General features: G+C 34.6%; 208 protein-coding genes and 2 tRNA genes (2 of these 210 only partly in view). 101 read left to right on the top strand and 109 right to left on the bottom strand.

The window, feature by feature from the left end:
• Positions 1-52, top strand: the end of a protein-coding gene (locus E0I26_RS01960; protein ID WP_131914817.1) for a relaxase/mobilization nuclease domain-containing protein. 752 nt of this gene lie to the left of the window's left edge; only the last 52 of its 804 coding nucleotides appear in the window; its start codon lies off the left edge, out of view; it ends in the stop codon at positions 50-52.
• 37 nt (positions 53-89) lie between these two features.
• Positions 90-587 (top strand): hypothetical protein, encoded by a 498-nt coding sequence (locus E0I26_RS01955; RefSeq protein WP_131914816.1) that lies wholly within the window; start codon positions 90-92, stop codon positions 585-587.
• Between the two features lie 15 nt (positions 588-602).
• Here the strand turns inward: E0I26_RS01955 and E0I26_RS01950 are convergent, their stop codons facing one another.
• Entirely contained in the window at positions 603-1,898 is a 1,296-nt protein-coding gene (locus E0I26_RS01950; RefSeq protein WP_131914815.1) for a hypothetical protein, read from the bottom strand.
• Positions 1,899-2,356: 458 nt separating this feature from the next.
• Between E0I26_RS01950 and E0I26_RS01945 the strand changes: the two genes are divergently transcribed.
• From E0I26_RS01945 to E0I26_RS01905, 9 genes are read left to right on the top strand one after another with little or no spacing between them, the layout of a single operon-like run.
• Positions 2,357-2,914, top strand: coding sequence for a restriction endonuclease subunit S (locus E0I26_RS01945; protein ID WP_131914814.1), 558 nt, complete (start codon positions 2,357-2,359; stop codon positions 2,912-2,914).
• Between the two features lie 5 nt (positions 2,915-2,919).
• On the top strand, positions 2,920-4,452 hold the full coding sequence (locus tag E0I26_RS01940) for a type I restriction-modification system subunit M (protein ID WP_131914813.1): 1,533 nt from the start codon (positions 2,920-2,922) through the stop codon (positions 4,450-4,452).
• Positions 4,453-4,493: 41 nt separating this feature from the next.
• Positions 4,494-5,348, top strand: a complete 855-nt coding sequence (gene dinD, locus E0I26_RS01935; protein WP_131914812.1) for a DNA damage-inducible protein D — start codon at positions 4,494-4,496, stop codon at positions 5,346-5,348.
• A 19-nt stretch (positions 5,349-5,367) separates the two neighbouring features.
• Positions 5,368-6,750: a Fic family protein gene (locus tag E0I26_RS01930; protein ID WP_131914811.1), complete on the top strand. Its 1,383-nt coding sequence runs from the start codon at positions 5,368-5,370 to the stop codon at positions 6,748-6,750.
• 25 nt (positions 6,751-6,775) lie between these two features.
• On the top strand, positions 6,776-8,020 hold the full coding sequence (locus E0I26_RS01925) for a restriction endonuclease subunit S (protein ID WP_131914810.1): 1,245 nt from the start codon (positions 6,776-6,778) through the stop codon (positions 8,018-8,020).
• Between the two features lie 31 nt (positions 8,021-8,051).
• The gene (locus E0I26_RS01920) at positions 8,052-9,356 is read left to right on the top strand and encodes a nucleotide-binding domain-containing protein (RefSeq protein WP_131914809.1); all 1,305 of its coding nucleotides are present in this window, start codon (positions 8,052-8,054) and stop codon (positions 9,354-9,356) included.
• A 22-nt stretch (positions 9,357-9,378) separates the two neighbouring features.
• On the top strand, positions 9,379-9,936 hold the full coding sequence (locus E0I26_RS01915; RefSeq protein WP_131914808.1) for an SLATT domain-containing protein: 558 nt from the start codon (positions 9,379-9,381) through the stop codon (positions 9,934-9,936).
• Between the two features lie 16 nt (positions 9,937-9,952).
• A complete protein-coding gene (locus E0I26_RS01910; RefSeq protein ID WP_131914807.1) occupies positions 9,953-13,174 on the top strand; it encodes a type I restriction endonuclease subunit R in 3,222 nt (1,073 codons plus the stop codon).
• Positions 13,174-13,884 (top strand): M48 family metallopeptidase, encoded by a 711-nt coding sequence (locus E0I26_RS01905; RefSeq protein WP_131914806.1) that lies wholly within the window; start codon positions 13,174-13,176, stop codon positions 13,882-13,884. Before E0I26_RS01910 ends, E0I26_RS01905 begins: the two co-directional genes overlap by 1 nt.
• A gap of 289 nt (positions 13,885-14,173) precedes the next feature.
• Here E0I26_RS01905 and E0I26_RS01900 read toward each other — a convergent pair.
• Together E0I26_RS01900 and mce are read right to left on the bottom strand one after the other, a co-directional pair.
• Positions 14,174-14,247: transfer RNA gene (locus E0I26_RS01900), tRNA-Ile, on the bottom strand.
• Positions 14,248-14,391: 144 nt separating this feature from the next.
• Complete coding sequence (gene mce / locus E0I26_RS01895; RefSeq protein ID WP_131914805.1) at positions 14,392-14,793, bottom strand: methylmalonyl-CoA epimerase; 402 nt, start codon at positions 14,791-14,793, stop codon at positions 14,392-14,394.
• 222 nt (positions 14,794-15,015) lie between these two features.
• Between mce and E0I26_RS01890 the strand changes: the two genes are divergently transcribed.
• The gene (locus E0I26_RS01890; protein WP_131914804.1) at positions 15,016-16,668 is read left to right on the top strand and encodes an Ig-like domain-containing protein; all 1,653 of its coding nucleotides are present in this window, start codon (positions 15,016-15,018) and stop codon (positions 16,666-16,668) included.
• A gap of 81 nt (positions 16,669-16,749) precedes the next feature.
• Here the strand turns inward: E0I26_RS01890 and E0I26_RS01885 are convergent, their stop codons facing one another.
• On the bottom strand, positions 16,750-17,520 hold the full coding sequence (locus E0I26_RS01885; protein WP_131914803.1) for a nitrilase family protein: 771 nt from the start codon (positions 17,518-17,520) through the stop codon (positions 16,750-16,752).
• A gap of 74 nt (positions 17,521-17,594) precedes the next feature.
• Here E0I26_RS01885 and E0I26_RS01880 point away from each other — a divergent pair, with 74 nt between their 5' ends.
• Positions 17,595-18,158 carry a hypothetical protein gene (locus E0I26_RS01880; RefSeq protein ID WP_131914802.1) on the top strand — a complete coding sequence of 188 codons (564 nt, stop codon included), beginning with the start codon at positions 17,595-17,597 and terminating at the stop codon, positions 18,156-18,158.
• An 89-nt stretch (positions 18,159-18,247) separates the two neighbouring features.
• Here the strand turns inward: E0I26_RS01880 and E0I26_RS01875 are convergent, their stop codons facing one another.
• From E0I26_RS01875 to E0I26_RS01855, 5 genes are all read right to left on the bottom strand, one after another.
• A complete protein-coding gene (locus tag E0I26_RS01875) occupies positions 18,248-18,994 on the bottom strand; it encodes a succinate dehydrogenase/fumarate reductase iron-sulfur subunit (RefSeq protein ID WP_131914801.1) in 747 nt (248 codons plus the stop codon).
• 32 nt (positions 18,995-19,026) lie between these two features.
• Positions 19,027-19,404 (bottom strand): four helix bundle protein, encoded by a 378-nt coding sequence (locus E0I26_RS01870; protein ID WP_131914800.1) that lies wholly within the window; start codon positions 19,402-19,404, stop codon positions 19,027-19,029.
• A gap of 20 nt (positions 19,405-19,424) precedes the next feature.
• Positions 19,425-21,425, bottom strand: a complete 2,001-nt coding sequence (locus tag E0I26_RS01865; RefSeq protein WP_131914799.1) for a fumarate reductase/succinate dehydrogenase flavoprotein subunit — start codon at positions 21,423-21,425, stop codon at positions 19,425-19,427.
• Positions 21,426-21,437: 12 nt separating this feature from the next.
• The gene (locus tag E0I26_RS01860) at positions 21,438-22,100 is read right to left on the bottom strand and encodes a succinate dehydrogenase cytochrome b subunit (protein ID WP_131914798.1); all 663 of its coding nucleotides are present in this window, start codon (positions 22,098-22,100) and stop codon (positions 21,438-21,440) included.
• A 418-nt stretch (positions 22,101-22,518) separates the two neighbouring features.
• Complete coding sequence (locus E0I26_RS01855) at positions 22,519-24,000, bottom strand: helix-turn-helix domain-containing protein (RefSeq protein ID WP_131914797.1); 1,482 nt, start codon at positions 23,998-24,000, stop codon at positions 22,519-22,521.
• Between the two features lie 117 nt (positions 24,001-24,117).
• Between E0I26_RS01855 and aceB the strand changes: the two genes are divergently transcribed.
• Both aceB and aceA read left to right on the top strand, forming a co-directional pair.
• Positions 24,118-25,719: a malate synthase A gene (gene aceB, locus E0I26_RS01850; protein ID WP_131914796.1), complete on the top strand. Its 1,602-nt coding sequence runs from the start codon at positions 24,118-24,120 to the stop codon at positions 25,717-25,719.
• A 61-nt stretch (positions 25,720-25,780) separates the two neighbouring features.
• Positions 25,781-27,061: an isocitrate lyase gene (aceA, locus tag E0I26_RS01845; RefSeq protein ID WP_131914795.1), complete on the top strand. Its 1,281-nt coding sequence runs from the start codon at positions 25,781-25,783 to the stop codon at positions 27,059-27,061.
• Positions 27,062-27,133: 72 nt separating this feature from the next.
• On the opposite strand, the gene E0I26_RS01840 is transcribed toward aceA, so the two are convergent.
• On the bottom strand, positions 27,134-29,971 hold the full coding sequence (locus tag E0I26_RS01840) for a beta propeller repeat protein (protein WP_131914794.1): 2,838 nt from the start codon (positions 29,969-29,971) through the stop codon (positions 27,134-27,136).
• A 217-nt stretch (positions 29,972-30,188) separates the two neighbouring features.
• Here E0I26_RS01840 and E0I26_RS01835 point away from each other — a divergent pair, with 217 nt between their 5' ends.
• From E0I26_RS01835 to E0I26_RS01825, 3 genes are all read left to right on the top strand, one after another.
• Positions 30,189-31,481 (top strand): aminopeptidase P family protein, encoded by a 1,293-nt coding sequence (locus E0I26_RS01835; RefSeq protein ID WP_131914793.1) that lies wholly within the window; start codon positions 30,189-30,191, stop codon positions 31,479-31,481.
• Positions 31,482-31,735: 254 nt separating this feature from the next.
• A complete protein-coding gene (locus tag E0I26_RS01830) occupies positions 31,736-32,536 on the top strand; it encodes a TIGR00266 family protein (RefSeq protein WP_131914792.1) in 801 nt (266 codons plus the stop codon).
• Between the two features lie 286 nt (positions 32,537-32,822).
• Positions 32,823-33,605: an alpha/beta fold hydrolase gene (locus tag E0I26_RS01825; protein ID WP_131914791.1), complete on the top strand. Its 783-nt coding sequence runs from the start codon at positions 32,823-32,825 to the stop codon at positions 33,603-33,605.
• On the opposite strand, the gene E0I26_RS01820 is transcribed toward E0I26_RS01825, so the two are convergent.
• From E0I26_RS01820 to E0I26_RS01795, 6 genes are all read right to left on the bottom strand, one after another.
• A complete protein-coding gene (locus E0I26_RS01820; RefSeq protein ID WP_131914790.1) occupies positions 33,602-34,273 on the bottom strand; it encodes an ATP-binding cassette domain-containing protein in 672 nt (223 codons plus the stop codon). The two genes, E0I26_RS01825 and E0I26_RS01820, sit on opposite strands and share 4 nt — an antisense overlap.
• Positions 34,270-34,521 carry a hypothetical protein gene (locus tag E0I26_RS01815; RefSeq protein WP_165929388.1) on the bottom strand — a complete coding sequence of 84 codons (252 nt, stop codon included), beginning with the start codon at positions 34,519-34,521 and terminating at the stop codon, positions 34,270-34,272. Before E0I26_RS01815 ends, E0I26_RS01820 begins: the two co-directional genes overlap by 4 nt.
• A gap of 54 nt (positions 34,522-34,575) precedes the next feature.
• Positions 34,576-37,341, bottom strand: a complete 2,766-nt coding sequence (locus E0I26_RS01810) for a PD-(D/E)XK nuclease family protein (RefSeq protein WP_131914788.1) — start codon at positions 37,339-37,341, stop codon at positions 34,576-34,578.
• A 65-nt stretch (positions 37,342-37,406) separates the two neighbouring features.
• Positions 37,407-38,840, bottom strand: coding sequence for an OmpA family protein (locus E0I26_RS01805; RefSeq protein ID WP_131914787.1), 1,434 nt, complete (start codon positions 38,838-38,840; stop codon positions 37,407-37,409).
• 133 nt (positions 38,841-38,973) lie between these two features.
• Entirely contained in the window at positions 38,974-40,167 is a 1,194-nt protein-coding gene (kbl, locus tag E0I26_RS01800) for a glycine C-acetyltransferase (protein WP_131914786.1), read from the bottom strand.
• Between the two features lie 49 nt (positions 40,168-40,216).
• Entirely contained in the window at positions 40,217-43,867 is a 3,651-nt protein-coding gene (locus E0I26_RS01795) for a UvrD-helicase domain-containing protein (RefSeq protein WP_131914785.1), read from the bottom strand.
• A 269-nt stretch (positions 43,868-44,136) separates the two neighbouring features.
• Between E0I26_RS01795 and rbfA the strand changes: the two genes are divergently transcribed.
• The 3 genes from rbfA (at position 44,137) to E0I26_RS01780 (ending at position 47,326) form a co-directional block, all read left to right on the top strand.
• On the top strand, positions 44,137-44,529 hold the full coding sequence (rbfA, locus tag E0I26_RS01790; protein ID WP_131914784.1) for a 30S ribosome-binding factor RbfA: 393 nt from the start codon (positions 44,137-44,139) through the stop codon (positions 44,527-44,529).
• A gap of 3 nt (positions 44,530-44,532) precedes the next feature.
• A complete protein-coding gene (locus E0I26_RS01785) occupies positions 44,533-45,732 on the top strand; it encodes an ABC transporter permease (protein WP_131914783.1) in 1,200 nt (399 codons plus the stop codon).
• 166 nt (positions 45,733-45,898) lie between these two features.
• Complete coding sequence (locus tag E0I26_RS01780; RefSeq protein ID WP_131914782.1) at positions 45,899-47,326, top strand: MATE family efflux transporter; 1,428 nt, start codon at positions 45,899-45,901, stop codon at positions 47,324-47,326.
• 38 nt (positions 47,327-47,364) lie between these two features.
• On the opposite strand, the gene dusB is transcribed toward E0I26_RS01780, so the two are convergent.
• Positions 47,365-48,357 carry a tRNA dihydrouridine synthase DusB gene (gene dusB, locus E0I26_RS01775; RefSeq protein ID WP_131914781.1) on the bottom strand — a complete coding sequence of 331 codons (993 nt, stop codon included), beginning with the start codon at positions 48,355-48,357 and terminating at the stop codon, positions 47,365-47,367.
• A 289-nt stretch (positions 48,358-48,646) separates the two neighbouring features.
• Here dusB and lepA point away from each other — a divergent pair, with 289 nt between their 5' ends.
• Entirely contained in the window at positions 48,647-50,443 is a 1,797-nt protein-coding gene (gene lepA, locus E0I26_RS01770; RefSeq protein ID WP_073209088.1) for a translation elongation factor 4, read from the top strand.
• 80 nt (positions 50,444-50,523) lie between these two features.
• Here the strand turns inward: lepA and E0I26_RS01765 are convergent, their stop codons facing one another.
• The gene (locus E0I26_RS01765) at positions 50,524-51,456 is read right to left on the bottom strand and encodes a 1-phosphofructokinase family hexose kinase (protein WP_131914780.1); all 933 of its coding nucleotides are present in this window, start codon (positions 51,454-51,456) and stop codon (positions 50,524-50,526) included.
• A 149-nt stretch (positions 51,457-51,605) separates the two neighbouring features.
• Here E0I26_RS01765 and thiL point away from each other — a divergent pair, with 149 nt between their 5' ends.
• Entirely contained in the window at positions 51,606-52,652 is a 1,047-nt protein-coding gene (gene thiL / locus E0I26_RS01760; RefSeq protein ID WP_131915140.1) for a thiamine-phosphate kinase, read from the top strand.
• Positions 52,653-52,713: 61 nt separating this feature from the next.
• Here thiL and E0I26_RS01755 read toward each other — a convergent pair whose 3' ends face one another.
• From E0I26_RS01755 to E0I26_RS01740, 4 genes are all read right to left on the bottom strand, one after another.
• On the bottom strand, positions 52,714-53,409 hold the full coding sequence (locus E0I26_RS01755; protein WP_131914779.1) for a response regulator: 696 nt from the start codon (positions 53,407-53,409) through the stop codon (positions 52,714-52,716).
• Between the two features lie 2 nt (positions 53,410-53,411).
• Positions 53,412-55,460 carry a tetratricopeptide repeat-containing sensor histidine kinase gene (locus tag E0I26_RS01750; protein ID WP_131914778.1) on the bottom strand — a complete coding sequence of 683 codons (2,049 nt, stop codon included), beginning with the start codon at positions 55,458-55,460 and terminating at the stop codon, positions 53,412-53,414.
• Positions 55,461-55,569: 109 nt separating this feature from the next.
• Positions 55,570-55,851 (bottom strand): 3-oxoacyl-ACP reductase, encoded by a 282-nt coding sequence (locus E0I26_RS01745; protein WP_131914777.1) that lies wholly within the window; start codon positions 55,849-55,851, stop codon positions 55,570-55,572.
• Between the two features lie 177 nt (positions 55,852-56,028).
• Positions 56,029-56,841 (bottom strand): LytR/AlgR family response regulator transcription factor, encoded by an 813-nt coding sequence (locus tag E0I26_RS01740; protein ID WP_131914776.1) that lies wholly within the window; start codon positions 56,839-56,841, stop codon positions 56,029-56,031.
• A gap of 466 nt (positions 56,842-57,307) precedes the next feature.
• Between E0I26_RS01740 and E0I26_RS01735 the strand changes: the two genes are divergently transcribed.
• Complete coding sequence (locus E0I26_RS01735) at positions 57,308-57,871, top strand: DUF3575 domain-containing protein (RefSeq protein WP_131914775.1); 564 nt, start codon at positions 57,308-57,310, stop codon at positions 57,869-57,871.
• A gap of 75 nt (positions 57,872-57,946) precedes the next feature.
• Here the strand turns inward: E0I26_RS01735 and E0I26_RS01730 are convergent, their stop codons facing one another.
• Complete coding sequence (locus tag E0I26_RS01730; RefSeq protein WP_131914774.1) at positions 57,947-59,488, bottom strand: glycine--tRNA ligase; 1,542 nt, start codon at positions 59,486-59,488, stop codon at positions 57,947-57,949.
• A 97-nt stretch (positions 59,489-59,585) separates the two neighbouring features.
• On the opposite strand from E0I26_RS01730, the gene E0I26_RS01725 reads away from it, so the two are divergent.
• A complete protein-coding gene (locus tag E0I26_RS01725; RefSeq protein ID WP_131914773.1) occupies positions 59,586-60,269 on the top strand; it encodes a ComF family protein in 684 nt (227 codons plus the stop codon).
• Between the two features lie 312 nt (positions 60,270-60,581).
• A complete protein-coding gene (locus tag E0I26_RS01720) occupies positions 60,582-61,190 on the top strand; it encodes a superoxide dismutase (RefSeq protein ID WP_131914772.1) in 609 nt (202 codons plus the stop codon).
• Between the two features lie 281 nt (positions 61,191-61,471).
• On the opposite strand, the gene E0I26_RS01715 is transcribed toward E0I26_RS01720, so the two are convergent.
• The 4 genes from E0I26_RS01715 to purN form a co-directional block, all read right to left on the bottom strand.
• Positions 61,472-63,370 (bottom strand): amidophosphoribosyltransferase, encoded by a 1,899-nt coding sequence (locus tag E0I26_RS01715; protein WP_131914771.1) that lies wholly within the window; start codon positions 63,368-63,370, stop codon positions 61,472-61,474.
• Between the two features lie 130 nt (positions 63,371-63,500).
• A complete protein-coding gene (locus E0I26_RS01710) occupies positions 63,501-64,424 on the bottom strand; it encodes a PfkB family carbohydrate kinase (protein ID WP_131914770.1) in 924 nt (307 codons plus the stop codon).
• 106 nt (positions 64,425-64,530) lie between these two features.
• Positions 64,531-65,010: a ribonuclease HI gene (gene rnhA, locus E0I26_RS01705; protein ID WP_131914769.1), complete on the bottom strand. Its 480-nt coding sequence runs from the start codon at positions 65,008-65,010 to the stop codon at positions 64,531-64,533.
• 137 nt (positions 65,011-65,147) lie between these two features.
• Positions 65,148-65,711: a phosphoribosylglycinamide formyltransferase gene (gene purN / locus E0I26_RS01700; RefSeq protein ID WP_131914768.1), complete on the bottom strand. Its 564-nt coding sequence runs from the start codon at positions 65,709-65,711 to the stop codon at positions 65,148-65,150.
• 176 nt (positions 65,712-65,887) lie between these two features.
• Here purN and E0I26_RS01695 point away from each other — a divergent pair, with 176 nt between their 5' ends.
• The 6 genes from E0I26_RS01695 to E0I26_RS01670 all read left to right on the top strand — a co-directional run bounded on the left by E0I26_RS01695 (position 65,888) and on the right by E0I26_RS01670 (position 71,297).
• Positions 65,888-66,124: an acyl carrier protein gene (locus tag E0I26_RS01695; protein WP_007137004.1), complete on the top strand. Its 237-nt coding sequence runs from the start codon at positions 65,888-65,890 to the stop codon at positions 66,122-66,124.
• A 182-nt stretch (positions 66,125-66,306) separates the two neighbouring features.
• A complete protein-coding gene (gene fabF / locus E0I26_RS01690) occupies positions 66,307-67,560 on the top strand; it encodes a beta-ketoacyl-ACP synthase II (RefSeq protein WP_131914767.1) in 1,254 nt (417 codons plus the stop codon).
• A gap of 9 nt (positions 67,561-67,569) precedes the next feature.
• Complete coding sequence (locus E0I26_RS01685) at positions 67,570-68,310, top strand: ribonuclease III family protein (protein ID WP_131914766.1); 741 nt, start codon at positions 67,570-67,572, stop codon at positions 68,308-68,310.
• 114 nt (positions 68,311-68,424) lie between these two features.
• Complete coding sequence (locus tag E0I26_RS01680) at positions 68,425-68,913, top strand: IPExxxVDY family protein (protein ID WP_131914765.1); 489 nt, start codon at positions 68,425-68,427, stop codon at positions 68,911-68,913.
• A 5-nt stretch (positions 68,914-68,918) separates the two neighbouring features.
• Positions 68,919-70,349, top strand: a complete 1,431-nt coding sequence (pyk, locus tag E0I26_RS01675; protein ID WP_131914764.1) for a pyruvate kinase — start codon at positions 68,919-68,921, stop codon at positions 70,347-70,349.
• Positions 70,350-70,526: 177 nt separating this feature from the next.
• Positions 70,527-71,297, top strand: coding sequence for a Bax inhibitor-1/YccA family protein (locus E0I26_RS01670; protein WP_131914763.1), 771 nt, complete (start codon positions 70,527-70,529; stop codon positions 71,295-71,297).
• 59 nt (positions 71,298-71,356) lie between these two features.
• On the opposite strand, the gene E0I26_RS01665 is transcribed toward E0I26_RS01670, so the two are convergent.
• From E0I26_RS01665 to E0I26_RS01655, 3 genes are all read right to left on the bottom strand, one after another.
• Positions 71,357-71,872 (bottom strand): PAS domain-containing protein, encoded by a 516-nt coding sequence (locus tag E0I26_RS01665; RefSeq protein WP_131914762.1) that lies wholly within the window; start codon positions 71,870-71,872, stop codon positions 71,357-71,359.
• A gap of 96 nt (positions 71,873-71,968) precedes the next feature.
• Complete coding sequence (gene dinB / locus E0I26_RS01660) at positions 71,969-73,051, bottom strand: DNA polymerase IV (protein WP_131914761.1); 1,083 nt, start codon at positions 73,049-73,051, stop codon at positions 71,969-71,971.
• Between the two features lie 54 nt (positions 73,052-73,105).
• Complete coding sequence (locus E0I26_RS01655; protein ID WP_235831699.1) at positions 73,106-75,196, bottom strand: site-specific recombinase; 2,091 nt, start codon at positions 75,194-75,196, stop codon at positions 73,106-73,108.
• 428 nt (positions 75,197-75,624) lie between these two features.
• Between E0I26_RS01655 and E0I26_RS01650 the strand changes: the two genes are divergently transcribed.
• Complete coding sequence (locus E0I26_RS01650) at positions 75,625-76,092, top strand: CYTH domain-containing protein (protein ID WP_131914760.1); 468 nt, start codon at positions 75,625-75,627, stop codon at positions 76,090-76,092.
• A gap of 1 nt (position 76,093) precedes the next feature.
• On the opposite strand, the gene E0I26_RS01645 is transcribed toward E0I26_RS01650, so the two are convergent.
• The 11 genes from E0I26_RS01645 to uvrC all read right to left on the bottom strand — a co-directional run bounded on the left by E0I26_RS01645 (position 76,094) and on the right by uvrC (position 93,201).
• Positions 76,094-76,576, bottom strand: coding sequence for a septal ring lytic transglycosylase RlpA family protein (locus E0I26_RS01645; RefSeq protein WP_131914759.1), 483 nt, complete (start codon positions 76,574-76,576; stop codon positions 76,094-76,096).
• Positions 76,577-76,657: 81 nt separating this feature from the next.
• Positions 76,658-77,092, bottom strand: a complete 435-nt coding sequence (locus E0I26_RS01640; RefSeq protein ID WP_131914758.1) for a hypothetical protein — start codon at positions 77,090-77,092, stop codon at positions 76,658-76,660.
• Positions 77,093-77,185: 93 nt separating this feature from the next.
• A complete protein-coding gene (locus E0I26_RS01635; RefSeq protein ID WP_131914757.1) occupies positions 77,186-80,479 on the bottom strand; it encodes a TonB-dependent receptor in 3,294 nt (1,097 codons plus the stop codon).
• Positions 80,480-80,794: 315 nt separating this feature from the next.
• Positions 80,795-82,438 carry a glucose-6-phosphate isomerase gene (gene pgi, locus E0I26_RS01630; protein WP_131914756.1) on the bottom strand — a complete coding sequence of 548 codons (1,644 nt, stop codon included), beginning with the start codon at positions 82,436-82,438 and terminating at the stop codon, positions 80,795-80,797.
• 706 nt (positions 82,439-83,144) lie between these two features.
• Positions 83,145-84,365 carry a M23 family metallopeptidase gene (locus tag E0I26_RS01625; RefSeq protein WP_131914755.1) on the bottom strand — a complete coding sequence of 407 codons (1,221 nt, stop codon included), beginning with the start codon at positions 84,363-84,365 and terminating at the stop codon, positions 83,145-83,147.
• A 20-nt stretch (positions 84,366-84,385) separates the two neighbouring features.
• Positions 84,386-85,321 (bottom strand): tryptophan 2,3-dioxygenase family protein, encoded by a 936-nt coding sequence (locus E0I26_RS01620; RefSeq protein WP_131914754.1) that lies wholly within the window; start codon positions 85,319-85,321, stop codon positions 84,386-84,388.
• Positions 85,321-86,091, bottom strand: a complete 771-nt coding sequence (locus E0I26_RS01615; protein WP_131914753.1) for a DUF3108 domain-containing protein — start codon at positions 86,089-86,091, stop codon at positions 85,321-85,323. Before E0I26_RS01615 ends, E0I26_RS01620 begins: the two co-directional genes overlap by 1 nt.
• A 295-nt stretch (positions 86,092-86,386) precedes the next feature.
• Positions 86,387-87,547 carry a 4-hydroxyphenylpyruvate dioxygenase gene (gene hppD / locus E0I26_RS01610; RefSeq protein ID WP_131914752.1) on the bottom strand — a complete coding sequence of 387 codons (1,161 nt, stop codon included), beginning with the start codon at positions 87,545-87,547 and terminating at the stop codon, positions 86,387-86,389.
• 235 nt (positions 87,548-87,782) lie between these two features.
• Positions 87,783-88,940 carry a homogentisate 1,2-dioxygenase gene (locus tag E0I26_RS01605; protein WP_131914751.1) on the bottom strand — a complete coding sequence of 386 codons (1,158 nt, stop codon included), beginning with the start codon at positions 88,938-88,940 and terminating at the stop codon, positions 87,783-87,785.
• A 188-nt stretch (positions 88,941-89,128) separates the two neighbouring features.
• Entirely contained in the window at positions 89,129-91,327 is a 2,199-nt protein-coding gene (locus E0I26_RS01600) for a patatin-like phospholipase family protein (protein ID WP_131914750.1), read from the bottom strand.
• A 74-nt stretch (positions 91,328-91,401) separates the two neighbouring features.
• A complete protein-coding gene (gene uvrC, locus E0I26_RS01595) occupies positions 91,402-93,201 on the bottom strand; it encodes an excinuclease ABC subunit UvrC (protein ID WP_131914749.1) in 1,800 nt (599 codons plus the stop codon).
• A 127-nt stretch (positions 93,202-93,328) separates the two neighbouring features.
• On the opposite strand from uvrC, the gene E0I26_RS01590 reads away from it, so the two are divergent.
• The 4 genes from E0I26_RS01590 (at position 93,329) to E0I26_RS01575 (ending at position 96,462) form a co-directional block, all read left to right on the top strand.
• The gene (locus E0I26_RS01590) at positions 93,329-94,312 is read left to right on the top strand and encodes a succinylglutamate desuccinylase/aspartoacylase family protein (protein ID WP_131914748.1); all 984 of its coding nucleotides are present in this window, start codon (positions 93,329-93,331) and stop codon (positions 94,310-94,312) included.
• Positions 94,313-94,426: 114 nt separating this feature from the next.
• Positions 94,427-95,713 carry a pyridoxal phosphate-dependent decarboxylase family protein gene (locus E0I26_RS01585; protein WP_131914747.1) on the top strand — a complete coding sequence of 429 codons (1,287 nt, stop codon included), beginning with the start codon at positions 94,427-94,429 and terminating at the stop codon, positions 95,711-95,713.
• Positions 95,658-96,221 carry a 5-formyltetrahydrofolate cyclo-ligase gene (locus E0I26_RS01580; RefSeq protein WP_131914746.1) on the top strand — a complete coding sequence of 188 codons (564 nt, stop codon included), beginning with the start codon at positions 95,658-95,660 and terminating at the stop codon, positions 96,219-96,221. Before E0I26_RS01585 ends, E0I26_RS01580 begins: the two co-directional genes overlap by 56 nt.
• Positions 96,222-96,264: 43 nt before the next feature.
• A complete protein-coding gene (locus tag E0I26_RS01575; RefSeq protein ID WP_131914745.1) occupies positions 96,265-96,462 on the top strand; it encodes a hypothetical protein in 198 nt (65 codons plus the stop codon).
• Positions 96,463-96,530: 68 nt separating this feature from the next.
• Here E0I26_RS01575 and E0I26_RS01570 read toward each other — a convergent pair whose 3' ends face one another.
• The 6 genes from E0I26_RS01570 to gdhA form a co-directional block, all read right to left on the bottom strand.
• A complete protein-coding gene (locus tag E0I26_RS01570) occupies positions 96,531-97,133 on the bottom strand; it encodes a lipoprotein signal peptidase (protein WP_131914744.1) in 603 nt (200 codons plus the stop codon).
• Between the two features lie 85 nt (positions 97,134-97,218).
• A complete protein-coding gene (locus E0I26_RS01565; RefSeq protein WP_131914743.1) occupies positions 97,219-97,599 on the bottom strand; it encodes a TraR/DksA family transcriptional regulator in 381 nt (126 codons plus the stop codon).
• A 7-nt stretch (positions 97,600-97,606) separates the two neighbouring features.
• On the bottom strand, positions 97,607-101,065 hold the full coding sequence (gene ileS / locus E0I26_RS01560) for an isoleucine--tRNA ligase (RefSeq protein WP_131914742.1): 3,459 nt from the start codon (positions 101,063-101,065) through the stop codon (positions 97,607-97,609).
• 129 nt (positions 101,066-101,194) lie between these two features.
• On the bottom strand, positions 101,195-101,908 hold the full coding sequence (gene recO, locus E0I26_RS01555) for a DNA repair protein RecO (protein WP_131914741.1): 714 nt from the start codon (positions 101,906-101,908) through the stop codon (positions 101,195-101,197).
• 71 nt (positions 101,909-101,979) lie between these two features.
• Positions 101,980-104,268, bottom strand: coding sequence for a type IX secretion system anionic LPS delivery protein PorZ (gene porZ, locus E0I26_RS01550; protein WP_131914740.1), 2,289 nt, complete (start codon positions 104,266-104,268; stop codon positions 101,980-101,982).
• 310 nt (positions 104,269-104,578) lie between these two features.
• Positions 104,579-105,922: an NADP-specific glutamate dehydrogenase gene (gdhA, locus tag E0I26_RS01545; protein ID WP_131914739.1), complete on the bottom strand. Its 1,344-nt coding sequence runs from the start codon at positions 105,920-105,922 to the stop codon at positions 104,579-104,581.
• Positions 105,923-106,198: 276 nt separating this feature from the next.
• On the opposite strand from gdhA, the gene E0I26_RS01540 reads away from it, so the two are divergent.
• The gene (locus E0I26_RS01540; protein ID WP_131914738.1) at positions 106,199-107,005 is read left to right on the top strand and encodes a THC0290_0291 family protein; all 807 of its coding nucleotides are present in this window, start codon (positions 106,199-106,201) and stop codon (positions 107,003-107,005) included.
• Between the two features lie 77 nt (positions 107,006-107,082).
• Here the strand turns inward: E0I26_RS01540 and E0I26_RS01535 are convergent, their stop codons facing one another.
• The gene (locus E0I26_RS01535) at positions 107,083-108,228 is read right to left on the bottom strand and encodes a cystathionine gamma-synthase (RefSeq protein WP_131914737.1); all 1,146 of its coding nucleotides are present in this window, start codon (positions 108,226-108,228) and stop codon (positions 107,083-107,085) included.
• A 102-nt stretch (positions 108,229-108,330) separates the two neighbouring features.
• On the opposite strand from E0I26_RS01535, the gene E0I26_RS01530 reads away from it, so the two are divergent.
• Positions 108,331-109,074: a DUF3298 and DUF4163 domain-containing protein gene (locus E0I26_RS01530; protein ID WP_131914736.1), complete on the top strand. Its 744-nt coding sequence runs from the start codon at positions 108,331-108,333 to the stop codon at positions 109,072-109,074.
• Here the strand turns inward: E0I26_RS01530 and E0I26_RS01525 are convergent.
• Together E0I26_RS01525 and E0I26_RS01520 are read right to left on the bottom strand one after the other, a co-directional pair.
• Positions 109,067-109,522 (bottom strand): DinB family protein, encoded by a 456-nt coding sequence (locus E0I26_RS01525; protein ID WP_131914735.1) that lies wholly within the window; start codon positions 109,520-109,522, stop codon positions 109,067-109,069. The two genes, E0I26_RS01530 and E0I26_RS01525, sit on opposite strands and share 8 nt — an antisense overlap.
• Positions 109,523-109,560: 38 nt before the next feature.
• Complete coding sequence (locus tag E0I26_RS01520) at positions 109,561-110,016, bottom strand: DinB family protein (RefSeq protein WP_131914734.1); 456 nt, start codon at positions 110,014-110,016, stop codon at positions 109,561-109,563.
• A 76-nt stretch (positions 110,017-110,092) separates the two neighbouring features.
• Here E0I26_RS01520 and E0I26_RS01515 point away from each other — a divergent pair, with 76 nt between their 5' ends.
• The 5 genes from E0I26_RS01515 (at position 110,093) to nadD (ending at position 113,752) form a co-directional block, all read left to right on the top strand.
• On the top strand, positions 110,093-110,449 hold the full coding sequence (locus E0I26_RS01515; RefSeq protein ID WP_131914733.1) for an arsenate reductase family protein: 357 nt from the start codon (positions 110,093-110,095) through the stop codon (positions 110,447-110,449).
• Positions 110,442-111,323 carry a DMT family transporter gene (locus E0I26_RS01510; protein WP_131914732.1) on the top strand — a complete coding sequence of 294 codons (882 nt, stop codon included), beginning with the start codon at positions 110,442-110,444 and terminating at the stop codon, positions 111,321-111,323. Before E0I26_RS01515 ends, E0I26_RS01510 begins: the two co-directional genes overlap by 8 nt.
• A 234-nt stretch (positions 111,324-111,557) precedes the next feature.
• The gene (locus tag E0I26_RS01505; RefSeq protein ID WP_131914731.1) at positions 111,558-112,418 is read left to right on the top strand and encodes a YicC/YloC family endoribonuclease; all 861 of its coding nucleotides are present in this window, start codon (positions 111,558-111,560) and stop codon (positions 112,416-112,418) included.
• A gap of 81 nt (positions 112,419-112,499) precedes the next feature.
• Positions 112,500-113,072 carry a guanylate kinase gene (gene gmk, locus E0I26_RS01500; protein WP_131914730.1) on the top strand — a complete coding sequence of 191 codons (573 nt, stop codon included), beginning with the start codon at positions 112,500-112,502 and terminating at the stop codon, positions 113,070-113,072.
• Between the two features lie 98 nt (positions 113,073-113,170).
• On the top strand, positions 113,171-113,752 hold the full coding sequence (gene nadD, locus E0I26_RS01495) for a nicotinate (nicotinamide) nucleotide adenylyltransferase (protein WP_131914729.1): 582 nt from the start codon (positions 113,171-113,173) through the stop codon (positions 113,750-113,752).
• Here nadD and E0I26_RS01490 read toward each other — a convergent pair whose 3' ends face one another.
• Positions 113,753-114,649 carry a LysR family transcriptional regulator gene (locus E0I26_RS01490; protein ID WP_131914728.1) on the bottom strand — a complete coding sequence of 299 codons (897 nt, stop codon included), beginning with the start codon at positions 114,647-114,649 and terminating at the stop codon, positions 113,753-113,755. It lies immediately after the preceding gene.
• An 86-nt stretch (positions 114,650-114,735) separates the two neighbouring features.
• On the opposite strand from E0I26_RS01490, the gene E0I26_RS01485 reads away from it, so the two are divergent.
• From E0I26_RS01485 to E0I26_RS01470, 4 genes are all read left to right on the top strand, one after another.
• The gene (locus E0I26_RS01485) at positions 114,736-115,500 is read left to right on the top strand and encodes a type 1 glutamine amidotransferase domain-containing protein (protein ID WP_165929387.1); all 765 of its coding nucleotides are present in this window, start codon (positions 114,736-114,738) and stop codon (positions 115,498-115,500) included.
• Positions 115,501-115,504: 4 nt separating this feature from the next.
• On the top strand, positions 115,505-116,668 hold the full coding sequence (locus E0I26_RS01480; RefSeq protein ID WP_131914727.1) for an iron-containing alcohol dehydrogenase: 1,164 nt from the start codon (positions 115,505-115,507) through the stop codon (positions 116,666-116,668).
• A 314-nt stretch (positions 116,669-116,982) separates the two neighbouring features.
• On the top strand, positions 116,983-117,978 hold the full coding sequence (locus tag E0I26_RS01475; protein WP_131914726.1) for an NAD(P)H-dependent glycerol-3-phosphate dehydrogenase: 996 nt from the start codon (positions 116,983-116,985) through the stop codon (positions 117,976-117,978).
• Between the two features lie 37 nt (positions 117,979-118,015).
• Positions 118,016-118,231 carry a hypothetical protein gene (locus tag E0I26_RS01470; protein WP_131914725.1) on the top strand — a complete coding sequence of 72 codons (216 nt, stop codon included), beginning with the start codon at positions 118,016-118,018 and terminating at the stop codon, positions 118,229-118,231.
• A gap of 228 nt (positions 118,232-118,459) precedes the next feature.
• Here the strand turns inward: E0I26_RS01470 and E0I26_RS01465 are convergent, their stop codons facing one another.
• The 3 genes from E0I26_RS01465 to E0I26_RS01455 all read right to left on the bottom strand — a co-directional run bounded on the left by E0I26_RS01465 (position 118,460) and on the right by E0I26_RS01455 (position 120,451).
• The gene (locus tag E0I26_RS01465; protein WP_131914724.1) at positions 118,460-118,867 is read right to left on the bottom strand and encodes a hypothetical protein; all 408 of its coding nucleotides are present in this window, start codon (positions 118,865-118,867) and stop codon (positions 118,460-118,462) included.
• A 95-nt stretch (positions 118,868-118,962) separates the two neighbouring features.
• On the bottom strand, positions 118,963-119,982 hold the full coding sequence (gene pheS, locus E0I26_RS01460; protein ID WP_131914723.1) for a phenylalanine--tRNA ligase subunit alpha: 1,020 nt from the start codon (positions 119,980-119,982) through the stop codon (positions 118,963-118,965).
• Positions 119,983-120,094: 112 nt separating this feature from the next.
• Positions 120,095-120,451: a hypothetical protein gene (locus tag E0I26_RS01455; RefSeq protein ID WP_131914722.1), complete on the bottom strand. Its 357-nt coding sequence runs from the start codon at positions 120,449-120,451 to the stop codon at positions 120,095-120,097.
• A 144-nt stretch (positions 120,452-120,595) separates the two neighbouring features.
• On the opposite strand from E0I26_RS01455, the gene E0I26_RS01450 reads away from it, so the two are divergent.
• Positions 120,596-121,099, top strand: coding sequence for a CvpA family protein (locus tag E0I26_RS01450; protein WP_131914721.1), 504 nt, complete (start codon positions 120,596-120,598; stop codon positions 121,097-121,099).
• Between the two features lie 24 nt (positions 121,100-121,123).
• Here the strand turns inward: E0I26_RS01450 and E0I26_RS01445 are convergent, their stop codons facing one another.
• From E0I26_RS01445 to E0I26_RS01410, 8 genes are all read right to left on the bottom strand, one after another.
• Positions 121,124-121,867, bottom strand: a complete 744-nt coding sequence (locus tag E0I26_RS01445) for a tetratricopeptide repeat protein (RefSeq protein WP_131914720.1) — start codon at positions 121,865-121,867, stop codon at positions 121,124-121,126.
• A gap of 86 nt (positions 121,868-121,953) precedes the next feature.
• Entirely contained in the window at positions 121,954-123,708 is a 1,755-nt protein-coding gene (locus E0I26_RS01440) for a BatD family protein (protein ID WP_131914719.1), read from the bottom strand.
• A 20-nt stretch (positions 123,709-123,728) separates the two neighbouring features.
• Positions 123,729-124,457, bottom strand: coding sequence for a tetratricopeptide repeat protein (locus E0I26_RS01435; protein ID WP_131914718.1), 729 nt, complete (start codon positions 124,455-124,457; stop codon positions 123,729-123,731).
• Between the two features lie 77 nt (positions 124,458-124,534).
• Entirely contained in the window at positions 124,535-125,572 is a 1,038-nt protein-coding gene (locus E0I26_RS01430) for a VWA domain-containing protein (protein WP_131914717.1), read from the bottom strand.
• 123 nt (positions 125,573-125,695) lie between these two features.
• Complete coding sequence (locus tag E0I26_RS01425; RefSeq protein ID WP_131914716.1) at positions 125,696-126,697, bottom strand: vWA domain-containing protein; 1,002 nt, start codon at positions 126,695-126,697, stop codon at positions 125,696-125,698.
• Positions 126,697-128,355 (bottom strand): hypothetical protein, encoded by a 1,659-nt coding sequence (locus E0I26_RS01420; protein ID WP_131914715.1) that lies wholly within the window; start codon positions 128,353-128,355, stop codon positions 126,697-126,699. The genes E0I26_RS01425 and E0I26_RS01420 overlap by 1 nt, the downstream gene beginning before the upstream one ends.
• A gap of 55 nt (positions 128,356-128,410) precedes the next feature.
• On the bottom strand, positions 128,411-129,274 hold the full coding sequence (locus E0I26_RS01415; RefSeq protein ID WP_131914714.1) for a DUF58 domain-containing protein: 864 nt from the start codon (positions 129,272-129,274) through the stop codon (positions 128,411-128,413).
• 80 nt (positions 129,275-129,354) lie between these two features.
• Positions 129,355-130,359: an AAA family ATPase gene (locus tag E0I26_RS01410; RefSeq protein ID WP_121343043.1), complete on the bottom strand. Its 1,005-nt coding sequence runs from the start codon at positions 130,357-130,359 to the stop codon at positions 129,355-129,357.
• 212 nt (positions 130,360-130,571) lie between these two features.
• Between E0I26_RS01410 and E0I26_RS01405 the strand changes: the two genes are divergently transcribed.
• The 4 genes from E0I26_RS01405 to E0I26_RS01390 all read left to right on the top strand — a co-directional run bounded on the left by E0I26_RS01405 (position 130,572) and on the right by E0I26_RS01390 (position 134,012).
• Positions 130,572-131,444 carry an aldo/keto reductase gene (locus tag E0I26_RS01405; RefSeq protein ID WP_131914713.1) on the top strand — a complete coding sequence of 291 codons (873 nt, stop codon included), beginning with the start codon at positions 130,572-130,574 and terminating at the stop codon, positions 131,442-131,444.
• Between the two features lie 156 nt (positions 131,445-131,600).
• Positions 131,601-132,353 carry an SDR family NAD(P)-dependent oxidoreductase gene (locus tag E0I26_RS01400; protein ID WP_131914712.1) on the top strand — a complete coding sequence of 251 codons (753 nt, stop codon included), beginning with the start codon at positions 131,601-131,603 and terminating at the stop codon, positions 132,351-132,353.
• A gap of 77 nt (positions 132,354-132,430) precedes the next feature.
• Positions 132,431-132,820, top strand: coding sequence for a four helix bundle protein (locus E0I26_RS01395; RefSeq protein WP_121343045.1), 390 nt, complete (start codon positions 132,431-132,433; stop codon positions 132,818-132,820).
• A 52-nt stretch (positions 132,821-132,872) separates the two neighbouring features.
• Positions 132,873-134,012, top strand: a complete 1,140-nt coding sequence (locus E0I26_RS01390) for an ATP-binding protein (RefSeq protein ID WP_131914711.1) — start codon at positions 132,873-132,875, stop codon at positions 134,010-134,012.
• A gap of 538 nt (positions 134,013-134,550) precedes the next feature.
• Here E0I26_RS01390 and E0I26_RS01385 read toward each other — a convergent pair.
• Both E0I26_RS01385 and E0I26_RS01380 read right to left on the bottom strand, forming a co-directional pair.
• Positions 134,551-135,261, bottom strand: a complete 711-nt coding sequence (locus E0I26_RS01385) for a hypothetical protein (protein WP_131914710.1) — start codon at positions 135,259-135,261, stop codon at positions 134,551-134,553.
• A 369-nt stretch (positions 135,262-135,630) separates the two neighbouring features.
• On the bottom strand, positions 135,631-136,284 hold the full coding sequence (locus E0I26_RS01380) for a response regulator (RefSeq protein WP_131914709.1): 654 nt from the start codon (positions 136,282-136,284) through the stop codon (positions 135,631-135,633).
• A 463-nt stretch (positions 136,285-136,747) separates the two neighbouring features.
• Between E0I26_RS01380 and E0I26_RS01375 the strand changes: the two genes are divergently transcribed.
• On the top strand, positions 136,748-137,473 hold the full coding sequence (locus tag E0I26_RS01375) for a metallophosphoesterase family protein (protein WP_131914708.1): 726 nt from the start codon (positions 136,748-136,750) through the stop codon (positions 137,471-137,473).
• 43 nt (positions 137,474-137,516) lie between these two features.
• Positions 137,517-138,014, top strand: coding sequence for a DUF6646 family protein (locus E0I26_RS01370; protein ID WP_131914707.1), 498 nt, complete (start codon positions 137,517-137,519; stop codon positions 138,012-138,014).
• Positions 138,015-138,135: 121 nt separating this feature from the next.
• On the opposite strand, the gene amaB is transcribed toward E0I26_RS01370, so the two are convergent.
• The 3 genes from amaB to E0I26_RS01355 all read right to left on the bottom strand — a co-directional run bounded on the left by amaB (position 138,136) and on the right by E0I26_RS01355 (position 141,666).
• A complete protein-coding gene (gene amaB / locus E0I26_RS01365; protein ID WP_131914706.1) occupies positions 138,136-139,683 on the bottom strand; it encodes an L-piperidine-6-carboxylate dehydrogenase in 1,548 nt (515 codons plus the stop codon).
• 293 nt (positions 139,684-139,976) lie between these two features.
• Entirely contained in the window at positions 139,977-140,516 is a 540-nt protein-coding gene (locus E0I26_RS01360) for a 3-hydroxyanthranilate 3,4-dioxygenase (RefSeq protein WP_131914705.1), read from the bottom strand.
• 40 nt (positions 140,517-140,556) lie between these two features.
• Positions 140,557-141,666 (bottom strand): endonuclease/exonuclease/phosphatase family protein, encoded by a 1,110-nt coding sequence (locus tag E0I26_RS01355; RefSeq protein WP_131914704.1) that lies wholly within the window; start codon positions 141,664-141,666, stop codon positions 140,557-140,559.
• A 268-nt stretch (positions 141,667-141,934) separates the two neighbouring features.
• Between E0I26_RS01355 and E0I26_RS01350 the strand changes: the two genes are divergently transcribed.
• From E0I26_RS01350 to E0I26_RS01335, 4 genes are all read left to right on the top strand, one after another.
• A complete protein-coding gene (locus E0I26_RS01350) occupies positions 141,935-142,831 on the top strand; it encodes a S66 peptidase family protein (RefSeq protein ID WP_235831709.1) in 897 nt (298 codons plus the stop codon).
• A gap of 137 nt (positions 142,832-142,968) precedes the next feature.
• A complete protein-coding gene (locus E0I26_RS01345; protein ID WP_131914703.1) occupies positions 142,969-143,328 on the top strand; it encodes a YraN family protein in 360 nt (119 codons plus the stop codon).
• Between the two features lie 98 nt (positions 143,329-143,426).
• Entirely contained in the window at positions 143,427-144,083 is a 657-nt protein-coding gene (locus tag E0I26_RS01340; protein WP_131914702.1) for an aspartate kinase, read from the top strand.
• A gap of 64 nt (positions 144,084-144,147) precedes the next feature.
• Positions 144,148-144,756 (top strand): hypothetical protein, encoded by a 609-nt coding sequence (locus E0I26_RS01335; RefSeq protein WP_131914701.1) that lies wholly within the window; start codon positions 144,148-144,150, stop codon positions 144,754-144,756.
• 221 nt (positions 144,757-144,977) lie between these two features.
• Here E0I26_RS01335 and E0I26_RS01330 read toward each other — a convergent pair whose 3' ends face one another.
• The 4 genes from E0I26_RS01330 to E0I26_RS01315 all read right to left on the bottom strand — a co-directional run bounded on the left by E0I26_RS01330 (position 144,978) and on the right by E0I26_RS01315 (position 150,880).
• Entirely contained in the window at positions 144,978-145,880 is a 903-nt protein-coding gene (locus E0I26_RS01330) for a hypothetical protein (protein WP_131914700.1), read from the bottom strand.
• 170 nt (positions 145,881-146,050) lie between these two features.
• The gene (locus tag E0I26_RS01325) at positions 146,051-146,764 is read right to left on the bottom strand and encodes a hypothetical protein (protein WP_131914699.1); all 714 of its coding nucleotides are present in this window, start codon (positions 146,762-146,764) and stop codon (positions 146,051-146,053) included.
• A 152-nt stretch (positions 146,765-146,916) separates the two neighbouring features.
• Entirely contained in the window at positions 146,917-150,282 is a 3,366-nt protein-coding gene (gene mfd / locus E0I26_RS01320; RefSeq protein WP_131914698.1) for a transcription-repair coupling factor, read from the bottom strand.
• A complete protein-coding gene (locus E0I26_RS01315; RefSeq protein ID WP_131914697.1) occupies positions 150,275-150,880 on the bottom strand; it encodes a hypothetical protein in 606 nt (201 codons plus the stop codon). The genes mfd and E0I26_RS01315 overlap by 8 nt, the downstream gene beginning before the upstream one ends.
• A gap of 311 nt (positions 150,881-151,191) precedes the next feature.
• On the opposite strand from E0I26_RS01315, the gene E0I26_RS01310 reads away from it, so the two are divergent.
• Entirely contained in the window at positions 151,192-152,130 is a 939-nt protein-coding gene (locus tag E0I26_RS01310) for an L-threonine 3-dehydrogenase (RefSeq protein WP_131914696.1), read from the top strand.
• 72 nt (positions 152,131-152,202) lie between these two features.
• On the opposite strand, the gene E0I26_RS01305 is transcribed toward E0I26_RS01310, so the two are convergent.
• The 3 genes from E0I26_RS01305 to E0I26_RS01295 form a co-directional block, all read right to left on the bottom strand.
• Positions 152,203-154,077 carry a M1 family metallopeptidase gene (locus tag E0I26_RS01305; protein WP_131914695.1) on the bottom strand — a complete coding sequence of 625 codons (1,875 nt, stop codon included), beginning with the start codon at positions 154,075-154,077 and terminating at the stop codon, positions 152,203-152,205.
• Positions 154,078-154,137: 60 nt separating this feature from the next.
• Positions 154,138-155,766, bottom strand: coding sequence for a S8 family peptidase (locus E0I26_RS01300; protein WP_131914694.1), 1,629 nt, complete (start codon positions 155,764-155,766; stop codon positions 154,138-154,140).
• 75 nt (positions 155,767-155,841) lie between these two features.
• Entirely contained in the window at positions 155,842-156,702 is an 861-nt protein-coding gene (locus tag E0I26_RS01295; RefSeq protein ID WP_131914693.1) for an MBL fold metallo-hydrolase, read from the bottom strand.
• A gap of 169 nt (positions 156,703-156,871) precedes the next feature.
• Here E0I26_RS01295 and E0I26_RS01290 point away from each other — a divergent pair, with 169 nt between their 5' ends.
• The 5 genes from E0I26_RS01290 (at position 156,872) to sufD (ending at position 161,387) form a co-directional block, all read left to right on the top strand.
• A complete protein-coding gene (locus E0I26_RS01290) occupies positions 156,872-157,201 on the top strand; it encodes a HesB/IscA family protein (protein ID WP_114753489.1) in 330 nt (109 codons plus the stop codon).
• 51 nt (positions 157,202-157,252) lie between these two features.
• Positions 157,253-158,701, top strand: a complete 1,449-nt coding sequence (gene sufB / locus E0I26_RS01285; RefSeq protein ID WP_131914692.1) for a Fe-S cluster assembly protein SufB — start codon at positions 157,253-157,255, stop codon at positions 158,699-158,701.
• 7 nt (positions 158,702-158,708) lie between these two features.
• The gene (locus E0I26_RS01280) at positions 158,709-159,197 is read left to right on the top strand and encodes a flavodoxin family protein (RefSeq protein ID WP_131914691.1); all 489 of its coding nucleotides are present in this window, start codon (positions 158,709-158,711) and stop codon (positions 159,195-159,197) included.
• Between the two features lie 36 nt (positions 159,198-159,233).
• Positions 159,234-159,986 carry a Fe-S cluster assembly ATPase SufC gene (gene sufC / locus E0I26_RS01275; RefSeq protein ID WP_131914690.1) on the top strand — a complete coding sequence of 251 codons (753 nt, stop codon included), beginning with the start codon at positions 159,234-159,236 and terminating at the stop codon, positions 159,984-159,986.
• 84 nt (positions 159,987-160,070) lie between these two features.
• On the top strand, positions 160,071-161,387 hold the full coding sequence (gene sufD / locus E0I26_RS01270; RefSeq protein ID WP_131914689.1) for a Fe-S cluster assembly protein SufD: 1,317 nt from the start codon (positions 160,071-160,073) through the stop codon (positions 161,385-161,387).
• 210 nt (positions 161,388-161,597) lie between these two features.
• Here sufD and E0I26_RS01265 read toward each other — a convergent pair whose 3' ends face one another.
• Positions 161,598-162,290: a hypothetical protein gene (locus tag E0I26_RS01265; RefSeq protein ID WP_131914688.1), complete on the bottom strand. Its 693-nt coding sequence runs from the start codon at positions 162,288-162,290 to the stop codon at positions 161,598-161,600.
• Positions 162,291-162,413: 123 nt separating this feature from the next.
• The gene (locus E0I26_RS01260; RefSeq protein WP_131914687.1) at positions 162,414-163,790 is read right to left on the bottom strand and encodes a serine hydrolase domain-containing protein; all 1,377 of its coding nucleotides are present in this window, start codon (positions 163,788-163,790) and stop codon (positions 162,414-162,416) included.
• A gap of 383 nt (positions 163,791-164,173) precedes the next feature.
• Here E0I26_RS01260 and E0I26_RS01255 point away from each other — a divergent pair, with 383 nt between their 5' ends.
• The 7 genes from E0I26_RS01255 to E0I26_RS01225 all read left to right on the top strand — a co-directional run bounded on the left by E0I26_RS01255 (position 164,174) and on the right by E0I26_RS01225 (position 168,696).
• On the top strand, positions 164,174-165,388 hold the full coding sequence (locus tag E0I26_RS01255; RefSeq protein ID WP_131914686.1) for an aminotransferase class V-fold PLP-dependent enzyme: 1,215 nt from the start codon (positions 164,174-164,176) through the stop codon (positions 165,386-165,388).
• A gap of 11 nt (positions 165,389-165,399) precedes the next feature.
• Positions 165,400-165,831, top strand: a complete 432-nt coding sequence (locus tag E0I26_RS01250; RefSeq protein ID WP_235831697.1) for a hypothetical protein — start codon at positions 165,400-165,402, stop codon at positions 165,829-165,831.
• A gap of 2 nt (positions 165,832-165,833) precedes the next feature.
• Positions 165,834-166,253 (top strand): SufE family protein, encoded by a 420-nt coding sequence (locus E0I26_RS01245; RefSeq protein WP_131914685.1) that lies wholly within the window; start codon positions 165,834-165,836, stop codon positions 166,251-166,253.
• Positions 166,254-166,402: 149 nt separating this feature from the next.
• Complete coding sequence (locus E0I26_RS01240) at positions 166,403-166,816, top strand: GxxExxY protein (RefSeq protein ID WP_131914684.1); 414 nt, start codon at positions 166,403-166,405, stop codon at positions 166,814-166,816.
• A gap of 79 nt (positions 166,817-166,895) precedes the next feature.
• A complete protein-coding gene (locus E0I26_RS01235) occupies positions 166,896-167,219 on the top strand; it encodes an SUF system Fe-S cluster assembly protein (RefSeq protein ID WP_131914683.1) in 324 nt (107 codons plus the stop codon).
• 81 nt (positions 167,220-167,300) lie between these two features.
• Positions 167,301-167,810, top strand: coding sequence for a DUF2480 family protein (locus E0I26_RS01230; RefSeq protein ID WP_131914682.1), 510 nt, complete (start codon positions 167,301-167,303; stop codon positions 167,808-167,810).
• Between the two features lie 37 nt (positions 167,811-167,847).
• On the top strand, positions 167,848-168,696 hold the full coding sequence (locus tag E0I26_RS01225) for a DUF3078 domain-containing protein (RefSeq protein WP_131914681.1): 849 nt from the start codon (positions 167,848-167,850) through the stop codon (positions 168,694-168,696).
• A gap of 55 nt (positions 168,697-168,751) precedes the next feature.
• Here the strand turns inward: E0I26_RS01225 and hflX are convergent, their stop codons facing one another.
• From hflX to E0I26_RS01185, 8 genes are all read right to left on the bottom strand, one after another.
• Positions 168,752-169,999, bottom strand: a complete 1,248-nt coding sequence (hflX, locus tag E0I26_RS01220; protein ID WP_131914680.1) for a GTPase HflX — start codon at positions 169,997-169,999, stop codon at positions 168,752-168,754.
• A 158-nt stretch (positions 170,000-170,157) separates the two neighbouring features.
• Positions 170,158-171,003, bottom strand: a complete 846-nt coding sequence (locus tag E0I26_RS01215) for a hypothetical protein (RefSeq protein ID WP_235831696.1) — start codon at positions 171,001-171,003, stop codon at positions 170,158-170,160.
• Between the two features lie 219 nt (positions 171,004-171,222).
• The gene (locus tag E0I26_RS01210) at positions 171,223-171,693 is read right to left on the bottom strand and encodes an FKBP-type peptidyl-prolyl cis-trans isomerase (RefSeq protein ID WP_131914679.1); all 471 of its coding nucleotides are present in this window, start codon (positions 171,691-171,693) and stop codon (positions 171,223-171,225) included.
• Between the two features lie 94 nt (positions 171,694-171,787).
• Entirely contained in the window at positions 171,788-173,143 is a 1,356-nt protein-coding gene (locus tag E0I26_RS01205) for a DUF5689 domain-containing protein (RefSeq protein ID WP_131914678.1), read from the bottom strand.
• 10 nt (positions 173,144-173,153) lie between these two features.
• Positions 173,154-175,991, bottom strand: coding sequence for a carboxypeptidase-like regulatory domain-containing protein (locus tag E0I26_RS01200; RefSeq protein ID WP_131914677.1), 2,838 nt, complete (start codon positions 175,989-175,991; stop codon positions 173,154-173,156).
• Between the two features lie 516 nt (positions 175,992-176,507).
• Positions 176,508-177,719: an MFS transporter gene (locus tag E0I26_RS01195; RefSeq protein ID WP_131914676.1), complete on the bottom strand. Its 1,212-nt coding sequence runs from the start codon at positions 177,717-177,719 to the stop codon at positions 176,508-176,510.
• A gap of 216 nt (positions 177,720-177,935) precedes the next feature.
• The gene (locus E0I26_RS01190; RefSeq protein ID WP_131914675.1) at positions 177,936-178,976 is read right to left on the bottom strand and encodes a Gfo/Idh/MocA family oxidoreductase; all 1,041 of its coding nucleotides are present in this window, start codon (positions 178,974-178,976) and stop codon (positions 177,936-177,938) included.
• Between the two features lie 381 nt (positions 178,977-179,357).
• On the bottom strand, positions 179,358-180,425 hold the full coding sequence (locus E0I26_RS01185; protein WP_131914674.1) for an NADH:flavin oxidoreductase/NADH oxidase: 1,068 nt from the start codon (positions 180,423-180,425) through the stop codon (positions 179,358-179,360).
• A 200-nt stretch (positions 180,426-180,625) separates the two neighbouring features.
• Between E0I26_RS01185 and rseP the strand changes: the two genes are divergently transcribed.
• From rseP to E0I26_RS01170, 3 genes are all read left to right on the top strand, one after another.
• Positions 180,626-181,969, top strand: coding sequence for an RIP metalloprotease RseP (rseP, locus tag E0I26_RS01180; RefSeq protein WP_131914673.1), 1,344 nt, complete (start codon positions 180,626-180,628; stop codon positions 181,967-181,969).
• Between the two features lie 138 nt (positions 181,970-182,107).
• Positions 182,108-182,181, top strand: a tRNA-Asn gene (locus tag E0I26_RS01175).
• A gap of 224 nt (positions 182,182-182,405) precedes the next feature.
• Positions 182,406-183,611, top strand: coding sequence for a site-specific integrase (locus E0I26_RS01170; protein ID WP_131914672.1), 1,206 nt, complete (start codon positions 182,406-182,408; stop codon positions 183,609-183,611).
• A 37-nt stretch (positions 183,612-183,648) separates the two neighbouring features.
• On the opposite strand, the gene E0I26_RS01165 is transcribed toward E0I26_RS01170, so the two are convergent.
• Positions 183,649-183,894, bottom strand: coding sequence for a helix-turn-helix domain-containing protein (locus E0I26_RS01165; protein ID WP_131914671.1), 246 nt, complete (start codon positions 183,892-183,894; stop codon positions 183,649-183,651).
• A gap of 360 nt (positions 183,895-184,254) precedes the next feature.
• Between E0I26_RS01165 and E0I26_RS01160 the strand changes: the two genes are divergently transcribed.
• On the top strand, positions 184,255-184,614 hold the full coding sequence (locus tag E0I26_RS01160; RefSeq protein ID WP_131914670.1) for a hypothetical protein: 360 nt from the start codon (positions 184,255-184,257) through the stop codon (positions 184,612-184,614).
• A gap of 64 nt (positions 184,615-184,678) precedes the next feature.
• Here E0I26_RS01160 and E0I26_RS01155 read toward each other — a convergent pair whose 3' ends face one another.
• Entirely contained in the window at positions 184,679-184,912 is a 234-nt protein-coding gene (locus E0I26_RS01155) for a helix-turn-helix domain-containing protein (RefSeq protein ID WP_131914669.1), read from the bottom strand.
• 121 nt (positions 184,913-185,033) lie between these two features.
• Between E0I26_RS01155 and E0I26_RS01150 the strand changes: the two genes are divergently transcribed.
• The 22 genes from E0I26_RS01150 (at position 185,034) to E0I26_RS01045 (ending at position 205,167) form a co-directional block, all read left to right on the top strand.
• On the top strand, positions 185,034-185,816 hold the full coding sequence (locus E0I26_RS01150) for a hypothetical protein (protein WP_131914668.1): 783 nt from the start codon (positions 185,034-185,036) through the stop codon (positions 185,814-185,816).
• Between the two features lie 36 nt (positions 185,817-185,852).
• Complete coding sequence (locus tag E0I26_RS01145; RefSeq protein WP_131914667.1) at positions 185,853-186,194, top strand: hypothetical protein; 342 nt, start codon at positions 185,853-185,855, stop codon at positions 186,192-186,194.
• Positions 186,195-186,261: 67 nt separating this feature from the next.
• Complete coding sequence (locus E0I26_RS01140) at positions 186,262-186,471, top strand: hypothetical protein (RefSeq protein WP_131914666.1); 210 nt, start codon at positions 186,262-186,264, stop codon at positions 186,469-186,471.
• 95 nt (positions 186,472-186,566) lie between these two features.
• Positions 186,567-187,004: a hypothetical protein gene (locus tag E0I26_RS01135; protein ID WP_131914665.1), complete on the top strand. Its 438-nt coding sequence runs from the start codon at positions 186,567-186,569 to the stop codon at positions 187,002-187,004.
• 15 nt (positions 187,005-187,019) lie between these two features.
• Complete coding sequence (locus E0I26_RS01130; RefSeq protein WP_131914664.1) at positions 187,020-188,030, top strand: tetratricopeptide repeat protein; 1,011 nt, start codon at positions 187,020-187,022, stop codon at positions 188,028-188,030.
• 208 nt (positions 188,031-188,238) lie between these two features.
• Positions 188,239-188,583: a hypothetical protein gene (locus tag E0I26_RS01125; RefSeq protein WP_235831695.1), complete on the top strand. Its 345-nt coding sequence runs from the start codon at positions 188,239-188,241 to the stop codon at positions 188,581-188,583.
• Between the two features lie 113 nt (positions 188,584-188,696).
• Positions 188,697-189,587, top strand: coding sequence for an AAA family ATPase (locus E0I26_RS01120; protein WP_131914662.1), 891 nt, complete (start codon positions 188,697-188,699; stop codon positions 189,585-189,587).
• Positions 189,571-190,554, top strand: a complete 984-nt coding sequence (locus tag E0I26_RS01115; protein WP_131914661.1) for a DUF3871 family protein — start codon at positions 189,571-189,573, stop codon at positions 190,552-190,554. Before E0I26_RS01120 ends, E0I26_RS01115 begins: the two co-directional genes overlap by 17 nt.
• Before the next feature lie 57 nt (positions 190,555-190,611).
• Positions 190,612-190,875 (top strand): hypothetical protein, encoded by a 264-nt coding sequence (locus E0I26_RS01110; protein WP_131914660.1) that lies wholly within the window; start codon positions 190,612-190,614, stop codon positions 190,873-190,875.
• A gap of 188 nt (positions 190,876-191,063) precedes the next feature.
• Complete coding sequence (locus E0I26_RS01105; protein WP_131914659.1) at positions 191,064-191,906, top strand: hypothetical protein; 843 nt, start codon at positions 191,064-191,066, stop codon at positions 191,904-191,906.
• A gap of 318 nt (positions 191,907-192,224) precedes the next feature.
• Complete coding sequence (locus tag E0I26_RS01100) at positions 192,225-193,328, top strand: AAA family ATPase (protein ID WP_131914658.1); 1,104 nt, start codon at positions 192,225-192,227, stop codon at positions 193,326-193,328.
• Positions 193,297-193,950, top strand: a complete 654-nt coding sequence (locus tag E0I26_RS01095; RefSeq protein ID WP_235831694.1) for an NUMOD1 domain-containing DNA-binding protein — start codon at positions 193,297-193,299, stop codon at positions 193,948-193,950. The genes E0I26_RS01100 and E0I26_RS01095 overlap by 32 nt, the downstream gene beginning before the upstream one ends.
• Before the next feature lie 300 nt (positions 193,951-194,250).
• Complete coding sequence (locus tag E0I26_RS01090) at positions 194,251-195,822, top strand: type I restriction-modification system subunit M (RefSeq protein WP_131914657.1); 1,572 nt, start codon at positions 194,251-194,253, stop codon at positions 195,820-195,822.
• A 3-nt stretch (positions 195,823-195,825) separates the two neighbouring features.
• Positions 195,826-197,001 (top strand): restriction endonuclease subunit S, encoded by a 1,176-nt coding sequence (locus tag E0I26_RS01085; RefSeq protein WP_131914656.1) that lies wholly within the window; start codon positions 195,826-195,828, stop codon positions 196,999-197,001.
• Positions 197,002-197,004: 3 nt separating this feature from the next.
• Positions 197,005-197,673, top strand: a complete 669-nt coding sequence (locus tag E0I26_RS01080) for a DUF3800 domain-containing protein (protein ID WP_131914655.1) — start codon at positions 197,005-197,007, stop codon at positions 197,671-197,673.
• A 2-nt stretch (positions 197,674-197,675) separates the two neighbouring features.
• Complete coding sequence (locus E0I26_RS01075) at positions 197,676-198,182, top strand: hypothetical protein (RefSeq protein ID WP_131914654.1); 507 nt, start codon at positions 197,676-197,678, stop codon at positions 198,180-198,182.
• Between the two features lie 221 nt (positions 198,183-198,403).
• A complete protein-coding gene (locus tag E0I26_RS01070; protein WP_131914653.1) occupies positions 198,404-201,265 on the top strand; it encodes a type I restriction endonuclease subunit R in 2,862 nt (953 codons plus the stop codon).
• A gap of 201 nt (positions 201,266-201,466) precedes the next feature.
• The gene (locus tag E0I26_RS01065; protein ID WP_131914652.1) at positions 201,467-202,039 is read left to right on the top strand and encodes a hypothetical protein; all 573 of its coding nucleotides are present in this window, start codon (positions 201,467-201,469) and stop codon (positions 202,037-202,039) included.
• 3 nt (positions 202,040-202,042) lie between these two features.
• Positions 202,043-202,540: a helix-turn-helix domain-containing protein gene (locus tag E0I26_RS01060; protein WP_131914651.1), complete on the top strand. Its 498-nt coding sequence runs from the start codon at positions 202,043-202,045 to the stop codon at positions 202,538-202,540.
• On the top strand, positions 202,540-202,968 hold the full coding sequence (locus tag E0I26_RS01055; RefSeq protein WP_131914650.1) for a hypothetical protein: 429 nt from the start codon (positions 202,540-202,542) through the stop codon (positions 202,966-202,968). Before E0I26_RS01060 ends, E0I26_RS01055 begins: the two co-directional genes overlap by 1 nt.
• A 627-nt stretch (positions 202,969-203,595) precedes the next feature.
• On the top strand, positions 203,596-204,720 hold the full coding sequence (locus tag E0I26_RS01050; RefSeq protein WP_131914649.1) for a PQQ-dependent sugar dehydrogenase: 1,125 nt from the start codon (positions 203,596-203,598) through the stop codon (positions 204,718-204,720).
• 3 nt (positions 204,721-204,723) lie between these two features.
• Entirely contained in the window at positions 204,724-205,167 is a 444-nt protein-coding gene (locus E0I26_RS01045; RefSeq protein ID WP_131914648.1) for a c-type cytochrome, read from the top strand.
• Positions 205,168-205,189: 22 nt separating this feature from the next.
• Here the strand turns inward: E0I26_RS01045 and E0I26_RS01040 are convergent, their stop codons facing one another.
• Complete coding sequence (locus tag E0I26_RS01040) at positions 205,190-207,268, bottom strand: TonB-dependent receptor family protein (RefSeq protein WP_131914647.1); 2,079 nt, start codon at positions 207,266-207,268, stop codon at positions 205,190-205,192.
• 307 nt (positions 207,269-207,575) lie between these two features.
• Here E0I26_RS01040 and E0I26_RS01035 point away from each other — a divergent pair, with 307 nt between their 5' ends.
• Together E0I26_RS01035 and E0I26_RS01030 are read left to right on the top strand one after the other, a co-directional pair.
• On the top strand, positions 207,576-208,601 hold the full coding sequence (locus tag E0I26_RS01035; protein WP_131914646.1) for a hypothetical protein: 1,026 nt from the start codon (positions 207,576-207,578) through the stop codon (positions 208,599-208,601).
• A gap of 14 nt (positions 208,602-208,615) precedes the next feature.
• Positions 208,616-209,464, top strand: a complete 849-nt coding sequence (locus tag E0I26_RS01030) for a polysaccharide deacetylase family protein (protein WP_131914645.1) — start codon at positions 208,616-208,618, stop codon at positions 209,462-209,464.
• A 216-nt stretch (positions 209,465-209,680) separates the two neighbouring features.
• On the opposite strand, the gene E0I26_RS01025 is transcribed toward E0I26_RS01030, so the two are convergent.
• The 22 genes from E0I26_RS01025 to E0I26_RS00920 form a co-directional block, all read right to left on the bottom strand.
• Complete coding sequence (locus E0I26_RS01025) at positions 209,681-210,898, bottom strand: murein hydrolase activator EnvC family protein (RefSeq protein ID WP_235831693.1); 1,218 nt, start codon at positions 210,896-210,898, stop codon at positions 209,681-209,683.
• A gap of 59 nt (positions 210,899-210,957) precedes the next feature.
• Positions 210,958-211,743: a DUF4292 domain-containing protein gene (locus E0I26_RS01020; RefSeq protein ID WP_131914643.1), complete on the bottom strand. Its 786-nt coding sequence runs from the start codon at positions 211,741-211,743 to the stop codon at positions 210,958-210,960.
• Positions 211,743-213,092, bottom strand: a complete 1,350-nt coding sequence (locus E0I26_RS01015; protein WP_131914642.1) for a tetratricopeptide repeat protein — start codon at positions 213,090-213,092, stop codon at positions 211,743-211,745. The genes E0I26_RS01020 and E0I26_RS01015 overlap by 1 nt, the downstream gene beginning before the upstream one ends.
• Before the next feature lie 52 nt (positions 213,093-213,144).
• Entirely contained in the window at positions 213,145-214,155 is a 1,011-nt protein-coding gene (locus tag E0I26_RS01010; protein ID WP_131914641.1) for a sugar phosphate nucleotidyltransferase, read from the bottom strand.
• Positions 214,156-214,299: 144 nt separating this feature from the next.
• Positions 214,300-214,734, bottom strand: coding sequence for a dUTP diphosphatase (gene dut / locus E0I26_RS01005; protein WP_131914640.1), 435 nt, complete (start codon positions 214,732-214,734; stop codon positions 214,300-214,302).
• Between the two features lie 258 nt (positions 214,735-214,992).
• The gene (locus tag E0I26_RS01000) at positions 214,993-216,459 is read right to left on the bottom strand and encodes a lipopolysaccharide biosynthesis protein (RefSeq protein WP_131914639.1); all 1,467 of its coding nucleotides are present in this window, start codon (positions 216,457-216,459) and stop codon (positions 214,993-214,995) included.
• Between the two features lie 38 nt (positions 216,460-216,497).
• Positions 216,498-217,034 (bottom strand): hypothetical protein, encoded by a 537-nt coding sequence (locus tag E0I26_RS00995; RefSeq protein WP_131914638.1) that lies wholly within the window; start codon positions 217,032-217,034, stop codon positions 216,498-216,500.
• 11 nt (positions 217,035-217,045) lie between these two features.
• Positions 217,046-217,489, bottom strand: a complete 444-nt coding sequence (locus E0I26_RS00990; protein WP_131914637.1) for a GNAT family N-acetyltransferase — start codon at positions 217,487-217,489, stop codon at positions 217,046-217,048.
• An 87-nt stretch (positions 217,490-217,576) separates the two neighbouring features.
• A complete protein-coding gene (gene atpG / locus E0I26_RS00985) occupies positions 217,577-218,437 on the bottom strand; it encodes an ATP synthase F1 subunit gamma (RefSeq protein WP_131914636.1) in 861 nt (286 codons plus the stop codon).
• 73 nt (positions 218,438-218,510) lie between these two features.
• Positions 218,511-220,088 (bottom strand): F0F1 ATP synthase subunit alpha, encoded by a 1,578-nt coding sequence (gene atpA, locus E0I26_RS00980; protein WP_073209437.1) that lies wholly within the window; start codon positions 220,086-220,088, stop codon positions 218,511-218,513.
• Positions 220,089-220,126: 38 nt separating this feature from the next.
• A complete protein-coding gene (gene atpH / locus E0I26_RS00975) occupies positions 220,127-220,660 on the bottom strand; it encodes an ATP synthase F1 subunit delta (RefSeq protein ID WP_131914635.1) in 534 nt (177 codons plus the stop codon).
• 5 nt (positions 220,661-220,665) lie between these two features.
• Entirely contained in the window at positions 220,666-221,166 is a 501-nt protein-coding gene (locus tag E0I26_RS00970; RefSeq protein WP_131914634.1) for a F0F1 ATP synthase subunit B, read from the bottom strand.
• A gap of 86 nt (positions 221,167-221,252) precedes the next feature.
• Entirely contained in the window at positions 221,253-221,441 is a 189-nt protein-coding gene (gene atpE, locus E0I26_RS00965) for an ATP synthase F0 subunit C (protein WP_165929386.1), read from the bottom strand.
• A 100-nt stretch (positions 221,442-221,541) separates the two neighbouring features.
• Complete coding sequence (atpB, locus tag E0I26_RS00960) at positions 221,542-222,672, bottom strand: F0F1 ATP synthase subunit A (protein ID WP_131914632.1); 1,131 nt, start codon at positions 222,670-222,672, stop codon at positions 221,542-221,544.
• A 120-nt stretch (positions 222,673-222,792) separates the two neighbouring features.
• Positions 222,793-223,185 (bottom strand): hypothetical protein, encoded by a 393-nt coding sequence (locus E0I26_RS00955; protein WP_131914631.1) that lies wholly within the window; start codon positions 223,183-223,185, stop codon positions 222,793-222,795.
• 227 nt (positions 223,186-223,412) lie between these two features.
• A complete protein-coding gene (locus E0I26_RS00950; RefSeq protein ID WP_131914630.1) occupies positions 223,413-223,640 on the bottom strand; it encodes an AtpZ/AtpI family protein in 228 nt (75 codons plus the stop codon).
• On the bottom strand, positions 223,606-224,016 hold the full coding sequence (locus E0I26_RS00945; protein ID WP_131914629.1) for a bactofilin family protein: 411 nt from the start codon (positions 224,014-224,016) through the stop codon (positions 223,606-223,608). The genes E0I26_RS00950 and E0I26_RS00945 overlap by 35 nt, the downstream gene beginning before the upstream one ends.
• A gap of 2 nt (positions 224,017-224,018) precedes the next feature.
• Complete coding sequence (gene porW, locus E0I26_RS00940; RefSeq protein ID WP_317126108.1) at positions 224,019-226,649, bottom strand: type IX secretion system periplasmic lipoprotein PorW/SprE; 2,631 nt, start codon at positions 226,647-226,649, stop codon at positions 224,019-224,021.
• Positions 226,650-227,012: 363 nt separating this feature from the next.
• Positions 227,013-227,708, bottom strand: coding sequence for an ABC transporter ATP-binding protein (locus tag E0I26_RS00935; protein ID WP_131914628.1), 696 nt, complete (start codon positions 227,706-227,708; stop codon positions 227,013-227,015).
• A gap of 70 nt (positions 227,709-227,778) precedes the next feature.
• The gene (locus E0I26_RS00930; RefSeq protein ID WP_131914627.1) at positions 227,779-229,248 is read right to left on the bottom strand and encodes a DUF5687 family protein; all 1,470 of its coding nucleotides are present in this window, start codon (positions 229,246-229,248) and stop codon (positions 227,779-227,781) included.
• Positions 229,249-229,296: 48 nt separating this feature from the next.
• A complete protein-coding gene (locus E0I26_RS00925; RefSeq protein ID WP_131914626.1) occupies positions 229,297-230,004 on the bottom strand; it encodes a hypothetical protein in 708 nt (235 codons plus the stop codon).
• A 10-nt stretch (positions 230,005-230,014) separates the two neighbouring features.
• Positions 230,015-230,356, bottom strand: a complete 342-nt coding sequence (locus E0I26_RS00920; protein WP_131914625.1) for a PadR family transcriptional regulator — start codon at positions 230,354-230,356, stop codon at positions 230,015-230,017.
• Between the two features lie 153 nt (positions 230,357-230,509).
• Between E0I26_RS00920 and E0I26_RS00915 the strand changes: the two genes are divergently transcribed.
• Positions 230,510-230,686, top strand: partial view of a ferredoxin--NADP reductase gene (locus tag E0I26_RS00915; protein ID WP_131914624.1) — the 5' portion only. 876 nt of this gene lie beyond the right edge of the window; only the first 177 of its 1,053 coding nucleotides appear in the window; its start codon is at positions 230,510-230,512; the stop codon falls past the right edge of the window.

The following is a 230,686-nucleotide window of genomic DNA, read 5'->3' as shown; positions in this document are numbered from 1 at the left end:
AATAGTAAAAGTCGCAAAACTTGCAAGCAGAGATAGGGATATGGGGTATTAAAACTTCACAACTTAATAATAACTTTAAATCACAAAAAATGACCTATAAAAAAGCACAACCAAAAATAGCGGATAGCCTATCAGTATTCATTGATCAAATTGAAAAAATAGAAAAAAACACGGAATCACTTCAAAAAGTAAGTGATGGATTAAATAAAAAAATAGAAATTTTTAATCAGTTTGAACCGAAAATTAATTTTAAGCCATTAGAAACGATTAACAATAAACACATTGCTGTTTTAGAAGAAATGACTTTTCGAATCAATACAGTTTTGAATAATCATGCAAAGGATCTAGAGAACGAGAGAATGCAAAAGGATAGTTTTTTCTTTCGTTTTAGTATTATGATTGGCTTTATGTTTTTGGTTACAGTAACTACTTCTTATTTGTCATTTAAACATTATTTCCGAAAAGAAAAAGCCGAAACGCTTCTCTTAGAATCGGAAGCACTTCGGCATAAAAATGAAGCGAAATTTGTTGAGTTTCTAAATGATAATCAACTCAAGAATAAGTATAAAAAATGGTTGAACAAGTGAGATTTACTCTAAACTCTACCATGGTAAATCATCTTCTCCGTTATCCTCAAAAGACTCTTTATTAACAGATAAAAATTTAAAAGTATTGAGATAATCACCAACAGTCTTAAATTCTCCCAAATCTTGTGTCTCATCTGACTCACTCTTGTATCGTTCAAAAATCTCTAATGGGGTTATTCTGTATCCTTGTTCGTTTGCTCTAAGGATATAATCGAAAAAAAAGTCCGAAAAAGAACTATCCTGTATGTATTTTGGTTTGCCAAAGTGCTCTAATTTGTAATGATTTTGAATTATTTTTTCGGCTTCATTTTTTATGCACTTCAGCAAGTAATTGGAAACGTGGTCTTTTGTTACTCGCTGTTCTGTTTTGAATCGCAGGGTGTTGTTGGTGTATTTCCAAATCAAATTATAAATCTGACCAATAGAGAAATGATTTGTTAAATACTCCAATAAGTTTTCTATTGCAAAATCACGTTCGAATTCTATATTGAGAACCGTATTGAAATTATATGCAAAATATTTTAGAGCTTCATCTTTGGCAATCTTTTTCCAGTACAAAAAAATCTCGTCTCTGGTTAATTTTAGTTCGTCATCCGTATTTGCTAAATAATTATATAATTCAAGATTGGATAAATTGTCTTTGTAAACATTGATATTCCATTTCATTTTATGAAATTCAACCGTTAGAATTGTTTCTTTAAATTTATTTTTTTTAACACTAATGTGATCGTAATCAGATTCAGGATGCACCGTTAATATTTTTGCTTTGACAAGTGGAAGAACAAAAGATTTATTGTATTTCCAGTTCTCTTTTGTTCGAAAAGGAACAATATGAGTCAAATAGTCTGAAGACATATCACGGACTAGTATTCCGAGGCTTATTTTTTCTTCACTAGTAAGTTTATTAAAGTCTATTTTTTGAGATTCCTCAAGAATAAGTTGGTTTAAAATAAGTTCGTCTCGTTTTTTTCTATCTTCTAAATACGCTTGATATTCTACTTCACAACATGTTTTACAACGGCAATTCTCTTTATTTATGTGACTACAATTTGGACATTGCGGATCATTGGGATTTCTATCTCTATGATGCGGAACTACAATCATTTGGGTACTACATAAATCACAAACAACTTCTGATTTTTTCCAAGGAAAATTGGATTCAAAATGACTGTTAATAGGGAGATTGTATTTTGCTTTTAGTACAGTCATAGCCACTCTGCCCTCATAATATTCTTTTATTAGGGAGTTCATTTCATCCTGAGATAAGAAATTAAACTTGGTGTTCTGTTGGTGTAAACAGGAGAAATTCATTATGATAAATATTTAAGATTGCAAGGCAGATGTTTGCCTTTTCAATAGTAAATAAATAGTATAAAAAAGGCGTGGAACACAAATCAAACTGCCAAAGAGGTACTCGGAGACCCAACAACCAGAAAGACTTAGCCCACGCCAATATCGGGCATGGGCGTAAGTCTATCGATTTTGGTTGTTTAGAAGATTCCGAGTTTTCTTTGACCAAATCAATAGCTTACGCGTATTAATTTTATTTTATTTCAAAAGCAAAGGTATTGAATAAAGTGTGATAAATGAGCTCGATTTATAGATTGAAAAGTATTTATAGTCTTAAAAACATTCAGAAAGAGTCGTCAAAACAGTATCCAATCATTGAAATTTCAAATTAGAATAACTCTACAATGAAATAAATTTGTATATTTCGTTATTTTTCTTAACTTTGCACCAGAAACGAATATCATTACAAATATAATCAAATGGAAGTTAAGTTAAAAGAAATAGCAAATATTCAGTTCGGTCATTACGGACAGCCCAGTAAAGACGGGACTATTCCTTATTTACAGGCGAAACATTTTAATGAATTTGGACAATATATTGGAGAGAATGATACTTTTTTAGAGGAAAACCCAAAATCATTGGCTAATCTTTTGCGAAACGAAGATATTCTTTTTGTGGCAAAAGGGTTTCGTTTTTTCGCAACATTATATAAAGAAGAGTTTGGAAGTGCCGTTGCATCTTCCATATTTTTTATTTTACGTACCGATAAAACTAAAATTATTCCAGGGTATTTGGTTTCGGTATTAAATCTTCCGAAAAATTTATTGCACTTTCAACAGTCGGGCGCAGGAAGTTCAATTCCTTCTATTCGTAAAAACGAATTAGCGGATTTTACTTTTAATCTGATACCATTAGAACAACAGAAAAAGGTGGTAGCATTGCAAGAATTGTATTTTAAAGACATTCAAATTACAGAAACATTAATCAAAGAAAAGCAAAAACTTTTTCAAACAACAATTTCAAAAATTATAAATTAGGAACTATGGCAGAGAATAAAATTACACAAAGGGAAATCAACAATATTGTTTGGAAAGCTTGTGATACTTTACGCCCAGTAATGGGAAGCGAACAATATAAAGATTATATACTTACACTATTATTTGTAAAATACTTATCCGATGTTTGGAAAGATAAAGTAGAGCAATACCGCATTAAATATCCTGATAACGAAGAAATGGTACAACGCCAACTTCAAAGAGAGCGTTTTATATTGCCAGAAATAAGCAATTTCGATTATCTATATGAAAATCGCAGCGAACCGAACATTGGCGAAATTATCGATATTGGATTAACAGCTTTAGAGGATGCCAATCGTAGCAAATTAGCAATGGTGTTTCGTAGTATTTCTTTCAATTCTGAAACGGTGTTTGGTCAGACAAAACAGCGTAATGCTATTATGAAAAACCTATTAGTAGATTTTTCAGCATTAGATTTACAACCCTCACATTTAGAGGGCAATGACATCATCGGTGACAGTTACGAGTTTCTAATCTCAAAATTTGCTGGGGAGTCTGGTAAAAAATCGGGCGAGTTTTATACGCCAAGTGAAGTCAGTACAGTATTAGCCAAATTGGTTGACCCACAACCCGGTAATAGAATATGTGATCCCACAGCAGGGTCGGGGTCTCTGTTGATTAAAATGGCCAATGAAATAGAAGGTAAAAACTATTCACTTTACGGTCAAGAAAACAACGGAAGCACCTGGGCTTTGTGCCGTATGAATATGTTTTTGCACGAACAAGACAGTGCAACAATAGAATGGGGCGATACTATAAACAACCCAAAACTATTAGAGAACGACAATTTAATGAAGTTCCATATTGTGGTGGCAAATCCGCCCTTTAGTTTGGACAAATGGGGTGCTGATACAGCAGCTTCTGACCAGTTTAACCGTTTCCATAGAGGTGTTCCTCCAAAAAGCAAAGGAGACTATGCTTTTATCAGTCACATGATAGAAACCACCTATGAAGATGTGGGAAAAGTGGGTGTTATTGTGCCACACGGTGTATTATTTCGTAGCAGTAGCGAAGGGCAAATTCGTAAAAAACTAATCGATGAAAATTTGTTGGAAGCCGTAATCGGTTTACCGGCCAATCTCTTTTTTGGTACAGGAATTCCTGCTGCTATATTGATTTTTAACAGAGGGAAAGCCAACAATAAAGATGTATTGTTTATTGATGCCAGTCGTGAATTTGAGAGTGGTAAAAACCAAAACAAGTTAAGAGATAGTGATATAGAACACATTGTTTCGGCTTATAAATCGTTTAAAACCGCAACACCACTAATAACCGAAAAAGGAACTATTGTAGAAGACAAATACAGCTACCGTGCTACTATTGCAGACATTATAGAAAACGATTACAACCTTAATATTCCACGTTATGTAGATACATTTGAGGAAGAGGAAGAAGTAGATATCAAAGCCACACATACCAATATTACCGTACTAAAAAAACAACTAACCGAAGTAGAAAACCAAATGGAAAACTACTTGAAAGAGTTGAATTTGATTTAATAAAAGATATAGAATTTAAAATTTATTTAAGACAACAAAAAATGAAAAACGAAATAACAACAAATAATATCATTTTTGAGCAAATCAAAGAAATTGACAAAGACGGAAATGAATATTGGGGAGCAAGAAAATTATCTAAAATTTTAGAATATTCTGAATTTAGACATTTTTTACCCGTAATTGAAAGAGCTAAAGAAGCCTGTAAAAACAGTAATCAAGAAACTGATAACCATTTCGAGGATTACCTCGAGATGGTTGCTATAGGTTCTGGTGCAAAAAGAGAAATGGAAAGCGTAAAACTTTCTCGTTTTGCGTGTTACCTAATTGTACAAAATGCCGACCCATCAAAAGAAGTGGTGGCACAAGGACAAACCTATTTTGCTATTCAAACCAGAATGCGGGAAATTCAGCAAATGGAAGGGTATAACCGTTTGCCAACCGAAGACGAAAAACGATTATTCTTGCGCAACGAACTCAAAAAACACAACCTGCAACTTGCCGAAGCAGCAAAGAAAGCTGGAGTTATACAACCCGTTGATTATGCTATTTTTCAAAATCACGGCTATATGGGTTTATATGGCGGATTGGGCGCCAAAGAAATTCACGCTAAAAAAGGACTTAAAAAATCCCAACAGATATTAGACCACATGGGTAGTACCGAATTAGCAGCCAACCTATTCCGAGCTACACAAGCCGAGGACAAACTAATTCGTGATAAAGTAAAAGGCAAGAGCAACGCCAACAAGACCCACCTCGAAGTAGGTAAAAAAGTACGCCAAACCATAAAAGACTTGGGAGGAACAATGCCCGAAAACCTGCCAGTTGAAGACAGTGTGAAGAAAATTGAAAATATAGAAAAGAAAAAATTGGCACCACCAAAAAACAAAAATAATTAATGTCTAAACATTCGTAAATATGAGTTATAAAAACATAAAAGCTACAATAGATGCTATAAAAGCAAAAGTTGCAGCCTTTGGAGAATTGACAATTGAGCAAAAAAAGAAAATCAATTACAAATTCAGACTGGAGTGGAATTTTAATTCCAATAGTATGGAAGGCAACACACTTACTATTGAAGAAACACGTAGTGTCATGGTAGGTAATCTTACGGTTAATGATAAACCGTTAAAAGATGTGTTGGAAATGCAAGGTCACGACCAAGTAATTATCGAAATTTTACGCATTGGCAAAGGAGAATTAAGACTTTCCGAAAAAAGAATTTGTGAAATTCATAAGGCAATTATGCACGAAGACGATGAAACCAAAAAAGATAAAATTGGAAAATGGAAACAAGAACCCAATATGATTTACAATCATAAAGGCGAACGATATGATTTTGTTTCTCCAGAAGAAGTTGCTGATAGAATCCACAGACTTTTAGATAAAACCAATGCGGCTATTGATGCAATAAATGCAAATAAAAAAAATGCACCACATCCAATTGATGTTGCAATGGAGTTTCATTTGGAATATTTAGACATTCACCCGTTTTATGATGGAAACGGAAGAACGGCTCGAATATTGACAAATCTTATTCTTATTTCTTTAGGCTACAATCCGTTTTGGATTAACGAAAAAGACCGTAAGATTTATTACACCTATATCAGCGACATTCAAGGATATGGTGGTTCTAAAGAATTGTTTTTTGAATATTGTGCGGGTTTAATTGAACGTTCTGAGCAATTAGTTTTAAATGCTATTCAGGGTATTGATATTGAGGAAGAAGATGATTTGCATAAAGAAATTTCTATGTGGAAGAAACAATTGGTTAAAAAAGATGAGGTTTTTCCGCAATCCAACTATGCAGTGGCGCAAATATACCAGAGAACGTTAAAAACTTTGTTTACTTCTTTTTTGAGCCAAATGGCATCTTTTGATGAATTGTTTACCAAGAAACAAATCACAAACCATATTAATTCCAAACATTTAAAATCACAACAGTTAGAGCATTTTGATGAATTGTTTGATGATATTATCAATCGGTCAAAACTTTCTAAAGAGGAATTAAATGAATTGGAATTAAAACCGATTGAGGGAGTTCACACCATTGAACTCAAAGTATATTATAGCGGTTTCAAGAATGATGGATTAAACACATTCAGTACCTATTCTGATTTGTACGTTGGTTTTAATGAATATAGCTATGTTATTAATGACCACGGAAGCAACAATGAAAAAAATAATTTTGTGAAAAAACTGTATTCCGAATTATTGACAGAAGAAGAAATCAAGACTATTGTAAAAACGATGATTTCCAAACAATTCGAAAAAATTAAATCTTCGGTGAAAAATCAATAATTTTTTATTAAAAAATTAAACTAACATGAACGATACCGTTACAACCCCGATACAAACACAAAATACTGAAATACCAAACGGTTTTAAACAAACTTGTATTGGTCTTATTCCTGAAGATTGGGAGGCAATTTCATTCGGTGATTTGTTTGATTTCAAGAACGGAATTAATGCGTCAAAAGAATTCTATGGAGAAGGAGTGAAATTCATCAATATTATGGAAATTATTTATAATAATTACATAACAATTGATATGATAAAAGGAAGTGTACTCATTACAAAAGAACAATTAGATAATTACACTGTAAATAAAGGAGATGTTTTGTTTAATAGAACTTCTGAAACTCAATCAGAAGTCGGATTATCAGCAGTTTATTTAAGTGATGAAAAAGTAGTTTTTGGTGGTTTTGTTATTCGTGGTGTTTCAAAAAATGACAAATTGGATTTAGATTTCAAAAAATTCTGTTTCCTTTCAAAAATAGTTAGAAATCAAATTATTCAAAGTGGTCAAGGAGCAGTAAGGACTAATATTGGTCAAGGAGATTTACAAAAACTCTACCTACCAATCCCGCCACTTCCAGAACAACAAAAAATAGCCAAAATCCTTTCCACTTGGGATGCTGCTATTGATAACTGCAAAGCGATTATTGATAATATAAAAATTAGAAATAAAGGACTTTTGAATAAATTGATAATTGAAAATGGGGAATTAAAAGTGAAATTAGAAGGCGTATTTATCGAAAGTAAAATTCCTGCCATAAATTCAAATGTAAATAAAAGAATTACAGTAAGGTTGAATCTAAAAGGAATTGAGAAAAGAGGAGTTAGAGGAAGTGAAATGGATGAAGCGACTGCATATTATTTAAGAAAAGCTGGGCAATTTATTTATGGTAAACAAAATTTGCATAAAGGAGCGTTTGGTATTATTCCAAATGAGTTGGATGGATTTGAAAGTAGTTCAGATATCCCTGCTTTTGATGTAAATGAAAATTTTAATATAAACTATATTTTCTATTATTTTTCAAGAGTACATTTTTTTGAAAAACTTGAAGACATTTCTACTGGTACTGGTTCAAAAAGAATACAACCACGAGAGCTTTATAAAATTCATATAAAAATACCATCGACTATTGATAAACAAAATGAAATAGTTGAAATATTAGATACAGCCACTGAAGAACTAAATCAATACCAACAAAAACTACAAACCTTACAGTTGCAGAAAAAAGGCTTGATGCAACAATTATTAACCGGTAAAATTAGAACCGTGTAGAAAAAAAAATTAACCAAACCAACATTAAAATATGAATACATCTGAAACCTTTCAAGAATTCCTGGACAATATTAAAATTATCGAAGATAATGCTACTACAATTTCTAGCAGATATGCTCGAATAACCAAAGCTTTAAATCAATATTTTCGTGATACAGAATCAACAACAGCAAACAGTTTACAGGTTGGTTCTTATGGTAGATATAGCGGGATTAAAGGGATTTCAGATTTAGACATGTTGTACATTATGCCTAATTCTAAGTGGGATGATTATAATAAAAGTGGTGGGCAAACTAAACTATTGCAAGACACAAAAAAAGCAATTGAAAAAACATATTCTGCTTCAGATATAAAAGTGGATAGATGTGTTGTAACCGTAAGTTTTTCAGATGGCACCCACATAGATGTTCAGCCTGTTTTTGAAGTAGAGGATAACGATTACAAGTATCCTGATACTTACGGTGATGGATCGTGGAAGATTACAAAACCAAGAAAAGAAATGGATGCTATGACAGAAGCCGACCCTAATAAGAACAAAAATCTTAGAAGACTTTGTAAGATGGCTAGGTCTTGGAAGAATAAACATGGTGTTTGCATGGGAGGTTTGTTAATCGATACTTTAGCATATAATTTCTTAAATTCTACAACTTATTTTGATACTAAAAGTTTTGTTTATTATGACGAAATGAGTCGAGATTTTTTTAAATATTTATACGACCAACCTAAAGATCAGAAAGAATACGGAGCTTTAGGTAGTAAACAACGTGTAAAAGTGAGAAAATCTTTTAGGAGAAAATCTAAAAAAGCATATGATCTAGCATGTAAGGCTATTGATACTACTTCGGATAAAACAAAGCATAATAAATGGCGAGATATTTATGGTAATGATTTCCCTAAATATCAAAACGAAGAAAGCGAAGCAAAAGCACTCAATCTTTCATACAAAAGTAATGAGGAGCATATCGAAAATTTATATCCTATCGAAATTAGATATAATCTTGAGATTGATTGTGAAGTTAAACAAAATGGTTTTAGAGAAGGTTTGCTTAGGGAATATTTAATAAAAAAGTACCCTTTATTAAGAGGTAAATCACTTCGGTTTTTCATTTCAGAAATAAATATTCCATATCCATATATTGTAAAATGGAAAGTCACAAATAGAGGAAATGAAGCCATTAAAAGAAATTGTATTAGAGGGCAAATTACTAGCGATTTTGGAAGTGAGCAAATAGTTGAAACCACAGATTTTAATGGTGAACATTTTGTTGAATGTTATATTATTAAAAATAACATAGTAATAGCAAAAGATTCAATTGATGTACCCATTTCAGCATAATTTTATAAAAAAAGACTAAGCCATGAGCGAACAAATAGCTTTACTAGAATCTCAAATTAGAGAAATATACGGAAGAGTAGTTTACACCCACAAAACGCATGAAAAATGTGCGGATGTTTTAAAAGAAAGAAATGATTGCTTGAAAATAACAGAGGTAATACTCTCAGCATTAACAACTACAAGTATATTAGTCTTGATTTTTGGTGATGGAATTGTATTTCAATTTCTTGCAGCATTATTTTCTACAACATTGTTATGTTTAACTTTATATTCAAAAGACTATAATTTATTGGCATTAGCAGAAAAACATAAGCAAGCGGCATTGGATATATTAGAAGTTAGAGAAAAATTATTGTCATTATTAGTTGATATTAGAATTGGTAATAAAAATGTGAATGATTATCAGTTAGAAAGAAATAAACTTAACGAGCAATTGGTAAATACGTACAGAGGTGCTCCGAAAACAATAAATAAAGCATATAAAATCGCATCTAAAGCCTTACAAAAAAATGAAGAATTTACATTTTCTGATGAGGAAATTGATAAATTTTTACCTGAAAGTTTAAGGAAATCAAATTAATTTATCAGTAGGAATTATGACTCCATCATATATAGAAGACCACATCAGTCAAATACCGGCATTGCAATTACTCATAAAAATGGGGTATCAATACGTGTCTCCAGACGAAGCAATGGAGTTACGGGGTGGCAGAACCAGTAATGTATTGCTGGAACCAATTTTAAAAAAACAACTCGAAAAAATAAACAGCATTCAATACAAAGACAAAGAGTTTGCTTTTTCAGAGAGTAACATCAATGCGGCGATAATTGCTTTACGGGAATTACCAATTCAGGATGGTTTTATAAAAGCAAATCAAGCATTCTATGACTTAATTACTTTGGGTAAAAGTTTAGAACAAACCATTCTAAACGATAAAAAAAGCTTCTCTTTTCAATACATCGATTGGAAAAATATAGAAAATAATACATTTCACGTTACGGAGGAATACGCAGTTTTGCGAAGTGAAAGAAATGACACCTATCGCCCGGATATTGTTTTGTTTGTCAATGGAATTCCAATGGTAGTTATTGAATGTAAAAGCAATGTGATAAAAGACCCAATAAATCAAGCCATTTCACAACACTTACGAAACCAACAAGAAGACGGAATAAAAGGATTATACCAGTATTCTAATTTAGTAATGTCATTAGCGGTAAACGAAGCAAGATATGCAACCACAGCCACGCAAAAAGAGTTTTGGAGTGTATGGAAAGAAGTATTTAGAACTAAAGAAGAGGGAATGCAGTACGGGGACGCTATTAGACAACTAAAAAATAGTGAATTGCCTAATACGGAACGAACAGCCATTTTTAACCAACGATTTAGTAATGTATTGCATTATTTTAATCAATTGGAAAAAGAAGAAGTAATTGTAACCGAACAAGACAAATTAGTATTTAGTTTATGCCAAAAACAAAGGCTTTTAGACTTGATTTTTAATTACATTGTGTATGATGATGGAATAAAAAAAATAACCCGATACCAACAATATTTTGCAATAAAGGAAACACTTAAAAAAATTAGTGTTGCAGATGCAAATGGGAAGCGAACGGGTGGAGTAATTTGGCACACCCAAGGAAGTGGAAAATCGCTTACAATGGTAATGTTAGCGCAACTAATCGCAACCCAAAAAACAATAAAAAATCCAAAAATTATTCTTGTTACCGATAGAATAGATTTAAACACGCAAATAACGGAGACATTTCAAAAATGCCACGTTGATGTAGAAGAAGCACAAACAGGAAAGCATTTAGTAGAATTAATCAATAGTCCAACGGATGCTGTAATTACAACATTGATACACAAATTTGAAGCAGCTATAAACCAATCAAAAGAGGGATTTACATCACCTAATATTTTTGTGTTGATAGATGAAGGACACCGCAGCCAATACGGTACGTTTAATGTGAAAATGCAAAAGGTTTTCCCAAATGCTTGTTTTGTGGCATTTACAGGAACGCCATTGATGAAGAAAGAAAAAAGTACAGCTAATAAATTTGGAGGTTTAATCGATGTGTATTCCATTACAGATGCGGTTGAGGATAAGGCAGTAGTCCCTTTACTTTATGAAGGAAGGCATAACTTAATTGAAGTAAATGAAAAGCCGCTGGATACTTTTTTCGATAAAGTTTCCGAGCCACTTACGCCTTATGGAAAGACAGCACTAAAAAGAAAATACAGTACGGCAAATCAACTCAACAAAGCCGATCAAGTCATTTATGCAAGAGCTTGGGATATTAGCGAACATTTCGAAGATAATATTCAAGGTACTGGATTTAAAGGGCAATTAGTGGCACCCAATAAAACTACTGCTATAAAATACCGAGAATATATAAAAGAAATTGGCAAAGTAAGTTGTGAGGTATTGATTTCCGCACCCGATACAAGAGAAAATTACGATGATGCTTTTGAAGAAAACGAAGATGTAGTGTTGAAGTTTTACAAAGCAATGATGAGTAAATATGGGAAGCAATTAGATTACGAAAAATCAGTAATTAGTGCTTTTAAAAAACAGGAACAACCCGAAATAATTATTGTCGTAGATAAATTATTAACCGGTTTTGATGCGCCAAACAATCAAGTTTTATACATTACCCGAAGTTTAAAAGAACATACTTTACTTCAAGCCATTGCAAGGGTAAACAGAGTGGCACCAGGAAAAGAATATGGTTTTATTATTGATTACTTTGGAAATTTAGAAAATTTGGACAATGCACTAAATACATATAGTGGCTTAAATGATTTTGAACAAGAAGAGTTAATAGGAACAATAATAAACATCAATAAGGAAATAGAGAAATTGCCACAAGCACACAGTGAGTTGTGGGATATTTTTAAAACCATAAAAAACAAATACGATGCCGAAGCCTATTCTGAATTATTGAGTGATGAAAGTATCAGACATCCATTCTATGAAAAGTTGTCTGCCTTTGTCCGTTTGTTCAAATTAGCAATGGCATCTATTGAGTTTAATGATATTGAGAACGAAAAAACCATTGATAAATACAAAAAAGACAGTAAATTTTTCTTGCAGTTAAGAGTAGATGTAAAGCGAAGATACTTTGATGATTTAGATTACAAAGAATATGAACCACAAGTACAAAAGTTAATAGATAAGCACATTACAACCCACGGAGAAGTATTAAAAATAACCGAACTCGTAAATATTTTTGATAAAGAAAAACGAGAGGCAGAAGTAGAAAAAATGATAGGCAAAGCGGCAAAAGCAGACCATATTGCAACGCGTACCGTAAAAGCTATTAATGTCAAGATGAATGAAGATCCAATCTTCTACAAAAACCTATCTACATTAATTAGGGAAGCCATAAATGATTATCATCAGCACCGAATTGACGAAGCATTATATTTACAAAAAGCCAAAGAATACGAAAATCAATTCCTTACCGGAAAACAAAACAATGTTCCAAATAGTATCCAAGACAAACCCAACGCGGTTGCTTTTTACAATCTGATAAATGCGGTTTTAGAAAATAGTTTCAATAATACTCCAGAACCAAAGGAAGTACAAGCCAGTGCAGCTTTAGAAATAGAAGATTGCATTAAGAATGTAGTTTATGAAAATAGTACGCTCATTATTGATTGGCAAACCAATACAGAGATTGAGAAAGAATTGAAAAATAATTTAGATGATTTACTTTTCGAAAAACAGCAGCAATACGAAACGCAATTCTCATTTGATAAAATAGATGAGCTAATAGAAGAAGTAATTAAAATTGCCAAACTAAAATACATTTAATGGTACATTCTATCCAACAAGTAAGTTATGGTAGCAAAAGCATTGAATATAATTTGTCTTTTGCTACAAGAAAATCGTTAGGTATAAAAGTATTACCTGATGGTATGGTAACTGTTATTGCCCCTAACGATACCAGCTTATTTGATATTAATAAAAAAGTAAAAACAAAAGCCAATTGGATATTAAAACAACAAGCCTTTTTTTGTAGTTACAAACCAAATACACCAGAGCGTAAGTATATTAATGGCGAAACACATTTGTATTTAGGAAGACAATATAAGTTGCAAATCATTGAAGATACTGTAAATGAAATAAAGATTTATAGAGGTGCAATGATTATGAAAACTAAAAAAACGAATCCTGAATATTTAGAAAAAAAACTAAATGAATGGTACAAGGAAAAAGCAATTTTTCATTTTGAGGAGTTGTTAAATAGTTCGTTAGAGAAATTCATAAAATTTAAAATAGAGAAACCGGTTTTAGATATAAGATTAATGCAAAAGCGTTGGGGCAGTTGTACCAAATCAGGTAAAATAATTCTAAATACAGAATTAATAAAAGCCCCAAAAGGAAGTATCGAATATGTTGTAATTCACGAACTATGTCATTTGATACATTACAATCACAACAAAGATTTTTATGATTTACAGAGCAGGGTATCCCCCAATTGGGAAAAATGGAAAGAAAAATTAGAACACGCTTTGTCTTGATTTTGAATCAATTTGAGGCAAAACAATTTAAAAAAAAATAAAATTGTTTTGTAAATGCCATCCTTATTCCATTAGGTAAACTCTTTTTTTACTAGTGCAGGATAAAATGCGATGTATGTTGTTTAATGCAGTTCTAGAGCTATCTAAAGGATTGTTTTGCTTATGACGGAACTGTATTTGTCACTACTTTTTTATGTCGTTATTTAAAAAACAAAAATAATTTGCTCCCCTAATCACTCCCCTAAAAAAAATAAACCCCTCAATATCAGTTGATATGAGGGGTTTTTTGTGGTCCCACCTGGGCTCGAACCAGGGACCACCTGATTATGAGTCAGGTGCTCTAACCAGCTGAGCTATAGGACCGGTTAAGAGTTTGCAATATTACCACTATTTTTCATTTGCTCCAAATATTTTTGGCTTAGATTTTTAAATAGTTCAATTATTGACTCCTTTCAAATAGAAACCAACTGAATATTAGAACGCTACCGTTTCCAGACTAAAATTAAATTATTTTATTTCCTGACACAATTCAATCAGAACACCATTCGTGCTTTTTGGATGCAGGAATGCAACTAGCTTGTTATCAGCCCCTTTTTTTGGGATTTCATTCAAGACTACAAACCCTTCATTTTTCAAACGCGCTATTTCCGATACAATATCTTCAACATCAAAAGCGATGTGATGAATCCCCTCTCCCTTTTTTTCTATAAACTTGGCAATAGGACTTTCTGGATTGGTTGCCGCCAAAAGCTCAATTTTATTGGGTCCATTCATAAAAAAAGAAGTAGTTACTCCTTCCGTTTCTACATCTTCAAATTTGTAAGCCGGAGCGCCAAAAAGTTTTTCGAAAATTAAATTCGACACTTCTAAATCTTTGACCGCAATTCCTATATGTTCTATTTTTCTCATTATTTATAATATCAATTCAACGTTAGTTTTAAATTCAAACAGTAAGCTAACCATAAATACATCCCGTAGCGCAACTTATTTGATGTAAAATTAAACATTAAAAACAAAAAAAGAGAAGCATTCTAAAAGTAAGCTGAATTATATCGCTCATAATAATTCTATAAAAAATTTCGATTGCATGAATTATAATTGTTATTTTGTAGATTCTAATTATGATTTGATATGTTGAAAAACAATTTAAAATACACCTTCTTTCTATTGCTTTTAATTATAGTTGGATGCGCCAAAAGAGGCTCTATCACTGGCGGTTTAAAAGACACCATTGCACCTGTTTTAAAAGTAAGCTTCCCTGAAAATTTTAGCACAAACTTTAAAGGAAACGAGATTAAGTTAGTATTTGACGAAAATGTTAAACTGAAAAACCTGAACAAGCAATTGATTATTTCACCACCAATGAAATACGAACCATCAGTTCTACCTACTACTCCAAGTAAAACGATTTCAATAAAAATCAAAGATACGTTACAACCTAACACCACCTACAGCTTTAATTTTGGACAAAGCATCGCTGACAATAACGAAGGAAATCCTTTTAATCAATTCAAATATGTATTTTCTACAGGTGACTATATTGACTCTTTAAGCCTTGGCGGAACTGTAAAAAGCGCTTATGACAAAGAAGTAGAATCATTCGTTTCAGTCATGCTTTATGAAGTCAATGACGCCTTTAAAGATTCAGTCGTATTCAATGAAACCCCTAGATATGTAACAAATACACTGGATAGTCTGAAGACGTTTCATTTAGAGAATTTAAAAGCCGGAAAATATCTTCTTGTAGCGATGAAAGACTACAACAGCAACAACAAATACAATCCAAAAACGGATAAAATTGGATTTAGCAAAGACTTTATCACTATTCCAAACGACACCGTTTATGAATTAGAATTATTCAAGGAAAAACTCCCTTTCAAGACTTTCAAACCAAGCCAAGCGTCCGGAAACAGATTAATCTTGGGATATGAAGGGAAAGTAAATGCTGCTAAGGACAGCCCTAAAATAATCTTGAAAAATAATAATGAGGTTCTATCCAATATCATTACTAAATTCCCGAAAAAAGATTCTCTTCAAATCTGGTACAAACCCATCAAGACAGATTCGTTAAATTTGGCTGTAGCCAAAGACAAATACGAAGCGAACTTCAGGTTTAAAATAAAAGACCAGAAAAAAGATACCTTATCCATTACACCTGTACAAAGTGGCACTTTAAATTTTAGAGATAAATTTACTTTAGAATCTTCGACTCCTTTGACACATTTTGATAATTCCAAAATAAAATTAATCAACAAAGACTCTGTTTCTATAGCTTTTACCACTGAATACGACGAATTTAATCAAAAATTATTTTTTGACTTTAAAAAAGAACCTTCCGAAAAATACACTTTTACAATTTTACCAGGCGCATTGACTGACTTCTTCGAAAAATCGAATGATACGTTGACCTATAAATTAAATACCAGAAGCTATTCTGAAATGGCAAATCTAAGGGTGTTATTACAAAACGTAAAACAATTTCCCATCATCGTGGAACTCACTAACTCCAAAGGCGATATTTTAGCCTCTGAATATTCGGAAAACGGCACTACAGTCGATTTCAACTTACTGGAACCTTCTGTATTTTCGCTTCGGGTAATTTATGATACCAATAAAAACAAGGAATGGGATTCCGGTAATTATTTAGAAAAGCGTCAGGCTGAGGAAGTAATCTATTCTTCTAAAGAAATATCTCTTCATGCTAATTTTGATTGGGAAGAGATATTTGACTTGAGCTTACCCTATAGCCCGGAACCTAAAAAGAAAACAGACAAGAAGAATTAGAATTTACACCATCTTAGTATAAAATTTACTGGATTAAGTTGTTGTGGTTTTTATTTCAGTAAAAAGAAAGATGAAATGATATTATATATTTTTTATTTCAAAAGAATCTCTGTCGTTCAAAAAACCTAATTTTTGTCTGGTTTCTAACAGTTTTTCTTTGTCTAATACTACTGTAAAAATGCCTTCAGATTCTTCCGGTTCCAAGACATAATTTCCAAGAAAATCGACCGCTTGTGAATGACCAATGTATTCGTAACCATTCGCATCGGTTCCTGTTCTATTGACACCAATCGCATAACTCATGTTTTCTATTGCCCTTGCTTTCAATAAAGCATCCCAAGCATTGGTTCTGTTTTTTGGCCAACTAGCCACATAAATCAACAAGTCATAATCCTCCGAATTTCTGGAAAAAGCAGGAAATCGTAAATCATAACAAATCAACGGACAAATTTTCCATCCTAAATAATCCACAACTATTTTTTGACCTCCACTTGTATAGACTTTGTCTTCTCCGGCAAGAGTAAACAAATGCCTTTTATCATAAAACTGAATTGCTCCGGAAGGAAATACAAACACTAATCTATTATAAAAATTACCATTTTCCTTTATAACTAAACTTCCGGTAACGGCACAGTTTCTGGCTTTCGCCAACACTTTAAGCCAAGTTATCGTTTCGCCTTGCATTGTTTCAGCGACATTCTCAGGACTCATTGTAAAACCGCTCGTAAACATTTCCGGCAATACAATTAAATCAACCGCCGAAGCAATTTCATTTATTCTGGCCTCGAAATAATCACGATTTAACTTTGGATTCTCCCAAATTAAAGGAGCTTGGATCAGGATGACTTGCATTGTTTTATTTTTTATAAAAATAAGAAATATCACAACACCATAAGTTCATTATATTAGCAAAAAAAAACAACTTTATGAAAAAGATGCTAGTCGCAAGCACGATGCTATTTTCCGTTTTGATTTTTGGGCAAGAAAAATCAGGGGCTAAACAATTTTGGGAAAATTTACAAAAACAGTGTGGTAAATCATTTGAAGGAGAAGTAAAAGAAGGCGCTGCCAATGATACTTTTAGAGATAAAAAATTAGTGATGCACGTTCGCAATTGCGATGAAAACACGATTCGAATTCCTTTTTTTGTAGGAGATGACAAATCGAGGACTTGGGTATTAACATACAAAAATGACCGCATCCAATTGAAACACGACCACCGTCACGAAGATGGCTCTGAAGACAAGGTTACACAATATGGCGGAACAACATCTAATTCTGGTTCATCGACGCTTCAGTTTTTTCCGGCAGATCAACAAACCTGTGATTTAATTCCAAATGCTTCCGCAAATGTCTGGTGGATTACTTTAGACGAAACTTCTTTTACGTACAATTTAAGACGCATCGGTTCAGACCGGTTGTTTACCGTGAAATTTGACATTACAAAAGTAGTCCCGACACCTTCCGCACCTTGGGGATGGAAAGGCTAAACAAATGCTGAAATCTAAAGTTTATTTATAAAAAAAAACGCATTCAACTTTGACATTGAATGCGTTTATTAATTTAACTTATTAGGTTTTTATCCTTTCAAACTTGCAGATAAATATTCTCTATTCATTCTAGCAATGTTTTCCAGAGAAATTCCTTTTGGACATTCTACTTCACAAGCTCCAGTATTGGTACAGTTACCAAAACCTTCATCATCCATTTGGTTAACCATATTTAAAACTCTATCAGTAGCTTCAATTCTTCCTTGCGGCAATAAAGCATATTGAGATACTTTTGCAGCGACAAATAACATTGCCGATGAGTTTTTACAACTCGCAACACAAGCACCACAACCAATACAAGCAGCAGCATCAAATGCATCATCAGCATCTTTCTTGTTAATTGGAATTGTATTTGCATCAATAGTATTTCCTGATGTATTTACAGATATAAATCCTCCAGCATGTTGAATTCTGTCAAAAGAACTTCTGTCAACAACTAAATCTTTAATTACAGGAAACGCTTTTGCTCTGAATGGCTCGATAAAAATCGTGTCGCCATCCTTGAACATTCTCATGTGTAATTGACATGTCGTAATGCCTTTGTCTGGCCCGTGAGCTTCTCCATTGATATACAAAGAACACATTCCGCAAATTCCTTCGCGACAATCGTGATCAAATGCAACTGGCTCATCCCCTTTCATGATTAATTCGTCATTCAAAATGTCAAGCATTTCAAGGAATGACATATCTGGTTCAATATGATCTATGGGATATTCAACTATTTTTCCTTCTGTAGCGGCATTTTTCTGACGCCATATTTTTAATGTAAGTTTCATACTTTTTAATGTTATGGGTTATCCGTTATGGGTTAAGTGTTCTTGGCTTTAGTCAAATAGTTAATATATCCGTTTAATATTGATTTCGTTCTTTCAAACCTTTCTCTGAATTCTTTCACAAGTTCACTATCAATATAATTTTCGTCATTTGCAGTTATAACCTGATTTAGTGATTCACATAATGAACCTCTTCCGATTCTACAAAACTGAATATTTTCCTGAAAATGAAATCTTCCGTATCCTTCAGCAATATTATCCCCTATTGATCGAGAGGAACGTCTTAATTGACTAGTTAAAGCATATTTTTCTTCAATTGGAAATTTCGGAATAATACTTTGAGCCACAAACAATCTTAATTCTCTAGCCGCTTTCCAGCATTCTAAATCTTCAAAAGATTGGATTGAACTCATAACACTTAACTTTTAACTTTTTATTTATAACTTCTTTGAACTAGTTTCACGTTATCAAAAACCAATGCTTCTTTATGCAGAACAGCTTCACTTGGTTTTCCAGTGTATTCCCAAGCAGCTACGTAAGCGAAATTCTCATCATCACGTTCTGCTTCACCTTCTTCTGTTTGGTACTCTTCACGGAAATGTCCTCCACAAGATTCATTACGATGTAAAGCATCTTTGGCAAACAATTCTCCCAATTCAAGGAAATCGGCAACACGAGTCGCTTTTTCCAATTCTTGGTTGAAACCATTAGCATCACCAGGAACTTTTACATCTTTGTAGAACTCTTCGCGTAAAGCGGCAATCTCAACAATTGCTTCATTTAATCCTTTAGCATTACGAGCCATACCAACTTTATCCCACATGATTTTTCCTAATTTCTTATGAAAATAGTCAACAGAATGTGTTCCTTTATTGTTGATGAATTTTTCGATTTGATCTTTTACCGCCTTTTCTGCAGCAATAAATTCAGGCAAATCTGTAGATATGGTACCCATTTTAATATCTGGTGATAAATAATCTCCGATAGTATAAGGCAATACAAAATATCCGTCTGCTAAACCTTGCATCAATGCAGAAGCTCCAAGCCTGTTCGCTCCGTGATCCGAAAAGTTAGATTCTCCAATAGAGAAACATCCCGGAATTGTAGTTTGTAAGTTATAATCAACCCAAGTTCCACCCATCGTATAATGCACCGCAGGGTAAATCATCATTGGGGTTGAATATGGATTCTCATCAACTATTTTCTCATACATTTGAAACAAATTACCATATTTATTAGCAACAACTTCTGTTCCTAATTTGATGATTAATTGAGTATCATTTACATCTAAACCTTTAATATATACTTGTTCTTTTCCGTAACGTTGTATTGCTGCAGCAAAATCAAGGTATACGGCTTCACCCGTTTTATTGATACCAAAACCAGCATCACAACGCTCTTTAGCAGCACGTGAAGCAACATCACGAGGAACAAGATTTCCAAAAGCTGGGTATCTTCTTTCCAAATAATAATCTCTTTCCGCTTCAGACAAATCCGTTGGTTTCTTTTTACCTTCACGAATCGCTTTGGCATCCTCTAATTTTGCAGGAACCCAAATACGTCCGTCATTACGCAATGATTCTGACATCAATGTCAATTTCGATTGGTGATCTCCAGAAACTGGAATACAGGTTGGGTGAATTTGTGTGTAACAAGGATTTGCGAAAAACGCTCCTTTTTTGTGGATTTTCCAAGCTGCGGTAGCGTTACTTCCCATTGCATTTGTGGAAAGGAAAAATACATTTCCGTAACCTCCTGAAGCAATAACTACTGCGTGTGCTGAATGTCTTTCGATTTCTCCTGTAACCAGGTTACGGGCGATAATCCCACGCGCTTTTCCGTTTACGATTACTAAATCAAGCATTTCGTGACGGTTGTGCATTTTTATTTTTCCACGACCTATTTGACGGTTCATGGCAGAATATGCTCCTAATAATAATTGTTGGCCTGTTTGTCCTTTTGCATAAAAAGTTCTGGAAACTAATGTTCCACCAAAAGAACGATTATCCAATAATCCTCCATATTCACGAGCCAATGGAACACCTTGAGCCACACATTGGTCAATAATATTCCCTGAAACTTCAGCCAAACGGTGAACGTTTGCTTCACGAGCACGATAATCGCCACCTTTTACAGTATCATAAAACAAACGGAAAGTTGAATCTCCATCTCCTTGATAATTTTTTGCAGCGTTGATTCCTCCTTGTGCGGCAATTGAGTGCGCGCGACGTGGTGAATCTTGGAAACAAAATGCTTTTACGTTATACCCTAATTCTGCTAATGTTGCAGCAGCAGAACCTCCAGCAAGACCTGTACCAACTATAATTACATCTAAATTACGTTTGTTAGCAGGGTTTACTAAATTAATATGATCTTTATAATTTGTCCATTTGTCCGAAATCGAACCTTCTGGTATTTTTGAGTCTAATGCCATTATAATTGAATATTAATGATTGAAATGATGAAATAATGCAATAAAAATAAATCCAAAAGGAACTATAATTGCAAAAGCGTAACCGAGTTTTTGAGTTCCCAAAGAAACTCTTCTTGCTCCAACAGATTGAAAAGAAGAACTGAATCCGTGCCACAAGTGCAATGCCAATAATACAAATGACAAACAGTATAAACCGGTACGAACCGGACTTTCAAATTTAGCTGTCATTTCATGAAAATATCTGGTTTCGTCCAGAGCACTTACATCAACATATTTATAAATCATTTCCGGAAACCAAAAATCGTAAAAATGCAATCCAAGGAACGCAAAAATAACTGCCCCAGTAACAATCATGTTTCTTGAAGCCCAAGAAGAATTTGCAGCTCCATTGTTTTTTGCATAAGCAATTGGTCTTGCTGCACGGTTTTTAAAATCCAAAACAATACCCATGATGAAGTGAAAAACTACCCCAGCAATTAAAACGGGTTGAATTACGAACTGAACTAATGGATTATTTCCCATAAAATGAGAAATCGAGTTGAAAGTGTTTTCACTAAACACCGATGTCATATTGATAAAAAAATGCTGTGCTAGAAACAACATCAAAAAAAGTCCTGAAAGTGCCATAGCTACTTTTTTTGCTATTGACGATTTCAATAATGCAGATTTTGCCATAAGATTTATATAATTTGTTTTAAAAAATTCTACAAAAATAAGGCAATTAGTAACGAACTACAACCTTTTCGCCCTTATTTATAATGAATTTAAAGTGTTACTCTTAAAAGGGCTTACCCCTAGTTAAATCAAGGATTTATTCAAAAATAATTACCGCAATAAACTATGATTTAAATCATGATTTAAACTATTTTTTGACTTTTATTTGAACCACGAAGAATTTAGAAAAGAAAAACAAATCTGCTTTTATTTACGCCAAAAACCGGACTTAATCCTCAAAACCTACAACAGATAAATTCAGAACGCCCCCTGCTATCGTCAATTAAACAGAACTTCTTTAGCCTATTTCTCACTGTCTATTCAAAAAACAACACCCAAAAAAAACGGTCATGGAAATTAATTACAACATCAAATAAAATTAACTGAATTTTATCATGTATTGCTGTACGATTAAATCCGTGTTTTCATTGCGCATTTTTTGCTCTAATTGTATTGGAGGCGAAGCTCTTTCCAAACAATTTTTAACCGCACAGGTTTCGCAGGTAACCCCGACAATCTGCTTTTTAATCGAATCATTTTCGATAAACTTGAATTTTTTCTTAACCGCCGGAGTGATTAAAATCCCTACCGAAATACTGCGGATACAATCTACTTTAAACGGATCTGGTGTTGCCGATGAAAAAACAAGATATTCGTTTTTACTGTTATCATAACTGGAGATTTGCGCATCAAAAAAGTGGCTTTTCTTTTGCTTCAAAGACTCCTCAATCGTGCGTATAGAAACCCATCTCCGGCAGTAATGCTCATTCATTTCATTCGCATGTGGTTCTTGCTGATTGGTAATGTGTAATTCTTTCTTTATCTGATACGTATCCGCTCCTATTTGATGAGACAATCGAAGAAAAAAGAGATTTTTCAACTGAAAATCTTTTGGCAAAATGTTAGTCAACCTTTGGTAGAACGATTCCGGAGAAACATTAAATCCGCTCATCAAAGCGATCATTTCCTGAGGTTTTGGGTCTGTTTTTGACAAAAACAAATTCAGTTCGTCAATCAGTTGTTGTCTAGGAATAAGTAAGGCTCCCGCAAAATAAGAAGCGTAAAAATTATTTAGAACCTGATCAAAATTGTCAAATTTAATCCAACTGAACGTATATAATCTTTCGGTGATTTCAAGGTAATTATAGGCGATTTCTTTAGCCAGAATAAACGCTTTTTGAGGCTCGTCAATGTCTAACGAAAGGAGTAAGGTTTTGCTCTTTGGCACAAATATCGATCTCAAATCCCCCAATTGTTCTTGTTCAGAAAAAACGAGTTCTTTGATCGTATAACCGTATTCTTCAATTAATATCGCCGTTAATTCTTCGATAGAAATTTTGGTATCAATATTCACATGAAACGCTTTGGAAAACTGTAGCACTTTAAGTTCTAAATCTTCAAAATAGTTATTATGCGCTTCTTGATAAGAACGCAAAGCCGCTAAGAAAAAACTTTCTCTTGTCAAATTATAATGTTGCGCAATCTCAATAATCGTACTTATAAACGCATTGACTTTTGCAGGAGCATTGGCAATAATATCGATAAGGTCATTTTCCTGAATCCCAAAAATCTCTAAAGGAATCTCTTTAAGAATCCCCGACTTAAGAATTTCTCCAATAGGCGCCAGATTATTATCGAGTTTCAAAGAAACCATATTGTCATAGGAAACATCCAATTTTTCGGATAGCAGAATGATTTTATCCGTTTTAGGATACTTTTTCCCTTTTTCAATTTCGTTTAAATACGATTTCGAAAGATCCGTGATTTTGGCTAAACCAAATAAAGACAAATTCTTATTCGTGCGAGCCTGCTTCAGTTTTAACCCAAAAATCAACTTGATATAATCCTTTTCTATGTTCATATTTCAAAGATAAGCTAAAAAATATTTACGTCAAAAAAAATATTTTTCATTTTTAGCGTACGTTCGCTTGTTTTGTAAAAAACTTTTCGTAACATTGTCATGTAAAACATTTTAACCATGAAAGATAATATTGAAACAACCGAAAAATTGCTACAGTTTTCAACTGAAACGAAAGGGCATTATCCTGAAATATTGACGGATGAAGCGATTGATTTAGTAACAGAATTGCACCAACGATTCAATGACAAAAGACTTTTGTTATTAGAGGAAAGAAAAAAACAACAGCATTTATTTGATGCAGGTGCCTTACCAACTTTTCCTTCTGAAACAAAAAGCATCAGAGAAAGTAATTGGGAAGCCGCTAAAACGCCAGAGGATTTATTAGACCGAAGAGTCGAAATAACAGGTCCGGTCGATCGAAAAATGGTCATCAATGCATTGAATTCGGGGGCAAAAACTTTCATGGCTGATTTTGAAGACAGTACTTCTCCTACTTGGAGCAACTTAATGACGGGCCAACAAAACCTGAAAGATGCGGTAAATAAAACCATCACTCTTGAAGACACTAAAAAAAATAAAAAATACAGTCTGAACGACGAAACTGCCGTACTGATTGTTCGACCAAGAGGATTGCATTTGCCGGAGAAAAATATTCTGATTGACGGAGAACAAACTTCGGGTTCCCTAATTGACTTTGGATTGTATGCTTTTCACAATCACAAACAACTTATTGAGGATGGAACGGCACCGTATTTTTACATTCCAAAACTAGAACATTACCTAGAAGCGAGATGGTGGAATGAAGTTTTCGAATTTACACAGGAATATTTAGGCGTGAAAAACGGAACATTCAAGGCCACGGTTTTAATCGAAACGATAACTGCCAGTTTTCAATTGGACGAAATCATTTTTGAATTGAAAGATCATATCGTAGGTCTTAATTGCGGGCGATGGGATTACATTTTTTCGTACATCAAAAAACTAAGAAAAAATCCAACTTTCCTAGTTCCAAACAGAGATCAGGTGACTATGACTGCGCCATTTATGAGTGCGTATTCACAATTGGTTATTCAAAGATGTCACAAACGAAATATACACGCAATTGGCGGAATGGCAGCACAAATCCCGATAAAAAATAACGAAGAAGCCAATACAATAGCTTTCGACAAAGTAATTGCCGATAAAGAACGTGAAGTAAAAAATGGTCATGACGGAACTTGGGTCGCACATCCGGATTTGGTTTCGCTTGCCATGACGGTATTCGACAAATACATGCCAACTAAAAACCAAATTCATGTAAAAAGAGAAGACGTACACGTTACTGAAAGCGATTTACTGGAAACTCCAAAAGGAACCATTACCGAAGAAGGCGTTCGAAAAAACATCAGCATTTCGGTTTTATATATCGCTTCATGGCTCAACGGACAAGGCGCCGCAGCCTTACATAATTTAATGGAAGATGCCGCTACTGCTGAGATTTCGAGATCACAATTGTGGCAATGGCTTCAAAACGGAGTGGTTTTAGACAATCAAAAAGTCCTGACTGAAAAATACTATCACCGATTAGCCATGGAAGAATTTGAAAAAATCAGAGAACTTGTTGGAAATGAAAATCATGAAAAACAAAAATACAGACTGGCCGAACAATTACTAGACATTCTGGTCGTGAACGACAGTTTTATCGAATTTTTGACCATTCCAGGATACAAATACATCTAAAATTCCAACATCAATTGTAATAAAAAAAACTATTAAACACCATTAAACCTTTATAAACACTATGAAAACAACCGAAACAAGAATTCAAGAATTAGTTACCGACTGGATTACTAACCCAAGATGGAATGGCATCGAGCGACCATACACCGCTGAGGAAGTGGTGAAATTGCAAGGTTCTTATCAAATAGAGCATAGTGTTGCCAGAATTGGAGCGAATACTTTATGGAATAAACTAAATTCTCAGGATTTTGTAGCCGGACTTGGCGCGCTTACCGGAAATCAAGCCATTCAAGAAGTAGAAGCGGGTTTAGACGCTATTTATTTGAGCGGATGGCAGGTAGCTGCTGATGCAAATGTAGCCGGAGAAATGTATCCTGACCAATCTTTATATCCTGCCAACAGTGTTCCATTGGTAGTGAAACGAATCAATAATGCTCTTTTGAGAGCGGATCAAATACAAGTCGTTAACGGAACTGCAGACAAAAAAGAATATCTAGTTCCTATTGTTGCTGATGCTGAAGCTGGTTTCGGTGGAAATCTTAATGCTTTCGAATTAATGAAATCGATGATTGAAGCGGGAGCTGCCGGAGTTCACTTTGAAGATCAATTGAGTTCTGCAAAAAAATGTGGACACTTAGGCGGAAAAGTATTGGTTCCAACACAAGAAGCCATAAACAAATTGATTGCAGCAAGACTAGCAGCAGATGTTATGGGGACGCCAACAATTGTTGTTGCCCGTACAGATGCTGATGCAGCCAACTTATTAACTAGCGATATTGACCCTAGAGATGCTAAATTCATCACGGGAGAAAAAACTGGAGAAGGCTTTTTCTATGTAAATTGTGGTGTAGAACAAGGAATTGACAGAGGATTAAGTTATGCGCCTTATGCTGATTTAATTTGGATGGAAACCAGCAATCCGGATCTTGACTATGCAAGAAAATTTGCTGAAGGAATTCACGCAAAATTCCCTGGAAAAATGTTGGCTTACAACTGCTCACCATCTTTCAACTGGGCTGCTAAATTATCAGTTGCCGAAATGGAAACATTCAGAGAAGATCTTGCGGCAATGGGATACAAATTCCAGTTCATCACATTAGCCGGATTCCACGCGTTGAACACCAGTATGTTCGAATTGTCTAAAGCCTACAAAGAAAGAGGAATGGCCGGATATTCTGAATTGCAAGAAAGAGAATTTGCTTTGCAAAAACACGGTTTCAAAGCGGTAAAACATCAAGGTTTCGTAGGAACTTCCTATTTTGATGCGGTACAAAATACCGTGACAATTGGAAAATCTTCTACAACTGCAATGAAAGATTCTACAGAAGTAGCACAGTTTTAGAAAAGTAGCAACCATAAAAAAACACGATTTCATCTGAAATCGTGTTTTTTGTTTTAAAAGCAGAATGACTGTTTATTTTGATTCGATAATTTCAAGATCAGTAACGACTTTCTCGCTTCCTTTTTGAATGCTAATTTTATTCACTGAAATTGGAAGGTAATATTTGCCGTTTTTAGCTTGTTCCAATTTTAGTTTTTTGTCTTTATTTTTTAATCTATCCGCAGCTTCTTTGATCAAAGAAAGATCATAAACGTGTTTGTTCAGTCCTTTTATAGCTTTTACCTTTTGAGAAAAAACAACTTCTTTTAAGCTGTTTTCAATCTGCAGCAGCACTTCTGCAGCAGCATTTGAATAAAACCAAATCTCCGCTTCTGGCTCTGGAGCCTTAGCCCAAGAACTCCAACTGTTACCCCAATTTTTGGATTTTTCTATTTTTTTAACTTCAAAAACATAAAGATTTTTCGCTACCACTTTATCATTCAATTGCTGCACTTGCCCCAAATTGACTTTATACACCGAACGACCGTGGGTTCCTACCACTAAATCTTTTGCTTTCTTTTGAATCACTAAATCGTGAACGGCTACATTAGGAATTCCGTTAGAAAAATCATCCCAGCTCGTTCCTTTATTTAACGAAACATACAATCCGCTGTCCGTTCCCAGATATAAAATATTCTCATTGACATTATCCTCCACAATTACATTCACTGGACTTGCAGGTAAATTATTCGCTATATTTTTCCAAGTTTGTCCAAAATCATCTGACACATACACATAACTGGTGAAATCATCATTACGGTATCCGTTTAAAGTCGCATACACTCTTTCTTTCTTGTGCGCCGAAGCCACTACTCTGGAAATCCATCGGTTTTGAGGTAAATTTTCTGAAATTTTGTTCCAAGTCGCACCGCCATCTTTCGATACATTCAGCAATCCGTCATCGCTTCCCGTGTAGAGTAAACCAAACTGCAATGGACTTTCGCTGATGGCAGCGATTGTTCCAAAAGCGACATTTCCTTCCTTCACTCCTTGTGTCAAATCAGGTGAAATAGCAGTCCAAGTTTCCCCTTGATTCATCGAACGGTGCAAGAAATTAGTCCCCATGTATAAAATATCCTGATTGTGTGAAGACAATAAAATCGGCGTTTGCCAATTGAATCGAAAGGGCTTCTCGTCTTTTTTTGGCTTTGGCGAAATATAGTCACGCTTGTTATTCGCTCGATCAATTCTATAATAATTTCCAAATTGAAAACCTGTAAAAACAATATTTGGATTTCTTTTGTCAATTTGAATTTGCATTCCGTCGCCACCCATCAAATTTTCGTACGGATATTTTCCGGTTTGGTACCATTCTGACGAATATTTGTACGTACTTGACCCGACCCAAACACCGTTATCCTGCATTCCGCCATAGATATTATACGGTTCTTGCTCATCCACATTCACTGCATAAAACTGGCTTACAGAATGTGAATTACTTTTCACCCAATGCGCTCCATCATCATACGAAATATTCAAACCACCATCATTTCCATTAATTAAATGCCCTGGTTTATTTGGGTTCACCCAAACTACGTGATGATCCGAGTGAACATTATCTTCACTTATGGATGTAAATGTTTTTCCGCAATCATTTGATTTTATGATTGGTACGCCCGATAAATAAATTTTATTCACATCGTTCGGATCAACAGAAATAACACTGAAATAATACCCGTACGAATAAAAGAAATCATCAATAAAATCTTGATGGGTCTTCGTCCAATTTTTTCCTCCGTTATCTGATTTGTATACTTCGGCACCGATAACTTCCGTCTCGGCAAAACTGTTTATCGCATCCAGAACTACTTTGGCGGCTTCATCAGGTTGCAAATACCCGTTTTGAACCCAGTGTTTAATGTTTTCAGCTCTGTATTTTTCGGTTAATCCATAATTCTTTAAAATAGAATTCAAACTTTTATTCGGCAATTTCACGAATTCGTCTCCCGGCATAGCAAACGCAATTGGTAACGAATTGCTTTTTTTGGACTGCAACGGTCTCTTGAATTGGTTATCCAAAATGGCATAAACATTATCATCATCATACACCGCTAAACCGATTCGACCAACACCTTCCCCTGCAGGAAATCCGCTTTCACTAGTTGTGTAAAGCTTCCATGTCAATCCAGCATCTTCACTTTTATAAATTCCCGAAGTGGCTCCGCTTCCTATAAAATCCCATGCTTTTCTGACTTTACTCCAAGAAGCCGCATATTGAACCTTGAAATTTTTTGGCGAAACAGCCACATCTATAATCCCCGTTTCATCGTCTATATAAAGGGTTTTACTCCACGTTTTTCCGCCATTAGTCGTTTTATAAATTCCTCTTTCTTCATTTTTCGAATACAAATGCCCCACTACTCCCACAACAACTTCATCAGGATTTGCTGGATTAATCAGGATTCTGCTGATGTGATGACTGTCGTGCAATCCCATATTTTGCCATGTCTTTCCTTTATCTTCAGATTTCAAAACTCCAATTCCTGCGTAAGACGATCGGGACGAATTCACTTCGCCAGTTCCTACCCAGATGGTCCCTCGTTTCCAGTCTATCGCAATATCACCCACATTTTGCGTAGGCGCCGCATCCATAACCGGAGAAAAACTCATTCCATTATTATTCGTGTACCAAAGTCCGCCTGAAGCATATCCTACATAAAACTCGGTTGGATTTTCCGGATTTACATCCACATCCACCACTCTACCGCTCATCACCGTTGGACCCACATTTTCGAAAGTAACATTTTGAAAAAGCGATTGTTTCTCCATTATTTTTTTGGCTTCCAATGATTGCTGAATCGCTGCGGTGGAAACTTGTCCCCAAGACACACTTTGTACAATGAGGGCAGAAAAGAGTACTATTTTTTTCATGTAAAACTGATTTGAATTGGAAAATTAATCATAAAAATAGTTATCTGAAAATTTTATCGTGTAATTAACATCCGTTTCTCTCAAAGTTAGTATTTTTGAATATTCAATCTATAAAAACGAATTGTTATGACATGAGCATGGAGAGAAATGGTATAAATACAAATACTAGCGCTATGCGAATTACATTTGACCCATAAAAAACAATAAAAATTAACAAATGAAATACCATCAAATTGACCGAGATTTATTTATAAAAAATAGAGAAAAATTCATGGCTCAAATGAAGCCAAAAAGCGTTGCTGTTTTCAATTCTAATGATATTTATCCTGTTTCTGCCGATAGTACTTTGCCATTTGCACAACACCGCGACATCTTTTATTTAAGCGGAGTAGATCAGGAAGAAAGCATTTTATTGCTTTTTCCGGATGCGCCTTACGAGCACCAAAGAGAAATGGTATTCTTAAAAGAAACCAGCGAACACATTGCGATTTGGGAAGGCGAAAAACTGACTAAAGAGCGTGCTTTTGAAGTAACAGGAATCAGAACCGTGTATTGGTTGCAGGAATTTGAGAAAGTCTTATTCGAAATGATGACGCACGCTGACACGATTTACATCAATACAAACGAGCATTACCGTGCTACAGTAGAAACCGAAACGCGTGAAGCCCGTTTTGTAAAATGGTGGAAAGAGAAATATCCGGCACATGCTGTCGCAAAAAGCAACCCGATATTGCAACGCCTTCGTTCTGTAAAAGAAACCGAAGAATTGGATTTAATCCAAAAAGCCTGCAACATTACTGAACTTGGTTTTAGAAGATTATTACCTTTCGTGAAACCAAACGTGACCGAATACGAAATCGAAGCCGAGTTGATTCATGAATTCATTCGTAACCGTTCCAGAGGTTTCGCTTACACGCCAATTATCGCTTCTGGAAACAATGCCAATGTTTTGCACTACATCGAAAACAACCAACAAAGCAAAGCCGGCGATTTGATTTTACTGGATGTTGCGGCTGAATATGCAAATTATTCCAGTGATATGACACGAACAATTCCAGTTTCAGGAAAATATACCAAAAGACAAAAAGAAGTGTACAATGCGGTATTGCGTGTAAAAAATGAAGCGACCAAAATGCTGACAACAGGAACACTTTGGAAACAATACCATATCGAAGTAGGGAAATTAATGACTTCAGAACTGTTAGGTTTGGGTCTTATTGACAAAGCCGATGTGCAAAACGAAAAACCGGAATGGCCCGCTTACAAAAAATATTTCATGCACGGAACATCGCATCACATGGGATTGGACACGCACGATTACGGAATCCTGACCGAGCCAATGCAAGCCAATATGGTGTTCACCGTAGAGCCTGGAATTTACATTCCTGCTGAAGGTTTCGGAATCCGTCTGGAAGATAACATTATCGTTCAGGAAAGCGGCGAACCATTCAATATGATGCGCAACATCCCAATTGAAGTGGACGAAATCGAAGAATTAATGAACAGTTAATTCCTTAAATACACACAACGAAATCGGTTTACAGCAATGTGAACCGATTTTTTTTGGGCGCAACCCAGCTTCCGTAAACTCCAGCTGCGTCGGGCTATTCGCTATAAGTCCTCGCACCGCAAAAAATGCGGCACTGTGGGCTTTCCGCTATTATCCCTTGCGCGCTTCAACGAGAAAATCTGTAATTCCATCTTAAATCTGTAACTTTATAATCACCCTTTCGACTTATTTAAAAAACTTAAAGTACAGAAACCATGCAAGCACACGAAATAGACTACCACATTTACGGCGAGGAAATGCAATATGTGGAAATAGAATTAGACCCACAGGAAATTGTAATTGCCGAAGCGGGAAGTTTTATGATGATGGACAATAATATCCAAATGGAAACCATTTTTGGAGACGGTTCCGGACAGGAAAACGGATTGTTCGGCAAGCTTTTAAGCGCCGGAAAAAGAGTCCTGACGGGCGAAAGTCTTTTTATGACTGCGTTCATTAATCAAAACAATACCAAAAGCAAAGTTTCCTTTGCCTCACCGTATCCCGGGAAAATTATCCCAATTGACTTGACGCAATTTGGCGGAAAATTCATTTGCCAAAAAGATTCTTTTCTCTGCGCTGCCAAAGGCGTTTCTGTGGGGATTGAATTCTCTAAAAAACTCGGTCGTGGATTGTTTGGCGGCGAAGGTTTCATCATGCAAAAAATAGAAGGCGACGGTCTGGCATTCGTACATACCGGCGGAACATTAGCCAAAAAAGAATTAGCAGCAGGCGAAATCTTAAAAGTCGACACCGGTTGCATCGTAGGTTTTACCAAAGATGTCGATTATGATATTGAATTTATTGGCGGAATCAAGAATTCTATTTTTGGTGGCGAAGGATTATTTTACGCCACGCTTCGCGGTCCGGGAACGGTTTATGTACAATCCTTGCCTTTCAGCCGACTCGCCGACAGAATAATCGCATCAGCTCCAAGAGCTGGCGGAAATAGTCGCGACGAAGGCAGTTTATTAGGTGGATTAGGAAGTCTTATTGATGGCGACAGACGATTTTAAAATTTAAATAATTACAAACGGCTTTCAGAAATGGGAGCCGTTTTTTTTAACCATATAAGTCATATAAACATATAGTAGTAATGCTATAAATAAACTTATATTCTTACCTGGTTGATATGACATTTTGTTCAATTATTCTATATAAGGATTTTCTAAATTTTAGTTCGTGTTTTTTCGTTTAGTATAGCACAACAATTCTAAAAACCTATAATAACTTATATGACTTACATGGTTTAAAAAAAATTAAAGTCCTAATTTTGCAGTCGCTCAAAACAAAACTAAAAAAGTGAAACAAATTCTCTTTAAAAACACCAACATCTCCTACTCCGATACCGGGAAAGGAACCGCTATTGTCTTGCTTCATGGTTTCTTGGAAAACAAAGGCATGTGGGATTTTTACATTCCGGAGTTTGCTAAAAAAAACCGCGTCATCACTATAGATTTATTGGGACATGGCGAAACGGAATGTTTGAGTTACGTACAAACAATGGAAGATAATGCTGATGCAGTTCACGCTGTTTTATCGGAACTACGCATCCGAAAAGCCATTTTTGTCGGGCATTCTATGGGCGGTTATGTGGCTTTGGCTTTCGCCGAATTATATCCTGACACGATAAAAGGATTGGTTTTATTAAACTCGACCGCAAAAGCCGACAGCGAGGAACGAAAAACAAATCGGGATAGAGCTATTAAAGCGGTAAAACAATCTTTTATGAATTTTGTTTCGCTTTCTATCGCAAACTTATTCAGCGAATCCAACAGAGAACGACTTTCGTCAGAAATTGAAAGCGTAAAAAAAGAAGCTCTAAAAACACCATTACAAGGAATTGTCGCGTCACTGGAAGGAATGAAAATACGACAAGATCGGGAAGTATTGTTGCATCTTACACCTTATCCAAAATTATTGATTCTGGGTGAAAAAGATCCAGTTTTAAATTACGAAGAAACTAAAGAACAGATAGAAAACACAGCTATGAAACTGGTGACTTTTCCGGACGGACACATGAGTCATATTGAGAACCAAGACCAATTATTGATCGTATTGTTGGCTTTTTTCAAAAGCATCTAAATCATTCCTGATTTCAAATACCCTTTTTCAACCAATTCGCTTTTGTCTTTTAAGTGGTGCATTTTTCCTTCTTTCATCAGCGCCAGTTTTGTGGAAACTTTAATCACATTTTCATAATTATGATCCGTGATAATGATGCCTTTTACACTAGACATTACAGTGATTAATCCATTTATCTTTTCAATCATTATGGGTGACAAACCATTATAAGGTTCGTCCAGCAAAACAAATTTTGACGCGTTATTCAGGATTAATTTAATTTCTAAATACCGTAATTCTCCGCCGGACAAATGCTTTATTTTTTTGTCCAACATCGATTGGATCATTTCATCTGCATAAAAATCCTGCAATTTCTCTTTGGCAATTGACAATCGAATTGTCTTTTTTATCGAAAATGAATTTGGAATAAAATTATCCTGAGGCAAGTAACTGATTTCATTTAGCAAATCGCTGGTTTTTGATTTCACTATGCCATCAACTCGAACAAACTTAAAATCGGCTGTTACAATTCCGAAAATGATTTTTAATAAAGTCGATTTTCCGGAACCATTTCTTCCTAAAACACCAATAATATCGGCTGTTTCACATTTCAAATACACATCAGAAACTATGATTTTTCCATCATATTGTTTTTGAACACTGTCCACTTCTAAAACACTTTTAGTCATACGAATTTCAATACTATATTAATGACTAAAATCAGCACCAACGAAAAAACAAAATTCATTAGAAAACCATAGATGAATAGATGCAATTTAGAGATTCCGTTGTTGTAATAAAACAGGTATTCATTTTTAGCATTCACTTCTTTTATCAAAATACTGATACAGAAACCAAAAATAATAAGCACATATTTGAAGGTTTCAAATCCTCCAAAAACCCATGCCAAAGCGCTTATTGACACGTTTATCGTCAAAGTACTTTTGTAAAACTCAAAAATGTTGGCTAATTTTCTGATTGTGAATTCTATTTAAATTATTTTCTCTTCAAAAGGAATATTCTCATCTAAAATTTCGCTTAATAGCAGCACCATTTGCTCTAAATAATTATTCAAAATTTCTTCATTGATAATAGAATTTATCTCTTTGTCTTCTTTAAAATTAAACGGAAGAAAACCTGCTTTTAAATTCTTGAAAGAGATAATTCCCGCTTCAATTGGTTTGCCTTTTGCTTCGTGTTCATACATGTAAGCATACGCCAAAACCTGAATAATTTTGTCGCTTTTAATATCTTCGGTTAATCCTTTCCAGGATTTCAAAGTGACACTTGCTTTTTCTACTTTACCCGTTTTGTAATCGATAATTCGAATGATTCCGTTGCGTTCTTCAATTCTGTCTACTTTTCCTGCAATCTTAATTGGAAATGGTAAGCTAACATGCTCTAAAACTCTTTCGCAAGGTTTTTCCAGATGCAAAATTTTTATTGCATCGCCGTTTTTAATACTTTCCAGTTCCACTTTCAAAAAATTAGAAACATTACGTTTGGCTACTTCAAACGCCAATAAATTCCGACCTTTTTTGATTTCACCTTCTTTATAAATGATTTTGAATTGTTTCAAAACCTCAGCGTCTATTTGCTTGAAACAGTTTAAAATATCACTTTCAGAAATAAATTTACCAATAAATGGAGTATACAAAACTTCTAATGTTTCGTGGATAATGGTTCCCAACGTATTCAAGGCAATATTTTCCTCAACTTCTTCGACTTCGCTGATGCGCAAAATCTTCTGGAAATAAAACTGAATTGGATTCCTAATATAACTCGTCAATGCCGATGGAGAAAACCCTTTTTCAGCAATTTCTTTCAGTCGCAGCATCACACTTTCCGATTTTGGAATTACCATAGGTTGATACGCTGTTTCGGGTAAAACCGCATTATAAATTTCATGCGTTAGCGTATGATTAACCTGCTTTTCGACTTCCAGTTGGGTTATGAATCGGCTTTTTTCACCCGCATCCAATCCTTCACTCTCCGTATTATACAGCAAGTAGATGTTTTTGGCGCGTTGCAACAAATGATAGAAATGATAGGTATAAATCGCATCTTTTTCTTTGAATGTCGGCAAACCCAGTTCGCGTTTCACATCATACGGAATAAACGAGTTTTGCGATTTTCCCGCCGGAAATTTCCCTTCATTCATCGAAGTGACAATAACGGTGTCAAAATCCAAAACACGGCTTTCTAACACTCCCATAATCTGCAAACCATTCAACGGTTCACCTTCAAAAGAAACTTCCGCTAAATCAATTACTTGTTTGTAAATGGCATAAAGCGTTTCTATTTTATCGATATGTTCGTGCTTTGAATAGTAATTAATCAGTTTATTAATTACTTTGAAAATGGCAAAAACAAAAGCTTTCGTAATTTTTTCTTCCTCGTTATCGTTACTTAAATTTTCTTTTATGGTTTGCAATAATTTAGAAATAGTCTCTAATACCGGAATCGAACCCTTTTCCCATTTTTGAAATAATAAAAGAAACAATTCGCTCGGAATTGTATTCAATTCCATCAATTTATGGTGCGTAATAAAGGTATAATTATTTTGATTGATGGTATGGACAAGCGCGCTGGTTTTCGCATACGGTTCCACCAAAGGATGGGTCAAAATATCCAATACATCTTTGTAATACAACACATAACTTTTAGCATTTCTGGACAACGCATTCGTGTGCATTTTGAATAATTTGGCAATCAAAATCTGCGCTGGATTATTCTTACTCGAATACCCCATCGTGATATTCAAAGCGCCAACGCTTGACGGTAACGAATATAAAAGCGGAACCAAAAGATTTTCCTCTCCCAGAACCACAGCTACTTTATCCAGTTTCCCTTCTGGATTTTCATTGATGATATTTTCGATAATGCTTCCGGCTATTTTGGCTTGACCAATTGTTTTGGGTGTACCAATAACCTGAATGTTTTTTGTCTGCGAAAAATCATTTACAATCCATTCAAACGGATGCAGTTTATAATGTTTCCAACTTTCTTTGAAACGTCGCACAAAGAGTCCTGCATCGTGATACGGATCATTGAGAAAGGTTTGGTCTACGTCCCAATATATTTTGGCCTGATCAGAAGCGATAAGGTGCTGGATTATTTTTTCTTCTGCTGCATTTAATGCATTAAAACCGGCAAACAGGAATTGTTTATTTTGTACAGAATTCGAAAAATGGTTTAAATTGTTTACCGCTTCACGATAAATTAATCCCTGATAACCGATTCCTTTATTCAGTAAATGAGTATAAAGTGATTGATAGTAATTGGGCAGTAATTTCCAAAAATCGATATATTTTTCTAATAATACAGTTTTGTTTTCGACTTCAATTCCCCACTTTTTGATGTCTTCAATATCTTTCAAATACGAAAGAACATGGGATGGTTCTAACAAATAGCGATCAATTTCATTAAAGTCCTGTAACAATGTTTTAGCCCAATTGGCAAACAATTCAAAAGATTGTTGGTTTGCTTTATCAGTAATAGACAAGTAGACTTCGTAGAATTCAAATAATAGTTCAATGGGATCTATGGTACGGATACCGGCTATGTTTTGAACAAAATCTTCAATACTTATAATTTCGGGAGAAAGTATATTTGCTGTAACTTGATTTTTTAACGCTTCAATCAGGAATATTTTGGCTCGTTTGTTTGGTAAAACTACAATCGTATTGGAAAGATTGTCCGAGTAATTTTCGATTAAAACCGAAGCTATTTTATCTAAAAAAGAAGTATTTGTCATTTTATAAAAATAAAAAAAACGCCCCGATAAATCGAGGCGTTTTCCATAAATATTTTAGAAAGAAATTATTCTTTAATCAAAGATATTTCAACTCTTCTGTTCATTGCTTTACCTTTTGCAGTTTTATTAGTTGCAATTGGTTTAGTTTCTCCAAAACCTGTAGATCTAAGTCTGTCAGTAGCAATTCCGTTTTCAATTAAATAGTTTTTAACTGCAGCAGCTCTGTTTTCAGATAAAGTTTGGTTCATTAAATTAGCACCATCGCTATCTGTGTGACCTTCAACCATAAATTTAGAATAAGGATATTCTTTTAAGATAGAAGTGATTGATTGTAAAACTGTGTAAGTTCCTTTTTGGAAAGTAGATTTACCAGAATCAAACAAGATTATTTTACCATAGTTATTTAAAGTTTTCATAACTTCTTCTGAAACTTCTGGACAACCTTGATTAGCAACAGTACCTCTTACGTCTGGACATTTATCATCTTTGTCTAAAACACCATCTCCATCAGTATCTGGCCAAGGACAACCTGCGTTTTCTTTTGGACCTGCAACAGTAGGACATTTGTCATCTTTATCAGCTACTCCATCTCCGTCAGCATCTGGACAACCTTTCAATGCAGCTAAACCAGCAACTTCTGGACAAGCATCATCTTTATCAGCAATTCCATCTCCGTCTGTATCAGGACATCCGTTTAATGCAGCTAAACCAGCAACTTCTGGACAAGCATCAGCACTATCTTGGATTCCATCTCCATCAGTATCAGGACATCCGTTGAATTCTTTTAAACCAGCAACTTCTGGACAAGCATCATCTTTGTCATAAATTCCATCACCGTCTGTATCTTTACCTCCAAATTTGAAGACAATACCAGCTGAGTGTTGAAAATGTGATGGAGCATCTGGAGTTCCAGAAGCATCTTCTCTATCACCAAAAGATTTTTTATATTTTGTAGCAAGTTCTAATCCAACATTCTCAGTAAACCAAAAAGTTAAACCAGCACCTGGATTTAAAGTTCCGTAGCTACTGTCTCCAAAAAAAGTATAACCACCACCAACAGAAAGAGATGGATCAACAACTTTTGAACCAATCAAATTCATCAAACTATATTTGATAGTTGCATCAACACCGTAGTACATCAAATCACCTGGGTTAGATACAACATATCCACGAGAATCATGACCAACTGCAGTTGGAGCAAATTTCACATATTTGTCAATCTTGTTCACAGAACCTGTAAGTCCAAAAGAGAAATTATCTCCTACGTTTCTAAATACACTAAGGTACGATACTGAAGGAAGAATGTTCCAGTTGTCTTTAACTGCAAATGGTTGAGAAAAATGGCGATCTGCCCAATTTTTCCCTCCACCAGCACTGGTTTTAGTATCAACGGCATTAACTCCAAAAGAGATAGCCCATGGATTGTTACTGTCTTGTGCGTGAGAGCTTAGACCCATCACCATCATCACAGCAAGTAAAAGTTTTTTAAGATGTTTCATACTTAATTTTTTTAATTACGATTTAGTTAATTATAAACAAAAGTAATGCGTAAATTTTTAACTACAAAACTAAATGTTAAAAAAAACCTATAAAAATCCCTAAAAGTGGAAATTATACAACTTCAAATCGAAATTATACAACATTTAACATTCTCCCAACTTCAACAAAAGCACTGATAGCCTTGTCTAAATGGCCTTTTGTGTGAGCTGCCGATAATTGCACTCTAATCCTAGCTTTATCTTTTGGCACCACTGGAAAAAAGAATCCTATGACATAAATTCCCTTTTTCAACAACTCATTTGCCATAGTCTGAGATAATTTAGCATCATACAACATGACAGGAACGATTGCCGAATCACCATCAATGATATCAAAACCAGCTTTTTTCATTCCTTCCTTGAAATAATTCGTATTCCATTCTAATTTATCACGTAAAACGGTATCTCTATCTAATATTTCAAAAACTTTTATGGAAGCTCCAACAATAGCAGGCGCCAATGAATTTGAAAACAAATAAGGTCTGGAACGTTGACGCAATATTTCGATAATTTCTTTTTTGGCAGTAGTATAACCACCCATAGCACCACCAAGCGCTTTCCCTAATGTTCCTGTAATGATATCTACTCTTCCCATCACACCTTTTGCCTCGAGCGTCCCTTTTCCGGTTGCACCAATAAATCCAGCAGCATGACATTCATCAACCATGACCATAGCATCATATTTATCAGCTAAATCACAAATTTTATCTAATGGCGCTACAACCCCATCCATAGAGAAAACACCGTCCGTAACAATTAATTTAAAACGAGTTCCAGCTTCTGTAGCCTTAATCAACTGCTTTTCTAAATCTTCCATATTGCTATTTTCATAACGATAACGTGCTGCTTTACACAAACGAACCCCATCAATAATGGAAGCATGATTCAAACTGTCAGAAATAATGCAATCTTGATCTCCTAATAACGGCTCGAAAACCCCTCCATTCGCATCAAATGCTGCAGCATAAAGAATCGTGTCTTCTGTCCCGTAAAATTCAGAAATCTTTTTCTCCAATGTTTTATGAATATCCTGAGTTCCACAAATAAAACGTACTGATGACATTCCGAAACCATGTGTATCCAAAGCATCTTTTGCTGCCTGAATCACCTCTGGATGCGAAGACAACCCCAGATAGTTATTGGCACAAAAATTCAAAACCGTTTCTCCTGTAGAAATAGTGATTTCTGCTCCTTGTGGTGAAGTGATAATTCTTTCTGATTTAAAAATTCCGTTGTCTACAATCGTTTGAAGTTCTGACTGCAGATGTTGTTGTATTTTCCCGTACATAATTTTGTTAAAAGTTTAAGGTTTAAAGTTTTTAGTTTTTAGTTTTTGGCTACAAATGTACTACATCGATTGACAAACCTATATATACTAGTGCTTTTTTTACCACTTTAAATCCCATTAATTCAATCGCATGTTGATAATTCTCTAATTGCAATTGGTATTTTGAATTGTGAATTCCTGTTTTATAATCTAACAGAAACACGTCTTTTTCTTTGGTCACAACCATTCGGTCTGGTTTGATTGTTTTTCCTTCTTTCTGAATGATGGTTTGTTCATTCATAATTTCATTTCCCTCAGAAAAATAAGTTGAAAGTTCACTATGATTAACAATTTCCTGAATAGTTTTAAAAACTGTTTCTTTTTGGCTAAAAGTGATTAATCCGCTCTCGATAGATTTTGTAATTGCTAAATCCACATCAGCTTTTGTTTTTATGAAAGATAGAATTTCGTGAATCACATTTCCGTATTCTATAGCCTCCTGCTGGTGCGTTCCCCACATTAATGCTTCCCGTTGCGCAATTTTTATATTCTTAGGATTTAGAATTTCTGCAACCAAAGGAATCGTTTTTGAAGTATCTACGTGCTGTTTCTCTGAAGATAATTTCGTTGCATTTCCAAATTCATACTCCAATTTATTTTCATCAAATTCGCCTTTATTACCCAAATAATTAATAAAAAAGCTACACATATTATTTTTTGGAATTTCGCCTTTACTGGATAAATTCATGTTCGAAATCACATACAACTGCTCTTCAGCTCGGGTCAAAGCCACATACAAAACATTGATGTTATCCAATAATTCTTCCTGTTTCTTTTGATTGTAAACCTCAGCGGCTTCTTCTCCAAATCCTTCCACCGCACTGCTGTTGTCGATTAAAACCTTAGGCAAACCAAAATCCTGTTCCTCTGCATTAAGCCATAATTTATCTTTGGGTTTTCTGTTGTAATCTTCCTCGGCAAAAGGAAAAATCACAACCGGAAATTCCAATCCTTTCGACTTATGAATCGTCATAATCCGAACTGCATTAGTCCCTTCCGGAGATGGAATACTGAATTTCTCCGCATTTTTATCCCAGAAATTTAAGAAGTCCGAAATCCCTGCTTGGTTGCGAATGTCTCGTTCTAAAACAATATCTAGAAAATATTGAACGTAGGCATTCCCCTCCCCGACCCTCCCCGAAGGGGAGGGAGCCATAACTGGAGAACTGGAATTTAGAAAAATTTCTTGTAGAATTAATTCTTCTTGTATTCTTTTTAAAACCTCTGAAATGTTCTTTGTAACTTGCTCATTTGTAAATCGAATAACTTTATATCCTAATTTATTTAGAGTAATTGTTCTATTATTATCTAACTGAACTTGTTCTTCAGCAAAATGATAATCGCCATCAACTTCAACAACCAATTTTTTTGACAAACAAACAAAATCAACAATAAAATCATCTATCAAATGTTGTTGCCTGAATTTATAATCTTCTAGTGATTTAGATTTAAGCTCCATCCAAAGAATTTTTTCAGCATGTGTTGGCTCTTTTCGCATCTCTTTTGCTTTTTCAATTAAAAGATGAGAATAATTTCCGCCTGTCATGTACCCTAATTTATCTGATTCAATAAGGTCATTTTTATCCACACGATTAAACACACCGCCACCCTTTCCTTTGGAGAGGGCTGGGGAGAGGAATTTTGCTATTATAGTTTCAACCGCCTCATACAAAGATTTTTTCCTAATGTTTTGAAACGAAAGCGAAACATCGAAACTCATCAGCCAATTTTCGAAATCAGTTTCCTGAAATAACGCCATTCCTTGGGCAATAAAATCGTGAATCGGTAATTTATCCTGACTGTTTTGTGCTAAATATTGAAGAAAATTTGCTTTGGATTCCAAATCAGAACTGTTTTTCAGGTATTTTAATAAATGAATAATCAATCGGACTTCGGTGGCATTTTGAATCATTAATGTTTCCGATGACAAAAGTGGAATCCCTTGCTCCGTCAAATAATTAGCAATTGCAATTCCTTGGTCTCGTTTTCTAGTCAGAATCACAATATCTTTGTATTGAAAGCCTTTTTGAACGGATTTTTGAATGGTATTTAAAGTCGCTAAGACATATAAATCCGTTTTATCCAACATTTCTTCATCTTCTTCTGAAGTTTCTACTTTTGGAATGAATGAAATATTTACATAACCACCAGTTTTATCATTGGTTTTTTGATGGCTGTGATTTTCATACAAATCTTTATAATCCAAATGCTCAAATTCATTAGACAACAATTTAAAAAAATCATTATTGAATTCGATTATCTGAGAATAAGAACGGTAATTTTTATCTAAATGTTCGAGTTTTTTATCGGGATTATTGAACGGATTTTGATCTTTACTCAATTCAATAAACTGTTCCGCTTTTCCGCCACGCCATCTGTAAATGGATTGTTTCGGATCGCCCACAATCATCAAAGTTCCTTTTACACCAAAGTCATCCTGACCCGAAAGTGCATTGTCAATCAGCGGAATCAGGTTCTGCCATTGCATTTCGGACGTATCCTGAAATTCATCAATGAAAAAATGACGGTAGCGCTCGCCCAATCGTTCGTATATAAAAGGTGCTGGCTGATTTTGAATCTCACGATGAATAATCGCATTAAATTCGGAAATGGAAAGTACATTTTGTTCTTCCTGAATTTTGGCTAATTCATTGCTTACGGTATTTAACAATGATAGTGGCGTAATGTTTTTCAAGAACGCTTTATAGAAATTTATTTTTTCGAAAGTTTTGTAAACTTTATCTAGAAATTGCAATAAATCTGGGACAATGTTTTCAATAATCGCTCGGTCTTTTGCCGTTTTATTGATTTTTATATCATCAAATTCGTGATAGGTTTTATTTTTTGGATTGAATTTTCCTTCTTGAATACTCAACAAATGTTTTGGAAAATGTCCTGCCGAAAAGGATTTAGTGTCAATTCCGTTTTTATCAATTAATGATAATGCTTCTTCCGCAAAAACAACACTTTCTTTTTCCAAAACTTTGCAGGCTTCTGCCAATTTGTTTTTTATTTCGACAAATTCAGCTATGGATTTGTCTTGAAAATGAGTGATTTCATTTCTATTATTTTCGTTTAAAACCAACCGACCGGTTTCGAGAATCTCTCGTGAAATGTCCCAAGATTTATCGTCATCGGTTTTTTCCATCGTGAAATCTATTAACAGCTTAGTTAATGTTTCATCTTCTCCGGCTTGGGCAATAATGGCATCGACGGCTTCAATTAATAAATTTTCAGTATCCAATGTGACTTCAAAAGTCATGGGTAAATTCAAATCGTGCGCAAAAGCACGAATCACTTTATGCGTAAATTTATCGATGGTAGAAATATCAAAAGCGGCATAATTGTGAATAATATGCTTGATAATTTGCTGTGACTTGGTTTTGATTTGAATAATAGACAATTCCGTATCTATGGCCAAATCCTGCATTAAATCCTGTGCTTTTTGCGCTGGTTCGTCTTTAGCAAATTCAGAGAGACTGCCCACAATTCGGCTTTTCATTTCGTGTACCGCTTTGTTGGTAAACGTAATGGCGAGAATGTTCCGATAAGCATCATTTTTTGGCGCGACAAGGATAATTTTTAGGTATTCTTTGACAAGCGCATAGGTTTTTCCGGATCCGGCCGAGGCGTCGTATATAGAGAATGAAGGTCTTTGCATGAGTTTTATGTTTTCCCCTCCCCAACCCTCCCCAATGGGAAGGGAGACAAAGCGGAATTAGTTTGTCTGTAATCTGAATTTGATAGTTCCCAAATATCCTAGCCCTGATAGAAGTGAAAATCCTTTTATAAAGCTGAAAGCCTTTTGAAGGCTTCCAGCTTTATAAAAGATTGCAACGGATAGCAGGAAATAGCTCCTAAAAACACAACTATTAACAGGTTACTTTTAAAATTTGTTCGTATAAAACTTAAAAGTAGTATTTTTGCAGCATGGAAACAAATAGACAGAAAAAAATAGGTGGGGTTATCCAAAAAGATTTGGTTGACATCCTACAAGGTGAAGTGAGAAAAAACGGAGTAGCTAATTTAATTATTTCGGTATCCAAGGTTGTTGTAACTTCAGATTTATCTGTGGCTACAGTTCATTTAAGCGTTTTTCCTCAGGATAAAGCAAAAGAGATTTTAGAGGCGGTTAAGTCCAATGCTAAAAACATAAAACATGATTTATCGCAGCGTGTTCGTTTACAATTAAGAAAAGTTCCTAATTTGGTTTTCTTTATTGATGACTCTTTGGATTACATTGAAAAGATTGACAATGCGTTAGCAAATAGAGATAATCCTATAGAAAACAGAGATCTTTTAGATAAACGCAGATTTCAATAAAATTTGAATTTTCCCCTTTACATAGCCAAACGGTATATTCTTAGTAATAGCAAAAACAACGCTATAAATATCATCAATCGTATTGCCAGCATGGGAATTATTGTTGGCGCAATGGCTTTGTTTGTGGTTTTATCTGTTTTTAGCGGCTTGAAAGTTTTTAGTCTTTCGTTTACGAATGACATTGATCCCGACCTAAAAATAAGCAGCACTTTAGGAAAATCCTTTTTGATTTCTCCAAGTCAGGAAAGCCAAATCAAGAAAATTGACGGCTTAGCTTCGTATACTAAAATTATTGAAGAGCGTGTTTTATTCACTTTTGACGGAAAACAGGAAGTTACTTATTTGAAAGGTGTTGACTCCAATTTTAGCAAAGTAAACGCCATAGAAACGAAACTTTTCAACGGTCAGTGGCTTAAACCAGACACCTATCAAGTAGTAGTTGGTTACGGGATTGCACAAAAATTCTCGATGGGATTATTGGATTTTAATCGTCAATTAGAGGTTTTAGTTCCAAAACCAGGAAAAGGTGCTATCGAAAATCCAGAACAAGCTTTTAACAAAACTGATATTATTCCTGTTGGGATTTATGCCATCAGCGAGGATTTAGATTCGAAATATGTTTTTGCCGATTTAGGTTTAGCGCAAGAATTATTGGAATACAAAACCAATCAGGTTTCTGGAATTGAAATCAAAGTAAAAACTGGCGCTGATGAAACTGCTATTATAAATCAACTTCAAACTATTTTCAACAATAAAATCACCGTAAAAAACAGGGCACAACTCAATGAATCGCTCTATAAAATGTTGAATACGGAAAATATTGCCGTGTATTTAATCTTTACTTTGGTGATTGTTGTGGCACTTTTCAACTTGATTGGCGCACTGATAATGATGATTTTGGACAAAAAAGGAAACCTAAAAACCCTTTTTAATCTGGGAACTGAAATTAAGGATTTGCGAAAAATATTCCTGCTTCAAGGTACTTTATTGAGTGTTTTTGGCGGAATTATTGGCTTGGTTCTAGGAATTATAATCGTGTTGCTACAAGAGTATTTTCAGTTGGTTATGATTACTCCTACACTGGCTTATCCAGTAATTTTCTCTCTCGAAAATGTACTGATTGTTATGGGAACGATTGTCACGCTTGGCTTTATCGCTTCGCTAATTGCAAGTAGTCGCGTGAGTAAGAAGTTGTTAGATTAATTTTTTAAATTAAAAAGAATATATACATTTACCTTTCTTAAAATCTAAACGCTATGATAGTTTCTGTCTAGTCCTTCTTTATTTCTAAAATAATTAGGACCCCTTTATTTACTTTTAAGTTCGGCTAATAAGTCTGGACTGACCCTCTCATCAATCCTAATTTATCATGACAGAAACAACATTAGAAAAAAACTTATTTTCTCGAATTTTTACAACATTAAAACAAGCTATCAAAGGAGATGAATCTTTTGATTATACGTCTGGAAGCATCAAAAAAGGGGTAATTCTTCTTGCCATTCCGATGGTATTAGAAATGCTTATGGAATCGGTTTTCGCTTTAGTCGATTTGTATTTTGTCGGTCATTTAGAGCAAAGCAGTTATGCTATTCAGGCGGTTGGTTTGACCGAATCGGTAATCACGATTGTTTATTCTATTGCTATTGGCATTAGCATGGCCGCTACTGCGGTTGTTGCTCGTCGAATTGGCGAAAAAGATCCTGTCGCTGCCGCAAAAGCCGGAATGCAAGCCATCATTATAGCATTTGTTATCAATACAATAATCAGCATTTTTGGTTTTATTTACGCCAAAGATATTTTGTTATTTATGGGAGCCTCCGTCGAAGCTGCTGAATATGGGCTAAACTTCACTCGAATTATGATTGGCGGAAGTTTATGTATCATGCTTCTGTTTCTTATTAACGGAATATTCCGTGGCGCAGGAAATGCTGCCATTGCCATGAAAAGTCTTTGGCTAGCTAATATTTGCAACATTATTTTATGCCCCATATTAATTAATGGATTTGGCCCCATTCCCGCTTTTGGGTTGATGGGTGCTGCAATGGCAACAACTATCGGAAGAAGTATTGGTGTTTTGTACCAATTGTACCATTTATTTAATGGCAGAGGAATTTTAAAAATCATCCCTTCTTATTTTATCCCAGATTTGGAACAGATTAAAGCATTGGTAAAAATCGCTGCTCCTGGAGTATTACAATTTGTAATTGCTTCCTGCAGTTGGATATTTCTGGCTCAATTGGTAGCCACAACAGGCGGAGATCATGGTTCAGCAGGATATCAAACTGCATTGCGTATCATGATGTTTTTTATTCTTCCTGCTTGGGGATTAAGTAATGCCGCTGCAACTTTGGTAGGTCAAAATTTAGGCGCAAAAAAAATTGAACGTGCCGAAAAATCGGTTTTTACCACCGCAAAATACAATGTGATTTTTATGGCTATTATTACAGTTATTACACTGATTTTTTCCCGCTCTCTGATTTCATTTTTTACTAACGACCTGATTATTCAAAAGATTGCTGTTGAAGCATTACAGACAATGTGTTTGGGATATGTTTTTTACGGAATTGGGATGGTGTTAATTAACACATTCAATGGAGCCGGTGATACCTGGACTCCAACAATGATTAATTTTTTCGGATTCTGGTTATTCCAAATTCCGTTGGCTTATTTATTGTCCAAATATTATAAAATGGGACCAACAGGTGTTTTTATAGCTATTCCTATAGCCGAAACTGCAATTACTTTAGCAAGTATTGTGCTGTACAAAAGAGGAAAATGGAAACGTATAAAAGTATAAGACAAAAGGCTTAACAAATTTGTTAAGCCTTTTATATTTCAAACAACCTCGTATCCTGCGTACGCTTCTTCGATTTCATTCAAAGCTGCAAACAATTCTTCAGGACGATCCAGCGTTACTAATTTTTGTTTGTAGGTTTTAAAAGAATGAATTCCTTTGAAATAATTGGTATAATGTGGTCTTGTTTCAACAATGCCTAATCTTTCACCTTTCCATTCCATTGCCCAAGTGAGGTGATTTCTCACGGCTTCTACTCTATCAATAACAGTAGGTTTTGGCATATGCTCGCCAGTTTTGAAGTAATGTTTGATTTCATCAAAAATCCAAGGATAACCAATTGCGGCACGACCAATCATGATTCCGTCAATACCGTATTCATTTTTATACTGTAATGCTTTTTCTGGAGAATCGATATCGCCATTACCAAAAATAGGCATCGTAATTCTAGGATTATTTTTCACTCTGGCAATATGTGACCAGTCAGAATGGCCTTTGTACATTTGGGCACGAGTTCTGGCGTGAATGCTCAATGCAGCAACACCAATATCTTGTAAACGCTCTGCAACCTCATCAATATTAATGGAATTATCGTCCCAACCCAAACGTGTTTTTACGGTTACCGGTAAATGCGTGCTATCGATAACGGCTTGAGTCAAGCGAATCATCAAATCAACGTCTTTGAGAACTCCGGCTCCGGCACCTTTGCAAACGACTTTTTTGACAGGGCAACCAAAATTAATATCAATTAAATCGGGGTTTACTGCGGAAACAATTTTGGAGGACATCGCCATTGCTTCTTCGTCTCCGCCAAAAATCTGGATGCCTACGGGTCTTTCGTAATCGAAAATATCTAATTTCATTCGGCTTTTAATGGCATCCCGAATTAATCCTTCGGAAGAAATAAATTCTGAATACATCAAATCGGCACCGTGGGCTTTACACAATCTGCGAAAAGGCGGATCACTCACATCTTCCATAGGTGCGAGAAGTAAAGGGAATTCGGGTAATATTATGTTGCCAATCTTAATCATCTTCATTTATTTTGGTGCAAAATTACGTTTTTTAGATGAAAGGATAAAAGAAGAAAGAAGAAAGACTTAGTATTAAAGCGATTAGTTTGCGAATTCGGGACTTTGAAACTGTTGAATTTAGCTTATATTTGCAGATTAATTGTCGCTGTTTGGCGATTGCGTGAGGGATAGCAGTGGAAAGCCCACAGCAAAGTGTAGCGACAGCGGAACTTTGCGAGGACTTGTAGCGAATAGCCCGACCCGGTTTTTCAGCGGGTCACGCCCAAAATAAATTTGATATCAACAGAAAATGAAACATATTAGGAATTTTTGCATTATTGCACATATTGATCATGGGAAAAGCACGCTTGCTGACCGATTACTTGGTGCTACACAAACAGTAACTGCTCGTGAAGAAAAAGCGCAATTGCTTGACAACATGGACTTGGAGCGTGAACGTGGGATTACGATTAAGAGTCACGCGATTCAGATGGAATATACGTATAAAGGACAAGAATACATCCTGAATTTGATTGATACTCCGGGACACGTGGATTTTTCGTATGAGGTTTCTCGTTCAATCGCGGCTTGTGAAGGTGCGCTTTTGATTGTAGATGCAGCGCAAAGTATCCAGGCACAAACAATTTCGAATTTATATTTGGCTTTGGAGAATGACTTGGAAATTATTCCGGTTTTGAATAAAGTAGATTTACCAAGCGCCAATCCTGAGGAAGTGAGCGACGATATTATCGATTTACTTGGATGTAAATTAGAAGATATTATTCACGCTTCGGGTAAAACTGGTTTTGGTGTAGAAAATATATTGGCAGCCATTATCGAAAAAATTCCGCCTCCATCAGGAAATGTTGACGAACCTTTACAAGCATTGATTTTTGACTCGCATTACAATCCGTTTCGAGGAATCGAAGTTATTTTCCGTGTAAAAAACGGACAGATTAAAAAAGGCCAAAAGATTAAATTTATGGCTACCGGAAATGAATATTTTGCGGATGAAATTGGTACTTTGAAATTAAACCAAGTTCCGAAACAAGTAATTTCAGCAGGTGACGTTGGGTATTTAATTTCTGGAATTAAAGAAGCGAAAGAAGTAAAAGTAGGAGATACGTTGACGGATGCGAAAACGCCAACAACGAATATAATTAAAGGTTTTGAAGATGTAAAACCAATGGTTTTTGCTGGAATTTATCCTGTAGACACCGAAGATTATGAAGAGTTGAGAAACTCTATGGAAAAATTACAGTTGAATGATGCCTCGTTGGTGTTTTTACCGGAAAGCTCAGCAGCTTTGGGATTTGGTTTCCGTTGCGGATTCTTGGGAATGTTACACATGGAAATTATTCAGGAGCGTTTGGAGAGAGAGTTCAACATGACTGTGATTACTACAGTTCCCAACGTTTCGTATTTGGCTTACACCAAAAAAGATCCTACAACACCACTTATAGTAAACAATCCTTCTGACTTGCCGGAGCCATCTCGCTTAGACCATGTTGAAGAACCTTTTATTAAAGCCACAATCATTACCAAATCCGATTATGTTGGAAATGTAATGAGTTTGTGTATCGAAAAACGTGGATTGATTACCAATCAAACGTATTTGACTACGGAACGTGTAGAGTTGACTTTTGACATGCCTTTGGCAGAGATTGTGTTTGATTTTTACGACCGTTTGAAAACCGTTTCTAAAGGTTACGCTTCCTTCGACTATACGCCAATTGGAATGAGAACTTCTAATTTGGTTAAAGTGGATATCTTATTGAACGCTACCATTGTGGATGCTTTATCCTCTTTGATGCATGCTGACAACGCCTATTCGATTGGTAAAAAAATGTGTGAGAAACTGAAAGAATTAATTCCGCGTCAACAATTTGACATTCCTGTTCAAGCTGCTATCGGGGTGAAAGTAATCTCTCGTGAAACGATAAAAGCCTTACGTAAAGACGTTACCGCCAAATGTTATGGTGGAGATATTTCCCGTAAACGTAAATTATTAGAAAAACAGAAAAAAGGTAAAAAACGTATGAGATTGGTTGGAAATGTTGAAATTCCACAAGAAGCGTTTATGGCTGTTTTGAAGTTGAATGATTAAATCCCCCTAACCCCCGAAGGGGGAACTAGGAATAAATATATTAGAAACCTGATAATTAAAATTGTCAGGTTTTTTTGTTTTTATTTATTCTGCAACCATTCAAACAATCGTTTTGCATCTTCGAATTTAAACAATTGGGTTCCTTCATTCATCGTTGCTGCCGATCCGCAAGCAACCCCCCAACGAATAACTTCTTTCAGGCTTTTATTTTGCGAAAGTGCCCAAACCATTCCACCAACCATACTGTCTCCAGCACCAACAGTACTCTTTTTGGCAACATTAGGAGCAGGAACAAAGTCGTAAGAATCTTTGGTAACTAATACTGCACCTTGCGGGCCAAGGGAAACGACTACGATTTCGGCTCCGCCTTTGGCAATGATTTGTTTTGCGGCTTCGTTTACTTCTTCCAGTTCCAATCGCTCCACACCTATCAATTTTGCCAATTCTCCAACATTGGGTTTTATCATATAAACACCTGTTTCCAATACCTTTTTTAGTGCTTCGCCTGAGGTATCTACAATCATTTTTGAGTTTGATTCTCTTGCTATTTCAGCAATTTTTTGATAAAAATCTATTGATAAATCTTTGTTCAAGCCCCCACTGACAACCAGAAATTTAGGTTTAAGTTCTCGTATGATTTGAATGACCTCCTCTTTTTCGGCTGATGAAATGGCTGGTCCTGGAAAACTAAAACGATATTGAGAATTCGTATTATCATCAACAGCCACGAAACTTTCTCTTGTCCAGCTTTGAATTCCGATAGCTTTGTAGTCTATCGATTCCTTATTCACAAGATTTTCAAGCATTTTACCTGTTGGACCGCCAGAAGTGAATACCGCTAAAGAAGTTCCTTCTAAACGAGAAATTGCTTTAGACACATTGATTCCTCCACCTCCGGCATCATAACGCGGTTCTTCACATCTAATTTTTTGCTCAGGCACCAATCCGGAAAAATGAGCACTTTTGTCCAAAGCAGGATTAACTGTAAGGGTAACTATATCAAATAATTTCATTTTGCACGATTTAACTACCTAAAGGTGCGATAAAATTTGGAAAAATGGTACAAACCAAGGCGAATATTTCTTCGTATATTTGCAACCAAATAAACTTTTTTAAATTAAAATAAGTGAATGAAGCGGTTGCTTCGTTCCTCGCAACAATCATGATCGAAGATAAAACCCCACAACGTACAAGTATTGCCCAATTAGGAGAATTTGGATTGATAGACCATTTGACAAAAAACTTTGAAATCAACCAACCTTCGACTTTAAAAGGAATTGGGGATGATGCTGCTGTTTTGGATTTCAAAGATAAAAAAGTAGTTGTTTCTACTGATTTATTGATTGAAGGTGTACATTTTGATTTGGCCTACATGCCCTTAAAACATTTAGGTTATAAAGCAGTCGTAGTCAATGTTTCTGACATTTGTGCGATGAATGCCAAACCAACTCAAATCACGGTTTCAATTGCGGTATCTAATCGTTTTCCTTTGGAAGCTTTAGACGAATTATTTGCAGGAATAACACATGCAGCCCGTGAATATAATGTAGATGTTATAGGCGGTGACACTACCTCATCACAAAAAGGCTTAATCATTAGTATTACCGCAATCGGCGAAGCAGATGAAGAGGAGATCGTTTATAGAAATGGCGCCAAACAAACTGATTTGTTAGTGGTTACTGGCGATATTGGCGCAGCTTACATGGGATTGCAAGTTTTAGAAAGAGAAAAACAAGTGTTTCAGGTGAACCCAAATTCACAACCTGATTTAGATGCCTATACGTATTTAATCGAGCGTCAATTGAAGCCAGAAGCCAGAAAAGATGTCCGTACTTTATTGCACGCTTTAGAAATAAAACCAACTTCTATGATTGATATCTCTGATGGATTGTCATCGGAAGTTATGCATTTGTGCAAACAATCAAAAGTGGGTTGTAATTTATATGAAGACAAATTACCTATTGATCCTCAATTCATTAATGTTTGTGAAGAATTCAACATCGACAGTACAACAGTGGCAATAAACGGAGGAGAAGATTATGAATTACTCTTCACCATTGCCATGGAAGATTTTGAAAAAATCAAAGGGAATCCAAATTTTACAATTATAGGTCACATGACACAAGAAAGTGAAGGCATTCATTTAGTAACTCGAGCCAATACAAAAATTGCTTTGAAAGCACGTGGTTGGGATGCTTTAAGCGAATAAAATCTCTTTAAAAACAAAAAAAACGACACCTAAATAGTGTCGTTTTTTTGTTTAAGAAAATTTAAAAAAGTAAGCCTTTATTTTTTGCCTCTCGGATTAAGTCGACATCACTGCCTTCTTCTATTTTTAATAATTCTTTTAATTTTATTTTTCTACTTTCAATTGCCCCTAATGAAATTGGAATGTATTGTGGGATATCATTCAACTTAGTTCCTTTAGACAAATGAAATAAAATTTGTTTGTCAAATTGGTCAATTTCTATAGTATCTTTTTCAGACAGGTTTAACATTTTTAAAACTGATTCACTATAATATATTTCATCTTTTATAACTTTATCAAAAGCAAAAAGCAATTCATCAAATGTCAAATCATTTTTTATAACCAAACCACTTGGGTTAATTGTTTTGATAATGGTCTTTATTTTCAACAATTCAGTATACATCGTTAGCAAAATAATTTTGCAACTGGGCATGTATTCAGAAATCAATCTTGCCAAATCCTCGCCGTTATAAATACCTTTTTCTTCATAAGAAGGCATACTAATATCTAAAAAAGCAATATCAAAAGCTATAGTATCGGGGTTTGTAATGATATTATATGCCGATTCACAATCTTTGGCCTGACTAATTAAAAATTCAAATTCTTGAGGATTATATCTTGTAATCGCATTTTTGTATCCTTCAATAATAAAAGGGTGATCATCAACGATTAATATATTATTTTTAGTTGTTGTCTTTACATCTGAGGCAATTGTCATTTCTATGTAAGTATTTGTTTGTTTTCAAATGGAACTGCAATCGTAATAATTGTTCCATTCCCTTTTTTTGATTTTATGTCAACCGTTCCATTGCATTCTACGGTACGAGATTGTATATTTTGCAAACCAATGCCCTTTTTCGATTTTTTTACATCAAATCCATTACCATCATCACTTATGGTTAAAAATAAATCTTCCTCAATTTTTTTTAGTTCTACTTTAATAGTATTTGCTTCAGCATACTTATTAATGTTTTGAAGTGACTCTTGAATAATTCTGTATAAATTTATTTTAATCGAATTGCTTAACAACTCCCATTTTATGGTTCTGTCAATACTTGTAAATAATTTAGGCTTGAATGTCTTTTTCTGTTCTTCAAGTAAATTATCTACAATAGCAACGAAGTTATTAATTAATTCTGATTTTTCTCTATTTAAATCATGGGAAATTTCACGAATATCCTGCTCAATGCTTTTCAACTCTGTTAAGTAGTTGTTTCTTTTTTCAACAGCAGTTACGTCGTGAATTTTATTTAAACTATCTAAGTTCATTCGAATACCAAACATTCTCCCCAAAACTCCATCGTGCAATTCCTGAGCCACTCTTTTTTTCTCTTTAATTCTAATCCCCTCAATGGTATTCTGTTGCGAAATCATTAAATTATAGATTTCCTCATTTGCTTTTTGCTGTTGTTGTTTGAATAGTAACTCTCGATTTTTAGCTTTTTGAGTTTTAATTACAAATGTAAATAATCCCAACATCGCTAATCCACTGAAAATAAAAACTAAATTCCTGTTTTGAGCTGTTAAACTGGTGTTCTCCTCTTGTATCCTATCTGTTTCATATTCTATGCGGGTAAATTTTTCACCCATATTACGCTCAGCTTTTTGCAAACTATCATTGATGTGGATATATTCTTTAGTGTAAACTGATGCCTTTTGGGGCTCAATAATTGCTAACTGTTTAAGACCTCCTAAAATATTTCTAAAATTTTTAGTCCTTCTAGACAACTCAAGCGCCTCTTTAGAGTAATTTATTGCTTTAACTGTATCTTTTTTGGAAGCAAAATATTCCGACAAATGAATTTTATTAAGAAAAATACCTGTCGTTAATTCAAGACTGTCTCTAATTTTTAAGGATTTATAAAACATATCAGGAAGACCATCTGACTCTTTTAATTTGCTTTTAGAATAAGCTAAATTATCCAATAACATCGCATATAATGACACTTTATCAATACTTAAATTCTTTTGCTCTAATCCTTGTTGAAAATAGATTTTGGCTTGTTTATGTTTATTTAAATTTTGATAAACTAGCCCCATGTTATTTAGAGAAGTTGCTTTTGATTGAAACTGTAATGCTATCACATCATCATCTATACTAGATAATGCTTTATTATGGTAAGTAATAGCATTGTCGAATTCTCCAATTTCATTGTATATTACACCCAATAAATTATAGGACTCATATAAAATGTCATTTGCTTTTTCACCTTTTATAACACGTAAAGCATCAAATACTTCTAATTCACTTCCCGAAAAATCATTTTCACCATATCTTAGATAAGCTTTACTTAGGCGAGTTTTAGCTAAATTATAAGTGTCGTCTAATTTATCATAAATTTTTTCAGCATTGGAATAATTCAAAAAAGCACTTTCTGATATAGCTTGTGTACTATAATAGTCTCCTAAATAAGTATAAGATTTAGCTATGTTTACAGAATCTTTACTGCTAACTGAATTTTCTAAAACCAGATCTACTGTTACTTTAAAATCTTTCCAATTATCCATATTATAATAACGGTTCGCAACTCTGAATAAGTTTACTCTATTTAGCGAATCATTTTCTTGAAGTTTAATAATATTAAAAGCTTTCCTATTATACTCTTCTCTTTTCTCTTTTGATGATTGAAAATTATTTGCTAAAGTTAGATACGATGAAAGACTGTCTTTAGAAGTAATGACATCATTCTTTATTTCATTTTTTTTGGAACAACCAAATAAAACAAAAACTAGCAATAATACTATGTATATGTTAGAAGTCTTTTTCAATAGTTAATTTTGAATTTTATCAAAAATACTAAAACTATTGACATAAAAAAAGGCTATCAAAAATTTGATAGCCTTAACATTATTTTTAAAATTAAATTTCAGAAAAAATTTAATCTATTTTCTTGTTACCTCCAACACTAGCTCCGCCAGTTAAATCTATTTTCTTGTTACCTCCAACACTAGCTCCGCCAGTTAAATCTATTTTCTTGTTACCTCCAACACTAGCTCCGCCAGTTAAATCTATTTTCTTGTTACCTCCAACACTAGCTCCACCAGTTAAATCCACTGATAAAGAATTAGTTAAAACTACATTAGTTTTTTCTGGCGTAGTAAAAGATGTTAATATCATTACTAAAGAGAATAATCCGATTGTTAAGATTGCTTTTTTCATAATTTGGGGTTTTTATGTTGTTGTTTTGTTTTATCTTGTTTTCGAACCCACATTCGCATGAGATTCATTGTAAAACTACACAGACAACCTCAGAAAATCCTACAAAAAAAGGCGTTTATGGTAGAATACAGCCGTTTGATAGTGAATGACTATCAAATTAAAGTGAATGACTGTTTTTTAAATTTCCAGATAATTCCCATTGGAAAAATCAGAAATAATAAGGTCGATATTTACCTTATAGGATTTGGAGAAGGGAAGTTTTACAGCGCTGTTTTTAATATAACACACTGAATTTCCACTATGAATTCTAGAAATATAATTACGATTGACTATATAACTGTTATGAATTCTAATAAAAGGAAAAGACAAAACCCCTTCAAAATGCTTCAATGTTTTGAAAGCCGTTATCATTTCACCATTATTCAGGTATATGTCCGTAGAGTTATTATCTGCTTGTAAATAGCAAATATCATTAGCATCAATATATCTGTAATCACCATAAGATTTGATACACAGAATAAGAGATTGGTCTTGATTTGACGTTTCTTGTTTAGCAAAAACTATTGGTCTTTCATCAGGAATCGGCAATTGTTCTAAAAAAACTTCTTTTGGAACAATCGATTTATTCAATTTTAAAATTGATTTTATAACATCAATTCGTACCAGTGGTTTTAATAAATAATCGAAAACTTCATATTTTAAAGCCTCAAAAGCCAAATCTTTTTTGGCCGTTGTTACAATAATTTTAGGGATCACTTTCAAATACCTGTGCAACTCATTAATAAGAGCCAACGACAAATTACTGGCTGGATTAGCCGGATCGATTTCCAGAAAAACTATTTGCGGAGTGTGCTCTAATATGAGATTTAAACCCTCTTCATAATTATTAGCCGATGCTACAAAATCGAGCTCTGAAAAACTGTCAGCCATGGCTTTTGTTTTCAAAACACTTTCTTGATCGTCGTCAATAATAATGTACGAATAATTCATCGATGGTTTTTACTGGAATTGTTAGGCATTGTCAAATATCCAAAGCAAAATACACTTCAAATTATTAAGTAATAATGGTAGTTTTGGGAAACTAATTAAACAAAAAACTTTTATTTAACATTCTAAAAATAAGCATTTAACCCATTTTGCACGGGTGTTGTTAATATGTTTTTAACAAATGTTGATACATTAAGATGAAATGCAAATAAATCCGTTGAAGAGCATTATTGCTTTTTTAAAAGAAATTAAATTCTCAATTCATTCCTTCAATTGTGCATTAAAAATATTTCATGTGAATACAGAAACATAAAATTTCGCAAGGAAAAGCCTTTACTCGTTTTCATTAAAGGAAAAGAAAACATCCGAATTAACCAACAAATATTTTGTCCGAATTAACCAACATAAATTAAATTTAAAAGTATTTTTTTTACAAATTTATCTTACTTTTACACAAAAAACTAATGTTATGAAAAAACTATTTGTTCTAATGTGCTTATCTTCTTTTTTATTTGGTTTTAGCCAAGAAAAAGAAACAACCGATTTCAAAAGAAATGAATTAAAAGGAAATGCACTTTTTTTAGTACTGGGCGCAGGGGAATTCACTTACGAGCGATTACTTAACGAAGAATCTGGGGTTGGAGTGTCATTATTTTTCAATTATGATGATCAATTTGACACCAAATTTAGCCTGACTCCTTACTATCGCTTTTATTTCGGGAAAAAACCGACAGCTGGTTTTTTTGTTGAAGGATTTGGAATGTTAAATTCTTACACCCAAAAAACTTACACCAATACACCGTATGTTCCCGTGAATGGGGGTAATTCACTTGGCTTACTCACAACTACTGAAACTAAAGACAACATAACAGATTTTGCTCTTGGTTTTGGATTAGGAGCAAAATGGATAACAAAAAAAGGTTTTCTGTTTGAAATAAATTCTGGTATTGGAAGGAATTTGTTTAATGGTAATAATAATGATGATTATGAAATTGTAGGCCGTGGCGGATTTACAGTAGGGTATCGTTTCTAGAAAATTATAATTAAAAAAAATCCCAAATTCCTAAATTAAGGGGTTTGGGATTTTTCGTTTATAATGGATGATGTTTTACATTTTCATCAACCAGTTTTTCATTGAAACTTCATTCTCGATAATTGATTTCAAGTCTGCAATTGCTACACGGTCTTGTTTCATTGTATCTCTATGACGAATCGTTACGGTTTGATCTTCGATAGTTTGATGATCTACGGTAATACAAAACGGAGTTCCTAATGCATCTTGTCTTCTGTAACGTCTTCCTACCGCATCTTTTTCGTCATACGCCACGTTGAAATCCCAACGCAAATCATCAATAATTTTATGTGCGATTTCCGGTAATCCGTCTTTTTTAACTAATGGCAAAATCGCCGCTTTTGTTGGAGCCAGAACTGAAGGTAATTTCAAAACTGTTCTTGTGGAACCATCTTCTAAAGTTTCTTCTTTTAATGAAGTTGCAAAAACAGCCAAGAACATTCTGTCTAATCCAACCGAAGTTTCCACTACATAAGGAACATAATTCTGGTTCAATTCAGCATCAAAATACTGTAATTTTCTACCGGAAAACTGTTCGTGTGCTTTCAAATCGAAATCTGTACGAGAGTGAATTCCTTCCAATTCTTTGAAACCAAAAGGAAAATTAAATTCAATATCAGCAGCAGCATTTGCATAATGTGCTAATTTTTCGTGATCGTGAAAACGGTAATTTTCTCTTCCTAAACCAAGTGATAAATGCCATTTTAAACGAGCTTCTTTCCAGAATTCATAATGCTTCATTTCTTCGCCTGGACGCACAAAAAATTGCATTTCCATTTGTTCAAACTCACGCATACGGAAAATGAATTGTCTGGCAACAATTTCGTTTCTAAATGCTTTTCCGGTTTGTGCAATACCAAAAGGAACTTTCATTCTTCCTGATTTTTGAACATTCAAGAAATTAACAAAAATACCTTGAGCCGTTTCCGGACGCAAATACAAATCCATAGCTGAATCTGCAGACGCACCTAATTTAGTTCCAAACATCAAGTTGAATTGACGCACTTCGGTCCAATTTCTGGAACCCGATTCTGGGCAAGCAATTTCTAATTCTTCGATTAACGCTTTTACATCATCAAGGTCTTCATTGCCAAGAGAACGCGCCATTCTTTCCAGAATTTCTCTTTCTTTGGCTTTGTACTCCATCACACGGGCATTTGTTGTTACAAATTCCTGTTCGTTGAAAGCATCACCAAAACGAGCACGCGCTTTTTCGATTTCTTTGATTGCTTTTTGATTTAGCTTTTCGGCATAATCTTCAATCAAAACGTCGGCTCTATATCTTCTTTTCGAATCTTTGTTATCAATCAATGGATCATTGAAAGCGTCTACGTGACCTGATGCTTTCCAAGTGGTTGGGTGCATCAAAATTGCCGCGTCAAGGCCAACAATGTTATCGTTCATTTGAACCATTGCTTTCCACCAATATTCGCGTATGTTCTTTTTTAATTCTACTCCGTTTTGTGCATAATCATAGACTGCACTTAAACCATCGTATATTTCGCTTGACGGAAAAATAAATCCGTATTCTTTTGCGTGCGAAACTACATTCTTAAATAAATCTTCTTGTTTTGCCATAATGATGCAAAAATATAAAAAGTGAACTTAAAAAAAAGAAAATTGTTAAAGATTGAAGCATTGATTTGTCTATTTTTATAAATAAATCCCTGATTACATGTTTGAAAGCATTATAAATCTCTTTTTTCCAAAAGTCTGTTCCGGTTGCAGCTCCTTTTTATTGACCAATGAAAATGTAATTTGTACGGTTTGCAGACACGATATTCCGTTGACGAATCATCATTTGAATCCAGAAAACGACGCTTTCAAAAAGTTTTACGGACGAATTCCTGTACTTCATACCTCGGCATTATTTTATTTTCATAAAAAAGGAATCGTACAAGAGCTTATTCATAATTTAAAATACAAAGGACATGAGGAAATAGGAACAATTCTTGGCGAATGGTACGCCGAAGATTTGAAGAATATCGAATCACTAGAGTCTGTTGATGAAATTATTCCAGTTCCATTACACCGAAAAAAGTTAAAAGAAAGAGGATTCAATCAGGTAACGACTTTTGGAAAAGCACTTTCTTCCAGTTTAAATTTAGTTTATAATGATTCGCTGTTGATTCGGAATGTATACTCAAAAACCCAATCCAAGAAAAACTTATTAGGAAGAACAGAAGGAATCGAAACCATTTTTGATGTTTCCTTTACTGAAAAAGACCATGATAAACATTTTCTTTTAATTGATGATGTTATTACAACCGGAGCCACATTAGAAGCCTGTTCGCGCGCTTTATTAAAAATTTCCGGCGCAAAAATCAGTATTGTTTGTATGGCAATGGCGCAATCGTAATTTGGAAATTTTGGTACTAAAACGTGTATTTAAAACAGAATGATAACTTAAAGCACAGTCGTTTTTTAGCCCTGATTGAAGTGGAAATCCTTTCTAGTCCTGAACTTGTTTCAGGATCCTGAGAACAAGTTCAGGACTAGAAAGATTGTAACGGAAAGCAGGGAATAGCTCCTGAAAACAAGTCTGTTACAATTCCAAAGAGCACACTATCAATTAATTTAATGAAATTATAACGAAATAGAATTTCCGTTTCCAAAGTTTAATGTTTAAATTTGAATAAAAATATTTATAAATCATTTAAACAATCATATTATGGCTTTTGAATTACCACAATTACCTTATGCGTATGACGCATTAGAACCTTATATTGATGCGCGTACAATGGAAATTCACCATTCTAAACATCACAATGCTTATACTACCAATCTTAATGCAGCTATTGTTGGAACGGATATGGAAGGTAAGACGATTGAAAACATTTTGATTAATCTTGACCTAAAAAACGCTGCTGTTCGTAACAATGGTGGTGGCTTTTACAATCATAACTTGTTTTGGACCGTAATGACGCCAAACGGTGGCGGACTTCCAACAGGAGATTTACTAGTTGCTATTGAAGCTGCTTTTGGAACTTTTGAAGAATTTAAAGCAAGTTTCAGCAAAGCTGGAGCAACTCAATTTGGTTCTGGATGGGCTTGGCTTTGTGTTCATAAAGGCGGAAAAGTAGATGTTTGCGGTACTCCAAACCAAGACAATCCATTAATGCCAGGTGTAGGTTGTGGCGGAACTCCAATTTTAGGAATGGATGTTTGGGAACATGCTTACTATTTGCATTATCAAAACAGAAGACCTGATTATATCGAAGCTTTTTTCAATGTAATTAACTGGACGGAAGTAGCGAGAAGATACGCTTTAGAGAAATAGTTTAAGAAGTTAAAGGTTAAAGTAAAAGGTTAAAGTAAAAGGTTAGAAGTTGGGGGTTAAGAGGTTTTATATTGCTTTTGCAATTTCGTACTTCTAACTTTTTTTATTGACTTTAGTCCAATAAAAAAGGTGGAATTTCTTCCACCCTTTTTGCCCCAAATCTACCATAAACTTAACCTACTAATGTTATGGTGATTCAAATTTATATCAGTTCTTGGTTGCCACCAAATAAATTAGACAAACAACTTAGAAAACCGATTAAAAACCCATCATCGGCTATATTAGTATGCTCTAGCATCTTTTCCTTCATAGAAATTCATGAATGCTCGATTTACTACTCGGTTCCCTCCAGGTGTTGGATAGTCACCGGTAAAGTACCAATCTCCTAAATTTTTAGGACAAGCAATATGCAGATCTTCTACGGTTTGAAAAATAATTTTCACTTCAGCTTTTATCTCAGGAGAACTCAACATTTGTGCAATTTTATCTGAAACCTCTTGTGGTTGAAAAGGCGCATATATTGCTGTTACGTAATTTACGACATCAATGTCCTTGAAGTTTTCTTGTGCTTTACATTTCACATATACTTCGTCAACAATATGGTATAAGTTTCTTTCTTTAAGCAATTCTAAGGCTGCTTTGAAAGCTACCAAACCTTCCAGTTTTGCCATATCAATTCCGTAACAATCCGGATAGCGTATTTGCGGCGCTGATGACACGACAACAATTCGCTTTGGATTCAAACGATCCATCATTTTGATAATACTCATTTTCAAGGTCGTTCCTCGAACAATACTATCATCTATTATTACCAAATTATCCGTTGGTTTTATAACACCATACGTAACATCATATACGTGGGCTACTAAATCATCCCGACTGCTATCCTCTGTAATAAAGGTTCTTAATTTAGCGTCTTTAATGGCTACTTTTTCGGTACGGATTTTCACTGAAAGTAATTCCTGCAAAGAATCTTTTGTCAAAGTATCTTTATTTTCCAGAATGTAGTTGTTCTTTCTTTGGTTCAAGAAATCTTGCGCTGCTTCAACTAATCCGTAAAATGAAGTCTCGGCCGTATTTGGTATATAAGAGAAAACGGTATTGTCTGTATCTTCGTCTATTGACTTTAAAACGGCAGGCAAAATAAGTTTTCCTAAATTTTTTCTTTCTTGATATATTTCGGCATCACTTCCTCTCGAGAAATAAATTCGCTCAAAAGAGCATGCTTTTTTAACCGTTGGTGGAAGAATTTCCTGCATAGAAACCGTTCCGTTTTTCTTGATAATTAATGCATTTCCAGGTTCAATTTCTTGAACTTTTTCAAAAGGAACATTAAAAACAGTTTGGATTACCGGTCTTTCTGAAGCCACTACAACTATTTCATCATCTTGATAAAAATAAGCGGGACGAATTCCTGCCGGGTCTCTAAATACAAATGAATCACCATGACCCAGAAGTCCAGCCATAGCATAACCTCCATCTAAATTTTTAGACGCACGAGTCAAAATCTTAGCAACATCCAGTTTTTCAGCAATTACTGGCGAAGCTTCTCTTTTTGTCAATCCATTAACTTTACATTCTTGGTACAAATCAGTCACTGCATCATCCAGAAAATGACCGATTTTTTCCATTACCGTAACCGTATCCGCCATTTCTTTTGGATGCTGACCTAGTTCAACTAAACTTTGAAAAAGCTCTTTAACATTAGTCATGTTAAAATTTCCGGCCAAAATCAAGTTTCTGTGCATCCAGTTATTCTGACGTAAAAATGGATGAACACTCTCAATACTGTTTTTACCAAAAGTTCCATAACGAACATGTCCTAAAAACAGTTCCCCTAAATACGGGATTTTCTGTTTTTGAAGCGCTACATCATCCGCATATTCCGGATGAGAAGCCATTTCCTCATTTATTCTGTCATTTATTTGAGCAAAAACATCTTGAATAGGTTGCGCATGATTAGAACGAACTCTACTGATGTAACGTTCTCCCGGCTCCACATCTAGTTTTATGCTTGCAAAACCTGCTCCGTCTTGCCCGCGATTGTGCTGCTTTTCCATAAGAAGATACATTTTTTGTATTCCGTAGAAAGCAGTTCCGTATTTTTCTTTATAAAATTCAAGCGGTTTGAGTAGTCTAATTAAGGCTATACCACACTCGTGTTTTAAAGCATCACTCATTGTAAAGTTGTTTGTGTTGTTGTGTTATTCTAAAAAATATATTGAACTGATCTAAAAAATCGATAAATCAGATGTAATTCCCTGCTAATTTTATTTAACAAAAAAACCTCGTTTCCGAGGTTTCCGTGCATTATAATTCTATATCGAATTGTGTCAGTGATTTGAATTGTTGTAATCTGGACACAACTTCCTCTTTATCTAAATCAACCATCCTTTCTGTTCCAAATTTTTCTACACTAAATGAAGCTAAATTAGAACCATAAATAACGGCATTTTTCATATTCTCAAAAGAGATGTTTTCACTCTGCGTTATAAATCCTGCAAATCCACCTGCAAAAGTATCTCCTGCCCCAGTTGGATCAAAAACCTCTTCTAATGGCAATGCTGGCGCAAAAAACACTTCTTTTTTATGAAACAAAAGCGCTCCGTGCTCTCCTTTTTTTATCACCACGTATTCTGGTCCCATTTTACGAATTTTTGCAGCTGCTTTTACCAAAGAATATTCTCCGGAAAGCTGTCTTGCTTCTTCATCATTAATGGTGATTACATCTATACGTTTCATTACATCAAGTAATTCCGGTAAAGCACAATCCATCCAAAAATTCATAGTGTCTAAAACTACTAATTTTGGTTTACTTTCCATTTGATCCAAAACACTGCTTTGTACTAATGGATGTAGGTTTCCCAACATCACCACATCAGCATTTTTAAAATTTTGAGGCACTTTTGGTTGAAAATCACCCAAAACATTAAGTTCGGTAGCCAATGTATCTCTTGAATTCAAATCATTATGGTAAAGTCCGCTCCAAAAAAACGTTTTACCTCCTTTTACCACTTCAAGTCCCGAAATATCAATGTTTCTTGCTGTCAATAAATCTAAATATTCTTGTGGAAAATCATCGCCAACTACAGAAACTATGGCAGATTGTAAATTAAAAAAAGAAGCCGAAAGTCCTATATAAGGTGCAGCTCCACCTAAAATTTTATCAGTTTTGCCAAAAGGCGTTTCTATGGCATCAAAAGCAACGCTTCCAACAATCAATAATTTATTCATTTATATAGGTTTCGAATTAAGGCGCAAAGATAGTTTATAAGTTGTAAAGTTGCAATGCCTCACAATTGTAAAATTTTCACAATTTATCACTCTGAAAAACAGTTGTTTACAACAATTTTTCTTCTTCTTTTTCGTAAAAAGCATCGACTGAAAGTTGCTTTTGCATCGAAGCCATAACGGCTAACTCATCACATCTTTCGTTTTGGACATGATTGTTATGTCCTTTGATCCATTTGAAATCAACTTTATGTTTTCTATACACCACTAAAAAACGTTTCCACAAGTCGGAGTTTTTTCTGTCAACAAATCCTTTTTTTTCCCAGCCTAAAACCCATTTTTTCACAACTGAATCTACCACATACTTAGAATCAGAAACTACTAAAACTCTAGTGTTTGGATTTTTTAATTTTTCGAGACCTACAATTACCCCCAATAATTCCATTCTATTATTCGTAGTTCGACGAAAACCCTCATAGAATTCTTTCTTATAAGGTTTTCCTACCCACTCCATTACTACTCCATAACCACCGTTCCCAGGGTTTCCCTTGGCAGCACCATCCGTATATATATGTACTTCGTGTTCCATTTTAGATTTCTTAGATTTTTAGACTGGTTAGAACAATAAACTATAATTGATTTAGGCTTTTCTAAAATTTTAAGTATTGAACATGTTTTATTTTATGTACAACAGAAAAATCTAAGAAGTCTAAAAATCTAACTCATCTAATCTTCTAATAATCTCTCAATTACTTCTGGGAAATATTTTTGTTCTAATTCATGTATTTTTCCGGCCACTTCTTCTGGAGTTTCATCTCCTGATAAGGCTACCTTTTTTTGAAAAATAATATTCCCTTCATCATAATTTTCATCAACAAAATGAATGGTAATTCCAGTTTCCACCTCTTTATTCCCAACAATTGCTCTATGAATATACATTCCATACATCCCTTTTCCTCCGTACTTTGGTAGTAATGCCGGATGAATATTTATGATCTTATTAGGATAGACTTCAATGATGTTTTCGGGAAATTTTAATAAAAATCCTGCCAAAACAATCAAATCAGGTTGAATTTTATTTATTTTTTGTAATACAATACCTTCAATTAGTTCCTCTTTTGAGAAAATTATTGCTGGAACTCCATAGTTTTTTGCCCTTTCAATCACTAGAGCACTTTGGTTATTTGTAAACACCGCTTCAACCGTTCCAATTTTTGTTTTCGCAAAATACTTTATGATATTTTCAGCATTAGTCCCCGATCCAGAAGCAAAAACCACAATTTTTTTCATAACCTATCCTATTTTAATTGCACAAAAAAAGGCATAAAAATCGAAAATAAATAACATTCCGACAGCTTTGTTAAAATAAATTTCATAAATTAGATGTCACATTTATTAACTAAATAGTTGTTTTAAAATAAAGTTTTTTATTTTTGCCAACAAATTAAATTCTAAAATTAAAGATTATGTCAGACATTGCATCAAGAGTAAAAGCGATTATCGTAGACAAATTAGGTGTTGACGAAAACGAAGTTGTAACAGAAGCAAGCTTCACTAATGATTTAGGAGCTGACTCATTAGACACTGTTGAGCTTATTATGGAATTCGAAAAAGAATTTGACATTCAAATTCCAGACGATCAAGCAGAAAACATCGCTACTGTAGGTCAAGCAATCTCTTACATCGAGGAAGCTAAAAAATAATAAAGTATACACCCGTTTGCAATCCTGCAAGCGGGTGTTATTATTTTTTTTTAAAATTAAATTCGAGATTGAATTTCAATCAAAACTATATTTATTGTAATACCCATGGCTCTTTCGTAATAGTAATACAGTAAAGAAAGCATGGGTTTTATTTGTTTAAAGATAACAAAAATAAAGAATTTATGGTATTAAGACGAGTTGTTGTAACAGGTTTAGGCGCTCTTACACCCATTGGAAATAACATTCAGGAATTTTGGAATGGTCTAATTAACGGAGTTAGCGGAGCTGCTCCAATCACTTATTTCGATGCTTCAAAGTTTAGAACCCAGTTTGCCTGTGAAGTAAAAAACTTTAATGTTGAAGATTATATCGACAGAAAAGAGGCCAGAAAAATGGACCGTTACGCACAATATGCTATGGTTGCATCAGACGAAGCCATAAAAGACGCCGGTTTCGATTTCGAAAAATTAGACAAAGATAGAGTAGGTGTTATTTGGGGATCTGGAATTGGAGGATTAGAAACTTTTCAAATAGAAGTACTTAATTTTGCAGCCGGAGACGGAACACCTCGATTCAATCCTTTCTTTATACCAAAAATGATTGCCGATATAGCCGGCGGTCACATTTCTATGAAATACGGCTTTAGAGGGCCAAATTTCACAACTGTTTCCGCTTGCGCCTCTTCAACAAATGCCATTATTGACGCATTCAATTATATTCGTTTAGGACATGCTGATGCAATTGTAACCGGAGGTTCGGAAGCAGCAGTAACTATTGCCGGAATGGGTGGCTTTAATGCCATGCATGCGCTTTCTACAAGAAATGACGACCCAAAAACCGCATCTAGACCGATGGATAAAGACAGAGATGGATTTGTTCTTGGCGAAGGAGCCGGCGCTCTGGTTCTTGAAGAATACGAACACGCTGTTGCTCGTGGCGCAACTATTTATTGCGAAATTGGCGGTGGTGGTATGTCAGCAGATGCTTACCACATAACCGCTCCACATCCTGAAGGAATGGGCGCTAAAAATGTAATGTTAAACTGCTTAAGAGACGCAGGATTAAAACCAACTGATGTTGATGGTGTAAATATGCACGGAACTTCAACACCACTTGGTGACATCGGAGAATCTAAAGCGATTCTACATGTTTTTGGCGAGCACGCTTATACAATGAACTTAAATTCAACAAAATCCATGACAGGCCATTTACTTGGTGCTACTGGTGCGGTTGAAGCTATTTCATGCATACTTTCTTTAAAATACGGAATTATTCCTCCTACAATAAATCATTTCACAGATGATGAAAACATTGACCCTAAACTAAACTTTACTTTCAATACGGCTCAAAAAAGAGACGTAAAAGTGTTAATGAGTAATACTTTTGGTTTTGGCGGTCACAATGCTTGTGTATTGGTAAAAAAATTAGAAATCTAATAATTATATATGCGTATAATCAGAAAAATATTTTCAAAATCCCGTTCTCCAGAAGACGGGATTTTTTTTGATTCTATTCAGAAAATCTTGGGTTTTGACCCAGTAAACTTAGATTTTTATAAGAAAGCCTTCACACATCGTTCCTCAAATCGACTGGATATTTTAGGAAACCCTATCAATTACGAACGATTAGAGTTTTTGGGTGATGCCATGCTAAGCTCGGTAATTGCAGCACATTTATTCAGCAAAGCACCCGCCGGAGATGAAGGGTATCTTACTAAAATGCGTTCAAAGATTGTAAGCAGAGAACACTTGAACGAATTAGGAAAAGACCTAAATTTAGTACAATACATAGAAAGCAAAGTGCCAATACAGCATTTTGGAGAAAACATACATGGCAATATCTTTGAATCACTAGTAGGAGCAATTTATCTTGATAGAGGCTATGTATATTGTGAAAAATTCATTCAAAAAAGAGTTATAATTCCTTACGTAGATATCGCAAGACTCGAAGGAAAAGTAATTAGCTATAAAAGTTTGGTAATAGAATGGTGCCAAAAAGAAAAGAAAATATTTCATTATGATATTTTCGAAGATAACGCAATTGACGGGCAACGTTTATTTGGCGTAAAACTAAGTATTGATGACAAAGTGATTGCAAGAGCAAGAGCAACCTCAAAGAAGAAAGCGGAAGAAAAAGCATCCCAACGTGCTTATTTTGCATTTCAAGAAAAAATGGATAGAAAATAATATCAATTTTCATAAAACTATAACGTTTTCGTTCATAAATTAACGAAAACATCTTATTCTGAGAGGTCTATACTTCGATAGAAATACTATATTTACATCTTATTTTTTCATAAAATGGCTATTCATAAATTGGATCTTGGCGAATTTGACGAAATAGATTACGATCTCATCGCAATTCATACTTCATTAGAAGACTATCGATTGGCTTATTTTATTAATCAAAAGCTGCCTATAAATTTGAGTAAAAGCAAAAATGAAATTCAAATTAATATAAAAGAAGGCGAGACCAATTTTTCGAGATTTTATTATAATGACACCGAAAAAGACGTTTCTTGGGATTTGATTCAAAATAAAAATGAGGTTACCCAATACAAAAAAGGAAATACTCAAAATCTATTTTCAGATGTAGCAATGGAAGTTTCAACCAAAGTATTTTTACTTCCGGAATTTAAAAAAGTAGATTACTTTTTAAAAATAGAAAACAACGACGATACTATGAATGTATCAAAAATACAGATACTATTAAATACCATAGATAACGTATCAACAGTTTATGCAGTAGATACAAATCAAATAAAATCGAAAAACAATTTAATTTTTTAATACAAATGCTCACAAACAAAAAAACAAAAATTGTAGCCACACTTGGGCCCGCATGTAGTACAAGAGAAATCATAAAAGACATGATTGATGCCGGTGTAAATGTATTTAGAGTGAATTTCTCACATGCTGATTACAATGATGTAAAAGAAAAAATTAATATCATACGAGGCCTTAACGAAGAATTTGGCTATACAACTGCAATCCTAGGTGATTTACAAGGACCAAAACTTCGTGTAGGAGTTATGGAAGAAGGTGTAATAGTTCATGATGGTGATTTAATTACATTTACCACTGCCGAAGACATTCTTGGAACTGCAAAGAAAGTATTCATGAAATACCAAAACTTTCCAAATGATGTTAATCCTGGAGAAAGAATTTTGCTTGATGATGGAAAACTTATCTTTGAAATCGTTGAAACGGATAAAAAAACAGAAGTTATAGCAAAAGTGATTCAAGGTGGTGAATTGAAATCTAAAAAAGGAGTAAATCTACCTAATACAAAAATTTCTCTTCCCGCAATGACCGAAAAAGATATAGCAGATGCTATTTTTGCTATTGGACAAAACGTTGATTGGATTGCATTATCTTTTGTAAAAACACCAAGAGACTTACAAGACCTACAAGAATTAATTGCGGAACACTCGGACTATAAAATTCCAATTATTGCCAAGATAGAAATGCCGGAAGCATTAGAAAATATTGACAAAATTGTTGCGTATTGTGATGCTTTGATGGTTGCTCGTGGAGACTTAGGAGTGGAACTTCCTGCTCATGAAGTGCCACTTGTTCAAAAAGAATTGATTCGCAGAGCTAAAACAGCTCGAATTCCGGTAATTGTTGCCACTCAAATGATGGAAACGATGATTACTAGCTTGACGCCAACTCGTGCAGAGGTGAATGACGTTGCAAACTCGGTTATGGACGGTGCAGATGCAGTAATGCTTTCTGGAGAAACGGCTACCGGTAACTATCCGGTTCAGGTAATTCAAAAAATGACACAAATTATTGAAGCAGTGGAAGATTCTCCGCTAATTCAAGTACCACAAAACACCCCACAGATTAAAACAAAACGTTTTATCACTAAAACAATTTGTCATCACGCTGCAACTATGGCTAATGTCATCAAAGCTAAAGCGATTTGTACCTTGACAAATAGTGGCTATACTGCTTTCCAGATTTCGGCTTGGAGACCTAACGCTCATATTTTAGTTTTTACTTCAAATAAAAGAATCCTTACCCAATTGAATTTGTTATGGGGCGTAAAATCGTTCTTGTATGACAAAAGAGTAAGCACCGACGATACTGTGACTGATATAAATGATATCGTTAAAGAAAAGGGATATGTTACCAAAGGAGATTTTGTTATTAATTTAGCCGCAATGCCAATAAAAGAAAAAGGAATGGTTAACACCTTGAGAGTTTCAGAAATAGAGTAGTTTAAAAATTACTTAAATACTTATCCGTCTTGTCTCGCTTTTAAAACGAAATAAGACGGATTTTTTTATTCATAAACGTATTTCGGTCCTACTCTCATGCGAAAAAAATTTAAGACTATTTAAACAATCTTCTGCAAAATAAAAATTATATTTGAGCAACAAATAATCCCACCAACTATGAGTTTCAATTCTAAAAATCCATTTTTAAATAATAAAACTTTTTCCACTGCAGTTTCAAAAAATGACGAAGTACATCACGCTACCATCATTGATTATAACGACGAAATGACTTTGTCAGGAACCATCAATAAAAGTTTAATCTTGTTTTTACTGCTTACCGCTTCTGCAACTGTAATTTGGTGGATGGCTTTTAACGGTATGAATCCAATGGTTCCGGCAATTGGCGGTGCTATTGTTGGATTAGTTTTAGTGCTTATTTCAGCTTTCAAACCACAATATTCTCCTTATTTAGCTCCGGGATATGCCTTGTTCGAAGGGTTATTTATTGGTGGAATTTCGGCAATATTTGAAGCCATGTATCCCGGAATCGTAATTCAGGCAGTAGGCGCAACTTTTGTAACGTTTATGGTTTGTCTGGGATTGTATAAATATAAAATCGTAAAAGTAACGGAACAATTCAAATCGGTTGTTGTGGCAGCTACACTTGCAATTGCAACTTACTATCTTATATCTTGGGTTTTTTCTATGTTTACCAGTTTTGTTCCTGTGCATTATGGAAACTCAATGATGAGCATTGGAATCAGCATTTTTGTTATTGTAATTGCTGCTTTAAATCTATTTTTAGATTTTGATCGAATAGAAAAAGGAGCCGAACAAAAAATGCCAAAATACATGGAATGGTATGGTGCCATGGGATTAATGATCACACTGGTTTGGTTGTATATTGAATTTTTAAGATTGCTATCTAAACTGAACAGTAAGAATTAAAACCATTATAAAAATTTCATAAAAGAGAAAACCTTTCCAAATCGGAAAGGTTTTCTCTTTTATGCCGCTTTCTCAAAAGCTATAAAGTGACTTAACTTCCCTTTTGTATTGAAGACTGGAAATCCTTTTATCTTACATCCATAAACATCTCCGTTTTTTTTATAATTCATAATTGTTTTTTCAAAAGGTTCTTGAATTAGTATTGCAGTACGAATTTCGTTCAAAATTGTCAAATCGGTTGCTGCACCTTGAAACATCTTAGGACTTTTACCCAGAACTTCTGCTTCCAGATAACCATTCATTTTCATCATATTATGCGACGCAAAAACAATATTCAATTTAGTATCTGTCACAATTATTACTTCTTCTCGTAATCTTGTTTTTAAATCCCAATTATTACGAATCCATTTATTTTGGGAAGCAAGAGCATCCAGTTTATTTAAATCCACAAAGAGATTTTTTATTAAACCTAAAAAATCATTATGGAAATCCCAAGAAGAAACAGGAACTGTTTTTACGCTTAAACTATTGTGATACTTAGCAATTGCCTCTTCATATTGTCCAAAACTACTCATGCTTTTTTATGTTAAAAAACCAAATATAATTTTATTTATAAAAGTAGAACAACATATTCCTGACTTTAACCATTGTTGAACGAGCAAATTAGTTCCTCAAAAATCAAATTTCAACTGCACGACGACAAACTTCTTCTCTTCGGTATTTAAATTACTGAGTGAAATTCCTAATAATCGAACCGAATCTTTCATACGTTCTTGATACAAAAGCTCCTTTACAATTTCTAAAATCAATCCTTTATCTGAAATAAAGTAAGGCAAAGTTTTACTTCGGGTTTGTTGTGAAAAGTCGCTATATTTTATTTTTAAAGTAATTGTTTTACCGGCTACATTGTATCTTTTTAATCTTTTTTCCAATGCACTGGCAATAACCTCCAATTTCTCAATCATGAAAATTTCTGAAGAAAGATTAACATCAAAAGTATGTTCGGCGGCAACTGATTTTGTAATTCGATCTGATTTCACTTCGCTGTTATGGATTCCTCTTACTACATTGTAATAAAAATTTCCTGATTTTCCGAAATGTTTCTCCAGAAACTCCAATGTTTTGCTCTTCAACTCCACACCGGTGAAAATCCCCAGTTGATACATTTTTTCAGTGGTTACTTTTCCAACACCATGAAATTTCCGAATGGGCAGTTCCTCCAAAAACGAAATAACTTCATCCGGATTGACCGTTTTTTGACCATTGGGTTTGTTGTAATCACTGGCAATTTTAGCCACAAACTTATTCACTGATATTCCGGCCGAAGCCGTTAAACCGACTTCGTTGAAAATACGCTGTCTTATTTCCTGTGCCAATAAGGTAGCACTTGGATTTCCTTTTTTATTATTGGTGACATCTAAATAGGCTTCGTCGAGCGACAATGGCTCAACCAAGTCCGTATATTCATAAAAAATCTTTTGGATTTTACTCGAAATTTCCTTGTATCTGTCAAAACGCGGTCTTACAAAAATGAGTTCCGGACAATTTTTTTTGGCCATAACCCCACTAATAGCGCTTCGAACTCCAAATTTTCTAGCTTCATAACTTGCCGCCGCAACAACTCCTCGATTTTCTGAGCCGCCAACAGCAATAGGTTTCCCACGCAACAAGGGATTATCCATTTGCTCCACTGAAGCATAGAAAGCATCCATGTCAACGTGTATGATTTTTCTATTTGGAATTAATTCCTGCATCTAAACTGATTGAATATCCAATACTATTTCCGAATGATTTATTAGTGCTAAAAATTATTTTTGGTCTTCTACGTGCAAATAGTTTTCTACAACAACTGATTTATTTTTCTTCTCCGTTGGAAAAAAGAAACTAATGGGTCTTGATTTGAAATGATTCCAAATGGAAACCGTAACAAATCGCAATTCGAATAATGAGATGGCTCTCGAACGAAATGCCAATCCCAGTGAAAGACTAAAACTCACCATAAAGTTAACTAATCCTATAATGCCAATCCCAAAAATACCCCAGAATAACATGGAGTTGCTTACCGCATAATTCGCCCCGTATAACGCCAGAGCGAGGTTTCCGCTTCCAAAAGTGATATGTCGAATATCAAGATTCAATCCCAAAAACAAGCCGATAGATGCCGTGCTTCCCATGAATATTCCAAACCAGAAATTTGAAATAATCCCAGCCCATCTTTTTCTGTATAATTTGGCTAATTTAACCGTTCTGTTTTTTCCAAAACTCCTTTTCAGCAAAGGGTGTTCTGTAATTCGAAAGTACACTTGGTTGTGTTTATCCCTGTTTGCGATACTTCCTGAGATAATTCCTGATAAAAACAAAAATACTCCGGCAATAGCCGCATGCAGTATGGCTAAAGAGTGAATCGGACTTAAATCAATAAGTAAGCCTTCCCATTTAGTTGCGGCAATATTATACTGCAACGTGTAATCAATACCCCAGATTCCAAGTAATGAAATCGGAAAAGCCATGATTACATTACCCACAAAAGCGATAAACTGAGAACGAAATACACGTGCAAAAAGAATCGCAAAAGCTTTGTATTTCTCAGCATCTTTTCCTTTTTTTATGACACCTTCTTCCAATGCTTTTATCAAAGCTGAAGCTGTCATAGCCGGTTGTTTTGTAGCAAGCGTAAAACCTAAAAGATAAATAGTAATAAATCCAAAAGCATAATTCATACTATAAAGAAAAGCGTGCCCAAAAAAACTGGTATCAGCTTTAGAAAGTAAAACTTTAATGATGCATAAAATCCCCACTATAAATCCTCCTCCTAAAGCAGTTCTAAACATTTTGAAATACTCTTGTCGGCTCTCAGTAATATAATGCTCCCCCGTTTTAGCGGTATGTTGCGTTATTTCATAGGAAATAAGTTGGGTGCTTTCGGCAATAAATTTCCTGACATTATTTTTGTAGCAATTGTATTTAATCAAATGCAAAACCAATGTAATTCCGTTATTTCTTTTATCATTTCCTTTTTCTATAATCAACAATGAAATTAAAAATTTAAGTCGCACTAATTGCTGTCTTATTTTTAATAAGTTCTGATTTACACGAAGTGAAATTCCGTATTTTGAACTGTTGTGAAATGCTTTCTCCACAAAGTCTTCGCATTGTTTATGTAAAACTAACAGCTGGGCATAGGACAAATCATCAGGTTTAATAAAATGGTTTTCAGAATTTCTGATTCGGTCTTCAATCAGAAATAGTTCCTTTTCAAAAGCTGTAAAAGGACTTTCGTAATCATCAAATTCAGGCACCATTTTGATAACATCGGTTTCCAAAGCACGACCACTAATGCGTTGCGTAATTAAATCCATTGCAACTAATAATTCCGACAAAACTGAATTAGGTGCTACACTTTCATAAATTGATTTGAATTTTAAAAGCCTGTATAATTCTTCCAATTGATTGGATGGAATTTTATTAATCCAAATCGTATCATTGGCCAAATAGAAAACCTGATTAAGAATATATTCCAAAGTATCTTTTTGTGGCTGATACGGTAAAAATTTAGCGAAAATTCTTTTTTTGACTTCAAAAATAAAATCTACATCTTGCAGAATAGCTGCATCAGAAAGTATTTTGTTGAATTTTTTATCTTTTACTATTTCTTTGAGATATATTGAGAATTGTTCCCTGCAAGAATCATTTTCATTGAAAAAAGAAATGATTTCCTGTAAATCAACCGTTTCCAGATTTTTAAATTTCAAAGGTCTAATCAGCCTAATCAATTCAATTAAGGGTTCTAAGCTATCGTCTGTTTCACGCCAAGATTGATTTTTACCAAAAAACTTGATTAGTAGTCCTGCTGGTGTTGGTTTAGATTTTACTTTAAAAATTGGCATATTTGAATTCATTCGGTTTTTGTAAAAATACAAATCGACGCAACAACTTCCATTAACTTATTCATAAAATAACTGTCATACCGTTTGAACATAAAATTTACTGGATTCCGTTGTTGTAGTTTTGTCATTTCGACGAAGGAGAAATCACATAACGAGAGCAACTAATGAGATTTCTCCTTCGTCGAAATGACAAATAGACACCGTTTTTATTTCATTACAAAGAAAGCTTAAATAGTATAAGTAAGAAAAATAGAAATATTTGATACCTTTGAGTTTCTGGATTAGCCCGGATAGAAGTGGAAATCTTCGATTGAAAAAAACTATTTTTTCTTTTTAAAAAAGAGCGACCCAAGAAGCTCCTTTTTTAAAAATAGAAAAAAAGTTTTATGATTGAGAAATTGAAACGAATAGCTGGATATAGCTCCAAAATATTTATAAAAATGATTGAAATAGAAAGAAAATTTTTGGTTTTAAACGATTCATTCAAAGCTGAAGCTTTCGCACAAAATCATATTGCGCAAGGGTATTTGAGTTCTGCACCAGAACGCACGGTGCGAGTACGCATAAAAGGCGACAAGGGGTATTTGACCATAAAAGGGATTTCAAATGATTCCGGAATGTCCCGTTTTGAATGGGAAAAAGAAATCCCTGTTGCTGAAGCAAAGGAATTACTATTGTTATGCGAAAAAGGTGTTATTGATAAAACCCGTTTTGAGATAAAACGAGGCGACCATATTTTTGAGGTTGATGAATTTTATGGCGAAAATGAAGGTTTGATTGTCGCTGAAATTGAACTTGATTCTGAAATGGAAACTTTTGAAAAACCAAGTTGGATAGGTGAAGAAGTGACAAATATTAATCGCTATTACAATGCTTATTTAAGTACTAATCCATACAAAAATTGGTGATTTAATTACTTAATACTGCTATTGTCACTTGCATTCCGCCACTGCTTTTATTGGAGGCTATATCCATAAATGCTCGTTTTGAAAGATCAATTTCTCTGGATTTCACAAATGGTCCTCTATCAGTAATTTCCACAATTACGGACTTCCCATTTTTCTCATTAGTCACTTTTACTTTTGTGCCAAAAGGGAGTTTTTTGTGCGCTGCAGTATACTTGTTATTATCAAATTTCCTACCGCTTGTAGTTCGTCTTCCATTAAACTTATCGGCATAATAGGATGCATGCGCCTCCTTTTTATAGATTTTGAATTTTCCTAATGAAGTTATTAAAGAATCTAATTTGTTATCTTGTAATTCAATTCCTGCTTTACCTTTTTTAAGCGTGTCTTTTTGTATCGCTGCTTTTTGTTTATCTGAGATTGAACTTTGGCTGCTGACTAAGCTAATAATTGCAAGTAAAAAAAATAATGTTATTGATTTTTTCATATATATCGTATTAGTTAAATCTATTTTACAAAAACCATACCTAGATAAAAAAAGCCCTATTTCTAGGGCTTTTTTGGTTTTTTAAAACCAAATTTTCCATGGAATCCTACTTAAAATAAGTACTAATCCCAAGCCATAAAAAATAGAAAAGGTTTTGAATTTTGATTCACTAGCAATTATTTTTTTATGTTTTGACCAACCAATCGTAATTAGAACAATTGCAATGATATTTATTAACGGATGCTCTAAAGCCAACAATCTGCTTTCGGTTGTTAAACCACCCATTCCAACTGCTTTTATCATATTTAATCCATTAGGAGATACAAAGTATAAAATCAACCCAACTAACAATTGAGTATGTATTGCTATTAATGCAAACAATGCTATTTTCCTGTCTTTGGAAGCAAACTCTCTTTTTGAAGACATTCCAATAAAAGAATTAACCACCGCAATCACTAATACTAAAAGTGCTAAATACCCCCAACCTGAATGGAATTTTTGAATAAAATCGTACATAAATAATGTTTTTGTTTTAACAAATATAAGAAAAAAAGGCATAAAAAAACCCTCATTTCAATTGAAATGAGGGTTTCACTATTTTAAAATAAACTAGTTGAACGTGTAACGAACACCAGTTTGCATTTGCCATCTTGATGAATTCAAACCTACATCATCAACTTCATTAACTTTATTACCTACATTAGGATCATAGCTGAATGTTGGTGTGCTAGTACCTGGCAAGAAATTAACTTGTGTTAACAACTGTACTTGGTCATTACTTGTAAAATATCTTTTACCCCAATTTTTATTTAAAAGGTTTGTGAAGTTAAAAATATCCGCAGTAAATTCCAATGTATGTTTCTTTTTACCAACATTAATCGTAAATTCTTGTGCAAATTTCAAATCGACAACATGAGATGTTTTTAAACGATCTCCATTACGTTCCGCATAAGTACCCTTTCTTCCTCTTAAATACTCATTCCCTTCTATATAAGCACTAAGAGCTTCCCATTGTAATTGAGGTGATAATGGATTTGCTGTTGTAGAAACTAAGTTAATTTCACTTTGTGTAGCAGGAACATAAATTAATGCTGAATTAGAGAACGTATCTTGTAACAAACGACCAGTATCATTATATACATAACTGATTGGAGTTCCTTGAGCACCTTCATAAAATACACCAATTCTAGATTTAGTAAATTTACTCCATTTGAATGTGGCATTACCATTAGAAATAATTCTTCTTCCTGGATCAAAATCAGATCTTGAAAGTGCTAAATAATTTGCACCATTCACTGTTTCAGTATTATTCCATTGTGAACTATTTTGAGAAGAAGTTGCATCAAGCAGAACAGTAGATTTACCGTAAGAGTACGTTCCAGAGATATTAGCATCAACGAAATCAGATCTGAAATTTTTAGTCAATGTAAAAGCAAGATTATATGCTTTCCCTTCATCCGTATTTGAAGCTAAATAAATCCCTAAATACTTACTATCCACCCTTGAATTTCCATTATAGCGGGGTCTGGTATCAGCCCCAGTTAAAGCGCTTGAAGAAGCTTTGATATTTAAGTTTTCATAGGTAATTGCGCTGATATTATCATTATACGTAATTTCAGAAGTCAAAACAAAACCTAATGGTAATTTTTGGTCAACTGCAAAACTTGCTTTGAATACTTGTGGCAATTTGAAATTTTTTGCAAACAAATCTACATTTCCACCTTTTTGACCAGAACCTGGCAATGGCCCTAAAGCAACTGATCCATTCATAATTTGACTGGCAACACTCGGATTAGAATTGAAAACTGGAATTATTGGACTTGGAGAACTCGAAGTATTTATAATTTGAATAGCACCTTGAGAAGCACCGTTATTATTATAAGTTCCACCAGGCCAAACTAAAGGTAACCTAGAAGTGAATATCCCAAATCCACCTCTAATTTGTGTAGATCTTTTTCCATTAACATCATAGTTGAAACCAAAGCGTGGTGCAAAGTGAGCAGAATTTCTGATTCCTTGTCCAACAGTCGCTCCTTGTAAATTTTTACCGGCAGCTTGCAACAAACCAATTGTTCTATTATTAAAATCATCATTTACTAAACCATCTTCCCAAACAGGAACATCTACTCTAACACCATAAGAAACTTTAAAATTATTAGATAGTTTCATATCATTTTGAATGTAAAATCCAAATTGTTTAGTTCCAAATTCAGCTGCACCTAATGACTCATCACCTTCACCACCGAGTAAAGAATAGTTTAATTGAAATCTATTAGGTTTTAAGCCATTCAAGAAATTATCCAAGCTATCGTATCTGTATGATCCAAAATTATTACCAAGGAAAACATTTCTTGATTGTGAAAATTCATTATGAGTACCAATAGTTATTTTACTCATTCCTGCATTAATTTCAAAATTATCTGAAATCGTCAAGACCTTTTGACTCAGGAAATTTGCGGTAGAAAACGCTTCCGCTCCAAAGAAAATACTTGCTCTAGAACCATCAAAAATTTGAACAGACGGAAACGGATTTCCTGACGCATCTCTGTCATCAATTACACTAGTATAAGCAACAACTAAATTATTTGAAAATTTGTTTCCAAATCTTGAACTCAACTCTAAAGTTGTTGAATTAGTTGTTGAATTAAACAATTGGCTACCATTAATAAAGCTTAATGCAGTTGCAGAAGATCTACTTGGAGAGAAATTCTCTGCTTTCACATAACTGTGTTTTAAAGATAATTTGTGGTTATCATTGATATTCCAATCTATCTTACCAATCAATTTATCACTCACAAGAGTTCTTACATTATTATCATAAGATCCCGGATTATATCCATAATCATTAACCAATTTCGCTCTTAATTGTTCGATTTTAGCCAATGCAGTTGTTGGATTAAAAGGGGTACCTCCAATTGCACCCGTGTATATTCCAATATCAAATGGTTGAGGCGTTTCATTATCTTGTCGCTCATAATTAACAAAATAAAATAATTTATCCTTTATTAAAGCTCCACCTGCACGAACACCATAAGTTTGAGCAGAGAAATCAGCTAATTTTTGTCTTCCATTTATTCCAACTAAAGAAGGCGGAGTTTTTCCTGCTAAAGATTCATCTCTATTAAAAAAGTAAGCTGAACCTTCAAAATTATTAGTTCCTGATTTAGTAATCGCGCTAATTGCTCCTCCTGCAAAACCAGAAAGCTTTACATCATAAGGAGCTACGCTCACTTGAAATTGCTCAATTGCATCAATAGAGATAGGACTTACTCCTGTTTGACCTCCATTAGTTCCATTTGCAGCTAATCCAAAAACGTCATTGCTTACAGCACCATCAATGTAAATAGCATTAAATCTATTGTTTTGACCTCCGATTGATAAAACATCATCACCTCTTAATTGAGCTTGTGGTGTTAGTCTGGCAAAATCTGAAATGTTTCTAGATAAAGAAGGCAATGCTTTAATCTTATCTGAATTAATTACTGTTTGAGCTCCAGTTCTTTGTGAATTAAAAGTATTATCTCTTGAAGTTCTAACTACAACCTCTTGCAATTCATTTGATTCTTCTTGTAATACAACTTTAAAATCTTTTGAATCACCTAATTGAAGGTAAATTTCACTATCTTCAAATGTCTTAAAACCAATAAAAGTAACAACGATTTTGTACGGACCTCCAACTCTCATATTTGAGATTCTGAAATTACCCGTATAATCTGTAGATGCAGTGTATCGAGTACCTGATGGAGTGTGGGTTGCAAGAATTGATGCTCCTGGTAAGGATTGAGAGTCCTTATCATAAACATTACCGCTAATAGAAGAGGTAGTGTTACCCTGAGCATAAGCTCCCGAGTTAGCAAACATTAGTACAACTAGAATTAAAAATAATTTTAATAATTTTTTCATATTGTTTAATTTATTAATATTTGGCAAAAATATAACATTTTTGACTAAAAAAGTTAACATAACGTTAAGAATGGCATATTTTTAAGTAGGATTTTTTACCTTAAAATGATTTGTTTTGTTTTTTTGTTAAAAAAATACATAATTACTATTCATGCATAGTATTTTTATATTTTTAATCAAAAAAATCGTAACATAACTGAACCCAAAATACCCTATTAATTCTAAAAAAAAATCATTTAATCCCCTAAACGACAAAACCTTGACTTTTCAAGTCAAGGTTTTGTCGTTTAGAATATCGATTAAGAATAAAAAAACTTATTTATGCTGCAAAAAATGATTCAACAAAAAGGTTGTAGAACTGTCATGATTTTTGACTGTTTTTGTATTAATCTCCTCCAAAATAGAATTAGCCAATTGTTTTCCTAATTCAACTCCCCATTGATCAAAACTAAAAATATTCCAGATAATTCCTTGCACAAAAATCTTGTGCTCATACAAAGCAATCAAAGAACCCAACGTTTTTGGAGATAGTTTCTGGATTAAAATAGTATTGGTAGGCTTATTGCCCGTGAAAACTTTAAACGGCAAAAGAAACTTAGCTTTCTCTTCTGAAATTCCTTGTTTATCGAATTCAGCCTGAACTTGCTCTCCAGATTTCCCATGCATTAACGCTTCTGTTTGTGCAAAAAAGTTAGACATTAGCTTATCATGATGGTCATTATCTCCATACAAAGGAGCTACAAACCCAATGAAATCAGCAGGAATCAATTTTGTTCCTTGGTGAATCAATTGAAAAAAAGCATGTTGTGCATTAGTTCCCGGCTCTCCCCAAATAATAGTTCCCGTTTGATAATTTACCGGCTTCCCATCACGACCTATACTTTTACCATTACTTTCCATAGTCCCTTGTTGCAAATAAGGAGCTAATTTTTGCAAATATTGCGTATAAGGAATTAAAGCCTCACTTTCGGCACCAAAAAAATTATTGTACCAAACACTCAATAAAGCCAAAATTACTGGCATGTTTTTGTCGAAATCGGTTGTTTTGAAATGTTCGTCCATTTCATTTGCCCCTTCTAACAATTCATCAAAATTATCGTATCCAACGGCTAAACTTATCGTAAGTCCAACGGCACTCCACAAAGAAAATCTTCCGCCAACCCAATCCCACATAGGAAATACATTGTCTGGATTTATCCCAAACTCTGTTACTTTTTGAATATTGGTGGAAACTGCAACAAAATGCTTGGCCACATCCTTTTGAGTCGCTGATTCTAAAAACCATTTTCTGATAGTTTCAGAATTAGTCAGTGTTTCCTGCGTTGTAAATGTTTTAGAAACAATTACAAAAAGTGTCGTTTCCGGATTTAGTTTTTTTATAATCTCATTTACATGATCGCCATCCACATTGGAAACAAAATGAACGTTCAGGTGATTTTTATAAAATTGTAATGCCTCAACAGCCATAGCAGGGCCTAAATCAGAACCTCCAATACCTATATTAACAACATCCGTGAAAGATTTTCCCGTATAACCAGTTCTTTCACCTGAAGTAACCTGATTCGTGAATGTTTTTATTTTACTTTTTACTTCATAAATTTCAGAAACCACATTATCCCCATCAATATTTATAACTGCCGATTCTTTGGCTCGCAATGCGGTATGAAGTACGGCTCTATTTTCGGTTTGATTGATTATTTCGCCATCAAAATAGTCTTTAATGGCACTTTTAAGACCTACTTCATCTGTCAATTCCAATAACAACTGAAGTGTTTCTTGATTGATAATATTTTTTGAATAGTCAATTAAAAAATCATTCCATTGTAAGTTGAATTTTTCAGTTCTGGTTGCGTCTAATTGAAATAATTCCTGCATCGAAGCTTTTTGCATTTCGTTGTAATGCATCTCAAGTTTCTTCCAAGCGTTCGTTTCTGTTGGGTTTATAGTATTTAAAGCCATCTATTAGGTAGTTTGTAGTATTATTTAAATTCAGGCAAAAATACTGAAATTAGTTTTAACGCTAAATGAGTTTTGAATTATATAACAATTTAGAAGAAAAATACCAAAATAGTAAAGCTCTAAATCAACTTTGCAAACCAAATATAAGCCCCGAATTTCTACTAATTATCAAAATTAAGGCTTAGTTCTATAAAGCAAGACGTTTATAACTTATCGAGTTACTTACATAAAAAACACTTAGAATATCGTGTTACTATTGAAAAAACATTAATGAACAGGCATTCCAAAAATTTTAGTAATTTGTTTTTTATTTGTCAATAAAATCAAGACTTTAATAAACAAAGAGATTAAGAGAATAAGAGTGATATTTAAATAAGTAACTCGATTAATTTATACTACTTTTCAAACAGATAATTAAAATACCACCTTTGTGTAAAGGTTTACCATATAAGAAATATAAGAGCATTTAAGCAGGCTGTAAAAAGCAATAACTTATATTTCTTATATGGTTAAAATTTAATGCTGTTTATTTTAGTATATAGCCCAAATTAATTAGTAGAAATTCGGGGCGAAAAAATTTTAGAAGCAAAAGCGAAATACACTAAAGCGCATAATTTTAAACTATAATTTGAAACCAATAAACGACTACTAAATACCTAATACTGACTCCTAAATTTAGGTATAGAATCAAAATACTAAAGTTGAACTATAAATTAGCAACACTATCCAATTCAAACTTTAACGGAGTAATCGTTTTAATGTATCGATCTTTATTTCTTCCGCTCATCGGTTCACCGCTAGGCAATTTAAGTCTTAGCGCATCCACTTGCTTACCGTTTTTCCAAAATCGATAACAAACGTGCGGTCCTGTTGCCAAACCTGTGCTTCCTACTAAACCGATAACCTGTCCTTGACTGACACGTTGCCCACGTCTTACCAATATTTTAGACATGTGTAAATATTGCGTTGAGTAGGTTCCGTTATGTTTTACTTTTACAAAATTCCCGTTTCCGGCCGTAAAACCACTTTGCTCCACAACTCCGCCAGCCGTTGTAGTAATAGGCGTACCGCGTGGCGCCGCATAATCCGTTCCTTTATGCGCTTTCCATCTGTGTTGAACTGGATGAAATCGACTAGTTGAAAACCGAGAGGATATTCTACTGAATTTTATTGGAGATTTAAGAAAGAAATTTTTTAACGTTTTTCCATCTTCATCGTAATATTCTATTTTATCTGAGTCCGGATTTTGAGCAAAAGGAAATGCGTAAATAATTTTTCCTTTATATTCAAAAAAGGATGCTTCCAGCTCTTCCACTCCATCATAAACAGAATCATTTATGAACCGTTCCGTAAAAGTTATCGCAAAACGATCTCCTTTTTTGAGTTTCATAAAATCAATGGAATAAGCATAAATTTTAGAAATTTTACTTGCCAATGCCCCTTCAATTTTGGCATTGCCTAAAGTCTCAGACAATGATTCTTTCAAAACCCCGCCAATGGTGCGTCGCTTAATCGTAATGGGTTTTGTTTTTTTATAAACAACAACTGCAGTGTCACGTAAATCAATTACATAATAGTTCAATGCATCCGGCTGATAGATAAAAACCTGTAAATCGTTCTTCTTGTTTTTAGACCGAAGCAGTGTATAAGGCTTATTGAATCTAATGGACCTGACATCAAACGTATCTTTGACCTTAGCAATAATATCATAGACTTTTTTGTCTCCAATATTTTGTTTTTCAATTATAGTTCCAAAAGTGTCTCCCTTTTTTATAGTATCCTGAATGACATTAAAATCAGAATATTTAAACCCAAACTCTATCTTTTTAACCGCTGGTTTTATAATTTCTTTTTCTAGAATCTCATCGGATTTATTACAAGAAACCAAAGAAAATAATACTATAATCGCTAATAATACTTGTTTCAAATTATGTTTTTTTATTCAAATTATTTTTCTTCTCCCCAATGCGCCAGTTCCTCTGCCGACCATAATTCCGGAAAAAATATTCTGCGTTGGTATTTTGGATGCATGTATTTTTTCCAGTCACTTCCGCCCGTCGCTTCACCGTCACCTTTACCGCTCTGATCAATATATTTCTTTGCCGTATTCAAATGCTGCATTACCCAAGTGATATTCACCGTATGATCATAATGACGCATCGCTACTATTAACTCTGGATTTTTTTGATCTAATTCTGGAAGCTGTTTGAATTTTTGCCAAATATTTATGGTATTGTATTCTTCCATATGATTTAGGAACATCTTCTTATATTTTCTTTCAAATTCCTCCAGTAAAAAAGATTTTTTGCCGGTATGATAATCTTTTCCGGCCGCTTGCCAATACAAATGCTCTAAGGCAAATTCATAAGGCGTATTTCTATCTATTGAATCTCTATAACGGTGATCGATAAGATTTATTAGGTCTGTAGAAGAAAATTCTATTAAACGGTATTGCGCGCTTTGAAAACCACTGGCAGGAGTTAGCGTATTTCTAAATTTCATGTATTGATCCACTTCCATTCCATTTTCCATAATACCGAAAGAAGTTGTCAGCATATCAAAATACCGACTGATTCTCATTAATCTTTCAGTAAAAAAATCTGTTTTGATATTTTCACAATAAGAAATCTGGTTCATTTCCCAAAGTATCATCTTAAATATCAACTCATTTACCTGGTGATACATGATAAAAACCATTTCATCAGGAAGCGTTGTTCTTTGAATTTGAAGACCCAATAATGCATCCGTTTGAATATAATCCCAATACGTAATTGGTTTTGACCATAACAATCCTTCCAGCTGTGTCTCTGTTTTTTGATTTATTGCTTGGTATTTAATTTCAATTTCTTTTAAAATCGCTTCTGAATTATCAGTATTACTCATTATTTATTTGTTTTAAAAGGATTTTTCAATCCTCTGTATGCATCTATATCTGCTTTTATTGAACCTACTGCCAAGCTGGCTTTTATTCTGACTGGTAATTTATTATCGTCATCTGAAATCCAAACGGTAAGACTTTCTTGTTCTTTAAAAACACGTCCTGATTGTACTAAAGGTCTAAAAACCATTGTTGATACCACACCAAATTTAGTTGTAATATTTTCACGGCCTATAAATTTGAGTTTAAACTTTGTAGTTTCATCATCAAAAAACATATCTATCGCAACTGACTCTCCTATTTTTAACTTATCAATCCCAGGATAATTTCTTAGATAATAGAAGGTAGACAAAATGTCCTGTGTGTTTTTAGGAACGTAAAGTGTCTTCTCTGTTTTATGTTTGTAATCTTTGACAAGAACTCTATTTGTAGATTGATTAAAAAAACCTTCTTGATTTTTAGTGTAGCCACCTTCATTAATTTTCCGGACAAACTGGTATGGATTTCTGGTATCCTTGTCAATATAGCTTTCGTATAAATCATCCACTTTAAAGAAGAAGCGAGACACTCCGGTAGTATATCCTCTACCTACAACATGAAACGTCTTTTTGTCATTCACGGTAGCGTCTTTTACTTCCAGTGTGGCATAGCCGGCATTGACTATCCCATAATGAATTCGAAATTTGAACCATTCTCCCACGTCATAAGCATCCTCTTTTGGAGAATCAAAACTTACGGTCATTATCAGCACAAAGAATAGTATTATTTTTTTCATCGTTACTTTATTCGTCAATTCAGTGACTCTAATAGCAAATTTTGTTCCAAATATATTAAAACAAAAAAACTCAGTCAAATAATGACTGAGTTTTTATGCTATTAACTAACCAAAAAACTATAAACTATGAAATTTATATGAAATCAGGAAGGAAACCACCCCTTCCCTTTTTGCGAGTGCAAAGGTAGCTAACAAATCCAGTTATTTTAGCGAAAAATAAAGTTTAACACAACATTTACAAAGAAACATGTTGTTTGTCGGTTATTTTTTCACAATATGTAAAAATAATGCTTTTTTACAGCGTTCCTCGCAATTGCTGTTCTCTCTCAATTGATTCAAATAGTGCCTTAAAGTTACCCGCACCAAAGCCTTTGGCTCCCATTCTTTGAATAATCTCAAAAAACAAGGTTGGTCTGTCTTGTACAGGTTTTGTAAATATTTGTAATAAATACCCTTCTTCATCGGCATCAACCATAATGGCCAGCTTTTCAATTTCGTTCAAATCTTCTTTCATCATTTTCATGTGATCGCCCAATCGTTCCGGAATAGCCTCATAATAGGTATGTGGAGGAGCTGACAAGAATTCGATTCCTCTTGCTTTCAATTGCGATACTGTTTTGATAATATCATCCGTCGCTATAGCGATATGCTGAATTCCAGGTCCGCCATAAAAGTCCAGATATTCCTCAATTTGTGATTTTTTCTTTCCTTCGGCAGGTTCGTTGATTGGGAATTTAATTCTTCCGTTTCCATTCGACATTACTTTACTCATCAACGCCGAATATTCGGTATTGATTTGTTTGTCATCAAAGGAAAGGAAATTTACAAATCCCATGACGTCTTCATAGAACTTAACCCAAGTATTCATTTCGTTCCAACCCACATTACCCACCATGTGGTCTATGTATTTTAATCCTGTTGGCTCCGGATTGTAATCGGATTTCCATTCTTTGTATCCTGGTAAGAAAACACCATTGTAATTTTTGCGTTCTACAAAAATATGCACTGTTTCGCCGTAAGTATAAATTCCGGAACGTACTACTTCTCCAAATTCATCTTTTTCTACGGTTGGCTCCATAAAAGAACGCGCCCCACGTTTCATTGTCTCTTCGTAAGCGCTTGTTGCATCTTCTACCCAAAGTGCCGCGACTTTTACGCCATCACCATGTTTTCTCAAATGGTCGTGTATAGGAGAATCTTGTGTTAATGGCGTGGTCAATACGATGCGGATCTTATCTTGTTTTAGCACATACGACGTTCTGTCTCGTACTCCGGTTTCTAATCCGGCATAGGCCAATGACTGGTATCCGAAAGCAGTCTTATAATAATGTGCAGATTGTTTTGCGTTTCCTACGTAGAATTCTACATAATCGGTTCCTAATAAAGGAAGAAAATCCTGTGCTCCTTCAAATATTTTTTCTAGTCCGTATTCTACTGATTTTACTTCTTTTGACATGGTATTTATTTTTTGATTCGGTACATCTAATTCTGGAACGCTGTTGATGCGGATAAAATAGATTTACACGGATTTATTAATTTAAAAATGTTGTTATTTACTCTAAAGCCCTAGCCCTGATGAAAGTGGCATCCTTTTTCTGGCTTCTTTAGCCAGGAAAAGATAAAACGTACAGCAGGAAATAGCTCCTTATTATTATATACTTAAGTGCGATTGCTTCGTTCCTCGCAATGACCTAGTCAACCCAAGATTTGTAATACTGACCATCATCTAATCCCATGGCTTCTTCGGTTACCATTAACGGGCGAAATGTATCGACCATTACTGCTAATTCGTGGGTTATGGTTTGGCCAATACTGCGCTCCATTGCTCCTGGTGCGGGTCCATGCGGAATGCCTTTTGGATGCAATGTAATGTGTCCTTGCTCGATATTGTTGCGGCTCATAAAATCGCCATCTACATAGTACAAAACCTCATCACTATCAATATTACTGTGATTATAAGGTGCCGGAATTGCTTTTGGGTGGTAATCATACAATCGTGGACAAAACGAACAAACTACGAATGTTGACGTTTCAAATGTTTGATGAACCGGTGGCGGCTGGTGCACGCGACCTGTTATAGGTTCAAAATTGTGAATGCTGAATCCGTACGGAAAATTATATCCGTCCCAACCTACTACATCAAAGGGATGCGTAGCGTAAACGAATTCATGTATCATTCCTTCTTTTTTGATTTTGATTAGAAAGTCGCCTTTTTCATCGTGCGTTTCTAATTCTGTTGGCAAAATGAAATCGCGCTCGCAAAATGGCGAATGTTCTAAATGCTGACCTGATTCGTTTTTATATCTTTTTGGCGTATAAAAAGGCGCAAAAGATTCTACGTAAAACAATCGATTTTCTGATGTTTCGAAATCAATTTGATAAATCATTCCGCGAGGAATAATCAAGTAATCTCCATATTCGAAAGGAATATTTCCCATCATAGTGCGCAATTTTCCTTTTCCTTTGTGAATGAAAATCATTTCATCGGCATCGGCATTTTTATAGAAATAGTTGCGCAACGATTGTCTTGGCGCAGCCAACCCAATAGTACAATCCTTATTGACTAACATCGCTTTGCGACTGTCCAGAAAATCATCTTCAGGTTTTAACTCAAAACCTTTTAACAACAACGATTTTATGTTTTTTCCAATGGCAATTTTAGGCTCCACCGAATAGGATTTTAGAATTTCCTTTACCTGTGTTGGTCTGTGAACGTGATATAATAATGACGAATGACCGTGAAAACCTTCTGTTCCAAAAAGCTGTTCATAGTATAAACCGCCGTTTGGCTTTTCGAATTGTGTGTGTCTTTTTTGGGGGAAGTTTCCCAATTTATGATATAAAGGCATGATTCTTTTGCTTAAAAATTAACGTTTAAAAGTTTAAAGTTTTATCGAACTAAACTTATTTAATTAAATCAAAAAAATGCAATTTATTCAGGGTTCCTCTTGATGAGAAATTGCAGATATCCTAATAAACCGCTCCAAGTTGTTTTCATGATAACAAATATCGGAATTATTATTGAATTAAATTACAATTAAAACATAAACCCAATGCTAAACCAAGTATATCCTTTTGCATTTTCCGGAGACCAGGAATATTTTATTTCTATAGGTCCAATTCTTGTTTCTAAACCATACCCTACTGCATAACCTGAATATTTTGGGATTGAAATCCAATCTACCGTTTCGAAAATCCTGTCTCCAACATTAGCAAAGTTTGCTGAAAAATTGAAATGATTGTTCTTATAAAACTCATAATCAATCGTTCCTGTTGATTTTATATAACTATTGGCAGCAATACTCAAATAATCATACCCATAAAAATATTTGAAGTTGTTTATAGGATTATAACCGTAACCTCCCAAAATAAAATTAAAAAAAGAAACACTTTTATTCCCAAAGGAGAAACCGGCATCGGTATGAAGTTTAACCGTTACATTTTTAAAAAGTGTTGCAGCCACTCCAAAATCTGCTTTTGCGATGGAAAAAGGTTCAAAAACTCCGGTGTAATCCGAGGACACCAAATACGATTGTATATCGCCTGAAAAATACCATCCTTTTTTTGGGAAATATTTATTATCAAAAGAATCAAATTTCATATAACCAAAAAGACTTAAGTAATTACTGTTATCAATTACCGGGTCAGCATTGGCCAATGTTTCCGACTTTATTTTTAAATATTTTAATTCAACTCCCCCGCCAATCAAAAATTTTTGAACAAATAAAGATTGAAAATAAACCTGATTTGTTAAATCGTGAAAATCAACATTGATTGATTTTACACTCAAAGCTCCTAAATCTAAAGTGCTTATTTCTTTGGCTACATTTCTATTGAATTGATTAAACTGCGATTTGAAACCAAAACTCAAATTAAATCCATTCTCTATATAATAATCTAAATTATACCTGATATTATCTCCCAAAACTATATCCAGAGAAGTTCTGTCATTTTTAAAAAACGTTTTTTTATGGGTCAGGTTAATCAAAACGGCACTCTTGAATAAATTGTCATAATGCAATCCAAATTTCAAATACGTTTTTGTAGGGTTTTCTTTTAAAGTTAAATTTAAATTATCCCCGTTTTCATTTGCATCTAATGAATAGGATATAGCACTGAAATTTTGAGTCGCATTGATATTATTTATTCCCTTTAACAAATCATCATAACACGTTTTAGCTCCCGGTTTAAATCTTAATTTACCTATTACATATTCTTTGGTATAATTATCCAATTCATTGCTATTGATGTCTATAATCTGCAAGCTGTCTGTTGCTAATTTTAGATTCGGCTTTTTATACGGACTAGACTCATCGGCAAGTAATTTTATTTTTTCATAAACTGAGAATGTAGCTTCTTCTCCTTTTCTAATGATTTCTTTTCCTTTGTCGAAGGATACAACTCCGTAGTTTTTTACATCCGGTCTTATATAGACCTCCGTTTCTTTTACATTTTTTTTCATCCTTTCAATGGATTGAAGATTTGTAATTTGGACCAAGATTCTCGTGGCATCTTTAAGCTGGCTCCTATCTAACAAATCATTTTGAACATCAACACCTATTATAATATCCGCGCCTAATTTCCGCACTTCCTCTATTGGATAGTTATTAACGACACCTCCATCCATAAGCACCCTTCCGTCAATTTCCACAGGAGAAAACAAAGACGGAAATGCGGAGCTGGCAATCATAGCCTGTGCCAGATTTCCTTTGTTCAACAGCACTTCTTTTCCGGTTTCTATATCAGTTCCAATACATAAAAAAGGAATTGGAAGCTGATTAAAATCTTTAATATGCCTAACGTTTCTGGTAATTCTGTTTAACAAATTATAATTATACATCCCTTTTGACAGCGCTTCCGGAATACCTATTTTGAGTTTACTAAACGGCAAAATGAGCGCGTACAATTCGTCGTTTCTTTTTTCGTAAAAATTTTTGGAAGATCTTGGAATAAAATCGTTTAATAGTTCGTCAAAATTCGTTGCTTGAAAAATAGAATCAATCTGACTTGCATTATAACCCGAAGCATAAAGACCGCCAATAACTGCTCCCATACTGGTTCCGCCAATGTAATCAATCTTGATTCCCGCTTCTTCCAATACTTTCAAGACTCCAATATGCGCAAATCCTTTTGCACCGCCTCCACTTAAAACTAAACCAATTTTTGGTTTCTTTTGCTCTTGCGAAAACACAGTCAGACTGGCAAAAACAATGAATAATAGAGCGATTTTCTTCATAAGGAGCAATTTGGTAGTAATAGAATTTGGCACGATCCGGTATTATTTGCCCAAATTTCAATAATCTAAATTAATCATTCATTTGTGGCCTTGTAAAATTCGGTAATTTTTTTGGCTTTAGACATACCTATAACGTCAGAAATTTCTTTTTCTGACGCTAATTTCAATCTTTTAACACTTTTAAAGTGTTGAATTAAAGCCAGCATCGTTTTTTCTCCAATCCCGGGAATACTTTCTATCGAAGAATTTAATGCCGCTTTACTCCTTTTATCTCTATGATGTGTAATCCCAAAACGATGCGCCTCGTTGCGCAATTGCTGAATTACTTTCAAGGTCTCCGATCTTTTATCCAGATACAAAGGAATGGAATCACCCGGATAAAATAACTCTTCCAGCCTCTTAGCAATACCGATTATCGTAATTTTTCCTCGCAAACCCAATTCATCGATACTTTTTAATGCCGAGGATAATTGCCCTTTTCCTCCGTCAATGATAATTAATTGTGGCAAAGGCTCGTTTTCATCTAATAATCTTTTGTAACGGCGATAGACCACTTCGGTCATCGAAGCAAAATCATCAGGTCCTTCGACAGTTTTTATATTAAAATGGCGATAGTCTTTTTTGCTTGGCTTTCCGTCCTTGAAAACCACACAGGCCGCAACAGGATTGGTCCCTTGAATGTTCGAGTTATCAAAACATTCGATATGCCTTGGCTCCACAGGCAATCGCAAGTCTTTTTGCATTTGCGCCAGAATCCTTTTAGTATGGCGATCAGGATCTACAATTTGCAATTGTTTCAATTGTTCGATTCGGTAAAACTTAGCGTTGCGAATCGACAAATCCAATATTTGCTTTTTGTCTCCCAATTGTGGAACCGTAATTTTTATGTTTTCACCCAAATCAACGTGAAACGGAACGATAACTTCTCGAGACAGCAATTGAAAACGCTCTCTCAATTCGACAATCGCCAATTCTAATAATTCTTCATCCGACTCGTCGAGTTTCTTTTTGATTTCCATCGTGTGCGAACGAATAATCGAACCGTGAGAAATTTGCAGGAAATTCACATACGCCGCACTTTCATCAGAAACTATTGAAAAAACATCAATATTCGTGATTTTAGGATTTACAATTGTGGAACGTGATTGGTAATTTTCGAGGATTTCTATTTTCTCTTTGATTTTTTGCGCTTCTTCAAAATGCATATCAGCGGCCAAATTGGTCATGACGCGTTTGAAATCCTTCATACTTTCCTTGAAATTTCCTTTCAGGATTTCGCGAATCGCGTCAACTTGCTTTTGGTAATTTTCTAACGTTTCGTGACCTTCACAAGGTCCCATGCAATTACCAATATGATATTCGAGACAAACCTTGAATTTTCCGCTTTCAATATTGCTTTTACTCAAATCATAGTTGCAGGTTCGTAGCGGATACAATTCTTTTATCAGTTCTAAAATAGTGTTTACGGTTTTAAAACTGGTATAAGGTCCAAAATATTCCGACCCATCTTTGACCATTCTTCGAGTGGCAAAAATGCGTGAAAAAGGTTCTTTCTTGATACACAACCACGGATAACTTTTGTCATCCCGCAACAATACGTTGTAACGCGGCTGTAATGTTTTTATCAGATTATTTTCCAATAACAGCGCATCGGTTTCCGTAGGAACAACAATGTGTTTTATGGTTACAATTTTCTTTACAAGCACATTGGTTTTGGCCGTATCATGAATTTTATTAAAATAAGAAGAGACTCTTTTTTTTATGTTTTTGGCTTTGCCCACATACAAAATTTTCCCTTCCTTATCGTAATATTGATATACGCCGGGACCGTCTGGTAAGGTTTGAATTTGTAAGGCTAAAGTTGCTGGATTCATGTAACAAAGTTAATCTCAAAAATCACGAAATACAAATCAATGCTCTTGAAATCTTTCTGGCGAAATTTTTATCAGAATTTTAGTTTCTAATTCGTTATTATCGTTATTTTTATCTTTTCAAGAACTTATGATAAAAACCAATCCCGCGCCAATCGTAATTTTCGGCGAAAGCATTATTCCTGGCGAAAGTAAAACTATCAATGTCGAAATTGCCCGATTACACACCACTACAAAACTAAACATTCCCGTTATTATTCGCCGTTCTAAAATTGATGGTCCCGTGGTGCTTTTCTCAGCAGGAATTCATGGAGATGAAATTAATGGTGTCGAAATCGTTCGGCAACTTATCAGCAAGAAAATAAACAGGCCAAAAAAAGGTACAATCATTTGTATTCCTATCATTAACGTATACGGATTTGTCAATAAATCCAGGGAATTTCCTGATGGCAGGGATTTAAACAGGGTTTTTCCCGGCAGCAAAACAGGTTCTTTAGCCAGCAGATTCGCTTTTCATATTTTAACGGAGATTATGCCAATTGTACAATATGCCGTTGACTTTCATGCCGGTGGCGCCAGTCGTTTCAATGCGCCGCAAATTCGTCTTACCCAGAACAATGAACCGTTAAAAATATTGGCAGATGTTTTTAATGCTCCGTTTACGTTGTACTCCAAAAACATTTCAGGTTCTTTCAGAAGTTCCAGTGAAAAAATGAATGTAAAAATGCTGCTTTTCGAGGGCGGAAAATCACTTGACATTAATAATTCCGTAGCCGATGAAGGAGTTAATGGCGCAAAACGCCTATTGTCACACCTTGGCATGTTAGATCCAAAACATACGGCAATCAAACCAAAATCGCCTTCAATCTATATTGAAAAATCAGGTTGGATTAGAGCCAAATGTTCCGGATTGTTGCACGATTATAATACTATTGGTAATTTTGTACAAAAGGGAACAATTCTAGCCACCATAACAGATCCGTACGGAAAGTTTGAGCGAAAAGTTAAAGCGCCAAATGATGGTTACGTGATCAACGCCAATCATTCCCCTATTGTTTACGAAGGCGATGCTATTTACCACATGTCAAACACTACTGAAGAGGATGAAGAATAAAATCTGTTTTTCAGTCAACATTCCTTTTAGCAATCAAAAACCCTTTCAGAAAACCTAACATTTATCATGTTTTTTATCGTTTTATCACAGTAGTTTTGACTAAAACTACTGTGTATGCAATTCTGGAAAAAATTATCCCAAAAAGAAAGACAAGAGCGCATTCAAAAAGCGTTGAACGAAAACGTAAATTTTGCCCATGATGCTTCTTTGGGGTATCCTGCATCTAAATTAGACGGAAAAGTATTCAATAGTGATGCGCCTTTCCTGAAAGATGCTCCTACCCTCCAAACCTATGTTGCCAATCCCAATCATATTGGATGCCACACCCTTGGCACTTCCGAAAAAGCATTTAAAGGAACACAGGAAATGGAACGTGAAGTCTTGAATGTTCTTGCCGTGGATATTTTCAAAGTGCAACCCGATTCTTTTGACGGTTACATTGCCCCTGGCGGAACAGAAGCAAATATTCAAGCCATCTGGATGTATCGCAATTATTTTATGTATAACCTGAATGCCAAACCTGCTGAAATAGTTATCATTGCATCAGAAGATACGCATTATTCCATTCCGAAAGCGGCCAACTTGTTGATGCTCGATTGGCTAAAAATTCCCGTTGATTTTAAAACCCGTGTTATAGATGCTTTTTCTCTTGAAAATATCATTATCAATGCAAAAGAAGGAGGCAAAAAATATTTCATCGTAGTTTCAAATATGGGAACAACCATGTTTGGTGCCGTAGACAATCCTGACGATTATATCCAGATACTGGAAAAACAACATTTAACATATAAACTGCACATTGATGGAGCTTATGGCGGATTTGTTTATCCGTTTAGCAATAAAAATTGCGACATCAATTTTGAGAATCCAAAAATCAGCTCCATAACCATTGACGCACACAAAATGCTTCAGGCTCCATACGGAACCGGCGTGTTTATTTGCCGAAAAGGTTTAATTGAAAACGTACTGACCAAGGAAGCTGAATATGTCGAAGGAATGGATTTGACGCTTTGCGGAAGCCGCTCGGGAGCAAATGCTATAGCGGTATGGATGATATTGTTCACCTATGGTCCTTTTGGATGGTGTGAAAAAATTCGCGTTTTACAAATGCGAACCGAGTGGTTATGCGAACAGTTGGATGATTTGAATCTACCCTATTTCAGGGAACCTTACATGAACATTGTAACCATTCCGTCAGAACACATCACTAAAGCATTGGAAGAAAAATACGATTTGGTTCCCCAAAAACACGGCAATGGCAATCAATGGTATAAAATTGTGATTATGGATCACGTTGAAGTGGATCATTTGAGTACTTTTATAACCGATTTAAAAGCGACCATTCATGCTAAAAAAGGAATTACGACAAAAGTACAAAGCATTACGGAAACAACTTTCTGAAAATGAACTAGAGGAAATGAGTTTGGCTGTTGCCAATAAACTACTCAAACTTCCTATTTGGGAGAAAACCTATTTTCATATTTTCTTACCCATTACAGAACAAAAAGAAATCAATACTGAATTTATCCTGCACTTATTATCCGGAAAAGACAAGGAGGTTATTGTTTCGAAATGCGATTTTAAAACTTGTGATTTGGTTCATTTTCTTTTGACAGACAACACCCGAATCAAGAAAAACGAATACAATATCCCGGAACCTGTAGATGGAATTGAAGTTCCTTCGCATAAAATTGATGTGGTTTTTGTGCCGCTTTTGGCTTTCGACAAAAAAGGGCATCGCGTGGGGTATGGCAAAGGGTTTTACGATAAATTCTTATCGGAATGCAAATCGGATGTAATTAAAATTGGTCTTTCTCTTTTTGAATCCGAAGAATTGATTACCGATATTTTTGAAGGTGATATAAAACTGGATTATTGCGTAACCCCATATTCCATTCACTCTTTTTAATTTTTAATCCGTACTTTCGCAACAGATTAAATCTAATTAAGTTATGAGAACATTTAAAAATTCAAGATTTGCCGTAAGCGTTATGGTTATTCTATTTGCAGTTTCATTTTCAAACTGTAGCATTCACACCAGAACCAGCGGATCTACCTATAAAGCTAAAAAACTCCCACCGGGTCAAGCTAAAAAAATATATGGCGGAAAAAGCGCTAAACGTTACGCACCCGGACATAATAAAAATTAATAAAAGAAAAAGACCTATTCAAATATGAAATAGGTCTTTTTTTATGTTGTGAATTCTTAGTTGAAAATTTAGGCTGTTTTGTGATGAAATGCTTTTTTGTTGAAAAAAATCAAAATCCCAACTCCTGTAGAAATAGCCATATCGGCAACGTTAAAAATAGCGTTGAAAAAAGTAAATTCTTTTCCGCCCCAAATTGGTAACCAACTTGGTAGATTTCCGTGCCAAAAAGGAAAGTAAAACATATCAACTACTTTTCCGTGAAACCAAGTTCCATAAGGTTGATCCGAGAATAAAGTAGCTAATTGTTGTTGACTATCGTCAAAAATAACTCCGTAAAAAACAGAATCAATGATGTTCCCGAAAGCACCAACAAGAATTAATGAAATCGCGACAATTAAATAATCCGAACTCTTCTTTTTCACTGAATCCCACAACCAATATCCAATTCCACCTACAGCGGCGATTCTAAAAAGAGTTAAAAATAATTTTCCATAAATTCCAGGAATTTGAACGCCCCAAGCCATTCCCTCATTTTCAATGAACAGAATTTTGAACCATTTGAACACTTCAACTTCTTCTCCTAAAATAAAATTAGTTTTAATGTAAATTTTAGAAACTTGATCAACAAGTAATAAGATAAAAATAAGGAGATACGCTTTTCGTAATGACATTTTATAAATTTTAATGGCGCAAAAATAACAATTTAATCAAAAAAAACGCTCCCAATGGAGCGTTAAATGTTGTTTAACAAGAGGTTTATCGTTGTAAGTTCTTTGCTTCGATACTCATTGTTGCATGAGGAACGATTTTTAATCTTTCTTTCCCAATTAATTTGCCTGTAACTTTACAAATTCCGTACGTTTTATTTTCTACACGGAAGAGTGCATTTTTCAAATCACGAATAAACTTCTCCTGACGAATCGCCAGTTGTGAGTTTGCTTCTTTAGACATCGTTTCGCTTCCTTCTTCAAAGGCTTTAAACGTAGGCGAAGTATCGTCAGTCCCGTTATTCAAATCATTCATATACGCACTTTTTATCAAATCTAGATCTGCTTGCGCTTTATGAATTTTGCTAAGGATTATCTCTTTGAACTCTGCTAAATCAGCTTCTGAGTATTTTGTAGCTTCATCTACCATCTTTATATTATTTTGAAATTAATATCATTGTTTTTATATCATCAAACTCAATTTCTGTACCGTTTTCTATTTCATCTACAAAAACCAAATCGCTGGTTAATGTTTCCGATTTTATATACGCTTCGTTTTTAAGAATCGCCTCTTCTAGAATTCCATTTCTTTTCAATTGAACTTTAATTTTATCGGTAACTTCAAATCCTGAATCTTTACGGATATTCTGAATTCTGTTTACCAATTCCCTGGAAATTCCTTCTTGTTTTAATTCTTCAGAAATTGTAATGTCAAGCGCAACCGTTATTCCGTTTGAATTGGCTACTAACCAACCTTCAATATCCTGTGATGTTATTTCTACATCTTCTAAAGTTAAAATTACGTTATTTCCTGCAATAACAATATTCAGACTTCCTTCCTTGTCCAATTGACTGATTTGCTCTTTTGAAAACCCTTGTATTTCCTTAGAAATCAAGCCCATATCCTTTCCAAAACGTGGTCCGAGCGCCTTAAAATTAGGTTTAATCTGTTTCACCAAAACACCGGAAGCATCGTCCAAAAGTACTATTTCTTTCACGTTTACCTCTGCTTTTATAAGGTCAGAAACAGCTTCAATTTCAGCCCTCTGACTGTCGTCAAGTACCGGTATCATTACCTTTTGCAAAGGTTGACGCACCTTTATCATTTCCTTTTTTCGGAGTGATAAAACCAATGATGAAATGGTCTGTGCTTTCTGCATTTTGCTCTCTAATATTTTATTAACATAGTTTTCAACCGAAATTGGAAACTCCGCCAAATGTACACTGTCATATTTTTCCGACTGTGTTGCTAAAGTTAAGTCTCTGTAAAGTTTGTCCATAAAGAATGGAGCAATTGGAGCACCCAGTTTACTTATGGTTAACAAACAAGTATATAAGGTTTGATACGCCGCGATTTTGTCCTGCGCATATTCCCCTTTCCAGAAGCGTCTTCTGCACAAACGAACGTACCAGTTACTCAAGTTTTCCTGTACAAATTCAGAGATTGCACGAGCCGCTTTTGTTGGTTCATAGTCCGCATAAAAACCATCCACTTCTTTTATCAAAGTGTTCAATTCCGACATGATCCATTGGTCAATTTCCGGTCTTTCGTTTAACGGAATTTCCGCTTCGGCATATTTAAATCCGTCTATATTCGCATACAAACTAAAGAACGAATACGTGTTGTACAATGTCCCGAAAAATTTTCTGCGCACCTCAGCGATCCCTTCTAAGTCAAATTTCAGGTTATCCCAAGGATTCGCATTCGAAATCATATACCAACGCGTGGCATCAGGACCGTATTCTTGTAATGTTTCAAAAGGATCTGCGGCATTCCCTAAACGTTTGGACATTTTTTGTCCGTTTTTGTCTAAAACCAATCCGTTAGAAACTACATTTTTATACGCTACCTTATCAAAAACTAATGTTGCAATAGCGTGCAACGTGTAAAACCAACCACGCGTTTGATCGACTCCTTCCGCTATAAAATCCGCTGGAAAATCTTTATTTTGGTCAATTTTATCTTTGTTTTCAAAAGGATAATGCCATTGTGCATACGGCATGGAACCTGAATCAAACCAAACGTCAATCAAATCAGCTTCCCGTTTCATCGGTTTGCCAGAAGCAGAAACCAAAGTGATTTCATCGACCACATTTTTATGTAAATCAATCAAATCATAATTTGATTCCTCCATATTTCCAATTTCGAAACCTTTAAAAGGATTTTCTTTTTGGAAACCTGCAGCGATTGATTTTTCGATTTCGTTGTATAATTCTTCAACAGAACCAATTAAAATTTCTTCCGTCCCTTCTTCAGTTCTCCAGATTGGCAATGGAATTCCCCAATAACGAGAACGTGATAAATTCCAGTCATTCGCGTTTTTCAACCAATTTCCAAAACGTCCTTCTCCGGTTGCTTTTGGCTTCCAGTTAATCGTCTCGTTAAGGTCAAACATTCTGTCTCTAACCTCCGTGATTTTTATAAACCAAGAATCTAAAGGATAATATAAAATAGGTTTATCCGTTCTCCAGCAATGTGGATAACTGTGTACGTATTTCTCTACTTTAAACGCTTTATTTTCTTCTTTTAATCGAATGGCGATTTCAACATCTACCGAACGTTCCGGCGCTTCACCCTCGTTATAATATTCGTTTTTGACATATTTACCGGCATATTCACCCATGTGAGAAGTGAATTTTCCTTGCAAATCCACTAACGGAACCGGAGTTCCATTTTCATCCAAAACTAACATTGGCGGAACTTCAGGCGTAGCTTCTTTGGCTACTTTTGCATCATCAGCACCAAATGTTGGTGCCGTATGTACAATTCCTGTTCCATCTTCGGTAGTAACGAAATCTCCAGCAATTACTCTAAAAGCATTTTCTGGATTTTGGTACGGTAATGCAAATGGTAATAATTGCTCGTAACGTATATCAACCAAATCAGCTCCTTTACATTCAGCCAAAACCTGATACGGAATTTTCTTATCGCCTTCTTTGAAATTTTCAAAATCAGCTGGTTCAGTACTTTCGAAGAAACCTTTTCCGAATTGTTTTCCAACTAAATTCTTAGCCAAAATCAATGTTGCCGGACGGAAAGTATATTGATTAAATGTTTTTACTAATGCATAATCGATTTTTGGACCTACAGCCAAGGCAGTATTACTTGGCAATGTCCAAGGCGTTGTCGTCCAAGCCAAGATAAAGATTTCATCTAAATCCAAAGCTTCTAATTTGTAATGCTGTAAGTTTTTTGAAGTGATATAATCGTAAAATCTAGAAAACAACAATTCTTTGTGCGCATCAATCACTTTAAACTGTGCTACAACCGTCGTATCAGTTACATCTCTATAACTTCCGGGCTGATTCACTTCGTGAGAAGACAAACCCGTTCCAGCTTTTGGGGAATACGGTTGTATCGTGTAGCCTTTGTACATCAAATCCTTGTTATAGATTTGTTTCAAAATCCACCAAACCGTCTCCATATATTTAGGCTTATACGTCACATATGGATCTTCCATATCAACCCAATACCCCATTTTTTCGGTCAAATCATTCCATACATCGGTATAACGCATCACGGTTTTTTTACACGCTTCGTTATACTCTTCGATGGAAATGGTCTTTCCAATATCTTCTTTGGTAATCCCTAATTCTTTTTCAGTACCTAATTCCACAGGCAAACCATGCGTATCCCAGCCCGCTTTACGCTTCACCTGGAATCCTTTTTGAGTTTTATATCTGCAAAAAATATCCTTAATCGCACGCGCCATTACGTGGTGAATTCCAGGCAATCCATTTGCCGAAGGCGGACCTTCAAAAAATACGAATGGTGGGTTTCCTTCACGAGTGGTTACGCTTTTCTCAAATATATTTTCTTTCTTCCAAAAATCAAGTACTTCTGACGCTACCGTTGGTAAGTCAAGTCCTTTGTATTCAGTAAATTTTGTGCTCATTTTGTCCTTTTCTAAATCGAGGTGCGAAAGTAAGGAATTTTGAATAAAAGAAAGAAAAGAAGAGGAAAAATAGACGAAATTGGACCGATAATTCGATAAAATGGAATCAAAATATCCTTTTATTGCTTTCTAAGAGAAAACTTCTTTCAAAACCTCCAAAGATTTTGGCTTTTTAAAGCCATCCAAATGAAAACTGTAGTAATCAATCAGTATTCTCAAAACGATTTGTCTTTCAATAACATGGAATATTTTTTGATTGTTATCGAATTTTAAATCAATCAACTTTTTAAACAAATTGCTTTCATGTTCCGTGAGCGAACTGATGGCATGAAACGGTGTAAAAATGCCCTCGGTCATTTCGAAAAAAGGCATATTCATATTAGAAATATCAGGATAAAAACCCAAATATTTTGTAGTTTCCAATAATAAAATCAGATGAAAATTGGCAATTTCATCATGGTTATCGAGCCAATGCAAAGCAGTTTCCAAAAAGGTGAACAGATGTTCATTCGTTTCTTCTTCATGAATGGAATGATGCAGCATTTCTGAAATGAACATCACAATCGTACTTTTATAAATATCCGAATGGATGGAATGAAAAGGAGACGCAATTTTTATTTCCTTGAAATTTTCTAAAGTGCCTTTGTTTTTATGAACCGCTTCAATTTCGAGAATGGTCAATGGCTGAAAATAGGCAATTTTCTGATTTGCTTTTCGGCTCGAAAAAGCATCCCGAACAAAATAGGACTTCAAACCATGAGACAACGTAAAGCATTTCACAATCAAGCTTTTTTCCTGAAATTTTAAAGACGAAATAACAATGGCTTTGGTTTTGACCTGCATTCTTTTGGTAGAGGTTATAAGTTGGAGGTTATGAGTTAAGAGTTCAAAAACTTATAACGGATAACTTTTTTTTAACGAATTATCATCACTTTTTTAACTTTTGTTTCCACTCCGTCTTGTGCCGAAATAAAAATCATATACACACCCGAAGCCACTTTGTGTTTCCCAAAAGCAGTTGTATCCCATTCTATAGTTCCGCCTTCTGAGATTTTTTCAAAAACCAGATTTCCTTCAATATCGGTGATTTTAACATTGGCTTTATCCAATAATCCCGCAATTTTAACCGTTCCTTGGTATTCCGGCCGCACCGGATTTGGATACACATAGGCGTTATTTAAAGTATCATTTGGTGCAGTCGCAGTTCCTTTGAAAGAAATTAAACCTTTGGCAGTAGCTATAAAAACTTCGCCTGTAGCGCTATTGATATCAATGTCATTTATAACATTGCTGGGCAACGGCGAATTATTTATCGTAAAATGATATTTGGTTTCCTGACCGTTTGGCGAGACCAAAAACAAACCCGAATCGGCGGTGCCAATCCATTTATTATTTGCTCCGTCAACAACAATATCCGTAATAAATTGTTCGTATAATAATTCTTGCGCCAGATTATCGTCTAAAATAATGATGGGGTTCGTTGTCATCTGGTCTTCTGTTTGAAAACTGTCTACATTCGGCAAAACCCGCAATCCTTTTGTGGTTCCTATCCAAAGCTGGTTTCTATTATCCACCACAACTACGTTTACATTTGAAATAGGCAAATTTCCGGTATCAGGACCGGCTGTTATTTTTTTGAAGACATTGTTACTTTCATTAAAACCAATAACCCCATCTTCACTTGTAGAAAGCCATTTAGTTCCATTTTTATCAATGGCAATTGTTCCAAAATTATTGTCAATAGCCGAATCCAGAATATTGTCCATAGCATAACTTTGCCATTGACCATCAGATTTGAACACTTTCAATCCATTTTTTATTCGGCTGGTGGTAACCCAAAGATTTCCTGATTTGTCAAATGCCGTTCCGTTAACCCTTATGTCTATATAATTGGGACCAACGAAGGTCAAAGACTCAAGACCACTATTGGTTTGATTGTACAAAATTGTAGGTTTATCATCTTCAATTTTTAGCAAACCCGAAAAAAAAGAACTCGCATACACTTCATTTTCATTGCTGGGATTAACTGTAATTCGGGTCATCGATTGTGCCCCTAAAACCTCTTGATAAGGAATATTCAACCATCCTGTTGCACTAAATTTGCTTATACCGTAACTGTCTAACGGATACGGATTATAATCTGCTGAATAATCTCCGTAAACCGTCCAAAGAACACTTGTCGTGGCGTCAAGGCCAAATATATTGTTCCGAGAAGGGCCAATAGGCGTTATATTTTCGAAAGTTACTCCCGAAGAAAGCGAAGCTGTAATCAATCCATTTTCTTTTGTTCCAATGAAAATAGCATCCCCAATTATTGTGGCACACGTAAAACTTGGAGTACTGTCCGTGATTTGATTTGTATTTATTTGGCGCACCAAAGCCATCTGATTGTTATAAATATAAATACTGTTCAAAGTAGTCACTATTACATAATCCGCTGTTGCTCTCATGTCCAATGAAGGCTGAGAAAGCTGGATAAATCCTGTAAAGGAATTGGAAACCGAATTAAATTTATGAATGTATCCGGAAGCATTAATAGCAAACAAATCCGTTCCAAAAGTCACAACGCTTGACCAACTTCCTGCTGCAATTGTTTCCCATTGATTGTAATCGATTAAGTTTTTATTGGAAATAGTAGCCCTTCGCATGCCGTTATTTGTGGCTGCATAGATAAATCCATTAAAAAGTGCTGTTTGGTTCACCATGATTTCGGCTCCATTATCGCCAATAAAATAAGTGTCCCCAAATTGCATGGTAGCCAGATTAAACTGAACGATTCCAAAATCACAGGAAACATAGACAATCCCTTCAAATTCCATGAAGTGATTGATTTTTTTTATATTCGGAGGAAGTTGTTTATTGATAATGTCGACCACATTCAGCATGCTTCCATCGGCTTCGTTAATGACTATTATCAGTCCGTTTTCGTATCCTACAATTGTTATATTGAATGTTGCACTGTGATATACTGATGAAATAGTCTGTCCGGAAAGCCCGTCAATAGTGTTCGTTGTTTTAATTACGTTTGTCGATACGTTTTTTGAAAACAAAGCATTTTCGGAAGCAGCAAAAACAGCCGTTGCAGATTCTGAGACATCTTTAATTTCATTGTAAGAGAAATAGCCTTGCCACGACAGGTTACTTTGGGCAAAACCCATTTGGATAAAAAGTAAAAGCAAAAAATATAAAACGCTCTTTTTCATTATTTGCATCAATATTGGTTTACAAATATAGAACAAACGAAAGTCTTAGCATTTTGTTACGCAAAAAAAAAGCCTTTCATCCATCCCCGAATCGGGATGGTGAAAGGCTTTTAAGTAAGAGATTTTTGAATGATGATTAACGATTTTTGATTTCAGATTTATTTTAAAATTAACGACCCATTTTATTATAAAAATTAAATTTTTAAATAATTTCATCTTTTTGCAAATCTGAAATCAAAAATCGTTAATCAAAAATCGTTAATCAAAAATCTTAAATATAAAGTATCAAAATTCCTTAATCAAAACAACATTACACCACTCCTTGAGCAAGCATAGCATCAGCTACTTTTACAAATCCGGCAATGTTTGCACCTTTTACATAGTTCACATATCCTTCTTCGTCAGTACCATATTTTTTACATTGATTGTGTATTCCAACCATGATTTCTTTTAATCTAGAGTCCACTTCTTCACTCGTCCAGTTTAAACGAATAGAGTTTTGCGTCATCTCTAATCCTGAAGCTGCAACACCACCTGCATTTGCTGCTTTACCAGGAGCAAAAAGCACTTTAGCTTTCAAGAACAGTTTCATAGCTTCTAAAGTACATGGCATATTCGCCGCTTCAGTTACACAAATAACACCATTAGCAATTAAGTGTTTGGCATCTTCCTCGTTCAACTCATTCTGAGTAGCACAAGGTATAGCAACATCCACTTTTACTTCCCATACACTTTTCCCTTTGTGGAAAACTGCATTTGGATATTTTTCTAAATAAGCTTCGGCTCTATTATCACCTCTGGCTCTCATTTCAAGCATGAAGTCAATTTTATCTCCAGAGATTCCTTCTTCATCATAAATATAACCATCAGGACCAGAAATAGTAACTACTTTTCCTCCAAGATCATTTACTTTTAAAGCTACTCCCCAAGCAACATTACCAAATCCAGAAATAGAGACTCTTTTTCCTTTGATGTTTTGACCAATAGTATTCAGCATTTGTTCTGCAAAATAAACCACTCCGTAACCTGTTGCTTCCGGTCTGATTAAAGAACCACCATAAGCCAATCCTTTTCCGGTTAAAACTCCGGTAAACTCATTTTTTATTCTCTTGTATTGACCAAATAAATACCCGATCTCTCTGGCTCCAACTCCGATATCCCCAGCGGGAACGTCTAATTGTGGCCCGATGTGTCTGCACAATTCAGTCATGAAAGACTGACAGAAACGCATCACTTCCCCATCAGATTTCCCTTGTGGATCAAAATCAGACCCTCCTTTTCCTCCACCCATTGGCAAAGTAGTCAAACTGTTTTTGAATACTTGTTCAAAGGCTAGAAATTTAAGCACTGATAAATTTACCGTATGATGAAAACGAATTCCACCTTTGTAAGGTCCAATTGCTGAATTCATTTGAATTCTAAAACCCCTATTCACTTGAATTTCTCCTTTATCGTCTACCCAAGGGACACGAAATATAATAGAACGCTCCGGTTCAGCTATTCTGAGAAGCAAATTTTTTCCGTCGTATTTTTTTTGCTCTGCAATAAATGGAATTACAGTCTCTGCAAATTCCCTAACAGCTTGAATAAATTCAGGTTCATTTGGATTTTTGGCCTCAACTTGAGCCATAAAATCATTTATTTTTAGTAACATAGATTATAAATAATTTAATTAAGAAAACGATTTCGTTATAATTCACAAAGATACATTTTATAAAAATATTCAGACTCTATTTTTTCGATTTCTAAATAGAATTATCTTTTTATTACCCATTTTCAAACAATTGTGTTTATGATATACTCATTTAAACCAAATGACTAGGACTTTCGTAAGTAAATAAGAATTTGTCTGCTTATTTTTAATTTTATTTTTATATTCGGTATGCATGATGTTTTCATATATTTGTCAAGATTAGAAAAGCAACCACTAATGACCAAACAAACAATCCTCATTTTAGTACTCTATTTTGGATTTTCCCCTGATTCAAACGCGCAATTCGGTGGATTTTCTCATGAAATAGGGGTGATAGCAGGGCCCGTTGCCTTTCAATCCGACTATGGGGAACGTCATGATCTTTCAACAAACGCTGGAAATACCGGTATTGGAATCGGGATTATTCACTATCTCAATTTTTCTTACAAAGCGGAATGTAACTGTTTTACGCCTGAAACTTATTTTAACGACCATTTTAAATTAAGATCAGAACTCTCTTATAATAAAACCGAATTAGAACATTTTGGAGAATGGGTAGAGCCAAACAAAACTTCTCTTGGAGCACGACAATTACGGGCAATGACGGGGAGTACGGCTGTAACTAATATCGGTATGCAACTTGAATATTTCCCTTGGAGCATTCGTGATTTCACTGCCAGAATAGGAAGTTTTGGACCCTTTATCAGTCTTGGTGGACAATTCAGCTATTATAATGCTGAAGCCTCATCAACATTAGGCCCATTAGGAACTCCCTTAACTACATTTCCTAAATATTTAACTCCAACTGACGGCCGTCCTTACGGTTTTTCTACCGAAAGCGGAACCGTGTGGTCTGTAATATCCAGTGTGGGAACTCGTTATAAATTAAGCCCATTACGAGATTTAATGGTTGATTTAAGATTTCAATATTTTTTCTCCAACTGGGTAGACGGTTTAAATCCTAATCCGGAACTTTACAAAGAAAACAAAGCGAATGACTGGTTGGTCTGGTTCAATGTGGGTTACATTTATTACTTACAATAGCGTCTAAACAACAACCATTTATAAAAAAACAAAGCCCCAATTCTGAAATTTAGAATTGGGGCTTTGTTTTTAATAATTTATGCTAACGCTTGTTTCAAGTCTTCAATCAAATCCTCAGCATCTTCTATACCTACACTTAATCGAACCAGATCATCTGTAATTCCAACTTCCTTTCGTTTGTCTTCCGGAATAGATGCGTGCGTCATTAAAGCCGGATGATTCGCTAATGATTCCACTCCACCTAAAGATTCAGCCAGTGTGAAAACATTTAATTTCTCCAGAAAATCAATCGCATCTTCTTTTTTGCCTGAAACAAAAGTAAAAGACACCATTCCTCCAAAACCACTCATTTGCTTTTTGGCAATTTCATGATACGGATGGCTTGGTAACCCAGGATAATATACTGTTTTAACCTTTGGATGGTTATTCAAAAATTCCACTACTTTTCCTCCATTTTCACAATGTCTTTCGACACGCAAATGCAAGGTTTTAATTCCTCTTAATACCAAGAAACTGTCCATTGGCCCCAATGTTGCTCCAGTCGCAAATTGTTGAAAATGCAATTGTTCTCCAAGTGCTTCATCTTTTACAATCAAAGCGCCGGCAATAACATCAGAATGGCCTCCCAAATATTTAGTCGCCGAATGCATCACGATATCAGCTCCCAGGTCTAATGGTTTTTGCAAATAAGGTGTCGCAAAAGTATTATCAACAGCAAAAAGGATTTTCTTTTCCTTGGTAATTTTTGCAATTTCTTGAATATCGGCCAATTTCATCAAAGGATTCGTTGGTGTTTCTACCCAAACCAGTTTCGTGTTTTCGTTGATTAATGACTTGAATTTCTCTAGGTCATTCATGTCCACAAAATGGAATTTTATACCGGAATTTTTATAAATACGGGTAAACATTCTATACGTTCCACCATACAAATCATCCATGGAAATGATTTCGTCACCAGCTTTAAAAGAACGTAAAACACAATCTGTGGCAGCTAATCCTGACGAAAAAGCCAATCCTCGTGTTCCATTTTCAATACTTGCCAATGCGTTTTCCAAAGCACTTCTGGTAGGATTTGCAGCTCTACTGTACTCATAATCCGGATTTATAGGCTGTCCCGGACTGGTTTGTACAAATGTTGACGTTTGATATACTGGCGGCATAACTGCTCCCGTACTTGGATCATGATGCTGACCTCCGTGAATAACCTTCGTATTGAATTTCATATCTTTTAATTTTAAAATGCTAAATAACTTCACAAATTTACCCTTTAATTTATTTTAACCAAGCAACAAGAGGTACCTTTGTATTTAATTAACAATTTTGAGATGAAACACTTTATAATTTATACTTTATTCCTTTTTTTAATAACAGGTTGTTCCAATGAATTGGCTTTTAAAGACCAATCTTTTCAAAAAAAAACAACTTTACCCTGCAAAGAAAATTGTCCTGAGATAACTGTAAAAATCCCTGTTGCAAAAAATGATCCTATTGTAGCGGACAGCATCAATAAAAAAGTGTTTTCAGTATTGAAAGAGATTATTTATTTTGGCGAAAAACCATATACATCAACAGATTATGATGGATTGTTAGCCTCATTTATCGATTCCTATGAGAAACTCCAAAAAGATTTCCCGAATGATACCTTTGGCTGGGAAGCTGAAATTAAAGGAAGTGTAAAATACCAGTCCGAAAGTGTTTTGAATATAGAAATCAACCATTACACCTATACGGGTGGCGCTCACGGATATCAAGGATTGCGTTCACTACTTTTTGACCCCACTACCGGAAAATCCATTTCGAATGAGGAATTGTTCAATGACAAGGATGCTTTTATGGCTTTCGCCGAAAAAAAATTCAGAGCCAAATATAAGATTCCAACAAACAAATCAATCAATGCAACCGGATTGATGTTTGAAGACGAGAAATTCAATCTCCCCCAAAATATTTTTTATACCGATAAAGGGTTGCTGCTTTATTACAATTCGTATGAAGCGGCATCGTATGCTGATGGTCCAAAAGAATTATTATTGCCTTATACCGAAGTGAATGATTATTTGGCGGTTAAATAAATTTTCGGATACTCATCATCATTCCGGCGTGAAGTGCTTCGTGATAGACATTAAAAACCATCGCATCTTCGGCAGTTTTTATCGTAAAACCAGTCATGGTTGTAAATTCCTGGAAATCTTTGAATACTTTTTTCTCTAAATCCGCTTTGGTTTGATTGATGGTTTCAAAAAGAAATGACTGAATTTCATCTACATCAGCTTGCGTTGCGTCTTGTTCCGGCTTGGTCCCTCTTTTATATTTTTCGACCATCTCATCTGAAATCATCATAGGCAAACCTGACAATTTGTAAACCAACATTTGCTGAACCACCACAATATGCCCAATATTCCAAATCAGATTATTGCTATAGCCTTTCGGAATTGTGTTGAGTTGCTCTAATGTATATCCTTGTAAAAACTTTGACAAGGTATTTCTACTGTTTTCGGTAACGCTGAATGTTTGATTCATTTTTCTATTTTTTTGATAAAATAATTATTTTTTTTGACTTAAATAAACTTTCTAATACTCATAATCACTCCCGTATGTAGTGCTTCATGATAGTTATTAAAAGATAAAGCATCTTCAATACTTTTAATAGTTAAGCCTATTGAAGTGGTATATTCCTGATAATTTTTAAAAATTTCATTATTAAAATCAACTTCGGTTTGATGGATGGTTTCAAAAAGTAACGACCGAATTTCTCTCACCTCAGCCTGAGTAACATCTTGAACCGGCTTGGTTCCTCCTTTGTATTTATCGAACAACTCGTCTGATATAATCATAGGCACTCCCGAAAATTTATAGACCAACTTTTGTTGTGTAACCACAATGTGAGCGATATTCCAAATCAAATTATTATTAAATCCCAGAGCCATTTTATTCAATTGTTCCAAAGTATAATTTTCCAGAAATTGTGACAACACTTTTCTACTCGCTTTGGCAATATCGAATGTTTGATGCATTTTTTTATTTTTTTGATAAAAATAATCATTTTCCGTATCAAATGATTTTTCTTTGCACAAAGAAATTGCTATTTACATGGACAAAATATACTATCTCGCTTCTTGCGATACCTGCAGAAAAATCATAAAATCATTACCGAAAGATCATAACTTGAAGTTTCACGACATCAAACAAGACCCAATTACTGTAGCAGAATTGGAACAAATGCGCGAACTTTCCGGAAGTTACGAAGCGCTTTTCAGCAAAAAGGCACAGTTGTACAAATCAATGGATTTAAAGAATAAATCGTTGACTGAAGACGATTACAAAAAATACATTTTGGAACATTACACCTTTTTGAGTCGTCCTGTTTTTATTATCAAAGACAAGATTTACATTGGCAACACACAACAAAACATGCATCAAGTAATGCTTGCTTTTGCAAATGTCTAAAAGAAATCTCGCACTTATTGGCGCCACCTTTGTTTCCTTGATTTATGGCGTTACGTTTACCATTGCCAAAGATGTCATGCCATTATATATTGACGCCTATGGCTTTATCCTGTTGCGCGCCGGCGGTTCGATGATTTTGTTTTGGTTGGTTTGGCTTTTTATGCCGAAAGAGAAAATTGCGTTCAATGATTTTCCTCGAATTATTGCAGCGGCTTTCTTCGGCGTGGCTTTCAATATGCTTACATTTTTCAAAGGATTAAGCCTCACTTCTCCCATTAGTGCCGCGGTAATCATGGTTTCGACACCGATGATTGTCTTGACACTTTCTGCATTGATTATGAAGGAACGCATGCAAAAACGAATGGTTTTCGGGATTATCCTTGGTCTGATAGGGACTGCTTTTCTAATTCTGTACGGAAAATCCATCGGTAGCGCCACAAACGCCGGATTGGGAAATTTTCTGGTTTTGGTCAACGCCATTTCCTATGGATTCTACCTGATTATCGTCAAGAAATTAATGGATAAATACAATGCCTTTACGTTTGTAAAATGGATTTATTTATTCGGTTTTATTATGGTTTTGCCTTTTGGCTGGGGCCAATTTCAAACTGTTGAATGGGCTTTGGTTCCCATGGATATTTGCTGGAAAATAGGATTTGTGGTGGTTTTTTCAACATTCCTGACCTATTTACTGAATTTGCTTTCGATGAAAGAATTAAAACCAACCACGGTTGCCGTTTTTATTTATTTACAACCGCTATTCGCAACTATTTTTGCGATAAGCTTGGGGAAAGACGAATTGAGTTTGGTGAAAATTGGTTCGGCAGTTTTGATATTTGTGGGGGTCTATTTAGTGACACAGAAGAAAAATTAGTTTTCAATCTCAGTAAAAAACCAAAAAAGACACCTGATAAAATTCCTTTAGTAAAAAACATTTCTTCTTAAATGTCCTTTCATTTCTTATATGTTTAAAAAACACATTAAAAATTTAACCATAGAAGGCATTTGAGAAAATATAAGCTTTAAACAAATCCAATCTGTTCAAAAACAACTGAAAACTGACCACTGACCACTTTTTTATTATCTTTGACCTCTTTTAGAAAATTATATGATACAATCAATGACGGGTTTTGGTAAAGCGACTTTGCAATTACCAACCAAAAAAATCACGGTAGAAGTAAAATCCTTAAACAGTAAAGGTTTGGATTTGAATGTGAGAATGCCTTCGCTGTACCGCGAAATGGAATTGGGTTTACGCAACCAAATCGCACTAAAACTGGAAAGAGGAAAAGTAGATTTTTCTATTTTTATCGAAAGTACCGCCGAACAAACTTCTACGAAAGTGAATGTGCCGATTGTAAAAGCCTACATCAACCAATTGAGAGAAGTGTATGCCGATGCCGATGAAACGGAACTAATGAAAATGGCTGTTCGCATGCCGGATACCATGAAAATAGAACGTGATGAAATTGATGAAAACGACTGGGTACAAATCCAAACCGTTATCGAAGAAGCATTACAAAACATCTTGAACTTTAGAAGAGATGAAGGAATGTCTTTAGAAAAAGAATTTCAATTGCGAATTGGTAACATTCGTCAATACATGACCGAAGCTTTGGCTCTTGATCCAGAACGCGTTCAAGCGATAAAAGACCGTTTGCAAACTGCAATATCAGAACTTAAAGTAAATGTAGACGAAAATCGTTTCGAGCAGGAATTGATTTATTATTTAGAGAAATTAGACATCACCGAAGAAAAAGTACGTTTGACGAATCACTTGGATTATTTCTTGGAAACCATCAACGGAACAGAAGCTAACGGTAGAAAATTAGGTTTTATTACCCAAGAAATGGGACGTGAAATCAACACGATGGGTTCTAAATCCAATCACGCACAAATGCAAAAATTAGTCGTTCAGATGAAAGACGAATTGGAAAAAATCAAGGAACAGGTATTAAACGTATTGTAAAACATATTAGATAGAGACGCGATTCATCGCGTCTTTATGCATAAAGACAGGAGCATTTTGCGACTAGAATTAAATAACAACATGAGCACAGGAGGAAAATTAATCGTTTTTTCGGCACCATCGGGATCGGGGAAAACCACTATAGTTAGACATTTATTAAGCAAAGAAGATTTGAATCTTGAATTTTCGATTTCGGCAGCTTCCCGCGAACCAAGAGGCGAAGAAGTAAACGGAAAAGATTATTATTTCATGTCTACCGAGGAATTTAAAAAACACATCAAGAACGAAGACTTTCTGGAATGGGAAGAAGTCTATCGCGATAATTTCTACGGAACCCTCAAAAGTGAAGTGGAACGTATTTGGTCCAAAGGAAAAAATGTAATTTTTGATATTGATGTATCTGGCGGATTGCGGATCAAGCATAAATTCCCGGAAGAAACTTTAGCCGTTTTCGTGAAACCACCAAGCGTGGATGAACTAAAAAGAAGATTAAAGGAACGTTCTACCGAAAGCGACGATAAAATCAATATGCGTATCGCTAAAGCCTCTGTTGAACTAGCAACGGCACCGCAATTTGATGTGATTATAAAAAACTACGATTTAGATATTGCTTTGGAAGAAGCGTATCAATTGGTGAAAAATTTTGTGAAATAAAAAAGTTAGGCGTTAGATGTTATAGGTTAAGCGTTAGAACTTCCCGCCTCATAACACCTAACTTTTAACACCTAACTTTTAACCTCTAACTTTCAAACATGAAAATAGGTCTGTATTTCGGAACGTTTAATCCCATACATGTTGGGCATCTCATCATTGCCAATCACATGGCGGAGCATGCCGATTTAGACCAAGTTTGGATGGTGGTCACGCCACACAATCCTTTGAAGAAAAAAAGCACGTTGCTCGATGATTACCATCGGTTACAAATGGTACATCTTGCCTCAGAAGATTTTCCAAAAATAAAACCTTCGGATATTGAGTTTAAATTGTCACAACCCAATTATACCGTGAATACGTTAGTTCACTTACAGGAAAAATATCCAAATTACGAGTTCTCCTTAATCATGGGCGAAGACAATCTCAGGTCGTTGCACAAATGGAAAAACTACGAAGCAATTCTGGCACATCATGAAATTTATGTCTATCCTCGAATTTCAACCGAAGCAGAAAATGCAACTTTCAAAAACCATCCAAAAATTCATATGATTGATGCTCCGGTTGTTGAAATATCATCGACATTTATTCGGGACAATATCAAAAAAGGAAAAAATGTGCAGCCTTTGTTACCAACAAAAGTCTGGGAATATATTGACCATAATAACTTTTATAAAAAGTAATTATCCCAAAACTCTTTTTAATTCTACTTCAATATTCTGAAAAATTATACTCAGATTTTCATTTTTACCTGACAATAAAAACACTTCTGTACTAGGCATTTGCTTGCTGTTCCACAACAATTGGATTTTTTTTTCATCCATTAAACTTTTCGCATTGCAATCCCAAACGACAGCGATTCCGGTATTTTTAGAAATTATTTCCAGCATTTCATATTCGGATGGAATGATGTAATTGGGAATCATCGACGGTCTTTTTTTGTTAAAAACATGCAACCAGAACAATTTAATATGTGGAATCTGCGCATTGTGACTGAACCATTTTTGGTCGTTTAACCAATGTTCTATTGCAGAGAAATCTTTTATTTTGATATTGGATTTTAATTCGGAAGCATCGATAGTGTTTGAACCTACAATCACTTGCTTAATTTCCCCGACCTTTTTCTGAATGGTGTCAAACGTGTCATATTTTTTGGTGACAACCGCAAAATCTAATTTTTTAGAATCGACCAATTCAAAAAGCGCATCGTCATGATGAAAACTAAAATCGATAAATTCAAATTTTGAAACCAAGGCACTTCCCAAACTGCTCATCAAATGCTTTGAGATTCCAATTGAAATTAATCGATTCGCATTAAATGCTTTGGCACGAAAACCATTCTCCACATTTTCCAATCGGTCTAACGCCTCGATGATTAAATTATTGAGTAACTTAGCGTATTCCGTTGATTCTACGCCTTTAGACTTTCGATTGAAAAGTTTATAACCTACATGCGCTTCCAACATTGATATTTGCTGACTAACAGCAGGTTGACTGATAAATAATTCTTTGGCAGCCAAAGAAAAATTGCCATTTTTATAAACAGATTTAAACGTTCGGTACCATTCCAGACTGACCATGATATAAATATATTTATCACAAACATAATTTAAATTATTTTTACTAATAGCATATTCGTCCTAAATTTGTATAAACAAAATTAGAAATGAAGAAAATCGCATTATTTGCCCTTATAGCATTAACCGTAAGTTGCATTAGAGCAACTGCACAAAATAAAAAAAGTATGAAAAAGGTATTATTTGTTGTTACCAGTCACGATAAATTAGGTAACACGGGAGAAAAAACAGGATTTTGGACAGAAGAATTTGCCGCACCTTACTACGAATTATTAGATAAAGGAGTTGCCATTGATGTCGCTACTCCGCTAGGTGGACAACCACCTATTGATCCAAAAAGTGAAGACCCATCAGCAGCTACGGAGGATACCAAAAGATTTGACAGCGATACCGAATTATTGGCAAAACTGAAAAACACAAAAAAATTAGCGGATGTAAAAGAGTCTGATTATGATGCGGTTTTCTATCCGGGAGGTCACGGTCCGTTATGGGATTTGACAACTGATAAAAATTCAATTGCCTTAATCGAGGCATTTTATACAAACAATAAACCCGTTGCTTTTGTTTGTCATGCACCTGCAGTTCTTAAAAGCGTGAAAGCAAATGGAGAATTTTTAGTAAAAGGTAAAAAAGTAACCGGATTTTCTAATACCGAAGAAGCCGCTGTAGGTTTGACTGACGTAGTTCCATTTTTATTAGAAGATGCTTTACAGGCCAATGGCGCGACGTATTCAAAGGCTGCAGACTGGCATCCTTATGCCGTAGAAGATGGACTATTGATTACGGGTCAAAACCCGGCTTCATCCAAACTAGTTGCAGAAAAACTATTAAACCAATTGAATTCAAAAAAATAAAAACATGTTAAACTTCGAATTATACAATCCTACTAATTTAATTTTTGGAAAAGGACAAATTGAAAAACTTTCCACTTTGGTGCCACAAGGAGCAAAAATCCTTCTCGCGTATGGTGGCGGAAGTATTTTTAAAAATGGAATCCATGAACAAGTAATCAACACGCTAAAAGGTTTTGAAATAGTGGAGTTTGGTGGAATTGAACCAAATCCACATTTTGAAACATTGATGAAAGCGGTTGCAGTTATCAAAGAACAAAAAATAGATTTTATCCTTGCTGTAGGTGGAGGTTCCGTAATTGATGGGGTAAAATTCATTTCGGCAGCCGTACATTTTGACGGAAATCCAATGGATATCCTTCAAAAGAGATTATTGATTAAAGATTTGTCTAAAGTGGTTCCTTTTGGAACTGTTCTAACGCTTCCGGCTACTGGAAGTGAGATGAATTCCGGCGCCGTAGTTACGATTGAATCTACGCAAGAAAAATTAGCTTTTGGTGGTTCTGCTTTATTTCCAAAATTTTCTATTTGCGATCCAACCGTAATTGAATCTTTGCCAAAAAGACAATTGCAAAACGGAGTTGTAGATGCATACACCCATGTTTTGGAACAGTATTTAACGTATCCGCATGAAGGGTATCTTCAAGACCGAATCGCAGAGAGTATTTTACAAACCTTGATTCAAATAGGTCCTGAAGTGGTTGAGAATCCCAAAGATTATGCTTTGGCTTCTAATTTTATGTGGAGTTGTACTATGGCTTTGAATGGATTAATCCAAAAAGGAGTTCCTTCGGATTGGGCAACGCACATGATTGGTCATGAATTAACAGCTTTGTATGGAATCGATCACGCCAGAACCTTGGCTGTTGTGGGTCCAAATTTATACCGAGTGATGTTTGAAACTAAAAAAGGAAAACTGGCACAATACGGAAAACGTATTTTCAATTTAACTGGAACTGAAGACGAAATCGCAAACGAAGCCATCAACAAAACAGTTGAATTTTTCCATACGATGGGAATGGAAACCAAATTATCCGATTACACTAAAGAGTTTGATAAAACGGCTGATTTTATTGTAAATCGTTTTGAAGAAAGAGGTTGGTTGGGATTGGGAGAAAAACAAAATATCACTTTAGAAAAGGTGAAATCAATTGTTGAAATGAGTTATTAATTCAAATAACTATAGTACTGATTGAAGCTGTTTAAAATAAAAGGCGTTCTCATTTTATATGGGAACGCCTTTTAAAATTCTAAACTATAACTAACTAATTCAATTCGCATTATTCTGTTAAATTGTTAAACAATGAACAACAAGAACGAAATACCAGTACTTATATTGTGTTAAAAAACAAAAAAAATTAAAATTATTTTTTACTCGTTATAATTGCCGTATTTCCAAAACGTTTAAAAACAAACGTTCTTGTTCTAATTTAATTTGTATCATCAGTACTTTTTTAAGTACTTTTGATTAAATTCAATAAAAAAATGGCTGAAAATATAAAATTCGCAGTAATAGGTGGTGGAAGTTGGGCGACAGCGATAGCAAAAATGTTATGTGTAAATCTTACCGAAATTTCATGGTATATGCGTAATGAAGCTGCTATTGAACACATTAAAACGTACAAACACAATCCAAACTATTTGAGTTCTGTAGAATTCGACATCAATAAACTGAAACTGACCAGCGATATCAATGAAGCTGTAGCGTATGCAGATTACATCATTTTTGCTATTCCCTCTGCTTTTTTAGATGGTGAGTTAGAAAAATTAACGGTTTCTTTGAAAGATAAAATCATTTTTTCAGCGATTAAAGGAATTGTTCCGGAAACGAGTTTAATTGTGGGAGAACATTTCCATGTGAAATATGATATTCCTTACTACAACATCGGTGTAATTACTGGTCCTTGTCATGCAGAAGAGGTAGCAATGGAACGTCTTTCTTATCTTACCATTGCGTGTGGCGATCCCGATAAAGCTAAAGTTGTTGCTAAAAATTTATCTGGAAATTATATCAAGACTAAAATTACAGATGACATTATAGGAACGGAATATGCAGCCATGCTTAAAAATATTTATGCCATTGCAGCGGGAATTGCTCATGGTTTGGGTTATGGTGATAATTTCCAATCGGTGTTGATGAGTAATGGGATTCGAGAGATGAAAAAATTCATCAAGAAAGTCCATAAAATGAAACGTAACATCAATGATTCCGCTTATTTAGGCGATTTATTGGTTACCGGTTATTCGGTATTTTCCAGAAACAGAATGTTCGGAAATATGATTGGCAAAGGCTATACGGTTAAATCAGCAATGATGGAAATGAGTATGGTTGCCGAAGGGTATTATGCCGTAAAAAGCGCGTACAAACTCAATCAGGCTTACGGTGCCAAAACGCCAATTATTGATGCCGTTTACAGTATTTTATACGAAGGACAGGACGCTAAAGCCGTGTTTAAGAAACTTACTGATAAACTGGATTAATTCAGCTACAGATTTAACAATCGAAACCAATCACTTCATGAGCGAAAGATGGAAATACCAGATTAAAACTGGTGGGATTTGGGGTGTATTTATGACGGTTTTCAATGTATTATTCGATATTAAAGAAATCCCTTTTTCAGAACAGGTTGCTACACCTAATTTTTATATTCGCGCAGCTGCTTATATCACTGTAGGTATATTTGTTTTAGGTTATTTTACCTGGAAATCCAAAGTTAAACAACAAAGCCGCTAAATCATTTTTAGGAATGAACGATGGGAATACCAGATTAAAACCGGTGGGATTTGGGGAATGATTATATCCTCTTGCATATCCGTTTTTGACCTATCCGAAATGTCTTTTGAAGATGCTTTTTTGTCCAAATAAAATCTACTTCGAACACTTTATTTCGTTTTAGTCGGGATATTTATAGTGGAATATTTAAATTGGAAGAAAAAAGTCAAACGCGAGAATAATACGGAACTACCTCACGATAACCCCGTCAATAAATAAAATAGGCACTTCTTCAACGAAATCCTCATGGATGGAATGTGCTTTGAAAATGAACTTTTTATCGTATAATTTGTCTCCAATAAAAAACGTTAGCATGAACTCATTGTTGAGCGCCAAAACACTTTTTTCTATCATTTCGATTTTCACCACTGAAACCGGTGGCACTGCTACAAAAGCGTGACGCAAAAGCGATGTTTTCTTCATTTCGTCGTCAATAGTTCCAAAAGCTTTGGAAACTACCATGACACTTTCAATCAAGTAATCGCTATCATTTACTAAATAAGCATACCACACTTTTTCCATGAAATCGTCACTCCATTCTTGAACTACAGCAAGAAATACGTTTTCTACTTCGGGGATGATGATGTCGGCTTTCATTTATTTGATTGTTGATTGTTGATTGATGATTAACGATTTTTGATTGCAGATTTAAACTTCTAAAATCAAAAATCGCTAATCAAAAATCTTAATTTTTATATGCTTGATTTGAATTGCTCCAAGAAACGAACGTCATTTTCGTAGAACATACGGATATCGCCGATTTGATACAACAACATGGCGATTCTTTCGATTCCCATCCCGAATGCAAAACCGTTGTATTCATCAGGGTTGATACCACAGTTTTTCAAAACATTTGGATCTACCATTCCGCAACCCATGATTTCTAACCAACCGGTTCCTTTGGTGATTCTATAATCGGTTTCTGTTTTTAGACCCCAATAAATATCAACCTCAGCACTTGGCTCGGTAAATGGAAAATAGGACGGACGTAAACGGATTTTTGATTTTCCGAACATCTCTTTGGTGAAATATAAAAGCGTTTGTTTTAAGTCGGCAAAAGAAACATCTTTATCAATATACAAACCTTCCACTTGGTGAAAAATACAGTGTGAACGGGACGAAACAGCCTCGTTACGGAATACTCTTCCCGGAGAAATGGTACGAATTGGCGGTTTGTTGTTCTCCATATAACGCACTTGCACTGATGATGTGTGCGTACGCAACAAAATATCAGGATTTGTTTGAATGAAAAACGTGTCTTGCATGTCACGCGCCGGATGGTATTCCGGTAAGTTTAATGCGGTGAAATTGTGCCAGTCATCTTCGATTTCCGGACCTTCAGAAACGTTGAAACCAATGTTTGAAAAGATATCTATAATTTGGTTTTTTACCAATGAAATCGGGTGACGAGAGCCAATAGTTATTGGTTCAGCCGAACGCGTCAAATCACCATAAAAACCCTTGATTTCTTCTTTACTTTCTAAAGCTTCCTGTATGGTTTTTACTTTGTCTTCGGCAGACGTTTTAAGCAAATTGATTACTTGTCCAAATTCCTTTTTTTGGTCGTTGGGAACGTTTTTAAATTCAGCGAAAAGGTCTTTTAAAAGTCCTTTGCTCCCCAGAAATTTAATTCGGAATATCTCTAATTCAGCTGCGTTTTGAGTTGAAAAAGCTTGTGCTTCGCCAATATATTCTTTTATCTTATCTATCATTTTCATTCAATAATTGAGAGTGCAAATTTAGTAAAAAGTTGGAAGTTAGAAGTTAGAAGTTAGAAGTATTTCTAAACTTCTATAGCAATATCAATTCTAAAATCTAAAATCATCAATCAATCAGTTCTCTTTCTAGGAAATAATTCACAATAGCTTCTTTCATCAAAACCGACTGTTCTCCTGCTTTTAGTGGCGGCAATTCCTCTTTTACTTTGTAATGTGGCCATCCTTCTTCATCAAAAAATTCGAATTCATAGAAACCATAAGGCTCTAACAACCTGCAAATCGCGATGTGCATCAGGTTTAATTTTTCGTCTTTTTTGTATTCATTGTGTACTTTTCCTAGTTCTTGTACGCCAATTAGATAAATAATAGCGTCGAGATCTAAATCCTCACCTTGAGAAAATTGATTGGAAAGTATATTTACAAGCTGTTCCCAGCGTTCTTTAAGTTGTGTGTCTCTTGACATATTTATGAGTTATGAGTTATGAGTCATGAGTTATTAATTCATCTGTCATAAAATTATTCCGGCAAATATAAGAACTTGAAAATTGGCAATTGATACCGAACAATTCTTTTATATTTGCACTTTTATTTTTCTTAATTAAGTGTCATGGGATTTTTGGATATTATTTTGGGTGTATTGCTAGCTTTTGCTTTGTATAAAGGCATTAGAAATGGTCTTTTTGTAGAATTAGCTTCTTTGGTTTCGCTATTGGCCGGAATTTATTTTGCCATAAAATTTTCGTCATTTATCAAAGAAATCTTAGCTGGATTTGTGAAATGGAATCCCAATACAATACAAGTAATTGCTTTTGTACTCACATTTATACTTGTAGTAATTGGAATATCCCTTTTGGGTAAATTCCTCACCGGAATAGCTGATTTTGCCTTTTTAGGATGGTTAAACAAGTTAGGTGGCGGTTTCTTCAGGGTGCTAAAAACAATTTTGATAATAGGAATTGTTTTCAAGGTTTTCGAAAAAATAAACTATCATAATTTTATAGCCAAAAAAGAAACGTTAGACAATTCTCTTTTTTATAATCCAATCCAAAAAACAGCAGGATTCATGTATCCTTCGATAGAAAATTGGTATGATGATTTGAAAAAAAAGTAATCAGTGGTCAGTAATTGAACACTATTACTTCACCTCCTTAATTGCACTGCTTTCAATCCAGCCTTCGGTTCCATCTGTTAATTGTACTTTTTTCCATTTTCCAATGGTTTCCCCCACATAGACTTTTGTCCCTTCGTGCAGCACAAATATTGGCTGACCACCATTTCTAGGTTCGCTCTTTACATTGGCCATTTCAGCAAAAACAATAGCCGGTTTTTCAGTGTCAAAATGACTTTTTTCAAAAATTGTAGATGAAACACTGATTAGAATTAGAAAAAAAAGCACAAACATTCCAAAAAAGAAAATCCTTTTTGAAAGTGTAATTTGTGAAAAATAATATCCTACAAAAAACAACAGGAACGCCATTGCCAGTCCAACAGAAATCCACGCCCACGTATTGTAATGATAGATTCCCGTAAAATCCCTAATCAGCTTTGCAAAACCTACTTTTGGAAGTACTTTAATTTCATCGATAGTTCGTTTTTGAGCGAATTTCAAGTTGTTAATCGCATCGATATTATTTGGGTTTAAAACCAATGCTTTTTCATAATTGTAAATAGAAGGCGCCACTTTATTCAACTTATAATACGCATTTCCTAGATTAAAATACAATTCAGAAGAGTGTTTGCTTTCTGTCAAAACACTTTCATACGCTTGAACTGCCTGATCGAATTCCCCATTTTTATACAATTCATTTCCTTTTTCAAAGCCACTTTGGGCAAAGAAAACTTGGGTTGTCAATAGTAATATATAAAGTATATTTTTCATTTTAATGTTATAAGTTGTCGATTGACTATTCTCGAAAATCAAAGTGAGATTGCTTCGTTCCTCGCAATGACATCGGCGGTTCAAAATTATATCTGTTTTTCTAAGTCTGAAATAATCGCTACCGCTTTATCAAAATCCTTTTGTATCGTAACACTTGATGATGGCGCATATCGTGCAATTTCACAGTTCTCCGTAAGTGCAATAAAATCATTCACCGCTTCAGGATTCGCATTTCTTGACAACAACAATTCTTGAATATTATCCTTACTCATTTCTGAAGTTTCAATATGCAACTTGGCTTTCAAGAAATTATGCATCGCTTTCTCCAACGCAATGTAAAACAGTTCTTTGTTGTTGATTTGTTTCTTGGCTTCCGATAAATATTTCTTTGCCAATCTATTATTCATTCGAATTCTGTTTCCGGTAATATCACCATCAATAGCTTCTTTTTTCTTTTTGAATAATACGATTAAAGGCAGCATTAAAAATGGAAAAAAGAACAATCCGTAAAACAAATTAGACCCAAAGAAATCTTTCTTATTCATCGTCAAAAGATTGCTTTCTAACTTTATGAATTTGAATTGCTCTACTTTGTCAATTTCACTCTTGTTTGCATCGGCACCGGAAGTTACTGTAGCATCAGTAGGCGAAGGGCCATCGAGAACATTAATCATGATCTCTGGAGAACTTAGCGTTTTATACGTTCTGGAACCCAAATCAAAATAGGTAAATTTTAATGGTTTTATCGGGTAATTTCCTTTGTACTGCGGAACGATGGTATAGCTGTCTGAAATCTTTCCGGCCATTCCAGAAACAGGCGTGTTGACCTGTTCGCTATGAACTGCTTCATACATTTCCAGCGCATTGGGTGCTATCGGTTTTGGCAAGCTAAATAATTTCAGATTCCCTTTTCCGGTTACACTTACTACCAAGTCCAGGCTTTCTCCGTTTTTTAAATTGGTTTTTGTTGGTGTTACTTTAAAGTCAAAATTTCCAACAGCACCCGAGAAGTCTTCCGGTTTTCCAGCCTCAGGAAGTGGTTTAACACTTATAGTTTTAGCTCCTGCAGAAACTCTCTTGCTGCCTTCGGTGACAACCATTCGACCAAACATATCCCTGCGATTCGACGGTAATTCAACATCAATGTCTAATGACAACGGCTCAATGACCAGCTTTCCTGATTTTTGAGGATACAAAACTATTTTTTTAAGCACAATAAAACGGTATTTCTCCCCTTTAAACATGCCTTCTTCTGCAACAAACCGTTTTATATCAATGTTCTGACTCCAGAAATCATTGTATTTTGGCTTACTAACTTCGTTAGAATTTGTGATTCCGATATTATAGCTGAAATACAGCTTATAAACCACCGTAATAGGCTCGTTTACATAAGGATTTGTTTTAGAAATATCAGCAACAAGATAAATATTATCATCCGCTGAAACACTGGTGTCATTTGGATCCCTTGGCTGTTCCGTTGCAGCGGTAACATTTATTTTTATCGGTGTCGTTTTATAAATTTGCCCGTTGTATTCTATAGCGGCTTGCTTGATAACCAATGTCCCTTTTTTATTTGGCAAAAGAAAATAAGAATATATTTTCTCAAAAGAACTTCTTCCGTTTACCCAAGACTGACTGACTTGCTGACTTGGTCCGGCAATAATTCTAAATCCTTCAAAAGAGGGTTGGACAAAATTATCCCCATCTACATTCATCATAAAATCGATGCGAAGTCTCTCGTTTATACCAAGCGTAGCTTTACTCACTCTAGCCTCAAATTGCACTTGAGCGCTAAGTAAATTGCACACCATTAAAACAATTACTGCTATAAATCTTTTCATTTTTAAATTGTCTAATTGAACTACCAATCTTTCTCCGTCTTAACTGGTTTTCCTTGTACTTTTTTGGCGTTTACTTTATCCTGTACTTTCTTTTCTTCTTTATTCACTGCATTCAATAGATTTTCTAAACGTTCTTTAGAAATTCCTCCTGGAGCCGGTTTTGGCTCTCCATTTTCATTAGGTTTAGGATCTTTTTTTTGTTTGTCTTTATCTCCCTTATCGTCTTTCTTGTCTTTATCCTTATTGTCTTTTTTATCTTTTTCTCCGTCTTTCTTATCGTCCTTTTTGTCTTTATCGTCTTTTTTACTATCATCCTTTGGAGGATTTTCTTTCAGCATTTTTTTTGCCAAAGCATAATTATAACGCGTTTCCTCATCTGTTGGGTCGTTTCTCAAGGCGTTTTTGTAGGCCTCAACTGCTTGCGTATAATCCTTTTCATTCATGAAAACATTTCCCAAATTATGAAAAGCCCTGTGTTTCTGAGGTCTTGCTTTTGAATTTTTCAATGCTTTAGCATACGCAAACTTAGCTTCGGAAGATTGTTTTTGCTTGTAAATACTATTTCCAAGATTAAAAGGCGCAGCTGCTTTATTAGGGAATTTTGAATCCGAAATTCTATAATTAGCTTCGGCATCTACAAATTTATTTTCAGCATATTCCTCGTTCGCTTTAGGCAATATTCTATCTTTCTGTTGTGCATTTGCAACAAAAGAAAAAAGCAATAGCAGGTATAAAATTATGTTTTTCATTGTGTTTTTTAATGTAAGTGTCAAAGCATACTGTGTATTTTTGTTCCAATAATGGAGCGCAACCTATACTTTACTCTTTATACTTTTTTATTCTCGTTAAATAAATTCAATTTGTTTACCCAACTTGTTTTTCTTTCCAAAAGGAAAATATCCAGAAATAAGAAAACAAAAGCAAAACCTAAAAACCATTGAAATTGCGATTGAAAATCAGCCATTTCTGTCGCTTCAAATTCTGTTTTTTGAATATTATTCAATGCATTCTTAACATATTCAAGCACTTCTTTAGTGTTATTTCCGTTTACATAACCGCCTTTCGTCGCTTTAGCAATCGCTGTCAGGCTTTCTGGAACCAATTTCGTTATAACTACTTCATTGTTATTATCTCTTTTGAAACCTTCGATAATTCCATTTCTTTTCAATGGAATCGTACCTCCTTTTTCAGTTCCAACACCAATTGTAATGATTTTAATTCCAAGTTTATTCGCCTCTTCCGCTGCTTCTTCTGCACCTTCGTTATGGTCTTCACCATCAGAAATCATAATCAACAACTTACTCGTTTTTTTATCATCAAAATACGTTGACGATAATTTGATTGCCTCGTTGAATGATGTTCCTACGGAGGAAACCATATCTGTATTCATGCTTTGCAGAAACATTTTTGCAACGCTATAATCAGTAGTGATGGGCAATACCGGGAAAGCACTTCCGGCGTACGCCACAATTCCTATTCTGTCGCTTCCCAATTGATTGATAATTTGCGAAACGATTTGCTTGCTTTTATCCAGACGGTTTGGCGCTACATCTTCAGAAAGCATACTTTTGGACACATCCACCGCAAAAACAATGTCGATTCCTTCTCTTTTTACGGTTTCCATTTTAGTACCAATTTTTGGATTTACCAATCCAAGAATTAATCCGGTCAATGCCAAAAGCAATACTCCTAATTTTAAAACCGGTTTAAAAACAGAACTTTCCGGGCTCAGTCTTTTTACCATTTCTAAATCCCCAAATTCACGCTGTTTCTTTCTTTTCCAATATAAATTGGCCAGAAAAACCAACACCAAAAGAGGCAGTATAAAAAGGAGGTATAAATATTTTTTTTCGTCTAATTCCATAATTTTTTTTAACCGCTAAGTTCACAAAGAAGGCGCAAAGTTCACAAGGTTTAATAATTCCCTAAACCTATTTCTTTAAAGACTTCATCCAAGTCTTGTTTTAGTCTTTTGTGTTTTTAAATATTATATAAAGCTTTTAAAAACTGTATTTCGCAATCCTAATTCAAGCAACAATAAAAAACCGGCAAACCAAATAAACGGTCTGAATTTTTCATCATAATCATAAAATTTTAATTCTTCAATTTCGGTAGTTTCTAATTTATTGATTGAGGCGTAAATCTCTGCTAATTTGCTGTTGCTCGTTGCTCTAAAATATTTTCCATCTGTCTTTTTAGCAATGCTTTTCATCAATTGCTCATCAATCTCCACTTTCATCATTTGGAATAAAAACTGACCATTTGGCGCAATTGAATAGGGAGACATTGCCATTCCATTTGTCCCAATCCCTATGGTATACACTTTAATTCCGTATTGTTTGGCTATATCTGATGCTGTTTCGGGCTCGATGAATCCGGCATTGTTCACCCCGTCAGTCATTAGAATAACCACTTTGCTCTTCGCCTTACTGTCTTTTAATCGGTTTACGGCAGTGGCCAATCCCATTCCAATTCCTGTTCCATCTTGTAAAACATTGTCGTATTTTATACTTCTAACAGCATCCAAAATAACCGCTTTATCGCTGGTTACCGGTGTTTTTGTATAGGCTTCAGAGGCATACACCACAAGCCCAATCCTATCATTTGGTCTTTCATCAACAAAATCAGCGGCTACTCTTTTGAGTGCTTCCATCCTGTTCGGTTTCAAATCTTTGGCTAGCATACTTCCTGAAACGTCTATTGCCATAACAATATCAATTCCTTTCGTAGTTTTTGTTTTATTACTTACATCAACTGTTCTTGGTCTTGCCATGGCTACAATCAAAGAGCACAAAGCCAAGATTCTAAGCACATTCAACATTGGCTTTAGCTTTGTCAAATAGGAATTAGAACCTTTAAATCCTTGTAACGAACTTATTTTTAATGTTGCTGATTGATGGTTCTTTTTCCGTAACAACCATACAATCGCTACTGGAATCAGAAGAAACAACCAAAAAAACTCTGGGTTTAAAAAAGTTACTTTAGTCATTATTTACTTGCTTGTTTTAATTCGACAGAGTTCAAAACTCGTTCTGATATTTCATTTGCATAGGTATCCCCTTCTTCATGAAAAAGTAAAATCTGTTGTAATCCACCTTCTTGACTAAACAGTAATGCTTCATAATACATTTTTGCACTTGACTTATTGCCACCATTAATTTGCGAAAAAGTACCGTAGGCTTTAATTCCTTTAACGCCTTCTTTAGTTTCAAAATCCTCTTGCTTGACAATCATATTTTGGGCACCTTGAGCTTCCATTGATTGCAAGACACCATCCATTGATTTAGCCAAATCTATTTGGGTTTGCTTCGCCTGTTCGCTAGCGCTCGGGTCCTGTTTGAATTTTAAAGTAGAAACCATCAGATAAAAAGGATCTAAAGCACTTCCATAAGCAAAAGACTGCATTTCTTTGATCAAAGCCATTCCATCTTTAGGAAGTGTTTTTGTCAAATCTACTCTCTTAAGCACTTTTGGTGTTTCTATAATAACTCCAGGATTTCCATAATCACTTTTTACCCATTCTCCTTCCAATAATTCTTTGGTAGGATGCCCGATAATATTGTCTTTTACATAACTAAATCCTTTGGTTACAATGAAAAAAGTTGTGGTCGCTGCCAATAAAAATACAACGGATGCTACGGCAGTCACAATACGTTTATTCCTTTGTTTCCGCAATTGAATTTGTATCTGCTTTTGTCTTTGCACTTCATTCAACAACACATCTTCCTCAACTGGTACTTCTACAGGAATTGAATTGTCTAATGTCAGAATTGCTTTTTGAATCTTATTTCGGTCCTCGGTGATTTCAAAATCCAATGGTTTTGACTTGGCAAATTTCACTAAATCGGCTTGTTTCAAAACACGCTCCAGATTTTCGATTATTTCCTGCGAAAGCGTCATTTTCTTTTTGACAGAAGCCGCTCTAAGTCCTTGAATCAATTCCGAAGTAGTGCTTTCCATTGCTGGAATTTCTATTGCTTCTTCAATATAATTTCTGGCAATATCCGTCAATTCACTATAATAGGCTTTGACTTCTCCTTTTTGCCAAAGTTCTTTTTTCTCTAAAGTATCCAGCAAACTGGTAGCTTTCTCGATTGGAGTTTTATAAATTTCTTCGAGTAATTTCTTTTCTTGGCGTTTTTTAATGTACCAATAAATAAACGCTCCAATACCAATAATCAAAGCGACAATCAACAGGTATTTCCACCAATCCCCAATCGGGTTATCCGCTGGTGCAATGTCCTTAATGTCGAACATTTTTTGTTTCAAAGTATCCACTTGAACATTCGCCACTTCAACCAAAAGCGAATCCGTCAGAAACGGTTTGCTGTCGATAAAAATCTTTATACTTGGAATAACATATCTGCCGGAATCAAATTGGGTTAAACCGTATTTTTTGATTAATTCATAACGGCCGGCCATTTTGACAGTATCAATAGGGTACGACTGAATCACCTCTAAAGCACCAAAGTTTTTTAGTTTTGGAAAAATCACTTTAGACGAAGTATCAACAGTAGTTTTTATGGACAGTTTAAATTCGGCACCAATTTTATTTTTAATCGTGTCAATACTTGTGACTACTTGCTTTTGTTGTGCAAAAACAGCCGTAGAAAGCAGCAATAATAGTAGGTATAATTGTTTTTTCATCTTTTATTATTGAACCCTTTCAGAGTTTAAAACTCTGAAAGGGTTGTAAATGGTATTATCTCGATTTAAAATAGCTCAATAATTTTATCACATAACTTTCGTCAACTCTAGTATTTACAACACCTGAGCCTGATTTGCTGAATGTTTCCTTAAAATAGTTTACTTTATCGTGGTACTGTTTTTCATAATTCATTCGCACTGATTTCGAACCGGTATTTATCAATTCGATTGCTCCGGTTTCGGCATCAAGCATGGAAACCATACCCAAATCCGGCATTTTTTCTTCTCGAATGTCGTACACGCGAATCCCCGTTATATCGTGCTTTTTAGATGCTATTTTCAATGTTTGCTCGTAATCTTCCGACATGAAATCAGAAATCACAAATACAATCGCTTTCTTTTTTTGGGTTCCCGATAAAAATTTCAAGGCTTGAGCAATATCCGTTTTACGGCTTTTAGGCTGAAATTCTATCAATTCCCGAATAATCCGCAACACGTGTGATCTTCCTTTTTTTGGCGGAATATACAATTCGATTTCATCCGAAAACAAAATCAAACCTATTTTATCGTTGTTTTGAGTCGCCGAAAAAGCCATCGTTGCAGCAATCTCCGTAACAATATCCTTTTTGAATTGATTTTTCGAACCAAAACTTTCTGAACCCGAAATATCAACCATTAACATCATGGTCAATTCGCGTTCTTCCTCAAAAACTTTTACGTGCGCTTCGTTGTACCGTGCGGTTACATTCCAATCAATCGCACGAATATCATCTCCGTACTGGTATTGACGCACTTCGCTGAACGTCATTCCACGCCCTTTGAAAGACGTATGATACTCTCCCGAAAAGATGTGATCGCTCAATCTTCGGGTTTTGATTTCTATTTTTCGTACTTTTTTTAAGAGGTCTTTTGTATCCATTTCTTTAGTAATTAGTGAATAGTGAATAGTGAATAGTAACCAACCAAGGCTAATTACTACTCACTTATTACTATTCACTTTTAGGGTACTTCTACTTCGTTTACAATTTTGTTAATGATGTCCACTGAAGTAATATTTTCTGCTTCGGCTTCATAGGTAACTCCAATTCTGTGACGCAACACATCATGAACTACCGCACGAACGTCTTCCGGAATTACATAGCCGCGACGTTTGATAAAAGCGTAGCATTTTGCGGCATTCGCCAAATTGATACTTCCACGTGGTGATGCTCCAAAACTGATTAATGGTTTCAAATCAGCCAATTTGTATTTCTCTGGGTATCGCGTGGCAAAAATGATATCAAGAATGTATTTTTCTATTTTTTCATCCATGTAAACTTCACGAACTGCTTCTTGAGCGCGTAAAATTTGTTCTACCGAAACTACAGGATTTACTTTTTCGTAACTTCCTTTTAGGTTTTGACGAATCACTAAACGCTCGTCTTCCATTTTCGGGTAATCAATAACCGTTTTCAACATGAAACGATCGACTTGAGCTTCAGGCAATTGGTATGTTCCTTCTTGTTCGATTGGATTTTGAGTAGCCAAAACCAAGAATGGTCGGTCTAACTTAAAAGTAGTGTCGCCAATAGTCACTTGTTTTTCCTGCATGGCTTCTAATAATGCCGATTGTACTTTGGCAGGCGCACGGTTAATCTCATCGGCAAGGACGAAATTAGCGAAAATTGGTCCTTTTTTTATCGAAAATTCATTGGCTTTAATATTATAAATCATAGTTCCCACAACATCGGCTGGCAATAAATCAGGGGTAAATTGTATTCTGCTGAAAGATCCGTGTACCGCTTGTGAAAGGGTGTTTATCGCTAATGTTTTTGCTAATCCGGGAACTCCTTCTAACAAAATATGTCCCTGACCCAAAAGTCCAATTAACAAACGCTCCACCATGTGCTTTTGACCCACAATAACCTTGTTCATTTCCATCGTGAGAAGGTCTATAAAAGCACTCTCTCTTTCAATTTTTTCATTGATTGCTCTGATGTCTAAAGTCGCTGTATTTTCTTCCATTTTATTATTTTTAAAACCTTGAATTTAATGCCTTCGTTTTGAAGGTGCAAATTGAATTTTTTTTTAGAAGTAAGATGTTAAAAAATGGTTAAAACTTCGATAAAAGTGCTAATTTTAAGGATGAATTATGATACAATTTTTATATTTTTAAGAACTTTGAAAAATCTACTTTGAAATAGAAGAATTACGAATTTCAATAAAAAATAAAAACCATGAGCAAAACAAAATTATCGCCGATTGTAGCGGGTGTCATGAATTGGGGAATTTGGGATAAAAATCTCAATACCAAAGAAATGGAAAACATGATCAATGTCTGTTTAGAAAATAAAATTACTACTTTCGATCATGCCGATATATATGGTGATTACACCACTGAATCTGATTTTGGAAAAGCCTTTGCGTCGAGTAAAATTGCCAGAGAAAAAATGCAATTGATATCCAAATGTGGCATTCAAATGGTTACCGAAAACCGCATCAATACTATAAAACATTATGAATATTCGAAAGATTATATTATCTGGTCCGTTGAAAACTCGTTGAAAAATCTGCAAACTGATTATCTGGATGTATTTTTATTACACAGACCAAGTCCTTTGATGCAAGCGGATGAAATTGCCGAAGCGGTTTTGAAACTAAAATCAGATGGAAAAATTATTGATTTTGGTCTTTCTAATTTCACTTCCACACAAACAGAATTGATTCGTCAAAAAACAGAAGTTTTGTACAATCAAGTGCAATTTTCGGCAACTAATTTCGAACCAATGGTGGATGGAAGTTTTGATTATATGCAAGCCAACACCATTCGTCCAATGTCATGGAATCCGCTTGGAATCATTTTTAGAGAAGATATTCCACAAACCAGACGATTGAAAAAATTACTGGCGACCTTAGTTTCAAAATACCATTTTGGTTCTGATACTATTTTACTTTCCTGGATTCTGAAACATCCGGCTAAAGTGATTCCTATTGCCGGAACGGTAAATGTGGCCCGAATCCAATCGCTAATGAAAGCTGTCGAATTAGAATTAGACAAAGAAGATTGGTTTGCCATTTGGGCAACAAGCATGGGGAATGATGTACCGTAAATATTTAAGATTTTAGATTGCTTCGCCTGTTCGCTCTTTCAGGCTCGGGTAACGATTTTAGATTGCTGATTTTTTACAATTTATCATGATTAGCGTAAGACAACAAAATATAAAATGAAATCTAAGATTCATGATTTCAAAATAGAACTATAAACCATGACTAAAACAGCCTTAGTGACTGGAGCCACCAGCGGAATTGGTAAAGCGACAGCACAAATATTAGCTAAAAACAACTATAAAATTATTCTTTGCGGACGCCGTGAAGACCGATTAATTGCTCTTGAAAAAGAACTTTCAGCATTTACGGAAGTGCATACTTTGTCCTTTGATGTTCGGGATAAAAAAGCGGTTTTTGAACGTATTAATTCCATACCGGAAGCCTTTGCTACAATTGATGTTTTGATTAATAATGCCGGAAATGCTCATGGTTTAGACCCCATTCAAAACGGGGATTTAGACGATTGGGACGCCATGATTGACATCAACGTAAAAGGGCTTTTGTATGTTTCGAAAGCTATAATCCCGCAAATGATCGAACGAAAATCGGGTCATATCATCAACATTGGTTCCATCGCCGGAAAAGAAGTATATCCAAACGGAAACGTCTATTGTGCCTCCAAACATGCCGTTGATGCCTTGAACCAAGCCATGAGAATGGACTTGAACCCTTATGGAATTCGGGTGGGAGCCATTCATCCCGGTGCAGTAGAAACAGAATTTAGCGAAGTGCGTTTCAAAAGAGATACCAACAGAGCCGCCAATGTTTATAAAGGTTTTGAGCCATTACGTCCAGAAGACATTGCTGATATTATTCACTTTGTAGTTTCCAGGCCGTATCATGTAAACATTGCCGATTTGATTGTTTTTCCAACGGCACAAGCCGCTGCTACTATTTTAAAAAGAGATTAATTATTATTATTTATTTCTATTAATTATTAATTATTATTTATTATTTATTTCTATTATTATTTATAAAACCTTCGAATATGGCGAATTATAATTCTTTTGAGGAAATGGGAATTTATCAATTAGCCCGAGAACAAAGCAATCATGTTTGGCATTTAATTCAAAACACAACTCTTGGTCAGGATTATAAATTAAGAGATCAAATCAATGGTTCTTCTGGGTCGGTTATGGATAATATTGCTGAAGGTTTTGGCCGGGGAGGAAACAAAGAGTTTATTACTTTTCTAAGTTATTCAAGAGGTTCTTGTTGTGAAACAAAAGCACAATTACAAAGGTCCTTCGACAGAAAACATATTAATGAAGAAAACTATTTGGAATTAACTTTAAAATCTCAAATTATAATCGACCAAATTTCAAAATTCATGAATTTTTTAAAAAGTTCAGATAGAAAAGGATCAAAATATGATTAACAAATGCGCCTTAATAACAATAAAAAATAGAAATAAATAATAATCAATAGCAATGATCAACAAACGCATTCTTATTAAAAACCTGCTCGCTCACAATGATGAGAGCAGTTTTTATGATAAAAAGCGTCAGTTGAATTTGCATACACGGGAAGGAAAAGCCAAGTTTTTAAAACACATTTGCGCCCTGTCCAATTCAAATCCTACGAATAATTCTTATATCGTTGTGGGTGTTGAAGACCAGGACAATACTATTGTTGGAGATGATTTCTTTGACGACAGCCGGATTCAGAACTTAGTGAATGCCTATCTGGAAAATCCTCCAAAAATTCAGTACGAAAATGTGCCTTTCCCAAATTTGCCAAAAGATAAAGTTATCGGACTGGTAACGGTCAAGCCAAAAAGCAAAACTTCCCATTTCAAAAAAGGAATTCACACGATTCCTGCCAACAGTATTTTTATACGAAGAGGCAGTAACACAATGCCCATTGAAGGCGAAATCGAAAAAAATTATCAGAACACGGAAACCGTTATTGGCATCGAAAATAACTCTCGAAACAGCATCGAATATACGCTCGATGGCGTGATTGATTTCATGAATTTTCGCCACAAGGATATGGCGCCAAAGTATAAAGTATTCAAGGAATTATTTGTGATTTGCTGGGCAGGAACTGCCAAAAAATCCCGTGACAAAACCTATCTGTCGCGTGTAGATATTGAATTGATAAACGAACAAATCAAGCTTTTTTATTCGGCTCAGGATGTGGTTGAAATCACTTTCGATGAAGATACTTTCACCATTATTGAATATGTTCCTTTGGGTTTGAATGACAAAACAAGTTACTATCCTTTAGAAAAACAAACGATTCATTTTCATGATAACGGCTATTACAAAATAGAAAGAGAGATTCTTTTTCATCCGCCGGAATTCAACAAGAAAATGCTGTTTCATATTTATAATTCCAATATTGCTTTACTGAACAAACTACAAAAAGGGCTTTCATTATCCGAGCGGGAACACAAAGATTTAGAGAATTTACCCTCTACATTTATGATTTGTTACCTCAACGGCTTTGAAGAAGCCAAACAAAAACTAATTGATGCAAAAGTGCTTTTAAAACCTTTCAACCAAGTGTATTTGTCGTTTAAAGAAGCGTTACGGATTTTGAGAAAGATGAAATATGATGTTCAGTAAAAAACTGTTCCTATTCTAACATATAGCTTTTTTACTTTGTTAGTGGACCCCGACTGCAATCCCGCTACCTAACTATTTCATAAACAGTAATGGTATAACACTTTAAACTCACATAAAAGGAATCGTTTATTTTTGAGCTTTCAGACATAAAAGCGATTTTCAGTTTACCGAAAATCGCTTTTGTTGAATTGAAATTTTATGCCATGTTAATTTTGATAAATGACGATTTCTAAATCTAAATCGTCTTAAAAATCATATAAAATCAAAGATAAAAATTGCTAAAATTATATTGATTAACAGCCTTATTGACACATTGAACTGGTCTTTTATAGTACTTGATTTTTTGTCTTTAGTCACTAAATAAATTAAATTTAAGATAAAACAAATATTAAATAAAACCCCAATAAATAAAAATATCGATAAGTAAGTACTTAAATCAAATCTGTAATTGATTGAATAAAGAACATATGAAAATAAAGTACAATAGCTTGTTCTTGAATTAAGCTTTTGAAAGTTTGTATTGACCATAAATTCATATCTAAAAACTATTCATACAATCAGTAAAATCCATAACCATCCAAGCTACACCAATCCATCCTATGTATCTTCTGCCAATTAATTTTATAGCTACAATTGTTGTTTCAGCAACGCCAAGGGCAGCAGTATTCATAATTAAATCCCGAACTGCACCAATTCCTAATGCGGTACTAACGCAATTTCTAATTCTTGGATCCATTTTCATCATTGAGTCATCTGCATTTTCCATATCCATACTGTATGCAAGACTCATTACAAAAGACAATTCAGCTAATTGTGATTCATCGAAATTAATAATTTCATTTTGCTCTTCTGGCGTTAAATAGTAAAATTCCCCTGAATCCTTTAAAAAATTAATCGTTTCATTGTGAATTTCTTCCCCATTTGTTGTTAGAGGTTCCAAAAGTTCTTGTATTTCTTCTTCTTCTTCTTCTTCTGGAAAGCTCCCTTCTAATCTACCAAAAGCTATTCTCTGTTGATATTTTTTTAATTCTACAGAAATTTTTTTTATCTCATCAAGTTTTAATACTTTATTAGATAGGTCTAACTTTTTTGTTTTTGCAGAAATTTTCTGTTTTTTTTCAAGTTTTAATACGTTATTAGACAAGTCTATTTTTTTTTCAACTTGAGAATCTTCATTCGAGCATGCGATAAAAACTGTAGCACTTAATAATGCACATAAACCTAAAATTGATGATTTTATTTTACTCATTGTAATTTTATTTTGAATAAGTTTTTCATTTTTTGAAATTTCAACACAGATTGTCGTGTCAAATTGCGTACACTTTCCGAGTAACTTATCAAAGCAACCAATAAGTTACTCGGACAATTCGGAAAGATTTTCTGTTGTTTTATTTTCAGCGTAACGTTTGTCATATATTATAGCATAAAATGATATTTTTTTTCATTTTAATAAAATTTAAATTAGATACTTTATTTTTTTTTCGGTATAAAGTTTTTCAAACCTAAGAAAATTAAAAACACACCAAAGGTAGTTTTACTACCTTTTTTGTTAAGGTTTCATAAAAAACACTTCTTTAAAACAATCAAAGAAGTTTTTCTACTCCAATAATTATAACTTTTAAATAATCCCTATTTTCCGAGACTCTCTTATAATATCCTCGTCATTCCCAGAATGAATATGTAACAATTCCTTTATAGTCGATTTTCTTTTATGAACTGCACTTAGCGTTAAAGGTATATAATTGGGAATATTTTTAGTAGTTATCCCTTGTGAAATCAGAAGAATAATTTCTCTATTCAAACTGTCAAAATGTATCTTATTAATGCTGTTCTCGTTGATGGTTTTGTTTATTCTTTCACTTTTATAAACCTCTCCTTCGATAATTTTCTTAAAAATAACGTGAATTGAGTCATAATTAAGATCTGATTTTTCGATTAAACCTTCTGGATTTATATTTTTTATAATGCTGCTTAATGTAAGCTTATTTAAATATCCTGAGATAAAAATAATTTTAATTTCAGGGTGCTTCGTTCGTAATAACCTTGCTAAATCTTCTCCGTTTTTTAAATTATTTTCTAAACACTCTGGCATACTCAAATCTAACACTGCCAAATCAATAACTTCCAGATTTTGCTTAAAAACGAAATTATATGCGCACTTCAAAGAATTGACCGAGGTGATTTCTGAATTTATTTCTAAATCTTTTAAAGCCATTTTATAGCAATCTGTAATCATAACATGATCATCAACTAATAAAACTTTTAGACACATATAATTTTAGCTTCTTGAAATTTGAAAACCTTTGTTGTGTTTTAATTTGCGTGTAAGATATTTACAATCAAATCTATTTTCTACTTGCATAAATCCTCAGTTTTAAATCAAAGCCAACAATTCTTTTAAAACTTGACAGATCAGTTTAGCCAAAAGTAACGATAACGCAAGAAGTGCACTCATTTTGAGAGGGTTTAATTTTTTTGTAAAACTAATCTGAAAAATTAAATAAAACAATCACCAAAAACAGTGATATTTTGGGTTCCCTTTAAAATGAGATTTGAGGAATTTGGTATCGTTATTTGCTATAAAAATTACATTTTTTTGAAATACAGCTCCTTTTAATTTAGTTAAAAAAATAAGTTAAAAAGTAGTACTTCATCACTCTTTTACTTAATTTTATGACTTGAAAAATAGCACGCATTTCCTGCTGTTTTTATACTAATAAAAGAACAACCCGTACATGAGAACACTTGTCATAGGCGATATCCACGGTGGTTTGCGAGCGCTGCACCAAATTATGGAAAGAGCCAACGTTACTAAAAACGACACCCTGATTTTTCTGGGGGATTACGTTGATGGCTGGAGCCAATCCCCTCAAGTACTTGATTTTATAATTGATTTAAAAACCAAACAAAACTGTATTTGCATTCGAGGCAATCATGATGATTTATTGCTCGAATGGCTTGACGAAAGCAAAGACAATCTGTTGTGGTACAAACATGGTGGTGAAGCAACGGTTTTGGCCTACGAATCTGTCACCTTAGAAACCAAGAAAAAGCATGTTGAATTCCTAAAATCGCTGGATAATTTTTATTTGGACGAGCAACGACGCCTGTTTGTTCATGCTGGTTTTACCAATATGAACGGTGTTGATTTTGAATATTTTCCCGGGCTTTTTTATTGGGACAGAACCTTATGGGAAACAGCTTTGGCATTAGACAAAACCATGAAAACGGATGACATTTTCTACCCAAAACGCTTTACTTTGTATACCGAAATTTACATTGGTCATACGCCCGTCACCCGAATTGGCGAATCAACTCCAGTTCAAAAAGCAAATATCTGGAATGTGGATACCGGCGCTGCCTTCAAAGGGCCATTGACCATTATGGATGTTGATACTAAGGAATTCTGGCAAAGCGAACCATTGAACCAATTGTATTTTGACGAAAAAGGAAGAAATTAGATCTTATTGAACTACTTTTGCCCCACTTAAAAAAATTAAGAGTATGAAAAAGATTACTACATTAGTATTGCTATTGACCGTTGGCTTGATCAATGCTCAGGCTTTCAAAGGAAAAGGAGACGTTAAATTTGATGTTGGAGCTAACTTTCAAAATGGAGGATCGGGAATTCGTCTTTCCGCTGATTTTGGACTTGGAGAAAACATGTCGTACGGATTTGTCACTTCTTATTTGCTATCTGTTTCTACTGATGATTTAGGAAATAAGCCTGAATTTGATGATCGAATTGATGCTAAAGTGAGATTCAATGCAAACTTGGGAAATGTTTTTCAATTGGATGAAAAAATGGATGTTTACCCAGGATTGGATTTAGGTTTACGAAATTTTGGTGCACATTTAGGATTCCGTTATTTCTTTACGGAAGGTTTTGGTGTTTTCACCGAAGCTGGAATTCCTATCGCCAGTTATAAAACGGATGCAGTAGGTTTTGATAAATTGAACAACCAATTTACGTTTAATATTGGTGCTTCTTTCAATTTATAGAACGGTTTAACCACAAAGAACACAACGATTTTTTCACAAAGTTCACGAAGGAATCTATAATACTAAAAAAAGGCAATTTGAAATATTCAAATTGCCTTTTTTAGTTTGTTATAATTTGTTGCTACAAATCAAATCTGATTCCTTGTGCCAATGGCAATTGGGTTCCGTAATTGATCGTATTGGTTTGTCTTCTCATGTAGGCTTTCCAAGCATCAGAACCGGATTCACGTCCGCCACCCGTTTCTTTTTCACCACCAAAAGCACCTCCAATTTCTGCTCCGGAAGTACCAATATTTATATTGGCAATTCCACAATCAGAACCAGATTGAGAAAGGAACAATTCCATTTCTCTCATGCTGTTTGTAAAAATAGAAGAAGAAAGTCCTTGTGGAACACCGTTTTGCAAGGCAATCGCTTCTTCAATCGTGCTGTATTTCATTACATATAAAATAGGAGCAAAAGTCTCTGTTTGAACGATGTCAAAATGATTTTCAGCTTCAATGATACATGGTCTTACATAACAACCACTTTCATATCCTTCGCCTTCTACCAATCCGCCTTCAACAATCATTTTCCCGCCTTCTTTTTTGGCGCTTTCAATCGCATTCAAATAATCCTGAACAGCTCCTTTGTCGATTAGCGGTCCAACGTGGTTCTTTTCGTCCAATGGATTCCCAATTTGCAATTGACCGTACGCATTTTTCAATATGCTGATGGTTTTGTCATACATACTTTCGTGAATGATTAAACGTCTGGTTGATGTACAACGTTGTCCTGCTGTTCCTACCGCTCCAAAAACGGCTCCCACCAATACCATACTGATATCCGCATTTTCCGAAACGATAATCGCATTGTTCCCTCCTAATTCAAGGATTGTATTTCCAAAACGTTCTGCAACGGTTTTTGATACGTGACGTCCAATTCTAGTTGATCCTGTAAAAGAAACCAACGAAATTCTTTTGTCGTTATTGATTAAATCCCCTGATTCGTTTCCAGTTACCAAACAACTAACGCCTTCAGGAACATTATTTCTTTCTAAAACACTTTTAATAATATTCTGACAAGCCACTCCACATAAAGGCGTTTTTGAACTTGGTTTCCAGATTGCAACATCGCCACAAATCCAGGCAATCATTGCGTTCCAACTCCAAACTGCTACCGGAAAGTTAAACGCCGAAATGATTCCAACCGTTCCTATTGGGTGGTATTGCTCATACATTCTGTGCAAAGGTCTTTCAGAGTGCATTGTTAATCCATACAATTGACGGGATAATCCCACCGCAAAATCACAAATGTCAATCATTTCCTGAACTTCACCATATCCTTCCTGAAGACTTTTTCCCATTTCATAAGAAACCAGTTTTCCAAGAGGTTCTTTGAATTTTCTTAATTCATCTCCCATCTGACGAACGATATCACCTCTTTTAGGAGCTGGAACCATACGCCATTCTAAGAACGCTTCCGAAGCTTTTTGCATTGCTTTTTCATAATCTTCTTTAGAAGACGTTTTTACTTTTCCAATTAAAGTCCCATCTGCTGGCGAATAACTTTCGATGATTTTTCCGTTAGCAAAATTAGCTGCTCCAGTTGATGTTCCTTCATTTATTTCCTCAATCCCTAATTGCTTAAGGGCTTCTTTGATTCCGAATTGATCTGCTATTGTTATCATTGTAACTTTTTTATTAAAAATTGTTATATTTTTTTACAAATATATTGATTTAACGTGAAATACTAAACATTGCCACTTTTATTTTGTTGTTTCACATTGAAATTTTTCACCTCATTTTACCTAATAATCAAGCCAAAAACATTTATAAATTATTAATTGATTGAGATTCCTCCTTCGTCGGAATGACAAAATGGTTCTGTGTATGGTTTTTAGCCCCGATAGCAGTGGCATCCTTTTGTGGCTTTCTTTAAGCCACAAAAGATAGAACGAATAGCGGGAATAGCTCCTGAAAATTACTTTTGGGCAATAAATCTAGAGTCGGTTTCCATTACGGTTCCGCATTTTTCGCAGGTTCGCATCTTTTCTGAATTATAAAAATGTTCAAAATGAGGCAGAAAATCTTTCTCGATATTATGCAGTTCAAAATAAACCTCGTGCAGCTTATGATTGCAGTTATCGCAAAACCACAATAAACCATCCGTGAATCCTTTTCCAGCTCTTTTGCGTTCGATAACAAGTCCTATGGAACCTTCGGAACGCACCGGAGAATGCGGAATTTTGGCAGGATGAAGGTACATGTCACCGGCATGCAATTCCATTTCTTTGCGCTCGCCATCTTCTTGAATAATCACTTTGATGGAGCCTTCAAGTTGGTAAAACAATTCTTCGGTTTCGTTGTAATGATAGTCTTTTCGGACGTTTGGACCCGCAACAATCATAACAATATAATCACCGGATTCTCTGTATAAATTTTTATTGCCAACAGGTGGCTTAAGAAGATGACGGTTTTCGTCAATCCATTTATTGAGGTTGAAAGGTTTTGCAATTGCCATTTTTTTAATTTTAAATGTAAAGTTATGAAATAATAAATCGTTATTTTTTTTCCTTAATCAAATAAATATACACGGGAAAATGGTCGCTAAATCCTATTTCGGTGGTGGAATGTCGTAACGGATAGCCTTTATATTGTCCGCTGGTTTGTATCAAAAACGACTTGTTGTAAATTCCGGCTTTCCAATATCGAAAGCTCGTATAATCCGATTGTATTAAGGTTTCGGAAACCATTATCTGGTCAAAAACATCCCAAGCATCCCGAAATGCGATGGTTCCAAATCCTTTCTTGGCCATTTCCTCAAATGGATTGTAAATCCCAAACGGAAGCACATCCGTCTTTTTTGCTTTCGCGCCAAGCCCCAATTTGACACTTTTGTTATACGGCCCATCATTTAAATCACCCAACGTAATCACTTTTGCATTTGGGTTTTTTCGCTGCAGGGAGTCAATTACTTTTCGGTTTAATGCTCCTGCGGCTTCCCGGAACGGACTTGATTTTTTCTCGCCACCGGAACGGGACGGCCAGTGATTGACAATGATATTGATTTCCTCTCCGTCCAGAAATCCGGTTACCAATAATTGATCTCGCGTGTAAACCCGATAATTTTTGGTACTTACTTGCAATTCATCATCTGTTTTTTCTTCGAAACTGGCTTTGGAATTTTCATTCGTGGCGGTACCTTCTTTATAAATGTATAAAGGAATATTGGTATAACTCGTGGGCTGAAACTTCTTTTTTTGATACAACAAAGCGACATCGATTCCTCTTTTGTCAGGCGAATCAAAATGGATGATTCCGTACTCTTTCTCAATCAGTTTGGGTTGTTTGACCAAATCTTCCAAAACACCTCTGTTCTCTATTTCACAGCCGCCAATAAATGTGGGTGAATCCGTGTTTTCGGCAGAACCTATTTCAGATAAAACGCGGGCTAAGTTCCCAAGTTTCTTTTCGTATTTATCAAATGTCCAGCGCTGCAAACCTGTTGGTGTCCATTCTTCATCAAAAGTGGCGGGATCGTTTATGGTATCAAAAAGGTTTTCGAAATTATAAAATGCAACGGTATGAATGACATATTTTTTCTGTTGCGCATTCGATTTTGCTATTGGAAAAAATAAAAAAAGAATAGGAATCCAGTGCGTAATTCTCATAAGTACCATTTATTTCCAGTCGTTGATTTGATTCCTTTTTGAATCTGCTTATTGTAAAAATAGTCATTTGACCGCGAACTTAAAATTATTTTCTAATTGTCTATCTTTGTTTTTGTCTTTTCAAGACTCCATGATTCGAATTATTTTAGAAAAACAATACAACATGAATGCCAACCCGTTTACTTTTATCTCACGTCATCCTGTTTTATATAAATTTCTATTCCTTATTTTTGTTTTACAATCTTTCAACAGTCAAGCCCAATCACAAATGATCACACCACCAAATTTACAAAAAGGAGATACCGTAGCTATTTTGGCAACAGCCCGAAAAAATATAGATGACAACTTGAAACCCGCCATCGATTTGTTGCACAGTTGGGGACTCGAAGTTGTTATTGGCAGTACCATTGGCTTAGATAAAGATCAATTAGCCGGCACCGATGAACAACGCGCAGCCGATTTTCAGCAGCAACTGGACAATCCAAATATAAAAGCCATTTGGTGCGTAAAAGGCGGATACGGAACCGTGCGAATGATCGATTTATTGGATTTTACTGCGTTCAAAAAAAATCCGAAATGGATTGTAGGTTTTAGCGATGTGACCGTTTTACACAATCATTTGAATACTATGGGTTTCAAATCCATTCACGGAATCATGCCGATAACCGTTCCTAAAGCCACTCCCGAAGCCATAGAAACGATGAGAATTGCTTTGTTTGGCGAAAAACTATCGTACGAAATAGATCCTTTCTTGATGAATAGACCCGGAAAAGCTACCGGGGAATTAGTGGGCGGAAATTTATCGATTCTGTACAGTTTGTTCGGTTCACCATCAGCGATTGATTGTTCTGATAAAATCTTATTCTTGGAAGATTTAGACGAATATTTGTATCACATTGACCGCATGATGATGAATTTAAAACGAAATGGTTGTCTGGAAAGCATCAAAGGAATTGTTGTGGGTTCCATGACAAAAATGAAGGACAATGACATTCCATGGGGAAAAAACGCAATAGAAATTATCGAGGATGTTACCAAAAAATACAACATTCCGGTACTTTATAATTTTCCTGCTGGTCACATTCAAGACAATAGAGCATTGATTTTAGGGAACAAAGTGACTATTAATGTCAATAAAAAATGTAGTACGCTGGTTTTTGAATAAAGGCAATTTGATTTAAGATTGCCGATTAACGATTTTTGATTGCAGTCCCGAAGCATCGGGATACGAACGGAATAGTTGACATTATTTTTGATGTTTGAAAACTGAACACTGCTTACTGAACACTGAACACTTTTTACATGGCGGAACATAACGAACTCGGAAAACTTGGAGAAGAAATGGCTGTCGAGTTTCTTCAAAAAAATGGCTACACTATTTTAGAAACCAATTGGACGTTCCAAAAAGCAGAAATAGACATTCTCGCCCAAAAAGAAAATACACTCGCCGTGGTTGAAGTCAAAACCCGTTCCTCTTTGGAATTTGGTTTGCCGCAGGATTTTGTAAAACCCAAAAAAATTCAACTTCTTGTGAAGGCGGTGGATGCATTTGTAAACGAAAGAAATTTAGACATTGAAGTCCGTTTTGACATCATTGCGGTTCATAAAGAAGGCAAATCTTTTGTAATTGAGCACCTTATAGATGCTTTTTATCATTTTTAACGTATTTTTTAAATGTTATATTTGTAACAAATTGTTTTTTTATTTATATTTGCGTCCTGTTTACACACTAACTACGCGTATAATTAAAAAGCTAAACTATGAAAACTGTTTCTTCCATTGTAGAGAACTACATTAAAACAAAACCATTTTTATTGAATGCATTATCATTAGGCATAATTAATTTGACTTCATTATCCCGAAACATAATGACTGAATTGGAAAGTGAATTTGGCAAGGAAGTAAAACAAGGTGCCGTTGTCATGGCTTTAAAAAGGTTAACCGAAGAACTTGATTTCAGACTGAATCATAAGATTAATAAAGTAATAAAAAACATTGGGGAAATCACCGTTCGTTCAGCTTTGACAGATTATACCTTTGCTGCATCAGAAACCGTTTTGAACAAACAAGCTGACTTAATTACTGATATCAATGCTTTCCCGGATATTTTTTACACCTCATCCAGAGGCGTGAATGAAACTAATATTGTGGTAAGCAACAGCATCAATCATTTGGTTGACAAGCATTTTGCCAATGAAAAATTAATTCAAAAACTGGACAATCTGGCTTCGATTACGGTAAAATTACCTAAAGAAAATATTGTCGTTCCAGGTATTTACTATTTTATTTTCCAGCGTTTGGCTTGGGAAGGAATCATCATCAATGAAGTGATTTCGACTTCTAATGAGTTCACTATTTTAGTGAGTGAAGAACAAGTGGATGTGGCTTTCAAAGTAATTAAAGATCTGAAAAATTAGATTGTCTATATAAAGTTTCCAGCCTTTTGAAGGCTGGAAGCTTTGAAAATTAAATAAACTTATTATGAATCCAATTCCTCTTGAAAACGGTAAATACTATCATATTTATAACAGAGGAAACAATGGAATTGATTTGTTTTTTGAAATTGAAAACTACAATCATTTTTTAAGGCTATACGAAAAATACATTGACCCAATAGCCGAAACTTACGCTTGGTGTTTAATGAAAAATCACTTTCACCTTCTGGTTTACATCAAAGAAACGGAAGAGATTGACAGTACAAAATTAGAATATTCTTCAACCGATAAGCCAAAGACTGTAAATGCATCAAAACAGTTTTCGAATTTGTTCAACGCATATACTTTAGCGATAAATAAACGATACAAAAGAACCGGTAGTTTATTTGAGAAAAATTTTAGGAGAAAAGTGGTTACTTCTGAAGATTACTTCCAAAAACTTATTTTTTACATCCACAACAATCCTGTTCATCATAAGTTTACAGAACATATCATAGAATATCCTTGGACTTCTTATGGAACCGTCATTTCAACAAAAAAGACCAAATTACAAAGAAATAAAGTTATAGTCTCGTTTAATGATTTGGAAAATTTTAAATATTATCATTCAATACATCAGGATTTAGATGCTATTGAAGATTTAATTATCGAGTAGTTAAGAAAGCTTCCAGCCTTTTGAAGGCTGGAAGCTTTAAAAACCTCTTACTTCCCCAACAACTCCATCAATTCCAATGCTTTTCGTATTGATATCACATTGTTTTCTAACAACCTAAATGCCCTTTTGAGAATAATCCAACTGAAATTTGTAAGTAAAGAACCAACTATGAATTAGTTTTTTGCCCCAATCTCGCCAAACCCCTATTTAGCGGATGTTTTTTATTCATTAATCCATCTCAGTAAACTTTGTCTTTCAACAATATTCCAAGAATGAGTATTTCTATCTCCATTTGCTCTATACCCCCTGTTTTTGGTTATTATTGTCTCCGATTTTTTGGAACCCAAACTTTGTAGCGCTTTATTTGCTCTTTCAAGGTGGTAGGCATTGAGGTCCTTGTATTTTCTTCCAGTTTCTTTGAATTTATCCTTTAAATCGAGTTCAAAATAAAATCTAGTCTTTATGTCTTTAAGATAATAAATATTACTTGTCGAATTAGAGGAAATTAAATAGGGAGAAAATTCTTCATATTTTTTTCTGTTTTTTGACAGTTCTCCAAATTCGTTATCTAATAAATCTACAATAAACAAACCTTCTTCTATTGCGTCTTTATCCCTATTTCTTTTAATATCTTCTTTAGCATTCCCATATAATTTCTCTAAATCTAATGGTGAATCTACTACAAAAACGCCTTTTGGCTGAATTGTATTTTTTGTTTTCAATAAAAAATTGGAAAGTACAACTGAAACATTTCCGCCACTTGAAAAACCGCCAATATAAATATTTTTTTTCTCTATTTTATTCTCTCCAAAGATGTCATTCAATTTTTTTGCGTATTCAATTTTTTCACTTTCAGTCAAGTATAATTTTTGATTATGATTTAAAAGTAAAGTAGTTACACCCTCTTTTTCAATACCTTTCAAAAATTTAGCTTCCGTTTTTGTGTTTTCAATATCACAAGGAAAACAAGGAAATAAAATCAAAACTGCTTTTTGATCATTTGATATTTTCAATTCGTAATTTCCACCTTTTACAATTTTAATTTCTCTACTTTTAGTTTTGCAGCAAACTAAAAAAAATGAAATAAATAAAATAAGTACTGTTTTTGGGTCTCTTAAAATCATATTTTTTTCTGTTTCGTTTCTCGAAAATATTTAATAACGTTCCGATTCTGCAAAAGGTTTGGGACTAAGTAAAGTCTGATTTTTCGGTTGACACAATAATTTCCAAGTTCAAAATCCATTTTCCATTAAGCCTTATACCCAAATATCTTGTCAAAGCTATTGACAGTAGTTTATATTTTTTCTAAATCTACTTTTCTAAAACCAATTAGATTTTTTTCGGCATAGATTTCAAGTTGTTTAATAAGTTCAATATATAAATATAAATTTTCACAATCAGAATTCAAATCTTTATGATGGGTTGTGTCATTATTTCCATTTTCAAATTTATAGTAATTATAATAACTCGAAGTTTGAATATCTGTTAAAAGTCTTACTAGTTTAGAATCTAAAAAAGTAATTTTCTCATAAACTGATTTCATTTCAATTTCAGATTCTTTCCTATATTCTTTGCATAAACGAATCCAAGTTGTGTTATACCAACCTTTTATTTTGTTATTAGGGTCAATTTTGGAACACATTTCTTTCATTTCATTTTTTGTTGGATATTCATTTTTTAATAGAACCGATGATTCAATATTCAAAACTTTTATTAAAATTTTTCCATTTGTTATTATCGCTAAAATTTTTAGTGAAATATATGGTTCAATTAAATGTTTATCTTTTTTTTCCTTTAAATAAATGACTATAAAATAAAAAATAAAACTTCCAATATATGCCAAACTTAATTGATAAAATATATTCCCAATTTTTGCTCCACCCACAAATTTCTCTTCAATATCAAATAAATAAAAATCATTTATTAACATATTTATTAATGAAATTAATGCCAAACTAAAAAGGAATTTAATGGATGTAATAATTTTAAATATTTTTTCTTTTTTCATTTATAGTATTTTGCTCTTTCGGTTTAAATTACTGCCAACTCATTTATATGTTTGCCAAAATCATACCTATCCACCCTAAAAAGGTGGCTTTATATGATTGTCATGATTTCTGCTAATATCACTTATAAATCAACAAATTGAACATTCATTTTCTACTTCCCCAACAACTCCATCAATTCCAATGCTTTTCGTGTCGATTTCACATTGTCAAAAGTCAACAGCAATCGCAAGCCATTTGGTGTTTGTTTTTCTTTCATTTTACAAATAGAACTGTGCGTTTGCACAAATTGTAGCACCTGATGAAAGCGATTCGACTGATAATAATCTGATTGTTGATCAGACACAAAATAACCAATCATCTTGCCTTGTTTCATTACCAATTTCTCGATTCCAATGCGAGTGGCAATCCATTTGATACGGATGCTATTCATTAACGCATTGGCTCGTGGCGGCAAAGGACCAAAACGGTCAATCAATTTATTCTGAAAAATGATGAGTTCTTCTTCGTTTTTCACACCGCCCAACTCATTATACAAACTCAATCGTTCCGAAACATTATTGATGTATTCATCCGAAAACAACAACTCAAAATCGGTATCGATTTGCAGGTCTTTTACATATTCTTTGGTTTCCAAATTGTTTTCCTCAGGATACAAATCTTTGAATTCATTTTCTTTCAATTCATCAATGGCTTCGTTCATGATTTTTTGGTACGTATCAAAACCGATTTCGTTGATAAAACCACTTTGTTCCCCACCCAATAAATCACCGGCACCACGAATCTCTAAATCTTTCATCGCAATATTAAAACCGCTTCCCAACTCGCTGAATTGTTCCAAAGCCTGAATTCGTTTTCTGGCATCATCCGTCATTGCTGAATACGGAGGGCAAATAAAATAACAGAACGCTTTCTTATTGCTACGCCCTACCCGACCACGCATTTGATGCAAATCAGACAGACCAAAATTATTCGCATTATTGATAAAAATAGTATTCGCATTAGGAACATCTAAACCGCTTTCGATAATAGTGGTAGCTACCAAAACATCAAACTCTCCGTTCATAAAAGCCAACATCAATTCTTCCAGTTTTTTTCCTTCCATCTGGCCGTGACCAATTCCTACTTTGGCATTGGGTACCAAACGCTGTATCATTCCGGCAACTTCTTTGATGTTTTCTATTCGATTATTGATAAAGAAAACCTGTCCGTTACGCTGGATTTCATACGAAATCGCATCCCGAATCAACTCTTCACTAAAACCAACCACGTTCGTTTCAATAGGATAACGATTAGGTGGAGGCGTAGTAATTACTGATAAATCACGCGCTGCCATTAATGAAAACTGTAAGGTTCTCGGAATTGGGGTTGCCGTTAAAGTCAGCGTATCGACATTTGCAGCAATAGTTTTGAGTTTGTCTTTTACGTTGACACCAAATTTCTGCTCCTCATCCACAATCAACAATCCCAAATCTTTGAAAACTACATTTTTGTTGACCAATTGGTGTGTTCCAATGACAATATCGAGTTTTCCTTCGGCTAATTGTTTTAAAGTTTCCGCTTTTTGTTTGGCAGTTCTAAAGCGGTTTAAATACCCCACAGAAACCGGCATATCTTTCAATCGTTCCGTAAACGTTCTATAATGTTGGTAGGCCAAAATTGTCGTAGGAACCAGAATCGCTACTTGTTTGCTGTTATCCACTGCTTTAAAAGCGGCACGAATGGCCACTTCGGTTTTACCGAAACCTACATCTCCACAAACCAAACGATCCATCGGGCGATCACTTTCCATGTCGGCTTTTACTTCTGCCGTCGATTTGGACTGATCCGGGGTATCTTCGTAAATGAACGAGCTTTCTAATTCGTTTTGTAAATAACTGTCGGGCGCAAACTGGAATCCTTTTTCCAATCTTCTTTTGGCATACAGCTGAATCAGATTGAACGCAATATGTTTGACGCGTGCCTTGGTTTTTTGTTTTAAAATCTTCCAGGCATTCGAACCCAATTTGTAAATTTTGGGTGGCGTTCCGTCTTTTCCGTTGTATTTTGAAATCTTATGCAGCGAGTGAATGCTCACATACACAATATCATTATCGGCATACACGAGCTTGATGGCTTCTTGTGTTTTGCTTTCAACTTGTATTTTTTGCAATCCTCCAAAACGCCCGATTCCGTGGTCAATATGCGTCACATAATCACCAACTGAAAGTGTCGTGAGTTCTTTTAAAGTGATATTCTGTTTTTTCGAATAGCCATTTTTGATGCTGAATTTATGATAGCGTTCAAAAATCTGATGGTCGGTGTAACAGGTTATTTGATTTTCCTCGTCAATAAATCCTTGGTACAAAGGCAAAACAACGGTATGATATTGCTTTCTGATGTTTTCAGAATTGGCTTCATCCAAGGTTTCGAAAATATCATGAAATCGTTTGGCTTGGGCGTCATTGGAACAAAACAAATAATTTTTGTAACCATTAAAATGATTCTCATTCAGATTATTCAGCAACAAATCAAACTGTTTATTGAACGACGGTTGTGGCTGAATGTGAAATTCGAATTTTTTGGTAGTTCTAAAAATTGGTTTCGAACTCAATTCCACAATGGAGAAATCCAACGCTCTTTTTATAAACTCTGTTTGATTTAAAAACAATTGTTCCGGCGTTGAACGTTTTATTTCCTGCGATAATTTTGCGAAAGCTTCTTCGGCTTTGCCAAATTGTTTGTCTAATTGTGCTAAAAAATCTTCGGTATTCTGAATAAAAATAACCGTTTTCTCCGAAATATAATCCAAGAAGCTTTCTCGATTTTCCTGAAAAATTTTGTTCTCCACATTTGGAATTATAGTGATTTTTTTCTGTTGTACAATCGACAATTGCGTCGCTACATCAAAACTACGAATACTCTCCACTTCGTCTCCAAAAAACTCAATTCGGTACGGATTATCATTCGAAAACGAAAACACATCAACAATTCCTCCACGAACCGAAAATTCTCCGGGTTCCGTAATGAAATCGACTCTTTTGAACTCATATTCGAACAATACTTCATTGATAAAATCGATAGAGATTTTGTCTCCAACACTAACTTTCAACGTGTTTTTATCCAATTCTTTTCGGGTTACCACTTTCTCGAATAATGCTTCGGGATACGTGACAATAACGGCCGGTTTTTTGCGGGAATTGATTCTGTTCAACACTTCGGCGCGAAGCAAAACATTTGCATTGTCGGTTTCTTCAATTTGATACGGACGACGGTATGAACCGGGATAAAAGAGCACATCTTGTTCGCCAATCATTTGTTCTAAATCGTTCAAATAATACGCTGCTTCTTCTTTATTGTTTAAAACAATTAAAAAAGGAAGTTCGGTTTTCTTGAAAATCGATCGGATTACAAACGAAAGTGCAGAACCCAAAAGTCCCGACAGCTGCATTTTGACTTGGTTATTTTCCAATAAACGAGCAGCAATTTGCTGGGTTTTTGACGAATTATCGTAGGTATTGTATAAGGCTGTTTTACTCAACGCGTGGCAGATTTGGGTCGATGATTGGTGTGTTGGGAATGGCTCTTGTGGTGTCCATCATTTTCAATAAATCAGATTCCCCTTCTTCAAGCGGAATTTTACTTTTCTCCACTATTTTGTCCATTTGTCTTTGTAGCGAAACCAATTCCAAGTTGATTTCTGACACTAACAACGTCACTTTTTTATCTGGAATGTTATCCAAATGAATGAATAAATCCAATAATCGCACTTTAGTGATTAAGGTCGAAATTCTACTTTTGATTTGAGGTTTGTTATATTCAAAAGGAATGTTGTCGTTCAAAGCCATCACTTTTTTTGAAAGCGCCTCCGATTTTTTTTGAAAGGCACCAATGGTTTTTTTAGGTTTTTGAGCCAGTTCAGCCAAAAAAATACGCCATTCGTTCCAAGATGCTATACTTTTTTCAGAAGCCTCAGTTACAGGCGTATCATAAAAAACCCAGCCTTTCTCTATGTTCGTAAAAATGACTTCTCTTCTTTGCATCTCTTTTTTATTTTCAGCAATGCGTTTTTGATTGTCATTTTTACAGGACAATAAAAGAAAAACCAGAGAAAAGAAGACCGCTATTTTATATTTCATGTGTAGCTATTTATCGTTTTTTAATGGTTGTATGTAATTCACATACTGTCTTAATTTTGTACACTAGAACCAGTTATGCTGATTTAAAAATCTCCATTAATTAAGGTACAAAGTTACAAAGTAAATTTACAATTACGAATTACAGCATAGGAATAACAATCTAATATTCATGAAGTATTTTTTATTTTTAAAAAACAGTAACTAAAAAATAAATTCTAATTTTTATCGGCATTTTAATATTTTTTATAATCATTTTATCAAAGTTATTTTATTTACGAAAACATTATCTTTGCTTTTCAAAACAGACAAAAATGAGTACTAAAATATTGATTATTGGAGCTTGCGGACAAATTGGAACGGAGCTTACACAAAAGCTGCAAAAAATATACGGAACAGAAAATGTAATTGCTTCGGATATCCGAAAGTTAAATACTGATGTGGTAAATTCAGGTCCATTTGAAGTGGTGAATGCCTTGGATTTCAATCAGATTGAACATTTGATAGAATTGCATCAAATTGACGAAGTATATTTGATGGCCGCATTATTATCGGCAACAGCCGAGAAAAACCCTGCATTTGCTTGGGACTTGAATATGAATTCGTTGTTTCATGTTTTGAATTTGGCGAAAGCCGGAAAAATAAAAAAAATATTCTGGCCTTCGAGTATTGCCGTTTTTGGACCAACAACTCCTAAGGAAAATACGCCTCAATATACCGTTATGGAGCCTTCAACGGTTTACGGAATCAGCAAACAAGCGGGCGAAAGATGGTGCGAATACTACCATAATATTTTTGGTGTAGACGTAAGAAGCATCCGTTACCCGGGTTTAATCAGCTGGTCATCGCCTCCTGGTGGTGGAACTACGGATTATGCGGTGGATATTTTTCACAAAGCACTTTTGGATAAAACATACGAATGCTTTTTATCCTCAGAAACTAAAATGCCGATGATGTATATGGACGATGCCATTGCTGCGACTATCCAGATTATGCAAGCACCGGTAGAACAAATAAAAATTCATTCTTCGTACAATCTAGCCGCAATGAGCTTTACGCCAACGGAGATTGCTGCCGAAATCAAGAAACACATTCCTGAATTTACCATTTCTTACAATCCGGACTTCCGTCAAAAAATAGCCGACAGCTGGCCTGCGAGTATTGATGATGCTGAAGCCAGAAAGGACTGGAACTGGAAACATGAATTTGATTTAGCATCGATGACCAAAGACATGCTGGAGCATTTGAAATAGTTTCCTTAAAAATAAAACCAAAAAAAAGTCTAGTTTAAAAACTAGACTTTTTTTATGGCGTTTCGATAAAAATTACTTTATCTCATACGTATTATTTTCCTTTTTCAAATCAGCCATTAATCCACTTGGATCTATGGAGATTTTCTTGATGGAAGCTTTCGATTTAGCAATGTTAAATTCAAAAGTTGGATACGCCCAAGCCCAATCATTCAAAACCGTTCTTTTTACAGCTGGATTTGGGTTTTCTTTTTCAAAACTCATCATTCGCAACGGAATGTAGAAACTTTCTGTTGTTCCATCCGTATATTCCACTGTCAAATCAATTGGCATTGGCATTCTTCCAATTCTTTCTAAAGTAACCGTTGTTTTATCCGCATTTTCTTTTACATCCTTGATACCATAATCAATCGTATTGGTGGTTTGTGTCCAATCCGTCAAATACCAATCCAGATTTGCTCCAGAAACTCTTTCGGCAGATCTTTTGATATCATTTGGCGTAGGATGCTTGAATTTAAAATCGCTGTAATATTTTTTCAAGGTCTTGAATACATTTTCCTTGCCAATCAAGTACATCAATTGTGTCAAAAAAAGTTCTCCTTTTCTATAGGAAGTGATGCTGTACACTTTATTCTCGTCAAAACGGTCCGCATGTGTACTTTGTGGTAATTCTTTTCCTGAATTTACCATTGAAAAATAACCTGTATAGGCTCCTGTAAATGGGTTTTCAAGTTTTTTACCGGTGATTTCATTAAGTCCAAAATCTTGAAGGAAAGACGTAAATCCTTCATCCATCCATCCGTGTTTTGATTCATTGGAAGCTAAAATATGTTGGAACCAAGAATGCGCCATTTCATGTGCAGTCACTCCCAGCAATCCGTCAAAGGTACCTTGACCCAAAATCAACGTACACATGGCATATTCCATTCCACCATCACCACCTTGAATTATTGAATATTGTTTGTATGGATAATCCCCAACGGTTTTGTTGTAAATCTCCATCAACTGAACCGTTTTTGGCTGCAGGTTTTTCCAGTTTTCAATGTATTTTGGATTGTTTTTATACAAGAAATGTAAATCAACACCATTAGGTCCTTTTACTACATCATGAATGTAATCCTTATCAGCGGCCCAAGTGAAATCATGAACCATTGGCGCATTAAAATGCCAAGTCAATGTTTTTGTTTTCTTTGGAACAGACACAACAACACCTTGGTCTTGATAGCCGTGACCAATTTCGTTTTTGTTTTGCAAATAACCGGTACCGCCTAAAACGTAATTCTTATCAATAGTAATATTTACGTCAAAATTTCCCCAAACGCCATGAAATTCTCTTGCGATATAAGGATCCGCATGCCAACCTTCAAAATCAAATTCAGCAAGTTTCGGATACCATTGTGACATGGATAATGCTACGCCTTCGGCATTATTTCTTCCGGAACGACGAATCTGAATTGGAACCTGACCATCAAAATCTAATGTGAATGTAGTTTTTGAATTAGGTAATATTGGCTTAGCCAAAGTCACTTCAAGAATAGTCCCAACTTCTTTTGCATTGGCAACTACTCCGTCTTGTTTGAAATTAGAAACTCGCAAATAGCCAATTTCATTCGGTTTCAAATTTTTAATGCGGCTTTCTTTGACTTCGGTATCGCCCACTTTTATTTTGGCAACCATTCTTGCGTCTGGATCTTTGATGCTTTGGATTCTGGCATCCATTTCGCTTCCAGGCTGAAAGGCATTATTGAACAGGTGATAATATACTTTTCTCAAAGTATCAGGAGAATTATTGGTGTAAACCAATTCCTGTTTTCCTTTGTATTGGTATGTTTTTACATCCATGGAAACATCCATTTTGTAATCGACATGTTGTTGCCAATACGAAGTGTTCTGAGCCAACAGACTTCCAAAACTTAAGGAAAAAATAGAAAATAAAAGTAACTTTTTCATATCGGTTAAAATAAAAATGGAAGGGCAAATTGCCCTTCCATATAATGAATTCTTAAAATATTATTTAGACATTTTCTCTGCCATCAGTAAAGCGTTATATGCATTTACTATTTTTCCTGATTTAGACAAAGTGGTAAAAGAACGCGTGTCATTTGCTTTTCCACCTACAATAACATCCGTTGAAATTGCAACTCCTGAATCCATCAAAATATGTTTTACCTGTTTAGCAGATAATTTTGGATAGTACGAACGAATTAATGCGGCAACTCCGGCAGCATTTGGCGCAGCCATTGAAGTTCCTTGTAAGTATTTATAAGTATTGTTTGGAGTTGTAGCATAGATTTTTACTCCAGGAGCAAAAACGTCAACATTAATTTTTCCGATATTAGAAAAACGAGCTACAACTTTATTTCCGTATTCAAAATTCAAAGCACCAATTGTGATTAAATTATCCGCAAACTCCGTTACTTTATCTTCAGAATCGTTAGGGAAATTTTCTGAAAAGTCAATATCTTTTGCATCATTACCAGCTGCGTGAACAATTAACACATCCTTTTTTTCTGCATATTTTATAGCATCATAAACCCATTGTTTATGTGGAGAAAAGCTTTTTCCAAAACTTCCGTTGATTACTTTGGCACCATTATCCACTGCATAACGAATTCCAAGTGCAATATCTTTATCGTACTCATCACCGTCTGGCACTGCACGAACAGTAAGAATTTGAACATTATTAGCAACACCATCGCCACCTAATACGTTGTTTCTACTTTGAGCAACAATTCCGGCAACGTGAGTTCCATGAAGAATTTCATTCTTGTCTGGTCCCATCACATTGTTGTTCCCGTATTTTGTATCAGTGATATCATTTGGATTATCTCCTACTACTTTACGGTAATCTGTTTTAAGATTGTCTCCGTTTATCAACGCAACCTGATCCTCTAATTGTTTTTGAACAGCAACTTTTAGTTCCGCTATTGGCAATCCATAAGAAAGCATTTGTTGCATAGCAGCTTTGCTCTTTTGTGTTGCCGGTTCTTGCGAAACGATAGCTTTAACCTCCTCAATTGTGTAAACTGGTTTGCCAAAATGTTTTACTAAAACAGCATCACCTGCAGCGATAGTCTCTAACATTTGTTCTGAACGAGTTTTTCCAGCAGCAGCTTCAGCAACTTTTTTATCATTCAATGCTTTCGCCTCTTGAAACGTAGCACCATCAACTAAGGTTTTATCTTTGATGATTCTTTCGTATTCCAGATTCTCTTTGGTACTATCCCCAAGAAAATTCCAACCGTGAATGTCATCTATATATCCGTTTTTGTCATCGTCAATTCCGTTTCCGGCAATTTCTTTTGTATTGGTCCAAAGCACTGATTTTAAATCCTCGTGTTCGATATCCACACCAGAATCTACAATCCCAACAATTACAGGCACGCCTTTTTTACCCTTCAATAATTCAGCATACGCTTTGTCAACACTCATTCCAGGAATGGTATCGGTTACAATATCTAAATGACTCCAACGTTTTAAGTCGTTTTCAGTTATTGGTGTCTTTTTTGTAATGTTCAAAGGGGCGCTTATAGCAACCAGCCCTGAATTAGAAGTATTTGAAACTTGTTTTGAAGCGCCACACCCTACTAATGCTAAGATTGCAAAAGCAGAAATGTAAATAGGTTTAATGGTATTCATTGAAAATGTTTTTGTTGATTTTAAAATATTTGTCTAAAATAATTTTTTTTGTTACAAAAGGGGTTATGATTAACACTATGTTAAGATTTCGTTACAGGTAAATCTTTCTTTCAATCGAACGCCTTTTTCGGTTTTTTGTACGGTTATTATTTCATTATGTGCATCGTGTTCCAAGAACAAATAATAATTATTATCAGCTGCCGCATTCATGAATTTTTCTTTTTCTGGCATGGTCAATAAAGGTCTGGTATCATAACCCATCACATACGGAATTGGAATATGTCCGGCTGTCGCCAATAAATCAGCGCAAAAAACGATTGTCTTATCCTTATATTGAATGTGCGGAATCATTTGCTTTTCGGTATGTCCATCAGCAAAGAAGATGCCAAAACCCAATTCTGATGTTGTTAAAAAATCCCCTTCCGGTCTTTGGATAAAATGCAACTGCCCACTTTCCTGCATCGGCAAAATATTCTCGGATAGAAAGGACGCTTTTTCTCTAGGATTTGGTTTGGTTGCCCATTCCCAATGATTTTCATTGCTCCAGAATTTTGCATTTTTAAACGCCGGTTCGTACCCCGTTTTGTCCGCGTTCCATTGTACGCTTCCGCCACAATGATCAAAATGCAAATGCGTCATGAAAACATCAGTTACATCATCACGATGAAAACCGTATTTCGCCAACGATTTATCCATCGAATGTGTTCCCCAAAGCGAATAATAACCAAAAAATTTCTCAGATTGTTTGTTTCCCATTCCGGTATCTATCAGGATCAGTCGGTTGCCATCTTCAATTAATAAACAGCGTGCCGCAATATCAATTAAATTGTTTTCATCGGCTGGATTGGTCCTGTTCCAAATGGTTTTTGGCACCACACCAAACATCGCACCACCATCCAATTTAAAATTGCCTGTTTCTATAGGATATAATTTCATGTTTTTTTATTTTTTTCGAGAGGAACCAAAGTTAAGGAATTCAAACGCTTTTAGTCGTTTCAAATAGGTTTTTTCTATTTTTGCATTGGTTATAAAAATCGCATCAATTATGGAAAAAGCTTTTTATACACTATCTTTGTGCTTAATTTAGACAAAATCAATATAAGCTATGATAAAAGTTTCTGACACTGCAAGAAAAAAAATCATCGATTTAATGAAAGATGATGGTTTTGACGCTGCAATCGACTACGTAAGAGTTGGTGTAAAAAGCGGCGGATGTTCTGGATTGTCTTATGATTTAAAATTTGATAAAACAAAAAACGAAGACGATAAAATTTTTGTTGACAACGATATCACTATTGCTGTAGAAAAAAAATCTTTTCTGTACTTAGCCGGAACAATATTAGAATTCTCAGGAGGAATAAATGGCAAAGGGTTTGTTTTCAACAACCCAAATGCCAATAGAACCTGTGGATGCGGAGAATCGTTTTCACTTTAAAAAATACCCTTTCAGGGTTTTAAACCCTGAAAGGGTAAATAAACATACAAAATGAGCAAATACACAGAAGACGACTTAAAAATCGAACTCGAAAATAAAGAATACGAATACGGATTTTACACCGAATTAGAATCAGAAACGTTTCCTATTGGTTTAAATGAAGATATTGTTCGTGCCATATCCCATAAAAAAGGAGAACCTCAATGGATGACCGATTGGCGTCTGGAGGCTTTTCGTGCTTGGGAGCAAATGACAGAGCCAGAATGGGCTAATGTGCATTATACAAAACCTGATTTTCAGGCTATTTCCTATTATTCAGCTCCAAAAGCGGTAGATCCTAATAAAACATTGGACGATGTAGATCCTGAACTTTTAGAAATGTACAAAAAGCTAGGCATCTCTGTCGATGAGCAAAAGATGATGAATAATGTAGCTATGGATATTGTAGTCGATTCGGTTTCAGTAGCGACTACTTTCAAGAAAACATTAGGAGAAAAAGGAATAATCTTTATGAGTATTTCTGAAGCCATCAAAGAGCATCCAGAATTAGTTCGTAAATATTTAGGAACGGTTGTGCCACAAAAAGATAACTTTTATGCGGCGTTGAATTCGGCAGTTTTCTCTGACGGTTCTTTCTGTTATATTCCAAAAGGCGTTCGTTGCCCAATGGAACTTTCGACTTATTTTAGAATCAATCAAGCTGGAACAGGACAATTCGAGCGAACATTATTAGTTGCCGATGAAGGGAGTTATGTAAGTTACCTCGAAGGTTGTACTGCTCCAAGTCGTGATGAAAATCAATTGCACGCAGCAGTGGTAGAATTAATTGCATTGGACGATGCCGAAATCAAATATTCAACCGTACAAAACTGGTATCCTGGAAATAAAGAAGGAAAAGGTGGGGTTTTTAATTTTGTGACCAAAAGAGGAATCTGCGAGAAAAACGCAAAAATTTCTTGGACACAAGTTGAAACAGGTTCAGCGATAACTTGGAAATATCCTTCTGTTATTTTAAAAGGAGATAATTCAGTAGGAGAATTTTATTCGATTGCTGTTACCAATAATTTCCAACAAGCCGATACAGGAACCAAAATGATCCATTTAGGTAAAAACTCTAAATCGACCATTATTTCTAAAGGAATTTCTGCGGGAAGATCACAAAACAGCTATAGAGGTTTGGTACAAATTAGTGCTAGAGCAGATAACGCCAGAAATTTTTCACAATGTGACTCGTTATTAATGGGGAACAATTGTGGCGCACATACTTTCCCTTATATCGAAAGTAAAAATCCATCGGCAAAAATCGAACATGAGGCTACCACAAGTAAAATTGGCGAAGACCAAGTTTTCTATTGCAACCAACGTGGAATTCCAACCGAAAAAGCCATTGCTTTAATCGTAAACGGTTTCAGTAAAGAGGTTTTGAATAAGTTACCAATGGAATTCGCCGTAGAAGCACAAAAATTATTAGAAATTTCTCTTGAGGGAAGTGTTGGATAATTTGAATATGGGAAACACGAAAGTTATTATTGTCGGTTCTTCCAGAAGCAATGGAAATACTTCAAAAATAGTTGATAAAATTTCCAAACAAATAAATGCTGATGTTATTGATTTAAGAGATTATTCTATTTCCTATTATGATTATGAAAGCGAAAATAGAGCCGATGATTTTTTGCCTTTAATAACTTCAATTATTGAAAAATATGACACGCTAGTTTTTGCAACACCCGTTTACTGGTATGCGATGAGCGGAATAATGAAAGTGTTTTTTGACCGTTTTTCTGATTTAATCAGAATCGAAAAAGAATTAGGTCGAAAATTAAGAGGTAAAAATATGTTTGTAATTTCAAATTCTGATGAAGATCAATTGGATTATGATTTTTATTTACCCTTTCGATTATCAGCGGACTATTTAGGAATAAAATATTTAGGAGAAAAGCATTTGTCCTATCAAACAATAAAAGACCAAGAACGCATCAATAGTATTTTAGAATAAAAGAGAATTTAAATCCTTTTAAAATTAAAGAAACAAATGTTAAGTATCAAAAATTTACACGCCTCAATTGGGGATAAAGAAATATTAAAAGGGATTAACCTTGAAGTAAAAGCGGGAGAAATTCACGCGATAATGGGACCAAACGGTGCCGGAAAAAGTACTCTTGCTTCCATTATTGCAGGAAACGAAAACTACGAAGTAACCGCAGGCGAAATCTCTTTAGACGGAGAAGACCTTTCTGAATTGGCACCAGAAGAAAGAGCACATAAAGGAGTGTTTTTATCGTTCCAATATCCGGTGGAAATTCCAGGAGTTTCAGTAACGAACTTCATAAGAACAGCCATCAACGAAACGCGTAAAGCAAACGGTCTGGAAGAAATGCCGGCTAAAGATATGTTGAAAGTGATTCGTGAGAAATCGGAATTATTAGAAATTGACAGAAAATTTTTGTCTCGTTCTCTAAACGAAGGTTTTTCTGGTGGAGAGAAAAAACGTAACGAAATTTTCCAAATGGCGATGTTGGAACCAAAATTGGCTATTCTTGATGAAACCGATTCTGGATTGGACATTGATGCCTTGCGTATTGTTGCTAATGGCGTTAACAAACTAAAAAGTGACAAAAATGCCATCGTAGTGATCACGCACTACCAAAGATTATTAGATTATATCGTGCCTGATTTTGTTCACGTGTTATACAACGGAAAAATTGTAAAATCCGGAGGAAAAGAATTAGCGCACGAACTGGAAGAAAAAGGATACGACTGGATTAAACAAGAACAAGAAGCGTAAAATTAGTTTGCAGTTACAGTTTGCAGTTCCGATAGCTATCGGAAGCACTCATAACTTATAACTCATAACTTACAACTACCAAAAATGGAATTGAAAGAAAAATTACTATCGTCTTTTATGGCTTTCGAAGAGCGTATTGATGTTCACTCCGAACTTCATGATGTGAGAACTGCCGCCATAAAAAACTTTGAAGATAAAGGTTTCCCAACCAAAAAAGACGAAGCTTGGAAATACACTTCGCTAAACGCCATTTTAAAAAATGACTTTACCGTTTTTCCAAAGCAAGAAAATGCAGTTGAATTCAACCACGTAAAAAAATACTTTTTACACGAAATAGACACCTATAAAGTGGTGTTTATTGATGGTGTTTTCAGTTCGCATTTATCGTCAACAACACACGAAGGAATTGATGTTTGCTTGATGTCATCGGCATTGACCAAACCAAAATACAAAATGATTATTGATACGTATTTTAATCAAATTGCCAGCAAAGACGAAAGTTTAACTTCATTGAATACGGCTTTCGCCAATGAAGGAGCCTATATCAACATTCCAAAAAGTAAAGTGGCTGACAAACCTATTGAGATTATGTATTTCTCAACAGGTAACGAAGCGGCACTTTTGGTTCAACCAAGAAACTTGGTGATTGTTGGGGAGAATTCTCATGTTCAAATTATCGAGCGTCATCAAAGTTTAAACGAAAATCCAGTGCTAACGAATTCGGTTACCGAGATTTTTGCCCAAAAACGTGCTATCGTTGATTATTACAAAATTCAAAACGATACGCTTGAAGCGAATTTAATTGACAACACCTACGTTTCGCAACAAAAAGAAAGTCACGTTTCGGTTCATACCTTCTCTTTTGGAGGGAACTTAACGAGAAACAACTTGAATTTTTATCACTTTGGGGAACGATTGACAAGTACCTTAAACGGAATAACGATTATAGGCGAAAAGCAACACGTAGATCATTATACTTTGGTGAAACATTCGACTCCAAATTGCGAAAGTTTCCAAGATTATAAAGGAATCTATGCTGATCGTTCTACAGGAGTTTTCAACGGAAAAGTGTATGTGGAGAAAGATGCTCAAAAAACGAATGCATTCCAAAAAAGCAATAACATTTTATTGAGCGACAAAGCGACTATAAACGCGAAACCACAATTGGAAATTTTTGCTGATGACGTAAAATGTTCTCACGGTTGTACTGTTGGACAATTGGATGAAACTGCTATGTTCTACATGCAACAACGTGGAATCCCTAAAAAAGAAGCCAAAGCGTTATTGATGTATGCGTTCTCGAATGCAGTTATCGAAAACATTAAAATACCAGAATTAAAACAACGAATCACCACGATTATCGCCAATAAATTAGGCGTGAAATTGGGATTTGATTTGTAGTATAATTCCAAAAATAGATATTAAAAACCCGACAGATTTTAGAAATTTGTCGGGTTTGTTTTTTTAGGAGCTAATCCCGCTATCCATTACAAATGAAATTCACTGAACACCAAAATAAAATATCAAATTGGTGAAGTAATCTTTTTTCGGTAAAAACCTCAAAAAGGATTTTCATTTCTATCGGGGCTAAAAAATCTCTGCTTTAATTACTTAATTAATAATATAACTAACCAAAGTACTTTCTACCGTACTCCCATTAATAGTATTTATTGATTTTACTGGTCCAACTCCTTTTGCATACCAATATACTGATTCTGTAATAGTAGTTTGGCCTTGGAAATTTACTTCTTGTCTAAAACTCATTTTAATGACACTCGTATAAACCGTACCATTCACCGTTATACTTGCATCTTTTTCTAATATAATCCCCAAATATTTTATAGTTGTATCAAAAGAAGATGAAGCAGAACCATTTGTCACACTTACCTTTGAAATAACATTACCACTCCATTGTTCATTAACCGCCAAATTATCTTTCAGCACTGGCAATTCATAAGCACTCATTTTAACAGTAATACCATTTTCAGTCAGATTTAATTCTCCTGTCCTTAAAAAATAAGTCGCTCCTTTTTTAGCCGCCCAAACTTGTAAATTATAGGCATTATCAGTTGAAAGTCGATAATAAGCGGTTCCTCCAAAATTATCTGTGCCTGTGATTTTCACAGGAGAAGCTACGGAACCATTTTCATTATAAATCCATTGATTGTTTATAGCTAAAGGCCAATAATCGCCACTCGAAACCCCATTTGAATCATCAGAAACAGAATCATCACTAGAACAAGATGTAATTAATAAGGAGGAAAAAAGCAATGTAAACAATGCTAATAAAGTAATTTTTTTCATGTTAATGTTTTTTATTAGACCAATGTATAACATTTTAAGCATATTTATAAATTTTAACAACAACTATGCTGATTTTTGTTAAAAAATACGATTACTTATTAAAATTCAGTACAAGATGTTTTTTTACTTCTTCAAACTCCCAATAATCCCTTTCAACATTCCATTAAAATCAAATTCAGATTCTTCCTTCAACCCCATTCGTACGATTACTAAATCAAGTGACGGAATAATCGCCACCATTTGTCCTTGAAAACCGCTACAGTAATACATATCTCTTGGGACATCTGGGAAATGTCCACCGGCATTGAGCCAAAAATGTCCTCCGTATCTTCCCTCAGATCTATTCGTAGGAGTTGCAACGTATTTCGCCCAATTTTCGTTGAAAATTTGTTCACCGTTCCAGTTGCCTTTGTGCAAATACAACAATCCAAATTTTGACCAATCTCGGGTTGTAGCCCAACCGTAGGACGAACCCACATAATTTCCGGCCATATCTGTTTCAATCACCATAGAATTCATTCCTATTTTATCAATCAAAGCGGAATACCAGAAATCTAAATATTCCTGATGCGTTTTGAACTGCTTCCGCAAAATCCCGGAAAGTAAATTAGTCGTTCCTGAAGAATAATTCCAGCGCATATTGGGTTTATACTCCGCCGGTTTCTCTAGTTGTACCCGAGTCATATCTTCGGCCTGAAAAAGCATTTTGGTAGCATCAGAAATAGTATTGTAATCCTCTACCCATTGTAAACCGGAATTCATGTGTAGCAAATCGCTTGTTGTAATCAATTTACGTTTATCATTCGCCCATTCTGGAATTGGAGCAGAATCATCAATATCAAATTTTCTTTGTTTTTCCAAAATTCCGAACATTGTGGCTGTAATGCTTTTTGTCATGGACCACCCTAATAATTTACTGTTTTTATCAAAACCGGTATCGTACTTTTCGGCAATGATTTTGTCTTTATAAATCACTAAAAGGGAACGCGTTCTTTTTTTAATTTGCTTCGCCTGTTCGCCTTTTAGGCTCGAGTCGTCTTTAATATCAAAAGCATTGGCGACAGCCGCATTTAATTTGACATAATCAATGTTACTAAAAACGGTGTCCTTGGGTTCAATATTTCCATACGGAAAAGGTAAATTGTTGTTCAATTTTGTTCTTTTGGGAACTAAATATGGTTTTGTAATATCAAAATCATCGTTAATTAAAGTGGCGCCCAAACCTTCGCGATAAATTGCTTTTCGTTCTTTCAAACCGTAAACCGAAGCAGCGGCAAACTTTCCGATAGCTTCAATTTTGTTTTTGGCCAAATCAATCATATCGATATCATTGTCACCTTTCTCAATCATTTCCTGGGAACGATTATCAATAAAATGTCCCGAAGCGATACTTTTGGCTGAAAAGCCAGAAATTAAATCCAACTTTGGATAAGTCGTGAATCCAAAATAAAAGATTCCGATAAAAGAGGCAAAACCAACAAATTTGAAGAATTTTTTCATACGTAGTTAATATTTGTTTTTTATCGGAATATGGAATTAATGACCGTTGATATTGTTTTTTGTGTGTCATTGAACTTCGTTTCGCATATCTTCATCCGTTTTTTCATCGAGTTTTTATTATGCTCATTTCATAGTAGCTAATTGTAAAACAATGCAATATAATTATTTTTTAGTCACGAATTCACGAAATTAATTTAAATAAAACCCTGAAATTAATAGAAGTAAATTGGCGAATTGATGCCTGAAACAATTTAGTTTTTATTACTTTTGTATTTAGAAAAATTCTAAATAAAGAAACGCAAATTAGAATTTTGATTATTTTAAAAGATTGTCATTATTGGCGTTCTATCTGACCAATAAAAACAATAAAAACAAGCAGATAAATGTTAGACATACATAAAATTAGAGCCGACTTTCCTATCCTTTCACAGAAAGTAAACGGAAAACCATTGGTTTATTTTGACAACGGAGCTACTTCGCAAAAACCACAAGTTGTGATTGATGCGATTTCAAAATATTATCAGGAAATTAATGCCAATATTCATCGCGGCGTGCATACGTTGAGTCAGCTGGCAACCGATGCTTATGAAGCTTCCCGTGGTAAAATTCAAAATCATATCAATGCCAAATTCGCTCATGAAGTGCTTTTTACTTCAGGAACAACGCACGGAATTAATTTGGTGACCAATGGATTTGCTTCGATTTTAAAACCAGGTGATGAAGTCTTGGTTTCCGCATTGGAACACCACAGCAATATTGTGCCTTGGCAAATGTTATGCGAGAAAACCGGTGCGACACTAAAAGTCATTCCGATGAATGAGAATGGTGAATTGATTATGTCTGAATACGACAAATTGCTTTCTGATAAAACTAAAATCGTTACCGTAAACCATATTTCGAATGCTCTTGGAACTGTCAATCCGATTAAATATATGATTGACAAAGCGCATGAAGTTGGAGCAGCGATTTTGATTGATGGAGCGCAAGCCGTTCCACATTTGAAACCAGATGTTCAGGAATTGGATTGCGATTTTTATGCTTTTTCAGGACATAAAATGTGTGGACCAACAGGTACCGGAATTTTATATGGTAAAGAAGCTTGGCTGAATAAATTACCGCCCTATCAAGGCGGGGGCGAAATGATTAAGGAAGTGACTTTCGAGAAAACCACTTATGCTGATTTACCCCATAAATTTGAAGCGGGAACGCCTGATATTGCAGGTGGAATTGTTTTGGGAACAGCCGTTGATTATTTGAATGAAGTTGGTTTCGAAAACATTCAAAAACAAGAACTGGAATTACTGGAATATGGAACGCAACGCTTACTGGAAATTGAAGGTTTGAAAATTTTTGGTACAGCCGCAGCAAAAACTTCTGTAATTTCGTTTAATATTGAAGGAATTCATCCCTATGATATTGGTACAATAATTGACAAATTAGGAATAGCCGTAAGAACGGGTCATCATTGCGCGCAACCGATTATGAATTTCTTTTGTATTCCCGGAACGATACGAGCATCATTTGCTTTTTATAATACCAAAGAAGAAATTGACGTTATGGTTGAGGCTATAAAAAAAGCTAAATTAATGTTATCCTAAAATATAAACCCATGAAAATATTATCTTTATTGTTCCTGACCATTTTTCTAGGCAATGGTTGTGACAGCGCCAAAGCACAAGAAATAAGTACTGCTGTTATTGAGTACGAAGCAAATACCAGAGGCTTTTATCAAAAAATAACGATAAAAAATCAGATGGTTACTGTTTCAAAAGACAGAGATGGAAACGACAAACCGGTACCGAAAAAAATATCGGATGCCGACTGGAAAGAATTAGTGGAATATTTTAAAACAGTGGAACTGGATAGTTTGGCAACACTAAAAGCACCCACTCAAAAACGTTTTCATGACGGTGCGGCTATTGCCAATTTGAAAATCACTCACAAAGATAAAGCCTATGAAACGACTAGTTTTGATCATGGTTATCCACCTAAAGAAATCAAGAAATTCGTAAATAAAATAAATTCATTTGCTAAAAAATAATAATGAAAATTAAAGACATACAAGAAGAAATCGTTGATGAGTTTTCTATGTTTGACGACTGGATAGAGCGTTATGAATACATCATCGAATTGGGAAAAAATCTTCCTTTAATCAAAGAAGAATTCAAAACCGAAAACAATCTGATAAAAGGCTGCCAATCGAAAGTGTGGTTGCAAGGAGAGAAAAAAGATGATAAAATTGTTTTCACTGCCGATAGCGATGCCATTTTGACAAAAGGGATTATTGCCATATTAATCCGTACTTTTTCAAATCAAAGTGCCAAAGATATTCTTGAGGCTGACATGGATTTTATTGACAAAATCGGTCTAAAAGAACATTTATCCCCTACACGCGCCAATGGATTAGTATCGATGATAAAAAATATAAAAATGTATGCTTTGGCATTCAACACGCAAAACTGATTTTAAACATTTTAGATTTTTTTTTTAAAACATATAAGTGATTTAAGGTCATTTAAGTTGATCCTTCAAATTTTTATTGTATTATCTAAATGGTTTAAAGATTTTTAATAAAACATTAAATATCATTATGTAAAAAAAGATAGTTCTATATGATTACAAAAAAATATTTAAAGGATTTAGTTTACCGAGTTAATGGAGCTGCAATAGAAGTACATAAACATTTAGGACCTGGACTTTTAGAAAGTATTTATCATAAATGTATGATTCAGGAATTGTCTTTAAGAGGAATTAATTTTCAATCAGAATTAACAATTCCAATAGAATACAAAGGTTTAGAATTAGAATCTGATTTGAGATGTGATTTGTTTATTGAAAATTGTTTGGTTTTAGAACTTAAAGCCGCAGATAAAGTTTTACCGGTTCATGTTGCAAAATTAATGTCTTACATGAATCTCTTGGAAGCACCAATTGGATTAATGATAAATTATAATGTTATAAATATTTACAACGAAGGACAAAAGACCTACGTTAACGAATTATTCAGAAGATTAGAAGAAGAATAAATAGTACCCGAAAACCTTTAATGAACTTATATTTCTTATATGGTTTAAAAAAATAATAAAAAATAAATTGTTAAAAAAAATGACACAAGAAATAGACACAACTGAATTAGGAGAATCAATCGTAAAAATTTTAAAAACCATTTACGATCCGGAGATTCCTGTAGATATTTACGAATTAGGATTGATTTATGACGTAATGGTTAATACCGATTATGAAGTAAAAATCTTAATGACGCTTACCTCTCCAAACTGTCCTGTTGCCGAAAGTTTGCCAAGAGAAGTAGAAGAAAAAGTAAAATCATTAGACAATGTAAAAGATGCTGAAGTAGAAATTACTTTCGATCCACCTTGGAGTAAAGATTTAATGAGCGAAGAAGCAAAATTAGAATTGGGAATGCTTTAGAATTTAGTCATAAAGTTGAAAGTCATAAAGTCTCAAAGCAGTGACTTTATGACTTTCGACATTCGACTTTAAAACATGATTATGGATGAAATAATAAATAAAGTTGCGAATAGCGTTTTGGAAGTTTTCGATCTCGAAGATTACTATCCAGAAGGAATTCATGTGCAAATCGATATTTCACAATGGCTCTTGGAAGGATTTTTATTAAAAGAAAAAGACTTTAGAGAACAGCTGAAAAATCACGATTGGTCACAATATCAGGATCAATATGTTGCTATTTATTGCAGTACATATGCTATTATTCCTACTTGGGCTTCTATTTTGGTTGCGATTCAATTAGCGCCATTTGCGAAGAAAATCATTAATGGATCTCTAGAGGATTTAAACGCTTCCCTTTATGAAGAGTTATTGCCTAAAATTGATTATTCGATTTATAAAAACAAGCCTGTGATTATAAAAGGGTGTTCCAGAAAACCAGTCCCTATGCGTGCCTATGTATTGGCAGTACACTATCTGCAACCTTTTGCCAAAAGCATTATGTATGGAGAGGCTTGTTCAGCTGTTCCTTTGTACAAAGCACATAAAAAATAGCAGCATACGTTTATTTTATAATTTAAATCAAACAGACATGAAAAAAACAGTATTTTCTCTAGTGTTACTTTTAGTGGCAATTGCTATTAATGCACAAGAAACTGCAACAGACACCACAAAACTTTGGACTAAAAAAGGAAATATTTCTTTGCTTTTTAATCAATCTGCTTACAATAAACAATGGTTGGGTGGCGGAACGTCAAACATAGCGGGAAATTTTGGTCTGAATTATGATTTCAATTATAAAAAAGGAGATGTTGTTTGGGACAATAAATTCATTCTGGCTTATGGATTGACCAAGATAAAAGGTGACGAAAAAACAGCCAAAACAGATGACCGTTTAGAATTGAATTCCCTTTGGGGTAAGAAAGCGAAAGGAGATTGGTATTATTCTGTTTTTTTTAATTTCAAAACACAAATGGATACCGGTTTAGATAAAAACGGAGTTAAACTTTCACATTTATTTTCTCCCGCCTATTTTCAATTTGGACCTGGAATGTTGTGGAAAAAAAGCAATAATCTGAGTATTAATTTTTCTCCCGCGACTGCAAAATTAATATTGGTCCACGATCATTTTACTGAACTTGGCCCTTCATTTGGGGTTTTACAAGGAGACAATTCCAGATTTGAATTCGGCGCAAGCATTTCGGGATATTATAAATTCAATATAATGACAAATGTCGGTATTGAAAACCGAATCAATTTATATTCTAATTATTTAGACAACCCGCAAAATGTTGATGTCGATTATCAGATGAATGTGGTTATGAAAATAAACAAATATTTGTCAACAAATGTATCCTTACAGGCAATTTACGATGACAATTCCGTACAAGCTGTTCAGGTAAGAGAAGTGTTTGGTCTAGGCGTTAATTATGGTTTTTAAGAAAAGTATTTTTATAAAAAAGACCTTTAGAAATTTCTAAAGGTCTTTTTTATTTTTATTCTAGTTCTTCATTTTCTTCTTCTTTCTCCACAGCGTCTTTATAATCCGGATATAAAAACTTATTGTACGGAAAACGGGTGATGTGAATGTGTCTTACGGCTTCATAAACACGTTCTCTGAATTCCTCAAAATTTTCTTTATTGGTTGCCGAGATAAACAAGGCATTTTGCTCGCCTACTCGACTCATCCAGGTTGATTTCCATTCTTCCAGCGTGTAATGTCTTGGCGTTTTTTCGGTCATTAAATCATCTTCATCAATAGTCAAATGCTTGTAGGCATCGATTTTATTGAAAACCATAATAACGGGTTTGTCATTCGCTTTGATGTCCAATAAAGTTTGGTTTACCGATGCGATATGATCTTCAAATTCAGGATGTGAAATATCAACAACGTGCAATAACAAATCGGCTTCACGAACCTCATCTAGTGTACTTTTGAAAGAATCAACCAGTTGTGTTGGTAATTTTCGAATAAATCCTACGGTATCCGAAAGTAAGAAAGGCAAGTTTTTGATGACTACTTTTCGAACGGTGGTATCAAGCGTAGCAAAAAGTTTGTTCTCTACAAAAACATCACTTTTCCCTACGGCATTCATCAAAGTCGATTTCCCCACATTAGTATACCCAACCAAAGCCACTCGTACCATAGAACCGCGATTCCCTCTTTGCGTTCCCATTTGTTTGTCGATTGCTTTGATTTTATCTTTCAATAAAGCTATTCTATCCCGTACAATACGTCTGTCGGTTTCAATCTCTGTCTCTCCAGGTCCACGCATTCCAATTCCCCCTTTTTGACGTTCCAAGTGTGTCCAGAGTCCCGATAATCGAGGTAACATATAGATACATTGTGCTAATTCTACCTGCGTTCTTGCATACGAAGTTTCGGCACGTTGCGCAAAAATATCCAGGATAAGATGCGTTCTGTCGAGGATTTTACATTCCGTAATGATTTTAGATATATTTTTTTGCTGTGAAGGCGATAATTCATCATCAAATACCAAAGTCGAGATATCATTTTCTTTTACAAAAAGATGAATCTCTTCAATTTTTCCTGTTCCAACAAAAGTCTTGGGATTAGGGCGTTCCATTTTTTGCGAAAAACGTTTCACTACTTCACCACCTGCGGTAAAAGTCAGAAACTCCAATTCGTCAAGATACTCGTTAAGTTTCTCTTCACTTTGGTTTTGAGTTACAATACCAACAATAGCTGTTTTTTCGAAATTTATTACTTCTTTTTCTAACATGTCTTTGAATAAGCTACAAATTTAATGATTTGTAAGGTACTAACGTTTATTCAATCCTTTTTAAATTAAAGTAAACAAATTTCATACTGAATCTTAATATTAAAAAGGATAAAAACTTCCCTTAAAAAGGTGCTCCTTACTCGTAAAAATAAATTTTTTCAGTTTTTACTATCCCATTTTCTTCTATATAGGGAACAGGATACTGGGTAGTTTAAATTATTGTATTTGTATTTTCCGCTTTTGCCATTAGCATTTATAGCAGTAGAGGTAAAACTTAATTTATTATTATTAGATATTGATTCGAAATCAAATTCTTCTTCATGAAAAGAAATTAATGGCACAATAACTTTATAGTTTTGACCAAAAATGTTTTTCACTATTAATAAATCAGCTGAATTTTTATCATCAAAAGTATAGTTCTTCATTGATTTATCTCCAATCAATCCTTTGTGTCTGACAATATTATCTTTGAAATACACATACTCTATTTTATTGACTATTTGTTGATTTCGATCTCTGGAGGAACGTCTGGCAACAAGACCATTCTCAACAATATATTCAATATCTTCAATTAGGGTTTGATGACTGTTGCTTTTTTTAGTTACTGCTTTTACTCTTGATCCTTCATAAGTTATAGCAACTGTTTTAGTGACAAGTTCGCCACCTTCTTCGTATTTTTTGGTAAACTTCACTAGTTGCTCTTCTTTATTATAAGCATAATTCACAACCTCTTTCCAGTTGCTTCCTTGCCTTTCTTTGACAGTCATGTCTAATAATCCTTTTGGATTATAAAAAAAACTTTGGAGGACGTCAGATGTTTTAATTGATAAAAGTTTACCTTCCTTAAATAAAATGGTTTTATTTATAATCTCGCCACTTTTTAAATTGCGAAAATTTGTCTTTACAACATTAATTTGCTTTAACTTAACTGAATTTTCCAAAATTTGGCTTTGTACAAAACGCGGGCTGGCCATCAAAAAAATGGCAATAAAGTAGATTTTCATTTGGTAATTATATCGATTTGGGATTGCCAAAATACAAAAACCAATTAAAGGATAAAATTATTTATTTCAAATTCATATTTTTCAACTTGAATCCGACCAGTTTATGTGTAGTTATGGTATTTTGATCAAAAAAAACAGGAGTTATCTCCAAAAATAGATAACTCCTGTTTTTTTATGTAAGACACCCTAAGTTTCTAATACAATCCCTTAGCAATAAACCTAATTCACGGAAATAAGTTTAACCTCAAAAATAAGTACAGAACCTCCGGGAATACTACTGTAATCATTATTCCCATAACCAAGGTGAGCCGGTACTAAAAGTATACCACTCCCCCCTTCTTTAAAACAAGGAATGCCTTCTGTCCAGCCTTTTATGACTTGATTCAGTCCAAATGAAATACCTTCGGCTTTACTTTCATCAAATACAGATCCATTGGTAAAATAACCTTTATAAGCCACTGTCACATTAGAAGTTGCGGCAGGTTGTTCTCCATCACCCGCTTCATTAACCACATAATACAATCCTGAATCGGTTTTTGTGGCAGTCAATTTATTTTTGGCAATGTAATCCACAATTTCTTTTTCGTTTTGGATTGAATAATCAACCGGTTGAGTTTCTATATTTGTATTTGTATCTGATAAACAAGAAATAAATAACAAAGAAACAAGTGCTAATAAAGTAGATTTCATAATGGATTTTAATTTTATAATGGCGCAAATATACTAAAAATACGACTGTAGCTACAGTGCAAAATTATATCCTCTCTTTTCTATTAATTAAAAATTATTTATCCCCAAAAACCTGGACATCGTCTACTTGAAAAGCACCATCCAAAGCCAGATTTTTCCCGGAACCTGTGTATTTAAAAGCGATATTGATTTTGCCATTATACGAAGATAAATCTACCCCGCCACTTCCTATAAATTGATACCAAGGTGTCGCTTGCTTGGGTAAATTAACAACTAATGGAATCCAAGTCGCTGTCGCCAAATTCAACCCGTCAAAATTAGTGGAGACATAAACTTCCAGGGAATTTAACTGGGAATCAACATCTAAATGATGTTGGGCCGTTCTAAAAGTCAAGACTTCTTTCGTGTGAACATCCATGTCTATTTTTGGCGAAATCAACCAAGCCACATTCGAAACGACTTTGGTTCCTGTGATATTAAATTCGGCATAACCGTTTCCGGAATAGACTGTGCCTTTCCAGAAAAGCGTTCCTTTCTGGACTATATTCGCCCAGCCCGGCAGACTCAAGTTCGACTTATCCACTACGGTTTCAAAATCTTCTGAGAAAAAAGGAATCGCTCTTGTTCCGGTCATCACAACATCTTTTTCGGAACGCGGTAATAGTTGATAATCGGTTCCATATTTCGTCAAAATTCCTTTTACTTTTCCGCTTCCATTGGGCACTAATTTACCCGCAAAATCAGAAAAACTACTGGTTCTAAAATACACTTGATTGCCCAATTTATCCATCAAACCCCAATTAGTCGCACCACCCACATTATTAGTTTCTTCAAAATAATGGCGTCCTATTGCGTCGGCTGTAAATTGAACATCGGACAATTCGATCAAAGTATTCAAATTCGAATCGTTCAGCAATTCTGACATCGAAATGGACCGAATCAACAAGTCCTCACTAACATTCGTACAGGAAGCATTCAGTACTTTTTTATAATCATTTTGAGAAAGTCGCCCTACTCCGCCTTCATTATAAGAATTCACGAAAATGCTTCCTATACGCATCCCGCCAAATAAAATATCCGTGTATTGGTCTTTCAACTTTATATACACTTTATTGCCCAATCTGTAATCAATGTACAAATTTGTAGCATCCACGGGAACACTAAATCCTATGGCTGGTGTTGTGGCTGTTGCCAAAGTCTGAAAGGAAATCGACTTAAAAAAATTTCCCGATTCATCACTGGAAACCACATACGCCTCGATTATATCATCGTATTTGTATTGCGTTACAATAGCATTTGCAACAGCATGAACTTCGCTAACGGCTGTATTAGTCACTAAATCTGGTTGCGTACAAATAAGTTTCGGTGCAGCAACCTCATCCGTAACGCAACTGCTTAAAGTGATTGTCAACAGCAAAAATAAAAAGGATTTGTAGAATGTTGATTTCATATGCTTTAATTTATAGATTGATATAAAGATTCACGAAATACGTTCTTCCGTATCCGTAGAAATATTTTGGTCCAAAAGAGGGCGTACCACTGGAAACATCCTGATTAATTTGTCTGAAATTAGCATTTCGGGCTTGTTCATAACCCCCTGTTTTATAGGAAACATCAAGAACATTATTGATGCTGGCAAAAACCCCAACATTTTTTCCATAAATCAGCCATGATTTTCCACCCACGAGATTCAATAACATCGTTGGATCAAACTTTTCTTGTTTTAATAGTACTGCGGCTCTTTCCTCTGTCGCCTCCGGAAAATTGAAACCGCTTGCGGGATTTTTATAAAATATTTCGGTTCTTGAAATCGGAGAAATATCAATATAACTATTCGTGAGGTAATTTACATTGGCGCTAATCCACCAATATTTTGGATCTCTATATTCAATTCCCAGAGAATACGCTCGTTGCGGCATTCCCGCTTGTTTGTAATTTTTTAGTGCGGCCGTTCCAAAATCAAAAACTGGACTGGTATTTTCCAAAGAAGCTTCGGCATCATTTGTCAAAGTCACTTTTGGATTACTGTCATACGTATATTCCCCAAAAGCCGCCGAAAAAGTGGTTTTAAACGTTTGATTTAATTGGTATTCCAAACTTAATTCTGCACCCATATTCTTCTTATTCAACTGCGTTAACGTTTGACTGACAAAAGCATCGGTGTTTAAATAACCTGCGCCATCATCAAAAATTCCTTCGGCATAAAAAAAGGAAATTTGAGTCGCGTTTTTAATTACCGCATAATAGGCCGTCAGTCTGGCTTTCAGTTTTGGGGAGCGATAGATATAACTGGCGTCCAAGCTGCTGATGTTCTCACTTTCCAGTCCGACAACAATCGAATTATTCAATCGGGAATTAGCAAAAGTATTTCGTAAAGAAGGCGCTTTGGTCAAATGTGCCGCGTTAAAAGTCACCAACTGTTTTCCGGAGATTTTCAAATTGAATCCGGCTTTGAAGCCAAAGTTTTCAAACGCTGCTTTCTCACTTTTCCCGAAGGAATTGGTTTCGTAAATTCCGTTTTTGTATAATCCTTCCCTTTGATAATTGGCGCTTGAAAAATTCTGGGCCAGATAAAAATCCACTTTACTGTAGGTGAATTTAAATTGTGTGAATGCCTCTAAAGTATTGGCAAAATAATTATAGTTGTATCCATACGTATCCCCAACGACTACTTGTCGGTCTGGATTATTCAAATCAGACTGGGATTGATTCCCACTGTAAAAAGCATCGATATCTTCAAAATAAGAACCACCAAGCAAGTCCAACAATTTTTGGGAATTATGCGATTTTAGTTTTTTGAATGATGCTCCGGCATTCAGAAAAATATTTTCTGACAGTTGCGCACTCAAATTCGTTGTAGCCACCGCCGTTTGATCTTCTACTTGATCTTCATACAAAACATACTTGCTTTTTGCCGGTTCATAACCTGAAATAGTTCCATTGGAATCAAAAACTGGATTTTGATTGGCTTGGTATAATGCCGTCCAATCAATTTGTGAATTGGCTAAAAACTGAGCTTTACTTTTGGCTACATTTTCATAATCCGGAGTAAATGCTCCCGAGAATTCTCCGTTATCCAGTGCATAAAGAGAACTGTAATAACTGGGCATTTCTCTGTAATACGTTGGATCCGGGCTATTCGCATTTTGATAATCGATGTTGCTGTTTGCAATTTTCCCAAATTGATACATCACACTCGAATTCAGATTGGTTTTATCATTGACTTTAAAATAATGATTCAGCATAATCGTAGGTTCTTCAATGGTTTTTATGCGGGCGTTTCTTTTTTCACCGTCCTGAAAACCCCAATACGAATTGTATTTCACATTGGTCAGTTGCGTAACTTCGGCAGTGTTTGGGGAGTTTTTGGCTCTGGAATTGGGTGTGTACATTGCCGTCAGATTCAACGAATGCTGCTCGCTTAACTTTTTTTCGAGGCTTATAAAAAAGGAATTGGCATCATAATTTGTTCCTTCAAAATAGCCTTCTTGTGCCCAGCGTTTCCCTGCCGAAACTACAAAAGCCCAGCCTCGGCCATTCATTCCGGACGCATGCATTCCCATCGTGCGCCAACTGTAATTGGTATTTGTTCCTGAAAATGAAATTCGGGAACCGGGTCTGTAAATGGAAGCCCGCGTGTTGATTTCCTGTGTTCCTAAAATTCCGCCAAACGTATAATCCGAAGGCGTGGTTCCGAGTGTGAATTCCTGATTGCGGAGTGCATCATTCAATCCGCCCCATTCGCTCCATTGTGGTCTTCCATCATAGATTTTATTCATGGAAACGCCATTGATCATCATGGTGGAATGCTCGCTGTCTAATCCGCGAACTCTAAAACGGGCTTGTCCCCAATTGAAAGCGGCTGCTTGCAAAAAAGCATCGCGGGAGGATTGTAACAATCCGGAAGTACTTTCGGAACTGCTGTTGTCATCGCTGAAATCGCTTTCTATGAGTATTATTAAACTGCTTTGCTGTTCTGTGGATTGATCTTCTTCTAAAGTTATGGTTCCTAAATCCAGCATCTTCCCTTCGATAATTTCTATGGGATACAAGGCATCTTTGAATCCCTGACTGTGAATAAGCAGCAATACATTTCCTGCGGGAACCGTATCAAAACTGAAATTTCCATCGGTTTTGGTGAGTTGCATTAAAGTAGTATTTTGAATACTGACGACCACAAAACCTAACGGATTCTGCGTTTTGGACTCGATGACTTTCCCGAAAAATCCCGTATTCTGTTGTGCTATTACACCTCCTATTTGAACCATAAAGAAAAAACCCAAGTAAAATTTATTCATACTATTCAAATTATGATGATGGTATATAATTACTGAAATTTTGGTCGAGAGGATTTTTATTTTTTTTATTCCTAGCGAGAAGTTCAACCGTTAAAAGGAATTTTAGCGGTTGAACAAAAAGCATAGAAAGCGTCATCCGAAATGGAATAACAACTTGAAAATAATTAAAAATGAATTTTGGAAAAATGGGACGTAAATCCCAATGGGAATAATTATAAAAACAGTGGTATTTGAAATTCCTTATGTCTTTTAAATTCTTTATTGAAAGAATTATAATACTAAATGTACAAAAAAAATACTAACTTATTGATTTTCAATGAAAATAATTTCATTAAATGTGTTTTTAGCAGCTTCCAATTGAAAAAGTTCTTAGAAAAAACAAACGGATTGAGTAGCCCCGATGGCAGCAAGTATCCTTTCCAGTCCTGAACTTGTTTCAAGACTGGAAAGATACTGTGAACAGCGGGAAGAGGTGTTTTTATGGAAACGAAATATAGTGCTCCTAAGAATTTATATTTATTCGATTGCTTTGATTCTTGAGACCATAATTGCTATTAGGAATCCAAAGACTCCAATGAAAGCAAATGAAAATCTCAGGCTTGACAATTCAGCGATGTAACCGATAATTGGCGGTCCCATAAGAAAACCTAAAAAACTGACACTTGAAACTGTGGTTAAAGCTTCACTTGGGGAAACATTTGGATTCTTTCCTGCGATACTATACATTGTGGGTACAATGGTAGAAACGCCGAGCCCTACAAACATAAACGCGATGGTTGCGGGGATGACAAACGGGAAAAATACGGCTGTAAAAAGCCCCACCGAAATCATGATGCCGCTGATTTGCAAGACGGTTTTTCGTCCAAACTTATGTATTAATCCATCCCCAAAAAATCGCCCGCTTGCCATCATAATCATAAACGAAGTGTATCCCAAAATGACTAATGGTCCGGGTGCTTTGATGACATCTTTGAAATAAACGCCGCTCCAGTCAAACATAACTCCTTCACTTGCCATACAACAAAAACCAATTATACCAAGCCAAATTAAACCGCTATCCGGTTTTGAAAAGAGTTTCTTCTTTTCTACTTTGATGGTTTCCTTTGCTTTTATTAAAAATTTATAATTAAAAGCAATCATCAAAAACACTATTCCGGCAACAATGAGAAAGTGAATATAAGGTGTTAATTCAAAGGCTAACATTCCCAATCCTACCAGAGCACCCGTGAATCCTGCAAAGCTCCACATTCCATAAAAAGAGGACATGATGGTTTTCTTGAAAAGGACTTCGGTATAAACACCTTGTGTATTGACCGCGATATTCGATAAATTACCAAAAATTCCAAATAAAAATAAGCCCAAGGACAGTTGCCAAGCCTGGACAGCCAAGCCTAAATTAGTCAAACAAAAAACATAAAAAAGCAAGGATACTATCAGAATACGGTGGCTTCCAAAACGGGTGACCAATTTACCGGAAAAAGGCATCACTACGAGTTGTCCCAATGGTAACGCAAATAAAATACTACCCAAATCACCTTCGCTTAACTGTAATGCGGTTTTAATATCCGGAATTCGGCTGGCCCAAGTGGCGAAACACAAACCCATGGCAAAATAAAACATGGATACTGCCCAACGGATTCGGTTCAAATAGGAAACCTTAGCGTTTTTATACGTTTTCTTGTATTTTGCTTTGGTTCTAAATCGGGATATAAAATTGAGATCGATCAAGATAATTTGGGTTTTGAAATTTAATTTATCAAAATTACAAAAAGCAATCGTTCATTACGTCAAAACAACATATCTATCAAAAAATACAACGTTATTGTTTATAAATTCGATTGTCGGTAATGGATTTATAAAATAAAAAGGCCGCAGATTCACTGATTTAATACATTCATAAAATCAGTGAATCTGCGGTCAAATTTTTATGTTACCAAATAAATGCTACAAATCAATCACTTTCTTCTGGGCACTGCTTTGTATAGCGGCTTCAATAATTTGCATCACATGAACCCCATCTAGTGCCGTTACCGGTTCAATAGCATCCTGTGTAATTGAATTGTAAACGCCATCAAAAAAGTCATAATAATTCCCTTGAAGTGTTGGTATATTTTCAATTAAGACGTCATTATTAATCTCCGTATGAAGAATACCTTCTTTACTCTTAGCTTCTTTACCCCAAGTGTCGAGGTTTGGTTTTTTTCCAAGTTTCAAATCGTCTTCCTGTACATCGCCACGTGCTTTCAGGAAAGATCCTTTTTTACCATGTACCACAAAAGACGGAATGGCTTCGCGCACAAAAAATCCGGCTTTTAATCGGACACGGAAATTGGAATAATACAGTAAAATATCAATGTAATCATCTACCAAGGAATGCTCCCGTGTGATGCGAATATCTGCAAAAACCGATTGAGGCAAACCAAACAAACACAAGGCCTGATCAATTAAATGAGGTCCTAAATCTTTCAGAATCCCAGCACCCGAATTAGCCGTTTCTTTGTGTTGTTTTGGACTTAAAATCGGATTATAACGATCAAAATGGAATTCGGCTTCCACAATTTCGCCAAGTACATTATCCGAAATGATTTTTTGCACGGTTTTGAAATCGCTGTCCCATCTCCTATTTTGGAAAACGGCCAGTTTCAATCCTTTTTCTTTGGCCAAAGCCGCTAATTCCTGTGCTTGGGCAACAGTTGTGGTAAATGCTTTTTCGACCAAAGCATGTTTCCCGGCCAGTAACACTTTTTTGGCATATTCATAATGTGTATTTACAGGAGTATTTACGACCACCAGATCAACATCATCTTCCAACAACTCTTCCATCGTGGCGTAACTTTTCACGGAAGGATAATCTTGATGGATTAATTTTTTACTTCGTTCCCAAGAACCAATCAGTTCAAATCCGGGATGGAAATTTAAAAAAGGAGCATGAAATACTTTTCCTGACATTCCGTAGGAAAGCAAAGCAGTTTTAATTTTTTGCATGGTATTATTTTTCAAATTATTGGCGTGTTCATTTTAAACATATAAGCCATATAAGTTTTTAAAATTTAAATGAGTAATGAAGTTCTTGTCACATCTTTTCTTTCCAAAATAGGAAAAGAAATTTGTTTTTTTAAACATGTAAGGAATATAAGTTCACAGAAGAATTAGAATGTCTTTAAACAGTACCACTTTACACTTTTTAAAAGTAAAACTTATATGCCTATTTATTTCGAAATTTAAACATATAAGTCATATAAGAAATCTTACATACTTACTTAATACTGTTTTATACTATCTAAAAGTAAAACTAATATGACCTTATAGGATTCAAAAAATTTAGCTCCTTAGAAAAAACTTATATGGCTTATATGTTTTAAAACCTTACTTTTTAGCTCTTTCGTATTGTTTTGGCCATTGGATATCCGCATTCAACTCTTTGGCAAATTTCAGCCCTAAATTTGGATTTCTAAGGGATTCTCTGGCAAATAATACTATATCTGCTTTCCCTGAAGCAATAATTCCCTCAGCCTGAATGGCTTCGGTGATTAAACCAACTGCGCCAGTCATCATTCCGGTTTCCTTTTTTATACTTTCCGCAAAAGGAACTTGGTAATTTGGACCCAACGGAATTTGTTGGTGTGAGACTAATCCTCCCGAAGAAACATCAATCAAATCCACTCCTTTTTCATTTAGTATTTTCGAAAGTTGCACCGATTCTTCAGCATTCCAGCCGCCTTCCGCCCAGTCCGTAGCCGAAATTCTGACGAATAAAGGCAAATTTTCCGGCCATTCTGATTGAACTGCTTCGACTACTTCAAGTGTCAAACGGATTCGGTTTTCGAAACTTCCTCCGAATTCATCGGTTCTGAAATTTGACAAAGGCGAAAGGAACTGATGCAACAAATATCCGTGAGCGGCATGGATTTCCAGTACTTGAAAACCCGCTTGAACGGCTCTTTGTGTGGCTGATTTAAAGTCGGAGATTACTTTTTGAATTCCCGTTTTGTCTAATGCAATAGGTGTTTTTTCGTTGTCATGATATCCCACAGCACTTGGTGCTATGGTATCCCAACCACCTTGCGTTTCGTCTAATTTTCTACCTCCGTTCCATGGTGATGCGGCACTTGCTTTTCTTCCGGCATGCGCCAATTGGATTCCGGGAACTGAATTCTGACTCACAATAAAACGATTAATCTGCTCCATTTTTTCGATTTGTTCGTCTTTCCAAAGTCCTAAATCCTCTGGAGAAATTCTGCCTTCGGGAGAAACCGCAGTCGCTTCCTGGATGATTAATCCCGCTCCTCCGCTGGCACGACTTCCCAGATGTATGAGATGCCAATCATTGGCAAACCCATCTTGAGCAGAATATTGGCACATTGGAGAAATAACAATTCTATTTTTAAGCAAAATGCTTTTTATTTGGAGTGGTGAAAACAATTTGGATGACATAGACTTGATTTTAATGTATTTTTAAGTGTAGATAAAAGAAATATCCGCTTTAGAAAAGTAAAGTTAAGGGACGGAAGCCAAACTAGGAATTGAATTTCCATTAATTAACAAACATTTAAAATGGTATGGAACAATTATTGTAAAATAAACAAATAGAAAACCTTACTTTTGTGAGTCATAAAAAGAACTAAAATTAAAAAATGGACATAGTTATCAAGCTTTCTCAATTTTTATTGAGCTTATCATTACTTATTATACTTCACGAATTAGGACATTTCATTCCTGCTAAACTGTTTAAAACCAGAGTCGAAAAATTCTACCTATTTTTTGACGTTAAATATTCCCTTCTAAAAAAGAAAATTGGCGAAACTGAATACGGTATCGGTTGGTTGCCTTTGGGCGGTTATGTGAAAATTTCCGGAATGATTGACGAAAGTATGGACAAGGAACAAATGGCTTTGCCACCGCAACCATGGGAATTTCGTTCTAAACCGGCTTGGCAACGTTTGATTATTATGTTAGGCGGCGTTACTGTCAACTTTATTTTGGCATTCATTATTTATATCGGAATGGCATTTGCTTATGGAGATACCTATATTGCTAATGAAGATTTGAAAGACGGTCTTTTGATCGAGAGTCCAGTTATGAATACTGTCGGATTCAAAACTGGCGATCACATTGTATCTGTAGATGGTGAAAAAATTGTCAAATTTGATAATGATCTTACTATGAAAGTTATCATGGCAAAAGAGGTGCTGATAGAAAGAGATGGAGCTCAGCAAGCGATCAAAATGCCTAATAATTTTGTGGACCAATTATCAAAACAGGGAAAAAGCACATTGCTGGATATCAGAAGACCTTTTGTTATAGGATCTGTTACTGATGGATCTAAAAACACTGCATTACAGCCAAAGGATATCGTCGTTGCGCTTAACGGACAACCAACAAAATATTTTGACCAAGTAAAAACGGTTTTGGAAAACAACAAAAACAAAACGATTACAGCTACTGTTTTAAGAGATCAAAAAGAAGTTCAAGTTCCTATTATTATTTCTAAAGAGGGAAAACTTGGCGTTCAACCGGGAGGATTAGGAATGGAATCATTAGAAAAACTAGGATACTACAAAGTAAGCAAGCAGGAATTTGGTTTCTTGGAATCCATTCCGGTAGGAATTACAAAAGGAAAAGATCAATTAGTAGGCTACGGAAAACAATTGAAAATGATTTTCAGTCCAAGTACGGGCGCTTACAAACAAGTAGGTGGTTTTAAAGCCATATTCGACATTTTTCCTAATACATGGAGCTGGCAAGTTTTCTGGAACATCACCGCTTTATTATCAATTATGCTTGGTGTAATGAACTTATTGCCTATTCCGGCACTTGATGGTGGTCATGTAATGTTTTTATTATATGAAATCATCAGCGGTAAAAAACCAAGCGATAAATTCTTAGAGAATGCGCAAATGGTTGGTTTCGTATTACTTATAACACTGTTATTATTCGCTAACGGAAACGACATTTACAAGGCAATTGTAGGGAAGTAAAAAAAATTGAAAAAAGTTTTATTTTTGCTTGCAGAAATCAAATTAAGCCCTATCTTTGCACCGCTTTACAAGTGAAACACACCTCACTAATAAGCACCCAAAAACGTTCATTCAATACCAGAATAAAAATATACAGTTTCCTTCTTAGCTCAGTTGGTTAGAGCATCTGACTGTTAATCAGAGGGTCCTTGGTTCGAGCCCAAGAGAGGGAGCTTTTTAAAAAGACTTTACAGCAATGTAAGGTCTTTTTTGTTTTTAGGCTATAGTGAAAGCAGTATTTCGTGTGATTCTATTGAAAAAGGAATTTCAATAGGTTGACAACTTTGACAGGTTTTTTACAAATAAAGGGTGACTATAAGGTGACCATCTAAATTTTAAAGGTGACCCCCATTTTACTGATTGTTATGCCAATTGTTTAACTCAAACACAATTGGAAATGAACCAAAAAAAGGTGACCATCTTATTCGTAATAAGTGGCGTAAAGACAAACTCTAAAGGACTATGTCCCCTTTATTGTAGAATCACTCTTAACAAAGAGCGAAAACAATTCTCTACTGGACTATTTGTAAACCCAAACTACTGGGAAAACAAACTTCAAAAAGTAAGCGTACAAGACACAAACTACAAATTTATTAATGCTCAGATTGAACAAGTCCAAATTAAGATAAACAACATTATTTTGGTATTTCAACTTCAGGGCGAAGATTGTACTCTTGACAACATCTACAAAACATTCGTAGGTGTAGAAATCAAAAAGAAGGAATTTGTCCTTTCCTACTACAAACAGTATCTAGCCAGAATTAAAAAACTAGTAGGTTTAGAAATCAAAGACAACACCTATAATAAATTCGTTTATGTGGGAAACCATTTAGAAGCATTCCTGAAATGGAAATTTAAAAAAACAGATTTTCCTTTAGAAGAATTGAGTTTACAATTTTTAGATGATTTTGATTACTATTTAAAGACAGAGAAGAAACAAGAACAAATTACTATCAACAAAACCATTCAAAGGCTTAGAACCCCAATAAAACAAGCCATTTCAGAAGGATATTTAGACAGGGATCCTTTTATACTTCACAAGTCCAAAACAGTTCGTAAAACCGTTATATTCCTTACTACTGAAGAACTCAAAACCGTTGAAGAAACAGTATTACAACAAAAGAGATTAAGCGTCATTCAAGACTTATTTATTTTCTGTTGTTACACAGGGCTAGCGTATAACGAAATGACAAATCTTGAAAAGCAGAATATTCAGATAGGTTTTGACAGCATTAACTGGATTCAGATGAAGAGAGAGAAAACACAGCGTCAAATCTCCATTCCAATTCTGCCAAAAGCACAAGAAATTATTGAGAAATACTCAACCGATAGTAACCACATATTCCCACCAATAAGCAATCAAAAATTCAATTCTTATCTCAAGGAAATTTCAGCTATAACTGGAATTGAAAAAAGATTGACGCACCACATTGCAAGAAAGACATTTGCTTCTACTGTCTTGCTTTACAATGATATTCCAATGGAAATTGTATCAGAACTACTGGGTCACTCAAACATGGTTATTACACAGGAAAGTTATGGTAAGGTAGTGCAGAATAAAGTTAGTGAAGCGATGGCTAATCTAAAGGACAAATTAAAATAGCACAGAATGAGTCTAACGCATTTAAAACGTTTTAGGCTCATTTCTCATTTAAAATATTTATTCCTTCAAAAATTTTATTTACATCTATACCCAAAGCAAAACAGAATCTCAATAGTAAATCAACAGTCATTCTTTGTTCATTTCTAAACACTCTTCTTACGGTAGTTTCTGAACATAGTGCTGCTCTGGCAAACTCAGATTTATTACCATCGAATTTTACAAGGAACTCTTTGTATATCCTTTTGACTAATTCATGTTCTATCTGTTCAAGATGCTTCTGCATTGAGCAAAGAAAACAAATGACTAAATCAAAATTCTCTTCACCTATCGACTTATAAGTCGAAAATTAAATTAGATTTGTGTAATGATATAAAATCGGTGAATCATGTAATACACTAATCTAAAAGTGCTGAAGAAAGTCCTTGTTAATAATCTAAAATAACAGCGGTTTATTTTACAGAATGTGGAAACCCGTAATGGAATGATTTGAAAACAAATTACTTTGCCAACAAATCACTAAAAGTGGGTATTGTGAGCAGGAAGTATTACGCCTTCCTTTGTTAGCAAATGACCATTCCTTTAAGCAAAAAAAGACGTTTTATCACAATCCCAAATTATGAAAAAAATATTATTATTACTAATTATGCTAGTATCAGTAACTATGTTCTCGCAATACAACAGAACTTACACATATAGTCTCTACATAAATGCTCCAGAAGGAGTGATGCAAAATGAAGCGCATTACGTCAAAACTGTTGTGAGTATTTACAAAAAAAAGAATATAGAATACTTAACTATATCAAGAGAAGAAAGCAAAGCGACGTATCTAGTGACCAGTAAATTACAAATAAAAGGTGATGACGGAAGAGACACGAACATTTTCTATTACTTGATGACCATGGACGGCAAGAAGAAAAAAGCTTCTTTTATGGTGGAAGGGAGTCCATATGTAGGCGGAGATCTAGTTACGGGTAACTTTCATTTATTGCTTTTTAAAAAATAAACCATGAAAAAATCACCGTAAAAGACACTATTAAAAGTAGTATAGGTTTGTTTTGAATTTAAAATTAAGGAGTGTCAAAAAGGAATAATTGAGAAATATCAATTTTTAAGGTTTTGGAAATTGCATACAAAGTTGTAACAGAAGTATTAATAACGCCTCTTTCAATTCTGCTGATTTGGGAAATTTCGACACCTAGTTCATTTGCAAGCTGTTCCTGAGTGAAACCTTTTGCTAAACGGAGTTCTCGAAGTTTTCCACCAAAGCTAATTAATATTCTTTTTTTTTCTTGATTATCCACGAAATAAAATTCGAGGAATTAAGTTATTATTCAGTAGGCAGATTTGCCTATATTTGAAACATAGAAACAACAACGGGGATGCTGAAAACTGTACAGAGTAGGCAATATTTTTAAATAAATTATGAAGAATCTAATTTTTGTTTTATCATTCGCATTTTTGTTTTCGTGTTCTAAACCAGAAGATAACCAACCTAGTAATTCAAATGTCAAATTATTAAAATCGGTAACAGAAACTGGGGAGACATACGGTGGTTTCAGTTCCTACCATTATGAGAACAATATTCTAACCAAAGTTAATTACGGGGAATTGAACAATTACATGGCTATCCAACAGCTAGGTTATGAAAACAAGAAACTAATTAAAATTGCACATGATGATGACTATGCTAAAGGCGATGTAGTAAATCCAGAGGATTTCTCATACAACTATAATTTAAATAGTTATCCTGTAGAAACAATATCGTACATGACTAACAGCATTTTTTACAAATCGATTTACAGAGATTATATCTACAATTTAAACAGTCAAAAACAAATTACTAGTATCATCGAAAACAACTCTCTAAGCAATGAATTTGTATACAATAATACTCAGCTTACAAAACAAAAACATCCCGGCAGTAATCCATACGAATACACATTCACTTTTGACGACAAAATAAACCCCTTCAATGTCCTGTATACAAAATTTGGATTGCTAGACGATTACATCTGTCCGCTATTAGGTCGTAATTATCTGTATCATTTTTTATCTCCAAACAACATCAAAGAAGTTTATAAAAACGGGGTTTTAATTTACAGTTTTATTTATCAATACAACGATGAGAATCAACCTATATCAGTAGTTGCGTATGATTACTCCAATAGTAAAACTCATCAATACGCATACACTTACACAAATTAATTTTAAAATTAAAGAATAACTTAAACAAAGGTAAAAGTGATTTGGCAACAAACATCAATAGAAAAAATTAAGACTGAGTTGGTTTTATCATGTATCAATAATGACCCTGAATCATTTTTACCTTTTCTAATGTTAGCGGAGGTAGAGACAGAAGCACCTAATAAAAAGGATTTTTATCAATTTTTTAAAGGAATGATAAATCAAGCTCATGAGAGTTCTGAAGGAAAACTGACTTTAAAAATAGAACAGCCCACTTTGGACACAGATAAAGAAGTGCTTAATTATAACTTTTATGACAATACCCATAAATATCCCCTCCTGTCAATCGTAGTTAAAGAAAACAACAATCTAATGTATTTAGGCGTAATGCCCTTTTAAGATAAATTAAAGTCACTTTGATAAAACTAAAATATAAGAATTACTCAATAAATACTTAAAAAGAATTATGGCAGAAGAAAAAAAAGACATTAGCGGATGCGCAAAGATTGGTGTTATAGCAATCATATTACTATTCTTATTACCACTATGGGGTTTGTCTGGAATGATGCATGGCGAGAGCTTTATGGGAGGTATTGGAGAGAGTATTGGTGCTTGGATTGTTTTAATTGTGGTTGGTGCGGTTGGCTATGGAGTATATAAGACGTTTAGTAAGTAATTGCGGATTATTTAACCTCATTATTAAAAAAACCAATTTCAAGAACAGAGATGCTGAAAACTGTACAGAGTAGGCAGGAAACAATTTATAGTAAGATGAAAAAATTAATTTTAACAATGACCTTTTTATTAGTAACAACTTTAAGTTTTTGTCAAAATCAGAAGATAACCTACTCAAAAGATTATTCCGGAAATACTGTTGCTAAAGATGAATATGGCAATGTCATAGCTATTGCTTCAACCGATTATTCAGGAAAACTGGTATGGAAAGACAAATACGGAAATGTTATTAAAACTGAATCAGAAGATTATTCAGGTAGAACAGTGACAAAAGACCAATACGGGAATACTCAAACTACAAAGTCGAAAGATTATGCAGGAAATACAGTAGAAAAAGACCAATATGGGAATGTACTTTATACGTATTCAAAAGATTATTCTGGAAATACCGTAAAAAAAGATAAATACGGAAATGTACTTGGAACCTACAAAGAAGACTATTCTGGAAATTTAGTGTTTTACCCAAAACAATAATACAAATCAAAAAAAATGAAAAAAATAATCACATTACTACTCTTAATATCAGTGATATCGACATACGCTCAAAATAGATATAGCACAATATCTACCTCTACTTATACCCCTATGACACGTAGTGAAATAATGTCTGTTCCAATGGCTCTTCAGGCTAAATACAATGAAAATCAAAAATATTTATATCATTTAAAAAAACGGGTACTTGAATTAAAAACTGTTATTAAAGAAGAGCCTTTTTTGGGGAGATTAAACGGAGAATACGGTGTTTTAACCTCAATGGAAGATGAAGATTTGGCTCGTGCCACAAAAGTCTTAAACCAAAGAGAAATAGGAATAAATGAAATTATTACAGAATATAATTTATTCGTTTCAGAGCAAAATTCTAAAATACCAGCAACTCAAAATTTACCTGAGAATCAAAATCCACCTGAGAGTCAAGACTCACAAACAAATGAAGTTGAGGATTTTTTGAATGAAGGTAATGAGCATTATGAAAATGAAGATTATTCAAAAGCAATTTTTAGTTATTCAAAATACCTTGAAAATGAACCTAATGATACTGATGCTATTTTCATGAGAGCATTAGCAAAAAGTGAAATTGGAGATAAGTACGGAGCTATTAGTGACTATGATAAAATATTGTCAATGGAAGGAAAGGTTAGTCCTCAAAATTATAAATTTTCAACCGTTTATAACAATAAAGCTTATTGTTTGGTAGAACTAGGAAGCTATAAAGCAGCATTACCCCTTGTTGAAAAAGCTTTGCAATTAGATAAAACGGAATGGTTTATTTGGGATACTAGAGCTGAAATACTCTTGAATCTAGGACAATTAGACAAGTGTATTTCTGATTGTACTAAAGCAATAAACATTGAGCCAAATGGAAATTCTTATCTGGTTAGAGGATTAGCTCGTATTAAAAAAGGAGAGAAAACTAAAGGTTGTCAAGACTTATCAAAAGCCGGGGAACTTGGGGAAACAATAGCTTATCAAAAAATTAAAGAAAACTGTAACAAAAAATAAAGTAACTTTTAAGAAAGTATATCGCGCAATACTTTTTTCAATACTCCACTATGCATATTAAAGAGTTTTTTATCTTACTTAAACCCATTCAAAAAATTATTTAATTTTTTTTTAAAGTCATACGCTTAGTATACCACACATTCACCCCCTACACTTTTTATAATTTGGGATATGCCCGTCAATGTTTAATCTTAAAATTATAAAAACTATGGTTACAATTGTAGATTACAAAAAATATCAAAGAGAGAATGGGGAAACTTTCTATGCTCTTGAAGTACAAGGAGGAATTGAATCTGTAAAAAGTAAAGAAACCGGAAAGACTTACTTTACTGCGCGAACAACTAAAGTACCGTGTACGTTTAATGAGCCAACCTGTAAAGCATTAATTGGCACTCAAATGCCCGGAACGATAAAAAAGGTAACAGTTGACCCCTATGAGTTTACCATCAGGGAAACTGGTGAGATCATTAAAATGTCCCACAGATACGAATATCTTTCAGAAGAAGAAAGCATCGTAGAAAGCAATGTGCTGAAAAATGAACCGGTGTACTAAAAACACCTTCACTATAAATTAATTAAGGAACTCTCAAAAGGAGTTCCTTTTTTTTTATAACAATAATTTATTATGTCGAATAACGACCAATAACAACATCAAATAACATCAGCATGAAACTACAAAAAGCGGAAAGAAACCAAGTAAAATTAAGACTGGGTTTAAGCGGAGCAAGTGGCTTTGGTAAGTCTTATTCAGCCTTGCTATTAGCTTACGGAATCACTAACGATTGGACTAAAATAGCTATAATCGATACTGAAAACAACAGTGCCAGTCTTTATTCTCACTTAGGAGATTTTAACGTACTGTCATTAAATGAGCCATACGCTCCAGAGCGTTATATTCAAGCCATTGAGGTTTGTGAAAAAGAAGAAATTGAAGTAGTTATAATTGACAGCATTACACACGAATGGTCAGGAAAAGGAGGTTGCTTGGAATTACATGAACAGCTTGGAGGAAGATTCCAAGATTGGGCTAAAATAACTCCACGACACCAAGCCTTTATCGATAAAATACTTAATTCAAACTGTCACGTGATTACTACGGTACGACGCAAAACGGATTACAGTCTTGACAAAGATGGCAACGGTAAGACTAAAGTAATGAAGCTAGGCACAAAGGAAATTACAAGAGACGGCTTCGAATATGAGCTGACAGTAAATTTCGAGCTTATAAATGACAATCATCTTGTGACCGCTTCTAAAGATAGAACTGGTTTATTTTCTGGCAAACCTGAATTCGTCATTAATTCATCTACAGGAACGAAACTTATTGAATGGTGTAATCTGGGGATTTCAGTTGAAATAGCTATGTCTGAAATTAATGCTTGTGAGAATATTGAGGGATTGAAGCATGTTTATTCCAAATATCCTTCGCTTCAAAAGCAAATTCACAGTGCAATTATGAACAGAAAAAACCAGATAGAAAACATCGCTAGTCACCTAGTCGATGAAAAAGAAATTGTAAAACCATTAATTGAAGAGAACCATGGAATTAGTACTTAATAGTAGCATCAACGAGCATTTAGTAGATGAAAACGAGATAATAAACAAACCATCAAGTAGTTTTATAGAAGCGAATACTGAAATAGTCAGTTTAGACCATTTGGAAAAAGATTGTATCATTCCTGTGTTTTCAAAAGACAACGAGTCAACAATCAGTCATTTCCAGTTTGTAGATAAATGCCAACAAATAATTCAAAAATTACTGCCTGGTGTACTTCAGAAAACACCTGATATTAGAGTTAGCCACGTAGTAAAAGGAAGAATTCCATCAGCAATCGGAAAACCTGCAAAAGATCTTGAAGAACACGAAAAAACAATCTATTACGAGCGATGTGCCTTCATTATAGACTTACCATCAACAAAGCAAATTGTTAATGGAAATGAGCTCACATTGAGTATTGGTGGGGTACGAGCCTATAATCAGGAGAACCTTTATAGCAAAAAATCGATGGAGAAATTTAAAGTTTTTATAGGCTTCAAGAATAAGGTTTGTACCAACCTGTGTATCAGTACAGATGGTTTTTCGAATGAAATCAGAATTTCCTCTATACATGAGTTAGAAGACAAAATGATTGAACTTTTCTCTAATTACAAGAGAGACAATCACCTTAAAATGATGGAAAGGATGATTGAATACAAGTTGTCTGAAACGCAATTTGCGCATCTAATTGGGAAATTCAGAATGTTTACGCACTTAGACAAGCACACACAGAAGCCAATCTTCCCAATTTCATTGAATGACAGTCAGATAAACAATATTGTGAAAGACTATTACCAGTGTCCCAACTTCTCAAGAAGTCCCGATGGTTCGATAAGTTTCTGGAATCTGTACAACTTATTTACGGAAGCCAACAAATCCTCTTACATCGATAATAACCTAGAACGTAATGTCAACGCATACGAACTAATCAATGACCTAGGTAAATCTATCCAAAACAACATTCCCAATTGGTTCCTACATTATTAATCATAGCTCTTTTGCTAGGTAAGGAACACTTTACGGGAGGTAGAGAAAGAAGAAATTATGGAAGACCATGAATTAGCAGATGTGCTACAATACAGCTCGCCTAAAGAACTTTATGTAATTACCTATTACAATGCACTCAAATTACTTTTTTGCCCTTTCAAAGTCAAGGTGTTATCCGATGTGGGAATGCTTAGAAAGGGACAATTAGTATGGGTTAGCGAAGTTAAAGTCACGATTGAATTAAAAACAATTTTTATAATAAACGGGAATGCTTACCATTATCACTCTTTCGAAATCCTTATTGAGGAATTTACAGAGTAGCTATTATAAAACAAGGAGTTATGCTGAATTTCGATAACCAACTTTTGAGACGGTTTCTCCTTTATCAATAAAACCACTGAAAAAGCTTTTGTACAAATTGAAAACGGAGAGATTCTGTCTCTCCATTTTTTATCTCATTAAAAAACGATTAATATTGTAAAACTAAAACTTTAATGCTACAAGCCAATATGCAACTTGATAAATTAATCGCCGATCTTAAGGAATTTAAAAAACAGGATTATTTAGTGAAAGAATTCTATGAGGAGTATTGCAATTTAAATAACAGGGAGGACGATGGTAGTTTTGAAGAATTAGTTGATTTTTCATTTACTACATTACTAAAAACTTCCTCAGACACTATAACTAATACTGAGACCATAACTTTTAATGGCTTTAAGCTACAAAAGTTTAAGTCAAAAACGAAACTAGTTATTAATGAGTTTGAAAAGCTAACTGAATTAGAAAGAAACAACATTTGTCAACACTTTATCTTAAGACTTAAAGAAGTACTCAAAGACTTCTATAAAGACCCTGAATTCAAGCAATATGTAGTAGAATTAAACACTGTCATTGAAAAATTAAACGATGATTATTTAAATTTTAAAAACAAAAACACAAAAAACAATTCTTTCAAGTACATAGACGGTACAAAGTATAACAAAATAAGTAAAATTTTTGATTGGTTGAAAAAAGAAAAATTAATTGACATGCAAACAAATCCTTTAGATTTTGAGCGTGTTTTTCAAAACAAACCTATTGAGAAATTAATTCAATGGATTGGCACCACAAGTGATCTCAAGTACTTTATACAGATAATTAACAATTCAAAATTTGAATTTGAAGATAATGGAGATCAAAAATGGCGTGTCGCTGTAAAATGTTTTTCAAAAACAAAGAAGAGGTCATTTGAAAAAATCGATTCAGAAAACTTAAGAACTTATAAAGTTACTAAAACTACTAAACTTAAAATGGATTCTTTAATTGTGAACGAATTCGTCGCAAAGCATCTTTTAACTGAGAAATTCAAATAATAAAATATTGCTTATACTGCGCAAACAAAATATTTAAATTATTTCTTTTCTTTTCCTTTCCCATATACCCCATACTAGCGCCAATTTTATACTGCAGCTATACTACACCCCTTTTTTAACCCCTTTTTTTAATCGAATCTTTGCATATCTCTACTGAAAAACAGTAGGATTTACAAATTAAAATGATAAAAAAATGAGGTAGTTTAATTAATAAAAGCGACATAATAAGTACGATAGTTTTATATGTCCACGCAGAGTAGTCAGACTAGTCCGACTAGTCCGACTAAATAAATTATAAACGTAAAAAAGAATGTGAATATGAATGTGAATATGAAAAATGAAAATTCATTAAATACAGTACCGAAATTAGTAGTTAAAGCAATCGATTTAATTAAAAGATTCGAAAATGATCCAGAGCCAATAGAATTATGGAATGGAGTAATAGAAGGCTCAAAAGGATTGTTTGTAGGGGTCAGTAAAACAGGGAAGACAACTTTCGGAGAGAATCTAGCAATTTCACTCGCCGTGGGAAGCCCTTCCTTTTATGGTAAAGAAATTAAGGGTGGACCAAAAAAAATACTCTTTATAAATTTGGAAGAAAGCCCAAGAATGAGGTCTTTAAGGCTTAAAAAACAGATATCTAGATTAAACCCTCAAGAAATGGTGTTGTTTAGTGAAAATTTTTTAACACCCCAAAAAGATTTCATTGAATCTGTTAACTCCGATAAAGACTGGGAAAAAATGAGAGATTGTATAGAAGAATCCGGTGCGGAAATAATTTTCATTGATAGTCTTACCCATTTGTTTCAAGGACAAATTGAAGCTAGTGAGGCGTGTAGGAAATTTATTGAAAAATTCAGAAAATATGTGACAAGTTCCCTTAAAACTATAATTGTAATACATCATAATACTAAAGGAAACGATAGACCTATCGAACAGGATAGCATTGCAGGAAGCAGAGTAATTCTTCAAGAGTTTGAGTATGCACTAGGCTTTGCTAATATCCCTAATAGTAAGGACAAGTATTCTTGTATGCTTTTTAATAAATATGTTGAAGTCGATAGCTCGTTGGCGACAATTTACAAGATCGATAAGGATAGATGGATTGAGGGTTTTGGCGAGGTAGAAAAAAGTGTTTTATACGACATTAAAGTTAAAATTGATTACAGGGAAGACTCGACAAACAAAGATTTAATATACAACTATATTCAAAGTCAGAGTAGTCTGGGTAGTCAGACTATACCGACTGGCGACTTAATGAAAACATTTGTACTGAATGACCCAAAAACGATGGCTAAAGACACACTTTTCAGATCTTTAGAGAAATTGAGGAATGATGGCAAAATCGAAAATCAAGGAATGGGTAAATATCAACTAAAAATGAAAAAGGATGATGCAGAAGAAGAAACACCTAGTTTATAAAGTAACTAACCAAGAAACAGGAAAAGCTTACATAGGAGTAACAACAAGGACAATGGAAGAGCGTAAGGCAGACCATATTAAAAAAGCCAGTAAGGGTATGGGAAGTTATTTCCAATCAGCTATAGCTACTTTTGGTCCTGCTGCTTTCCAGTTCGAGCAGATCGACACTGCAACTTCCTCTAATGAGCTAGCTGAAAAAGAAAAAAAATACATTCTACAGTACGATAGCAAAGAGAATGGTTATAATTCAGACAGTGGTGGGGGATTCAAGAAGACTGTTTACCAGTTCGATTTAGACGGAAATTTAGTAGCTTCTTTCGATGGTTTAAAAGAAATTGAATCAACACTTGGACATGATAAAAGACGAATCTCAAACGCTTCTATAACAGCCACTGTTTGGAGAGGAAGCTATTGGTCGTATTCCCAAAACAGCACCTTTAAACCCTCCATTGATAGCAGAAAAAAGAAGGTTTCTCAGTACTCTTTAGATGGTAATTTATTAGCCCAATATATTTCAGTTGCGGAGGCAAGTAAGATATCAGGAATAAGTAAAACCTGTATATCAAGGTGTTGTCGTAATGTACGAGAACAAAGTGGTGGATTTATCTGGAATTACTCATAAATATTGAATTCAAAGACAGTGTAACAGCTGTCTTTTTTCATTTTAAACCAAATCTGTATAATGAATATGGCGATACTAAACCACTTGAAAGCAAAACCACTACTCTTTTCCCTACCTTCTCAATAATTTATACTAACAACCAATTTGTCAATATCAATTGTGTTATTCGTGACGCTATCGGTAAGATAATGGAATGTGTGGCTTATAAATCAATAAAAATCCTACTCTTATACGGATTTCCTCAATAGTACTAATTAATTTTTCAATACTTTAGCGGATAAAATAATAGAGCCTTATAGAATGTCAGAAGACCAGAAAAAACAGTTAGAACAACAACTTTGGAATATTGCCAATACCCTTCGTGGGAAAATGAATGCAGATGAATTCAGGGATTACATATTAGGATTTATTTTCTTTAAGTATCTCGCTGAGAAAATGGAGCTTTACGCCAATTCTATTCTGGAACAAGACGGATTAAAATTCAGAACTATTGACGATACCACTCCCGAAGGAAAGGAATACATAGAAGCCATTAGAGAAGAATCATTAGACAAATTAGGCTACTTCCTGAAACCTAATGAACTCTTTAGCGAAATTGCCAAACGAGGAAATAGCGATGTGGAAGGCGTGAGCAGTTTTATTATAGAAGACCTGCAAAAAATCCTGATTAATATCCAACAAAGTACGATGGGTACGGAGAGTGAAGATGATTTTGACAATCTCTTCGAGGATATGGATTTGAATAGTACTAAACTAGGTAAGACACCTGAAGCGAGAAATGACATTATCTCAAAAGTCCTTTTTCATTTAGACCAAATTGACTTTAAACTCGAAAACACAGAATTAGATGTATTGGGTGATGCCTACGAATACCTCATTGGACAGTTTGCCAGTGGAGCAGGTAAAAAAGCAGGTGAATTCTATACGCCACAAGAAGTCAGTAAAATATTAGCTAAGATTGTAACCACGGGAAAAAGCAAACTAAAATCTGTTTATGATCCTACCTGTGGCTCTGGTTCATTGTTATTACGTGTTGCCAAAGAAGTAAGTGAAGTGTCTAACTTTTACGGACAGGAAATGAACCGTACCACCTATAACTTGGCTCGAATGAACATGATTTTGCACGATGTGCATTACCGCAAATTCGACATTAAACAGGAAGACACTTTAGAACACCCACAACATTTAGAGAAACAATTTGAAGCTATTGTGGCTAATCCTCCTTTCTCTGCTAATTGGAGCGCAAATCCTTTGTTTACGAGTGATGACCGCTTTAGCCAGTACGGTAAGTTAGCACCAAGTAGTAAGGCTGACTTTGCTTTTGTACAACATATGATTCACCATTTGGCTGAAAACGGGACTATGGCATTGGTATTGCCACACGGAGCTTTGTTTCGTGGTGGAGCAGAACAACACATTCGTAAATACTTGATTGAAGACCGCAATTATTTGGATGCCGTGATAGGTTTACCTGCCAATATTTTTTATGGCACGAGCATCCCTACTTGCATTATGGTATATAAAAAATGCCGTGAAAACCCCGAAGAAGTTTTGTTTATTGATGCCAGCCAACATTTTGAAAAAGCTACAAATCAAAGCGTCTTGAGAGAGGAACACATTGATAAAATAATTTCAACATACCGCAATCGTTTAGAAGAACCCAAATACAGTAAGCAAATTGCCTTAAAAGAGATAGCAGACAATGATTATAATTTAAATATACCTCGATACATTGATACTTTTGAAGCCGAAGACAGTATTGACATAAACATAATAACTAGTGAAATTAAAACTTTGGAAATGCGTATTAAGAAAATTGACAAAACCATTGAAGAGTTTTGCAAGGAATTAAATATTTCTACACCTTTTTAAATTATGGAAAAACAAAATAAAATACCTGTTTTGCGTTTTCCTGAATTTAAAGGAGAATGGGAAATTCAGAAGTTTGGAAACTTAACAAATCGTATTTCATATCCTGTCAAAGTTGAGCAAGGAGAACTATACCAACAAATTGGAATTAGATCACACGGTAAAGGGATATTTCATAAAGAATCTATTGAGGGAAAAGGACTTGGTAATAAACGAGTGTTTTGGGTCAAAGAAAAAGCATTAATAGTAAATATTGTTTTTGCTTGGGAACAAGCAGTAGCGAAAACAACTTCGAAAGAAGTTGGAAAGATTGCATCTCATCGGTTCCCAATGTATCAACCAATTGAGAATAAATCAAACCTTGATTATTTATTGTATTTCTTTTTAACTAAAAAGGGAAAGTCATTATTAGAACTTGCCTCGCCAGGTGGAGCTGGTAGAAATAAAACTCTCGGACAAAAAGAATTTGAAAACCTTAAATTTCTTATCCCATCAGGCTTAGAACAAGGGAAAATTTCTTCATTTATCTCAACTGTAAATGAAAAACTAAAAGCCTTGAAGGAAAAGAAAAGCCTTTTGGAGCAATACAAAAAGGGCGTGATGCAACAAATATTCTCGCAGGAATTACGGTTTAAAGACCATAATGGGAAGAATTTTTCGGATTGGAAGGAGAAGAAGTTAGGGAAAGTTTGCGATGTCAAAAAAGGAAAGCAATTGAATAAAGAACAACTTACTAAAACTGGCGAATATCCTTGTATAAATGGCGGGATTAACCTTTCCGGATATACAGATAAGTTCAATTCGTTAGAAAATACAATAACTATTAGTGAAGGCGGAAATTCTTGTGGTTATATTAATTTCTTTAAAGTAAAATTTTGGAGTGGCGGTCATAATTATTCAATTGAAATAAATAATCCCGAAGAAACTGATAATGATTTTTTATTCCAATTATTAAAGCACAATGAAGCTGAAATAATGAAATTAAGAGTTGGTTCAGGATTACCAAATATTCAAAAAAAAGATTTGGTTTCTTTCTCGTTAGTATTCCCAATGTCAAAAGAAGAACAAACCAAAATTGCTACTTTTCTAACAGCCATTGATGATAAAGTCAATCAATGTCAGGGACAGATAACGAATATTGAGGTTTGGAAAAGAGGATTGTTACAACAATTATTTGTTTAAATTATGAACAAAACATTCAACATCTATTGTGACGAAAGTTGTCACATCGAAAACGACCATAAAAAGTATATGTTTTTAGGCTCTACTAGTGTTGCCTATAATCAGGTCAAATTACATACTGAAAAAATTAAAGAGATAAAAAAGAAGCACCATTTTTATGCTGAAATAAAATGGTCTAATGTTTCCAAATCAAAAATACGTTTCTATCTGGAATTGGTTGATTATTTTTTTGCAACAGACTTACAATTTAGAACCGTAGGTATTGAAAAAGCAAAAATTAATAATGATGCTTTCAAACAATCCTACGATGACTTTTATTATAAAATGTACTATTATCTTTTGAACCACAACATTAACAGTTTGTACAATTACAATGTCTATTTAGACATTAAAGACACATTGAGTGCATACAAAGTGAATAAACTAAAAGATGTTTTAAATACCAAATTTGGTGTTTTTAGAAACGTACAAAACATACGTTCCCATGAAAGTATTATTATGCAAGTGACCGATTTTATGATGGGTGCGATATCCTATCTTCACAACGAAGAGGATAAAAAAAATATTGCTAAAATTCAGATAATTGACAAAATAAAACACCACTGCAATGATGCGTTAATGAAGACCAATTATTCAAATAAATTAAATTTATTTTTCATTGAATTAAGATAGTTATGCCATTAAATTTACTAAAAAGATACAATGACCTTCTTGATTTGGCTTCGCTTAATGAGTCACAAAGGCTAGATTCACTAAAAAGAGTGTTTGGTGAAGCTTTCGTAAACAGACAACCGATACACTTTAACAACAAGATAGTAATTCCTTGTCCAAAAGATGGTGTGATTGGAATGGATACGTTGTTTAGACATCTAACAACTGTAATTACTGATAGAGCTACAAATAAACGAGAATTTGAAATGAGTAGGTCAAAAAGACTTCATTGGGTTCGTTTCCATATTGATTGCAAAAAGAAAGACAACATGATGTTTTTTTCAGTGAAAGAGCCAGAAGGATTGAGAACTTATTTGTACGATGTTGATGAAAAATATGTTATCGTATTTGAACCTAAGTTAGACCAAAATGTTTATTTTCTGCTTACTGCTTACTATCTAGAAGGGAAAGATGCACAAAGAGATAAAATTGTAAAAAAATACAAAAGGAAATTAGACGAAGTATTATAAAAGCAAAAAACGCAGAGCATCTAGGCTTGCGTTTCTCGATTTCCTTTTCTCGAGTGAGAAATGAACTCGGTGCAAATATAAGAAATCTTTTCCTTACTTATCAACAATTAATAATAGTTATTAACAAATTTAACAAAATTTTTACTGTTTGTATAATCTTAGAGATTAATTGATTAAGGGATAAATAAAGAGTAAATCATCAAGTATATTTTCAATAAATAATGGCAAAACAACCTGAACAAATTCTGGAAGAACAATTAGTAACCCAATTGCAAAATATGGGGTATGGTTTAGTAACTATTGTTGACGAAAAAGACCTGCTTACCAATCTGAAAGTACAACTAGAGAAGCATAACAAGAAAGAGTTTACTGCCAAAGAGTTTGATCGTGTGCTTAATATTTTAAACAAAGGATCTGTTTTTGAAAAAGCAAAAACACTACGAGAAAGACAACACATCGTGAAAGATAATGGAGAAGATTTATACTTTGAATTTATCAATACAGAACATTGGTGTCAAAACCAATTTCAGGTTACACACCAAGTATCCATCGATGGCGTTTATAAAAACAGATACGATGTAACCCTACTTATCAATGGATTGCCATTGGTACAAATAGAACTCAAACGCCGTGGACTGGAACTCAAAGAAGCGTTCAACCAAATCAATCGCTACCAACGCCATTCCTTTGGAGCCAATTCAGCCTTATTCCAGTACGTTCAGATTTTTGTAATCAGTAATGGTGTAAACACAAAATACTACGCTAACAACCGCAATCAGTCGTTCAAACAAACCTTCTACTGGACGGATGTAGCCAACAATCGCCTGACTAATATATTGAATGGTTTTACTACGGACTTTTTAGATCCGTGCCATATCTCTAAAATGATATGCAAATACATTGTGTTGAGTGAAGCCTACAAAATACTAATGGTGCTTCGCCCCTACCAATACTATGCGGTAGAAGCATTGGTTGAGACGGTAAAGAACACCAATAAAAATGCCTATATCTGGCATACTACTGGTTCCGGAAAAACCTTGACTTCGTTTAAAGCCAGTCAGATTTTAATGAATTTACCACAAGTCAAAAAAGTGGTTTTTGTGGTAGACAGAAAAGATTTGGATTACCAAACTACCAAAGAATTCAATAGTTTCAGCAAAGGAAGCATCGACGGAACAGACAATACCAAAGCATTGGTAAATCAGTTCTCGGATGATACTAAACTCATTGTAACCACCATTCAAAAACTAAATACCGCCATTAGTAAAAAGCAGTATTTGAGTAAAATGGATAAACTAAAAGACGAACGAATTGTATTCATTTTTGACGAATGCCACCGTTCTCAGTTTGGGGAAACACATACTCGTATAAAATCTTTTTTCAATAATATTCAATTATTTGGCTTTACCGGTACGCCCATTTTTGCTGATAATGCGGTAAAGAATGAATTAGGGAAGCGTACCACCAAAGAGTTATTTGGCGAATGTTTGCACAAATATGTGATTACAGATGCCATTAAAGACGAGAACGTTTTAAAGTTCTCAGTAGAATATGTGGGTCGTTACAAACAAAAAGACGACAGCAAAACTAACATAGATATTGAAGTAGAAGACATTGATACTAAAGAATTAATGGAATCTCCTTTGCGTTTGAACAAAATTGCTGATTACATTATTGACAATCATAATCGTAAAACCCACAGCAGGGAATTCACCGCAATGTTTTGTGTGAGTAGCGTGGAAACCCTGATTAAATATTATGAAATCCTTCAAGCCAAAAAAGAAGAAGGAAAACACAATTTAAAAATTGCAACTATTTTCAGTTATGCTACCAATGAAGATGATAAAGACGCTAATGGTTTCATCCCTGAAGAATTAGATATAGCAGCAGAACCAACTGAAAAGTACGGTTTAAACTCGCATTCCAGAGAAAAGCTAGATGCGTTTATTGTGGATTACAATACCATGTTTGGCACTAAATTCTCTACCAAAGACAGCGTTTTATTCTATAATTACTACAATGATATTTCTAAAAATGTAAAAAACAAAAAGATTGATATTCTCCTAGTAGTCAATATGTTTTTAACTGGTTTTGATAGTCCAAACCTGAATACGATGTATGTGGATAAGAACTTGAAACATCACGGATTGATACAAGCCTATTCCAGAACAAATAGAATCCTGAACGAACAGAAATCACAGGGAAACATTATAGTGTTCCGTAACCTCAAAAAAGCAACTGATGATGCTATCGCACTCTTTTCTAATAAAGATGCAATAGACGTGATTATAATGCAACCTTACGAGGATTACGTACAACAATTTGGTGAGGCTGTCAATGAACTACTAAAAATTGTTCCAACGGTAAACAGCGTAAATGATTTACAAAGTGAAAAGGAGGAATTAGAATTCATCAAAGCGTTCCGGGAACTAATGCGTATCAAAAACGTACTGACTACTTTTTCAGATTTCAATGGTGAAGATTTGGATATGGACGAGCAACTTTTTGAAGATTATAAAAGCAAGTATCTCGATTTATACGATAAAGTAAAGAATGACCATAGTAAAGAAAAAGTTTCCATACTGGAAGACGTAGATTTTGAATTGGAATTAATACACCGTGACGAAATCAACGTTACTTATATTCTAAAACTATTGGCAAGCTTAAAAAATGCCGACCCAAAAGAGAAATCCAAGAAGCAAAAAGAAATCATTGATTTACTGACAGGAGAAGCAAACCTGAGAAGCAAACGCGAACTGATAGAACGTTTCATACTAGAAAATCTTCCTGCAATAGAAGACACAGAAGACCTACCAGACCAATTTGAAAAATACTGGAATGAAGAACAAATAAAAGCCTTCAAGCTACTGGTACAGGAAGAAAACTTGTCAGAAGAAAAAACAGAACAGCTAATAGAAAATTACCTCTTTGCCGAACGCGAACCTTTAAGAGATGAACTCTTGGACTTAATAGAAGGTGAAAAGCCTAAAGTTTTGGAACGTAAGAAAACAGGAGATAGAATCTTGAGTAAGATTGTTGGATTTGTAGAAACTTTTGTGAATGGGTTTGCGAAGGTGGGGTAAGCAGATATAGATAATTATCTATATTAGAAATGAAGGCAAAGACTATGCTGAGAAAGACACATAACTCATTGTTTGTAAGTAATTTATCATCAATACAAATTATAATTGAGAAAATAGCAGGACTTTATGTTGATAACTTAGCTACTATTGTATCGAAAAATCATATAATTTTACTAAAAAATAAACCTATAAGTTGATTTAATGAAAATAGTTCCTATATTTGTCCAAGAAAATAAGCGCGAGGGATTATTTTCTATTCACTTAAAAGGTGAGCTCGAAGATGAAGTAACCAAGTGTATTGAACAATGGTTATTGAATCCTCAATATTTATACGATTTTTTCACTTTACATCAAGACGATTTAAATAGTGGTTATTATGGAAAAACAATCAGCATACAACAAGCAATTAATTACACCCGGAAAGAAGCCGAATATTTATTTGACCAACTCGAAAGTTTGGCAATTTCAGGAACAAATATCGGTGGTGACAACCTGTCGATAGTATTCCAACCTTTACGCAACCTAGACTACACGCAAAAAGAACTTCAACAAGTCAAAGCCAAAACACAAATTCAAAAAAAATGGTTGCGCATGTATGCAATTAAAATTGGACCAAACACATTTATTGTTACTGGCGGAGCAATAAAATTAGTTGGGACTATGGACGAAAGAACTCATTTACTCAAAGAAAAACAAAAATTAGACGACATTAAATATTATCTGAAAGAAGAAGGAATTCTGGATCAAGATGATTTTGAAGTGTATGAAATTTAACATATGGAACTAAACGAAAGATTAGACAAGTTTGAAAAATTAGTAAGCGACAAGCCTTCTAATTTTCTTTCAAAGTTGGCCTACTATAAAGCCAACAAAAAATGGATAGATCAATCTTCAAAAGTTGCGATTAGTGTTCTAGAAGCATTAAACCAAAAAGGATTATCTCAAAAAGACCTAGCCAAAAAAATGAATGTTTCAGCACAACAGGTGAACAAAATTATCAAGGGCAAACAAAATTTAACTTTTGAGACTGTGGGTAAACTTGAAACTGCTTTAGAAATTTCATTAATGGAAATTATTGATTATAAACCCGTAACAGAAATTAAAACTAATTCAACTCAAATTAAACCAGTTGAAAAAACACTAACTAATGAATTAGTTAAAAACGTTCTTGAAAATTTCCGTTTTCCAGATAATTTTAAACAAAAAGAAGGTGCTCAAATGGACGTTGTTTACAATAAACTTACTCAAACAATCAATTACCCAAAAGCAGGATAATGGCAGAAAATAATGTTAATATCAATTTTAATTTGCTTAAAATAAAAACAGATCAGTTTGCATTGTTTGAAGAAAATCATGTCGAAAACGGCAAGATAAATCTAAATACAAGCATGTCATTTGGTTTGAATTTAGAGGACAAAGCGTTTTCAATTAGTATAAAATTTACTTTTGAAATAAAGAAAAAGCCATTTATGACAACACAGGTAAGCTGTTTTTTTCAGATAGAAAATACTACTTGGGAAAGTCTAAAAGTAAATGACAAAATAATCCTCCCTAAAGGTTTTGTCGCTCACATGGCAATGATAACTGTAGGTACATCGAGAGGAATTTTACATTCAAAAACAGAAGGAACTATCTTCAACAAATATATTCTACCAACTTTAAACGTTGCGGAAATGGTTCCTGAAGATGTAGTTTTCGATTAAAATAAAAAAATATAGCAATCATTAAATTAATAAAAAAGGCATCCAATTCGGAAACATAAAAAAGTAAAAGAACGTGAAGTCTTGATTTTACTGCTAGTCACACTCCTTGGTTCGAGCCCAAGAGAGGGAGCTTTTTAAAAAGACTTTACAGCAATGTAAGGTCTTTTTTGTTTTAAATCTGTAGTGAAATAAACACTTCCCATAGTTCTATTAAAAATGGAGGTTTTGTCATTTGACACCTTTGACCCATTTTTTGATAAAAAAAGGCAACCTATTCGGTACCCATATAAATCCTCAAGGTTCCCATTTTTAAAACTGAATTATTACACCAATTGTTTAACCCAAAATCAATTGGAAACATTCGAAACCCACATCAAAAAAGATTTTTCTTCCGATGAAATGAAAAAGTGGGTTCCTGACAACCAAAATTTAAATACTTTTTCGGAAGAAATCAAAAAAAACGCTTGCTCAGGAATAAATGTTCACTAAAAACACCTAGAACACAGTGTCTAAATTACCCTATTCTATTAATTTTTAGCAAGTTTAAAAAAACACTTTCCTTTTTAACTCCTCTTTTACTATCTTTAAAAAAGATTTCAATCCAAACGGAACCCAAAAACGAAACTCATGAAAAAAACAACACTAGTCTCTCTTTTGATTCTTTCATTCCTTTCTTTCAGTTGCGAGTCACAAGTAAAACCAAACGAGGTTGCTATTAAAGACAAAGTAAAGAACTATACGCTCGAAACCGTAGTTTCAGATATTGCTATTCCATGGGGAATGACTTGGTTGCCTGACGGCACAATGTTGGTAACAGAAAAAAGCGGTATTCTGTATCATATCAAAAATGGTATAAAAACCGAAATCAAAAATGTTGCCAAAGTATATTCAAGAGGACAAGGAGGATTGTTAGACATCGTTCTACATCCTGATTATGCTAAAAATGGCTGGATCTATATGACGTACGCTTCCGATGAAGGTGAGGGTGCCGGCGGCAACACTAAACTCATTCGAGCAAAATTATTGGACGGAAGTCTCACACAAATCGAATCGCTTTATAAAGCAACACCCAACACCACAAAAGGACAACATTTTGGTTCCCGAATTGTATTTGACAACGACGGCTATTTGTATTTCTCCGTGGGAGAGCGCGGCGATCATTTCGTAAATCCGCAAGACATCAAACGCGATGGCGGAAAAATATACCGATTGAATGATGACGGAAGCATTCCTAAAGACAATCCTTTTACAGGTCAGGCCGGAGCGAAAGAAGCCATTTACACCTACGGGAATCGCAATCCGCAAGGAATGGCAAAAAACCCGGTAACAGGAGCGATTTGGGCACATGAACACGGCCCCCAAGGTGGAGATGAAATCAACATCATAAAAAAAGGAGCCAATTACGGATGGCCAGTGGTTACCTATGGTATCGATTATGACGGAACAACCATTAGTAAAGAAAACGAAAAACCAGGGATTGAAAAACCTATTTACTATTGGCTGCCTTCTATCGCTCCAAGCGGAATGACTTTTGTTACCAGTGACAAATATCCGGACTGGAAAGGACATTTGCTGGTTGGATCCTTAAAATTTCAATATCTTGAATTGGTAAAGCTGAAAGGCAATGAAGTTATCGGCAGACAAAAAATTGCAACTGACATTGGCCGTGTGCGTAATGTGGTACAAGGTCCGGACGGCTATATCTATATGGGCGTTGAAGGAAAAGGAATCATCAAAATCATACCTAATTAATCGATGCTGACAACGAAATTATTTTTGGGATTTGGAGTATTTGTTTTGGGAAGCTTCTCATTCGAAAACCCATTTTCCCCAGAAAACTATATTGAATTGAATACCGAAACCGCTGTTGTTTCAAAATTTCAGTCACCCGGAAAAGAAATATATGCTGATTTTTGTATGCAATGTCATGGTGCAAATGGCAAAGGAGACACTAAGAACTTTCCGCCTCTTGACGGCTCTGACTGGTTAAAAAGTAAGAGAAATCAAAGTATCGCTGCCGTAAAATTTGGACAAAGTGGCGAAATTGTTGTCAATAAAATCAAGTACAATAGCAGCATGCCGGCGATGGGACTTTCTGATCAGGAAGTCGCGGATGTGATGAACTATGTCATGACTTCTTGGGGCAATAAACAAACCAAAATTATTACCGAGAAAGAAGTAGCAGCCATTAAAAAATAAAATTAGGATTTAGGATTCTTATCTAAAAAACATAGGATACCGAAAAACCTCCATAAAAATTTACGGGATTTCCCGGATAAAAATAGCGTGGAGCGGCTGTACCAAAACCTACGGCGTTAGGCAAAATGTTAGCTGCATATTTGGTGTCCAATGCATTATTAATTCCGGCATTCAACTCTGTTTTTAGGATTTTAAGGATCGTAAAAACATACGTCGTTTTAATATCAAGCAACGAATACCGTTCACTGTATTTTGTATTGGAATCATTTAATGGAATTTTACCCATCGTTCGGAAAGACGTGTCCACACTAAATCCATTTTTTGTGTTTAAATCTACTCCAAAATTAAATTGTTTTTCGGGAACGCCCGTAAGTTGGTTTCCCGAATAATTCGCATCACCGTCTAAAAATTCTTTGAATTTAAAATTATTCACTGCTCCTGAAAAATAAGGCGTAATTTGGAGTTTGGTCAGTTCCAAAAGTTTATAATTAACCAAGAATTCCAACCCCGCATGCGAACTGCTGCCTGCATTAATCCCTACAAATTGATCATTGGCGGTGCGTCGTGCCACCAATAAATTTTTAATTTGTGTGGTATAAAAAGTCACTTCGGTGTATACTTTATTTTTAAGCCAATTTCCTTTGAAACCCAATTCATAATTCCAACCAATTTCTGGTTTTAAATCGGTGTTTATTTGACCTTCGGGAGTCAATGTTTCAGCAACTGAAGGAACCGAAAATCCTTTGCTGACCGACGTAAATATGTTTTTCCCTTTGCTTACTTTATACGATAAACCAACTCTTGGCGACCAAACATTTCCAAAAGTAAATGGCATCTTTTGACCTCCAGAATTATTTTCGAAAACATCTTCTAACGAATATTTTGTTGTGTTTGATGCCACGCCGGTTTCCAGATGCAGTTTTTCTGAAATCCAAAGTTCCATTTGTAAAAAATAATTAATATAATTCCGATTTTGTTTGATGGCGCTGAATTCGTCGCCTTTTATGCTTCCTTGACCCGGTTGCGATTGATATTCGTTTTCAAATAATGAATATTGATATTTTTCGGTTAATAATTCGGTGCCAAAACTCAGTTCAAATGGCAGAGAAAACAATCGATCTTTATAATTTACATTGGAACGAAAACCTGCAGCACTTGTTTTTTCATCCAAAATATCAAACGGCCTGGGTTCGTACGTCTCTTTAAAATTAGAAAAAACACTGGTTTGTATGGACCATTTCTCAGAAAATTGATACTCATATCCCAATCCAAGCATGAATTTATCATACGACTCAAAACCTTGTGCCGCAGCCCAAGTAGCGGCTGCTTTTTCAGGATTATTTTTTAAATCAGTCTCATTGATAGAACTTGGAATAAAAGCTTTCAATCGGGTGAAAGTTCCCAAAAATGACAAACTGCCGTTTGAAGTGATTTTTTGTTTGCCATGTAAATTAAATGATTTTCTGTTATAAGAACTGTTAGCTCTAAATCCGTCGCTTTCTAAATCCGTATAACTTGTGTATACATTTGTTTTAGAATCGCTGTATCCTGCCGATAGACGCTGCTGCAACAACCCAAAACTTCCAAAAGTGATCGTTGATTTTCCAAACGATTCCAACAAAGGTGTTTCTCTTGAAAAAAGCTGAATTACACCGCCCAAACCAGAACCAAAACTTGTAGAATTTGGCCCTTTTATAATTTCTATTTTTTCGATTGATGCCAAATCAATATCGTCAATCGTAGTTTCGCCTTCACCGGAACTCAATGGAATCCCATCAAAATACGCTTTTATTTTGTTAGTTCCATATTGAGATCGGGCGCCAATGCCACGAATAGTAATCCTGTTGGTATTCAAAGCGCCTTGTTGCATCGTAACGCCGGGGATTTTGTTGAAAACCGGAGTCAATATAATTCCATCACTTTTATTGATGTCAGCTGTAGTAATCAATGAAACGGAAGAAGCAGTGTTTTGAAGTACATTCTTGATAGGTGAACCCTTCAATGTAATTTCTGAAAGTGTAATTGTATCTTTTTTTATTTGTCCAAAAACAACAGTGGCACTAAATAAAAAAAGAAGAAAAGAAAGGGATTTTTTGAACAATTGTTTGGTATTTAGGTGAGTAAAAACTTTTATAAAGTTAGCTATTTCTTTTTATTTTCCAAAAGCTATTCTGAAATTGTGATAAAAGCAAACTGCCTTTTTATTAAAATTAACAGCTGAACAATTAACTGATGTACATTTCGTTTGAATATTAAATTGGAAGAAACTTGAAGTTCGAATTCAGGTAGTTTGAAAAAAATTAAAATCCGTGAATTATATAAAAAATAGCCGACCGAAACACTATTATAATTGACATCACGCTTCTAAAATACTTTATCTTTACATTGAAAATAAATAGAATTAATTTATGAAAAAATCAGCTATTGCATTTATTACACTTCCATTACTGCTCTTAAATATTTCCTGTGAAAAGGGGAAAGCAGCCGATGCTGTAACCGGTACAGAAAAATCGGATACCGTAAAAACGGATACGACAAAAAAAAAGACAACCCTTACAATTGATACTGTTGACTACAACAAAAGAATGGTGGCATTAAGCAATAATGACACTACCGGCAGATGGCCCGTAAAAGCACCTTATCCTTTGCCTGGAGCGCTTTTGCCATACAACCGTATCATTGCGTATTACGGAAATTTATATTCCACAAGAATGGGAATCTTGGGTGAACTTCCCCGAAAAGAAATGTTGGCAAAACTACAAGGCGAAGTAGCCAAATGGCAAGCAGCTGACTCCACTGTTAAGGCAATTCCCGCTTTGCATTACATCGCTGTTACTGCACAAGGTGCTCCGGGAAAAAATAATATGCACCGCATGCGCATGCCTTTTAAACAAATAGACACTATTATAAGTTGGGCTAAACCAATTAATGCCTTGGTTTTTTTAGACATTCAGGTAGGACACAGCACCGTTAAAGCAGAAGTAGCCGAACTGGAACACTATCTTTCCATGCCTAATGTTCATTTAGGAATTGATCCCGAATTTTCGATGAAAAACGGAGAACGTCCGGGTTCTAAAATTGGGCATTTTACTGCCGCTGATATTAACGACGCCATTGACATTTTGGCAAACATCGTACGCAAAAATAAGTTGACTCCAAAGGTGCTTGTAATACACCGTTTCACACAAGGAATGGTAAAAAATTACAAAGAAATTAAAAAGGTTCCTGAAGTTCAAATCGTAATGGACATGGATGGTTTTGGAAGTAAGGTACTAAAAAAAGATTCTTATATGAGTTATATTTATAGAGAACCCGTACAGTTTGCCGGTTTTAAATTGTTCTATAAAAATGACAACAAAAAAGACTGGAAAATGTACAGCCCGGAAGAGTTAGTGAAATTCACTCCGAAACCAATTTACATTCAGTACCAATAATTACTATTTGATTTATGAAAAATATTCTATGTTTTATTTTTGGTGCATTTTCATTATTGGTCGGATGTCAATCAGAACCCCGTAAAATAATACCTGAAACACCTCTTATTACTGCTCCCGTAAAAATTGTCGCACCCAAAAAAGTAGCGGCGGACGCTGCAACCATTCTCGCAAAAAGAGAAGTACCTATATTATGCTATCACAACATTAAAGACTTTAGCAGCAGTGCGAGCGGAAACATAAAAACGTACACCGTAAAACCTATCGCTTTTGCAGAACAAATGAAAGCCTTAGCCGATGCAGGTTACGAAACTATTTTACCGCAACAATTGTACGACTATTTAGTATACGATGGTCCATTACCCGCTAAACCAATCATGATTACTCTTGATGATACACGCGAAGAGCAATTCAGTATTGGCGCAGCCGAAATGAAAAAATACGGTTTCAAAGGCGTGTTTTTTGTCATGACCGTATCTATTAACCGTCCTGGATATATGAGCAAAGAGCAAATTAAAAGCTTATCTGACAACGGGCATATTGTAGGTGCACACACTTGGGACCATCATATGGTAACTAAATATGCAGGAGACGACTGGAATACGCAATTGGTAAAACCTAAAGCAAAACTGGAGGATATCATTGGAAAACCGGTAACGGATTTTGCTTATCCGTTTGGTTTATGGAATACGGCGGCAATTCCTGAAATAAAAAAGAGCGATTATAAAATGGCCTATATTTTGTCTACCAAAAGAGATTCTGTAGATCCACTTTACACCATCAGACGTATTATAGTTTCCGGAACTTGGTCTACACAAGGAATGATGAAATCTATTAATTCTTCCTTTAATAAAACCGAATAGTCTGTTAAACCGATCCTGTTTTTAAAATCAAAAGGTCTTGGTTTTCATTAAATCGGTAGTAGTAAAATTAAGAACATAACTTTTGATGAATGGTTTCTAATAAAATCTTTTCTCTATAGTGCTAAGTCTTTCGTTACTAAAAATACTTTCATAAAAAAAGCACTATTAATTCATTCGAATATAATAGTGCTTTTATTTTATGTGAAATAACCGTTCTTATCTTGGTGACAACCAACCCTCAGGATTATTGTACGTTGTATTTTGAAGAATTAAAAATTTGATTACCGTTTTTCCAGTCTCGCCATTGGTTCTTACTTTTCCAATGCTTTGCTTAATACTCACTTTATCGCCTTTACTAACATTCACAGAACTCAAATTTTGGTACACTGTGAAGAAATCTCCGTGTTGTATCATTACCGCTTTGTTTACAGGTGATAAAACAATAACGCTCGTCACTTCCCCGCCAAAAACGGCTCTTGCACTTGCGCCACGATCTGTGGTGATTTCTACACCACTATTGTGAACCGTTATGGTATTGAATAATGGATGCGTCTGATTACCATAACCAAGAGATATAAAACCTTTTTCTACAGGATAAGGCAACCTTCCTCTATTGGCTCTAAAATTATCAGCAATTATTTTAGATTCTGGTGTTAATTCTATTTTTGATGAAGAAACAGCAGCTTTTGAAACCGGAGCACTCGGATTTGCTTTTGCTTTTTCTAAGGCCGCTTTTCTATTGGCAGCGGCAATGGCTTCTCGTATTAATTTATTGATTTGCCTGTCAATTGTTCTGTATTCCTGTTGTCTTTTCTTAATTTCTTGGGCAATCTTATTTTTATCTTTTTTAATAACGCTTACCAACTTCAATTGCTCTTTTTTCTCTTTTTCGAGTGACAATCGCTCTTTTTCGTTCTCAGCGATGAGTTTTTGTTTCGCCTTTTTCTGAACATTTAATTTTTCGTTGTAATCTGTAAGTTGGTTGGATTTTGATTTTATTTCCTCACCCTGCATTTTTCTGAAACCAGTATATTGCTTCATATACTGCGCTCTTTTATACGCTTGTAAAAAATTCTCGGAAGACAATAAGAACATGGCACGACTTTCTTCGGAACGGCTTTTATATGATTTCACAATCATTTCAGCATAATCTTCCTTAAGTACAGCCAATTCCTTTTTTAGCTTATTAATTTGCACTTGATTGATATACATATCATTTCCAAGCAATTTAGTTTGCTTTTCGGTCGTGTTTATTAATTTTTCTTTAAGCTTTATTTTAGTGCTTTGAATGACTACTACATTAACCGCAGATTTTTCTTTTTTCTTTACGGTTTGTAATAACCTTTCATTTTCTCTAATTTCTTTTTGAATTTGAGCTTTACGTTCTTCTAATTTTTCTTGTTGGGATTCCTGACTCCATAGTAATGAAGTCATACAGATAAAGATTAGGCTAAGGAGAAATTTTGGCATATTAAAAAAATATTTTTGCTAATTTACTTAATTATAATTCTTTTGTACCCATTTGGAACACTATATGGAAAAGAAAGTTCTTCATTGAAAGTTACCGTGTTGTAATCCAGATTAATTTCGGTATTGCCTTTCTTCTGAAAAGTATTGATCTGAACACTTGTAGGCAAAGTTACCTCCTTGTATACTCTATTATCAGCATAAGCCACTTTTATCATTCGTTCTTCGGCAGTTTGAGTGATTTCTTGTTTTTGAACCAAAAACTTATCGGAATCCAAAAAGAACGATTTTTTCGTATTTGTATTCGAAGTATCATCCAATCGGTACGTTTGTTCTAATAATGATTCCAGATATTTCCCTTTTGTCAAATCATCTATTGCTTCTCCCAATAACATATTTTGAATTTTACTAAAATCTAAATCAGTTCCCAGCCATTGGCTCAAACTGCTAAAATCGCCTTCAAAATAACTACCGTTTATTTTTTCATAATAGTTAACTGACTTTGGCGTAATCAATGCTTTCGCCATTGTAATTCCAAGAAAACGGATGCTTACCAAAATTTGTTCATCCTTCTTGATCTTAATTTCAGCCGTAACATTTTGGGTTTGTTTGTTGTCAGCATAACGGGCGTTTGATTTAATATATAATGTAGAAAATTGGTTTTTATTGTTGTAATGATTTTCTATAATTTTTTTGGACGTCATATAACCCGCATCCGTTGTTGGCGCATTACTGGCCGCAACGACAATGGCTTTCGATTTACAGGAAACCATAAAAAGAGTTAATACTACTACTATTGCTATTTTTTTCATTATTTTTTTTCTTTTAATAATTGATTGGCTTTGGAAAAATACACTTCTTTTTTCTTGAAATCCCCTAACCCGTTGTATGCTTCTCCCAACTGTATGTTGAAATTTATTTCTAATGCTCTGTCTTCCACTAAATAATCCAAGCCCATTTCCAGCATGTCCTTGGCTTTTTTAAATTGTTGCAATTGATTATTCGCCATCCCTGAATAATAATAAAACTGGGGCTGTGTTGGAAAAGTCTCCACCATTACCGACGCTTTTTTAGCTACTAATTCAAATTGCTTTGTCTCTGTATACGTTTGAAGTAAAAGCAAATTGGTTTCGATATCATCTCCTGAACCATTTTTTAATGCTTGTTCATAATACTTAATCGCTTTTACCCATTGCTTTTTCGCATGGTAAAACTTCCCTATTTCCTTAGCTACATTAACTTCTTTGTCATTATCGAAATACGAAATCGCTTTTTCTAAATCGGTTGTGTATTGAGGATTTTTATCTGCAAAAATCAAAAACTCATTCAGTATTCTGTGCTTTATTTTAGCATCTATTTTGGCACTGGCCAAAACCACATTCATGGCGTTTATTGCTTTTGGTCCGTCATTAGTATCCAAATAATTTTTGAACAGTGTTACTTGGGCCCATTCGGAATTTGGCAAGGCTTTTTCCAGTTTTTTGACAATTTCAAAAGCTTTTGCTTCTTCATTATTTTTAGAATATAAAAAAATCAAACTGATATAATTAGACTCTTCTTTTGGGTTCTTTTCAATTTGCTCTAACAAATTTGAAGCTTCCATATTCTGAAATTTTCCTTCAGATAAAATCTGGCTTTTGTATAAATCCCTTCTGTCCGTTTTTCCAAATGTTTCGTTTAATTCATGAATTAAATCCAATGCCTTGTCAAACTGTTTGGTTCCCATATAAAGCGACGTCAAATCTTCTTTATACTTCTCATCAAATTCTATCAATTTATTGATAACCACTATTGCCTGATTATAGTCGCTGGTTTCATAACTCACATCATACATTCCCACCCAAAACCATTTGTTTTTTGGATCAATTTGTGTGGCTTTTTCAAATGAAGAATAGGCGTTTTTATATTCCTTTAATGCTAAATAATTTTTCCCTAATTCATAATACACAGCGGCATCATTCGGTTTAATCTTGATGCATTTATCCAAAGCTACTACTGCTTTATCATAATTTTCGATTCCTTTTTGAAGCAATGATTCATAAAAAAATTCCTGAAACTGATCTGTATTGAGCTTAATTTCTTCGGGTTCCGGTTGTGCCAATAGCAAAGCTGAATTGCATTGCAAAACCAGAAATAAAAGTATTAAAGCGCTTTTTTTCATTCTGTTGTTTTAATCCTGAATTGTTTTAAATCATACAAGAATTGAACCATTTTTATTCTAAAACCGAATAATCACCAATACTGATGCTTGTAAAGTTACCATCAAAGCTGGCATGATTACCAATCATTGCATTATCTAAATTCGCGTTTTTTATGTTAGAGTGCGTTTGTACCAAACTATTTTTAATACTGCTGTTTACTACATGACATCCTTTTCCTAAAGAAACATTAGGGCCAACAGTTGCGTTTATCAACACCACATCTTCCCCAATATAACATGGCGGAATAATTGTGGAGTTTTCTAACTTGACATCAAAATCTACCAAATGTGTCCCGTCATTGTGCAAGAAACCTAGCATTCTGGAATTTGTTTCTACCGTAACGTCTTTGTTTCCACAATCCATCCACTCATCAACCGTACCCGGTACAAATTTCATGCCTTTTGCCATCATTTGCTTGATTCCGTCGTTAATTTGATATTCTCCACCGTGAATAATATTATTATCTAATACTAGTTGAAGTTCGTTTTTTAAAACGGCAACATCTTTAAAATAGTAAATTCCAATAACGGCAAGGTCCGAAATAAATTCTTTTGGTTTCTCTACCAGTTCTACAATTTCATTCGCTTCGTTTAGGTTTATTACACCAAAAGCTTCTGGATGATCTACTTGTTTTACCCAAATAACGCTATCGGCATTTTGATCTAAATCGAAATCGGCACGAATTAAAGTATCGGCGTAAGCAATAACAGCTGGTCCGCTCAAAGAATCTTTGGCACACATAATGGCGTGACCGGTTCCCAAAGCTTCATTTTGATAATAAATAGTTCCTTTGGCACCTAATTTTTGTGCGATTGCAATTAATTCCTCTTCTACTTTTTTGCCAAAACTTTCGTGAATAATAAAGGCTACTTCTTCAATATCTTGATTCAATACGCCAGCAATATCTTCCACCAGACGGTGAACGATTGGTTTTCCTGCGATAGGAATTAATGGTTTAGGAATAGTTAATGTATGTGGGCGAAGGCGTGAACCACGACCTGCCATTGGGACAATTATTTTCATCTTATTTTTTATTTAACCACTAAGTGCATAAGGTTTTCACTAGGTGCACAAGGTTTTATTTTTTATTTTTTTAAAAGCACTTCGATTGTGCTCAGTTTGGACTACTAGCTCAGACAACTGAACACTGAGACTGAATACTGCTAACTATTTTACTCCAGTGCTTCCAAAACCACCTTCGCCTCTGGAAGTTTCTGTTAGTTCCTGCACTTCAATCCACTCTGCACGTTCGTGTTTTGCTATGATAAGTTGTGCGATGCGCTCTCCATTTTCAATAACGAAATCTTCATTGGATAAATTTACTAAAATCACACCAATTTCGCCACGATAATCTGCATCTACTGTTCCCGGAGAATTCAGGACAGTAATTCCTTTTTTGGCAGCCAAACCACTTCTTGGACGTACTTGCGCTTCGTAACCAATAGGCAATTCTATGAAAAGACCCGTTTTTACGATGGTTCTTTCCAGCGGTTTAAGATTTATCGATTCTGTTAAGTTGGCTCTTAAGTCCATTCCTGCCGAAGCTATGGTTTCATAGTTTGGCAAGGCGTGTTGTGATTTGTTGATTATGTTTATTGTCATTGTTTTTTATTTAGAAGGGACAAGTCGCGACTTGTCCATACATATTGTTTTGGATTTTTTTGATTATAGCCCTGATTACATCACTTGATTTCTATTTATCAGCGGAGTTCTTTGAACTTCGTTTGCAGTGGAAATCCTTTTCCTTTTTTCTTTAAAAAGGAAAAGATTACTTCACTATACTTTTATTTTCATTTGAGTTCAGTGAATTTCATTTGCAACGAATAGCAGGAAATAGCTCCTAAAAATTTAAATTAAGTTCTAATTTTTTTTTCGGTTCAAAATTTTGGTTAATAATTCTTTTTCGTTGTGGTATATAAAATACATAAATGCAAGCAATAATGGGATTCCGACATAATAATTTTCTCTGAAGCCATAAAATGAAACTGCCGAAAATCCTATTGAAATCAATAGATACATGGCTATTTTGTTCGTATCATACGGAATGGGGTAATATTTATTTCCAAAATAGTAGGAGATAAACATCATGCTTCCATAAGCCGCAATCGTGGCAATTGCTGAGCCGTAATAGCTCATTGTTGGGATTAGCAGGTAATTTAACGCAAGTGTAATTATGGCGCCAATGATAGAAATATAGGCGCCAATATGGGTTTTGTCTATCAGTTTGTACCAAACAGAAAGATTGGTGTAAATGCCCAGGAAAAAGTTAGCCAGAATAATCAATGGCACCACTTTCATGGCTTCCCAATACGACTCGTCCTGAATCATGATGTATTTTAAAACATCGGCAAAAACGATTACCGACAGTAAAATAAAAGAGCCAAAAATGACAAAATACTTGGTAATCGTGGCGTAAGTTTGAGGCGCATCCTGATTATCAGCGTGGCTAAAAAAGAAAGGCTCGATTCCCAATGTATAGGCCGTACGGTACAAAACCATGAACAAACCGAGTTTATAACACGCGGAATATACTCCTACTTCGGCATCAGCAATATTTGCAGGCAATAATTTCCATAACAGAATTTTGTCGAATTGTTCGTTGATGGCAAATGCGATTCCGGCAACCATAATAGGCAAACCATACTCCATCATTCGTTTCCAAAGCTTGTAATCAAACTGCCATTTCAGCAAAAGGTAATTAGGGGAAAGTATCAGGAATGTAACTAAGCTCGCAACGATATTAGACGCAAAAATATAGCCTATTTGAAAATCTTCTATGTAAAAAGAACTTAAAAAACTGTCCGGATTTGATTGTGCAATTACCGGTAAATAGCTCAAAAAGAAAAGGTTTAGAACCAGATAGATTGCAACATTTCCAATTTTGATTATGGCATATTTTATGGGTTGCTGATTGACTCTTACTTTAGAAAACGGAACAATCACCAAGGCATCAAGGACTAAAATCCAGATGGTGTACGTGATATATTGAGCATCAATTCCAGACCAAACAGCTAATTTATTTCGGAATAATAAGGCTATGAATAAAAACGAAATGGAAGTCCAAAAAAGCGAAACGGATGTTGTTTCCACAACTGAATTCTTGTCTGTTTCCTTACTGTAAAATCTAAAGAAAGCTGTTTCCATCCCGTATGCAAGAATAACATTGAAGAAAATCATGCAGGCAAAAATGACAGAAACCTTACCATATTCGGCTTTAGGAAGCAGATCTGTGTACAATGGAACCAGTATAAAACTGAACATTCTTGGTATGACCGTAACCAATCCATAAATGGCAGTCTGTTTAAAAAGATTTTTATATAATCCCAAAATGATGTGTCTATTACTATTTATAAAAACAAAAATAACTAATCTTTTGGTTTATTCATCGATGGATAGGCAATCATTGGTCTTTCTTTTGGATTACTGATCTTGAAGAACTGTGTTTTGCCCTTTTTCTTATATTCTAACAGGGCTTCGTTTGGTTTTAAAGCGAATTTCGGTTTCACTATTATTGGCGCTTTGTTTCCATATTCTTTTAAGGAATCTTTGTCCATAATCAAATCGAAACTTTTATTTCTTTGATAAAAATGTGCCACAAATGTGTTTTTGGTAACTTCTTCAAGACTCGATTCTTGATTATGAAAATAAATTTTCTTCAGCTTAATATTCCCTGAAAGCGGTTTTTTAAATTCAATATAAAAGTTGATTCCGCTCCCTGTTTCTTCTCGTCCACCAATCCATTTCTGGAAATAAACCGATTTTATTTCCTGCGGAAAATCAGTTTGAACTTGCTTCGCCAGTTCTTCCCGATATTTATCGGGACTCGAGTCTTGTTTCATGGCACAAAAAGTTAAGCTAATTGCAATTATAAATAAGAAAACAACTGTTTTATATCCTTTCATACTTTTATTATTTAGCTTAATCCTTCTTCGTTTAAGATTTTAAGAAAATGAAATCCTTTTGGGACATATCCTTGGTTGTAATAAAAACGATGTGCGGTGAAATTTCCGGTAAAAGCATCCAAAACAATCATTGTACAACCGGTTTCTTTGGCCTTAACATCAATATAATCTGTCATCATTTTGCCCAAACCTTTGGAACGGTGATCCGGATGAACAATAAAATTATCAATCTCTATGTATTTTCCAGACCAAAGTTTTGTTCCAGACCAAAATCCAGTAACAGCCACACAAACCTCATTTTCAAAAACGGCTACTTGCTTGTAATTATGCGGAATCATTTCAACCAGATACGATTCGTATTTTTCTACCGTAAATGTGGGATATAAAAACCGCATTACCTCAATGTTGCTAAGCATTTCCTCTAATGTGGTCAGTTCTCTAATTTCTAATTTCATTCTTCCTAGTATTGTTTTAAACTATAAAATTAAGCAAAAAAAGAGCCACGCAATGCGTGGCTCTTTATATATTTGAATAAATTTTTATTATCCATTCAATGCTTCCGCTCCACCAACAATCTCTAAGATTTCATTAGTAATAGAAGCCTGACGTGCTTTATTGTACGTTAATTTCAATTGATTTCTCAATTCCGTTGCATTATCAGTTGCTTTGTGCATCGCTGTCATACGCGCTCCGTGCTCGGAAGCAAATGAATCGCGAATTCCTTTGTACAATTGTGTTTTTAATGATTTTGGAATCAAAGTCAACACGATTTCTTCTTTTGAAGGCTCAAAAATATAATCTCCTGTTGAAACTGGAACATCCGATTTTATTGGTGCTAATGGCAAAAATTGTTCGGTTTGAACGATTTGTGTCGCAGCATTTTTAAATTGGTTGTAAATCAACTCAATTTTGTCATATTCACCAGAAACGAATTTCTCAGTCAACATATCTGAAATCTTAGCTACATTATCAAAAGTCAAAGCATCAAAAATAGCGCTTTGATTGTCAACCACTGAAAGTGTTTTACTCAAAACATCGTTTCCTTTTTTTCCAATAGCAAAAATATCTACTTGCTTGCCTGCGTAAAATTCAGCACGGTTTTTAGCTTCTTTAATTGCATTGGTATTAAAGGCACCTGCCAAACCTCTATTTGAAGTTACTACAACTAGTAATACTTTCTTGATATCACGTTGTGTTGTAAATTCTCCACCGGCATCACCTTCAAGTGTAGCAGAAAGATTTTGCAATAATTCCGTTAATTTTTCGGCATAAGGGCGCATTGCTGTGATTGCATCTTGTGCTTTCTTTAGCTTTGCTGCAGAAACCATTTTCATTGCCGATGTAATTTGCATCGTTGATGAAACGGAAGTAATTCTATTACGGATTTCCTTTAAATTTGCCATTCTTTATGTAAAAGTTATAAGTTAGGAGTTATGAGTTAGAAGATTTCCTAACTCATAACTTTTAACTCCTAATTTAGTTATATTTTGCTGATAATTCTTTTGCTACAGTTTCGATTACATCTGTAATTTCGTCTGTTAATTTTCCTGCTTTCAACGCATCAAGAGTAGCTCGGTGTTTGTTGTTCAAGAACTCCAAGAAATCTTTCTCAAATTCTCTTACTTTGTTCACAGGAACATTTCTCAATAAGTTTTTAGAACCAGCATAGATAATCGCAACTTGATCTTCAACAGTATAAGGATCGTTCAAACCTTGTTTCAAGATTTCAACGTTTCTTTTTCCTTTTTCAATTACGTTTAAAGTAACGGCATCTAGATCAGAACCAAATTTAGCAAACGCTTCCAATTCACGGAATTGTGCTTGATCCAGTTTTAAAGTACCTGCTACCTTTTTCATTGATTTAATTTGTGCATTTCCTCCAACACGAGATACCGAAATACCTACGTTAATTGCCGGACGAACCCCAGAGTTAAACAAATCTCCATCCAAGAAAATTTGACCATCTGTAATCGAAATTACGTTTGTTGGGATATAAGCAGAAACGTCACCAGCTTGAGTTTCAATAATTGGTAAAGCAGTAAGAGAACCACCACCTTTTACAATTGATTTCAATGAATCTGGTAAATCGTTCATGTTTTTAGCAATTCCATCATCTGCAATTACTTTACAAGCACGCTCTAATAATCTACTGTGTAAGTAGAAAACGTCTCCAGGATATGCCTCACGTCCCGGTGGTCTTCTTAATAAAAGAGAAACCTCACGATACGCAACAGCTTGTTTAGATAAATCATCATAAACAATTAAAGCCGGACGGCCTGAATCTCTAAAATATTCCCCAATTGCAGCACCTGCGAAAGGAGCATACACTTGCATCGGAGCTGGATCAGAAGCATTAGCAGCAACAATAATGGTATACGCCATTGCTCCTTTTTCTTCTAACATTTTAGCAATTCCTGCTACAGTTGACGCTTTTTGTCCAATTGCAACATATATACAGAATACTGGTTTCCCAGCATCGTAAAATTCTTTTTGATTTAAGATGGTATCGATACAAACAGTTGATTTACCTGTTTGACGGTCACCAATAACTAGCTCACGTTGTCCACGACCAACTGGAATCATAGCATCTACTGCTTTAATACCTGTTTGTAATGGTTCAGTAACTGGTTGACGGAAGATAACTCCAGGAGCTTTTCTTTCCAAAGGCATCTCGTATAAATCTCCACCGATTGGTCCTTTTCCATCAATTGGAAAACCAAGCGTGTTTACTACACGACCTACCATTTGTTCTCCTACTTTAAGAGAAGCAATACGTTGCGTTCTTTTTGCAGTTGAACCTTCTTTGATTCCTGTTGATGGTCCTAAAAGTACCACACCAACATTGTCTTCTTCAAGATTCAAAACAATCGCTTCTAAGCCATTGTCAAATTCTACTAATTCCCCGTATTGAACATTAGAAAGCCCGTAAACACGAGCAATACCATCTCCAACTTGAAGTACCGTTCCTACTTCTTCTAGTGTAGCACCAGATTCAAAACCTTCTACTTGCTTTCTTAATATTGCTGAAATTTCAGCAGGTTTGATTTCCGCCATCTTAATTTATAATTTAGACACTTAAATGTGCAATAAAACTAATTACTTAACTCTCTTTTTAATACTTGTAATCTGTTGGCTACTGAAGCGTTGTATTGCTTGTCACCTATTCTTAAGATAAATCCTCCAATAATTGAAGCATCTACTATATTTTCGATTGTGATTTTTTTATCCGAAAGGGTTGCAATTTTAGCCAAAACTTGTGCTTCTAATGCTACATCCATAGGAATAGCTGTAGTAACCTGAGCTACTTCAACACCATTCATAATGTCAGATAATTTACTGTATTCTATTGCAATTGCTTCTAGAATTTCGAATCTTTTGTTTTCAAATAACAAATGAAACAACCCTTGAGTTACGCCATTGATACCTGCAAAAACTTCTAACAGTGCTTTTTCTTTCACTTCCACTTTCATGGTAGGATTTTGAATAAAAGTACTCAATTCCAAATTACCATTAATTGTCGAAGCAATAGATTTCATGTCGTTATTTACAACTTCGGCAACACCTTTTGAGTTTGCTAAGTCTAAAATTGCTTTTGCATAACGAATTGCTGCTCTTGTACTTGCCATAATTGTTAGTTTAACTTTACGTCACCTAACATTTTCTCAACTAATTTAGTTTGAGCTTCTTTGTTAGATAATTCGTCTTTCAATATTTTTTCTGCGATACTCAATGATAACGTTGAAACTTGTAATTTCAATTCTGCCATTGCTGCATTTTTTTCGCTTTCAATTGCTGCTTTCGCTTGTTCGATCATTTTCAGACCTTGAACCTGCGCTTCGTTTTTAGCATCAGCAACCATTTTTTCTTTCATTTCACGAGCATCTTTAAGCATGTTGTCACGCTCTAATCTTGCTTCTTGTAAAATACGTTGGTTGTCAGCTTGAAGATTTTGCATTTCTTTTCTAGCATTTTCAGCAGAAAGTAATGCATTTTTAATTCCTTCTTCTCTATCATTAACTGCATCAAGAATTGGCTTCCAAGCGAATTTTTTTAACAAGAGTATTAATCCAACAAATATTGCTATCTGCCAAATAAACAAACCAAACGAAAAATCATTTATTAACTTATCCATTATATCTAATTATAAATTTTTAATGTTTTAATTTTAAAAACAATAGTTACAACCAACCGTTGCAACTATTGTTTTTTTAGTTTTAATTAAGCGAATAAAGCCGCGAAACCAATACCTTCAATAAGTGCAGCTGCAATAAGCATAGCTGTTTGGATTTTTCCTGAAGCTTCTGGTTGACGAGCAATAGCGTCCATTGCTGAACCACCAATTCTACCAATACCTAAACCTGCTCCGATTACAATTAATCCTGCTCCTACAATTTCTGGAATTTGCATAATATATATATTAAAAATTAAACATTCTTTTTTAATGGTTATTGGTTAAATGTTATGTGTTGAAAACTTCCCGACAAATAACTCTTAACTTTTAACTTTTTTAATGAGCTTCGTCGTGATGATGCTCTTCGTTTCCTGCTCCAAAATAAAGGGCAGATAACATGGTAAAAATATACGCTTGTAAAAAAGCCACTAATATCTCAAGAATAGAAAGTACAAAAGCTAATCCAAAAGACAGCGTGCTTCCAATCCAGCTTTTAAAGATAAACATTAAACCAATGATACTCATCAAAACTACGTGACCCGCAACCATGTTAGCGTACAAACGTATCATTAATGAAAATGGTTTGATAATTGTTCCTAATAATTCAATTGGAGCCAAAATAAATTTCATTGGAGTTGGCACACCTGGCATCCAGAAAATGTGTCCCCAATAATTTTTATTAGCCGTAAAGGTTGTTATTAAATAGGTCAATATTGCCAAAGAAGCTGTAATAGTGAAATTTCCGGTTACATTGAATCCAAATGGCATTAATCCAAGAATATTTAAAAACAATATAAAGAAAAATATAGTCAATAAATAACTCATGTATTTTTTATAATGTTTTTCTCCAATATTTGGTATAGCAATTTCGTCTCTTACATAAAGAACAAGTGGTTCAAAGAAACGTCCTGCACCTGATGCAATACCATTATTTTTACTGTATGATTTAGCTAATCCTGTAAATAACAAAAACATCACAATAGCTATACCCAAAATCCCCACAACACTTTTAGTGATAGAAAAATCCAATGGTCTAGCATTTGTAGGATGACCGTGCTCTTCTGTTAAAGCGCCATCAGCCTCCGTTTTATATATTTTTTCGTGGTGCAATACGTAGAAGTTTCCATTGTGTTCTGCAACTTCTTCACCATGATGAAATTTTGAAGAAGAAAATACTTGTAAACCATTATCCCAAAGAATAATTGGCAATGAAAAACCATAATGTTCACCCGTTTCTTCATTTGCCGAAAAGGTAAAATCATGCGCATCTAAAAGGTGATGATTGATGAACTCTTTTATTTTAGATTTTACATCTGTTGGTTCAGCATGAGCTCCTTCGGTTGCCTCATGAGCAACTTCTGTTTTTACTTTCACAGAATCCTGTTCAGGATTTGCAAAACTCATTAAGGGAAGACAGGCTACTAAAGTCGCTACTATAAATCTAAGTGGTTTGTTTGAAATCACCATAACAGTTAATTATCTTAATTTATTACGTTTCTGAAATTTGGTGCAAATGTACATCTTTTATTAATATTCAAAAGAATATAAAAAATTATTTTTGATGGATTTGTTCCTTGAATAACATATTTATTGCTTTTCGTTTAATATACGTATTGTTAATACGGTTTCAATTGCTAAAAAGAGAATAAACATCATAAAAAAATTCTTTTTCTCTATTGCATTGTTTTGTGTTGTAGCCTGCAATATAGGCTTTAAAATCAGATAACAAACAATCATTTTAATACTGGTACTCAAAAGAAATGACATACCCACGTTATCAAAACTGCGTTCTTTGACTTTTAACAAAACCAAAAATACCATAATAGACAAAACCAGAAACAACATATAAAGGGTTTCTATCGAATAATAAAAAGTCGCATCATCTATGTCTAATACATAAAAAGCAACCCGATGAACAACATAAGCTAATCCCGCAAGTGCCAATAAAGGCAGAAGCGGTTTGTAATTTTTTAAATTCATTGTGTTTATTTTTTGCCGTAGCGGCACTAAGGTGCAAATTTATACCATTTTATCTTTGAAAACACCGTCTTTTTTTATGTCAAATCGAACGTAGTCAAGATTATTCTGGTATTTCTATTGAATAAAAAGGGTTTCGACTGCGCTCAACCTGACAACAATTGACATCGAATTTATCACAAAGGCACGAAGTTTTACCGTTGATCCTTACTGATTTTTCTTTTGAAAAATTATTGTGTTTTATTGATTTCGTTCACCTGTCGTATCACATTATACAAAGCCAGTGCAACGCCAACCATTACTGAAATTTTACTGTAATATACTTTTGGATGGGGATATTTTTCGTCTAACCAATCTCCAAAATAGGAAAACAAAAAGATGATGGCTCCCATTTGAATCGGAATGTTAATCAGCGCAAGCCATTTATTCGCTCTTTTTTTGTTGGGATTGTTGTCCATCGTTCTGGATTAGATTTTTCACATTCGTCTTCATTGTACAAGAAGCACTAAAATCAGCACCGGGCTCTACCGATAATTTTCCCGTGGTAACTTCTCCGTGAATACTGGCTTTTGATTTCACATTCAATACTTCGGTTACTTGAATTTTTCCGTCAAATTTTCCTTCAATATCCGCATTTTTACACACAATATCTCCGGTAACGCTTCCGGCAGGGCCAATGACAATTTTCCCACCAGACTGAAAATTCCCTATCAAGTTTCCGTCTAATCTAAAATCAGCTTGCGAAATAATATCGCCTTTTATAGTAGTTCCTTCAACAATTCTATTGGTTTTACCCAAAAGATCGGTGTATGATTTTTGCTTTTTATCAAACATATTTATGGAATTTTTGGCGCTAAATAAGTGTCCATATTTTTCTTGATCTGAATCACTTTGTAGTTCTCACCCGAAACCACAATAGCAGGATCGACCAATTTATATTTCACATTTTCTTTCAATACAAAAACAATATCTTTAGCGTAAACTTCTGATTTTATTCCGTGAATGGTGATGAAATTTTCTTTTTCAGTATAAATATCATAGGAGAAAAATAGTTTCTGAGGGCTTTCTGCAGCAATAAACATTTTGATTTTTTCCTCTATTGCTTTTGTATTTTTATCCTCTCGTGAACCTACTCGATATAGAATTTTCCAATTATTTGAGTCTGTTGTACTCAACTCCATTTTCTCTAAAAACGGGATTTGACTCGTCAGGATTTCTTGGGCATTTTTTCCTTCTTCGCTGTTCGGATAATTATCAGCCACTCCTTGCAATGCATTTTTGTAAGCCATTACTCCTTTCAGTTTTCCAATGGCGTTTGCTTTAAGCAATTCAAATTTTGATACAATCTCATCTCCCGAAAACTGATTGATCAAAGCGTCTGAGTTCTCTAAAACTGTAACAAACTGTTCTTGTTGGTATAATTTATACCATTTAGCATACGCACTTTCCGGAGTTTCATTTATTGAAACCACATTTGAGCTTGTGTTGTTTACAATTTGCGCATAACGAGAATCCGGATATTGAACCGATATTCTTTTTTTCATCGCTTCGGCTTTACTTGCATCCGTGATTTGATATAATTTATACAAATTATACATCGATGGAAGAACCAGTTTTTCCTCTGGATTATTGTTTAATAATTGTTCCAGTTTGGCGATGGCCAAATTATTTTCTTTGAATTTTTCTTTATAAATAATCCCCAATTGGTAATAGGCAAAATTACGTTCTTTACCAATGCTGTCTATTTCCGTTTGTGTTGTTGGAAGTTGTTTCAAATAAAAATCCGTGGTGTATTGCTGCTCCACAATTTTCTCCGCTGTTGCTTCCTTCTCAAGGGTTTCTTTATCATCACTCAACGGATCTACCGAAGTTGGATTTCCTGCACTGGATGATAATCTCCAATTGCCATTTGGAGTTCTGTCACCCCACGTTTTTTTGAATTCGATTTTTCCAAAAGCTACGGTTGTAGGATTATAAAAATAGAAAATACTCCCTGCTTGTTGTGAGGAAACATTAGTAATAGCCGGCGGCATCAATGCTGATTTTTTTGCCGGTTTTCCCGGTTCCTGATTAGAAGCCGGATCAATAGAACTAGTAGTACTATTCCTTTCTATATTTTCTTGTTTTTCTTTTCGTTTTTCTTCTAAAACTCTCTTGATTTCATCCTCTTCTTTTAGTTTGACGATGTACTTTTCAAAATAAGCAATTTTATCGCTATCATTCAATGAAACAACATTCAAAATACTGTCATTTCTTTTAGCAAGAGCCTCATACAAAATCACTTCATCCAGATTATTTCTAATTTTTTTAATTTTATTATGCTCTCTCGTTTTGTCATTGAGTTTTACCAATGTACTGTCATAATATTTTGCAGCAGCAGGATATTCAGCATTTCTAAAATACATATTTCCTAAATTTCGGTAATTTGAAGCTACTAAATAGGAATCTTTTGAATCTGTTCTTAAGGATAAGTTGTAAAAATCTAACGCTTTTTTCTGATCGTTTTTCTGATCATAAAACACCGCCATATGATGAAAAATTAAATCTTTATACGGTCGATTTTCTCTGTCTTTTGCCAGTTTATCAAATGTTTTTGTAAAAGAATTGAAATCACCGTTTTGATAATCAAATAATTCTGCTTTTTTAGCATGCGCCTGAATGACAAATTTTCTATCTGCTTTTCGGTTCATGTCAATCACTGATTGATACGAACTAACGGCGCTGTCTTTGTATCCTAATTGTTGATACAATTGTCCCAAAACAAAACGATACCGCGCTCTTTCCTGATTTACTTTGGTGAATGCTATGGCTAATTTTAGTTTAGCAACTGCGCTGTCTTTTTCTTCTAAATTCAAAAAAGACTCAGATAAAAGGGCATTTGCATCAGCAAAAACTTGTTTTTTTACTTCGTGGTCTTCTAATAATTTGCTTATGTTTTTTATTACCAAAGCATCGTTTCCTAACCGCATATTGGTTTTTTCACGCCAAATTTTAGCCTCATAAATCTTGCTGCTGTTGGGATATTTGTACAAAACATAATTGAATGCGTCGAGTGCGGGAACAAATCGTTGATCGTAATAACGGGATTTACCAAGCATAAGATACGCTTCGTCAATTTGAGTGTTTTTCTCTCTTCCGCCAATGTTCATGGAATGCTTTTGAATGGCTTTGGTCGCTTTGGCTTCTGCCAATTCAAAATTTGTGTTTTTCGGTGTTGTGGTCGAAGCGAGGTCTTCTACAATTTGCATTTTTTCTATTGGCAGACGTTTCCAGAAATCATCATTACTGTTGGCTTTTATTTCCTTAACTCCTTTGTCCAAACCTACTTGACCGTTGTACAAAATATTATACTTTGTACTTAAGGCATGGGAATTTCTGGCCATAAAAGTATCTCTCTTAGTAGAACAGGCTACTAAAAAAACGAAAAATAAGAAGAAAAATAACTGTTTGAATCTACTGACTTTCAATGGGAAACGTTTTTATCAATTAACTTTTAAATATTCTTTTTAGTATACTTACTGGTAAAAATACGTTTCTTTTTGATATCGTGAAAATTATTAGGTTTCTTTTTGATTCCCGGTTTTGCGTGAGGGTTGTAGCGGAAATCCTTTTTTATTCTTTTTTAGAATTAAAAAGATTGAGAGTGAAAGCCCGACCCGGATTTTTTTCCGGGTCACGCCCAAATTAAACTCTTACGGACTTGAATGCTAAACCTTTTGATTTGGCAGACTAAAAACAAACCGCTAATTCGCTAATTAAACACTCAAATTAATAAATGCAATTGGCGAATTAGCGGTAAACTGTTTTGTCTATAACTGTTACGTTGAATTTTAAACCGCAAAAAATGCTTCTAATTCCTTCAATGTTTCCTCAGAAGTTTGAATGTCTTTGACCACTTCGCCTTTGTGTAAAGTGACGATTCTGTCACTTACCTCAACGGTGTGCAACAAATCATGACTGGAAACCAACACAGTAACATCTGGATTATCGGCTAAATCCTTGATGATTTTTTTTAATCTAAATTGTGTCGTTGGATCTAAATTAGCAAACGGTTCGTCCAGAATAATCACTTCCGGATTCCCGATTAATGTTGCGATGATGCCCACTTTTTTCTGATTCCCTTTGGATAAATCGCGTAAATATTTTTTGTTTTTAAGGATTTCTCCGTTGAAAAATTCTTCGTGTGTTGCCAATAAAGCATCGACATCGGCTTTATTTTGTCCGCGCAAATCGCCTATGAAATAAAAATATTCCTCGGGAGTTAAGTAGCCAATCAGGAAGCTTTCGTCAAGAAAAGAAGCGGTGAATGGTTTCCAGTTTTCGCTGGTGTTTACTTGTACCTCATTGTTGACAATATTCCCTGTTGAAGGCTGGATTAAATCCAATAAAAGGCTGAAAAAAGTGGTTTTTCCGGCTCCATTATTGCCCACTAATCCAAAGCTTTCGCCTTTTTTTATTTCTAAATTGTCTATTTTTAATACGGTTGTTCCGTTGTATGTTTTTGAAAGGTTGTTTACTTGTATCATTTTTGAAAAGGTTTATTCGGTTGTTTGTTAATTTGGTTGTACTCTAGTTTTGCCTTGACTAATTTTCTAATTATCCTTTTTGCTTATAAGCAGCGATTGTGGCGTATTTTTCGGATTTGTAAATTTTTTCAATCAAAGAAAAAACCTTGTCTTTCAAAGCAAATCCAATTACTCCTGCCGAAGCCACTACCGCTAATCCCACATTGGCATTGGCCAAAGTAGAACCCGTCCAATACAATAAAACTGGCAAAGCCAACTGTGGAATAGAAATCAGCATGGTTTTTATATTGAATGCTTTTTTGTCTCCAAAAGCACCTTTACCGGAACTCAAATCGATTGGCGTTTTGGTATAGGCGCCGCCCAGCAAAACCAAATGGGAATTGACTCCAATATTATATATGGCACCAACCACTATGGTCAAATAAATCTGCCATCCAAAATACAGATAGAAAGAAGCAATTGTTGTGGTAACTATTGTAGCGATTACCATCAACCACCATTTAGAACTCAAATAGCCTTTGTAAGGGATATTTTGTGTCATCATTAACTGGTAATAGGCGCTGTCCCAACTGGGTACAAATTGTCCGAAAGTGATAAGAAATCCACCGGAAACGAAAATCCCTGCAAAAATGTGCATTACAGGATTATTGTACGCCTCAATTCCATTGGTAAAAAAAAGAAATCCATAAAAAAGAAACATCACGCTCAATCCTACTGTGGTTTTAGATCGTTTGTTTCTTTTGATTAATTTAATGTCATTTTTCAAGAACGTTCCGATGGTTCCAAATTGATTCAACCAAGTCAACTCTTCCGTTTTCGCAACATCGTGTTTGTTAGAAAGTCCCGCATCGAGGTATAAATTGCTTTTGAAATACTGGAAAGTGACATAATATATGGCGATTAAAGCCAATACCGGAATACTAAACGCCCAATAGGTATTGAAAATAGCATTAAAAAACGGAGCAGTATAATCCGTGATATTAAACAGTCCATAATACTGTAATCCTCCTAAAACGGTTGCTATTGCTAAGAAAATTGCAAATAAATTATCTTTGTTACTCAATACAATATTTATAAAATTATTGATGTACAGCAGTGAAAACAGCGCAGTATACCAAAGCACCACTGACACTACATCATAACCTTCAATTATTAAAACAACACTAAATGGAATCAGGAAAAAAGCATGCACCAAATTAAAGAAGGACAAAACGGTTTTTCCTAAAGAGAAATGAACAATAGTGGATTTTTTTATGGGGAAAATCAACATCGGACGAATGTTCATCACGGGGATTTTTTGCAACATAAATCTGATGATTAAATCCATCAACACATAGTAAATCATGAATTTGTTTACCGTTACGATCGGGTCTAAATTCATTTTTTTAATAATATAAAAAGCCCCGATTCCTAATGCTAAGAAAATTAAAATGAAATAAATGGCGACGAGACCCATCAGGATTTTCAAAGCCAAATTAGTAGCGAAGGAAGCCGATCTGATAAATGCTTTCCATTCGAGATAAAGAAATTTTTGAATCATAGTTTGGTTATTTTGGTTTTATAGTATGTAAGTCAAAGTAAGAAAACGTTACAAATTTTCTAATTTATATTCCGGGTAGGTTTGTTTTAAATGGACTTCTGCTTTGGAAGGGATGATTTTGAATAAAATATAATTTAAAATCCCAAAAAGCACTACCATCAAACTTACGGAGAAAAGCCAGTAATCATTTGACAAATACCTTTCTGCATGGCTGCTTACTTGGGTAAAAATATAAAATGGAAAAGTCAGAGCTCCCGAAAAACTGCCATATTGGTTAATGATTTCTTCAAATAACCATTTCTTTTGATTTGTCTCTTTTTGTACCTTTTTGATTTTCTTATTCTTATAAAATTCATGAAAAATAAATCCAAAATAAATAATACAAATGGCAATAAAAATATAGTCGTTGTAAATGCTTGTTTTAAGAATTTTAAAAAGTAAAAAGGTCATTGTTAGCGTAAATAGAATTTTTGGCACGCTAAAAAACGTTTTAAAATGTTGAAACACCAATCGATTGTATTTTTTCCCTAAAGCCATTTGGCGACTTTCTACCACATCCATAAACCCAAAAACGCCAAATTTGCTGAATTCTTTATTTAAAACTTCGTCAAAAGTAAGTTTGGGATTTTGTTCCCATTCGGTTTCAATGGCGTTCGCCAAGTGATCGACTAATTCCGTTTGTAGATCGTAATATTCCACATAATGCTGGCGCGTGAAAAGGTAGAGCTGGTCTATTTGTTGGGCGGTTAGTTTCATCTTCAAAAATTTAAAATTCTAATTTTGGACTTGGGCTCACTAAACTCTGCATGTTTCGGATGAAATCTTCCAGTTCCGAAAGTCGGTTTACGGTTTCTTTCTGGCCGCTTTCCGTGAGTTTGTAATATTTACGCATTCTATTATCCACTTTTTCAATTTCCACATCAAGCAAACCTTCGGCTTCAAGTTTGTGCAAGGCCGGATACAAAGCACCTTCGGTGATGTTCAATTCGCCTTGAGTAATCGCCTTTACTTTCTGGGTAATTTCATAGCCGTACATCTTGCCGTTCTCTTCGAGTAATTTCATGATAATCGTATTCAGACTTCCTTTGTATAATTGTGAGTTTTTCATGGTTCAGTCGGTGCAAGTTTGGTGGTATTTCTTATTTCAAAAATCAAATATACATAAGATTCTTATACATAACAGTTTTAGGTATATGAATTTTCAATACTTTTGATTTTTAGAAACCTAATGTGTTTCCTATCTTTGTAAAAAAATAATCACATGCCATCTTTTTTAAAACTAATAATAAAAGAAGTAAAACGCGAAACCAAAGACGCTGTTTCTATACTTTTTAACGTACCTGAGGAATTAAAAGCGAATTATACTTTTGTCGCGGGTCAATATATCAATCTACGATTAACCTTGGACGGTGCCGAAATTCGTCGTGCGTATTCTATT

Origin of the sequence: Flavobacterium rhamnosiphilum, assembly GCF_004349195.1 — a bacterium.
Taxonomy (GTDB): domain Bacteria; phylum Bacteroidota; class Bacteroidia; order Flavobacteriales; family Flavobacteriaceae; genus Flavobacterium; species Flavobacterium rhamnosiphilum.
Note: the sequence above shows the minus strand (reverse complement) of the source record. Positions and strands in the feature narration are given on the sequence as shown.

Bases quoted from the DNA above. Each gene is read 5' to 3' on its own strand.
- E0I26_RS01955 (WP_131914816.1), top strand. From the start codon at position 90: ATGACCTATAAAAAAGCACAACCAAAAATAGCGGATAGCCTATCAGTA.
- E0I26_RS01950 (WP_131914815.1), bottom strand. From the start codon at position 1,898: ATGAATTTCTCCTGTTTACACCAACAGAACACCAAGTTTAATTTCTTA.
- E0I26_RS01945 (WP_131914814.1), top strand. From the start codon at position 2,357: ATGGAAGTTAAGTTAAAAGAAATAGCAAATATTCAGTTCGGTCATTAC.
- E0I26_RS01940 (WP_131914813.1), top strand. From the start codon at position 2,920: ATGGCAGAGAATAAAATTACACAAAGGGAAATCAACAATATTGTTTGG.
- dinD (WP_131914812.1), top strand. From the start codon at position 4,494: ATGAAAAACGAAATAACAACAAATAATATCATTTTTGAGCAAATCAAA.
- E0I26_RS01930 (WP_131914811.1), top strand. From the start codon at position 5,368: ATGAGTTATAAAAACATAAAAGCTACAATAGATGCTATAAAAGCAAAA.
- E0I26_RS01925 (WP_131914810.1), top strand. From the start codon at position 6,776: ATGAACGATACCGTTACAACCCCGATACAAACACAAAATACTGAAATA.
- E0I26_RS01920 (WP_131914809.1), top strand. From the start codon at position 8,052: ATGAATACATCTGAAACCTTTCAAGAATTCCTGGACAATATTAAAATT.
- E0I26_RS01915 (WP_131914808.1), top strand. From the start codon at position 9,379: ATGAGCGAACAAATAGCTTTACTAGAATCTCAAATTAGAGAAATATAC.
- E0I26_RS01910 (WP_131914807.1), top strand. From the start codon at position 9,953: ATGACTCCATCATATATAGAAGACCACATCAGTCAAATACCGGCATTG.
- E0I26_RS01905 (WP_131914806.1), top strand. From the start codon at position 13,174: ATGGTACATTCTATCCAACAAGTAAGTTATGGTAGCAAAAGCATTGAA.
- mce (WP_131914805.1), bottom strand. From the start codon at position 14,793: ATGAGAAAAATAGAACATATAGGAATTGCGGTCAAAGATTTAGAAGTG.
- E0I26_RS01890 (WP_131914804.1), top strand. From the start codon at position 15,016: ATGTTGAAAAACAATTTAAAATACACCTTCTTTCTATTGCTTTTAATT.
- E0I26_RS01885 (WP_131914803.1), bottom strand. From the start codon at position 17,520: ATGCAAGTCATCCTGATCCAAGCTCCTTTAATTTGGGAGAATCCAAAG.
- E0I26_RS01880 (WP_131914802.1), top strand. From the start codon at position 17,595: ATGAAAAAGATGCTAGTCGCAAGCACGATGCTATTTTCCGTTTTGATT.
- E0I26_RS01875 (WP_131914801.1), bottom strand. From the start codon at position 18,994: ATGAAACTTACATTAAAAATATGGCGTCAGAAAAATGCCGCTACAGAA.
- E0I26_RS01870 (WP_131914800.1), bottom strand. From the start codon at position 19,404: ATGAGTTCAATCCAATCTTTTGAAGATTTAGAATGCTGGAAAGCGGCT.
- E0I26_RS01865 (WP_131914799.1), bottom strand. From the start codon at position 21,425: ATGGCATTAGACTCAAAAATACCAGAAGGTTCGATTTCGGACAAATGG.
- E0I26_RS01860 (WP_131914798.1), bottom strand. From the start codon at position 22,100: ATGGCAAAATCTGCATTATTGAAATCGTCAATAGCAAAAAAAGTAGCT.
- E0I26_RS01855 (WP_131914797.1), bottom strand. From the start codon at position 24,000: ATGAACATAGAAAAGGATTATATCAAGTTGATTTTTGGGTTAAAACTG.
- aceB (WP_131914796.1), top strand. From the start codon at position 24,118: ATGAAAGATAATATTGAAACAACCGAAAAATTGCTACAGTTTTCAACT.
- aceA (WP_131914795.1), top strand. From the start codon at position 25,781: ATGAAAACAACCGAAACAAGAATTCAAGAATTAGTTACCGACTGGATT.
- E0I26_RS01840 (WP_131914794.1), bottom strand. From the start codon at position 29,971: ATGAAAAAAATAGTACTCTTTTCTGCCCTCATTGTACAAAGTGTGTCT.
- E0I26_RS01835 (WP_131914793.1), top strand. From the start codon at position 30,189: ATGAAATACCATCAAATTGACCGAGATTTATTTATAAAAAATAGAGAA.
- E0I26_RS01830 (WP_131914792.1), top strand. From the start codon at position 31,736: ATGCAAGCACACGAAATAGACTACCACATTTACGGCGAGGAAATGCAA.
- E0I26_RS01820 (WP_131914790.1), bottom strand. From the start codon at position 34,273: ATGACTAAAAGTGTTTTAGAAGTGGACAGTGTTCAAAAACAATATGAT.
- E0I26_RS01810 (WP_131914788.1), bottom strand. From the start codon at position 37,341: ATGACAAATACTTCTTTTTTAGATAAAATAGCTTCGGTTTTAATCGAA.
- E0I26_RS01805 (WP_131914787.1), bottom strand. From the start codon at position 38,840: ATGAAACATCTTAAAAAACTTTTACTTGCTGTGATGATGGTGATGGGT.
- kbl (WP_131914786.1), bottom strand. From the start codon at position 40,167: ATGTACGGGAAAATACAACAACATCTGCAGTCAGAACTTCAAACGATT.
- E0I26_RS01795 (WP_131914785.1), bottom strand. From the start codon at position 43,867: ATGCAAAGACCTTCATTCTCTATATACGACGCCTCGGCCGGATCCGGA.
- rbfA (WP_131914784.1), top strand. From the start codon at position 44,137: ATGGAAACAAATAGACAGAAAAAAATAGGTGGGGTTATCCAAAAAGAT.
- E0I26_RS01780 (WP_131914782.1), top strand. From the start codon at position 45,899: ATGACAGAAACAACATTAGAAAAAAACTTATTTTCTCGAATTTTTACA.
- dusB (WP_131914781.1), bottom strand. From the start codon at position 48,357: ATGATTAAGATTGGCAACATAATATTACCCGAATTCCCTTTACTTCTC.
- lepA (WP_073209088.1), top strand. From the start codon at position 48,647: ATGAAACATATTAGGAATTTTTGCATTATTGCACATATTGATCATGGG.
- E0I26_RS01765 (WP_131914780.1), bottom strand. From the start codon at position 51,456: ATGAAATTATTTGATATAGTTACCCTTACAGTTAATCCTGCTTTGGAC.
- thiL (WP_131915140.1), top strand. From the start codon at position 51,606: ATGATCGAAGATAAAACCCCACAACGTACAAGTATTGCCCAATTAGGA.
- E0I26_RS01755 (WP_131914779.1), bottom strand. From the start codon at position 53,409: ATGACAATTGCCTCAGATGTAAAGACAACAACTAAAAATAATATATTA.
- E0I26_RS01745 (WP_131914777.1), bottom strand. From the start codon at position 55,851: ATGAAAAAAGCAATCTTAACAATCGGATTATTCTCTTTAGTAATGATA.
- E0I26_RS01740 (WP_131914776.1), bottom strand. From the start codon at position 56,841: ATGAATTATTCGTACATTATTATTGACGACGATCAAGAAAGTGTTTTG.
- E0I26_RS01735 (WP_131914775.1), top strand. From the start codon at position 57,308: ATGAAAAAACTATTTGTTCTAATGTGCTTATCTTCTTTTTTATTTGGT.
- E0I26_RS01730 (WP_131914774.1), bottom strand. From the start codon at position 59,488: ATGGCAAAACAAGAAGATTTATTTAAGAATGTAGTTTCGCACGCAAAA.
- E0I26_RS01725 (WP_131914773.1), top strand. From the start codon at position 59,586: ATGTTTGAAAGCATTATAAATCTCTTTTTTCCAAAAGTCTGTTCCGGT.
- E0I26_RS01720 (WP_131914772.1), top strand. From the start codon at position 60,582: ATGGCTTTTGAATTACCACAATTACCTTATGCGTATGACGCATTAGAA.
- E0I26_RS01715 (WP_131914771.1), bottom strand. From the start codon at position 63,370: ATGAGTGATGCTTTAAAACACGAGTGTGGTATAGCCTTAATTAGACTA.
- E0I26_RS01710 (WP_131914770.1), bottom strand. From the start codon at position 64,424: ATGAATAAATTATTGATTGTTGGAAGCGTTGCTTTTGATGCCATAGAA.
- rnhA (WP_131914769.1), bottom strand. From the start codon at position 65,010: ATGGAACACGAAGTACATATATATACGGATGGTGCTGCCAAGGGAAAC.
- purN (WP_131914768.1), bottom strand. From the start codon at position 65,711: ATGAAAAAAATTGTGGTTTTTGCTTCTGGATCGGGGACTAATGCTGAA.
- E0I26_RS01695 (WP_007137004.1), top strand. From the start codon at position 65,888: ATGTCAGACATTGCATCAAGAGTAAAAGCGATTATCGTAGACAAATTA.
- fabF (WP_131914767.1), top strand. From the start codon at position 66,307: ATGGTATTAAGACGAGTTGTTGTAACAGGTTTAGGCGCTCTTACACCC.
- E0I26_RS01685 (WP_131914766.1), top strand. From the start codon at position 67,570: ATGCGTATAATCAGAAAAATATTTTCAAAATCCCGTTCTCCAGAAGAC.
- E0I26_RS01680 (WP_131914765.1), top strand. From the start codon at position 68,425: ATGGCTATTCATAAATTGGATCTTGGCGAATTTGACGAAATAGATTAC.
- pyk (WP_131914764.1), top strand. From the start codon at position 68,919: ATGCTCACAAACAAAAAAACAAAAATTGTAGCCACACTTGGGCCCGCA.
- E0I26_RS01670 (WP_131914763.1), top strand. From the start codon at position 70,527: ATGAGTTTCAATTCTAAAAATCCATTTTTAAATAATAAAACTTTTTCC.
- E0I26_RS01665 (WP_131914762.1), bottom strand. From the start codon at position 71,872: ATGAGTAGTTTTGGACAATATGAAGAGGCAATTGCTAAGTATCACAAT.
- dinB (WP_131914761.1), bottom strand. From the start codon at position 73,051: ATGCAGGAATTAATTCCAAATAGAAAAATCATACACGTTGACATGGAT.
- E0I26_RS01655 (WP_235831699.1), bottom strand. From the start codon at position 75,196: ATGAATTCAAATATGCCAATTTTTAAAGTAAAATCTAAACCAACACCA.
- E0I26_RS01650 (WP_131914760.1), top strand. From the start codon at position 75,625: ATGATTGAAATAGAAAGAAAATTTTTGGTTTTAAACGATTCATTCAAA.
- E0I26_RS01645 (WP_131914759.1), bottom strand. From the start codon at position 76,576: ATGAAAAAATCAATAACATTATTTTTTTTACTTGCAATTATTAGCTTA.
- E0I26_RS01640 (WP_131914758.1), bottom strand. From the start codon at position 77,092: ATGTACGATTTTATTCAAAAATTCCATTCAGGTTGGGGGTATTTAGCA.
- E0I26_RS01635 (WP_131914757.1), bottom strand. From the start codon at position 80,479: ATGAAAAAATTATTAAAATTATTTTTAATTCTAGTTGTACTAATGTTT.
- pgi (WP_131914756.1), bottom strand. From the start codon at position 82,438: ATGGCTTTAAATACTATAAACCCAACAGAAACGAACGCTTGGAAGAAA.
- E0I26_RS01620 (WP_131914754.1), bottom strand. From the start codon at position 85,321: ATGAGTAATACTGATAATTCAGAAGCGATTTTAAAAGAAATTGAAATT.
- E0I26_RS01615 (WP_131914753.1), bottom strand. From the start codon at position 86,091: ATGAAAAAAATAATACTATTCTTTGTGCTGATAATGACCGTAAGTTTT.
- hppD (WP_131914752.1), bottom strand. From the start codon at position 87,547: ATGTCAAAAGAAGTAAAATCAGTAGAATACGGACTAGAAAAAATATTT.
- E0I26_RS01605 (WP_131914751.1), bottom strand. From the start codon at position 88,940: ATGCCTTTATATCATAAATTGGGAAACTTCCCCCAAAAAAGACACACA.
- E0I26_RS01600 (WP_131914750.1), bottom strand. From the start codon at position 91,327: ATGAAGAAAATCGCTCTATTATTCATTGTTTTTGCCAGTCTGACTGTG.
- uvrC (WP_131914749.1), bottom strand. From the start codon at position 93,201: ATGAATCCAGCAACTTTAGCCTTACAAATTCAAACCTTACCAGACGGT.
- E0I26_RS01590 (WP_131914748.1), top strand. From the start codon at position 93,329: ATGATAAAAACCAATCCCGCGCCAATCGTAATTTTCGGCGAAAGCATT.
- E0I26_RS01585 (WP_131914747.1), top strand. From the start codon at position 94,427: ATGCAATTCTGGAAAAAATTATCCCAAAAAGAAAGACAAGAGCGCATT.
- E0I26_RS01580 (WP_131914746.1), top strand. From the start codon at position 95,658: ATGCTAAAAAAGGAATTACGACAAAAGTACAAAGCATTACGGAAACAA.
- E0I26_RS01575 (WP_131914745.1), top strand. From the start codon at position 96,265: ATGAGAACATTTAAAAATTCAAGATTTGCCGTAAGCGTTATGGTTATT.
- E0I26_RS01570 (WP_131914744.1), bottom strand. From the start codon at position 97,133: ATGTCATTACGAAAAGCGTATCTCCTTATTTTTATCTTATTACTTGTT.
- E0I26_RS01565 (WP_131914743.1), bottom strand. From the start codon at position 97,599: ATGGTAGATGAAGCTACAAAATACTCAGAAGCTGATTTAGCAGAGTTC.
- ileS (WP_131914742.1), bottom strand. From the start codon at position 101,065: ATGAGCACAAAATTTACTGAATACAAAGGACTTGACTTACCAACGGTA.
- recO (WP_131914741.1), bottom strand. From the start codon at position 101,908: ATGCAGGTCAAAACCAAAGCCATTGTTATTTCGTCTTTAAAATTTCAG.
- porZ (WP_131914740.1), bottom strand. From the start codon at position 104,268: ATGAAAAAGAGCGTTTTATATTTTTTGCTTTTACTTTTTATCCAAATG.
- gdhA (WP_131914739.1), bottom strand. From the start codon at position 105,922: ATGTTACTAAAAATAAATGATTTTATGGCTCAAGTTGAGGCCAAAAAT.
- E0I26_RS01540 (WP_131914738.1), top strand. From the start codon at position 106,199: ATGACCAAACAAACAATCCTCATTTTAGTACTCTATTTTGGATTTTCC.
- E0I26_RS01535 (WP_131914737.1), bottom strand. From the start codon at position 108,228: ATGAAATTCAATACGAAGGTTATTCACGGAGGTCAGCATCATGATCCA.
- E0I26_RS01530 (WP_131914736.1), top strand. From the start codon at position 108,331: ATGAAACACTTTATAATTTATACTTTATTCCTTTTTTTAATAACAGGT.
- E0I26_RS01525 (WP_131914735.1), bottom strand. From the start codon at position 109,522: ATGAATCAAACATTCAGCGTTACCGAAAACAGTAGAAATACCTTGTCA.
- E0I26_RS01520 (WP_131914734.1), bottom strand. From the start codon at position 110,016: ATGCATCAAACATTCGATATTGCCAAAGCGAGTAGAAAAGTGTTGTCA.
- E0I26_RS01515 (WP_131914733.1), top strand. From the start codon at position 110,093: ATGGACAAAATATACTATCTCGCTTCTTGCGATACCTGCAGAAAAATC.
- E0I26_RS01510 (WP_131914732.1), top strand. From the start codon at position 110,442: ATGTCTAAAAGAAATCTCGCACTTATTGGCGCCACCTTTGTTTCCTTG.
- E0I26_RS01505 (WP_131914731.1), top strand. From the start codon at position 111,558: ATGATACAATCAATGACGGGTTTTGGTAAAGCGACTTTGCAATTACCA.
- gmk (WP_131914730.1), top strand. From the start codon at position 112,500: ATGAGCACAGGAGGAAAATTAATCGTTTTTTCGGCACCATCGGGATCG.
- nadD (WP_131914729.1), top strand. From the start codon at position 113,171: ATGAAAATAGGTCTGTATTTCGGAACGTTTAATCCCATACATGTTGGG.
- E0I26_RS01490 (WP_131914728.1), bottom strand. From the start codon at position 114,649: ATGGTCAGTCTGGAATGGTACCGAACGTTTAAATCTGTTTATAAAAAT.
- E0I26_RS01485 (WP_165929387.1), top strand. From the start codon at position 114,736: ATGAAGAAAATCGCATTATTTGCCCTTATAGCATTAACCGTAAGTTGC.
- E0I26_RS01480 (WP_131914727.1), top strand. From the start codon at position 115,505: ATGTTAAACTTCGAATTATACAATCCTACTAATTTAATTTTTGGAAAA.
- E0I26_RS01475 (WP_131914726.1), top strand. From the start codon at position 116,983: ATGGCTGAAAATATAAAATTCGCAGTAATAGGTGGTGGAAGTTGGGCG.
- E0I26_RS01470 (WP_131914725.1), top strand. From the start codon at position 118,016: ATGAGCGAAAGATGGAAATACCAGATTAAAACTGGTGGGATTTGGGGT.
- E0I26_RS01465 (WP_131914724.1), bottom strand. From the start codon at position 118,867: ATGAAAGCCGACATCATCATCCCCGAAGTAGAAAACGTATTTCTTGCT.
- pheS (WP_131914723.1), bottom strand. From the start codon at position 119,982: ATGATAGATAAGATAAAAGAATATATTGGCGAAGCACAAGCTTTTTCA.
- E0I26_RS01455 (WP_131914722.1), bottom strand. From the start codon at position 120,451: ATGTCAAGAGACACACAACTTAAAGAACGCTGGGAACAGCTTGTAAAT.
- E0I26_RS01450 (WP_131914721.1), top strand. From the start codon at position 120,596: ATGGGATTTTTGGATATTATTTTGGGTGTATTGCTAGCTTTTGCTTTG.
- E0I26_RS01445 (WP_131914720.1), bottom strand. From the start codon at position 121,867: ATGAAAAATATACTTTATATATTACTATTGACAACCCAAGTTTTCTTT.
- E0I26_RS01440 (WP_131914719.1), bottom strand. From the start codon at position 123,708: ATGAAAAGATTTATAGCAGTAATTGTTTTAATGGTGTGCAATTTACTT.
- E0I26_RS01435 (WP_131914718.1), bottom strand. From the start codon at position 124,457: ATGAAAAACATAATTTTATACCTGCTATTGCTTTTTTCTTTTGTTGCA.
- E0I26_RS01430 (WP_131914717.1), bottom strand. From the start codon at position 125,572: ATGGAATTAGACGAAAAAAAATATTTATACCTCCTTTTTATACTGCCT.
- E0I26_RS01425 (WP_131914716.1), bottom strand. From the start codon at position 126,697: ATGACTAAAGTAACTTTTTTAAACCCAGAGTTTTTTTGGTTGTTTCTT.
- E0I26_RS01420 (WP_131914715.1), bottom strand. From the start codon at position 128,355: ATGAAAAAACAATTATACCTACTATTATTGCTGCTTTCTACGGCTGTT.
- E0I26_RS01415 (WP_131914714.1), bottom strand. From the start codon at position 129,274: ATGGATACAAAAGACCTCTTAAAAAAAGTACGAAAAATAGAAATCAAA.
- E0I26_RS01410 (WP_121343043.1), bottom strand. From the start codon at position 130,359: ATGGAAGAAAATACAGCGACTTTAGACATCAGAGCAATCAATGAAAAA.
- E0I26_RS01405 (WP_131914713.1), top strand. From the start codon at position 130,572: ATGAGCAAAACAAAATTATCGCCGATTGTAGCGGGTGTCATGAATTGG.
- E0I26_RS01400 (WP_131914712.1), top strand. From the start codon at position 131,601: ATGACTAAAACAGCCTTAGTGACTGGAGCCACCAGCGGAATTGGTAAA.
- E0I26_RS01395 (WP_121343045.1), top strand. From the start codon at position 132,431: ATGGCGAATTATAATTCTTTTGAGGAAATGGGAATTTATCAATTAGCC.
- E0I26_RS01390 (WP_131914711.1), top strand. From the start codon at position 132,873: ATGATCAACAAACGCATTCTTATTAAAAACCTGCTCGCTCACAATGAT.
- E0I26_RS01385 (WP_131914710.1), bottom strand. From the start codon at position 135,261: ATGAGTAAAATAAAATCATCAATTTTAGGTTTATGTGCATTATTAAGT.
- E0I26_RS01380 (WP_131914709.1), bottom strand. From the start codon at position 136,284: ATGTGTCTAAAAGTTTTATTAGTTGATGATCATGTTATGATTACAGAT.
- E0I26_RS01375 (WP_131914708.1), top strand. From the start codon at position 136,748: ATGAGAACACTTGTCATAGGCGATATCCACGGTGGTTTGCGAGCGCTG.
- E0I26_RS01370 (WP_131914707.1), top strand. From the start codon at position 137,517: ATGAAAAAGATTACTACATTAGTATTGCTATTGACCGTTGGCTTGATC.
- amaB (WP_131914706.1), bottom strand. From the start codon at position 139,683: ATGATAACAATAGCAGATCAATTCGGAATCAAAGAAGCCCTTAAGCAA.
- E0I26_RS01360 (WP_131914705.1), bottom strand. From the start codon at position 140,516: ATGGCAATTGCAAAACCTTTCAACCTCAATAAATGGATTGACGAAAAC.
- E0I26_RS01355 (WP_131914704.1), bottom strand. From the start codon at position 141,666: ATGAGAATTACGCACTGGATTCCTATTCTTTTTTTATTTTTTCCAATA.
- E0I26_RS01350 (WP_235831709.1), top strand. From the start codon at position 141,935: ATGATCACACCACCAAATTTACAAAAAGGAGATACCGTAGCTATTTTG.
- E0I26_RS01345 (WP_131914703.1), top strand. From the start codon at position 142,969: ATGGCGGAACATAACGAACTCGGAAAACTTGGAGAAGAAATGGCTGTC.
- E0I26_RS01340 (WP_131914702.1), top strand. From the start codon at position 143,427: ATGAAAACTGTTTCTTCCATTGTAGAGAACTACATTAAAACAAAACCA.
- E0I26_RS01335 (WP_131914701.1), top strand. From the start codon at position 144,148: ATGAATCCAATTCCTCTTGAAAACGGTAAATACTATCATATTTATAAC.
- E0I26_RS01330 (WP_131914700.1), bottom strand. From the start codon at position 145,880: ATGATTTTAAGAGACCCAAAAACAGTACTTATTTTATTTATTTCATTT.
- E0I26_RS01325 (WP_131914699.1), bottom strand. From the start codon at position 146,764: ATGAAAAAAGAAAAAATATTTAAAATTATTACATCCATTAAATTCCTT.
- E0I26_RS01315 (WP_131914697.1), bottom strand. From the start codon at position 150,880: ATGAAATATAAAATAGCGGTCTTCTTTTCTCTGGTTTTTCTTTTATTG.
- E0I26_RS01310 (WP_131914696.1), top strand. From the start codon at position 151,192: ATGAGTACTAAAATATTGATTATTGGAGCTTGCGGACAAATTGGAACG.
- E0I26_RS01305 (WP_131914695.1), bottom strand. From the start codon at position 154,077: ATGAAAAAGTTACTTTTATTTTCTATTTTTTCCTTAAGTTTTGGAAGT.
- E0I26_RS01300 (WP_131914694.1), bottom strand. From the start codon at position 155,766: ATGAATACCATTAAACCTATTTACATTTCTGCTTTTGCAATCTTAGCA.
- E0I26_RS01295 (WP_131914693.1), bottom strand. From the start codon at position 156,702: ATGAAATTATATCCTATAGAAACAGGCAATTTTAAATTGGATGGTGGT.
- E0I26_RS01290 (WP_114753489.1), top strand. From the start codon at position 156,872: ATGATAAAAGTTTCTGACACTGCAAGAAAAAAAATCATCGATTTAATG.
- sufB (WP_131914692.1), top strand. From the start codon at position 157,253: ATGAGCAAATACACAGAAGACGACTTAAAAATCGAACTCGAAAATAAA.
- E0I26_RS01280 (WP_131914691.1), top strand. From the start codon at position 158,709: ATGGGAAACACGAAAGTTATTATTGTCGGTTCTTCCAGAAGCAATGGA.
- sufC (WP_131914690.1), top strand. From the start codon at position 159,234: ATGTTAAGTATCAAAAATTTACACGCCTCAATTGGGGATAAAGAAATA.
- sufD (WP_131914689.1), top strand. From the start codon at position 160,071: ATGGAATTGAAAGAAAAATTACTATCGTCTTTTATGGCTTTCGAAGAG.
- E0I26_RS01265 (WP_131914688.1), bottom strand. From the start codon at position 162,290: ATGAAAAAAATTACTTTATTAGCATTGTTTACATTGCTTTTTTCCTCC.
- E0I26_RS01260 (WP_131914687.1), bottom strand. From the start codon at position 163,790: ATGAAAAAATTCTTCAAATTTGTTGGTTTTGCCTCTTTTATCGGAATC.
- E0I26_RS01255 (WP_131914686.1), top strand. From the start codon at position 164,174: ATGTTAGACATACATAAAATTAGAGCCGACTTTCCTATCCTTTCACAG.
- E0I26_RS01250 (WP_235831697.1), top strand. From the start codon at position 165,400: ATGAAAATATTATCTTTATTGTTCCTGACCATTTTTCTAGGCAATGGT.
- E0I26_RS01245 (WP_131914685.1), top strand. From the start codon at position 165,834: ATGAAAATTAAAGACATACAAGAAGAAATCGTTGATGAGTTTTCTATG.
- E0I26_RS01240 (WP_131914684.1), top strand. From the start codon at position 166,403: ATGATTACAAAAAAATATTTAAAGGATTTAGTTTACCGAGTTAATGGA.
- E0I26_RS01235 (WP_131914683.1), top strand. From the start codon at position 166,896: ATGACACAAGAAATAGACACAACTGAATTAGGAGAATCAATCGTAAAA.
- E0I26_RS01230 (WP_131914682.1), top strand. From the start codon at position 167,301: ATGGATGAAATAATAAATAAAGTTGCGAATAGCGTTTTGGAAGTTTTC.
- E0I26_RS01225 (WP_131914681.1), top strand. From the start codon at position 167,848: ATGAAAAAAACAGTATTTTCTCTAGTGTTACTTTTAGTGGCAATTGCT.
- hflX (WP_131914680.1), bottom strand. From the start codon at position 169,999: ATGTTAGAAAAAGAAGTAATAAATTTCGAAAAAACAGCTATTGTTGGT.
- E0I26_RS01215 (WP_235831696.1), bottom strand. From the start codon at position 171,003: ATGAAAATCTACTTTATTGCCATTTTTTTGATGGCCAGCCCGCGTTTT.
- E0I26_RS01210 (WP_131914679.1), bottom strand. From the start codon at position 171,693: ATGAAATCTACTTTATTAGCACTTGTTTCTTTGTTATTTATTTCTTGT.
- E0I26_RS01205 (WP_131914678.1), bottom strand. From the start codon at position 173,143: ATGAAATCAACATTCTACAAATCCTTTTTATTTTTGCTGTTGACAATC.
- E0I26_RS01200 (WP_131914677.1), bottom strand. From the start codon at position 175,991: ATGAATAAATTTTACTTGGGTTTTTTCTTTATGGTTCAAATAGGAGGT.
- E0I26_RS01190 (WP_131914675.1), bottom strand. From the start codon at position 178,976: ATGCAAAAAATTAAAACTGCTTTGCTTTCCTACGGAATGTCAGGAAAA.
- E0I26_RS01185 (WP_131914674.1), bottom strand. From the start codon at position 180,425: ATGTCATCCAAATTGTTTTCACCACTCCAAATAAAAAGCATTTTGCTT.
- rseP (WP_131914673.1), top strand. From the start codon at position 180,626: ATGGACATAGTTATCAAGCTTTCTCAATTTTTATTGAGCTTATCATTA.
- E0I26_RS01170 (WP_131914672.1), top strand. From the start codon at position 182,406: ATGAACCAAAAAAAGGTGACCATCTTATTCGTAATAAGTGGCGTAAAG.
- E0I26_RS01165 (WP_131914671.1), bottom strand. From the start codon at position 183,894: ATGCAGAAGCATCTTGAACAGATAGAACATGAATTAGTCAAAAGGATA.
- E0I26_RS01160 (WP_131914670.1), top strand. From the start codon at position 184,255: ATGCTAGTATCAGTAACTATGTTCTCGCAATACAACAGAACTTACACA.
- E0I26_RS01150 (WP_131914668.1), top strand. From the start codon at position 185,034: ATGAAGAATCTAATTTTTGTTTTATCATTCGCATTTTTGTTTTCGTGT.
- E0I26_RS01140 (WP_131914666.1), top strand. From the start codon at position 186,262: ATGGCAGAAGAAAAAAAAGACATTAGCGGATGCGCAAAGATTGGTGTT.
- E0I26_RS01135 (WP_131914665.1), top strand. From the start codon at position 186,567: ATGAAAAAATTAATTTTAACAATGACCTTTTTATTAGTAACAACTTTA.
- E0I26_RS01130 (WP_131914664.1), top strand. From the start codon at position 187,020: ATGAAAAAAATAATCACATTACTACTCTTAATATCAGTGATATCGACA.
- E0I26_RS01125 (WP_235831695.1), top strand. From the start codon at position 188,239: ATGGTTACAATTGTAGATTACAAAAAATATCAAAGAGAGAATGGGGAA.
- E0I26_RS01120 (WP_131914662.1), top strand. From the start codon at position 188,697: ATGAAACTACAAAAAGCGGAAAGAAACCAAGTAAAATTAAGACTGGGT.
- E0I26_RS01115 (WP_131914661.1), top strand. From the start codon at position 189,571: ATGGAATTAGTACTTAATAGTAGCATCAACGAGCATTTAGTAGATGAA.
- E0I26_RS01110 (WP_131914660.1), top strand. From the start codon at position 190,612: ATGGAAGACCATGAATTAGCAGATGTGCTACAATACAGCTCGCCTAAA.
- E0I26_RS01105 (WP_131914659.1), top strand. From the start codon at position 191,064: ATGCAACTTGATAAATTAATCGCCGATCTTAAGGAATTTAAAAAACAG.
- E0I26_RS01100 (WP_131914658.1), top strand. From the start codon at position 192,225: ATGAATGTGAATATGAAAAATGAAAATTCATTAAATACAGTACCGAAA.
- E0I26_RS01095 (WP_235831694.1), top strand. From the start codon at position 193,297: ATGATGCAGAAGAAGAAACACCTAGTTTATAAAGTAACTAACCAAGAA.
- E0I26_RS01090 (WP_131914657.1), top strand. From the start codon at position 194,251: ATGTCAGAAGACCAGAAAAAACAGTTAGAACAACAACTTTGGAATATT.
- E0I26_RS01085 (WP_131914656.1), top strand. From the start codon at position 195,826: ATGGAAAAACAAAATAAAATACCTGTTTTGCGTTTTCCTGAATTTAAA.
- E0I26_RS01080 (WP_131914655.1), top strand. From the start codon at position 197,005: ATGAACAAAACATTCAACATCTATTGTGACGAAAGTTGTCACATCGAA.
- E0I26_RS01075 (WP_131914654.1), top strand. From the start codon at position 197,676: ATGCCATTAAATTTACTAAAAAGATACAATGACCTTCTTGATTTGGCT.
- E0I26_RS01070 (WP_131914653.1), top strand. From the start codon at position 198,404: ATGGCAAAACAACCTGAACAAATTCTGGAAGAACAATTAGTAACCCAA.
- E0I26_RS01065 (WP_131914652.1), top strand. From the start codon at position 201,467: ATGAAAATAGTTCCTATATTTGTCCAAGAAAATAAGCGCGAGGGATTA.
- E0I26_RS01060 (WP_131914651.1), top strand. From the start codon at position 202,043: ATGGAACTAAACGAAAGATTAGACAAGTTTGAAAAATTAGTAAGCGAC.
- E0I26_RS01055 (WP_131914650.1), top strand. From the start codon at position 202,540: ATGGCAGAAAATAATGTTAATATCAATTTTAATTTGCTTAAAATAAAA.
- E0I26_RS01050 (WP_131914649.1), top strand. From the start codon at position 203,596: ATGAAAAAAACAACACTAGTCTCTCTTTTGATTCTTTCATTCCTTTCT.
- E0I26_RS01045 (WP_131914648.1), top strand. From the start codon at position 204,724: ATGCTGACAACGAAATTATTTTTGGGATTTGGAGTATTTGTTTTGGGA.
- E0I26_RS01035 (WP_131914646.1), top strand. From the start codon at position 207,576: ATGAAAAAATCAGCTATTGCATTTATTACACTTCCATTACTGCTCTTA.
- E0I26_RS01030 (WP_131914645.1), top strand. From the start codon at position 208,616: ATGAAAAATATTCTATGTTTTATTTTTGGTGCATTTTCATTATTGGTC.
- E0I26_RS01025 (WP_235831693.1), bottom strand. From the start codon at position 210,898: ATGACTTCATTACTATGGAGTCAGGAATCCCAACAAGAAAAATTAGAA.
- E0I26_RS01020 (WP_131914643.1), bottom strand. From the start codon at position 211,743: ATGAAAAAAATAGCAATAGTAGTAGTATTAACTCTTTTTATGGTTTCC.
- E0I26_RS01015 (WP_131914642.1), bottom strand. From the start codon at position 213,092: ATGAAAAAAAGCGCTTTAATACTTTTATTTCTGGTTTTGCAATGCAAT.
- E0I26_RS01010 (WP_131914641.1), bottom strand. From the start codon at position 214,155: ATGAAAATAATTGTCCCAATGGCAGGTCGTGGTTCACGCCTTCGCCCA.
- dut (WP_131914640.1), bottom strand. From the start codon at position 214,734: ATGACAATAAACATAATCAACAAATCACAACACGCCTTGCCAAACTAT.
- E0I26_RS00995 (WP_131914638.1), bottom strand. From the start codon at position 217,034: ATGAAAGGATATAAAACAGTTGTTTTCTTATTTATAATTGCAATTAGC.
- E0I26_RS00990 (WP_131914637.1), bottom strand. From the start codon at position 217,489: ATGAAATTAGAAATTAGAGAACTGACCACATTAGAGGAAATGCTTAGC.
- atpG (WP_131914636.1), bottom strand. From the start codon at position 218,437: ATGGCAAATTTAAAGGAAATCCGTAATAGAATTACTTCCGTTTCATCA.
- atpA (WP_073209437.1), bottom strand. From the start codon at position 220,088: ATGGCGGAAATCAAACCTGCTGAAATTTCAGCAATATTAAGAAAGCAA.
- atpH (WP_131914635.1), bottom strand. From the start codon at position 220,660: ATGGCAAGTACAAGAGCAGCAATTCGTTATGCAAAAGCAATTTTAGAC.
- E0I26_RS00970 (WP_131914634.1), bottom strand. From the start codon at position 221,166: ATGGATAAGTTAATAAATGATTTTTCGTTTGGTTTGTTTATTTGGCAG.
- atpE (WP_165929386.1), bottom strand. From the start codon at position 221,441: ATGCAAATTCCAGAAATTGTAGGAGCAGGATTAATTGTAATCGGAGCA.
- atpB (WP_131914632.1), bottom strand. From the start codon at position 222,672: ATGGTGATTTCAAACAAACCACTTAGATTTATAGTAGCGACTTTAGTA.
- E0I26_RS00955 (WP_131914631.1), bottom strand. From the start codon at position 223,185: ATGAATTTAAAAAATTACAAACCGCTTCTGCCTTTATTGGCACTTGCG.
- E0I26_RS00950 (WP_131914630.1), bottom strand. From the start codon at position 223,640: ATGGACAACAATCCCAACAAAAAAAGAGCGAATAAATGGCTTGCGCTG.
- E0I26_RS00945 (WP_131914629.1), bottom strand. From the start codon at position 224,016: ATGTTTGATAAAAAGCAAAAATCATACACCGATCTTTTGGGTAAAACC.
- E0I26_RS00935 (WP_131914628.1), bottom strand. From the start codon at position 227,708: ATGATACAAGTAAACAACCTTTCAAAAACATACAACGGAACAACCGTA.
- E0I26_RS00930 (WP_131914627.1), bottom strand. From the start codon at position 229,248: ATGATTCAAAAATTTCTTTATCTCGAATGGAAAGCATTTATCAGATCG.
- E0I26_RS00925 (WP_131914626.1), bottom strand. From the start codon at position 230,004: ATGAAACTAACCGCCCAACAAATAGACCAGCTCTACCTTTTCACGCGC.
- E0I26_RS00920 (WP_131914625.1), bottom strand. From the start codon at position 230,356: ATGAAAAACTCACAATTATACAAAGGAAGTCTGAATACGATTATCATG.